Source organism: Lentzea sp. HUAS TT2 (genome assembly GCF_051853195.1).
GTDB lineage: Bacteria > Actinomycetota > Actinomycetes > Mycobacteriales > Pseudonocardiaceae > Lentzea.
This window is the reverse complement of record NZ_CP196667.1, coordinates 5,122,756-5,353,441: the sequence shown is the minus strand read 5'-3', so window position 1 is coordinate 5,353,441 and position 230,686 is coordinate 5,122,756. Positions and strand designations below refer to the sequence as shown.

At 67.8% G+C, this 230,686-nt stretch carries 202 protein-coding genes, 1 tRNA gene and 1 pseudogene (2 of these 204 running past the window's edge); 83 read left to right on the top strand and 121 right to left on the bottom strand.

Annotation, left to right across the window (positions count from 1 at the left end):
• Together ACSHWB_RS26740 and ACSHWB_RS26735 are read right to left on the bottom strand one after the other, a co-directional pair.
• A protein-coding gene (locus tag ACSHWB_RS26740; RefSeq protein ID WP_439656029.1) for a tubulin-like doman-containing protein crosses the window boundary here: on the bottom strand, positions 1 to 1,874 show its 5' portion. It extends 1,279 nt beyond the left edge of the window; the window shows 1,874 of its 3,153 coding nt (coding positions 1–1,874); its start codon is at positions 1,872 to 1,874; the stop codon falls past the left edge of the window.
• Positions 1,875 to 1,917: 43 nt separating this feature from the next.
• Positions 1,918 to 4,344: a vWA domain-containing protein gene (locus ACSHWB_RS26735; protein WP_439656028.1), complete on the bottom strand. Its 2,427-nt coding sequence runs from the start codon at positions 4,342 to 4,344 to the stop codon at positions 1,918 to 1,920.
• Between the two features lie 579 nt (positions 4,345 to 4,923).
• Here ACSHWB_RS26735 and ACSHWB_RS26730 point away from each other — a divergent pair.
• Positions 4,924 to 5,760, top strand: coding sequence for a hypothetical protein (locus ACSHWB_RS26730; RefSeq protein WP_439656027.1), 837 nt, complete (start codon positions 4,924 to 4,926; stop codon positions 5,758 to 5,760).
• On the top strand, positions 5,757 to 6,065 hold the full coding sequence (locus ACSHWB_RS26725; protein WP_439656026.1) for a transcriptional regulator: 309 nt from the start codon (positions 5,757 to 5,759) through the stop codon (positions 6,063 to 6,065). Before ACSHWB_RS26730 ends, ACSHWB_RS26725 begins: the two co-directional genes overlap by 4 nt.
• A 25-nt stretch (positions 6,066 to 6,090) precedes the next feature.
• On the opposite strand, the gene ACSHWB_RS26720 is transcribed toward ACSHWB_RS26725, so the two are convergent.
• Positions 6,091 to 7,173 (bottom strand): hypothetical protein, encoded by a 1,083-nt coding sequence (locus tag ACSHWB_RS26720; RefSeq protein WP_439656025.1) that lies wholly within the window; start codon positions 7,171 to 7,173, stop codon positions 6,091 to 6,093.
• Positions 7,174 to 7,268: 95 nt separating this feature from the next.
• Complete coding sequence (locus tag ACSHWB_RS26715) at positions 7,269 to 9,971, bottom strand: BTAD domain-containing putative transcriptional regulator (RefSeq protein ID WP_439656024.1); 2,703 nt, start codon at positions 9,969 to 9,971, stop codon at positions 7,269 to 7,271.
• 162 nt (positions 9,972 to 10,133) lie between these two features.
• Between ACSHWB_RS26715 and ACSHWB_RS26710 the strand changes: the two genes are divergently transcribed.
• On the top strand, positions 10,134 to 10,730 hold the full coding sequence (locus ACSHWB_RS26710) for an NADPH-dependent FMN reductase (protein WP_439656023.1): 597 nt from the start codon (positions 10,134 to 10,136) through the stop codon (positions 10,728 to 10,730).
• Between the two features lie 752 nt (positions 10,731 to 11,482).
• Complete coding sequence (locus tag ACSHWB_RS26705; protein WP_439656022.1) at positions 11,483 to 12,304, top strand: AfsR/SARP family transcriptional regulator; 822 nt, start codon at positions 11,483 to 11,485, stop codon at positions 12,302 to 12,304.
• On the opposite strand, the gene ACSHWB_RS26700 is transcribed toward ACSHWB_RS26705, so the two are convergent.
• Genes ACSHWB_RS26700 through ACSHWB_RS26690 form a run of 3 tightly spaced genes read right to left on the bottom strand, consistent with a single transcriptional unit; the run spans position 12,265 to position 15,777 of the window.
• A complete protein-coding gene (locus ACSHWB_RS26700; protein WP_439656021.1) occupies positions 12,265 to 12,777 on the bottom strand; it encodes a YceI family protein in 513 nt (170 codons plus the stop codon). The two genes, ACSHWB_RS26705 and ACSHWB_RS26700, sit on opposite strands and share 40 nt — an antisense overlap.
• A 25-nt stretch (positions 12,778 to 12,802) precedes the next feature.
• A complete protein-coding gene (gene asnB / locus ACSHWB_RS26695; RefSeq protein ID WP_439656020.1) occupies positions 12,803 to 14,635 on the bottom strand; it encodes an asparagine synthase (glutamine-hydrolyzing) in 1,833 nt (610 codons plus the stop codon).
• Between the two features lie 8 nt (positions 14,636 to 14,643).
• Positions 14,644 to 15,777: a glycosyltransferase gene (locus ACSHWB_RS26690; RefSeq protein ID WP_439656019.1), complete on the bottom strand. Its 1,134-nt coding sequence runs from the start codon at positions 15,775 to 15,777 to the stop codon at positions 14,644 to 14,646.
• 193 nt (positions 15,778 to 15,970) lie between these two features.
• On the opposite strand from ACSHWB_RS26690, the gene ACSHWB_RS26685 reads away from it, so the two are divergent.
• Positions 15,971 to 17,437 carry an MFS transporter gene (locus tag ACSHWB_RS26685; RefSeq protein WP_439656018.1) on the top strand — a complete coding sequence of 489 codons (1,467 nt, stop codon included), beginning with the start codon at positions 15,971 to 15,973 and terminating at the stop codon, positions 17,435 to 17,437.
• Positions 17,438 to 17,487: 50 nt separating this feature from the next.
• Here the strand turns inward: ACSHWB_RS26685 and ACSHWB_RS26680 are convergent, their stop codons facing one another.
• On the bottom strand, positions 17,488 to 17,868 hold the full coding sequence (locus ACSHWB_RS26680) for a VOC family protein (RefSeq protein ID WP_439656017.1): 381 nt from the start codon (positions 17,866 to 17,868) through the stop codon (positions 17,488 to 17,490).
• A 149-nt stretch (positions 17,869 to 18,017) separates the two neighbouring features.
• On the opposite strand from ACSHWB_RS26680, the gene ACSHWB_RS26675 reads away from it, so the two are divergent.
• Entirely contained in the window at positions 18,018 to 19,418 is a 1,401-nt protein-coding gene (locus ACSHWB_RS26675; protein ID WP_439656016.1) for an MFS transporter, read from the top strand.
• On the opposite strand, the gene ACSHWB_RS26670 is transcribed toward ACSHWB_RS26675, so the two are convergent.
• The 5 genes from ACSHWB_RS26670 to ACSHWB_RS26650 are packed head-to-tail and all read right to left on the bottom strand — an operon-like array spanning position 19,408 to position 23,290.
• A complete protein-coding gene (locus ACSHWB_RS26670; RefSeq protein ID WP_439656015.1) occupies positions 19,408 to 19,911 on the bottom strand; it encodes a GNAT family N-acetyltransferase in 504 nt (167 codons plus the stop codon). The genes ACSHWB_RS26675 and ACSHWB_RS26670 overlap by 11 nt on opposite strands.
• A 13-nt stretch (positions 19,912 to 19,924) precedes the next feature.
• Positions 19,925 to 20,413: a DUF3224 domain-containing protein gene (locus ACSHWB_RS26665; protein ID WP_439656014.1), complete on the bottom strand. Its 489-nt coding sequence runs from the start codon at positions 20,411 to 20,413 to the stop codon at positions 19,925 to 19,927.
• A complete protein-coding gene (locus ACSHWB_RS26660; RefSeq protein ID WP_439656013.1) occupies positions 20,413 to 21,318 on the bottom strand; it encodes an LLM class flavin-dependent oxidoreductase in 906 nt (301 codons plus the stop codon). Before ACSHWB_RS26660 ends, ACSHWB_RS26665 begins: the two co-directional genes overlap by 1 nt.
• Positions 21,315 to 21,944 carry an antibiotic biosynthesis monooxygenase family protein gene (locus ACSHWB_RS26655; protein ID WP_439656012.1) on the bottom strand — a complete coding sequence of 210 codons (630 nt, stop codon included), beginning with the start codon at positions 21,942 to 21,944 and terminating at the stop codon, positions 21,315 to 21,317. The genes ACSHWB_RS26660 and ACSHWB_RS26655 overlap by 4 nt, the downstream gene beginning before the upstream one ends.
• Before the next feature lie 20 nt (positions 21,945 to 21,964).
• Positions 21,965 to 23,290 (bottom strand): NDP-hexose 2,3-dehydratase family protein, encoded by a 1,326-nt coding sequence (locus ACSHWB_RS26650; RefSeq protein ID WP_439656011.1) that lies wholly within the window; start codon positions 23,288 to 23,290, stop codon positions 21,965 to 21,967.
• Between the two features lie 253 nt (positions 23,291 to 23,543).
• Between ACSHWB_RS26650 and ACSHWB_RS26645 the strand changes: the two genes are divergently transcribed.
• From ACSHWB_RS26645 to ACSHWB_RS26610, 8 genes are read left to right on the top strand one after another with little or no spacing between them, the layout of a single operon-like run.
• Entirely contained in the window at positions 23,544 to 24,602 is a 1,059-nt protein-coding gene (locus ACSHWB_RS26645) for a glucose-1-phosphate thymidylyltransferase (protein ID WP_439656010.1), read from the top strand.
• Positions 24,602 to 25,576 carry a dTDP-glucose 4,6-dehydratase gene (gene rfbB, locus ACSHWB_RS26640; RefSeq protein ID WP_439656009.1) on the top strand — a complete coding sequence of 325 codons (975 nt, stop codon included), beginning with the start codon at positions 24,602 to 24,604 and terminating at the stop codon, positions 25,574 to 25,576. The genes ACSHWB_RS26645 and rfbB overlap by 1 nt, the downstream gene beginning before the upstream one ends.
• Positions 25,577 to 25,580: 4 nt before the next feature.
• Positions 25,581 to 26,744, top strand: a complete 1,164-nt coding sequence (locus tag ACSHWB_RS26635; RefSeq protein WP_439656008.1) for a 3-deoxy-7-phosphoheptulonate synthase — start codon at positions 25,581 to 25,583, stop codon at positions 26,742 to 26,744.
• Positions 26,741 to 27,520: a 2,3-dihydro-2,3-dihydroxybenzoate dehydrogenase gene (locus ACSHWB_RS26630; RefSeq protein WP_439656007.1), complete on the top strand. Its 780-nt coding sequence runs from the start codon at positions 26,741 to 26,743 to the stop codon at positions 27,518 to 27,520. Before ACSHWB_RS26635 ends, ACSHWB_RS26630 begins: the two co-directional genes overlap by 4 nt.
• A 20-nt stretch (positions 27,521 to 27,540) precedes the next feature.
• Positions 27,541 to 28,194, top strand: coding sequence for an isochorismatase family protein (locus tag ACSHWB_RS26625; protein WP_439656006.1), 654 nt, complete (start codon positions 27,541 to 27,543; stop codon positions 28,192 to 28,194).
• Positions 28,191 to 30,029 (top strand): anthranilate synthase family protein, encoded by a 1,839-nt coding sequence (locus ACSHWB_RS26620; RefSeq protein ID WP_439656005.1) that lies wholly within the window; start codon positions 28,191 to 28,193, stop codon positions 30,027 to 30,029. Before ACSHWB_RS26625 ends, ACSHWB_RS26620 begins: the two co-directional genes overlap by 4 nt.
• An 11-nt stretch (positions 30,030 to 30,040) precedes the next feature.
• Complete coding sequence (locus ACSHWB_RS26615) at positions 30,041 to 31,255, top strand: 3-hydroxybenzoate 6-monooxygenase (protein ID WP_439656004.1); 1,215 nt, start codon at positions 30,041 to 30,043, stop codon at positions 31,253 to 31,255.
• Positions 31,252 to 32,361, top strand: coding sequence for a DegT/DnrJ/EryC1/StrS family aminotransferase (locus ACSHWB_RS26610; RefSeq protein ID WP_439656003.1), 1,110 nt, complete (start codon positions 31,252 to 31,254; stop codon positions 32,359 to 32,361). The genes ACSHWB_RS26615 and ACSHWB_RS26610 overlap by 4 nt, the downstream gene beginning before the upstream one ends.
• Position 32,362: 1 nt before the next feature.
• On the opposite strand, the gene soxR is transcribed toward ACSHWB_RS26610, so the two are convergent.
• Positions 32,363 to 32,803, bottom strand: a complete 441-nt coding sequence (gene soxR / locus ACSHWB_RS26605) for a redox-sensitive transcriptional activator SoxR (protein WP_439656002.1) — start codon at positions 32,801 to 32,803, stop codon at positions 32,363 to 32,365.
• Positions 32,804 to 32,924: 121 nt separating this feature from the next.
• On the opposite strand from soxR, the gene ACSHWB_RS26600 reads away from it, so the two are divergent.
• From ACSHWB_RS26600 to ACSHWB_RS26590, 3 genes are all read left to right on the top strand, one after another.
• Positions 32,925 to 33,449 (top strand): hypothetical protein, encoded by a 525-nt coding sequence (locus tag ACSHWB_RS26600; protein ID WP_439656001.1) that lies wholly within the window; start codon positions 32,925 to 32,927, stop codon positions 33,447 to 33,449.
• A 38-nt stretch (positions 33,450 to 33,487) separates the two neighbouring features.
• Complete coding sequence (locus ACSHWB_RS26595; RefSeq protein WP_439656000.1) at positions 33,488 to 34,918, top strand: multicopper oxidase family protein; 1,431 nt, start codon at positions 33,488 to 33,490, stop codon at positions 34,916 to 34,918.
• 61 nt (positions 34,919 to 34,979) lie between these two features.
• On the top strand, positions 34,980 to 35,126 hold the full coding sequence (locus ACSHWB_RS26590; RefSeq protein ID WP_439655999.1) for a hypothetical protein: 147 nt from the start codon (positions 34,980 to 34,982) through the stop codon (positions 35,124 to 35,126).
• Positions 35,127 to 35,264: 138 nt separating this feature from the next.
• Here the strand turns inward: ACSHWB_RS26590 and ACSHWB_RS26585 are convergent, their stop codons facing one another.
• Positions 35,265 to 36,275, bottom strand: a complete 1,011-nt coding sequence (locus ACSHWB_RS26585) for a beta-ketoacyl-ACP synthase III (RefSeq protein ID WP_439655998.1) — start codon at positions 36,273 to 36,275, stop codon at positions 35,265 to 35,267.
• A 286-nt stretch (positions 36,276 to 36,561) separates the two neighbouring features.
• Between ACSHWB_RS26585 and ACSHWB_RS26580 the strand changes: the two genes are divergently transcribed.
• Complete coding sequence (locus ACSHWB_RS26580; protein ID WP_439664669.1) at positions 36,562 to 37,371, top strand: phosphotransferase; 810 nt, start codon at positions 36,562 to 36,564, stop codon at positions 37,369 to 37,371.
• Here the strand turns inward: ACSHWB_RS26580 and ACSHWB_RS26575 are convergent.
• Both ACSHWB_RS26575 and ACSHWB_RS26570 read right to left on the bottom strand, forming a co-directional pair.
• On the bottom strand, positions 37,346 to 38,581 hold the full coding sequence (locus tag ACSHWB_RS26575) for an MFS transporter (RefSeq protein ID WP_439655997.1): 1,236 nt from the start codon (positions 38,579 to 38,581) through the stop codon (positions 37,346 to 37,348). The genes ACSHWB_RS26580 and ACSHWB_RS26575 overlap by 26 nt on opposite strands.
• An 18-nt stretch (positions 38,582 to 38,599) precedes the next feature.
• The gene (locus ACSHWB_RS26570; RefSeq protein ID WP_439655996.1) at positions 38,600 to 40,243 is read right to left on the bottom strand and encodes a GMC family oxidoreductase; all 1,644 of its coding nucleotides are present in this window, start codon (positions 40,241 to 40,243) and stop codon (positions 38,600 to 38,602) included.
• Positions 40,244 to 40,687: 444 nt separating this feature from the next.
• Here ACSHWB_RS26570 and ACSHWB_RS26565 point away from each other — a divergent pair, with 444 nt between their 5' ends.
• Genes ACSHWB_RS26565 through ACSHWB_RS26535 form a run of 7 tightly spaced genes read left to right on the top strand, consistent with a single transcriptional unit; the run spans position 40,688 to position 47,437 of the window.
• Positions 40,688 to 41,926, top strand: a complete 1,239-nt coding sequence (locus ACSHWB_RS26565) for an MFS transporter (RefSeq protein ID WP_439655995.1) — start codon at positions 40,688 to 40,690, stop codon at positions 41,924 to 41,926.
• A gap of 11 nt (positions 41,927 to 41,937) precedes the next feature.
• Positions 41,938 to 43,107 (top strand): glycosyltransferase, encoded by a 1,170-nt coding sequence (locus ACSHWB_RS26560; RefSeq protein ID WP_439655994.1) that lies wholly within the window; start codon positions 41,938 to 41,940, stop codon positions 43,105 to 43,107.
• A gap of 30 nt (positions 43,108 to 43,137) precedes the next feature.
• Positions 43,138 to 43,746: a GTP cyclohydrolase II gene (gene ribA / locus ACSHWB_RS26555; RefSeq protein ID WP_439655993.1), complete on the top strand. Its 609-nt coding sequence runs from the start codon at positions 43,138 to 43,140 to the stop codon at positions 43,744 to 43,746.
• Positions 43,743 to 44,234 (top strand): putative quinol monooxygenase, encoded by a 492-nt coding sequence (locus tag ACSHWB_RS26550; protein ID WP_439655992.1) that lies wholly within the window; start codon positions 43,743 to 43,745, stop codon positions 44,232 to 44,234. Before ribA ends, ACSHWB_RS26550 begins: the two co-directional genes overlap by 4 nt.
• Entirely contained in the window at positions 44,231 to 45,085 is an 855-nt protein-coding gene (locus tag ACSHWB_RS26545) for a 3-keto-5-aminohexanoate cleavage protein (protein ID WP_439655991.1), read from the top strand. The genes ACSHWB_RS26550 and ACSHWB_RS26545 overlap by 4 nt, the downstream gene beginning before the upstream one ends.
• The gene (locus tag ACSHWB_RS26540; protein ID WP_439655990.1) at positions 45,082 to 45,861 is read left to right on the top strand and encodes a class I SAM-dependent methyltransferase; all 780 of its coding nucleotides are present in this window, start codon (positions 45,082 to 45,084) and stop codon (positions 45,859 to 45,861) included. Before ACSHWB_RS26545 ends, ACSHWB_RS26540 begins: the two co-directional genes overlap by 4 nt.
• Positions 45,854 to 47,437, top strand: coding sequence for a gamma-glutamyltransferase family protein (locus tag ACSHWB_RS26535; protein ID WP_439655989.1), 1,584 nt, complete (start codon positions 45,854 to 45,856; stop codon positions 47,435 to 47,437). Before ACSHWB_RS26540 ends, ACSHWB_RS26535 begins: the two co-directional genes overlap by 8 nt.
• Here ACSHWB_RS26535 and ACSHWB_RS26530 read toward each other — a convergent pair.
• From ACSHWB_RS26530 to ACSHWB_RS26485, 10 genes are all read right to left on the bottom strand, one after another.
• Entirely contained in the window at positions 47,420 to 48,160 is a 741-nt protein-coding gene (locus ACSHWB_RS26530) for a PIG-L deacetylase family protein (protein ID WP_439655988.1), read from the bottom strand. The two genes, ACSHWB_RS26535 and ACSHWB_RS26530, sit on opposite strands and share 18 nt — an antisense overlap.
• Before the next feature lie 116 nt (positions 48,161 to 48,276).
• A complete protein-coding gene (locus ACSHWB_RS26525; protein WP_439655987.1) occupies positions 48,277 to 48,519 on the bottom strand; it encodes a hypothetical protein in 243 nt (80 codons plus the stop codon).
• 180 nt (positions 48,520 to 48,699) lie between these two features.
• Positions 48,700 to 48,996 carry a hypothetical protein gene (locus ACSHWB_RS26520; RefSeq protein WP_439655986.1) on the bottom strand — a complete coding sequence of 99 codons (297 nt, stop codon included), beginning with the start codon at positions 48,994 to 48,996 and terminating at the stop codon, positions 48,700 to 48,702.
• Positions 48,997 to 49,045: 49 nt separating this feature from the next.
• The gene (locus ACSHWB_RS26515; protein ID WP_439655985.1) at positions 49,046 to 49,363 is read right to left on the bottom strand and encodes a hypothetical protein; all 318 of its coding nucleotides are present in this window, start codon (positions 49,361 to 49,363) and stop codon (positions 49,046 to 49,048) included.
• Between the two features lie 132 nt (positions 49,364 to 49,495).
• Positions 49,496 to 49,702: a helix-turn-helix domain-containing protein gene (locus ACSHWB_RS26510; protein WP_439655984.1), complete on the bottom strand. Its 207-nt coding sequence runs from the start codon at positions 49,700 to 49,702 to the stop codon at positions 49,496 to 49,498.
• A 489-nt stretch (positions 49,703 to 50,191) separates the two neighbouring features.
• Positions 50,192 to 51,604: an alpha/beta hydrolase gene (locus ACSHWB_RS26505; RefSeq protein ID WP_439655983.1), complete on the bottom strand. Its 1,413-nt coding sequence runs from the start codon at positions 51,602 to 51,604 to the stop codon at positions 50,192 to 50,194.
• Positions 51,605 to 51,761: 157 nt separating this feature from the next.
• The gene (locus tag ACSHWB_RS26500) at positions 51,762 to 52,394 is read right to left on the bottom strand and encodes a trimeric intracellular cation channel family protein (RefSeq protein WP_439655982.1); all 633 of its coding nucleotides are present in this window, start codon (positions 52,392 to 52,394) and stop codon (positions 51,762 to 51,764) included.
• A gap of 80 nt (positions 52,395 to 52,474) precedes the next feature.
• Positions 52,475 to 53,182: an alpha/beta fold hydrolase gene (locus ACSHWB_RS26495; protein ID WP_439655981.1), complete on the bottom strand. Its 708-nt coding sequence runs from the start codon at positions 53,180 to 53,182 to the stop codon at positions 52,475 to 52,477.
• Between the two features lie 278 nt (positions 53,183 to 53,460).
• The gene (locus tag ACSHWB_RS26490; RefSeq protein WP_439655980.1) at positions 53,461 to 54,090 is read right to left on the bottom strand and encodes a GntR family transcriptional regulator; all 630 of its coding nucleotides are present in this window, start codon (positions 54,088 to 54,090) and stop codon (positions 53,461 to 53,463) included.
• A gap of 47 nt (positions 54,091 to 54,137) precedes the next feature.
• Complete coding sequence (locus ACSHWB_RS26485) at positions 54,138 to 54,992, bottom strand: class I SAM-dependent methyltransferase (protein WP_439655979.1); 855 nt, start codon at positions 54,990 to 54,992, stop codon at positions 54,138 to 54,140.
• Between the two features lie 276 nt (positions 54,993 to 55,268).
• On the opposite strand from ACSHWB_RS26485, the gene ACSHWB_RS26480 reads away from it, so the two are divergent.
• The 5 genes from ACSHWB_RS26480 to ACSHWB_RS26460 all read left to right on the top strand — a co-directional run bounded on the left by ACSHWB_RS26480 (position 55,269) and on the right by ACSHWB_RS26460 (position 61,256).
• Positions 55,269 to 55,583, top strand: a complete 315-nt coding sequence (locus ACSHWB_RS26480; RefSeq protein ID WP_439655978.1) for a hypothetical protein — start codon at positions 55,269 to 55,271, stop codon at positions 55,581 to 55,583.
• 160 nt (positions 55,584 to 55,743) lie between these two features.
• A complete protein-coding gene (locus ACSHWB_RS26475) occupies positions 55,744 to 56,418 on the top strand; it encodes a helix-turn-helix transcriptional regulator (protein WP_439655977.1) in 675 nt (224 codons plus the stop codon).
• An 84-nt stretch (positions 56,419 to 56,502) separates the two neighbouring features.
• Positions 56,503 to 57,648, top strand: coding sequence for a DUF6461 domain-containing protein (locus ACSHWB_RS26470; protein WP_439655976.1), 1,146 nt, complete (start codon positions 56,503 to 56,505; stop codon positions 57,646 to 57,648).
• Positions 57,649 to 57,837: 189 nt separating this feature from the next.
• Complete coding sequence (locus ACSHWB_RS26465) at positions 57,838 to 58,056, top strand: hypothetical protein (RefSeq protein ID WP_439655975.1); 219 nt, start codon at positions 57,838 to 57,840, stop codon at positions 58,054 to 58,056.
• Positions 58,057 to 58,226: 170 nt separating this feature from the next.
• Entirely contained in the window at positions 58,227 to 61,256 is a 3,030-nt protein-coding gene (locus ACSHWB_RS26460; protein ID WP_439655974.1) for a BTAD domain-containing putative transcriptional regulator, read from the top strand.
• Here the strand turns inward: ACSHWB_RS26460 and ACSHWB_RS26455 are convergent.
• Both ACSHWB_RS26455 and ACSHWB_RS26450 read right to left on the bottom strand, forming a co-directional pair.
• A complete protein-coding gene (locus ACSHWB_RS26455) occupies positions 61,253 to 61,876 on the bottom strand; it encodes a DUF1345 domain-containing protein (protein WP_439655973.1) in 624 nt (207 codons plus the stop codon). The genes ACSHWB_RS26460 and ACSHWB_RS26455 overlap by 4 nt on opposite strands.
• Before the next feature lie 348 nt (positions 61,877 to 62,224).
• Positions 62,225 to 62,419, bottom strand: a complete 195-nt coding sequence (locus ACSHWB_RS26450) for a hypothetical protein (protein WP_439655972.1) — start codon at positions 62,417 to 62,419, stop codon at positions 62,225 to 62,227.
• Between the two features lie 358 nt (positions 62,420 to 62,777).
• Between ACSHWB_RS26450 and ACSHWB_RS26445 the strand changes: the two genes are divergently transcribed.
• Positions 62,778 to 64,934 (top strand): hypothetical protein, encoded by a 2,157-nt coding sequence (locus ACSHWB_RS26445; RefSeq protein WP_439655971.1) that lies wholly within the window; start codon positions 62,778 to 62,780, stop codon positions 64,932 to 64,934.
• 35 nt (positions 64,935 to 64,969) lie between these two features.
• Positions 64,970 to 65,806, top strand: coding sequence for an SAM-dependent methyltransferase (locus ACSHWB_RS26440; protein ID WP_439655970.1), 837 nt, complete (start codon positions 64,970 to 64,972; stop codon positions 65,804 to 65,806).
• An 18-nt stretch (positions 65,807 to 65,824) separates the two neighbouring features.
• Here ACSHWB_RS26440 and ACSHWB_RS26435 read toward each other — a convergent pair whose 3' ends face one another.
• From ACSHWB_RS26435 to ACSHWB_RS26425, 3 genes are all read right to left on the bottom strand, one after another.
• Complete coding sequence (locus tag ACSHWB_RS26435) at positions 65,825 to 66,253, bottom strand: nuclear transport factor 2 family protein (RefSeq protein ID WP_439655969.1); 429 nt, start codon at positions 66,251 to 66,253, stop codon at positions 65,825 to 65,827.
• A 69-nt stretch (positions 66,254 to 66,322) separates the two neighbouring features.
• Entirely contained in the window at positions 66,323 to 67,345 is a 1,023-nt protein-coding gene (locus ACSHWB_RS26430; protein WP_439655968.1) for a methyltransferase, read from the bottom strand.
• Positions 67,346 to 67,544: 199 nt separating this feature from the next.
• The gene (locus ACSHWB_RS26425; protein ID WP_439655967.1) at positions 67,545 to 67,718 is read right to left on the bottom strand and encodes a hypothetical protein; all 174 of its coding nucleotides are present in this window, start codon (positions 67,716 to 67,718) and stop codon (positions 67,545 to 67,547) included.
• Positions 67,719 to 68,067: 349 nt separating this feature from the next.
• Here ACSHWB_RS26425 and ACSHWB_RS26420 point away from each other — a divergent pair, with 349 nt between their 5' ends.
• Both ACSHWB_RS26420 and ACSHWB_RS26415 read left to right on the top strand, forming a co-directional pair.
• The gene (locus ACSHWB_RS26420) at positions 68,068 to 68,943 is read left to right on the top strand and encodes an SGNH/GDSL hydrolase family protein (RefSeq protein WP_439655966.1); all 876 of its coding nucleotides are present in this window, start codon (positions 68,068 to 68,070) and stop codon (positions 68,941 to 68,943) included.
• Positions 68,944 to 68,988: 45 nt separating this feature from the next.
• Positions 68,989 to 72,060, top strand: a complete 3,072-nt coding sequence (locus ACSHWB_RS26415) for a BTAD domain-containing putative transcriptional regulator (RefSeq protein WP_439655965.1) — start codon at positions 68,989 to 68,991, stop codon at positions 72,058 to 72,060.
• Positions 72,061 to 72,163: 103 nt separating this feature from the next.
• On the opposite strand, the gene ACSHWB_RS26410 is transcribed toward ACSHWB_RS26415, so the two are convergent.
• Positions 72,164 to 73,066, bottom strand: a complete 903-nt coding sequence (locus tag ACSHWB_RS26410) for a TIGR03619 family F420-dependent LLM class oxidoreductase (protein WP_439655964.1) — start codon at positions 73,064 to 73,066, stop codon at positions 72,164 to 72,166.
• Between the two features lie 83 nt (positions 73,067 to 73,149).
• Positions 73,150 to 74,013 (bottom strand): SDR family oxidoreductase, encoded by an 864-nt coding sequence (locus tag ACSHWB_RS26405; RefSeq protein WP_439655963.1) that lies wholly within the window; start codon positions 74,011 to 74,013, stop codon positions 73,150 to 73,152.
• Between the two features lie 89 nt (positions 74,014 to 74,102).
• Here ACSHWB_RS26405 and ACSHWB_RS26400 point away from each other — a divergent pair, with 89 nt between their 5' ends.
• The gene (locus tag ACSHWB_RS26400; protein ID WP_439655962.1) at positions 74,103 to 74,717 is read left to right on the top strand and encodes a TetR/AcrR family transcriptional regulator; all 615 of its coding nucleotides are present in this window, start codon (positions 74,103 to 74,105) and stop codon (positions 74,715 to 74,717) included.
• 481 nt (positions 74,718 to 75,198) lie between these two features.
• On the opposite strand, the gene ACSHWB_RS26395 is transcribed toward ACSHWB_RS26400, so the two are convergent.
• The 5 genes from ACSHWB_RS26395 to ACSHWB_RS26375 all read right to left on the bottom strand — a co-directional run bounded on the left by ACSHWB_RS26395 (position 75,199) and on the right by ACSHWB_RS26375 (position 79,990).
• Positions 75,199 to 75,456: a hypothetical protein gene (locus ACSHWB_RS26395; RefSeq protein WP_439655961.1), complete on the bottom strand. Its 258-nt coding sequence runs from the start codon at positions 75,454 to 75,456 to the stop codon at positions 75,199 to 75,201.
• A gap of 138 nt (positions 75,457 to 75,594) precedes the next feature.
• Positions 75,595 to 76,959, bottom strand: coding sequence for a 3-carboxy-cis,cis-muconate cycloisomerase (gene pcaB / locus ACSHWB_RS26390; protein WP_439655960.1), 1,365 nt, complete (start codon positions 76,957 to 76,959; stop codon positions 75,595 to 75,597).
• Positions 76,959 to 78,410, bottom strand: a complete 1,452-nt coding sequence (locus ACSHWB_RS26385) for an NAD-dependent succinate-semialdehyde dehydrogenase (RefSeq protein WP_439655959.1) — start codon at positions 78,408 to 78,410, stop codon at positions 76,959 to 76,961. The genes pcaB and ACSHWB_RS26385 overlap by 1 nt, the downstream gene beginning before the upstream one ends.
• 1 nt (position 78,411) lies before the next feature.
• Positions 78,412 to 79,113, bottom strand: a complete 702-nt coding sequence (locus tag ACSHWB_RS26380) for a type 1 glutamine amidotransferase domain-containing protein (RefSeq protein ID WP_439655958.1) — start codon at positions 79,111 to 79,113, stop codon at positions 78,412 to 78,414.
• A gap of 25 nt (positions 79,114 to 79,138) precedes the next feature.
• On the bottom strand, positions 79,139 to 79,990 hold the full coding sequence (locus tag ACSHWB_RS26375; protein WP_439655957.1) for an SDR family oxidoreductase: 852 nt from the start codon (positions 79,988 to 79,990) through the stop codon (positions 79,139 to 79,141).
• Positions 79,991 to 80,117: 127 nt separating this feature from the next.
• On the opposite strand from ACSHWB_RS26375, the gene ACSHWB_RS26370 reads away from it, so the two are divergent.
• The 4 genes and pseudogenes from ACSHWB_RS26370 (at position 80,118) to ACSHWB_RS26355 (ending at position 82,384) form a co-directional block, all read left to right on the top strand.
• The gene (locus ACSHWB_RS26370) at positions 80,118 to 80,999 is read left to right on the top strand and encodes a helix-turn-helix domain-containing protein (RefSeq protein WP_439655956.1); all 882 of its coding nucleotides are present in this window, start codon (positions 80,118 to 80,120) and stop codon (positions 80,997 to 80,999) included.
• Between the two features lie 106 nt (positions 81,000 to 81,105).
• A pseudogene (locus ACSHWB_RS26365) lies at positions 81,106 to 81,621 on the top strand (response regulator transcription factor).
• 148 nt (positions 81,622 to 81,769) lie between these two features.
• On the top strand, positions 81,770 to 82,132 hold the full coding sequence (locus tag ACSHWB_RS26360; RefSeq protein WP_439655955.1) for a hypothetical protein: 363 nt from the start codon (positions 81,770 to 81,772) through the stop codon (positions 82,130 to 82,132).
• A 9-nt stretch (positions 82,133 to 82,141) separates the two neighbouring features.
• A complete protein-coding gene (locus ACSHWB_RS26355; RefSeq protein WP_439655954.1) occupies positions 82,142 to 82,384 on the top strand; it encodes a hypothetical protein in 243 nt (80 codons plus the stop codon).
• A gap of 937 nt (positions 82,385 to 83,321) precedes the next feature.
• Here ACSHWB_RS26355 and ACSHWB_RS26350 read toward each other — a convergent pair.
• The 6 genes from ACSHWB_RS26350 to ACSHWB_RS26325 form a co-directional block, all read right to left on the bottom strand.
• The gene (locus ACSHWB_RS26350) at positions 83,322 to 83,522 is read right to left on the bottom strand and encodes a hypothetical protein (protein WP_439655953.1); all 201 of its coding nucleotides are present in this window, start codon (positions 83,520 to 83,522) and stop codon (positions 83,322 to 83,324) included.
• 506 nt (positions 83,523 to 84,028) lie between these two features.
• On the bottom strand, positions 84,029 to 84,517 hold the full coding sequence (locus tag ACSHWB_RS26345; RefSeq protein ID WP_439655952.1) for a DUF6346 domain-containing protein: 489 nt from the start codon (positions 84,515 to 84,517) through the stop codon (positions 84,029 to 84,031).
• Positions 84,514 to 85,572: a hypothetical protein gene (locus tag ACSHWB_RS26340; RefSeq protein ID WP_439655951.1), complete on the bottom strand. Its 1,059-nt coding sequence runs from the start codon at positions 85,570 to 85,572 to the stop codon at positions 84,514 to 84,516. The genes ACSHWB_RS26345 and ACSHWB_RS26340 overlap by 4 nt, the downstream gene beginning before the upstream one ends.
• The gene (locus ACSHWB_RS26335; protein WP_439655950.1) at positions 85,569 to 85,868 is read right to left on the bottom strand and encodes a hypothetical protein; all 300 of its coding nucleotides are present in this window, start codon (positions 85,866 to 85,868) and stop codon (positions 85,569 to 85,571) included. The genes ACSHWB_RS26340 and ACSHWB_RS26335 overlap by 4 nt, the downstream gene beginning before the upstream one ends.
• On the bottom strand, positions 85,865 to 86,392 hold the full coding sequence (locus ACSHWB_RS26330) for a YbaB/EbfC family nucleoid-associated protein (RefSeq protein WP_439655949.1): 528 nt from the start codon (positions 86,390 to 86,392) through the stop codon (positions 85,865 to 85,867). Before ACSHWB_RS26330 ends, ACSHWB_RS26335 begins: the two co-directional genes overlap by 4 nt.
• A 1,068-nt stretch (positions 86,393 to 87,460) precedes the next feature.
• On the bottom strand, positions 87,461 to 87,925 hold the full coding sequence (locus tag ACSHWB_RS26325) for a hypothetical protein (protein WP_439655948.1): 465 nt from the start codon (positions 87,923 to 87,925) through the stop codon (positions 87,461 to 87,463).
• A gap of 65 nt (positions 87,926 to 87,990) precedes the next feature.
• Here ACSHWB_RS26325 and ACSHWB_RS26320 point away from each other — a divergent pair, with 65 nt between their 5' ends.
• Positions 87,991 to 88,383, top strand: coding sequence for a hypothetical protein (locus ACSHWB_RS26320; RefSeq protein ID WP_439655947.1), 393 nt, complete (start codon positions 87,991 to 87,993; stop codon positions 88,381 to 88,383).
• Between the two features lie 199 nt (positions 88,384 to 88,582).
• Here ACSHWB_RS26320 and ACSHWB_RS26315 read toward each other — a convergent pair whose 3' ends face one another.
• Both ACSHWB_RS26315 and ACSHWB_RS26310 read right to left on the bottom strand, forming a co-directional pair.
• Positions 88,583 to 89,680, bottom strand: a complete 1,098-nt coding sequence (locus ACSHWB_RS26315) for an IS630 family transposase (protein ID WP_439655944.1) — start codon at positions 89,678 to 89,680, stop codon at positions 88,583 to 88,585.
• 252 nt (positions 89,681 to 89,932) lie between these two features.
• Complete coding sequence (locus tag ACSHWB_RS26310) at positions 89,933 to 95,149, bottom strand: CHAT domain-containing protein (RefSeq protein WP_439655946.1); 5,217 nt, start codon at positions 95,147 to 95,149, stop codon at positions 89,933 to 89,935.
• Positions 95,150 to 95,231: 82 nt separating this feature from the next.
• On the opposite strand from ACSHWB_RS26310, the gene ACSHWB_RS26305 reads away from it, so the two are divergent.
• Together ACSHWB_RS26305 and ACSHWB_RS26300 are read left to right on the top strand one after the other, a co-directional pair.
• Positions 95,232 to 96,578: an esterase/lipase family protein gene (locus ACSHWB_RS26305; RefSeq protein WP_439655945.1), complete on the top strand. Its 1,347-nt coding sequence runs from the start codon at positions 95,232 to 95,234 to the stop codon at positions 96,576 to 96,578.
• Between the two features lie 435 nt (positions 96,579 to 97,013).
• Positions 97,014 to 98,111 (top strand): IS630 family transposase, encoded by a 1,098-nt coding sequence (locus tag ACSHWB_RS26300; RefSeq protein WP_439655944.1) that lies wholly within the window; start codon positions 97,014 to 97,016, stop codon positions 98,109 to 98,111.
• 551 nt (positions 98,112 to 98,662) lie between these two features.
• On the opposite strand, the gene ACSHWB_RS26295 is transcribed toward ACSHWB_RS26300, so the two are convergent.
• The 6 genes from ACSHWB_RS26295 to ACSHWB_RS26270 all read right to left on the bottom strand — a co-directional run bounded on the left by ACSHWB_RS26295 (position 98,663) and on the right by ACSHWB_RS26270 (position 107,647).
• A complete protein-coding gene (locus ACSHWB_RS26295; RefSeq protein WP_439655943.1) occupies positions 98,663 to 100,495 on the bottom strand; it encodes a recombinase family protein in 1,833 nt (610 codons plus the stop codon).
• Entirely contained in the window at positions 100,492 to 100,773 is a 282-nt protein-coding gene (locus tag ACSHWB_RS26290; RefSeq protein ID WP_439655942.1) for a hypothetical protein, read from the bottom strand. The genes ACSHWB_RS26295 and ACSHWB_RS26290 overlap by 4 nt, the downstream gene beginning before the upstream one ends.
• Positions 100,774 to 101,103: 330 nt before the next feature.
• Positions 101,104 to 102,063: a hypothetical protein gene (locus ACSHWB_RS26285; protein WP_439655941.1), complete on the bottom strand. Its 960-nt coding sequence runs from the start codon at positions 102,061 to 102,063 to the stop codon at positions 101,104 to 101,106.
• Positions 102,064 to 102,264: 201 nt separating this feature from the next.
• Entirely contained in the window at positions 102,265 to 103,986 is a 1,722-nt protein-coding gene (locus ACSHWB_RS26280) for a hypothetical protein (RefSeq protein WP_439655940.1), read from the bottom strand.
• A 365-nt stretch (positions 103,987 to 104,351) separates the two neighbouring features.
• A complete protein-coding gene (locus ACSHWB_RS26275; RefSeq protein ID WP_439655939.1) occupies positions 104,352 to 105,512 on the bottom strand; it encodes an McrC family protein in 1,161 nt (386 codons plus the stop codon).
• Entirely contained in the window at positions 105,509 to 107,647 is a 2,139-nt protein-coding gene (locus tag ACSHWB_RS26270) for an McrB family protein (RefSeq protein ID WP_439655938.1), read from the bottom strand. The genes ACSHWB_RS26275 and ACSHWB_RS26270 overlap by 4 nt, the downstream gene beginning before the upstream one ends.
• Positions 107,648 to 107,941: 294 nt before the next feature.
• Here ACSHWB_RS26270 and ACSHWB_RS26265 point away from each other — a divergent pair, with 294 nt between their 5' ends.
• Positions 107,942 to 108,802, top strand: a complete 861-nt coding sequence (locus tag ACSHWB_RS26265; protein WP_439655937.1) for a hypothetical protein — start codon at positions 107,942 to 107,944, stop codon at positions 108,800 to 108,802.
• On the opposite strand, the gene ACSHWB_RS26260 is transcribed toward ACSHWB_RS26265, so the two are convergent.
• Positions 108,793 to 110,181: a hypothetical protein gene (locus tag ACSHWB_RS26260; RefSeq protein ID WP_439655936.1), complete on the bottom strand. Its 1,389-nt coding sequence runs from the start codon at positions 110,179 to 110,181 to the stop codon at positions 108,793 to 108,795. The genes ACSHWB_RS26265 and ACSHWB_RS26260 overlap by 10 nt on opposite strands.
• Before the next feature lie 156 nt (positions 110,182 to 110,337).
• Complete coding sequence (locus ACSHWB_RS26255) at positions 110,338 to 112,455, bottom strand: N-6 DNA methylase (protein WP_439655935.1); 2,118 nt, start codon at positions 112,453 to 112,455, stop codon at positions 110,338 to 110,340.
• Between the two features lie 214 nt (positions 112,456 to 112,669).
• Here ACSHWB_RS26255 and ACSHWB_RS26250 point away from each other — a divergent pair, with 214 nt between their 5' ends.
• The 4 genes from ACSHWB_RS26250 to ACSHWB_RS26235 are packed head-to-tail and all read left to right on the top strand — an operon-like array spanning position 112,670 to position 121,606.
• Entirely contained in the window at positions 112,670 to 114,298 is a 1,629-nt protein-coding gene (locus ACSHWB_RS26250; protein WP_439655934.1) for a PD-(D/E)XK nuclease family protein, read from the top strand.
• Entirely contained in the window at positions 114,288 to 115,424 is a 1,137-nt protein-coding gene (locus tag ACSHWB_RS26245) for a hypothetical protein (protein WP_439655933.1), read from the top strand. The genes ACSHWB_RS26250 and ACSHWB_RS26245 overlap by 11 nt, the downstream gene beginning before the upstream one ends.
• On the top strand, positions 115,417 to 118,848 hold the full coding sequence (locus tag ACSHWB_RS26240) for a hypothetical protein (RefSeq protein ID WP_439655932.1): 3,432 nt from the start codon (positions 115,417 to 115,419) through the stop codon (positions 118,846 to 118,848). The genes ACSHWB_RS26245 and ACSHWB_RS26240 overlap by 8 nt, the downstream gene beginning before the upstream one ends.
• Before the next feature lie 13 nt (positions 118,849 to 118,861).
• Positions 118,862 to 121,606 carry a pPIWI_RE module domain-containing protein gene (locus ACSHWB_RS26235; RefSeq protein ID WP_439655931.1) on the top strand — a complete coding sequence of 915 codons (2,745 nt, stop codon included), beginning with the start codon at positions 118,862 to 118,864 and terminating at the stop codon, positions 121,604 to 121,606.
• Here ACSHWB_RS26235 and ACSHWB_RS26230 read toward each other — a convergent pair whose 3' ends face one another.
• From ACSHWB_RS26230 to ACSHWB_RS26220, 3 genes are read right to left on the bottom strand one after another with little or no spacing between them, the layout of a single operon-like run.
• Positions 121,607 to 122,077 carry a hypothetical protein gene (locus tag ACSHWB_RS26230; RefSeq protein WP_439655930.1) on the bottom strand — a complete coding sequence of 157 codons (471 nt, stop codon included), beginning with the start codon at positions 122,075 to 122,077 and terminating at the stop codon, positions 121,607 to 121,609.
• A gap of 16 nt (positions 122,078 to 122,093) precedes the next feature.
• Positions 122,094 to 122,342 (bottom strand): hypothetical protein, encoded by a 249-nt coding sequence (locus ACSHWB_RS26225; protein WP_439655929.1) that lies wholly within the window; start codon positions 122,340 to 122,342, stop codon positions 122,094 to 122,096.
• The gene (locus tag ACSHWB_RS26220; protein WP_439655928.1) at positions 122,339 to 122,755 is read right to left on the bottom strand and encodes a hypothetical protein; all 417 of its coding nucleotides are present in this window, start codon (positions 122,753 to 122,755) and stop codon (positions 122,339 to 122,341) included. Before ACSHWB_RS26220 ends, ACSHWB_RS26225 begins: the two co-directional genes overlap by 4 nt.
• Positions 122,756 to 123,142: 387 nt before the next feature.
• Between ACSHWB_RS26220 and ACSHWB_RS26215 the strand changes: the two genes are divergently transcribed.
• On the top strand, positions 123,143 to 124,018 hold the full coding sequence (locus tag ACSHWB_RS26215; protein WP_439655927.1) for a helix-turn-helix domain-containing protein: 876 nt from the start codon (positions 123,143 to 123,145) through the stop codon (positions 124,016 to 124,018).
• Positions 124,015 to 124,209 (top strand): DUF397 domain-containing protein, encoded by a 195-nt coding sequence (locus ACSHWB_RS26210; RefSeq protein ID WP_439655926.1) that lies wholly within the window; start codon positions 124,015 to 124,017, stop codon positions 124,207 to 124,209. Before ACSHWB_RS26215 ends, ACSHWB_RS26210 begins: the two co-directional genes overlap by 4 nt.
• Before the next feature lie 72 nt (positions 124,210 to 124,281).
• Here ACSHWB_RS26210 and ACSHWB_RS26205 read toward each other — a convergent pair whose 3' ends face one another.
• From ACSHWB_RS26205 to ACSHWB_RS26185, 5 genes are all read right to left on the bottom strand, one after another.
• Positions 124,282 to 128,424, bottom strand: coding sequence for an Eco57I restriction-modification methylase domain-containing protein (locus tag ACSHWB_RS26205; protein WP_439655925.1), 4,143 nt, complete (start codon positions 128,422 to 128,424; stop codon positions 124,282 to 124,284).
• Complete coding sequence (locus tag ACSHWB_RS26200; RefSeq protein WP_439655924.1) at positions 128,424 to 131,318, bottom strand: helicase-related protein; 2,895 nt, start codon at positions 131,316 to 131,318, stop codon at positions 128,424 to 128,426. The genes ACSHWB_RS26205 and ACSHWB_RS26200 overlap by 1 nt, the downstream gene beginning before the upstream one ends.
• 23 nt (positions 131,319 to 131,341) lie before the next feature.
• A complete protein-coding gene (locus tag ACSHWB_RS26195; RefSeq protein ID WP_439655923.1) occupies positions 131,342 to 137,569 on the bottom strand; it encodes a protein kinase domain-containing protein in 6,228 nt (2,075 codons plus the stop codon).
• Between the two features lie 470 nt (positions 137,570 to 138,039).
• Positions 138,040 to 138,216: a hypothetical protein gene (locus ACSHWB_RS26190; RefSeq protein ID WP_439655922.1), complete on the bottom strand. Its 177-nt coding sequence runs from the start codon at positions 138,214 to 138,216 to the stop codon at positions 138,040 to 138,042.
• 776 nt (positions 138,217 to 138,992) lie between these two features.
• Positions 138,993 to 139,988, bottom strand: a complete 996-nt coding sequence (locus ACSHWB_RS26185; RefSeq protein WP_439655921.1) for a hypothetical protein — start codon at positions 139,986 to 139,988, stop codon at positions 138,993 to 138,995.
• A gap of 263 nt (positions 139,989 to 140,251) precedes the next feature.
• On the opposite strand from ACSHWB_RS26185, the gene ACSHWB_RS26180 reads away from it, so the two are divergent.
• The 3 genes from ACSHWB_RS26180 (at position 140,252) to ACSHWB_RS26170 (ending at position 141,828) form a co-directional block, all read left to right on the top strand.
• Entirely contained in the window at positions 140,252 to 140,950 is a 699-nt protein-coding gene (locus ACSHWB_RS26180; RefSeq protein WP_439655920.1) for a hypothetical protein, read from the top strand.
• A gap of 268 nt (positions 140,951 to 141,218) precedes the next feature.
• A complete protein-coding gene (locus ACSHWB_RS26175) occupies positions 141,219 to 141,446 on the top strand; it encodes a hypothetical protein (protein ID WP_439655919.1) in 228 nt (75 codons plus the stop codon).
• Positions 141,447 to 141,477: 31 nt separating this feature from the next.
• Positions 141,478 to 141,828, top strand: coding sequence for a hypothetical protein (locus ACSHWB_RS26170; protein WP_439655918.1), 351 nt, complete (start codon positions 141,478 to 141,480; stop codon positions 141,826 to 141,828).
• 53 nt (positions 141,829 to 141,881) lie between these two features.
• Here ACSHWB_RS26170 and ACSHWB_RS26165 read toward each other — a convergent pair whose 3' ends face one another.
• The 9 genes from ACSHWB_RS26165 to cmk all read right to left on the bottom strand — a co-directional run bounded on the left by ACSHWB_RS26165 (position 141,882) and on the right by cmk (position 149,697).
• Entirely contained in the window at positions 141,882 to 142,349 is a 468-nt protein-coding gene (locus tag ACSHWB_RS26165) for an LppA family lipoprotein (RefSeq protein WP_439655917.1), read from the bottom strand.
• Positions 142,350 to 142,434: 85 nt separating this feature from the next.
• Positions 142,435 to 144,120, bottom strand: a complete 1,686-nt coding sequence (locus ACSHWB_RS26160; protein WP_439655916.1) for an alpha/beta hydrolase — start codon at positions 144,118 to 144,120, stop codon at positions 142,435 to 142,437.
• Complete coding sequence (locus tag ACSHWB_RS26155) at positions 144,120 to 144,425, bottom strand: hypothetical protein (RefSeq protein WP_439655915.1); 306 nt, start codon at positions 144,423 to 144,425, stop codon at positions 144,120 to 144,122. Before ACSHWB_RS26155 ends, ACSHWB_RS26160 begins: the two co-directional genes overlap by 1 nt.
• Positions 144,426 to 144,909: 484 nt before the next feature.
• Positions 144,910 to 144,983, bottom strand: a tRNA-Pro gene (locus tag ACSHWB_RS26150).
• 173 nt (positions 144,984 to 145,156) lie between these two features.
• Positions 145,157 to 145,999 carry a sensor histidine kinase gene (locus tag ACSHWB_RS26145; protein ID WP_439655914.1) on the bottom strand — a complete coding sequence of 281 codons (843 nt, stop codon included), beginning with the start codon at positions 145,997 to 145,999 and terminating at the stop codon, positions 145,157 to 145,159.
• 266 nt (positions 146,000 to 146,265) lie between these two features.
• Complete coding sequence (locus ACSHWB_RS26140; protein WP_439655913.1) at positions 146,266 to 146,898, bottom strand: response regulator; 633 nt, start codon at positions 146,896 to 146,898, stop codon at positions 146,266 to 146,268.
• Positions 146,899 to 146,963: 65 nt separating this feature from the next.
• The gene (der, locus tag ACSHWB_RS26135) at positions 146,964 to 148,385 is read right to left on the bottom strand and encodes a ribosome biogenesis GTPase Der (RefSeq protein WP_439655912.1); all 1,422 of its coding nucleotides are present in this window, start codon (positions 148,383 to 148,385) and stop codon (positions 146,964 to 146,966) included.
• Entirely contained in the window at positions 148,382 to 149,014 is a 633-nt protein-coding gene (locus tag ACSHWB_RS26130; protein ID WP_439655911.1) for a lysophospholipid acyltransferase family protein, read from the bottom strand. The genes der and ACSHWB_RS26130 overlap by 4 nt, the downstream gene beginning before the upstream one ends.
• Entirely contained in the window at positions 149,011 to 149,697 is a 687-nt protein-coding gene (cmk, locus tag ACSHWB_RS26125) for a (d)CMP kinase (RefSeq protein WP_439664668.1), read from the bottom strand. The genes ACSHWB_RS26130 and cmk overlap by 4 nt, the downstream gene beginning before the upstream one ends.
• Positions 149,698 to 149,917: 220 nt before the next feature.
• Here cmk and ACSHWB_RS26120 point away from each other — a divergent pair, with 220 nt between their 5' ends.
• Together ACSHWB_RS26120 and ACSHWB_RS26115 are read left to right on the top strand one after the other, a co-directional pair.
• Positions 149,918 to 150,358: a pyridoxamine 5'-phosphate oxidase family protein gene (locus ACSHWB_RS26120; RefSeq protein WP_439655910.1), complete on the top strand. Its 441-nt coding sequence runs from the start codon at positions 149,918 to 149,920 to the stop codon at positions 150,356 to 150,358.
• 101 nt (positions 150,359 to 150,459) lie between these two features.
• The gene (locus ACSHWB_RS26115) at positions 150,460 to 151,380 is read left to right on the top strand and encodes a homocysteine S-methyltransferase family protein (protein WP_439655909.1); all 921 of its coding nucleotides are present in this window, start codon (positions 150,460 to 150,462) and stop codon (positions 151,378 to 151,380) included.
• Here ACSHWB_RS26115 and aroH read toward each other — a convergent pair.
• From aroH to ACSHWB_RS26090, 5 genes are all read right to left on the bottom strand, one after another.
• Positions 151,370 to 151,732 carry a chorismate mutase gene (gene aroH, locus ACSHWB_RS26110; protein WP_439655908.1) on the bottom strand — a complete coding sequence of 121 codons (363 nt, stop codon included), beginning with the start codon at positions 151,730 to 151,732 and terminating at the stop codon, positions 151,370 to 151,372. The genes ACSHWB_RS26115 and aroH overlap by 11 nt on opposite strands.
• Before the next feature lie 32 nt (positions 151,733 to 151,764).
• Entirely contained in the window at positions 151,765 to 152,061 is a 297-nt protein-coding gene (locus ACSHWB_RS26105; RefSeq protein ID WP_439655907.1) for an STAS domain-containing protein, read from the bottom strand.
• 19 nt (positions 152,062 to 152,080) lie between these two features.
• The gene (locus ACSHWB_RS26100; RefSeq protein WP_439655906.1) at positions 152,081 to 152,827 is read right to left on the bottom strand and encodes an ATP-binding protein; all 747 of its coding nucleotides are present in this window, start codon (positions 152,825 to 152,827) and stop codon (positions 152,081 to 152,083) included.
• A complete protein-coding gene (locus ACSHWB_RS26095; protein ID WP_439655905.1) occupies positions 152,827 to 153,771 on the bottom strand; it encodes a hypothetical protein in 945 nt (314 codons plus the stop codon). Before ACSHWB_RS26095 ends, ACSHWB_RS26100 begins: the two co-directional genes overlap by 1 nt.
• A 63-nt stretch (positions 153,772 to 153,834) precedes the next feature.
• The gene (locus ACSHWB_RS26090) at positions 153,835 to 154,935 is read right to left on the bottom strand and encodes a DUF1015 family protein (protein WP_439655904.1); all 1,101 of its coding nucleotides are present in this window, start codon (positions 154,933 to 154,935) and stop codon (positions 153,835 to 153,837) included.
• A gap of 18 nt (positions 154,936 to 154,953) precedes the next feature.
• Between ACSHWB_RS26090 and ACSHWB_RS26085 the strand changes: the two genes are divergently transcribed.
• The 5 genes from ACSHWB_RS26085 to ACSHWB_RS26065 all read left to right on the top strand — a co-directional run bounded on the left by ACSHWB_RS26085 (position 154,954) and on the right by ACSHWB_RS26065 (position 158,593).
• A complete protein-coding gene (locus ACSHWB_RS26085; protein ID WP_439655903.1) occupies positions 154,954 to 155,427 on the top strand; it encodes a cation:proton antiporter regulatory subunit in 474 nt (157 codons plus the stop codon).
• Between the two features lie 20 nt (positions 155,428 to 155,447).
• Complete coding sequence (locus ACSHWB_RS26080; RefSeq protein ID WP_439664667.1) at positions 155,448 to 156,605, top strand: cation:proton antiporter; 1,158 nt, start codon at positions 155,448 to 155,450, stop codon at positions 156,603 to 156,605.
• A gap of 63 nt (positions 156,606 to 156,668) precedes the next feature.
• Entirely contained in the window at positions 156,669 to 157,835 is a 1,167-nt protein-coding gene (locus tag ACSHWB_RS26075) for a S8 family peptidase (protein WP_439655902.1), read from the top strand.
• Positions 157,832 to 158,053, top strand: a complete 222-nt coding sequence (locus tag ACSHWB_RS26070) for a hypothetical protein (protein WP_439655901.1) — start codon at positions 157,832 to 157,834, stop codon at positions 158,051 to 158,053. The genes ACSHWB_RS26075 and ACSHWB_RS26070 overlap by 4 nt, the downstream gene beginning before the upstream one ends.
• 93 nt (positions 158,054 to 158,146) lie before the next feature.
• Positions 158,147 to 158,593, top strand: coding sequence for a DUF6319 family protein (locus tag ACSHWB_RS26065; RefSeq protein ID WP_439655900.1), 447 nt, complete (start codon positions 158,147 to 158,149; stop codon positions 158,591 to 158,593).
• 130 nt (positions 158,594 to 158,723) lie between these two features.
• On the opposite strand, the gene ACSHWB_RS26060 is transcribed toward ACSHWB_RS26065, so the two are convergent.
• Positions 158,724 to 159,695, bottom strand: a complete 972-nt coding sequence (locus ACSHWB_RS26060; RefSeq protein ID WP_439655899.1) for a quinone oxidoreductase family protein — start codon at positions 159,693 to 159,695, stop codon at positions 158,724 to 158,726.
• 1 nt (position 159,696) lies between these two features.
• A complete protein-coding gene (locus ACSHWB_RS26055; protein WP_439655898.1) occupies positions 159,697 to 160,497 on the bottom strand; it encodes an SDR family oxidoreductase in 801 nt (266 codons plus the stop codon).
• A 129-nt stretch (positions 160,498 to 160,626) separates the two neighbouring features.
• Between ACSHWB_RS26055 and ACSHWB_RS26050 the strand changes: the two genes are divergently transcribed.
• Both ACSHWB_RS26050 and ACSHWB_RS26045 read left to right on the top strand, forming a co-directional pair.
• Entirely contained in the window at positions 160,627 to 161,379 is a 753-nt protein-coding gene (locus ACSHWB_RS26050; RefSeq protein WP_439655897.1) for an SDR family oxidoreductase, read from the top strand.
• A gap of 5 nt (positions 161,380 to 161,384) precedes the next feature.
• Positions 161,385 to 161,837 (top strand): MaoC family dehydratase, encoded by a 453-nt coding sequence (locus tag ACSHWB_RS26045; protein ID WP_093605121.1) that lies wholly within the window; start codon positions 161,385 to 161,387, stop codon positions 161,835 to 161,837.
• 3 nt (positions 161,838 to 161,840) lie between these two features.
• Here the strand turns inward: ACSHWB_RS26045 and ACSHWB_RS26040 are convergent, their stop codons facing one another.
• Positions 161,841 to 162,407, bottom strand: a complete 567-nt coding sequence (locus ACSHWB_RS26040; RefSeq protein WP_439655896.1) for a TetR/AcrR family transcriptional regulator — start codon at positions 162,405 to 162,407, stop codon at positions 161,841 to 161,843.
• 38 nt (positions 162,408 to 162,445) lie between these two features.
• Between ACSHWB_RS26040 and ACSHWB_RS26035 the strand changes: the two genes are divergently transcribed.
• Entirely contained in the window at positions 162,446 to 163,501 is a 1,056-nt protein-coding gene (locus ACSHWB_RS26035; protein ID WP_439655895.1) for a DUF2855 family protein, read from the top strand.
• Here the strand turns inward: ACSHWB_RS26035 and ACSHWB_RS26030 are convergent.
• From ACSHWB_RS26030 to ACSHWB_RS26000, 7 genes are read right to left on the bottom strand one after another with little or no spacing between them, the layout of a single operon-like run.
• Complete coding sequence (locus tag ACSHWB_RS26030) at positions 163,491 to 164,051, bottom strand: exonuclease domain-containing protein (protein WP_439655894.1); 561 nt, start codon at positions 164,049 to 164,051, stop codon at positions 163,491 to 163,493. The two genes, ACSHWB_RS26035 and ACSHWB_RS26030, sit on opposite strands and share 11 nt — an antisense overlap.
• Before the next feature lie 4 nt (positions 164,052 to 164,055).
• Positions 164,056 to 164,763, bottom strand: coding sequence for a hypothetical protein (locus ACSHWB_RS26025; RefSeq protein ID WP_439655893.1), 708 nt, complete (start codon positions 164,761 to 164,763; stop codon positions 164,056 to 164,058).
• Entirely contained in the window at positions 164,750 to 166,177 is a 1,428-nt protein-coding gene (locus ACSHWB_RS26020) for a substrate-binding domain-containing protein (RefSeq protein WP_439655892.1), read from the bottom strand. Before ACSHWB_RS26020 ends, ACSHWB_RS26025 begins: the two co-directional genes overlap by 14 nt.
• Entirely contained in the window at positions 166,174 to 167,301 is a 1,128-nt protein-coding gene (locus ACSHWB_RS26015; protein ID WP_439655891.1) for a hypothetical protein, read from the bottom strand. The genes ACSHWB_RS26020 and ACSHWB_RS26015 overlap by 4 nt, the downstream gene beginning before the upstream one ends.
• A 14-nt stretch (positions 167,302 to 167,315) precedes the next feature.
• Entirely contained in the window at positions 167,316 to 168,074 is a 759-nt protein-coding gene (locus ACSHWB_RS26010; RefSeq protein ID WP_439655890.1) for an SDR family NAD(P)-dependent oxidoreductase, read from the bottom strand.
• Entirely contained in the window at positions 168,074 to 169,270 is a 1,197-nt protein-coding gene (locus tag ACSHWB_RS26005; RefSeq protein ID WP_439655889.1) for an acetyl-CoA C-acetyltransferase, read from the bottom strand. Before ACSHWB_RS26005 ends, ACSHWB_RS26010 begins: the two co-directional genes overlap by 1 nt.
• Positions 169,271 to 169,280: 10 nt before the next feature.
• Complete coding sequence (locus tag ACSHWB_RS26000; RefSeq protein WP_439655888.1) at positions 169,281 to 170,426, bottom strand: acyl-CoA dehydrogenase family protein; 1,146 nt, start codon at positions 170,424 to 170,426, stop codon at positions 169,281 to 169,283.
• Between the two features lie 92 nt (positions 170,427 to 170,518).
• Here ACSHWB_RS26000 and ACSHWB_RS25995 point away from each other — a divergent pair, with 92 nt between their 5' ends.
• Positions 170,519 to 171,139, top strand: a complete 621-nt coding sequence (locus ACSHWB_RS25995; protein WP_439655887.1) for a TetR/AcrR family transcriptional regulator — start codon at positions 170,519 to 170,521, stop codon at positions 171,137 to 171,139.
• Here ACSHWB_RS25995 and ACSHWB_RS25990 read toward each other — a convergent pair.
• Both ACSHWB_RS25990 and ACSHWB_RS25985 read right to left on the bottom strand, forming a co-directional pair.
• Positions 171,132 to 171,404: a GlsB/YeaQ/YmgE family stress response membrane protein gene (locus ACSHWB_RS25990; RefSeq protein ID WP_360046749.1), complete on the bottom strand. Its 273-nt coding sequence runs from the start codon at positions 171,402 to 171,404 to the stop codon at positions 171,132 to 171,134. The two genes, ACSHWB_RS25995 and ACSHWB_RS25990, sit on opposite strands and share 8 nt — an antisense overlap.
• A 115-nt stretch (positions 171,405 to 171,519) precedes the next feature.
• Positions 171,520 to 172,299, bottom strand: a complete 780-nt coding sequence (locus ACSHWB_RS25985) for a sporulation protein (RefSeq protein WP_439655886.1) — start codon at positions 172,297 to 172,299, stop codon at positions 171,520 to 171,522.
• 179 nt (positions 172,300 to 172,478) lie between these two features.
• Between ACSHWB_RS25985 and ACSHWB_RS25980 the strand changes: the two genes are divergently transcribed.
• The 3 genes from ACSHWB_RS25980 (at position 172,479) to secA2 (ending at position 179,182) form a co-directional block, all read left to right on the top strand.
• Positions 172,479 to 175,490, top strand: a complete 3,012-nt coding sequence (locus tag ACSHWB_RS25980) for a carboxyl transferase domain-containing protein (RefSeq protein WP_439655885.1) — start codon at positions 172,479 to 172,481, stop codon at positions 175,488 to 175,490.
• A gap of 9 nt (positions 175,491 to 175,499) precedes the next feature.
• Positions 175,500 to 176,801, top strand: coding sequence for an MFS transporter (locus ACSHWB_RS25975; RefSeq protein WP_439655884.1), 1,302 nt, complete (start codon positions 175,500 to 175,502; stop codon positions 176,799 to 176,801).
• Positions 176,802 to 176,896: 95 nt separating this feature from the next.
• Positions 176,897 to 179,182, top strand: a complete 2,286-nt coding sequence (secA2, locus tag ACSHWB_RS25970; protein ID WP_439655883.1) for an accessory Sec system translocase SecA2 — start codon at positions 176,897 to 176,899, stop codon at positions 179,180 to 179,182.
• Positions 179,183 to 179,185: 3 nt separating this feature from the next.
• On the opposite strand, the gene ACSHWB_RS25965 is transcribed toward secA2, so the two are convergent.
• From ACSHWB_RS25965 to ACSHWB_RS25950, 4 genes are read right to left on the bottom strand one after another with little or no spacing between them, the layout of a single operon-like run.
• A complete protein-coding gene (locus ACSHWB_RS25965; RefSeq protein ID WP_439664666.1) occupies positions 179,186 to 179,455 on the bottom strand; it encodes a hypothetical protein in 270 nt (89 codons plus the stop codon).
• A gap of 44 nt (positions 179,456 to 179,499) precedes the next feature.
• Positions 179,500 to 180,612 carry an aromatic ring-hydroxylating oxygenase subunit alpha gene (locus ACSHWB_RS25960; RefSeq protein ID WP_439655882.1) on the bottom strand — a complete coding sequence of 371 codons (1,113 nt, stop codon included), beginning with the start codon at positions 180,610 to 180,612 and terminating at the stop codon, positions 179,500 to 179,502.
• Positions 180,609 to 181,706: an N-methyl-L-tryptophan oxidase gene (gene solA / locus ACSHWB_RS25955; RefSeq protein ID WP_439655881.1), complete on the bottom strand. Its 1,098-nt coding sequence runs from the start codon at positions 181,704 to 181,706 to the stop codon at positions 180,609 to 180,611. Before solA ends, ACSHWB_RS25960 begins: the two co-directional genes overlap by 4 nt.
• The gene (locus tag ACSHWB_RS25950) at positions 181,703 to 184,069 is read right to left on the bottom strand and encodes a GcvT family protein (RefSeq protein WP_439655880.1); all 2,367 of its coding nucleotides are present in this window, start codon (positions 184,067 to 184,069) and stop codon (positions 181,703 to 181,705) included. Before ACSHWB_RS25950 ends, solA begins: the two co-directional genes overlap by 4 nt.
• A 150-nt stretch (positions 184,070 to 184,219) precedes the next feature.
• Here ACSHWB_RS25950 and ACSHWB_RS25945 point away from each other — a divergent pair, with 150 nt between their 5' ends.
• On the top strand, positions 184,220 to 185,038 hold the full coding sequence (locus ACSHWB_RS25945; RefSeq protein ID WP_439655879.1) for a hypothetical protein: 819 nt from the start codon (positions 184,220 to 184,222) through the stop codon (positions 185,036 to 185,038).
• On the opposite strand, the gene ACSHWB_RS25940 is transcribed toward ACSHWB_RS25945, so the two are convergent.
• Positions 185,023 to 185,793 (bottom strand): IclR family transcriptional regulator, encoded by a 771-nt coding sequence (locus tag ACSHWB_RS25940; RefSeq protein ID WP_439655878.1) that lies wholly within the window; start codon positions 185,791 to 185,793, stop codon positions 185,023 to 185,025. The genes ACSHWB_RS25945 and ACSHWB_RS25940 overlap by 16 nt on opposite strands.
• A gap of 119 nt (positions 185,794 to 185,912) precedes the next feature.
• Between ACSHWB_RS25940 and ACSHWB_RS25935 the strand changes: the two genes are divergently transcribed.
• From ACSHWB_RS25935 to ACSHWB_RS25915, 5 genes are all read left to right on the top strand, one after another.
• Positions 185,913 to 186,233: a bifunctional 3-phenylpropionate/cinnamic acid dioxygenase ferredoxin subunit gene (locus ACSHWB_RS25935; RefSeq protein WP_439655877.1), complete on the top strand. Its 321-nt coding sequence runs from the start codon at positions 185,913 to 185,915 to the stop codon at positions 186,231 to 186,233.
• A complete protein-coding gene (locus ACSHWB_RS25930) occupies positions 186,230 to 187,333 on the top strand; it encodes an NAD(P)/FAD-dependent oxidoreductase (protein ID WP_439655876.1) in 1,104 nt (367 codons plus the stop codon). The genes ACSHWB_RS25935 and ACSHWB_RS25930 overlap by 4 nt, the downstream gene beginning before the upstream one ends.
• Before the next feature lie 84 nt (positions 187,334 to 187,417).
• The gene (locus ACSHWB_RS25925; RefSeq protein WP_439655875.1) at positions 187,418 to 188,860 is read left to right on the top strand and encodes an aldehyde dehydrogenase family protein; all 1,443 of its coding nucleotides are present in this window, start codon (positions 187,418 to 187,420) and stop codon (positions 188,858 to 188,860) included.
• On the top strand, positions 188,857 to 190,326 hold the full coding sequence (locus tag ACSHWB_RS25920; protein ID WP_439655874.1) for a GMC family oxidoreductase: 1,470 nt from the start codon (positions 188,857 to 188,859) through the stop codon (positions 190,324 to 190,326). Before ACSHWB_RS25925 ends, ACSHWB_RS25920 begins: the two co-directional genes overlap by 4 nt.
• The gene (locus ACSHWB_RS25915; RefSeq protein ID WP_439655873.1) at positions 190,327 to 191,793 is read left to right on the top strand and encodes an APC family permease; all 1,467 of its coding nucleotides are present in this window, start codon (positions 190,327 to 190,329) and stop codon (positions 191,791 to 191,793) included.
• Here ACSHWB_RS25915 and ACSHWB_RS25910 read toward each other — a convergent pair.
• The 11 genes from ACSHWB_RS25910 to ACSHWB_RS25860 form a co-directional block, all read right to left on the bottom strand.
• A complete protein-coding gene (locus ACSHWB_RS25910) occupies positions 191,773 to 193,320 on the bottom strand; it encodes a helix-turn-helix domain-containing protein (protein ID WP_439655872.1) in 1,548 nt (515 codons plus the stop codon). The two genes, ACSHWB_RS25915 and ACSHWB_RS25910, sit on opposite strands and share 21 nt — an antisense overlap.
• Entirely contained in the window at positions 193,317 to 194,609 is a 1,293-nt protein-coding gene (locus ACSHWB_RS25905) for an MFS transporter (protein ID WP_439655871.1), read from the bottom strand. The genes ACSHWB_RS25910 and ACSHWB_RS25905 overlap by 4 nt, the downstream gene beginning before the upstream one ends.
• Before the next feature lie 10 nt (positions 194,610 to 194,619).
• Positions 194,620 to 195,351, bottom strand: a complete 732-nt coding sequence (locus ACSHWB_RS25900; protein ID WP_439655870.1) for a 3-hydroxybutyrate dehydrogenase — start codon at positions 195,349 to 195,351, stop codon at positions 194,620 to 194,622.
• Between the two features lie 290 nt (positions 195,352 to 195,641).
• Positions 195,642 to 196,661: an LCP family protein gene (locus ACSHWB_RS25895; RefSeq protein WP_439655869.1), complete on the bottom strand. Its 1,020-nt coding sequence runs from the start codon at positions 196,659 to 196,661 to the stop codon at positions 195,642 to 195,644.
• A 75-nt stretch (positions 196,662 to 196,736) separates the two neighbouring features.
• Positions 196,737 to 197,123: a DUF3037 domain-containing protein gene (locus ACSHWB_RS25890; RefSeq protein ID WP_439655868.1), complete on the bottom strand. Its 387-nt coding sequence runs from the start codon at positions 197,121 to 197,123 to the stop codon at positions 196,737 to 196,739.
• Positions 197,107 to 197,874, bottom strand: a complete 768-nt coding sequence (locus tag ACSHWB_RS25885) for a HipA family kinase (protein ID WP_439655867.1) — start codon at positions 197,872 to 197,874, stop codon at positions 197,107 to 197,109. Before ACSHWB_RS25885 ends, ACSHWB_RS25890 begins: the two co-directional genes overlap by 17 nt.
• Before the next feature lie 10 nt (positions 197,875 to 197,884).
• Positions 197,885 to 198,340: an SRPBCC family protein gene (locus tag ACSHWB_RS25880; protein WP_439655866.1), complete on the bottom strand. Its 456-nt coding sequence runs from the start codon at positions 198,338 to 198,340 to the stop codon at positions 197,885 to 197,887.
• Positions 198,337 to 198,642, bottom strand: coding sequence for an ArsR/SmtB family transcription factor (locus tag ACSHWB_RS25875; RefSeq protein ID WP_439655865.1), 306 nt, complete (start codon positions 198,640 to 198,642; stop codon positions 198,337 to 198,339). Before ACSHWB_RS25875 ends, ACSHWB_RS25880 begins: the two co-directional genes overlap by 4 nt.
• Positions 198,643 to 198,659: 17 nt before the next feature.
• The gene (locus ACSHWB_RS25870; RefSeq protein ID WP_439655864.1) at positions 198,660 to 199,391 is read right to left on the bottom strand and encodes an SGNH/GDSL hydrolase family protein; all 732 of its coding nucleotides are present in this window, start codon (positions 199,389 to 199,391) and stop codon (positions 198,660 to 198,662) included.
• Between the two features lie 49 nt (positions 199,392 to 199,440).
• Positions 199,441 to 200,496, bottom strand: coding sequence for a lactonase family protein (locus ACSHWB_RS25865; RefSeq protein ID WP_439655863.1), 1,056 nt, complete (start codon positions 200,494 to 200,496; stop codon positions 199,441 to 199,443).
• A 150-nt stretch (positions 200,497 to 200,646) separates the two neighbouring features.
• Complete coding sequence (locus tag ACSHWB_RS25860) at positions 200,647 to 201,477, bottom strand: PPK2 family polyphosphate kinase (protein ID WP_439655862.1); 831 nt, start codon at positions 201,475 to 201,477, stop codon at positions 200,647 to 200,649.
• 140 nt (positions 201,478 to 201,617) lie between these two features.
• Here ACSHWB_RS25860 and rocD point away from each other — a divergent pair, with 140 nt between their 5' ends.
• The 3 genes from rocD to ACSHWB_RS25845 all read left to right on the top strand — a co-directional run bounded on the left by rocD (position 201,618) and on the right by ACSHWB_RS25845 (position 204,764).
• Positions 201,618 to 202,847, top strand: coding sequence for an ornithine--oxo-acid transaminase (gene rocD / locus ACSHWB_RS25855; RefSeq protein ID WP_439655861.1), 1,230 nt, complete (start codon positions 201,618 to 201,620; stop codon positions 202,845 to 202,847).
• A 79-nt stretch (positions 202,848 to 202,926) separates the two neighbouring features.
• Positions 202,927 to 204,312, top strand: coding sequence for a DUF2252 domain-containing protein (locus ACSHWB_RS25850; protein WP_439655860.1), 1,386 nt, complete (start codon positions 202,927 to 202,929; stop codon positions 204,310 to 204,312).
• 44 nt (positions 204,313 to 204,356) lie between these two features.
• Positions 204,357 to 204,764, top strand: coding sequence for a GNAT family N-acetyltransferase (locus ACSHWB_RS25845; protein ID WP_439655859.1), 408 nt, complete (start codon positions 204,357 to 204,359; stop codon positions 204,762 to 204,764).
• Here the strand turns inward: ACSHWB_RS25845 and ACSHWB_RS25840 are convergent.
• The 3 genes from ACSHWB_RS25840 to zapE all read right to left on the bottom strand — a co-directional run bounded on the left by ACSHWB_RS25840 (position 204,761) and on the right by zapE (position 207,715).
• Positions 204,761 to 206,356: an ABC-F family ATP-binding cassette domain-containing protein gene (locus ACSHWB_RS25840; RefSeq protein ID WP_439655858.1), complete on the bottom strand. Its 1,596-nt coding sequence runs from the start codon at positions 206,354 to 206,356 to the stop codon at positions 204,761 to 204,763. The genes ACSHWB_RS25845 and ACSHWB_RS25840 overlap by 4 nt on opposite strands.
• Before the next feature lie 48 nt (positions 206,357 to 206,404).
• Positions 206,405 to 206,650, bottom strand: coding sequence for a DUF3040 domain-containing protein (locus tag ACSHWB_RS25835; protein WP_439655857.1), 246 nt, complete (start codon positions 206,648 to 206,650; stop codon positions 206,405 to 206,407).
• 72 nt (positions 206,651 to 206,722) lie between these two features.
• Positions 206,723 to 207,715, bottom strand: a complete 993-nt coding sequence (zapE, locus tag ACSHWB_RS25830; protein WP_439655856.1) for a cell division protein ZapE — start codon at positions 207,713 to 207,715, stop codon at positions 206,723 to 206,725.
• A 66-nt stretch (positions 207,716 to 207,781) separates the two neighbouring features.
• Between zapE and ACSHWB_RS25825 the strand changes: the two genes are divergently transcribed.
• Positions 207,782 to 208,435, top strand: a complete 654-nt coding sequence (locus ACSHWB_RS25825) for a dihydrofolate reductase family protein (protein ID WP_439655855.1) — start codon at positions 207,782 to 207,784, stop codon at positions 208,433 to 208,435.
• A gap of 17 nt (positions 208,436 to 208,452) precedes the next feature.
• Positions 208,453 to 209,514: an ATP-dependent DNA ligase gene (locus tag ACSHWB_RS25820; RefSeq protein WP_439655854.1), complete on the top strand. Its 1,062-nt coding sequence runs from the start codon at positions 208,453 to 208,455 to the stop codon at positions 209,512 to 209,514.
• Here ACSHWB_RS25820 and ACSHWB_RS25815 read toward each other — a convergent pair.
• Positions 209,511 to 210,380, bottom strand: coding sequence for an EamA family transporter (locus ACSHWB_RS25815; protein WP_439655853.1), 870 nt, complete (start codon positions 210,378 to 210,380; stop codon positions 209,511 to 209,513). The genes ACSHWB_RS25820 and ACSHWB_RS25815 overlap by 4 nt on opposite strands.
• Before the next feature lie 181 nt (positions 210,381 to 210,561).
• Here ACSHWB_RS25815 and ACSHWB_RS25810 point away from each other — a divergent pair, with 181 nt between their 5' ends.
• Positions 210,562 to 212,064, top strand: a complete 1,503-nt coding sequence (locus ACSHWB_RS25810) for an alpha/beta fold hydrolase (protein WP_439655852.1) — start codon at positions 210,562 to 210,564, stop codon at positions 212,062 to 212,064.
• A gap of 21 nt (positions 212,065 to 212,085) precedes the next feature.
• On the opposite strand, the gene ACSHWB_RS25805 is transcribed toward ACSHWB_RS25810, so the two are convergent.
• The 8 genes from ACSHWB_RS25805 to ACSHWB_RS25770 all read right to left on the bottom strand — a co-directional run bounded on the left by ACSHWB_RS25805 (position 212,086) and on the right by ACSHWB_RS25770 (position 219,501).
• Positions 212,086 to 212,292 carry a hypothetical protein gene (locus tag ACSHWB_RS25805; RefSeq protein ID WP_439655851.1) on the bottom strand — a complete coding sequence of 69 codons (207 nt, stop codon included), beginning with the start codon at positions 212,290 to 212,292 and terminating at the stop codon, positions 212,086 to 212,088.
• Positions 212,293 to 212,600: 308 nt separating this feature from the next.
• Complete coding sequence (locus ACSHWB_RS25800) at positions 212,601 to 213,290, bottom strand: DUF6319 family protein (protein ID WP_439655850.1); 690 nt, start codon at positions 213,288 to 213,290, stop codon at positions 212,601 to 212,603.
• 85 nt (positions 213,291 to 213,375) lie between these two features.
• Positions 213,376 to 214,287 (bottom strand): DUF1996 domain-containing protein, encoded by a 912-nt coding sequence (locus ACSHWB_RS25795; protein ID WP_439655849.1) that lies wholly within the window; start codon positions 214,285 to 214,287, stop codon positions 213,376 to 213,378.
• A gap of 89 nt (positions 214,288 to 214,376) precedes the next feature.
• The gene (locus ACSHWB_RS25790) at positions 214,377 to 214,586 is read right to left on the bottom strand and encodes a hypothetical protein (RefSeq protein WP_093605216.1); all 210 of its coding nucleotides are present in this window, start codon (positions 214,584 to 214,586) and stop codon (positions 214,377 to 214,379) included.
• 77 nt (positions 214,587 to 214,663) lie between these two features.
• Positions 214,664 to 215,464 carry an aminoglycoside phosphotransferase family protein gene (locus ACSHWB_RS25785; RefSeq protein WP_439655848.1) on the bottom strand — a complete coding sequence of 267 codons (801 nt, stop codon included), beginning with the start codon at positions 215,462 to 215,464 and terminating at the stop codon, positions 214,664 to 214,666.
• Positions 215,465 to 215,474: 10 nt separating this feature from the next.
• Positions 215,475 to 217,907 carry an NACHT domain-containing protein gene (locus tag ACSHWB_RS25780; protein ID WP_439655847.1) on the bottom strand — a complete coding sequence of 811 codons (2,433 nt, stop codon included), beginning with the start codon at positions 217,905 to 217,907 and terminating at the stop codon, positions 215,475 to 215,477.
• A 31-nt stretch (positions 217,908 to 217,938) separates the two neighbouring features.
• Positions 217,939 to 218,940, bottom strand: coding sequence for a non-homologous end-joining DNA ligase (gene ligD, locus ACSHWB_RS25775; protein WP_439655846.1), 1,002 nt, complete (start codon positions 218,938 to 218,940; stop codon positions 217,939 to 217,941).
• Positions 218,941 to 218,949: 9 nt separating this feature from the next.
• On the bottom strand, positions 218,950 to 219,501 hold the full coding sequence (locus ACSHWB_RS25770) for a TetR family transcriptional regulator (protein ID WP_439655845.1): 552 nt from the start codon (positions 219,499 to 219,501) through the stop codon (positions 218,950 to 218,952).
• Between the two features lie 88 nt (positions 219,502 to 219,589).
• On the opposite strand from ACSHWB_RS25770, the gene ACSHWB_RS25765 reads away from it, so the two are divergent.
• The 4 genes from ACSHWB_RS25765 to ACSHWB_RS25750 are packed head-to-tail and all read left to right on the top strand — an operon-like array spanning position 219,590 to position 223,233.
• Positions 219,590 to 220,735: an acyl-CoA dehydrogenase family protein gene (locus ACSHWB_RS25765; RefSeq protein WP_439655844.1), complete on the top strand. Its 1,146-nt coding sequence runs from the start codon at positions 219,590 to 219,592 to the stop codon at positions 220,733 to 220,735.
• Positions 220,736 to 220,745: 10 nt separating this feature from the next.
• Entirely contained in the window at positions 220,746 to 221,915 is a 1,170-nt protein-coding gene (locus ACSHWB_RS25760) for an acyl-CoA dehydrogenase family protein (protein WP_439655843.1), read from the top strand.
• A 15-nt stretch (positions 221,916 to 221,930) separates the two neighbouring features.
• Positions 221,931 to 222,680: a MaoC/PaaZ C-terminal domain-containing protein gene (locus ACSHWB_RS25755; protein WP_439655842.1), complete on the top strand. Its 750-nt coding sequence runs from the start codon at positions 221,931 to 221,933 to the stop codon at positions 222,678 to 222,680.
• Entirely contained in the window at positions 222,673 to 223,233 is a 561-nt protein-coding gene (locus ACSHWB_RS25750; protein ID WP_439655841.1) for a LuxR C-terminal-related transcriptional regulator, read from the top strand. The genes ACSHWB_RS25755 and ACSHWB_RS25750 overlap by 8 nt, the downstream gene beginning before the upstream one ends.
• On the opposite strand, the gene ACSHWB_RS25745 is transcribed toward ACSHWB_RS25750, so the two are convergent.
• Entirely contained in the window at positions 223,230 to 225,038 is a 1,809-nt protein-coding gene (locus tag ACSHWB_RS25745; protein WP_439655840.1) for a helix-turn-helix transcriptional regulator, read from the bottom strand. The two genes, ACSHWB_RS25750 and ACSHWB_RS25745, sit on opposite strands and share 4 nt — an antisense overlap.
• Positions 225,039 to 225,408: 370 nt before the next feature.
• Between ACSHWB_RS25745 and ACSHWB_RS25740 the strand changes: the two genes are divergently transcribed.
• Positions 225,409 to 225,792, top strand: a complete 384-nt coding sequence (locus ACSHWB_RS25740; RefSeq protein WP_439655839.1) for an SsgA family sporulation/cell division regulator — start codon at positions 225,409 to 225,411, stop codon at positions 225,790 to 225,792.
• Here the strand turns inward: ACSHWB_RS25740 and ACSHWB_RS25735 are convergent.
• The 3 genes in view from ACSHWB_RS25735 to ACSHWB_RS25725 are tightly spaced (at most 10 nt apart) and all read right to left on the bottom strand, a layout consistent with a single transcriptional unit that may run on beyond the window.
• Complete coding sequence (locus tag ACSHWB_RS25735) at positions 225,784 to 228,099, bottom strand: ATP-binding protein (RefSeq protein WP_439655838.1); 2,316 nt, start codon at positions 228,097 to 228,099, stop codon at positions 225,784 to 225,786. The two genes, ACSHWB_RS25740 and ACSHWB_RS25735, sit on opposite strands and share 9 nt — an antisense overlap.
• A 4-nt stretch (positions 228,100 to 228,103) precedes the next feature.
• The gene (locus ACSHWB_RS25730; RefSeq protein WP_439655837.1) at positions 228,104 to 230,359 is read right to left on the bottom strand and encodes a helix-turn-helix domain-containing protein; all 2,256 of its coding nucleotides are present in this window, start codon (positions 230,357 to 230,359) and stop codon (positions 228,104 to 228,106) included.
• A gap of 10 nt (positions 230,360 to 230,369) precedes the next feature.
• A protein-coding gene (locus tag ACSHWB_RS25725) for a GntR family transcriptional regulator (protein ID WP_439655836.1) crosses the window boundary here: on the bottom strand, positions 230,370 to 230,686 show its end. It continues 337 nt past the right edge of the window; the window shows 317 of its 654 coding nt (coding positions 338–654); its start codon lies beyond the right edge, outside the window; the stop codon is at positions 230,370 to 230,372.

Sequence of the window (230,686 nt, the reverse complement as noted above, 5' to 3'; positions counted from 1 at the left end):
GTCGGGTCGTTGCGCGCGTGGCTCAGGAACGCCTCGTGGACGGCGCGGAACTGTTCCGTGAACGCCTGCCACGGCCTGCTCCACAACCGGTGGCTGTCGTTCCACGACGCGTTCCACAGCCGCCGCGTCTGCCAGGCGTACCAGGCGTCCTGCTGCCGGGCCACCTCCTGCGCCGGCGCGTCGGCGATCCTCAGTCGCTGCATGAACTTCTTCTGCAGATTCTTCGGCATCGGCGGAGCGGCGGCGTTCATGCCGTTCGGCGGCGCGGGCGGCGTGCGCCAGGCCTCCAGCAGCGACCGGAACCCGCCCTTGTCCAACGGGTCCGTGAGGTCGCGGTGCCCGAACACGGCGCGCCACAACCGGAACAGGTCGAGGTCGCGCAGCAGCACGGTGGCGGCCGACGCGGGGTCGAAGTCCTGCGCCAGCGCCGCGACCGGCCCCGCCAGCGACTCCAGGCCGCGTTCGACGTTGGCGCCCATGGCGTTGGCACGGTCGGTCAGCGCCGCGAGCACGGGCCCGTAGCCGACCGGGTTGCCCATCGGCGGGATCCTGGCCGGCGACGCCTCCAGCAGCCGGTCCAGGCCCGCCGCCGTGATGAACTGCCGGATGTGCTGCCTGTTCGTCTCCGCGGCACCCGGCGGGACGAGCAGCTCGTTGACCGCGTTGGCGAGCAGGTGCGAGCTGACCACGTCCGTCAGTTCCAGCAACGGGGTGGTCAGCGCGGCCACGGCGCTCGTCGTCACGCCGCGCCGGCCGACACCGGTGTCCGCGGTGGCGTGCCGTTCGACCTTGCTGTTGATGAAACCGTCCGCAAAGGACTGGTAGGGCCGGTTCGCACCCTCCTCGTCCTCGTCCTGGTCCGACGGGCCCGCGCCGATCAGCGAGGTCATCAGCGACACCATCGACCGGTTCAGGTCGTCCCTGCGCACACCGCCGACCGGGCGTCCGAAGAGGAACGCCGTCTGCACCGTGTTGGGCAGCAGCTGCACCTGTTCGAGCTGCGGGTACCGGACGGAGACCGCGCCGTGCGTGCCCTTGGCGTCCAGCTCGTCCGGCGACCCCTGCGCGTTCTGGTCGTCGATCAACCGGAACAGGTCGACCAGCGCGGAACCCGCGTTGAGGTCCGCCGGGCGCCCACCGCCCTGCCCGTCGTCGAACGCCGACGGCATCAGCACGAGCGGGTAGATCTCGGCGACCTTGCCGCCGCGCCGCATCATCTCGCCGATGAGGTGCAGGTAGTCGTAGTAGATGCCGCTGCCGGTGCCGCCGGCCACGGAGAACACCACGAACACGATCACCGTGTCGACGCGCTGGGTCCGCTTGCCGCTGACCACGTAGAGATCGCCGGCGGACTCGTTGATGTCGGAGAGCGCGTTCTTGATGCCCTGCACCGCGGTGTCGGGGTTGCGCCTGATCGTCTCGAACAACACCCCGCGGCCGACCGTCGGCAGCTGGCCGGCGCCGCGCACCAGCGGCCCGACCTTCGGGTCGCTGCTCTTGGACGGCAGCCAGTGGATCGTGTCCTCGTCGGTGTTGATCCGCAGGCTCTGCGCCACGTCGGCGGAGTTGCCCAGGCCCGCGGGCACCAGGTCGGTGATCTGGTGCATCGTCTTCTGCGCCGCCTGCTCGTGCTCACGGCCGGGCACGACCTCGCGGCGCACCCGCTGCAGCTCGTTCTTGCTCAGGTCGGCGTAGACGAACTGCAGGCACGAAGGCAGCTGGTACGGCAGGAAGTTCGAGTCCTGCATGGTCGTCAGCAGCCGGGTGCCGTCCGGGCCGCAGAGCTCCTCGCGCAGGCGCTTCTCCAGCTCCGCGCCGACCTTGCACCCGGTCCCGCCGAGCCCGACGAACATCATCGGTTGATAGATCCTCATGACGGCTTCTTCCTCACGTGTCTTGGAAGGGATCGGGTTCCGGTCAGAACGGGTTGTTCGGATCGAAGTAGGGAGCGGCGGGCGTGTCGCCGCGCCGGGGTGGCGGCGAACCGCCGGGCGGGCCGCCGAAGGGATCCGGCGCCGCGTGCCTGCCGTTCGACGCCGGCGAGGCGCCGAACGGGTCCTGGGGACCCGCGAACGGGTCGTAGGAGCCGTTGAAGGAGCTGGTCTGCTCCGAGGAGCCAGGCCCGGCGGATCCCGCGTTGAAGTCCGTTGTGGACGTTCCAAAGATGTTCTCGGGCGGTCCGGAGACCACGGGACCGGCGGTGGCCCGCTCGTCGGCGATGGCGATCGAGAGGCCCTTGCCGATGTCCTTGCGTTCGCCCATCGCGAGTTTCACCGTCTGCTGTCCCGGCGCGGTGAAGCTGACGCCACCCGGGATCCGGCGGACCTCGTACACGTTCATCTCACCCGGACCCGCCTGCTGCAGCTGCAGTCCGGTGAACTCATCGACGAGGACGAAGTGAAACACCTTGGCGCGCGGGTCGCGCGGGGGCAGCCCCTCCTTGGCGAACCCGCCCTGCCACAGCTCCGCGGTCAGTCCGCGCACCCGCTTCGCGTCGACGCGGGCGCGCCACCTCAGGCCCAGCCACACGAGAACTCCCAGCAGCAGCAACAAGAGCGGGAGCCACAGCCACCAGTACTTCTCGAACACACCCGGTTCCGGGGCCACCTCCGTCGAGAACAGCCGCTCCGCGACGACGGTGGACGGATCGGCCTCGTCCACGAGGCGCAGCATCGCACCGCTGCCGCCGAGGGCGCTGTTCTGGCCGAACCGCAGGGTGAACCCGGCGGTGGAGGTGCCGGTGCCTGCCTGCACGGACGCCGGTTCCACGGTCAGCTCGGTGCCGGGTGAGAGGTCGTCGAGCCGCAGGCGCAGGCGGGCGGCCTGGCCCGAGTTGTTGGTGACCGAGACGGTGCCGGAGACCGTGCCGCCCGGTGTCACGGTGGAACGGTTGCTGTCGAACAGGATCTGCGCCTGCACCGCGGCGGTTCCCTTGCGCACCTTGGTCGGGAACACCCTCGTGTCACCGCCGACGCCGATGCCGGTGACCTGCCCTGTGTAGGTGAGGTCACCCGTCGCGCCGTCCGGGACCTTGAGCGGGCCGGAGAACGTGCCGTCGCCGTCGGGGTCGGTGAGGGTGACCTGCTGGGCGGCGAAGCCGGAGCTGCCGGTCAGCGTGGTGACGAAGGTGAGGCCCCGCAACAGGGCCGCGTCGGCGATCGCCTTGCCGCGCGCCCACACCTGCATGGAGACCTCGACCGTCTCGCCCGCGGCCGGCTGAGGAGGGCTCGCGGACAGCACGGCCTTGACGGCGGCCTGGTACATGACGGTCGCGGCCACGTCCGGCGCGGCCACCTCCGCCGAGGACAGCGTGATGGTCCACTTCCCCGGTTCCGGATCCGTGATGAGCACGGACTCCGTCTCCGTCGTCTGCCCGGCGAACTCGAACTTCGACCCACCCGCGCGCGGGGCCGGCTCGCTCGCGTTCGGCGCCTTGTACTCGACCTGCACCCGCGGGTCGCGCTTGTACACGACGATCGACGCATCGCTTGCCACAGCGGGGATGTCGACGGTGAGCTCCAGGGAACCGCCCTTCGGCACGTCGCCCCGCTTCGGCGGCGGGATCACGACGCAGCTCGCCGCGCTGAACGCCTCGAAGACCGCCGCGAGCAGTTCCGCGGAGGGAACGACCTTCTCGCGCGGGTTGGGGGCGGACGGCGTGCAGCTCTTGCCCCTGGCGAAGCCGCGCAGCGCCTCGACGTCCACGGCACCGAAGCCGAGCGGCCACACCTGGGCGCCGGCCTTGTCCAGTTCCGCCAACGCCTCCTGCGCTCTCGCGGCACCAACTGCGTTGCGGCGCGACGGCTCGCCGTACTGCCCGCTGCCGGACACGTCGAGCTTGCCGTCGGTCAGCAGGAACACGATCTTCTTCTCCGGCCCGCCGCCCTTCACGTAGGACAGTGCCTGTTGCAACGCGGCCGCGTGGTCGGTGCCGGACCCCTCGCCGTCGGCACGCTTGCGCAGGCCGCCGATGCACGTCGCCAGCTGGTCGCGCTGCTGCGCCGAGTCGAGCTTCGTGGGCGGGCACACCACGTCGACGGCGGACTGCCCCTCCTTGTCCGCGCTGCCGAAGCCGGCCACCGAGACGATCGAGCCGGGCGCGAGCACGCTGAACGCGATGGTCCTGGCGGCCTCCTGCTCGCGCACGAGGTCCTCCTGCGCGATGCTCCCCGACTCGTCGACGAGCACGACCACCTGCAGCGCGGGCAACGTCGGCGGCTGTTCCTGAGCGGTGGCCCGCACCCCGGTGAGAACGGGGAGCAACGCCACCAGACTCAACGCCGCCAGCGTTGTCCGCCGACACCTCGCACTACCGCGATATTCCACGCGACTGAGCCGTTTCACGCTCCCGCTCCTTACCACATCAACCCGCTTCGCAGACCCCAGGTATCGTCGAGATCGCCATTTCAACACCCCGCGTTACCCCGCCATCGGCATTTTTTATTTCAGGACGGAAACGCCGCGATCAGCCACCTGGAAAGTTGACAAAAAGCGGCCAGACAGGCGACCGGATAGGGACGACATAAGCCGTGCGACAAACCCCATCAGGCGTCTGACCTGCAACAAGCACGTCTCCCGGTACGTCCTCCAGGTAGTCGGGGGGTCACCGAATAGCGCCACAGGCGCAGCTGTGCCCGGCCGACGTCGATCCTTGCGCGTCCTTATTCGCCACGCCCTGCGCTCGCGTTACCGGCACTCTTCGCTCTAACTCGAACGGAGCAGCACGGCCACCAGGAATCGCCTGGTCAACGAATTCTGGACACAAGAAAAAGCCCGCCACCCAGCCACGGCGATGCCGCCGCCGATGCCGGCAGCGATCTGTTCCAAGAGGACTCGCGTCTTGTTTCCCGCTCGCCGCCTGCAGTTGACAGGGATGGTTTGCGATGCAAACCTGACTGCATCACAGGCAACTTGGGGGACGAGATGACGAGTGATCCGGGCGAACTGCTCGACGAACTGGCCGGCCTGCGCAAACGAGCCCGAGACGACCGGCACGGGTACTGGTTCCCGTTGCTGCTCATGGGAGTTCTGTCGCTGCTGTCGCTCCCGCTCTCGCAGGCGGACCCGAACCCGACCGAGCACCTCGTCGACGGCGGCCCCGGCCCGTGGATCAGCCCGCTGAACCACCTCAGCCTGAAAACCGAGGTCGTGCACACGCTTCCACTGGAGCTGTACTGGCTCGCGGCGCTGCTCGTGACCGTGCTCGCGACCGCCTGGTGGTACCGGTGGCGTGCCCGGCGCGTCGGCGTGGAGACCCCGACCGGCGCCTACGTCCAGGTCGCGTTGCTCGGCCTGGTCGCCGTGCTGTTCGGGATTCCGTTGAGCACCAGCGTGTTCTTCGAGTACGCCTTGTTCTACCCGACGCCTCTCGTCGTCGCCGTCGTCATGGCGGTGCTCCTGGGACTGGCCTTGCTCGCGTTCCGCGCCAAGAAGCTGAGGCCGCTGTTCATCCCGGCCGGCCTGCTGCTGGCGTCGGTCGCCCTGTCACTGCTCCAACTTCCCGACGTGGGCGTCGACCTCGGGATGGGCGGCGGGGCCCAGTTCATGGCGATCGCGATCGGCCTGCTGACGCTGGCGTGGATCGAACGCAGCGTGCTGTGCACGGTGATCGCGGTCGTGTTCACGGCCGGCGCGCTGATCGTCAACAATCTCTCCATGGAGAACGACGCCCTGGGCGGCGCCACGGGAGTCCTGGCGCTCGCGACCGTGCTGGTGATCGGCGGACTCGGCGCACTTGCCGCCAGCAGGACTTCGTCGTGACCGAACACCCGACAGCGGCGCTGGACGACGTGGTCCACCAGCGGCACCGGCTGGGGATCCTGACCATCGCGGCCGAGGTGAAGCGGGTGGAGTTCGCCTACCTGAAGTCCACCCTGAGCCTCACCGCCGGCAACCTCTCCCGCCACATCGCGGTGCTGGAGGAGGCCGGCCTGCTGGTGATCGAGAAGGGCTACGAGGGCAAACGTCCCAAGACCTGGGTCAGCGTCACGGCCGCCGGACGCAAGGCGCTCGCCGCCGAGATGGCCGCGTTGCGCGCGTTGCTGGACCGCCACGGCAAGGCATGACCTACCGGTCCAGCGCGACCTCCGGTCAGTCCGAGGTGTCCTTGTCCAGCGCCGCGACGCCTCCCGCGGCAACGACACCGATGATCGTGAAGAGCAGCGAGGGGCGGAACTCGGCCAGGCTCGGTTCCGGACGCATCACGCCGAGGTTCCGCAGCACCCCCACCACGCAGAGCCCGATCACGACCGTGGACACCGTCGCGTCCAGCTTGGGCGCGTCGCTCAACAAGGTCGCGCGTACCCAGTCCGAGACGCTGGACGGATAAAGGGCATAGGCGCCGTACACGTTGCCCACGAGCATCAGCACCGCCAGCGTGGTGCCGACGGCGATCGCACCCATCACCACTCCCCTGCGGCCGCTGCCCGCGTGCGCGCCGCTGCGGATCTGGTCGAGGAACAGCTTCCCGACCATCGAGCACACAAACGCGGCGAACAGCCAGCCGAGCACCGCGCCGCCGATCGACGCCGCCGCCCGCCAGAACCACGCCGGCGTCTCGGAGATGAGCCACACCACGCCCATCACCAGTGCGACGAGGACGAGGGGCCGCGCCGACCTCCTCGCCCACCTGGCCCTGGCCTCGTAGGCGACCCACAGCACCGCCACGACGACGACCAGCACCCCGATCCACGCCCAGACACCCAGCAGGGGCCCGAAAAGCCCGATGAGCGGCTTGATCAGATAAGTGTGCAGGAGCTTGACGACCCATCCGAGAACGAGGAACAGAAACCCCAGGACAGCGGCCACCATGCGGCCGAGGAAGCGCACGACGACGGTGAACCACGCGACGCCGTGCAGCGCGAACGTGGACGCCACCAGCACACCGAGTCCCCATCCCGCCAGGCCTGCACGCCGGTGCCGCCACGACAGCAGGACCAGCGCCACGACGTACGCGGCCACGGCGTAACCGACCCACCTCAACAGGGTTCCGGCCGGGGGCAGCGCCGCCTTGAGCGCCGCGCTGGCCTCACCCGGTCCCGCGAGCCACGACCAGTTCTCGCGGGCGGCCAGGAGCTTGGTCCCGTCCGGGAGGCTGGCGATCAGGAACACCGCCCCCACGGCGATCACCGCGGCAACGCCGAGAAACCGGCGAACACGTGGGAATTCGTTCATTCGTGCGCGGGTAGCGAGAATTGCTTCGCTGCGATGCATGTAAACGAATTCTAGAGATTCCCCCACATGCCGTCGCGCCCCTCTGAGCTGCGATTTCAAGGTCTCTGAAGGATTTTCTCCCGCACCGCGTGCACCTCCGGCAGTTCCAGTGCGTCGAACAACGCCTCAGCGCGTCGCCATGCCTCACGCGCGGCGGAAACCTGACCAATGGCGTGGTACGCGTCGCCCGACTGGTCGGCGGTGACGGCCTCGCTGTAGGAGTCACCGAGTTCGCGGAAGAGCGCCCAGGCACGTTCGAGATGCCCGACGGCCGCGGCGTGGTCACCCCGTTGCTGCCACACGAAACCAAGGGCGCGCTGACTGTGCGCCTCGCAGTCCCGGTCGCCCACGTCGTCCAGCAGGCGCAGCGCGGCGTGGCTGTCGGCGACCGCGACGTCGTACTCGCCGAGCAGTGCGTGGAACCAGCCCGACGCGCTGAGGCTGAACGCCTCCCACGCGCGGTTTCCGTTGGCGCGGAACAAGGTCAGCGCCTGCCGGGCGTGTTCGAGGGCGGCCGCCGCGTTCTGGTCACGGGCATGGGCGACGCTGAGCGAGAAGTGCGCGATGCCCTCGCCGATGGGGTTCGCGATGGCACGACACGATCCGAGAGCCTCGGTGAGTTCCTCGATGGCACGCGGCTGGTCGCCCAGGACGCTGTGCCCGCGGCCGAGCAGCAGCAACACCTCCGCCAGCGCCGCGTGATCGCCGAGGCGGCGCGCGGCGGCGAGGGCGGCGCGCTGGGTCGCCGCCCGGTCGTCCCACAGGCCGTACCGGGTGAGGTAGGTCGACAACACCCAGGGCAGCTGCCAGGCGTGCACGTCCCAGCCCTCGCGGGCGGCGAGGTCGGCGGCGGCGAGCAGCACCGCGCGTTCGGCGGTGAACCAGTCGATCGCCTCGTCGTAGGAGCCGATCGGCGTGCCGGCGCACGCGGGGGCGAGGTCGATCGGCGGCCAGTGCGGCGAGAGCCGGCGCTCGGCCGCGAACCCCGTGCAGAGGTAGTGGTCGAGCACCCGGCCCAACGCCTCCCGTGCCTCCGCCGGTGTGGCCTCGTCGCGCGCGAAGGCGCGAAGCAGGTCGTGTGAGGCGAAGCGGCCGGGCACCGGTTCGTCCAGCACGTGCGCCCTGGTCAGCTCGGCCAGCAACGGCCGGACCTCCGCGGCGGGCACACCGGCGAGCGCGGCCGCGGCGGTCAGGTCGATGTCCGGACCAGGGTGCACGCCGAGCAGGCGGAACAACCGCGCAGCAGCGGAAGTGAGCCGGTGGTAGGACCACGACGTCACGGCGCGCACGCTGGAGGCCGGCTCCCCGGCGTCGAGCGCGTCGAGGCGGCTGCGTTCGTCCTGCAGCTCCTTCACCAGTGCCCGCAACGGGAAACCGGGATGTGCCAACGCTCTCGCCGCCACAACAGACAGCGCGAGGGGCAGACCGGCGGTGAGCCGGATGAGGTCGTGCAACGCCTCGGAGTCCGCGAGCCGCGCACTGCCGAGCCGCTTGGTCAGCAACGCGATCGCCTCGCCGACGGCGAGCATCGGCACCGTGACCGGCCGCGCCTGCTCGGCCACGACCAGCCCGGTGAGCCGGTTGCGGCTGCTCACCACCGCCAGACAGGTGTTCCCGCCGGGCAGCAGCGGCCGGACCTGCTCCTCGTTCAGCGCGTTGTCGAGCACGACCAGCATCCGCCGCCCCGCGACCCGTTCCCGGAACAGCGCGCTGCGGGCGTCGAGGTCGTCCGGCATCCGTTCCGGCAGAACGCCCAGCGCGCCCAGGAACCCGCGCAGCACCACACCGGCCTGGGCGGGCGGCGCGGACGGGTCGAAGCCGCGCAGGTTCACGTGGAGCTGCCCGTCCGGGAAGTGGTGGGCCTGGTCGTGGGCCCAGCGCAGGATCAGCGAGGTCTTCCCGACCCCGCCAGGCCCGCCGATGACGACCACTCCGCCGGCCACGCCGTCCAGCGCGGCACGTTCGTCCTCACGCCCGACGAACGCGGGCGGTGGCGCCGGCAGCTGACGCGGAACCGTCTGGCGCGCGATCTCCTCGCCGCCGGTGAGCATCTGCCGGTGCAGGTGCTGCAACTCGGGACAGGGATCGGTGCCCAGCTCCTCGGCAAGACGGACGCGCAGATCTTCGTAGTACCGCAACGCTTCGGCCTGACGCCCGTCGCGGTAGAGCGCGAGCAGCAACTGACCGGCAAGGCGCTCGTCCCGCGGATGCTCGGCGGCCGCCGCCACCAGCTCGGGCACCAGCGCGCTGTGCCCGCCGCGCCGCAACGCGATGTCGTTGCGCAGCAACCACGCGGCGAACCTCTCCTCGGCGAGCGCGGCGCGTTGCGCTGCGAACCACGGCGTGCCGACCCCGTCGAACGGTTCTCCACGCCACAGCCCCAAAGCCTCCGCGATCGGTCCCGCCGCGTCGTCATCGGACAGTTCGTGGGCCTGCCGCACCAACGCCCGGAACCGGTGCAGGTCAACGGATTCCGGCGCGACGTCGAGCAGGTAGCCGCCCGGCCGCCGCTCGATCGTCAGGCCCTCCACCCGCCGCAGCCGGGCGACGTAGGTGTGCAGCGTGTTCCGCGCCCGGTGCGGCAGGTCCTGGTGCCACACCGAGTCGATGATCTGCTCGGACGGCACGACCTGCCCGACGTGCACGAGCAGCACCGCCAGCACCCTGCGCTGCATCGCGGGTCCCAGCTCGAGCGGCTGGTCGCCCGCGCGTGCCTCGATGGCGCCCAGCACCGCGAACCGCGTCCCCTCACCGACCACGCGGTCACCCTATCGACCTGGTCACGCACCGTGACAGAAGAGGTACTCAGCGACGCGGAAAAGTCGTTTGGAAAGGGCTTGACCTAAACCAATGTTCACGTATTAGCGTGGTCGCAGCGGGTAGCCGAGCGGCTACAGCAAGACTTGCCCAAGGGGAGACCGGTGACCGCAGAACCACCACTGCACCTGGCTTTGATCATCGGCAGCACGAGAGAGGGCCGGTTCGGCACGACCGTGGCCGGCTGGGTCCTCGAACACGTTCAGCAACGAGGGGACGTCACCGTCGACGTCATCGACCTGGCGGAGGTGCCGCTGCCCACCGTCCAGCAGTCCGTCCCGGTCATCACCGGGGTGTACCCGTCGCCGGACGTCCAGGCTTTCGCCCAGCGGATCGGTGCGGCCGACGGGTTCGTCGTGGTGACGCCGGAGTACAACCACGGTTATCCGGCCTCGCTCAAGCTCGCGATCGACTCGGTGTACGTCGAGTGGAACGCCAAGCCGGTCGCGTTCGTGTCCTACGGCGGACTGGCCGGCGGCTCGCGGGCCGTCGAGCAGTTGCGCCAGGTGTTCGCAGAGCTGCACGCGACCACCATTCGGGAGACCATCTGTTTCGCCATGGCCCATTCACAGTTCGGCCAGGACGGCCGGTTGCTCGATCCCGACGGTCCCGACCTGGCCGCGAAATCACTGCTCGACCAGCTGACGTGGTGGGCGGGCGCACTTCGCGACAAGCGCGCGAAACACGCGTACAACACCTGAGCACCACTCGGAGGACGAGCTAAGCAGATCTGACCGCGACCGGAATGGACGAACCGAGTCCATTCCGGTCCGCGCCATAACCTGGGGAAATCGGCCGCGGACATCGGCCGCTCATTCGCGTCTCACGAGGTGGACCCGCTGCCGCTACCGGCAGTTTGTTTGAACGATTGAATTCGCAACGACCCAGACGTCACGACGCCCGGCGAAACTCGGACAAGTCGATGACCTGGGACGACATACCATTAATAGTCCGGAGACGGACTGCTTTGGCGACGGCACGGGTGGTTAAAAAGGTCACCCGGATGGCCGAATCGCCCGTTTTTTGTTGCCGTCATCAATGCGGATCCTGGTAGGCTCTAACCAAGTGAGCATCTAATTGGATGCCCCTGGGTGGAATACAGCCACCGGCACGGATGGGGCGCATCACATGAGGCAACGGGGGATCCATGGGATAGGCACGTCCTCACCGGCTACCGCACTGCCGACCGGCGTGACCGAAGGCGCCGGCAGGCCTTCTTGAATCGCAACTGGGGTGGAACTTCGGTATTCTGCAGGACCTGGGGAACCATACGGGGCGTCCTGCCCTGATCAAGCGAGTCGCCGGCCGTGCCGGTGCGTGTCATGCTGATCCCGTTTCAATGGCGAAACCGGTCGATCCCGTGCGCACCGACGCGTGAGCCGGCGCTTTGCTCTGCCTTTCACACACACCTCAGTACAGCCATGACCACATGACTACTCAGAAGAGGCTTGTCGTGAAATTTGGCATCTTGGGTCCGCTCACCATGCACGACAACGGGGTGTCCTACCTGCCGACCGCTCCGAAGCAACGGCAGCTGCTGGCGCTGTTCCTGCTCAACGCCAACAGGTTCGTCGCGATCGACTCCGCGGTGGAGGAGCTGTGGGAGGGCAACCCTCCCCGCACGGTCATCCCGACGCTGCAGACATACGTGCTCCAGATCCGGCGCGCGTTAGCCACATCCCCCACGCTCGGTTCTCTCACCGAGGCGCACAAGACCCTGATCACGGGCAACCGCGGCTACTTCCTGATGGTGCCGCCGCAGTCGCTCGACCTGATGGAGTGGGAACAGCTCGTCACCGAGGGCCGGGCGGCCCAGCGCCGTGACGAGGACGCCGAGGTGGCGAGAAAGTTCCGGCGGGCGCTCAGCCTGTGGCGCGGCCCCGCACTGGGAGACGTCCAGGCGGGGCCGTGGCTGCGGGCGCACGTCAACCGGTTCGAGGAGGCCCGGTTGTCGGTGACGGAGCAGTGTTTCGAGGCCGAGCTGAGGCTGGGGTACCACCACGACATCCTCAGCGAGATCGGTGACGTGGCGGCCCAGCACCCGTTGAACGAGAACCTCCAGGCGATGTACATGCTCGCGCTGTACCGCGCGGGCCGGCAGGTCCGCGCGCTGGAGGTGTTCCGGCACCTGCGCCGCAGCGTCTCCGACGAGCTCGGTGTCGAACCCTCCGCGCAGCTGCGCCGGTTGCACGAGGCCATCCTGGCCGCGGACGACCGGCTGGAGACCGCGCACGATCAGCGGTTCGCCACGATGTCCAGGGTCAGCGTGAGATAACGAGCGGTCATGCCCTTGGCGTGGGTGACGCCGAAGGCGTACCGGTCGATCCGGGTCGTCGCGCGTGCGACCAGCTCCTGGTCGTCGCCGGCGACCTGGCGCAGCGCCAGGGAGATCGGCTGGGTCACGCCGCGAACGGTCAGCGTTCCCCGCAGGGTGCGCTTGCCGTTCGCGGCCTGGTCGACACCCTCGCCGCGGAAGACGATCTCGGGATGGTTCTCCACGTCGAGGAAGTCGGCCGCGCGCACGTGCTCGTCGCGCTCGGCGTTGGCGCTGTCGAAGCTGGCCGCGTCGACCACCGCGTCCACAGTGGACGCGGTGGTGGGCTCGGCGACCGAGATCTTGCCGTGGCCGACCCGGAACGTGCCGCGGACCCGCAGCAGCCCGTAGACAGCCCTGGTGCTGAACGAGATCACCGAACGGCCGGGGTCGATCAGGTACTCGCCCTTGGCCGGTTCGCCGGTGACTGACATCGTTGCTCCGTCCTCACCGCGGTCGTCAGTCCTCATCGGACAGCACGAGCCGCACGTCGTACTCGGTCATCCACGTGTTGAACTCGATCAGTCGTTCCAGCACCGCCCTGGCCGCCCAGGGCCCGCCCATCACGTAGGCGCCGTCCGGCCGTGCGAGCAGCCGGCGGATGCCCTCCTCGGACACCAGCTGGAGCACCGGTGACCCGGTCGTGCAGAGCTTCTCGACCTGTTCGCGCAGCGCCACCTCGTACTTGTCGTCCTGTGTGGACGGGTACGGGTTCTTCTTGCGGTCGAGCACGCTGTCCGGCAGCACACCGCGCATCGCCGCGCGCAGCAGGCTCTTCTCCCTGCCGTCGAAGGTCTTCATCGCCCACGGCGCGTTGAAGACGTACTCGACCAGCCGGTGGTCGCAGAACGGGACCCGCACCTCCAGCCCCACTGCCATGCTGATCCTGTCCTTGCGGTCCAGCAGGAAGTTCTCCCACCGCGTGAGGTTCAGGTAGCTGACCGCACGCATCCGCGCCTCGAGCCCGGTCTCCCCGGCGAGCACGGGCACCTCGGCCATCGCCTCGTCGTAGCGGTGCCGGATGTACTCACCGAGCCCGAGCCGTTCCCACAGACCGACCTCCTTGAGCGCGCCGATCCCGCCGGCCTTCTCGAAGGGGTGGTGCCACGGGAAGGAGCCGTTGTTCACCGCGTCCTGGTCGTGGAACCAGGTGTAGCCGCCGAACAGCTCGTCAGCCGCCTCACCGGACAACGCGACGGTGACCCGTTCGCGGACAGCACGGCACAGCAGGTAGAGCGAGTACTCCATGTCACCGGTGGAGATCGGCAGGTCCTGCGCGACAAGCGTTGCCCTGCGCACCGACGGGTCGAGGATGTCGTCGTTGCTCAGCATGATCGTGACGTGCTCGGCGCCGACGCGCTTCGCCACCTCGATGGCGAACGGCGTGTCCGGGTCCTCCCACTGCACGTTGGCCTCGAACCGGTCGTCGTGCCCGGTGAAGTCGACCGAGAACGCGGGCAGCTCCCCCGTCCTGCTGGCGGCCAGCGCGGTGACGGCGCTCGAGTCGAGCCCGCCGGACAACAGGGTTCCCACGGGAACGTCCGCGAACAGCTGCCGTTCCACGATGTCTTCCAACAACGCGCGGACGTTCGCGATCGTGGTGTCCAGGTCGTCGGTGTGCTCGTGGCTCTCCAGCCGCCAGTACCGGCGTTTGGTCAGCCCGTCGCGGGTGACGCGCACGACCGACCCGGGACGAACCTCGTACATGCCGCGGAAAACGGCGTGCTCGGGCGTCTTGACGATGGTGAACATCTCGCGCAGGCCGTCGAGGTCGACCACGGCCTCGACGTCCGGGTGCCGCAGGATCGCCTTGGGCTCCGAGCCGAACAGGACGCCGGCCGCGGTCGGGTAGTAGTAGAGCGGCTTGATGCCGATCCGGTCGCGGACCAGCAGCAGCTCCTCGGTCCTGGTGTCCCAGATGGCGAACGCGTACATGCCGTTGAGGCGTTCGACGAAGTCCTCGCCCCACTCCAGGTACGCGCGCAGCACCACCTCGGTGTCGCTGGTGGTGCCGAAGGAGTGCCCGAGGCCGCGCAGTTCGTCACGCAGCTCGCGGAAGTTGTAGACCTCGCCGCTGTAAGTGATCACGGCTTCCGGCGCGCTCATCGGCTGCATGCCGGTCTCGAGGTCGATGATCGACAGCCGGCGGTGGCCGAGCACGGCGTGCGCGCCGGTCCACACGCCCGAGGCGTCCGGGCCGCGGCAGGCCATGGTCTGCGTCAGGGCGTCGGCCAGTTCACCTTGTCCAGCAAGGTCTTGGCGGTAGTCGACCCATCCGGTGATTCCGCACATACGAACTCCTAGACGAGTTCTTCGACGACGGCGAGCACGTCAGCGGGCAGGGGCTGCGAACGGATCTCCTCGGCGACGACCCGCGCGCGTTCGGTGTAGGACGGGTTCTCCAGCAGTTCCTGGCACCCGGAGACGACCGCGTCGAGCGAGTCCTCGCCGGGCATCAGCATGAGCGACGCGCCGAAGTCGGTGAGCCGCTGCGACGGCGCGACGGACGAGGGCATGTTCGGGATGAGCAGCTGTGGCAGCCCGGCCGCCATGACCAGCAACGAGGTGCCGCCACCGGCATGGTGCACGAACAGGTCGCACGTGCGCGCCACGACGTCGAGCGGCAGCCAGCCCGCGTGCACGTTGTCCAGGCCCGCGGTCAGGTCCCTGGCGACGTCCTCCGGCGCGGCGACGACGATCTCGGCGCCGAGCGGGGCGACCTTGCCCGCCAGGTCGCGCAGGAAGTCGAAGTACTGGTCCTTGGTCACGCGGCAACCGGCGGTCACGCAGATCCGCTTGCGCTCGGGCCTGGTGTACATCCACGGTTCGAGCGTCCGTTGTGGACTCGACGCGACGTACCGCATGTGCTGCGAATTGGCCGGTGCCGGGCCGGGCGGCAGCAGGCTCGGCGGGCAGAGCTCGATGTGCAGGTCCGCGGAGGGGAAACCGTCGAGTCCGAGCTCGCGCAGTTCCGGCTCCAGCTCCTCCGCGGCGCCCAGGTCCGCCTCCGGCGGCTCGCCGCTGTCCCACGTGTGCCGGACGTACGGCACGCCGAGGCGCTTGGCCAGCAACGGGGCGACGAACGCGAGCTGGCCACCCACCACGAGGTCGGGCCGCCACGACCGGGCGAGGTCGAGCAGCGGTTCCACGCTGGCGCGGGCGAGCCTGCCGAAGCCGCGGCCGATGAAGAGTTTCCAGTCCTCCGGGTCGGGAGGCCATTCCAGAGAATTGCCGTGCTTGTCGTTGGTGAAGAAGTCGAGCATCGTCAACGGGCTCAGCGACAACGCGGGAAGACCGGCACCGGATATCGACGAAGTGATTCCTTCGGTCCCCGCCATCAACACCTCGTGGCCCGCGTTGCGTGCGGCGGTCGCCAGCGGTACCAGTGGGAAAACCGTTGCCGGACTTCCGCCGGCGAGGAACAGAATTCGCATGAGCCCCACGCTAACCGGCTGACTTCGGGGCCGGATCGAGCCGGGCAAAAGGCCACACAGGGCTTGCATAAAGGCGCTTGAACGTCGTCTCGGGGCGCGTTAGCTTGAGAACGCTGGAGCGATTTCCGGCCACGAAATCCACCGTCTTCGCCGAATTCACGGCGGGCGTCTTCCTCCTGCCTAGGAGAGCCGTATGAGTGCTGTTCCCGACACGTTGACCAGGCGGTCGAGCCCCGCGCTCACCCTGGCGGTCGTGCTCGTGGGTGTGTTCGCCGTCGCGATGTCGATCTCGGGCGCCGGTGTCGCGGTGCCGCGGATCGGCGCGGAGCTCGACGCGAGCGGCGCCGCGCTGCAGTGGGTGATCTCCGCGTACAACCTCGCGCTGTCCGCGTTCACCCTGGTGTGCGGGTCGTTGTCGGACCTGTTCGGCCGCAAGCGCGTCTTCGTGCTCACGACGACGTTGTTCGCCGCCGGGTCGCTGGTGTGCGCGCTGGCACAGGACATCGTGGTGCTGGACCTCGCGCGGGCGGTGGCCGGCATCGGCGCCGGCGGCGTGATGGCCAGCGGTGGCGCGATCCTCGCGGTCACGTTCGACGGCAGCGCCAGGACGAAAGCGTTTGCCGCCATGGGAACCACCGGTGGTGCGGGCGTCGTGATGGGGCCGTTCCTGTCCGGGTGGCTCGTCACCGAGCTGGGCTGGCGGGCCAGCTTCGTGTCCTATGTGGTCATCGGCGCGGCGATCCTGCTGGGCACGCTGTTCGTGGCCGAGTCGCGGTCGGCGGAGCGCCCGAAGGTGGACCGGGCGGGTGTGGTCACGTTCGTGCTCGGTCTCGGCCTGCTGATGTTCGGCCTGATCCAGAGCCCGCAGGGCGGCTGGGGCGGCACGTTCGGGCTCGTCGCGGGTGTGGTGCTGCTGGTGGTGTTCGTCGTGATCGAACGCAGGCAGGCGTTCCCGGTGCTGGACCTCTCCCTGGTGCGCAACGCGAAGTTCATCGGCTGGTGCCTGGGCACGGTGTCCACCTCGGTCGGGTTCGTGGGCATCCTGGTGTTCCTGCCGACCTACTTCCAGGGCGTGGACGGTGCCACCGCGCAGGAGGCGGGCCTGACCATGCTGATGCTCACGGTGCCGATCCTGGTGATCCCGATGGCCGGCGGCTGGCTCGTGAACCGCGGAGTGTCCGCGCGCTGGTTGATGACCTCCGCGCTGCTGCTGGTGGCGGGTGGCAACGCGTGGCTGACCGTGCTGCACCCCGGAATCGGGGTGAGCGAGCTGATCGGGCCGCTGCTGTCGGTGGGCATCGGGCTGGGCATCTCCTTCGGCATCACCGACGCACAGGCGATGAACCAGGTCGACCCGGCCAGGCTGGGCATGGCGGCGGGCTTCCTCAACACGATCCGCAACGCCGGTGAGGCACTGGTGATCGCCGTGTTCGGCACCGCGCTCATCGCGTTGATCCAGGCCAGGGTCGGGTCCGCCGAACTGGCCAACGACGTCGCCGCCGGCGAGCTCACCGGCGGGGACCACGCCGTGCTGGCCGAGCAGTTCACCGACGCCTGGCGGGTGGCGCTGTGGATCGTCGCCGGCATCTGCCTGATCGCCGCGGTGGTCGTGCACACGTTGCTCGGGACGCGCAGGACCGTTGCGCACGAACAGCTCTGACGGAACGCGAAAAGGGGGACGAGGTCGGCCTCGTCCCCCTTTTCGCGCTCTCACAGGGTGGCGTAGAGGTCGACCTCGTTGCCGTCCGGGTCGCTCAGCGAGGCGTACCGCTGGCCCCAGAAGGCGTCCCACGGCGGCCTGGTGACCACCGCGCCGGCCGCGGCCAGCTCCCCCACGAGCTCGTCAACGGCGGCCGGACTGTCCACTTGGAACGACAGACTGACGCGGGGGCTGCCGGTCGCACGGGTCCAGCCCGGCGTGAAGGAGCTGACCGCCGCCTCCGTGTCGAGGGTCAGCTTGACCGCCCCCAGCTCGCACTCCCGGTGGTCGTCGTCCTCGTCGCCGAACTTCAGGCCCAGCCGCTCGTAGAACGCCGCGGCCGCTGCCATGTCGGCGACGACCAGGCCGATGGTGGTGAACGTCGGTGTCATGGTCACGACGCTAGGGCCGGCACACAGTGGCTCGATCGAGGCTCGACAGGGACTTGACCTGAACCATGGTTGAGGTTGCACGCTGGAGGGGCGACGGGCGCCACTCGCGTCCGCCTGCCCAGGCACTACCGCGTTGAACAAGGGGAAACGTGCGAAACAACCCGGCAGTCGTCCTCGTGGCCGTCCTGCTCTCCAGCCTCTCGCTACCGATCACGCTGACCGGCGCCTCGGTGGCGTTGCCCGACATCGCGACCGACCTCGACGCCGGCCTGCCCGCCGTGCAGTGGGTCGTGAACGGCTACATCGCCTGTTTCGCGAGCTTCATGCTGGCCACCGGCTCCATGGCCGACATGTTCGGCCGCCGGAAGGTGTTCGCCACCGGTGTCTCGGTGTTCGCCGTCGGTGGCGTGCTGAGCGCGCTGTCGTGGAACGTCATCATGCTCGACGTCCTGCGCGTGCTCGCCGGTATCGGTGCCGCGGCGGCCGCGGCGAGCTCAGCGGCCATCCTCGCGTCCGCGTTCACCGGCAGGGCCCGGATCCGGGCGTTCAGCTATTTCGGCACGGCGCTGGGCGTGGGCCTCGCGTTCGGGCCGACCGTCGCCGGTGTGCTGGTCCAGGGCTTCGGCTGGCGGGCCGTGTTCGCCGTGCCCGCCCTCGCGTGCGTCGTCGTGCTCTGCCTCGTGCCGATGCTGCCGGAGTCGAAGGAACCGGGCTCCCGCAAGGTCGACTGGGCGGGGACGGCGACGTTCACGCTCGCGTTGCTGCTGCTGATCGCCGGGTTCGTGCAGGGACCCGCGTGGGGCTGGACGTCCCCCGCGGTGCTCGTCGCGTTCGCCGGGTCGGTCGTGCTGCTGGTCGCGTTCGCGATCGTGGAACGGCGTCAGGCCCAGCCGATGTTCGACCTCGCCCTGCTGCGCAACGGCAGGTTCATCGGAATCTCGCTGGCCGGCGCGATGATCGTGTCGGTCCCGCTGCCGCTGATCGTGTACCTGCCCGCGTACTTCACCAAGGTGCTGGGCATGTCCACCGGTGAGGCCGGGTTCACGCTGGTGCTGCTGACCGGGCTGACGCTGCTGCTGCCGCCGGTGGCGCCGCTGGTCACCAAGGTGATCCCGCCGCAGGGTGTCGTGGTGCTGGCGGTGGCGCTGGTCGGCATCGGCGCGGCCTGGCTGACGGTGATCGAGCCGGGAGCGTCGGTGGTGTCGATCGCGGGGCCGCTGCTCGTCATCGGCGCCGGGTTCGGCATCTCGACCGGGCTGATCGACGGGGTGGCGATCGGCAGCGTGGATCCCGCCCGCGCGGGCACCGGCGCCGGGATGTTCAACACGGTGCGGCTCGCGCTGGAGACCGTCGCGATCGCGATCGCGGGTGCGGTGCTGGCCACGATGACCGACGGCCGGCTCGCGGAACCCGGCTACACCAGTGGTCTGCACATCGTGCTGTGGTGGATGGCCGGTCTCGCCGGGGTTCTGGCGGTGGTGCTGGCACGGGTGCTGCTGCGCCGCTCGGACGACACGGCACAGCAGCACCCGGAGCGTTCTAAGGTGTGACGAGTTCTCGTTGGCGGGTTTCGGTTCTGAACAACCGGAACCCGCGGGCCTCGTAGCTCGCCCTGGCGTGCGGGTGGTCGTGCGACGAGGTCCGCAACCAGACCCGCGTCGCACCCGCTTCCCACGCCGTTCGCGTGACGACGGTCAGGAAGTGGCCGCCGAGCCCGCGGCCGGTGAACTCCGGTGCCAGGCCGAAGAAGTCGATCTCGACACCGTCCGGCTCGAAGCACAGCAACGCGAGCCCCGCGTCCTGGCCGTCGATCCGGGGGACCCAGGTCCGCACGCCCGGCCGGGACACGCACTCGCGCCACCGCTGCGCGGCCCACGCGAGCGACATCCAGCCGTACGGGCCGGCCACGCGGTCGTGGACGGCCCTGATCCTGTCCACATCGGACACCTCGCGCAGCTCGACCTCGGTGCCGCGGTCCCGCGCCGGGAGAAGTTCCCCCGGCGCCTTCATCTCCAGGTAGCTGACTACGTCCTCGACGAGCACGTGTCCTCCGTCCTCACTCGAAGTAGTAGCCGAGCCGGTACTTCGCGACGAACTCCTCGCCGATCTTCTCCGCGGTCTCGGTGCCCTTGCCGCGCAGGCCCGTCAGCCCGCCGCTGCCGGAACCGGGCACGATCGTCCAGACGCTCGACACGTTCCTGCCGTCGAACGAGCCCGCCGTCTCGATGACGAACCCGCCCGACCGGCCGGCCAGCGTGCCCTGCACGTGGATGAACCCGGTGTCCCTGGTCGATCCGTCCGCCCGGCTGAACAGCTCGGCCTCGGCGGTGGCGTCACCCTGGATGTCGCCGTGGAAGCGGTCCACGATGCTGAGATGACTCAGACTCGCGCCGTCCGGCAACTGCTTGTACGGCGTGCTCGTGTAGCTGGTGACGTCGAACCCGCCCTCCGCGTACCGGATCGCCGGGCCGCCCGCGGAGGCCGAGCCGGACAGGGTCAGCAGGATCGCCACCGGCACCAGCGCCAGGGACTTCACCGCGCGCATCAGGACTCCTCGGACAGCAGGGACTTGGCCTCGGCGAGCAGCTCGCACTGCCGCCGCCACGAACCACCGAACGGCACCAGGATCGCGTGGTCGACCCCGAGGTCGGCGTGCTCGGCCAGCCGTTCGGCGACCTCGGCGGGCTTGCCGCCGAGCACGACCGCGTCGGCGTGCTCGCGCGGGAAGCCGAAGCCGTTGGCGCACAGGTCGACCAGCGCCTCGCGGCTCATCCCGCCGAGGTGCGCGTCCAGCGTGCCGAAGATGGAGACTCCACTTCGGACAGCGGGGCGACCTGCCTGCTCGGTCAGCTCGCGCAGGGTCGCTTGCCCGGCCCTGATCTGGTCCGGGGTGACCGCGGCGGGCAGCCAGCCGTCACCGAACGCGGCGGTGCGCTTCAACGCGGCCGCCGAGTCGCCGCCGACCCACACCGGCGGCATCGGGGCGGCCGGCGTGAGGGTGACCGGGGCACCGGCCACGTCGGGCAGCTCGACGGTCTCCCCCGCCAGCAGCGCGGGCAGGACGCGCAACGCGTCGTCGGTGCGCTTGCCCCGGTCGGCCATGGACATCCCGGCGGACGCCCACTCCTCGTGCGGGTGACCGCCGACGCCGACGCCGAGGTTGACGCGGTTGTGCGAGATGGTCTGCAGCGTGCCGACCTGCTTGGCGATCCACGCCAGGCGGCGCAGTGCCAGCTGCAGGACGGCGAACCCGACCTCGATCCGCCCGGTGACGGCGGCGGCCGCGGTGAGCGTCAGCACGCTGTCCAGGATCGGGGTGTCCCAGGCGAGGTGGTCACTGACCCAGAACGAGTCCAGGCCGAGGTACTCGACGAACCGGGCGACCACGACCGGGTCCGCGATCGTGCCGTCGTCCTCGGTGAACGTGGTGTGGCTGACGCCGACCTTCACTTGTCCCCCTTCACGACGCACTCGTGGTTCTCGATCTCGATCTTGTCGTTGACCTGGGCGAAGATCGCCGTCAGCTCGTCGAGGCCGTCGAGTGCGCGGTACGCCTCGATGTCCGTCCACTCGGCGATGCTGAAGTACACGTTCGGCTCGGTCGCCGAGACCACCAGCTTGTGCCGGATGTGGCCGGGCTGGCGGGCCATGTGGTCGCTGCCCTCCCGGTACACCCGCTCGTACTCGTCGGTGGAGATGTCGGTGACGGTGATCCGGTTGACGCACACCATCGAGCCGGTCGGGTGGTCGGGCAGCGTGTTCTCCGCGTACACCACCGAGGGCTTGTGGTGCTCGACCGTGATCTTGTCGCCGCCCGCGGAGTCCGGGTCGTTCAGCGAGATCACCTGGTCGAAGATCGCCACGAGCTCGTCGACGCTCGCCAGCGCGGTGTAGTGGTCGACGCTCTCCCACAGCGCGACCGCGAAGTACACGCCGGGGTGGTTCTCCGAACGCAGGAACAGCTGGCTGATGTGGCCGGGCTGGGTGGCCATGTAGTCGCTGGCCTGCTTGTAGACCCGCTCGTACTCGTCGACCGGGCAGCCGGTCACGGTCACTTTGTTCAGACTGATCATCATGGCTTTTCCTCGAGTGGGTTTCAGGTGAACAGCAGGCAGGCCAGCAGGTTGCGCGCCTCGACGTTGACGTAGTTGCCGTAGCGGGCGAGCTCAGCGAGCTGGGACAGGGTCATCCAGGCGAAGTCCTGCCCGGTCTCCCCGGGGAAGTCCGGGCCGGCCTCGACGAGCAGGTACCGGTTCTCCGCCTGGTAGAAGCGGCCGCCCTCCTCGGAGTGCAGCGCGTCGAACAGGATCCGTTCGCGACCGGCGGACAGCACGTGGTCCAGAAAGGACGGACGACCCTCCGGCGGGGTGTCCTCGTAGTTGCCCGGCGCGCACTGCACGGTCGGCGCCATCTCGACGACGTCGTGCGTGCCGGCCTGGGTGTGGGCGTGCACGAGGACGCTCGGCTCGTCACCGTCGTGGCGGGTCACGAACGCGACCACGCCGGAGTGCCGCGGCTCGATCATCGGCTGCGACCAGCCGGCGACCTCACGACCGGCACCCTCCACGTCGACGCCGATGATGGAGAAGTAGGCGTCGTTCTCGTGGCTGATCCGCTCCGGCGAGAGGACCCAGTTCTTCACGTTCGTCAGCGGGATGCGCTGGCGGGTCAGCTGGTAGCGCGACTTGGCCTCGGTGAACCAGCTCAGCAGCTCGGAGAGCTCGTCGCGGTCGAGGGCGGTGTCGTGGCCCCAGCGGGTCTCGTTCAGCGGCCACCCGGCGAGCACCGTGCGGGAGTCCATGTTGACGACGTGGTCCCAGCGCAGCAGCTCACCGAGCTGTGCCGCGGTCAGCCAGCAGAAGTCCTCCAGGACCTCGACGTCCTCGGTGACCTCGATGATCATGTTGCGGTTGCGCTTGTGCAGGAACCACGAGCCCTGCTCGGACTGCAGCACGTCGGACAGGATCCGGCCGCGCCGCGGTGCCTGGAAGTACTCCAGGTAGGGAACCGCTTTTCCCTTGTGCACCCGCGTGTAGTTGCTGCGGGTGGCCTGCACGGTCGGGGAGAGCTGCAGCAGCCCGATGTTCCCCGGCTCGACCTTGGCCTGCATCAGGAAGTGCGGGACGCCGTGGAACCGCTTCACCAGAATGCCGAGGATCCCGGACTCCGGCTGGATGATGATGGGCTGCGTCCACGAGTCGACAGGCGCGTGGTCCGTGCTGATCTCCAGTCCGTCCACCGCGAAGAACTTCCCGCTGTGGTGCTGGATCGTGCCCGTGCCTTGCTGGATCTGCCAGCCCTCCAGCCGGTCCAGGCGGGCGCGGGACACCGCGCAGGCGCTCGCGGACCTGCGCTCGGCGAACCATTCGTGGAAATCCGCTATTCGCTGGAACACAAGGGTTTCCTCCGTCAGATCGTCCACTCGCCGACACGCCGAAGCGGCCGCGACCACGTGTCCCCCAGCATCGGCCACCGAGTTAGTGAGACGAGAACGAGCTGCTAGAGGGGAGCTAGTGGCGTGACCCAGGACGTTGCGGGAGTTCTGGTCCACACCACTGAGTTCCGATTCCCCGGCCGTTTTCCTGGCGAGCCTTTAAGTCGCCTCGAACTGCCCGCGTTGCGCCTCGGGCATCGTGAGTTCCGGTAACCACATGCGATGAGCGAAAGGGTCACCGATGAAAGCGCTGGTGCTGTCCGGAGGGTTGGGCACACGACTGCGTCCGTTCACCCACTCCATGGCCAAGCAGCTGGTCCCGGTCGCCAACAAACCGGTTCTCCAGCACTGTCTAGAGAACATCCGGCAGATCGGTGTCCGGGAGGTCGGCGTGGTCGTCGGCGACCGGGCCGCCGACATCCGGGCCGCGATCGGCGACGGCTCCGAGCTGGGTCTGCGCGTGACCTACGTCCACCAGGAACAGCCCCTCGGCCTCGCACACGCCGTCCTGGTCGCCCAGGACTTCCTCGGCGACGACGACTTCGTGATGTACCTCGGCGACAACGTGCTCGCCGACGGGATCACCGCGGCGGCGGCCACGTTCGAGCAGCGCCGGCCCGACGCGCAGCTGCTCGTGGTGAAGGTGCCCGACCCCAGGCAGTACGGCGTCGCCGTGGTCGACCGCGACCGCGTGGTCCGCGAGCTGGCCGAGAAACCGGCCGCGCCCCGCAGTGACCTGGCGGTCGTCGGCGTGTACTTCTTCACGGCCGCGGTCCACAACGCGCTGCGCGGCCTGCGTCCGAGTGCCCGCGGCGAGCTGGAGATCACCGACGCCCTGCAGATCATGGTGGAGGGTGGCGAACTGGTGACCGCCGAGGAGTACACGGGTTACTGGAAGGACACCGGCAGCGTCAACGAACTGCTGGAGTGCAACCGTGCATTGCTGGAACGGATCACGCCTTCTGTACGGGGTCACGTCGACGCCGAGTCCACGACGTTCGGCACCGTCGTCGTCGAACCCGGCGCGGTGGTCACCCGGTCCCGTCTGGTCGGCCCGCTGGTGGTGGGTGCGGACAGCGTCATCACCGGCAGCTACCTCGGACCGTCGACCGCGGTGGGCAACGGCTGTGTGGTGACGGACTCGCACGTCGAGGACTCGATCCTGCTGGAGGGCGCGGACGTCAGCGGTGTGCGGGAGCTGCGCGGCTCGATCATCGGCAGGTGGGCGCGCGTGTCGGCCACCGGTGAGCAGCACAGTCTCGTCATCGGGGACCACGCCTCCGCCGAGGTGGCCGCCTGATGCGGATCCTGGTCACGGGTGCGGCCGGGTTCATCGGCTCGCACTACGTGCGCACCCTGCTCGACGGCGGGTACCCCGGCTGCGAGGGCGCCGAGGTCACCGTCGTGGACAAGCTGACCTACGCCGGCTCGACCGCCAACCTGCCGATGGACCACCCGCGGCTCACGTTCGTCATCGGCGACATCTGCGACGGCCCGATGCTGGCCCGCGTGATGTCCGGCCACGACCACGTCGTCCACTTCGCCGCCGAGTCTCATGTGGACCATTCGATCGACGGACCGCTGACGTTCATGCGCACCAACGTGGAAGGCACGCAGAGCGTGCTGGAGGCGGCGCGGGCGGCGGGCGTGCGGACCGTCGTGCACGTGTCCACGGACGAGGTGTACGGCTCGATCGGCACCGGCCGGTGGGCCGAGGCCGAGCCGGTGGCGCCCAACTCCCCCTACGCCGCTTCGAAGGCGGCCTCCGACCTGGTCGCGCTGGCGTACTGGCGGACCCACGGGCTCGACGTCCGGATCACCCGCTGCACCAACAACTACGGGCCGTACCAGCACGTCGAGAAGCTCATCCCCCGGTTCGTCACCAACCTGCTCTCCGGTGAGCCCGTGCCGCTCTACGGCGAGGGTGTGAACGTGCGCGAATGGCTGCACGTCGACGACCACTGCCGCGCCGTCCACCTCGTGCTGACGGGTGGCAGGGCCGGCGAGGTCTACAACGTGGGCGGCGGCACGGAGTTGTCGAACAGGGAGATGACCGCACGGCTGCTCGACCTGTGCGGCGCGGACTGGCGGATGGTGCGGCACGTCGAGGACCGCCTCGGTCACGACCTGCGCTACGCCATCGACGACTCGAAGATCCGGTCGGAGCTGGGTTACGCGCCCCGATGGTCATTCGACGACGGACTGAGCGGTGTCGTCCGGTGGTACCGGGACAACCCGGGCTGGTGGAAGCCGCTCCTGCGGACAACAAGGTGATCATGTGGAACGTCTGACGGCCACCCTGCCGACCGCCCACCAGCAGCCCGCGTGGGAGGACACCGCGCTGCTCGCCCAGGTGCGCGACGAGCTGACCGACCTGCCCGGCCTCGTCACGGGCGCCGAGGTGCGCAGGCTGCGCACCCTGCTCGCCGGTGTCGCCGCCGGCGAGTACCAGGTGCTGCAGGCGGGCGACTGCGCGGAGGACCCCACCGAGTGCACCTCCCGGCACGTCGAACGCAAGACCGCGCTGCTCGACATCCTCGCCGACGTCCTGATGCTCAAGTCCGGCCGGCCGGTGCTGCGGGTCGGGCGGATCGCGGGCCAGTTCGGCAAACCCCGCTCGCGGCCGGTCGAGATCGTCGACGGCCGGCAGGTCCCGGTCTACCGCGGGCACATGGTGAACAGCCCGGAGCCCGACCCCGAACTGCGCAGGCCCGACCCGAAACGACTGCTGTCCGGCTACTGGGCGGCGAGCACGGCGATGGACGCGATCCGGGCCCGCAAGGACACCGAGCCGGCGGTGTGGACCAGCCACGAGGCGCTGCTGCTGGACTACGAGGTGCCGATGCTGCGCGAGGACGCCGAAGGCGTGCTGTTGTCGTCGACGCACTGGCCGTGGATCGGCGAACGGACCCGACAGCTCGACGGCGCCCACGTGACCGTGCTGTCCACAGTGGTCAACCCGGTGGCGTGCAAGGTCGGTCCCGGCATGACCACGGACGACCTGCTCGGCCTGTGCGCACGGCTGGACCCGGACCGCGAGCCCGGCAGGCTCACGCTCATCGCCAGGATGGGCGCGGAGTCGGTCGCGTCCCGGTTGCCGGGGCTGGCCGGCGCGGTCCGCGCGGCGGGCCACCCGGTGATCTGGATGTGCGATCCGATGCACGGCAACACCGTCACGCTCGCGGGCGGGCTCAAGACCCGTTACGTGGCAACGGTCATCGCCGAGGTCGAGCGGTTCACCTCGGTCATGGCGCGCGAGGGCGCGGTCGCCGGCGGCCTGCACCTGGAGGCCACCCCCGACCACGTGACCGAGTGCGTCGCCGGCCCTGACCACGCGGACGAGGCGATCACCGGTCCCTACACGAGTTTGTGCGATCCACGGCTCAACGTGGCGCAAGCGGTCGAGGTCGTGGCCGCCTGGCCGAACAGGAGCGCGACATGACGGAACTGAGCGGACGGACGGCTGTGGTCACCGGGGCCGCGGGCGGCATGGGCGTGGAGATCGCCCGCGCGCTCGCCCTGCGGGGCCTCGCGGTCGCGGCCGTCGACAACGACGCCGAGCAGCTGGGCGTCTGCGTCGAGAAGCTGCGCGGCGAGAACCTGAACGTGCACGGGTTTCCCGCCGACGTGACCGACGGCGCCGAGGTGGAGGCCGTGGTCGAGCGGGTCGAGCAGGAGCTCGGGCCGATCGACTACCTGGTCAACGCGGCGGGCGTCCTGCGCGTCGCCGAGGTGACCGAACTGTCCGAAGAGGACTGGTCGCGGACGTTCCAGGTCAACACCAACGGCGTCTTCCTCACCTCCCGTGCGGTGGCCAGGCGGATGGTGCCGCGCCGCTCGGGCGCGATCGTGACGGTCGCGTCGAACTCGGCGTCCACCGCGCGGGTCGGCATGGGCGCGTACGCCGCGTCCAAGGCGGCGTCGACGATGTTCACCAAGTGCCTCGGCCTCGAGGTCGCCCGTTACGGGATCCGGTGCAACCTGGTGGCTCCCGGTTCCACCGACACCCCGATGCTGCGCGCCCTGTGGAACGGCGGTGACGCCACCGCCACGTCCATCGAGGGCAAGCTCGACGCCTACCGCGTCGGGATCCCGCTGCGCAAGCTGGCCCGGCCGGCCGACGTGGCCAACGCCGTGCTGTTCCTGCTGTCCGACCAGGCCGCGCACGTGACCATGCACGATCTCACCGTCGACGGCGGCGCCACGCTCGGCGTCTGACCCCTGCGAGGTTCTTCCCCATGCCCATTCCCGCCATCGTCCCCTACCCGATGCCCGCCGCCGACGCGTTGCCAGCCAACACGGTGGACTGGCGGATCGACCCGGCCAGGGCGGTGCTGCTGATCCACGACATGCAGCACTACTTCCTGCGGTTCTTCCCCCAGGGCGAACAGCCGCTGACCGACCTGGTCGCCAACACCGCCCGGATCCGCGACGCCTCCGCCGCCCTCGGCATCCCGGTCGCGTACACCGCGCAGCCCGGTGACATGACCGCGGAGCAACGCGGTCTGCTGCGGGACTTCTGGGGTTCCGGGATGTCCAAGGACCCGGAGCACCGGGACGTGGTGGCCGAGGTCGCCCCGCGGCCGCAGGACTGGGTCTTCACCAAGTGGCGCTACAGCGCGTTCTGTCGCACGGACCTGTTGGCGCGCATGCGGGCCGCCGGACGCGACCAGCTCATCTGCTGCGGGGTGTACGCGCACGTCGGCGTGCTGATGACCACTGTGGACGCCATGTCCGAGGACATCCAGGCGTTCCTGGTGGCCGACTCGATCGCGGACTTCTCGCAGGAGTACCACCGGATGGCGGTGTCGTACGCGGCCGAGCGCAGCGCCATGGTGACCACGACCGGGGACGTGCTCAGCGCCCTGGGTGCCGTGGGGGCGATGGCATGACCGGGTTGCTGGACCTGGTCACCGCCGCCGACCCGCCCCCGTTCGCACTGCTGCACCGCCGCGCCACCGACCCGGACAGCCTCGACGTCATCGTCGGTGAGGTGTCCTCAGTGGACACGCTCGCGGACGTGCCGCTGACCGCTACCGGGCCGGGCCACGAGGCGTTGGTGCTCATGCCGTACCGGCAGATAGCGGAACGCGGGTACAGCTGCGTGGACGACGGCACCCCGTTGCTGGTGCTGAAGGTGACCGGCCAGGAGGTGCTGCCGCTGAACGAGGCGCTGCCAAGGCTGCCGGACGTGCCGATCGCGATGACCGGCGGCACGTTCGACGTCGACGACAACGGGTACGCCGAGATCGTCCGGCAGGTCGTCGGGCAGGAGATCGGCCACGGCGAGGGCTCCAACTTCGTCATCAGGCGCTCGTTCGTCGCGGACATCACCGGCTACTCGACGCACAGCGCGCTGACCCTGTTCCGCCGGCTGGCCCGGCTGGAGTCCGGCACCTACTGGACGTTCGTCGTCCACACAGGACAGCGCACGCTGGTCGGCGCCAGCCCGGAACGGCACGTCAGCGTCGCCGGCGGCACGGCGGTCATGAACCCGATCAGCGGGACGTACCGCTACCCGTCGACCGGCCCGACCCTGCCGGACGTGCTCGACTTCCTCGGCGACGCCAAGGAGACCGACGAGCTGTTCATGGTCGTCGACGAGGAGCTCAAGATGATGGGCCGGGTCTGCGCGACCGGCGGACGCGTGTACGGGCCGTACCTCAAGGAGATGACGCAGCTCGCGCACACCGAGTACCTCATCGAGGGCCACACCTCTCTCGACGTGCGCGACATCCTGCGCGAGACCATGTTCGCGCCGACGGTGACCGGCAGCCCCCTCGAGAACGCGTGCCGGGTCATCAGCCGCTACGAGCCCGGCGGCCGCGGCTACTACAGCGGGGTGGCCGCGCTGATCGGCAGGGACGCCGGCGGTGAGCGGACCATGGACTCCGCGATCCTGATCCGCACCGCCGACGTCGACGCGGCAGGCCGGATGAGGATCGGCGTCGGCTCCACCCTGGTCCGGCACTCCCGGCCGGAGTCGGAGGCGGACGAGACCAGGGCGAAGGCGGCCGGGCTGCTCGCCGCGTTCAGCTCGCCGGGTGTGGGCACGTTCGGCCGCGACCCGTCGGTGCTGCAGGCGTTGGGGCAGCGCAACGAACGCGTGGCGGGCCACTGGTTGCGGCCGCGCAGCCACGACGTGCCCGAGCTGGCCGGGCGCACGGTGCTGGTCGTGGACGCCGAGGACACGTTCACGTCGATGCTCGGCCACCTGCTGCGCTCGCTCGGACTGAAGGTCACCATCGCGCGGTTCGACGAGCCGTACGACGTGCGGGAGCACGACCTGGTGGTGATGGGTCCCGGACCGGGAGACCCCGGCGACGACGACCCCCGCATCCACGCGCTGACCACGACCATCCGGCACCTGCTCGACGAGGGCCGCCCGTTCCTCTCGGTGTGCCTGAGCCACCAGGTGCTCAGCCGGCTGCTCGGGTTCGAGCTGCACCGCAGACCCGTGCCCAACCAGGGGGTCGGGCGGGAGATCGACCTGTTCGGCCGGCGGGTGCGGGTCGGGTTCTACAACAGCTTCGCCGCGCTCAGCGACCAGGACAAAGTGGACTGCGACGGGCGCGTCGTCGAGGTCAGCAGGGACGAGCACAGCGGCGAGGTGCACGCGTTGCGCGGCGAGGGTTTCCGGTCGCTGCAGTTCCACGCCGAGTCGGTGCTGAGCAAGGACGGCCTGTCCGTCATCCGCGAGCTCCTGGTCGAGCTCGTCGGCAGCTGAGGGGGAAGAAGATGGCGAACATCCTCGTCGCCGGCGGCGGGATCGGCGGCCTGGCGGCCGCGCTGGGCATCGCGGAGCGCGGCCACCACGTGCTGGTCGCCGAACGCAACCGCGAGTTCACCGAGCTCGGCGCGGGCATCCAGCTGGCGCCCAACGCGTTCCACGCGCTGGACCTGCTCGGGGTGGGCGCGGACGTGCGGGCCACGGCCGTGTACATCGACGAGCTGCGGCTCATGGACGGCACCACCGGCGAACGCATCACGAGCATGCCGCTGACCGGCGAGTACCGGCAGCGGTTCGGCAACCCGTACGCGGTCGTGCAGCGCGGTGATCTTTACCAGCCGTTGCTGTCGGCGTGCAGGGACCACGACAACATCGAACTGCGCACCAACAGCCAAGTCGTTTCCTACGAACAGGATTCCTCCAGCGTCACGGCAGTGCTGGCCACCGGCGAACGGCTCGGTGCGGACCTGCTGATCGGCGCGGACGGCATCCGGTCGGCGGTCCGGCGGCAGCTCGTCGGCGACGGCGCACCCCGCGTGTCCGGCCACACCATCTACCGGTGCGTCATCCCGATGACCGAGGTGCCAGCGGAACTGCGGTCGAACTCGGTCACGTTGTGGGCCGGGCCGAAGTGGCACCTGGTGCACTACCCGATCGGCAACGGCCGGTTCTTCAACATGGCGATCACCCGTGACGACGCCGCCACCGAGGTCGTCGTCGGCGAACCCGTCGAGACCGCGCACGTGCACGCCCGGTTCCCGGTGCTGAGCGAGCCCGCGCGACGGCTGCTCGAACTGGGAAAGGGCTGGCGCACCTGGGTTCTGTGCGACCGGGACGCCGTGCCGGGCTGGACCGACGGCCGGGTCGTGCTGCTCGGCGACGCGGCCCACCCGATGCTCCAGTACGCGGCGCAGGGCGCGTGCCAGGCGCTGGAGGACGCGGTCGTGCTCGGCGACCTGCTCGACTGCGGCGCGGACGAGTTCGCCGCGTGCGCGTTGAAGTACAACGCGGTCCGCCGGGACAGGACCGCGCGGGCGCAGCACGTGTCCCGCGAGATGGGCACGCGGCTGTTCCACCCGTCGGGCGTGGAAGCCAGGGTACGCAACGACATGTTGTCGGCCTTGTCGGCGACGGCGTTGCACGACAAGGTCTCCTGGCTGCACGGCGCCCGCGACTTCACCGACATCGACCAGCTCTCAGCGAAAGGTGCTGCACTGCAATGACTACGCGCGTATGGGACTACCTGCCGGAGTACGAGCAGGAGCGCGACGACATCCTCGGCGCCGTCGACACGGTGTTCCGGTCCGGCGTGCTCGTCATGGGTGAGAGTGTGCGCGGGTTCGAGCGCGAGTACGCCGACTACCACGGCGTGCGGCACTGCGTCAGCTGCGACAACGGCACCAACGCCATCGTGCTCGCCCTGCGCGCGCTGGGCGTCGGTCCCGGCGACGAGGTGATCACCGTGTCGAACACGGCGGCGCCGACCGTGATCGCGATCGACCAGGTCGGGGCGACGCCGGTGTTCGTGGACATCAGGGAGGACGACTACCTGATGGACACCAGCCAGGTCGAGGCAGCCATCACCCCGCGCACGAAGTGCCTGCTGCCGGTGCACCTCTACGGCCAGTGCGTGGACATGGCGCCGCTGGAGGCATTGGCGGCAAAGCACGGTCTCTCGCTGCTGGAGGACTGCGCCCAGTCGCACGGCGCCCGCCACCACGGCAGGCTCGCCGGCACGATCGGCGACGCGGCGGCGTTCTCGTTCTACCCGACGAAGGTGCTGGGCGCGTACGGCGACGGCGGCGCCACCATCACCAACAACGACGAGGTCGACACGAACCTGCGCCGGCTGCGCTACTACGGCATGGAGAAGCAGTACTACGTCACCTCCACGCCGGGCCACAACTCGCGGCTGGACGAGGTGCACGCGGAGATCCTGCGGCGCAAGCTGACCAGGTTCGACTCGTACCTCGCCGCCCGCCGCCGGGTCGCGGAGCGCTACGCGGAGGGCCTGGCAGACACGTCGCTGGTGCTGCCGTCGGTCACGGCGGGCAACGACCACGTGTACTACCTCTACGTGGTCCGCCACCCGAAGCGCGACGAGATCATCGAACGGCTGCAGGCCTACGACGTCCTGCTGAACGTCAGCTACCGCTGGCCGGTGCACACCATGAGCGGGTTCGCGCACCTCGGTTACCAGGCGGGATCGTTGCCGGTGACCGAACGGCTGGCCGACGAGATCTTCTCGCTGCCGATGTACGCGTCGCTGTCGGAGGACGTGCAGGACAAGGTGATCAGCGCGATCCGCGAGGTGCTGGCCACTCTCTAGGTCAGTCCAAACGCCGGGGTCCGGGGCCCTGCTCGCCCAGCACGTCGTCCGGGTTGGCGAGCAGGCACCGGTCGATCGACAGACAGCCGCACCCGACGCATTCGGTGAACTCGTCGAGCAGCTGCCGCAACCGGCGGATCCTCTCCTCCAGCTCCGAACGCCACTGCTCAGACATCCGTTGCCAGTCCACGCGCGAGGGCACCCGGTCTCCGGGCAGGGTCGACAGCATCTCCCGGACGTCGGCGAGCGAGATCCCCACTCGCTGGGCGATCCGGATCAGCGCGACCCGGCGCAGCGTGTCACGGGGGTAACGGCGCTGGTTTCCCGCGGTGCGGCGACTGGATATCAGATTCTGCCGCTCGTAGAAGCGCAACGCGGAAATGGGGACACCACTGCGGTCGGACAGTTGCCCGACCGTGAGCTCCGCGGAGGGCCGTTCCATGCACCCATTATCGCAAATCCGCCCGGCGCCGCCACCACCGCTGTCCCGATGTCACCGCTAGAGATCCTCTAGATGCGGTGCATATGTTTGTCGGCAGGGACACTTCGTCTTGGGGGGAAAGATGTCGACCGAGGTCCTGACGCCTGGTGCTGCCGCGCGCCCGGTGATCCGGTTGCGCGTGCCGCTGGTCGCCTTGTTCGCACTGGGCAGCGCCGCGCTGATGGCGTGGGTGCTGCGCGGGAAAGCCTTGTTCCTGCCCACGGACTCCATTCCGACGGCCACCCAGCTCGGGCTGAGCGGGAGCGGCCATCACAGCAGTGGGTCCCGGCAGGTCGCGCCCATCACCGGGGACGCGCTGGCGAACCTTCCGGGCCTCGCGTTGCTGGGCATGCACGTGATGCTCGTCGCCGTGGCATTGGTGGCGTGTGCCGTGCGCCGATTCCGCTGGGACACCGACGGAATCGCGGCCAAACTGAGTTTCTCGTTCCTGGTGGCGGCGACCACCGCGATGGTCACGCTGCTGGTGGCGACACTGGCACTCGGTCCGGCCATTTCCTTCGCCAACACGCTCGCCGCCGCGGTCGTCATCCTCCAATACACGTTCGTCTTCGCGATCGTCGGCGTTCTGCTTTTCGGTGTTCCGTAAGAGGGGTTCTCGAGTTTTCCGGAAAGGTGCCCGAAAGAATGTTCAGCCGAAGAGACGCCCTGAGACTCGGCGCGATCGCCGGTGCCGGCATGGTCCTGCCCGCGCACCAGCTCGCGTCGGCGTTGTCGGACGACCCGCCCGTGGTCACGCCGTTCTCGGTGCCGCTGCCCATCCCGCCCGTCCTCAGGCCCGTGACATCCTCGCGCAGCGCCGACCACTACGAGATGGTGGTCACCCCGGCGACGGCCCGCATCTTCCCGGGCATCGACACGCAGCTGCTCACGTTCAACGGCAGCTTCCCCGGCCCGACCATCAAGTCGCGCCGCGGCCGCGCGGCCGTCGTCAAGGTCACCAACAAGCTGTCCACGCCCGCCGCGGTGCACCTGCACGGCGCGAACGTGGCCCCGGAGAGCGACGGCCACCCGCTCGACACGATCGACCCCGGCGCGTCGCGCCTGTACCACTACCCGAACTCCCAGCCGGCGGCCACGCTCTGGTACCACGACCACGCCCACCACGTCGAGGCCGAACAGGTCTACAGAGGACTGACGGGCGCGTACCTCATCAGCGACCCCGAGACCGACGCGTTGCGGCTGCCCAGCGGCGAGTTCGACCTCCCGCTGGTGATCCGCGACGCCCAGTTCGACGGCGAGGGCCAGCTGGTCTGGAAGCTCGACGACTTCGCCAACCGCAAGACGGTGCTGGTCAACGGCGCGATCCAGCCGACGCACAAGGTGAAGCCGCGCAAGTACCGGCTGCGCCTGATCAACGCGGCCAACTCGCGCCCGGTGCGGCTGGCACTGAGCCCGACCAAGGACGTCGTCCAGATCGCGTCGGACGGCGGCCTGCTGGCACGCCCGGTCAACCGGCCGGAGGTCGAGCTGTGGCCTGCCGAACGCGCCGAGATCATCGTCGACTTCAGCAAGTTCCCGCTGGGCTCCAACGTGATCCTGGAGAACACGTTCAACGGCCCCGAGACGCCTGGCCGCCAGCTGCTCCGCTTCGAGATCGCCAGCCAGCCGGTGACCGACGACAGCGTGGTGCCCGCGAAGCTCCGCGACCACGAGAGCCTGGGCACCCCGACCGTGACGCGGCGGATCGTGCTGGCCAGGGACCCCACGAACACGTTCTACGCGATCGACGGGAAGGCCTACGACCCCAAGCGGATCGACCTGACCGTCAAGCGCGGCACGACGGAGCTCTGGGAGGTCGTCAACGACGACGGCCAGTACAACTTCCCGCACTCGATCCACCTGCACCTCGTCCAGTTCCGCGTGCTGGAACGGGCGGGGCAGCCCGTGGGCGAGTGGGAGGCGTACCCGAAGGACACCGCGCGGGTGCCCGCCGGGCAGACCGTGAAGATCCTGGTCAAGTTCGACTCGGAGTACACCGGCGTCTACCCGTTCCACTGCCACTTCTTCGACCACTCGTCGATGGCGATGATGGCCAACATGCAGGTGCTCCCCTAGCGGACGCGAAAGGCGGGGCGAGGTCGCGACGACCTCGCCCCGCCTTTGCCGTCTCTCAGCCGTGCAGCGCGAGCGGAACGCTCTGGTAGCCGTACAGGAAGTTCGAGAACAGCCGCTGCGGCTCGCCCCGCAGCTGTTCCGCAACGTGACCTCGTCACCCGTGCGGATCACCCTGCCGCGCAACGGCACGTCGACCCCGGCCCGCTGACCGGGATGGTCGTGCCCGCCGGCGCAGCTACTCGAGCGAGAGCGCGGCGTCGGCGGCTCAGCGGGCCGTGGTCACCTCGTCAACGACCTCGATCACACCCATCGAGCCAGCCTCTGTCTGCCTGACACCCGGCCTGCCCTAGACGACCTCCGGCCACACCAGCACGGCGGATCCCCAGGTGAGACCCCCACCGAACGCCGTCAGCAGCACCCGCTCCCCCGCGTGGATCTCCTGCCGCGCCACCGCGTCGGCGAGCGCGAGCGGAATGGACGCGGCACCGGTGTTGCCGACCCGTTCGATGTTGCCGAGGACCTTCTCGTCCGGAATGGACAACCGACTCCCGACCAGCGACAGAATCCGGGCGTTGGCCTGATGTGCGACCAGACGATCGACGTCCGCCGTGGTCCACTCAACGTTCTTCAACACGGCCAGCGAGGACTCGGTCATCCGGGCCACGGCGTGCTGGTAGACCTCGCGTCCGCTCATCCGGAAACACCGGTCCGGCTCCCCGTACCGCCCGGGCTCCGCCCGATCCCGCGCGCCACCACCCGGCACCACGATGAGGTCGTGCCCCTCGCCGTCACTACCGAGGTCGAAGCCGAGGATCTCGCCGGGCTCACCAGGTTCACCCGCACGCAGGACCACCGCACCGGCCCCGTCACCGAACACCACGCCGGCGCCGCGGTCGTCCGGGCTGATCAGCGTCGAGTAGACGTCAGCCGCGACCAGCAGAACCCGCTTGGCGATTCCCGACGCGATCATCCCGCTGGCCGTGGCCAGCCCGTACACGAAACCCGTGCACACGGCCGCGACGTCGAACGCCGCCACCCCCGCCAGTCCCAGCTTCGCGGCCAGGGCGGGTGCCATCGCCGGAATCGGGTGATCAGGCGTCGACGTGGCCACCAGCACCAGGTCCACTGACCTGCTCGAACACTTGGCGAGCACCGCCTCGGCAGCGGCCAGCGCCAGGTCACCGGTGGACGTGCCCTCGTCGACCCAGTGCCGCGTGCCGATCCCGGTGCGCCTGCGCACCCACTCGTCGCTGGTCTCCCAGCGCGCCGGCAACTCGTCGTTCGACACCACCCTGGGCGGCACACAGCCCGCTACGGCTTCCAGAACGGGAATCGGGCGCAGGGCGTGCTCGGTCAACAGGTCGCCACTTTCTCAGCATGTGGATGGTTCCAAGCGCGAAAATACCCGAGCCCGACGGACACCGGCGCACCCCGTGCGGTTCATCACGCGTCCACCCCTGAGTTACTCACCGGTAGCGAACCCGTTGGCACACAAGGGTTGTAGACGCGAAATTAACTCAGGTTCGGGAGGTGGCCACCGTCCGCGACACCTGGAGGAAGCAACGACCTCGAGGCGCCTCGCTTAGAGCAACTCCAAGCACTAGAAACGAGCCGTGTCAGAACAGCCCGCCCGCGGCCACACGCTGAGCACACGTCTCACCGAGGCCGACACCCGGTTCCGCGAGTGGATGCACAAGAACCTCGACCACGCCGCGGCACACTTCAAGCTCACCGTCACCGGCAGGCCCTTGCTCGGCTGGCTGGACAGATCGATCAGCGCGCCGGCACAAGGAATGTGGCTCCGGGTCGTCTCGGAAGACCGGCAGTGGACCGAAGGCGAGTTCTGGACCGGGAACCTCGAAGCCAACGCCTTCACCACCCTGTCCAAGCCCCGCGTGGTCGACGTCTTCGAGTGGGAACACGGCCGACACCAACGCGCGGAGCTCATGACCTTGCTGCCCGGCGCGCCGTGCTCCCCCACCGACGTCCTGCGCCGCACCGCCGACCTCCCGGACGAGTGGTGGACCGAACTGCGCGGCACCAGCGAGTCGGTCGCGGCGATGCCGACCACCCGCGTCAACGCCGACCAGGCCCTGGTCACCGGCCGCATCCAGCAGCAGTTCGGGAGCGCAGTGAACCCCGTTGTGCGCCAATGGGAAACGGTGCACGGCGACCTGCACTGGGCCAACCTGATGGGCCCCGGGTTCGGCCTGCTGGACTGGGAATCCTGGGGCCGCGGTCCTGCGGGAACGGACGCGGCCACCCTGCTCAGCCACAGCCTCCTCGTGCCGCAGACGGCCGAGCGAGTGCGCGACACGTTCGCCGACGTCCTGGCGACCGACGCCGGACTGCTGGCCCAGTTCTACGTGGCCGCCCGCCTCCTGCACCGCGCGGACAGGGGCGCTCACCCGGACCTCGTCGCACCGCTCAGAAAGCACGTCGACTGCCTGTGATGCGGAAGCCCGGGCTCCAGTAGAACATCGGCGTCGCCGCGGCCAACACGGCGAGCACCAGCATCGCCGAGGTCAGTCCCATGATCCCGGCGAGGACCGTACCGATCACCGCGCCCACTGGAACCGTGGCCACGGTGACAGCGTTCATCAACGCGCTGACCCGCCCGAGCATCGCGGGCACGGTTCGCCGTTGCCGCAACGACAACAGGATCGTGGCCCATGCAGTAGCCGCGGCGCCGAAGACGAACTGGTACACGATCAGGAGCTCGAACGGCCGGCCGAGCGCGGCGGCGGGAATCAGGAACAAAGCGCCTGCCGCAACAGAAGCGCACAACGCACAAGCCAAACCAGCGTTGAGCCGCCGCGTCAGCCACGCCGAACCAGCGGCACCAACCACAGCACCCAGGCTGAACGCCGACATGGTCAAGCCGACCTGGCCGGGATCGAGCAGCAACTGCTGGTAGGCGTAAACGAAGAAGAGTGCCCCGATTCCACTGCCTGCAACGTTCAAAGTCGCGGTCCCGAGAACACTGCGACGAAGCACGAGATCCTCATGCAGGTACCGAACGGCTTCACGAAGCTGCCGGCGCACGGACGGGCGTTCAGCAGGATCGGCGTGGACCTTGCTGCGCAACGCGGTCGCGGCGACGACTACCACGGCCGACGCCAAGAACGCGGCGGCGTTGAGCAGAAGTGCCACCTGCGTGGACGCCACCGCGATGACCAAACCGCCCAGCCCCGGCCCCGCGATGCGGACCAGGTTGAGCAGTCCAGAACGAGTGGCGTTGGCGCGATCGAGCTGACTATCCGGCACCAGCGAAGGAATAGCGGTCTCAACACCGGAATCGAACACCGCCGACGCCACACCCAAGACGCCGGCAAGGACGTACAGAATCCAGATGGACTGCACACCCGACGCGATCGCAACCGCGGCACCAGCCAGTGCGAAGGCTCGGACGAAGTCCATCGACACGAGCACCGACCTCAGCCGCAGCCGGTCGATGAGCACCCCACCGAACGGCCCCAGCAACGCCGCCGGCAGAAACTCCGCCACCAGCAACAAAGTCGCAGACCCAATCCCAGAACCGAACGCCAGGATCGCGACAGCGGGAACGAGCACCACGGTCACCTGAGTCCCGGTGGTGCTGATCGCCTGAGCGACCAGCAGAACCCACCAGTCCCGGCCGAGCCGTTCAAGGGCCAAGGCCACCACCTCCGCCGCTGTCAGTCAGGAACGCCCCAGCATCAGCCTGCCGCACCGGTCCCCGATCATCATCGACGGCGCGTTGGTGTTCCCGGACGTGACACTGGGCATGATCGCCGCGCTGGCCAGACGAAGCCCGGTCACCCCGCGCACCCGCAACTGCGGATCCACAACGGCATCAGCGTCCGTCCCCACCCGGCAGGTGCCCACCGCGTGGAAGTCGGCCTGCGAGTATTTCCGCACCGCCTCGATCAACTTCTCCCTGGTGTCGAACCCAGGACCGGGCAGGGAACCTTCGTCGGTCACCCAGTCGCGCAACCCACGCGAGTTGATCAGCTCCATCGCCAGCCGGTACCCCTCCAACTGGGTGTCGAGATCCTCCGAAGTCTGCAGGAAGTTGGGCTGGATGACCGGCGGCACAGCGGGATCGGCCGACCTCAGCTTCACGTACCCGCGGCTGGTCGGGTGCAGGTTGATCAACCCGACCGACATCGAGTTCCCGGGGAACGGCGGATACCCGTCGCGCGTGTAGTAGACCTGGAACTGGTAGGCGGGCGTCCCCGGCACCCTCCCCCGCCCCGTGAACACGTTGACGTCCATCGCGGTGATGTGCGACTCGGGTTCGGGCGCGCGCAACTTCTTGAGCGTCACGGAGACCACGTGGTCGTGCAGGTTCGCACCGACCCCCGGCAGATCCGCGACGACGGGAATCCCCAGCGGCGCCAGGTCACACGCCGCGCCAACGCCCGACAACTGCAGCAGCCGCGGGGTGTTGATGGTGCCCGTGCTGAGCACGACCTCCCGCTCGGCCCGGACCGTGAACTGCCGGTCGCCCGCGTTGATCACGACCCCGGTGACGGCCTTGCGGTTGTCGAACGTCAGCCGCGCGACCTCCGCGTCCGTCATGATCGTCAGGCGCGGGTCGGTGAGGTACGGCGTCAGGAACGCGGTGAACGCGTCCTGGCGGATCTGGTTCACCACGTTGAGCTGCGTGTAGCCGACACCGAACTGGGTCGCGCCGTTGTAGTCCGGGTTGAACGCGTGACCCAGGTCGACGGCCGCGGCCACGGTGGCCTGGGAGAGCAGGTTGCGCCGTGTCAGTTCGCTCGACGGCTTGATCGGGCCGGTCAGCGCGTCGAGCGAGGACCGCACGTTCGCGTGGTTCCAGCCCGTCGCGCCCTGCGCCGCCCAGTGGTCGTAGTCGGCCGGGTTGCCTCGCACCCACACCATCCCGTTCACCGAACTGCTGCCACCGCCCAGTTTCCCGCTCACGAACGACTGCGGCTGGTTCAGCAGCGCCGGCTGCGGTTCGGACTGGTACGGCCAGATCAGCCTCGATCCCGGCGCCGTCAGCGAACCGGCCTTCGTGAAGTCCCGCACCTCCGGCAGGTCGTTCGAACCGCCCGCCTCGATCAGCAGCACGCTCGCACGCGAGTCCGCCAGCAACCGCGCGGCCAGCGTGCAGCCGGCCGATCCCGCACCCACGACGACGTAGTCGTAGCGGACACCCGCGGCTCCCGCCGTCCCGGTGGCCGCGGAGCCGATCGCGAACGACGCCGCGGACACCCCGAACAGCTTGAGCAGGTTTCGCCGGGTGAGCGTTCCGTCCTGCACCCGGCGCGCGATCTCGTCCGGGTCCTGCACAACGTCCCGTTCAATCCTGGACATCGACGCCCTTTCGTCTCGTGGATCGGACGCCAATCACCTCGCGGCCCCATTCCAGTACTACCGGTGCCCATCTGCACTGGCAAGAAGAATTCAGCGGAGACGGACACGATTCCAGCCATCCCGTGCAACTGCGCCCCACACCCGTTGACAACACTCAACGGGCATCACTCCAGGTCACACGCTTGCAGGCACGCCACTCAGGAGCAATTGCGGCAGGACGCAAAAGCCGTGCTCAGCGGGCGAACCACCGTCTTGCAAAGCAGCCCGAACTTTCCTGTTTCCAGAAAAGACCGGGACCAAAATCACCCGAAAAGACCACAATGACACCGACATCGGCGAGCAGTGATATACATGAACGGGGACGCCCGCTCGGGCGCACGACAATCATCATGGGGGTGGAGACTTGTCGTCATCTGTTCTTCGTGGACCACACCTGACCGGCCGGTGAGCGCAGGCCTGGCGGACAGGCGCCGGTTGTTCGTCGCCGTGCTGGTGGACACCGTCGGCGCCGGCGCGTTCTTCCCGCTCACCTTCCTCTACCTCTCGGACACGACGGACATCCCGCTCGCGCAGCTCGGGCTCGTCATCACCGTGGCGAGCCTGGTCGGACTGCCGGTCACGCCGCTGATCGGCCAGCTCGTGGACCGCTTCGGCGCCCAGCGGGTGCTCGTGGCGCAGACGGTGGTGGCCGCGGCCGGGTTCTCCTTCTACTTCCACATCACGGGGTTGGCCGTGCTCGTGTGCGGCGTCGCGCTGGTCACGCTGTCGGACCGCATGTACTGGGCGACGTGGCCGGTGTTCGTCGGCGAGCAGGTCGGTGAGGAAGGCCTGGACCGGTGGTACTCCACGGTCAACATGGCCAAGAGCGCGAGTCTCGCGGCGGGTGGCGCACTCGGCGCCGCCGCGCTCGCGTTCGGCGGCACCGGCGGGCTCAGGGTGATGCTGGCGCTGAACATCGCGTCGTCCCTCATCGCCGGCGCGCTGTTCCTGTCGGTGCGCAGCCGGAGGGCGACGCGCACGGTGGTGCCGAAGGGCGGCTGGCCCGCCCTGCTGCGGGACGGCCGGTACCTCCTGCTGACGCTCGCCAACACGCTGCTGACGTTCGGCTGGCTGATCCCCTCGCTGGTGCTGCCGCTGTACGTGTCCAGGTACACGGTGCTCGCGGTGTGGGTGGCCGCGTCCGCGCTGACGCTGAAGATGGTGCTGGCCGCGGTGTTGCAGTCGCTTGTCACCACACGCCTCGGCGCACTACGACGGACCACGACCGCGATCACCGGGGCCGGGTTCTTCCTCGTCGCCATCGCACTTCTGGCCTGCGCGTCGACCGTGCAGACCACGGCACCCGCGGTCGCGCTCGTCTTCGGCGGGGTGGTGTTCCTGGCTCTCGGCGAGACCGCCGCGGGCCCGGCCGCGACCAGCCTCGCCGTCGCCGCGGCACCACCCGCCTGGCGTGGCCGTTACGTGGCGGTGTTCCAGCTGTCGTGGTCGATCTCGAACATCAGCGGTCCCGCGATCGTCGGCGCCCTGCTCGCCACCTCGGCCGGCTCGGTGTGGCAGGCGTTCGCCGCGTTCGCGGCCGGGGCCGCGGCCGTGTTCTTCGTCCTGCACCAACGCTTTCCCGCAGAGATCGACCAGAAGACCCCGCCGCGGGCCAAGAACGCGCGGCAGTCCACACCCGCATGAGAAGAGGACCCATGACTCGGCCGACCGACTCCGACAAGCCGGCCCGCGCCGTCGCCGACGCCGCCGTGCTCGAGGCGGACGACGGGGCGCGAGGCGCGAATCCGTACTACTGGCACCGCTTGCAGGACCAGCTCGCGGCGGTCGCCGACGCGGTCGCGTCCTGCGGCGACCCCGAGCTGTCCGCCGCGGTAGCCGCGCTGCGAGCCGATCCCGGCGACGCGGGCCGCTGGCGGGAGGTGCGCGCGCTGACGAAGGCCGCCATCGACGACCCCGGCCGCAAGACGGAGGACCTGACGCGGGCGGGCTGGGACCTGCTGCGGCGTTCCCGGCTGGGCTACCACGTCGGTGCGGACTACGACCGGGCGACGACGGAGACCGACTGGACGCAGTGGCCTGCCTCGAAGCCTTCGGGCACCGGGGAGCCGCTGGCGCAGATCGTGATCCCGTTCCGCAACCGGGACCGGGACGCCTACCGGGGAAGGAACCTGGCCGCCTGCCTGAAGTCCCTTTCGGACCAGAGCGCGGACAGGTCGAGCTACCAGGTCACGGTGGTCGAGTCCGACGACGAACCGCGCTGGCGCGGGCTCGCGGAGAACTACGCCGACGAGCACCTCTTCGCACCGCACGGCGGGCCGTTCAACAAGTGCTGGACGGTGAACGTCGGTGTGGTCAACACGGTGCGGCCGGCACCGATCATCTGCGTGCTCGACGCGGACGCGTTGCCGGACAGGGATTTCGTGGCGCGCAACGTGGCCAGGTTCGACCGGGACGGTGCCGGCGGCTTCATGTCGTTCCGGGACATCACGTACGTCGACGGCCCGGCGTCCGAGCGCGCGATCGAGGACCGCTGCGTGGCGGGCCGCACCGACGCCGACCCGGAACGGTTGCGCGGCTTCGTGGTCCACCGCGCGCCCGGGCTCTGCGTGTGGCTGCGCAGGGACGTCTTCACCGCGGTGGGGGGCATGGACGAACGGTTCGAGGGGTGGGGGCGCGAAGATCTCGACTTCGTGCTGAGGGTGCAGCTGGCGACGGCGTTCGACCAGTACGACGACCGCATGCTGCACCTCTACCACCCGTCGTCGGCCTTGCTGAACAACGGCCAGACCGTGAACGCCCACATCCCGCTCTTGTCCTGGCAACCGGAGGAGCCGATCGGCCGCATCGACCGCTATCGCGACTGACCGGCACGTTAGTTGGGGGGAGAACATCAAGTGCTGACAACGACGTTGCTCGCCAGCTGCGAGTTACCGACTTCTTACGGCGACTTCAGCCTGCACGTGTTCGGTGACGACGGACGTGAAGACGTCATCGCACTCGTGCACGGAGGACCGGAAGCGGACCAACAACCGCTGGTCCGCCTGCACAGCGCCTGTTTCACCGGCGACGTCCTGGCCTCGCTGCGCTGCGACTGCGGACCGCAGCTCGACACCGCGGTGCGGCTCATGGCGAAGGAGAAGCACGGCGTCCTGCTGTACCTGCCCCGGCACGAAGGCAGGGGCATCGGCCTGGTCAACAAGATCAAGGCCTACGCGTTGCAGGAGGCCGGCATGGACACGGTCGCCGCGAACGTCCACCTCGGACTGCCGACCGACGCCCGCGACTACCAGGCGGCGGCACAGGCGTTGCGCCTGCTCGGAGTGTCGAGCCTGCGCCTCGCGACCAACAACCCGGCCAAGATCGAGGCTCTCGTCGACGCAGGGCTGACGGTGGAACGGGTGCCGCACGGCGGGTTCGTCAGCCCGCACAACTCCGAGTACCTGAGGGTGAAGGACCTCCTCATGGGCCATCTCGACGCCACGGGCGGCGGGCGGGCCGGATGAACGGCACCGCGGTGGCGGTGCTGGGTGTGCAGTTCGCGCGTCCCGATGCGGGCGCGGAGTTGCTGCGACTCAACATCGCGCTGGGCAAGGCGTTGGACGTGCCCGGCCTGCTCCGGTACCAGGTGCTGACGCGGCCAGACGACGAGACCGAGCTGTGCGTGTACTGGCTGTGGCGCGACCTCGCCGACCGGGAAGCCGTCTGGGCCGATCCGCCATCCGCGCTGAGCGGGTTCTGGACGGCCGCGAAACCGTTGTGGCGCAACGACCCGGACGTCAAGCGCTATCGCTGGCAACCGGCCACCGACCGCGACCTGGCCGAGGAGCACGCCGTCCTGCTCGACGCGGACACCACCGCCACAGGACATGAGCTGATCGACATCGACGGCGGCGCCGCACTGCGCTGCCGACCCGCTGGGCCGACGCCGGCACCCGGACAGTGGACCGGGGTGTGGCGGCGGACCGCGACCGAGGAGAGGCGAGGGGTATGAGTCTTCCTGATCAGGTGATCGTCAACCTGTGTCCCACGGGGATGGTGCCGCGCCGGGCGAAGGTGCCGGACGTGCCGATCACCCCCGACGAGATCGCCAAGGACGTCCGCCGCTGCTACGAGGCGGGCGCGGGCATGGTCCACCTGCACGCCAGGAACGACGACGAGAACCCCACCTGGACGGCCACGCGCTTCACCGAGATCGTGGACGCGGTCGTGACGCTCACGCCGGACATCGTCCTGGTGGTCACGACCAGCGGCCGCGACTGGTCCGAGCTCTCCAAGCGTTCCGAGTCCCTGACGGTGGACGGCCTCGCCCGCCCGGAGATGGCGTCGCTCACCCTGGGTTCGATGAACTTCGTGTCCGGCCCGTCGGTGAACTCCCCGGAGACGATCGAGGGCCTGGCGCGAGCGATGCAGGACCGCGGCATCGTGCCCGAGCTGGAGATCTTTGACATCGGCATGGTCAACTACGCCAACTACCTGATCTCGCGCGGCATCCTGAAACCCCCTTACTACCTCAACATCCTGTTCGGCTCGATCGGAACCGCAGAGGTCAGCGCGGCCAACGCCGCCGCCGTGCTCGGCGCCCTCCCACAGCCGTCGACGTGGGCGTTCGCGGGCATCGGCAGGTTCCAGTTGGCCGCGAACTCGCTGGCACTGAGCCTGGGTGGCCACGTGCGGGTAGGCCTGGAGGACAACCCGTACCTGGACTGGAAGTCCAAGGAGCCCACCACGAACCCACGGCTGGTGGAACGAATCGTGCGCATCGCACGGGAGATGGGCCGCGAGCCCGCCACGCCGGCACAGGTCCGCGAGATCATCGGCCTGCCGCCGGTGGTGCGCACGTGACGAAGACGGCCCACCGCTGGAACAGCGCCGCCGACTACGACGTGCTGGCGCGACGCATCCAGTTCCACAACGCGGAACTGGTAGCCGGCCTGCACCCCCGCCCCGCCGAGGCAAGACACGTCTACGAGATCGGCTGCGGCACAGGCGCCCTGACCGAGGCACTGGTGCGCCGCCTGCCCACCGCGAACATCGACGCCGTAGACGTGTCGGCTGACATGCTGGCGGTGGCAGCGGAAAAGGACTGGCCGCAGCGAGTCCGCTTCAGCGAGGGCGCCTTCCCTGACGTACCAGTGCAAAAACGCTACGACGCGGTGTTCTCCAACGCCGCACTGCACTGGACCCACCCGCGTTATGCAGAGGTCTTCGCAACAATGAACGCACTGCTGACAACAGGCGGTCTGGTGTGCGCAGCGACGGCAGCCCGCACAACGGCAACCGACCGATTCGCCGAGCAGTCCCAAGCAGCGCTGACCAAGCTGACCGGCCTGTCGGCGCCAGATCCGTTCGAGGCGCGCAGGCTGACCGTGCCCGAAGCCGAACAGCTAGCAGCCACCGCCGGATTCACCGTCGAGGACTCGTTCCTCCTGGAGCGCAAGGTGTCCGTCCCGGCAGAGGTCCGCGCGCGCTGGTGGGTGGCGAGCGGCGGCCCCTGGACGGCGTCGCAATTGCCAGCAGAGGAAGCCGTCGACGCACTGCGTTCGGCGCTAGGGACCGGAGAGGTGGAGCTGGTGCACGCCAGCGTGTTCCTGCGACTGCGCAAGGACTCCGATGCGTGACGTACTACGAGACCGCCAACAATGGGGCACCCAGGCAATGGTGTCCACCGGCAGCTCCGCGGCAACGCTGGCCGCACTGGACGTCCTCCGCGAAGGCGGCACGGCGTTCGACGCCGCCATCACCGCGTCCGCAGTGCTGACGGTGGCAATGCCGATGGCGTCCGGCCCAGCCGGTGACGCGGCAGCGGTGTTCCACCAAGGCGGTTCGGCCCAGGCCTGGTCGCTGACCGGCCTGGGCCGGGCCCCCAGCCAAGCCATCACAACGAACTTCACCACCCGCGGCCACCACACAGTGCCAGGACGAGGCATCGAGTCCGCCACCACACCAGGCCTGCTAGGCGCCTGGCACGCCCTGCACGAGCGTCACGGCACACTCCCGTGGTCCAGGCTGCTGGCCCCGGCAATCCACCTGGCCGAGCGAGGCACACCGGTCACCGCGCAAACCGCACGGTGGATCAAGGACAACCTAGCGGTACTCCGACAGCCTGAGTTCGCACACCTCTACGCCCCACACGCCACAGCCGTAGGCGGCAGACTCCGCAACCCGGGACTGGCCAAGCTCTACCGCCTGATGGCTTCGTCGACAGACGAGCTTGAAGCCGAGCTGGACAAGAGCATCTCAAAGCTCAGCAGCACCCTGAACGGCTTCTTCGCACCCGGCGACTGCAGCGTCAGAACCGGCGAGATCCAGCCAGCCGCAACCACATCAGTCGCCGGAACCCAGGTGGCCACGAACCCAGCCCCAACCCAAGGCGTACTGCTCCTGCAGAACCTCAAGCTCTACGAACGACTACACGACGGCGGCCCCGCCAACGCAGCAACCAACGTCCACCTGCTCTCAGAAATAGTCCACCAAACCTACGCGTGGCGAATAGAGCACTTAGGCGACCCGAACCACACACCGCCCACCACCCCACTGGCAGAGCAGGTGCTATCGGACCTGGCGAACGAGGTCCACCCCACCAAACGAAGCGCCACCCGCTACGCCGGCCACTACAACGAGGGCGACACCACACACTTCGCCATCATCGACGAGGCCGGCAACAGCGTGAGCTGGACCCAAAGCCTGGGCCTGGGCTTCGGCGCCGGCGTAGGCGCGACCGACCTGGGCCTGCTGCTCTGCAACCGCCTGGGCCGCAGCGCCACCCTCTCCCTCACCGAACCAAACGGCGTCGCACCAGGCAAACGCCCCGTCAACACAATCTTCGCGTGGAGCGCCAGCAACACAGACGGCGTGCGCTGGCTGGGCGGCACCCCAGGCGGCGACGGCCAATGCCAATGGAACACCCAGGTACTAGCAGCACTGCTGATAGACCAGGTGAGCCCAACAGAGGCACTCAACCGTCCAAGATGGACATACCTCCCCGGCGCGGACAAGACAGAGGCCGGCACACCACCACACCTGCAGGTAGACGCGTCAATGCCACCAGATGCCCAAGACCAACTACGCGAAGCGGGCCACACACTACGAGTACGCACCAGCGTAGGAGGCGTGCTGCGCCTACTGGGACGGCAACCGGAGTCCTTCTACGGCCTGGACGACGGCGGCCAGGAAGGCCTAACCGCCGGCTTCTAACAGCCAGGAGATCTCGTGGCTGAGCGCATTGCGCAGCCGCAAGGGATTGGAGCCGTCAAGCGACAACGCCGGCAACTGCGACCGGTAAGCCGCCACCGCCTTCTCCTTGAGCGCACGGCTCTCCGGCGACAACGCCGCCACCTCCCTGGTCATCCGCCCAGGATCAAGCCCCCGATACCGCAACTCCCCGTCAAGCCAAGCATCAACATCCAGATACGGCGGCCGCTCCTCACCAGTGACCCACGTCGGCAACCCGTGCCACAGCACATAGGGCACGTCCGCATAAACGTGAACCTCAGGCCGCCGCGCCGCCACCTCAACAGCCGCAAGCGCCGCATCACGAGCAATCTGGTGGTCAACATGCCCACCAACAGCCGCAGGAATCCACACCTCGGCAGCGTCCTCGATCACCCGCCCGATGCGAGCCGCCAACCGTTCGACGTCCACCGGCTCCGACCGATACTGCTCCTCCAACTCGTCAAGCCGCACCGTGGCACAGCCAAGAACACCCCGCGCCTCATCGTCCTCGGCAAGCCGCTCAAGCTGCCGCTGGCGCGGCGACTCCGCACGGGTGAGCCGGTCCCAGTAGGTGGGCGCAAGCCCCTCAGGCGGCATGCCCGAAAAGACGGTGACCAGGGTGACCCCGGGCCGCATCAACCTGGCCGACGCGGACAGGACCGCGTCGTCAAGGTGCGCCGAGAGCACGAAAACGTTGTTCCCCATTGCCTTCCAACCGTAGCCGCGACCGGCACGCGCAGATCCCCAGTCCTGCCGATATCCGAACCTAGCACGAGTCACGAAACCACTGGGGCACCTGACAAACGACCAACCGGCCGCCCTCACGCCTGGGGTGGCTCGTATCGGATCGGCATGCGGCGCTTGCGACGACGAGCATCAGGCCACACGTGACGCGCAACCCGGACGTTCAAGAACAGGAAGGCGATCGCGAAGACGAAGGTGCACAACCACCCGAGACACACCGCACTCTGCAACCGCACGTCAGGCTGCAACGGCCGGCCATGCCGCACAGCGTGGACGGCGTACTGCTTGCCGATGTCCTCGGGCGCGAGCCACCCCATCACGATCGAGGTGTACGTCTCCCACCGGCCCGCGACATTCGCAGGACTTCGCCGCAGCCACCAGATCTGCTGTCGCCAGGTCGCCGGGTTCGACCTCGTTCCAGAAGTGGTTGAAGATCGTGGCGCCCAGCAGACAGCCGAACAGCGGAATGACCAGAGCGACGAGAACGCGCCGAACAACGTTCACCCGCCCCGCTCCTCCTTCTCCTGGTCTGCTCTCAGCTCACGCCAATCCTTCCAGCCGCGGTTGTCCACGACCTTCGCGCCAGCCCCGTTTCCCGACTCGTGCTGCTCTGGTGGTTGCGCGCTGCGCAGCTTGTCCATCATCAAGTGCATGGTCTCGGAGTCAGCGCCCAGCAGCGGTGCCATCGTCTCCTGGACAACGCCGGCGATACGGCTCTGCGCCGCCTGCAGGGTGCGCATGACGTCCTGCGCGAGGGCTGCACCGTCCTTGCGCTGCAACGCCTGGCCAAGCTGCAACGCGACCGCAGAGTAACGGACCGTGCTACGTCATGCAGCCAATCATGTTTCAGAGCCGCACGAGGTGGGACACCTGCACGGGCTCAGGTTCCCCGGCAGGCAGTTCCTCCGGCAACCACACGCGCAACGCCCGCCCGAACATCAGCAGCGTCCGCCAGCTGTCCCACAACGCCAGCAACAGGCCGGCCAGCACCACCGACGCCGCGACCGCGAGCACGCCGTCCTCCTTGAGCAGCACCACGACCGCAACGACCGCCCACAACTCCACGACCGTGTACACGATCATGAGCAGCACCTGCCCCGTGTACTCGCGACGGGCCCGCAGCACCTGTGTGCGGGAGTCGGGGTCGGGAAGTGACTTGCGCATCGTGACCACTCCTGAACTCGGTGAACTCGTGTCACCGAGCAAACCGCCGACGCAAGGAGAGATCTGCGTCATTTGCCACACAGGACAAGATTCGTCCTCGTGAAGAATTTTGGTCGTTCCGCCAGGCGACGATCATTTCTCGTCACGCAGCACTTTCAACGTTCTGACCAGGGTCCCACAAGCGATTCCCACAATGCCCGCGAGCTCGCGCCGACCGAGCGGCACGGTCGCGATCATGTCGTCCGCCTCGCGGTGTGCGAGATCGAGCAGGACCGCGCCCACCCGGTACAGCGCCGGGCCGGTGCGCAGGTCCTGCTGGTCGCCCGTGGTGCGTGGCACAGATCCTTCAGCACCCGGCCTTTGATCATCAGGCCGCAAACGCGGTCAGCAAAGGGGTCGATGAGCGTCGTGCTCGACCCGGCAGAACTCGGCGAGATCACAAAAAGAGGGCCTCCGCAGCGTCTGAGCTACGAAGACCACCTTGGCCGTCAGGACGACAGGATTTGAACCTGCGACCCCTTGCCCACAGTCGTGGAACCTCGGAGCGCCGTGCTCCGGCCTGTTCTTCCAGGCCTGCTCCCGCCTCGCGATCAGCAGAGCCCCGCTCGCCCCGTGCGGCCAGCCACCGCACCGGCCGCGGCGGCGTCATTCCCTGCTCTGCGACATCATTCATGGTCTCGCTATCTGACCCACGCCGGTGCGCTTCGGCGGATGACGCAGATGGTGCCGGACGGTGTCATCGCAACGACGGTCGACGGGCGGCAGGCTTCACCGGAAGCGGACCCGTCAGGGCATCAACCCCGAGGGGTCCGCTTTCACGCAACACCTCTAGTCGTCGCAGAAGGTGCCGCTCGACGGCAGAGCGCGCTCGGTGAGGTAGGCGGTGATCTTCTCGCCGACGCACTTCTCGCTCCGGAAGAACCCCGTGTGGCCCTCACCCCGATAGGTCAGCAGGTGGCCGCTGCGCAAGGTCGACGCCAGCGCGACCGAGTCCTGGTAGGGCGTGTCCGGATCGCCGGTGTTGCCGACCACGAGAATCGGCGGTGCGCCTGCGGCGGAGAAAGGCCCGCTGTAGCGGGACTGCGACTTGACCGGCCACTGTGTACACGCGGTGGCATGTGCGTGGTCGTAGTTCGGCACCGCGTAAGCAAGTGCCGGCCCGGTGATCGGCGCCATGCGTGACGCGATCGCCAGCCTCGCCTTGAGCTGTCCCTGGGGGAATGCCCGATCCGCGCACTCCACTGCGGTGTTGGCCGACAGGAACTGGACTTCCGGCTCGACCAGAAGATCGCCTGTGCGGTTCTGCGCGTCGACCAGGACCTGCGCGACGTACCACCACCAGACGTCGCCGAACCCCAGCAGGCTCTGCAGGTTGTAGGTGAGCGTGGCTCCGTTGGCCACGAACTTCCCCTCTGCCACAACGGGATTGCGGTCCAGGTCGTTCTGCAGCTTCACGAACGCCGATCGCGGGTCGCCGTCACCGAACTCGCACTTCGTTGCGACACACCAGTCGAAGAACCGCCCCAGCGCCGACTCGATCGCCACGTACTGGCCGAGGTCGTACTCGTAGGGGCGGTTCGCGTAGGTGTCCGGGTTGTACCCACCGTCCAGTGCCAGCGCCCGGATGTTCTTCGGGAAGAGGTTCGCGTACACCGTGCCGATGTAGGTTCCGTAGGACAGGCCGAAGTAGGTCAGCTTCGCGTCACCCACGGCGCGGCGCATCAGGTCCATGTCCCTGGCGACGTACTCGGTGCCGACGAACGGCAGCAGTTTCGCGCTCTGCTTCAGGCAGGCGTCCGCGAACGCCTTGCCGTCCCGCAGCGCGTTGTCGAACGAGTGGGCGTTCGGCCGGGCGGAGGCTCTCGCCCAGGCCTGCGTGTACTCGTCCTGCGTCTGGCAGACGAGCGGGCGGCTGCGCCCGACACCTCGCGGGTCGAACCCCACGATGTCGAACCGCTCCCGCAGTCCGGCGGGACCCGAGGTGGCCAGGTACCGCACGGTCTCGTCGGTGCCACCGCCGGGACCGCCGGGGTTGACGAACAACGAGCCGATCCGCCGGGACGGGTCCGTCGCCGGCTTGCGGGTGAGACCGAGCTCGATCTTCTCGCCGGACGGCGCGCGGTGGTCCAGCGGCACCTCCGCCGTCGCGCACTCGAATCCGTCACCGCAGTCCACCCAGGACAGCACAGGCACGACCGAGGCATGTGCAGAGGTCACACCGGCGAGCAGGAGAACACCCACCAGCACAGAACACAGAAATCTCACTGACGCCCCTGGTGTCGATAGGGAAAGGGTCGCCACCAAGACAACCAGTGGCATGGTGCGGATCAGCTGTGCGCCAACCGATACGGCTCGATCAGGACGACTTTCGTACCCCACGCGGGCAGCCGCCGGGGGATCACCGCGATCTCAGCGCGCGCTGCTCGGGAAAGGTCCAGCCGAAGCGAATCGCCACCAGGCGCAGGACGGTGGTCACGAGCACGCAGACGAGGCCCGCGGCCAGGATCGGCGTGCCGAATCGCACGAGCACGACGAGCATCCCGGCGCCCGCTCCGGCCGCGACCGCGTACAGGGTGCCCACCTGGAGGAAGGAGATCGGGAGGCTCAGGATGACGTCGCGCAGCATCCCGCCGCCGATCGCCCCGATGACGCCCGCGACGAGTGCTCCTGCCTCACCCGCGCCGAGCGACAGTGCCTTCGAGGCCCCGATGGCGCCGAACAGTCCCATGACGACCGCGTCGAGGCCGGTGATCAGCCAGTCGACCCGCGCGAGGAGCGTCTGCAGCGCCATGCCGAGAACCGCCGAGGCTCCCGCCACGAGCAGGTACGAGTTCTTCCAGATCACGACAGGAGGCTGGTTGAGCACGATGTCGCGCAACAGGCTGCCTCCGAGCGAGACGGCCAGCCCGATCACGACGACACCGAGCACGTCGATGCGGCGATGCCGCTCCCCCGCGGCGAAGAGGGCGCCCTGGAGGCCACCCAGCCCAGCAGCGAGGAGCTCGATCCACAGCGCCACCTGAAACGGCATGACGGGCATGGGGTCACACTCCGCGAGCTCGGGGTCGGCTCGCGGAGTGCGCGAGCCGACCCAGGCGAGAAGCCGTTCCGTCAGCCGGCGTTGGTGGCCTTCTGCGCGGCGGTGGCGATGACGTCGGCGACAACGCCTGGCTGCGTCACGTACAGAGCGTGGCTCGCCGAGACGTTGGTGATCTCCGCGCCGATGCGCTTCGCCATGTGCTGCAGCATCGCCTGGTCGAACGCCTTGTCCTCGGTCCCGATGACCGCCCAGCTCGGCTTGTCCCGCCAGGCGGCGTTCTTCACCGGCGTCGCGAAGACACTCATGTTGATGGGCACCTGCGAGTCGCGCAGGAAAGCGGCGTCCGCGTCGCTGGCGTCCGCCGCGAAGCCGATCTTGAACACGTCGTGCTTGAGGAAGCCGTACCCGTCCTCGCCGACCTCGATGACGAAGTCGGGCGTCTCGGCGAACCCGTCGTACTGCTGGGCGGTCGTCTCGCCCGCGTCCGGAGCCAGCGCCGACACGTAGACGAGGCCGGCGACCTTCGGGTGAACCCCGGCCTCGGTGATGACGGTGCCGCCCCAGGAGTGGCCGACGAGAATCGCCGGGCCGTCCTGCAGGTCGAGCACGCGGGTGGTCGCCGCGACGTCGTCCTCCAGCGAGGTGAGCGGGTTCTGCACGATCGAGACCCGGTAGCCCCGGGCGGTCAGCTCGTCGTACACACCCCGAAATCCCGAACCATCGGCGAACGCGCCGTGCACCAGCACGACGTTCTTGATCTCCTGGCCGGCGGTGGTCATGAGGTTCTCCCTTCCGCGTGCCGCTCCCGCGTGGGCGGAGCGGGTCGAGTGAGTGGCGGCCTGGGCGGTCCGGATCGGCCGCAGAGGCGCTGCTGACACCAACTAATATATTGGATATTAGTTCGGGACGTACGCCGGTGTCCAGCAGCCGACCAGTGCGGGCCATCACGCCGAACTCCGACATGCGGCGGAAGGCACTCGAGTACTCGAGTTCGGGCACCACGTACAGACACAGGTGCCGCGTCAGCGCACCGGTCGTCGAGGTAGCGGGAACTCGGTCACAGCTCTTCCAGCAACGTGCTCCAGTTCTCGTCCACCAAGCGAGCCGCCAACTGGTCATCGCGCTGTTCGCAGGCCTCGATGATCCGCTGGTGCTGGACCACGGAGTGCCGCGCGGCAGGTGAGGAGAACCGTTGGTGCTCCAAACGGCGCACGATGGGCGCGAAGCGGTCGATCGTCGACTCGATGGCCGCGTTTCCGCACCGGTGGACCACGACTGCGTGGAACTGGTCGTCCGCCGCCAGAGCAGCCACGGCGTCGTCCGCGTCGAGCGCCTGGGCGAACGCCTCGTTCGCCGCCCGCATCGCGCTCAGGTCCTCCGGCGTCGACAACGGTGCGGCCTGCCGGGCGGCCAGCGCGTGCATCGCCCGCACGACGACGAGGGCGTCGCGGACGGGCCGCGCGGTCAGTGCCGTCACCCTGGTGTAGCTGTGGGGCCTGCTCTCGACGAGGCCCTCTTCCGCCAGCTTGGCCAGCGCCTCCCTGACCGGGGTGCGGGACAGGCCCGGTGTGTCCGCCAGTTCCGCGTCCTCGATCACGGCGCCGGGCTCGAGGTCACCGCGCACGATCGCGGCTCTGATCTCCGCTTCGGCACGCTCCCGAAGTGACCCATATCCAATATATTGCATATCGGTTACGGTAGGACCCCACCGGTCCGACGGCAACGGAGGTCCCCTCACCCGGTCGCTCGTCGCAGCTCACCGAGCCCCCTTCCGCTCAACGACTCCCGGGAACGCCGACCGCTGCCGATCAAGGTCGTGGCGTCGAGCTCAGCCAAGCCCTCATCGCGCAACGACGCGAGGTAGGACTCACGCACGGTCGCCAGCGCGTGTGCGGGCACCTTCGCCAGCACGGCGCGCAGCCCGGAACCGGCGATCACCAGCCAGGCCGTTTCAGGGGTCATCGTCAGCGCCAGCGGGTTCACGGCGACCTCCACGTCGACGAGGCCGCGGTCACGCAACCAGGCCGCGTACCTGCCCGCCTCGCCGGGCCCCCCGATCGTGCGGGACGCGCGACGCTGGGGCGGCGGGATCCCGATGGTCTGGGCGATCGCGCGACGGAGGTGTCGATCGGCCTCCACCATCGCCCCGTCCCGCCAGATCGTGAAGACCGCCCGGCCACCGGGGCGCGCCAGGGTGATCAGGTGCTCGGTCCCGGCCGCCATGTCGGGGAAGCAGGAGATTCCGAGCACCGACTGGACCACGTCGTAGTCACCGGTCGCCCACTTGGTCGCGTCGGCGCGGTGGGCGCGGAGCTGCGGCAGGTCCTTGGACAACCACCACAACTCGCCGATCATCGGTTCCGACAGGTCGACGGCGTCCACGAGGCCGCCGCGGCCGGCCAGCCGAGCGGCCGGAATCGCCGAGGCGCCTGCTCCACAGCACGCGTCGAGAACGCGGTCGCCCGGCTGGACGTCGGCGACCGCGACCGCCCCCGCCCCGATCGGCTCCCACAGGTATCGCCCCAAGGCCCTGAAGTCCGCCGCCGCGGCGTCGAACGCCCCGCAGAGCCCGGTCCGCCCACCTCTCACACTGACCTCGCTGTCCAACTTCGCCGATCCCGGGTAGACGATGGAAGCCGTGCGCTGCCGTCCGGCACGCAGAGCTGATCTTGCCGAGGACCTCCTGAACGACGTTCTTCCGAAGACACTTCATGTTCAGGGGGCGCCAGGCGAGACCACAAGCGCGATGCACCTAGGTGCCGCGATGTGGGGACCGTTCAGCACCCGGAACGCGGACAACTGGGGCCGAGCAGACATGCAAAAGGGCATGAAGAGGCCGAACACCAACGAATCCGCTCGCCACCGTTGAAGCCGGGAGAGGTGGTCGCCAGGATCACCTGGGACCACATCTCGCGCCACACCGGGGAGAACGTCGCGATGAACGAGCTCGAAGTTGTCCTTCAGGACCTCGAGAAGGGCCTGGAGGCTTCCGGGGACACAAGGCCGTTGCCCGAGCTGTTCGAGCTCAGGATGGCGGCCGCCGCGACCCAGGAGTTCCTGGCGGCCGGCGATCGTGGCGACGCCGTGGCCGCCGAGTTCCACGCGGCCGTCCTCGAACACCGCACACACAGACTGCGGTTCCGCGTCGCGACCGCCCTGCACGAAGGGGATCAGCCCTGAGCGCTCCAGGCCATCGGGCCGAGGGGTGCCGTCTCGTTAGGAGGGTGGCCCTGAGCTGCGCGTTCACGCCCGTCAGCGAGAACGTTGACGCGTTGTAGACGGGCACTTGCTTGTCTGGCGTCGCGGCGAGGTGCCGCAGCCGGACGGAAGGCCCCGAACCATGAGCACCTGCACCTTCACCGAACCTCCCACGCCCGTGACGTCCGACCGCGTCCAGGTCGCCGTGCACGTGCAGGACCACGTGGTGGCGAGCGAAGTCGTGCCGCACCTGGCCCAGTCGCCGGAACTCACGATCGCGTCCGGCGACGCCCGCGACCTCGCGGACGTGGCACTCGTGTTCGCCGACCACGTCACCGACGCACTGGTGGACCAGCTCGCGGCGATGTCCCATCGAGCGCTCAACCCCGCGCAACGCACCGTGCTGGTCGCCGGGCCGTTGCGCGAACGCCACCTGGCGCAGATCTTCGCCGCGGGGGTCGTGGCGATCCTGCCGAGGAAGAACATCACCCCGCGCCAGGTCACCCACGCGCTGATCGCGACTTCGCACGGCCGGGCCGTCCTGCCGGACAAGCTGACCCGGTGGCTCGCCGACGAGATCCGCTTCCTGCAGACCGACCTCCTCGTCACCCAGGGCCTCGCCGCCGGCGGGCTCACCGCGCGAGAGGTCGACGTGCTGCGGCTGATCGCGCAGGGCGACGACACCGCCCAGATCGCTCAGCAGCTCAACTACTCCGAACGCACCATCAAGAAGGTCATGCAGGAGGTCATGAGCCGTTTGAAGCTCCGCAACCGGGCACACGCCGTCTCGTACGCCCTCCGCGTGGGCGCGATCTGACCGCTGCCCGCACGGCGATGATCGTCGCGCTTCCTGTGCCCGCAACGGATCCCGCGACCGGCGACGCGACAGACGAGGAACAAGATGAACGACCGCAAGACCGTGCTCAACGCCGGGGAGCACCTGTTCGAGCAGTCCCTGGTCTCCCCCACCGGAACGTACGCCCTGGAACACCGCGCTGACGGAACGCTCGTGTTGCGGGACAACAGCTCTGGCCGGGACGTCTGGCGGATCGGTGAGCCCGTGCCGCAACCGGGCTGGCTCTGCCTCCTGGCAGAGGGCCTCCTGGTGCTGCGGTCAGCCGCCGGAGTTCTCGTGTGGACCTCGGAACGGATCGACCACCGGGTGACGGCGGCGCTGGTCCGGGACGACGGACGACTGGTCCTCGTGGACGCCGACGGCAACCAGCGCTGGAGCAGGGACCCTCTGGACGATGCCGGTCTGAACCACTTCCCGCCCGCGGAAGGTGACCTGTCCGTGACGCCGGACGGCACGTGCCCGCTCAGGACGCCTTCGCAGTCAGGCCGAGGATGTCGAGAAGTCTGGTCGCGCCGGGTCGGTACGCCGGGAGCCGTTGTCTCGCTCGGGCAGGACGGTGTGCTGAGCGCGGGTACCGACTCGACGGTCCGTCAGAGGTGGACCGGCCGCCCGCGGCTCGACCCCTCCTCCGCCGAGGAAGCCCGGCTGGTCCAGTCCGAACGCGAGTTCACGCGGGCAGAGGCGCGGGACAAGGCCAGGACTGTGCGGCCACGCGGTACGGCGCCGGACTGGTACGACTCGCTGGAGCTCTCCGGCTTCTTCACGATCACGTGGGTGCAGGGCGTCGACGGACGGGAAGCGCTGTCCCGGCTGGGTGCAGAGGCGGACATGATGACAACGATGACGTACGACGAGGCCGTCTCCGCCGCCTGTCCCGAGAACTCCGCCAAGCCGGGCAGCGCCCTCGCGGTACCCGTCGACGGCTGGGTCCTGGTGATCGAGCCGAACGGTGTCCTGGGCAAGGAGCGGGCCGCTGAGATGTCGGCCGGCACACAGGCCGTCGTCTACCACGAGAGCGGGCAGGGCGGTCACTTCTCCTGGCACCGCGACGGTCAGCCGCTCACGGCGTACGACGAGGACGGTTCCCCGCCTTTCCTGGTGGAGATCGCGTGCCTCGTGACCGGAACCGCGCCCAGGCCAGAGGACTTCGGGGAAACCAACCTCGGAGCCGTCTCCCCCGGTCGGCGGTGAACACGTCCCAGCCGGGACAGCAGCAGTACTGTCCAATTAGGATGATCATGAAGCCGCGCACAACAGCTCAGCGTTTCTCTGCAGGTGTGCCTACCTGCGAAGACCCGAGAGTGCGACAAACTCGACCCCTGTGGTCACAGGCAGGTCGGCGCGTTGCGTTCGAGTGCGGTGCCACCGCACTCTCGGTGCGTGCCGAAGACATCCGCCGCTGACAACGCATCAGATCCGAAGGTCTCCGACCTGCCCTGCTTCAGCCTCTTCGCGGCAGCACGCGCTGTCGCGAACCTCTACCGCCCGTTACTCGACCGGACGGGCATCACCTACCCGCAGTTCCTGCTGCGGAGGTCCCGTCCGGACGACGAGGAGTCCACCGTCCTGCGCGAGCTGCGGCAGCGAACCGCGGTCTGAGGAGATCCGCACACTCCTGGCGGCCCGCTGACAGCTCTCCTGGGTGGTCCACATCGGACTCGATCGCCACGCGGCGGCCGGGCTTCCTCGACTCCGGACGGTTCCGGATCGAGAGGGGTCGCGGCTTGTCGCTTCGGCGAAACCCGTTGCCGCGCAGTACAATCACCCACATGTGGCCTCTCGTTCGATGTTCCGGCGAGGAGACCGTTGTTTCGCGACCGGGTCTGGCGTTCACCGTGTTCGGCACGGTGCGAGCATGGCGGGACCGAACCGAGCTCGATCTCGGGTCGCCGCAGCAGCGACTCACCCTCGCGGTCCTGCTCCTGGCGGAAGGCCGCGTGGTGCAGGCCCCGGAGATCATCGACGCCCTCTGGGGAGAGAGCGCTCCCCCGACAGCGCGGGGGACCATCCGCACGTACGTCTACCGGTTGCGAAAGCTCCTGACCGGCGACACCGACACGGCGGTGCTCCGCTCCGAGGGCAACGGGTACCAGCTGGTGCTGACGGAGGAGCAGCTGGACCTGAGCCGTTTCCTCGGTCTGGTGCGCGCCGCGGAGGCGTCCGCCCACGACCGTCGGCGGGCAGTGGGTTTTCTGCACGCCGCCCTGGGTGAGCTGCAGGACGAGCCTCTGCGAGGACTCCTGGGCGAGTGGGCCGACACGGAACGCCGGCGGCTCGGTCAGCTCGCCGTGCGCACTGTCGAGCTCCTGTCGGAGCACCAGCTCGACCTCGGCGACCGCGTCGACGTCCTCGAGCAGCTGACCGCGGTGTCCGAGGTAGAGCCCCTGAGAGAACGCGTGCACGAGCTGCTCATCCGGGCGTTGTGCCGCGAAGGCAGGCCGGCGGAAGCGCTCACCGTGTACGACAAGTTGCGCACAACGCTGCGCGACGAGCTCGGCGTGGATCCGAGTCACGCTCTGCGCGAGCTGTACGCGAGGGTGTTGCGGGCGGACCCGTCCCTGTCCTCGGCCACCGCCGCTCCGCCGGAGCGCAGCGCACCCTCGGCACGTTCCGCCCCGATGCCGGCGGCTCTGACGGTGTTCGCCGGACGTGAGGCCGAGTTGCGGGAGCTGAACTCCGTCCTGGACGACGCGTCGGCTCCGAGGACGATCGTCGTGCACGGCACCGCCGGAGTCGGCAAGACCACGTTCGTGGTGCAGTGGGCCAGTCAGGTCGCCTCGTCCTTCCCCGACGGTCAGTTCTACGTCAACCTGCGCGGGTTCGAGACAGACGACGCCGCCCGCGAGCCCGCCGACGTGCTGCACGAACTGCTCGACGCGGTGGACCTGCCGTCCGCGAACAGGCCCTCCGGGCTGGACGGTCTGAGCGCGCTCTACCGCAGCGTTCTGGCCGATCGCCGCGCGCTCGTGGTGCTGGACAACGCGCGGGACACCACGCAGGTCATGCCCCTGCTGGCGGCGGCACCCAGGTGCGTGGTGGTCATCACCAGCAGGAGGGAGCTGACCGCGCTGGTCGCGTGCACGGGAGCGCACTCCGTCAGGATCGGGCTGCTGGACATGGAGGAGTCGGTGACGTTCATGGCGAGCCGGCTCGGTGAACAGCGCGTGCGCGCAGAGCTCCCGGCGTTGCGGACGATCGCCACGATGTGCGCCCATCTTCCGCTCGCCCTGGCCGTCGCGGCGGCCCGGATCTCGAGCAACCCGCAGCTGCGGTTGTCGGACATCGCGGACCAGCTCGCCACCGATGTCGAACCCGGCTTGGACTTCCTGTCGACGGACGATCCGCGCAGTGACGTTCGCACGGTTCTGTCGTGGTCGTACCGAGCGCTGGGTCCGGAAGCAGCACAGGTGTTCCGGTTGCTCGCGCTCCTGCCGCTGAGCCGGACCACCACGCCCACGGTCGCGAGCTTGACGGCGCTGTCGCTGTCGCGCGCCAAGGCGGCGCTGCGTGAGCTGAGCGCCCTGTGCCTGATCAACGAGGACGCGCCCGGCCAGTTCAGCTGGCACGACCTCCTCAGGGAGTACGCCGCCGAAGTCCTGGCGGAAGCGGTCGGCGAGGAGGAGCAACGGGCAGCGTGTCACCGTCTGCTGGGCCACTACGTCGTGCTGACCCGAAGCGCGTCCTTGCAACTGATGGCGACCGACGATCTTCCCGCTCTCCCGCAGATTCCCCCTGGCGTGACCGCGCAGGCCGTCAAGGACCTCTTGCCGGCGTTCGACATGTTCACCTCCCAGCGGGGCACGCTGCTCCTGCTGTTCGACTTCGCCACCCGGTGGCGCCTGGAGTCGCTGTCCTGGCACCTGGCCTGGTACCTGCGCTACTACCTCGACGTGGCGTTCCTGTGGGACGAGATGACGGCGATCAACGAGATCGCCCTGGCGTGGGCCGGGAGCGCGGGCGACCACGTGGCGGTCGGGTACACGCACCGGAGCCTGGCGCGGGCCGCCGCGATGAGAGGTGACGTGAAGTCCAGCGCGCGACACCTGAAGACCGCGATCGAGGCGTTCCACGAGAGCGGCGACAGCCAGGCAGAGGGCTACGCACGCCTGCAGGCCGCCAACTGGCTGGTCTACGTCGGCCAGGCCGAAGCGGGACTCGACCACGCGCGGCAGGCCTGCGTCCTGTTCCAGGAAACGGCCTCCCGCCACCAGGAGGAGGCACTGCGGGACTTCACCGCCCTCACCCACGCGAAGGCCGGGCGCTACGGCGACGTGGTCGACACCCTGCGCAGAACCTTGACCAAGGACTACGACTCGGGCGCGACGCTCAGGCTGTTGCGCAAGATCGAGCACCTGACCGACGCGTACGAATGGCTGGGTGAGTACCACAAGGCGGCAAAGCTGCACGAGTCCTCGCTGAAACTGATCCTGGAGCTCACCGACGCGGACTGGGCGCGACTCCCCTACAGCTTCGAGGAGCAGTTCACGACCCAGAGCTTCCTGCTGGCCCGCACGCTCTACATGGCCGGTGAGACCGACCGGGCACTGGTGGTGCAACGAGAAGCGCTCCGAGGACTTCACTCGTTCTTCCGGAAACACCACCTGTCGATGGCGTTCCAGCGATCCGATGCCGCCGTCGCCAGAAGTGCCTTCGCCAGGCTCGAAAGCGTTCTCGCCGACGAGCAGGCCGGTCACCGGTGGTTCGCCGCAAGCCTGCGGGCGGTGGACGAACTGGCCACCGTGATGACACGTGTCACGGATGAGCCGGCATGTGACACCACCGCCCGGATCAGGCGCTAGTCACCGGTGATGACACCGATCGCGATACCGAGCGTGATCGTGTTGTACACGAACGAAAGCACGCCGTGTGCCAGCACTCGTGCTCGAATCGCCGGGCCGTTCGTCTCGACGTCCGACACGGCGAACGTCGTACCGACCGTGAAGGAGAAGTAGGCGAAGTCGGCGAAGGTGGGCCGCGGTGACCCCGGGAAGACCAGGACCTCCTCGGGCAACGCCGCGGAGTACGCCTGCGCGTACCGTTCGGCGTAGCCGAAGTGCATGATCGCCCACGCCAGCAACACGGCGGGCACCGAGATCATCTTGTTCTGCAGGTCCGTGAGGTCGCCTCCTTCTTCGGCGCCCATGACGATGTTCAGCCCGCCGGTGATGCCGACGATGCCGCTGAAGAGCGTGAACATCAGACCCGCGCGCGGGCCGAGTGCCAAGCGCAGCCAGTCGTCGGACTGCTTGCCCCGCCTGCTGGCGCGCACACGAGTGACGCGGATGCCGAGGTAGACGAGAGCGAAGACGTCCCACGCCGCCGTCCACAGCGGGTTCGTCGAGACGAAGACCATGATGCCGAGTGCGATGAGCACCACTTCGATGACGCGGGACAGGACGAACCGAACGCTCTTGATCACTTGGGTTCCTTGGTCTCACGAGAAGGACCCGCACAGTCAAGACCCCAGCCGGCCCGGAAGTCCATTGAGGACCGAAAAGGGAGCGATCTTCGTCTCTTTGGGACCCTTCGGTCCGGGAGAGTCGTTGGGATACAGCGGATGCACTGCCCCTGCGGACCTGAGATCAGGGCACGCGGGGACATCGGATCGTGCCGGCACTTGCACCCGCCGCACCCGGACCAGAGGCTGTCGTCAGCAGCACCTGCCCCCAGGCACCCTGTGCGCCGGCGCAGATCCCCCTCCGGCACACAGGGCCGCGGCGTGGAGCCGACACGATCAGCTCCACGCCGCATCACACAGCAGGATCGTTCAGAGGGTGCGGAACGCCTTCACCTCGTGGCTCGGGTAGCTGTGGAAGTTCTGGGCAGGCTCGATGAGGATGAGCTGGGTGCAGGCCTTGTCCCCGTACAGCGCGGTTCGACGCTCGGTGGCGTTGATGAGCCCCTTGGCGACGAACGGCAGAACCGTGCAGCTCGTGCTCGGGTCGCCGTACTTCTCCGGCACGGTGTCCCGTTCTCCCTCAGGTCTTCTCCGTGATCCCCCCACGCTCTGGCCGTCGTCCGGGTCCAGCACGATCGGCCGTGAACCGCGAGGGACACGAAGACGCCGAAGGCCCGCTCACTCCTCTTCGGACTGAACGGGCCTTCGCGCCGGTCTGCGTGCCACGAGCAGCACCTGAACCGAGCGGCTCCCTACCGCACCGACGATTCTGGTGGCAGGGAGGCTCTCCCGGCATCGGGAACTCGGGCCGCGTGCACTCCGGTGCCCGGATCCGTGCACCGCGGTGTACGGATCCGGGGCATCACCCCCGTCTTCCGGCGGAAGTGCGCGCGGCATCCCTGCGGAGACGTAGCGTCCACCCGTGTTGATCGGTCGTGAGTGTGAGCTGCGGACCTTGGCACAGGCGCTGGACCGCGCGACAGCGGGGCACGGAGACGTCATCGTGCTCACCGGCCCGCGGGGAGCGGGCACGACGTCACTGGCCGACGCGGCGGTCGATCTCGCTCTCGCCAGGGGCGTTCCGGTGTTGCGCGCGGGCGGACCGCTCATGTGGGTGCAGCTGGCGAGGGACAGAGAGGTGCCGGACGAGATCGTGGTCCGTCTCCTCGGCTCACCGACGCCGCTGGAGCTCGACGACATGGCCCAGCGGATTCTGTCCAGGGATCCGCTGCTCATCGTCGTCGACGACGTCGACGGAGCAGGGGGCGCCGAGCTCCTGTCGTTCGTGGCGGGCAGGGCCGGCGCGACCAGGACGGTGGTGGTCGGCACCGCCCGCACGTCCCTCGGCGTCGGGAGGGAGGTCGTCCTGGGCGGCCTGAGCCCTGAGGAGCTCGACCGCGTCCTGCCGTCCTCACTCGCGTTGTGGACCGCCTCCGGTGGTCTTCCCGGGGTGGCGCTGGAGCTGTCGGCCCTCGGAACGTCCCTTGTGGACATCGCGTTGAACGTCCCGTCGGCGAAGGAGTTCCTCGAGTTCGACGGTGATCTCGTGCGGTTGCTCGAACTGGCGGTCTCCCGGACGACGGGACCGGTGCGCGCCCGCCTGCTCGCGAAACTCGCCCGCCTGCTGGCGAACGACGCCTCCACCGGCGACCGCAGACGAGAGCTCGTCGCGGAAGCGCTCAGGCTCGACCCGCGGAGTCCGGACGTCCTCGACGCCCGCCTGCACGCGCTGTGGGACCCTGCCGGAGCCCAGGACAGGGTCGACACCGGCCGGCGCATCGCCGAGCTGGCGGCTTCCGGCGCGATGGCGCGCAAGGGGTTGTTCTGGCAGTTCATCGGTCTTCTGGAACTAGGCCGTGTCACCGAGGCCGAGTCCGTGCTCAGCCGGTTCCACTCGGCGGCGGACAGAGCAGCCGACGGCCAGGACGTGGTGAAGGCATTGAGCCGGTGGGCCGTCCTCGCCGCGCTGCGCGGCCGTTTCGGCACCGCCACCGACCTGGTCGCCGAGTTCGAGGCGGTCGGCGTTCGCCTGGGTGTGCCCGACACCCGGCGGCTCGCGGGCTCCGTCCTCGGCGGCATGGTCGCCGTCGCCGTGCTGGACCGGACTCGTCTCGCCAGGGGCGTCAGCGATCTCACCTTGCTCGCCAGGACGTTTCCCGGCCACTACTACGAAGCGAGTGCCGCAGGTCTGCTCGTGCTGCTCGGCAGGATCGACGAAGCCACCGCGGAACTCCGCCGCGTTCTTCCCGCGGTGTTGTGCGGCACCGGTCCCCGCTGGCTCTCCGCGATGGCGGACCTCGCCTCCGTGGCGGTGGCCGCACGCCAGGAGGACGCTGCAGGAGCGCTTTATCGCGGACTGCTGCCCTTCTCCGGCCGGTTCGTCGTCTGGGCGGGTGCGGGCGTGGTGCGCGAGCCCGTCTCCTACTGGCTGGGGCGGCTCTCGGTCGTGCTCGGCCGCACCGCGCAGGCCGTCGGCCACCTGAGGGCAGCGGCGGACCTCGCGAGCCGGGCAGGCGCGTTGCCCGCACTGGACCTCGCGGAGACGGCACTCGCCGAGCTCTCCGTTCCCGCTGACGCCCCGTCCCCCGGCAACTGGCACTTCGTCCGGGACGGCGACGACTGGCTGCTCACCGCCGACGCGGAGCACGTCCGCCTGCGCGACCGCCGCGGACTGCACTACCTGCGCGCTCTGCTTTCCGCACCGGGAAAGGACATTCCCGCCCTCGACCTCGCCGCGGGCGGCTCCGGTCTCGTTGCCGCCACCACCACGCCACTGCTCGACAGGACCGCACTGCACGCGTACCGGGCGCGGCTCGACCAGCTGTCGGACGACGACCCGGAGCGCGCCGTCATCCTCGCCGAACTCCGCCGGGCCACGGGTCTCGCGGGCAGGACCAGAGCCGCGTCGTCCGAAGCCGAGCGGGCCAGGGTGAACGTGACCCGCACCCTTCTCTCCGCCCTGGACCGGATGGCGGTGAAGGCGCCCTGTGCCGCCGCACACCTGCGCGCGTCCATCCGCACCGGCCTCGCCTGCCGCTACGACCCCGTTCCCGGTGGCCCGGCGCGGTGGCGGCTGTGAACGAATCGTTCCACCGCGATTTACGCCTTCCGGGCATGACTGAGTTCGACGACCTGATCGCACAGTTCTGGATACTCGGCTCGATCGGACGGCTCGCCGAACGGGGTCTCCTCTACCGTGCGGCCGCCCCCGACGACGAGGTGTCCGCCCTGGGCCAGCAGCTGCTCATCGACACGGGCTGGCTGCTGACCGATCCCCTCCGCCCGAGCGCACGCCTGCTCGCCGCACCACCTCCCGGCGTTCCGACCAGTGCGCTGAGCGGCTACGTCCGTGAGCAGATCGCCCGCATCGGCCGTTTCGCCGAGGGAGCTCCTCCCGGGTGGAGCGAGCCCAACCGCGACCACATCCGGTGGCGGGGACGGGCCAGCGGCCTGATCGCCCAGGGCATCGTCGAACGCTGCTGCCCGGACGTCCTCCAGCGAGCGACCGACTTCCTCGACGTCGGCACCGGCGCGGGCGGAATCGCGATCCGGCTCTGCGAGGCGTCACCGGGGCTTCGGGCCGTCGGGCTGGAGATCAGCCCCGCAGCGCTCGACGTCGCCCGCGTCGACGTCGAGGCGGCGGGGCTCGCCGACCGCGTCGAGATCCGCGACCAGTCCGTCGCGGATCTCACCGACGTCGAGGCGTACGACCTCGCCTGGCTCCCCCAGCAGTTCATCCCGAGGGGTGAGCTGCTCGAAGCCCTGCCCCGCGTGCTCCGATCGCTTCGGCCGGACGGCGCACTGGTCGTGGCGCTCGCGCCGGAGAACGACCTGCCCAACCTCTTCTCCGGTGGAGGCACGCTGCCGGCGGAGGAGGCCGTGAAGCTGTTGGAGGAGGCCGGATTCCACACCGTCGAAGTCCACGACGAGGTCGTCACCGGACGTCGCTGACGGTATGCCCTCCGGCCTTCAGACCACAGCGAAGTGGTCCGCCTCGATGAAGTCCCCCGCACGCCGGGCGACCTCGGCGGAGAAGGCCAGAGCCGCGTCCAGCGGGCGGTGGTGGATCGCGGCGCGCACGATCAGGCCGGCGTTGTTCCTGGTGAGGACCGTGACACCCCGCATCGCCGTCCCGCCCAAGGCCTCGGCCTCCCACTCGAGATACGTGCGGTCACCGTCGGACACCTGGTTCGTGAAGTCCAGCGAGTCGTAGATACCGCTCGCGATCTCGAGGACGCGCGCGACCCGGTCCCGGCCGGTGACGGGGCGGCGCAGGACGCTCGCCTCCAGGACGACGTCCTCGGCGAAGGTGGCACCGAAAGCGGTGGAGGACCTCGTCTCGAACGCGGTGGCCCAGTCCGACTGCCGGTCCTCAGGGCCCTCGTTGTTCTCGGCCATCGCTCTTCTCCATCCCCATCACGGATCCCGGACATCGTTGCTTCAGTTGAAGATCACGCCGCGGCAGCGTCAGACGGCGACGGCCTCGACCACGGAGAGCGGCCCCTTCGCGGGAAGGATGCGCGCGAGCCGCAGCCCTGCCTGGTCGAAGATGCGGCCGAACTCGTCGGCGGTGCGTTCCCTGCCACTGACAAGCATCATCATCACCAGGTCCAGCAGCTTCGCATCGTCCGGCTGGTTTCCGGGTTCCACCACGGCGTCGAACACCGCGATCCTGGCACCCGGCGCCATCGTCTTGCGGCAGTTGCGAAGGATGCGCACGCACTCCTCGTCGCTCCAGTCGTGCGTGATGTACGACAGCACGTACAGGTCACCGTCAGCGGGAACCTCTTCGAAGAAGTCACCGGACACCTCGGACCAGCGCTCGGACGCGATGTCCTGGGGCGTCTCGCCCGGCAGCACGTGCGCCTGGTCGAACAGGACCCCGCGCAGGCCGGGGTTCTCGAGCAGGATGTCCCGCAGGAAACCGCCGGTCCCACCGCCGACGTCCACGACCGTGCCGGTCTCCGGGAAGTCGTACTCGTCCAGCGCGAGCCGGCGAGCGGCGCCGGAGAAGCTGCCCATGCCGCCGTGGAACTCCGCCCCCGCCTCGGGATTGCCCGCGACGTAGTCGAAGTACCGCGTGCCGAACAACGCCGGGAATGACGCCTTCCCGGTCTGGAGGCAGTCCCCCAGTTCGAACGCGCTGGACCAGTGCGTGTGCATGGTGCTCATGACGACACCCCACCGCGCGGAGTACGGGGAGTCCGTTCGCAGGCCCTGGCCCAGTGGTGTCAACGAGATCCTGCCGTCCTCCTCCTGGTGGAACACGTCGATCGTCGCCAGCAACCGGATGACCCGGTGCAGGAAGTCCGCGTTGGTCCCCGTCGCCTCCGCCAGTTCCTCCACGGGACGCGGATCGTCCCCGAGGTGGTCGGCCACGCCCAGCTGAGCCACCGCGCGCAACGCGGCGGCCTTCAGGTAGGAGTGGGCTTCCGAGATGAGGTACACCGTGGAGGCTTCCGGGGTGATGACCCCGCCCGAACTGCTCACGAGCTTTTCCCGTCGTCGTTCCGTGTCACCGCGCCTCGCGACGCAAGCGCTTTCCAACGGTGAGAAGCCTAGGCGTGCCAACGATTCTCGCAACGCCAAAACCGGAAGAGGACGACAATCGGGCGCGTCGAACTCCAAGGTGGACACCGGCCTTGACAACACCCGCGAAAGTCCGCACAGGACAGTCAGGACTCAGGGGTCAGATGATCCGGTGCTCGATCGTGCCCACGCCGTCGATCACGAACACGACCAGCGCCACACGGTCGATCAGGTGCAGCACTTCCCCGAACGAGGCGACCAGCCCGAGGACGTCTCCGCCCCGAGCACGAGCGCGTTGAGCACGATCAACGCGGTTATCGTCTTGGTGAACCACGGTTCGTTGACCAGAACGCGAAGCCTCGCATGGGGAAACAACGACCCACCGCGTGATCATTGTCCGAGTGCGACGATCCGAAGCGGACCACCTTGTGCGAAAGGTCTTTGTTCAAAGCACTCGTCGCACCTGGTGCGGGGCAAGCCGTTGACTTCACCGAGGTCGCTCTGGCACAGCGAGCGCCGTGCGCGGCCGAACGGCCGGAGCCAGTGGTGCAGATTTTCGCTCCCTCCGCGAAGAACACGCAGGTCGCATCACCACGTGAAACCCCGCCTCGTCTTGTTTGGCAGCACGAGGCCGGCGGACGGGCACCATTGCGGCGCAAGGAACACAGACATCGGAGGCTCAAATGAAAAGCTCACTCGCCGTCCTCTTCGCCGCGGCGATGGCGCTCGCGATCACCCCGGCGGCCGGCGCGACGGGATCGACGTCACTGGTGGCGCTCGGCGACTCGTACGCATCGGGCACCGGCGCAGGGTCCTATCAGGACGGAACCGCCGGAAACTGCTGGCGCAGCAACAACTCCTACGGCGAACAGGTGGCCACCCGTCTGCGTTCCGCCGGCAAGCTCAGCTCGTTCAGCAACGTGACCTGCAGTGGCGCCACCACCGCGGACCTCGCCCAGCCCTTCAAGAACCGTCCCACCCAACTGGACGCGCTGAAGAGGAACACCACCCTGGTGCTGCTCACCGCGGGCGGCAACGACATCGACTTCTCGACGTACGCGGGGATCTGCCTCCAGGGCGACTGCACGGGTGCTCCGACCGAGGCGACGCTGGCGAAGCTGCCGCAGATGGGCCACAACGTGACGGGCCTGCTCACCGAGATCCGCAAGCGCAGCCCGTACGCGCGAATCGTCGTCGTGGGGTACGGCCGCCAGGTGTCCGCTTCGACCACCCTGCCGGCTGTCCCGCTGGACCCGATCTGCGCCGACTCCGTTCTCAGCGCCGCCGAACGCCGCGACGGCAACAAGGTCGCCGACGGCATCGACGCCACCCTCCGTTCCGCAGTGACCAAGGCGCGCGCCCGGGGCGTCGACGCCACGTACGCCAGCCCGTTCTCCCGCCCGGACACGTTCGACGGCCACGCGCTGTGCGAGTCCGGCACCCCGTTCCTGCGCGGGTTCGACGCGCTGGCAGCGGGCCAGGAAGGGCCGGAGGCGGTGTTCCACCCGAACCAGGCTGGACAGACGGCACTGGCCTCGCTCGTCCGCACCCACAGGTAGCGGTCACGCCCCTGCCTCGGGAAGACCGGCCGATAGCATCACCGCATGGCACATCTTGCGCATGTCGGCGCTGGAGGGGTCAAAGCGGAACTACCCGGCCTGGCGTTCACCGTCCTGACCTCGGTGCGAGCCTGGAGAGACGGCACCGAACTCGATCTCGGATCTCCTCAGCAGAAGCTCGCCCTGGCCGTTCTGCTGCTGGCGGAGGGCCGGGTGGTGCCGATCACCGACGTGGTCGCGGCGATGTGGGACGTGGACGCTCCGCCGGCGGCACGCGGGACGGTGCGCACGTACGTCCACAGGTTGCGCAGGGTCCTCGGTGTCACCGAGTCCGGCGAGCCGGTGCTGAGGTCGTCCGGGGGCGGCTACCAGCTGCAACTCGCCGACAGCCAGGTGGATCTCGGTCGCCTTCGGACTGCGGTGCTGGCCGCGGACAACGTTGACGACGTCGAGCGTCGCGTGGCGCTGTTGCGCGCGGCGCTCGACGAGTGGAGCGTCGAGCCGCTCGCGGGGCTGGACGGTGCGTGGGCCCAGGGCGAGCGTCGTCGTGCCGTGCGGCTGGGCGTTCAGGCGGTGGAGTCGCTGGCGGAACTCGAGCTCGGCCGGGGCGAGCACACCGCGGCGCTGGAGCGCCTTCGCCAGATCGTGGAGCTGGAGCCCCTGCACGAGCGGGCGCACGAGTTGCTGATGCGTGCGCTGTACCAGTCCGGTCGTCGTGCGGACGCGTTGGCGGTGCACGAGCGGCTGTCCGCGACGTTGCAGGAGGAGTTGGGGGTCGAACCCGGACCAGGCCTGCAGGCGTTGTACGGGCGAATGGCGCGGTCCGACCCCGCTCTGCTGCTGCCGCACGGTGCTGTCACGCCCAGGCCGACGCAGGTGCTCCCGACCCAGTTGCCGCCGCCGCTGGGGGTTTTCACCGGTCGTGAGCTGGAGTCGCGCGAACTCGGCTCGCGGTTGGCCGAGGATCCGCCGCCCGCGGTGGTCGTGCACGGCACGGCAGGGGTGGGCAAGACGACGTTCGCCGTCCAGTGGGCGAACCAGATCGCGCCGCGGTTTCCCGACGGGCAGCTGTACGTGAACCTGCGCGGTTTCGACGCGGACGGCTCGGTTCGCAAGCCCGCGGACGTGGTGCGCGAGTTGCTCGACGGCCTGGGACTGCCGAAGCAGGGACGACCGGACGAGCTGGACGGGCTTGCTGCGTTGTACCGCAGCGCGGTGGCCGATCGTCGGGTGCTGGTGGTCCTGGACAACGCCAGGGACAGCCGGCAGGTGCTGCCGCTGCTACCGGGGTCACCGAGCTGCCTGGCGGTCGTGACCAGCCGGTCGGAGCTGACCGGGCTGGTGGCGTCGACCGGTGCCCACACGATGAAGATGCGGATGCTCGACACGGCGGAGTCGGTGGCGTTGATGGCGCGGCGCCTCGGTGAACGCCGGGTCGCGACGGATCTTCACGCCGTGCGGTCGATCGCGAAGGCGTGCGCACATCTGCCCCTGGCACTCGCCGTGGCGAGCGCCCGGATCGCGACGAACCCGGCGCTGAGCCTGTCCGAGGTCTCCCGCGAGCTGATCGACCACGCGGAGCTCGGCCTGGACTTCCTGGCCGCCGACGATCCCCGCAGCGACGTTCGTTCGGTGCTGTCGTGGTCCTACCAGGCCCTGAGCGACGCGGCGGCGAGGGCGTTCCGGCTGCTCTCCGTGGTCCCGCTGAGCCAGGCCAACACCGCCGCGGTCGCAAGCGTGATCGGGCTGCCGTTGTCACGCGCGCAGGCCTTGATGCGCGAACTCGTGGCGGTCGGCCTGGTCGTGGAGGAACGGCCGGGCCGCTACAGCTGGCACGACCTGCTGCGCGAGTACAGCGCCGAACTGCTCCACGCCACCGAGAGCGAGGACGAACAGCAGGCAGCGCGCCACAGGCTGCTCGACCACCACCTCGTGCTGACGCACGGCGCGACCGTGCGGTTGTCCTCGGTCCAGGACCTGCCGGACTTGCCGGAGCCGGCACCGGGAGTGTCCCCCAGGCCCGTCCCGGACCACCGGTCGGCTCTCGAGATGTTCGCGACGGAGCACGACACCCTGACGGCCCTGGTCGACCTCGCCGAACAGTTCGGTTTCGAGGCGCACTGCTGGCGCATCGCCTGGCACCTCCGCTTCTACCAGGACTGGAACGGCCTGTGGGCCTCCATGCTGAGGATCAACGAGATCGCGCTGCGCGCGGCCGAGCGAGCAGGCGACGACCTCGGCATCGGCCATGCCCGGCGATGCCTGGCCCGCGTGGCGTCCCGGACCGGCCAGACGGAGCTGGCCCTGCGGCACCTCGACGTGGCCCTGAAGGCGTTGAGCGCGAGCCAGAACCGCCGCGCCGAGGCTTATGCGCACCTCCAGCTGTCAGGCGACCTCGTCTCCACCAACCAGGTCGACCGCGGCCTGACCCACACAGCTCGCGCCCGTGCCCTGTTCCGCGAAGCAGGCCCCCGCGCCGCGGAGTGCACGGTCCTGATGATCATCGCCTTCGCGAAGATGACCTCGGGGGCGTACCGGGAGGTCATCGAGCTGGTCAACAAGATCCCCGACTACGAGGACGGCACCACCTCCGTCGTCCAACTCTCCCTCGGCCTGGACCTCCTGGCCGACGCACACGCCTGCCTGGGCGAGTACGAGAAGGCCGCGGACGCCACCGAGCGTGGAATCGAGCTCCTCAGCGGGATGGAGGTCGCCGCCGGACCCCATCCCGCCTTCCTCAGCGACATGATCAGCCTGTCGATGTTCGTCCTCGCGCGATCCCTCTTCCTGGCAGGCCGGCACGAGCGTGCCGTCGCGGTCCAGCGAGAGGCCTACGCGCGCGTCCGCGCGTTCATCGGGGCGAACTTCAAGAACAACCGCATCCTGTGGGACCCCCACGGCCACCAACCGCAGCGACTGCTGGACTCCATTGATTCCCTGCTGGGCGAAGTCCAGCAGGGAGCGACGTGGTTCATGAAGAGCATCCGGGTCTTCGACGCGACAGTCAGCGCCATGGAGGACATCGGGATCGTGACCGACCTGATCAGCGTGCGCGACAGGAACCGCTCCATCTGGACAGACCCGCAGGAGACCGCACCGCCGGACCAGGACTCATGATCTTCAGGCGGCCGGCAGCGACAACGCTGACAGGCTCGGTCGAGGACAGGACCTCGGCAGGCGCGCTGTGCTTCTTCGTCTGTCAGGCCGAGCCTCCCGTTCGCTACTGACCGCGCACACCGGCCAGCAGTCCCGCTGCCAGGTCGAGCATGTGGTCGACGTCGTCGGCGAGGTACATCAGGTCCACCAGGACGTGCCGGACCTCGGACTCCGCTTCGACGCGCTTGATCAGCTCGACCACCTCCTCCACCACGGTGCTGGAACGGACGGACGGGTAGATGCGCAGGATCACGTCCAACTCGTCCGGATCACGGCCGGCTTCGGCCGCCATGCCGCGGATCACCGCCCAGGGCTCGTTCACCGCTGCCTGGATGTCCGTGGAACGAGGCGGTACCAACGCCGGTAACCAGCCATCGGCGCGGCTCGCGACACGGCGCATCGACGCGGGCGCGAACGCCGCCAGGTAGATCGGCGGGCGGCGCACCGGCTTCAGGGCGGCGTGGGTGGCGGGCAGCTTCCAGTGCCTGCCCTGGTACTCGGCGGGACCAGGTGTCCACAACTGGTCGAGCACGTCGAGGGTCTCGTCCAGGCGGGAGCCCCGTTCGGCCATCGGGACGTTCACCGCCTCGAACTCGTCCGGTGACCACCCGACTCCGAACCCCGGCACCAGACGTCCCCCGCTGAGGACGTCGAGCGAGGTGAGCATGCGACCGAGCACCACGGGCGAGTACCACGGCACGTTGAGGACATTGCTGCCGATCAGCACTCGTTCCGTGGCCGTGGCGGCCACGCTCAGCACCACGAACGGGTCGAGGACCGCGCGGAACTCGTCCGGGAACCTCTCGCCGCCGTTGTGGCCCAGGGCGGGGTTGACCGGCGACAGCAACCGGTCGATCACCCAGAGACTGTCTGCTCCCAACCGTTCCACTTCGCGCGCGTACCTCGCCACCTGCGGCGCCTGCCAGGCGACGCCCCCTGCTTGCGGCAGCGTAAAGCCGATCTTCATGTCACTCCCGAGGACTGACGCGGCCTCGTGCGAACGAGGTCCACTTCGGACGGTCGCCGCACGAGGCCGCGATCGGGCTGGGATCAGCGGTTCACCGAGTCGCGCACGTAGTCCGCGAGCGTGCGCGGCGCGTGGCCGAGCAGCTTGGTCATGATCTCGACCTCAGCCGGATCGGTCGCGATCGGCGCCGAACCGAGCAGTTCGAAGCTGCGGATCCAGTCCACCAGCTTCTGGCCCGACAGCCTGCGCTCGAACGCCTTGCGCCATTCCGGGTCGTCACCGGTGTAGACGACCTCACGTCCGAGCGCCTCGGCCCAGATCCGGGCGCTCTGCTCGCCGTTCAACGACTCCGGGCCCAGGAGCTGGTAGGAGCCGGCCGCGAAGTCCTTGTCGGTCAACGCGGTGGTGAGCACCTCGGCCGCGTCACGCAGGTCGATCCGGTTGACCCCATCGGAGTGCAGCGGCGTCGGGAAGACGCCGGCCTCGATGTCCGCGCGGAAGATCTCGTCGTTCTGGTCGAAGTTGGTGAGGCTGAACATCGCGGGCCGGGTGTCCGTGCTCGCCAGGAACGCCGCGAGCTTGAGCTTCGGGATGTAGGCCGGAATCGCGCTGCCCGCCGCCTCACGCGCGTCGTCGTCCTCGATGTGGAAGCCGCCGAAGACCAGGCGAGCGCCCGCGCGCTGAGCCTCCTCACCGAAGACCGTGGCGATCTCGACCTCGTTGGTCTCGTGCGGCGACACGTAGAACGCCGAGTCGACGCCCCGCAGCGCGGTCCTGACGGCCTCACGGTCAGCAAGATCGCCCTGCACGAGCTCGACCGTGTCGGGCAGGTTCGCCCGTTCCTTGTTGCGCACCAACGCACGCACGTCCACACCCCGGCGCACGGCCTCGTCCAGCACCAGGCCCCCCACGGTGCCCGTCGCTCCGATGATCAGCGTCTTGGTCATGTTCCCCTCCGTTGACTTTAAGTCAGTGACTCTTAATCAATGGATACAGCCTCGCTGACTTCGAGTCAATGAGCTGTTAGCGTGGAGCCATGACCCGCGCCGCCACCGCAGCCGCCACCAGGGAGAAAGTCCTGGCCGCGGCCCGTGAGCTGTTCATCACGTCGAGGTACGACGACGTCAAGGCAGCCGACATCGCACGCGCCGCCGGCGTCGCACACGGCTTGGTGTTCCACCACTTCGGCAGCAAACAGGGGCTTTACGGCGAGGTCCTGTGCACCATCGGCCGCGAGGTGCTGGACCTGCACGTGAAAACCCCGGACGTGCCGCTGGGGAAACGGATCCGCCAATCGCACGCGGCCCACCTGGCGTACCTCGCGACGCACCGCGAACTGGCGCTGAACCTGTTGCTGCAGTCGTGGGGCGTCGAGGAGTCGTTCGACCGCGTGCGGGACGACGGCAACCGGAACCTGTGCGAGAACCTGGGCCTGGACTTCGAAAGGCCGGCGGTCCGGGCCGTGCTGAGGATGTACACGACAGCGGCCGACCAACTAGCGCGCGACTACCTGCTGAGCGAGCACCCGTTCGACGAGAGCGTCGTCGTCGAGATGCTCATGACCGTGCTCGCGGGAGCACTGCGAGCGGCACAGATCGCCGACCCGTCCCTGGAGGTGGACCGGGTGATCGAGGAACTGGCTCGGCCGTAGTCGTGTCAGTTCTCCGAGTCGACCGGGACTGATGCACGGCACCTTCCACGAACTCCTCACCAGCCGCGACATGCCTCGAACGTTCAGCATGTCGAATGAAGCCGGACGCCGTGCGACACGAAGTTGGACTCCACGACGCCCGCACCCAACTCCGCCACCTCTGTCCCAAAGATCAGAAGCGACGGTCTACTGCCCGCGATCGGCGCCACTGTGGCGGCCGCCTTCCTGCCCCAGGCGCTGTCCGCGGTCAAGGCGTCGCCGGCCAAGCGGGCGACCGTCCCATCAGCCAGCACCGGGACCCGGGCGACTGACAGACGTGCGACCCGGCCGTCGTGCTGGTCGACCTCACCCGAGCCACTCGACCACGGCGCGCAGGACAACTTCGGTCCTAGCATCTACCGTTGCGGCGCAACGACTCCAGCATTCAGCTCGGTGACAACGGCGAGTCCGACCCGTTCGTCAGGGGCACCTACGAGCTGGTCTAGCCGCGGGTCTTGTCGGAGCTCCTGAGATCCTCGACGATCTGCTGCACGGCGTCCTTCACCTCGTCGGTCACCGAAACCTCGAACACCGCCGCCCGCACGTTCCACCGCCCAGCCACCGCGTGCAGCGAGTACGTCTCGCCGTCGACCGCGCCAGTGGTGCACGCCTTGGTCTCGACATCCAGCCTGCCGCCGGTGCAGAGCATCGGTGTCAGCCGTTCCGACTCCTCCGCGCTCGCGTAGGCGACAGTCCCCACGCTGAGCACCTTGCGTCCGGTCGAGACGAAAACATGACAACCCCTCGACCACCACAGCCGGATGAGGTTCGGCGAGCTGCGTGAGCGCGTTCCTGCCGTCATGCCCGAGATGCCGACCTGGTGGCTGTGCCGGCTCGGTCACGGCGATGCGGAGGAGCAGTTCCAACCGTCCACGACGGACCTGGTCATGGCCTGCGCGCTGCCGAGGTACGTGGCAGGGTCGCAGAGCTGGTCCACTCGTTGCGCGCCAAGACTTTCCACGACGACCGGGTGCCTCCGGAGCTCGGTGGCGAGGTCGCCGCCGGTGTCGATCACCCGGCTGCAGGCGGCGTAGACGAGCTCGTGGGCCTGCTGGCGGCCGAGGGCCGGCGCGAGCGCCATCATCACCGACTCCGCCATGATCAGACCGCCGGTGAGGCCGAGGTTCGCGCGCATCCGGTCCTCGTTCACCCTCAAGCCGGCGATCAGGCGCGTGGCCTGGGCCAGTGAGGACGAGAGCAGCAGGAACGCCTCGGGGATGACGGCCCACTCGACGTGCCACGGGCCGGTGGCGCGTTCGAAGTCCTGCACCATCGCGTCGAGCATCGCCGATGCCTTGTCCCGCAACAGCTTCGCCGCGGCCACCACCAGTTCACTGGAGATCGGGTTGCGCTTCTGCGGCATGGTGGAGCTCGCGCCTCTGCCCGGTGTGAAGGGCTCGGCCAGCTCCCCGAACTCGGTCGAGCAGAGCAACGCCACGTCGGTTCCGATCTTGCCCACCGATCCGCCGATCGCGGCGAGGAGGCCGACGATCTCGACCAGCCCGTCGCGAGCGACGTGCCAGGTGATCTCCGGATCGCGCAGGCCGAGCTCCGCTGCCAGTTCCGCGCGCACCCGCAGGCCCTGTGAGCCGAGCGAAGCCAGGGTGCCCGCGGCGCCGCCGAACTGGACCATCAGGTCCCGTTCCCGCACGGCGGCGAGTCGCTCGGCGTGGCGGTCGAGCGCCGAGAGCCACACGGCCACGCGGTAGCCGAAGGTGATGGGCAGGGCGTGCTGCAGGTGCGTTCGTCCGGCGGTGACGGTCTCGATGTGCGCCTCCGCCAGGTCGCGCAGAGACGCACGGAGCCGGCCCAGCTGTGTTTCGACCAGGTTCAAAGCGTTGGCGCACTGCAGCATCAGCGCGGTGTCCATGACGTCCTGCGTGGTGGCTCCCCAGTGCAGGAACCCGCCCGCGTCACCGCACTGGCCAGCGAGTTGGGTGACGATCGGCAGCACGGGATAGCCGACGTTCTCGGTGTCCACGCGGAGCCGTTCGAGGTCCAGCAGCGAGGAATCGCACGATGCCGCGATCTTCTCGGCAGGCTCTCGCGGGATGACCCCGATCCGTGCCTGTGCCGTCGCCAGCGCTACCTCGGTGCGCACGACAGCATCCACAAAGGACTGGTCGTTGAACACCTCACGCATCGCCGGTGTGCCGAACATGTCGCGGAACAGGAACGAGTCGAACACCGTGCTGCTCGTCATCACACCCGCTCCCCCGCGTCGACGGCGACGTACTTCTGTTCCAGGTACTCGTCGATGCCCGTGGTGCCGCCTTCGCGGCCGACACCGGACTGCTTCATCCCGCCGAACGGGGCGCTGGGATCGGACACGTAGCCGCGGTTGAGGCCGATCATGCCGGTCTCGAGCTGCTCGACCATGCGCAGCGCACGGCCCAGGTCCCGCGTGTAGAGGTAGCTGACGAGGCCGAACTCGGTGTCGTTGGCCGCACGCAACACCTCGGCCTCGGAGGTGAAGGTCTGGATCGCCGCGACCGGGCCGAAGATCTCCTCACGGCTGATCCGCGCACCCTCGGGAACATCGGTGAGCACGGTCGGCGGGTAGAAGTAGCCCGGACCGTCCGGCACCTCTCCCCCTGCCCGCAGTCGTGCGCCGGAGCCGACGGTCTCGCTGACCAGATCGGCGACGCGGGACCGCTGGCGGTCGTCGATCATCGGGCCCATGTGGGTTCCGGGGTCCGTGCCCGCTCCCACCACGATCGACCCCATCCGTGCCACGAGCTTCTCGGTGAACTCCTCCGCGACGCCGGCGTGGACGTGGAAGCGGTTGGCCGCGATGCACGCCTCGCCCACGTTGCGGAGCTTGGCGGTCATCGCGCCGTCCACGGCGGCGTCGACGTCGGCGTCCTGGCAGACGATGAACGGCGCGTTGCCGCCCAGCTCCATCGAGGTGCGCAGGACGGTGCCGGCCGCCTGGGCCATCAGCAGCCGCCCCACCGGCGTGGATCCGGTGAACGACAGCTTGCGCAGGCGTCCGTCGCGCAACAGCGGTTCGGTGACCGCGGCCGCCTGCGTGGTCGGGATGATGTTGAGGACGCCGTCCGGAAGCCCTGCCTCCCTCAGCACCTCCGCGAGCGCCGCTGTCGTCAGCGGTGTCTGCGCGGCGGGCTTCACGACCATCGTGCAGCCCGCCGCGACGGCCGGGCCGATCTTGCGCGCGGGCATCGCCAGCGGGGCGTTCCAAGGCGTGATCAGCAGGCAGGGCCCGACCGGTTGACGGGTGACCAGCACACGGGCGGTCCCGTCCTCACTGACCTTCCAGGTGCCGTCGATCCGGACGGCCTCCTCGCCGAACCAGCGCAGGTAGTGGGCTCCGTAGGTGACCTCGGCCCTCGACTCGGCCAGCGACTTGCCCATCTCCAGGGTGATGAGCCGCGCGAACTCGTCGATGCGCTCGATCAACAGGTCGTGGGCCCTGCGGAGGATCTCGCCACGGCCGCGCGGGGGCACTGCGGCCCAACCACGCTGTGCGGCGTCGGCGGCGGCGAGTGCGGCCAGGGCGTCAGCCGGCGTCGCGTCGGCCACCTCGCACAGCGCCTGGCCGGTGGCGGGGTTCTCGACCACGAAGGTCCCGCCACCCGCGGCCGGGCGCCACCGCCCGGCGATGAGCAGTTCCCTCTCGACTCGGTCGATCACGTCACTTCTCCCCGGTCAGGGCCGCGACGATCTCCTCGGCCATCGGGGCGCTCGACGCGGGGTTCTGGCCGGTGAAGAGATTGCGGTCCCGGACGGTGTAGGCCTGGTAGGCCGGTCCGCCGGAGTGCAGCGCGCCCTTGTTCCTCAACGCGCCGGCCAGCAGCCACGGAGCGTTCTCGGCGGTGCCGAACAGCTGCTCCTCCTCGTCGGTGAAGGCCGCCATCCTCCGGCCGGCGAACACCCAGGAGCCGTCCTCGCCGACCGCGGAGAGCAGCCCTGCGGGTCCGTGACAGACCGCGCCGATGATCTTCCCGGTCGCGTCCGCCTCCACGAGCAGCCTGCCCAGGTCGGCGTCCTGGTACAGGTCCACCACGGGGCCGTGGCCACCGGGCAGCACGACGGCGGCGTAGTCAGCGATGTCGACCTCGTCGAGCTTGAGCAGCGGGCCGAACTCGCGCAGCGCGCGCTCGGCGTGCTGGACGTGGTGCGCGCAGTCCGGACCTGCGACCTCCGGGTCGGCGCTGTGCGCGTCGAGCGGCTGGAGCACGCCGCCGGGAGAGGCGAAGTCGACGGTGAAGCCCGCCTCGGTGAACTTCTCGTGCGGCGCGGCCAACTCCTCCGCCCAGTACCCCGTCGGGTAGGCGGAGCCGTCAGTGCGCTCCCAGACGTCGGCGGCGGACATGACGATCAGGATCTTGCTCATCTGCTGGTTCCTCCTCGGAGACGGGTCAGGCGGGGAAGTCGCTCGCGGACGCGGTCGCGGCGGCGGCGTCGAGATTCGCCTGCAGCGCCTGGACCTTGGCCGTGGCGTAGGCGTGGGAGTCCGAGCCGAGGATCTGGCGCAACGGGCCCTCGCCGGACACGACGCGCTCGATCATCAGCCGGGCGCCCCTGACCGGGTCGCCGAGCTGGTTGCCCTGCAGCGCCAGGTGGTTCTCGACCATCTCGCGGATCGCCGGGTAGGCCGCGGTGACGTCGTCGGGCAACGCGAGCGAGTCCGTGGTGAGGAAGTCGGTGCGGAAGTAGCCGGGCTCGACGATGGTGACCTTCACGCCGAACTCGGCGACCTCACCCGCGAGCGCCTCGGTCAGGCCCTCCAGCGCGTACTTGCCGGCGCAGTAGAGCCCCCAGCCAGGAACCGAGGTGAGACCGAGCACCGAGGACACGTTGACGACGTGACCGCCGCGCTGCTCGCGCAGGATCGGCAGAGCGGCGCGCAGCACGTTCCACACGCCGACGACCTGCACGTCGAGCATGTCGCGCACGTCGCGGTCGGTGGTCTCCTCCACCGCGGCGAGGTAGCCGTAGCCGGCGTTGTTGACGACGACGTCGAGGCCGCCGAAGCGCTCGGTCGTCTTCCGGACGGCCTGGGCGACAGCCTCTTCGTCGCGGAGGTCGACGGCGAGTGCGAGCAGCCGGGTGGTGTCGGCTTTCAACGCCTGGAGGAGGCGCTCTGTCGAGCGGGTCGTCGCGGCGACGTTGTCTCCTCGCTCGAGGAGCTGCTCGACGAGCTCGAGGCCGAGGCCGCGGGAAGTGCCGGTGACGAACCAGGTGGCGGGACGATCAGCGGGGAAGGTCATGGCTCAAGACTGGTGCAGTGAATGGTCCTCTTGGGACGCATCTCGGGCCCTGTGCGACCTCGGACTCGCGAACCTAGGACTGAGAGGTCCACTCGCAAATCCGGATCCTCGACGACAATGAGATGTCATGACCGGTCTCAACCGTGAACTCGCCGACTTCCTGCGCCGCGCACGCGGCCAGGTCGACCCGTCCCGGGCGGGCCTGCCCTCCGACGGCAGGGTCCGCCGGGTGAAGGGTCTGCGCCGCGAAGAGGTCGCCCTGCTCGCCGGCGTGTCCACGGACTACTACGCCCGGCTCGAGCAAGGCAGGCGCATCAACCCCTCCCCCGCCGTCGTCGAGGCCATCGGCCGAGCCCTCGAACTCGACGAGGCGGGGCGCACCCACCTGCGGGACCTGATCGGCCTGGCCGGAAGCCCGGCACCCCGCCGGTCGCGCAGCGCGCAGCGCGTACGTCCCGGTCTCTACCAGCTCATCGACACGCTCGACGGAGAACCGGCGCTGGTGCTCGGCCGCCGCACCGACGTGCTCGCGGCGAACCGGATGGCGAAGGCCCTGTTCGCGGACTTCGACAAGATCCCGCCGAAGGAGCGCAACTACGCACGCTGGATCTTCCTCGACGAGGACGCGCGTTCGTTGTTCGTCGACTGGCACGACCAGGCCCGCGCCGCCGTGGAGAGCCTGCGGTTCGAGATCGGCAGGGACCCCGCCGACGCCGCCACGACCGCCCTCGTCGCCGAGCTCCGCGAACGCAGCCCCGACTTCGACCAGTGGTGGGAGCAGCACCGCGTGCACCAGCGCACCTACGGCTCCAAGCGGCTGCGCCACCCGCTGGTCGGCGACCTCACCGTCGAGTACGAGTCCTTGGTGCTGCCAGGCGATCCGGACACGATGCTGTACGTCTACACCACCGCGCCCGGCTCACCGTCGAGGCAGGCCATGGACATCCTCGCCAGTTGGACGGCGTCCGGTTCCGGCACGCGGCTGAGCCGGTCCGAACCAGAGGCCTGAACCAGAGTCCTCTCCGGCTGTTCGGTCTTGAGCCGGATGAGGATCCCCGGGGTTGGCTTCACCGTCGAGCAAGGAGAGGTCTTCGGATTTGTCACGGGAGCGAGAGTTGATCTCACTGCTGATCCTCGACGACCACCCCGTGGTGCGGAATGGACTGAGGGGCATGTTCGATGCCGACCCGCGCTTCGAGGTGGTCAGCGAAGCCGGTGACGGTGCGGAAGCGGTCACGGTCGCGGAGCGCCTGCGACCCGACGTGATCCTCATGGACCTGCGGATGCCCGGAACCGACGGGGTCGCCGGCTACCTGCTCAAGGAGACACCGAGGGAGGAGCTCGTCCGCGCGGTGGAGGCCGCCGCACGCGGACAGGCCGTGCTCTCCCCCACCGTCGCGACCAGAATCCTGGGACAGGTGCGCAACCGGCCCCGGCACCGCTGCCCCAGCGCGAACTGGAGCTGATCGCCCGGGGCCTCGACGAACCGCGAAGCGGCAAAACAGCTCCACATCAGCGAGACGACGGTCAAAACCCACCTGTTGCACGTGTACGCGAAACTGGACGTCAACGACCGGGCAGCCACCGTGGCCACCGCGTTCTCCCACGGCTACCAGACTCCGCGAGACTGACGAGGCAATTGTTCGACGAGCACGAACTTTGCAGGGTCGCAGCATCCGGAAGATCATCAAGAACCCGGAGCAGCAGACTGGGGAACAGATCCATCAAGTGGCGAGCGAACAATGTGTGCTGGGCTCGTCCAAGCGAACCGGGGGTCACATGAGTGCGGGAATGATCTCGTTGGCCGTGCTCAACGGCATCGTGTCTTTGGTGTCCACCGGCTTCGCGATCGTGGCGGCTGTCCGGCCGTCGTCCCTGAGCCACGAGACGACACCGACCACGGGCGAGCACTTCTACGCGTGGATGTACGCGGTCAGAGGAGTACCGCTGGGACTTCTGGTCTGCGTGGTGCCGTTCGTCGCATCCGGTCCGGTCAGCGCGCTGGTGCTGATCACCGCCGCGGTCGTCCAGGCCGGGGACGCCGCCATCGGCGCTCATCGGCGCGAGGCCCGCATGACCGTGGCGCCGGTCCTCGCCGCTGTCATCCACGTGATCACCGCGATCGCGGTCGCGGCGCCGTAAGGGAGTGCCGTGGAGAAGAAGTCGCGAGCAGCCCGCCGGGCCGCGGCAGCGGAGCGGATCCTGGGCGCGGCCCGGCGTGTCCTCGCCTTCGAACTGGGCGATCCGCCACCGGAGATCAAGGCTCTGCTGCGGTCGATGTTCACGAGTCCGGAGGCCGAGGGGGCGGTCAGGACTTCCTCGACGAGCGGAACTCCAACCTTGCCAGGACGCTTCCGGGTCCGGATGCGGAGTTCCGCGCGGCCCTCGTGGTGAGCGGCCTGCCGAGGTGACTCGACGGGTCGCGGAGCTGGTCGATTCGTACGGACGGCTACGTCAGTTCACGCCGATTCCTGCCAGTTCAGCAAGTTCACCCGTTCGTGGTGACCCCAATTGCCGTTAGTCAAAACGAAGGAGCCGGCGGCTTCTTATTCACTCCTTCATCCGCCTGTTGATCACGGCATCAATGATCAAGCGAAGATCGTTTCGCGCGCACGAGAAGGCCCGCTGAACTGAGCTTTCACCCCAGAATCAGCGGGCTGATTCAGACCGTCGGGACGAGAGGATTTGAACCTGCGACCCCTTGCCCCCAGACGTGGAACGACTGAGCGGCGTGCTCCGGCCTGTTCTTCCAGGTCGCCTCTGAGTGCAACTGGCCGGGTAAAGGAGTCTTAGATCCCACGCCTGGCGATCATCTGTGAGCCCCTCTCACGTACTGCAATGCCCCAGGGCCAGGTTCACCTTGACGTTGATCAGCTCCAGCTTCTCCGCGATACCAGGAGAAGTCCCCGAGCACATCGGCTAGCTCGGCGGAACCCATGACCAGCCCTGCAGTCAACTCGACCGGCTCGCCAAGCAGACCAACCGTCAGAACCGATCCCGTACATCGGCACGACAGCACCGCACGTGTCGCGCAGTCGGAAGTGGTACTGGCGGGTGTTGGCCACGTTCGTGATCCGCAGTCATTGCCACTAAGGCCAGCACATCGCGTACGGCCATCTCGCTCCGTCGACGAGGATGAATGGCCCGGCGTGCGCACGCATGCAGCCCATGTCGTTGACCACGGCAATCTTGTGCAGCAGGTCACCCGCCAGCAAGCCGTTCTGGTCGGTCTCCAAGCTGCGCGCCGGTCACACCTCGCAGGCAGCGGCACAACCCCAGCGGTCACTTGATGGTGCAATTCCCCACGTGCCGCACCACCTGCGGCGGTTCGTCAGGGCATGTCAGTGAGGCTGTCCAATGCTCTGGAAAGGTTGGCTTCATAAAGCTTCCGGTCCACCTCGACCTGGATCTGCCCATCGACACCACAGTCAACCGGCCGTTGTTGTTCCTGATGAACCCACCCGAGTTCGTGATGGACGAGGAAGCTGACCAACGCCTCATCCGCCGCCCCGGTCAACTGGTTGTTAGACACACGCACTCGATCTGTGTGCCCAAATGGTCCGACAATTTCGGGTCAACGGCACCTGCGGCCTGACCAGATCGACCCAGTCTCCGGCTTAGTTCGGTGGCTCACGGCTTCTTCCGTTGACTGCGGTATGACTTAATGATCAAATTTTCGCCTCCGACCGAGGATGGACGCGCGAGATCGGTCGAGCCGATCCCGCGCCGTTGACCGAAAAGATTGAAGGGGCCGCGGCTGCGTCTCCTCGCCGGCCGCAGCTGGAAGATCGGCTGGACAGATTGGAAGCGCCGCCGGCGCTTCGTCGAGGAAGCAGAACACGGAGGCAAAGCACGCTGGCACGCAGATCGGGCGCCCTGGCAGCTACTCAGTTCGAGGGTCCTGTGGACGAGCAAACCTCGGAGCCAGCTGGTCGTTGAGCAGCAGCCGTCTGAGCGACAAGGAACGGTCTCGCGGCTTGCTTCGGTCACCTGATAGACGCTTTAGCGCTGCCGTCAGTATCGACCCGACGTGACTGCTCACGGCTGAGGCGGCTCGTATCTGATCGGCATGCGGCGCTTGCGCCGAGGCGCATCGGGCCAAACGTGACGTGCGATCCAGACGTTCAGGAAGAGGAACGCGATCACGAAGACGAAGGTGCACAACCAGCCCAGGAAAACCTGACCCTGCGACCGCACGTCCGGTTGTAACGGCCTACCGTGCCGCACGGTGTGGACGGCGTACTGCTTACCGATGTCCTCGGGCGTGAGCCACCCCGTCACGGTCGACGTGTACGTCTCTCCACTGGACCTGACCCGGACCTCTGCCTGGCACTCGTAGTAGAAGCCGAAGCCCCGCAATGCCACCGGGCCGCGGCGTTCGCAGGACTTCGCCGTGGCCACCAGATCGGCTTTCGCAAGGTCGCCCGGTTCGACCTGGTTCCAGAAGTGGTTGAAGATCGTGGCGCCGAGCAGGTAGCCGAGCAGTGGAACGATCAGGGCGACGAGGACGCGCCGGAGGGTGTTCACCCGCCCCGCTCCTCTTTCTCCTGATCTGCTTTCAGCTCGCGCCAGTCCTTCCAGCCTCGGTTGTCGACGATCTTCGCACCTTCCTTGCGGAACTCTTCGGCCATGGCGGGGCCGATGTCCTTCGGCAGACCTGTGACGCCATCAACGACGACCTTCTTCGTGCCGGCTCCCGCGTCCCTCAGCATGGCGCCGACGTTGAAGTCCTTCATCGCCCGCGCGATGTCCGCATTCGCGCCCTGCTTCAGCACGGTCACGAAGTCGTCGCCGCGCTTGGCGAGGTTGACGCTGGCGTTGGCGAGGACGTCGTCAAGCTTCTTGAACAGACCGCCCGCCTTGCCGAACGCCCTGGTGAGCTTGCGGCACCACTCGATGCACTTCTGCGCGTAGCGCACTGCAACGGGAACACCTTCCGCAACGGCGCCGGCGATACCCGCGCCCAGTGCAGCCATGGCTGGCGCCCAGCGGATGCAGATGCTGATCAGCTTGCCGATCGCCTCGGTGATCAGGTCGCGCACGATGTCGCGGACCACTTTGAGGATCGTCTTGCAGATCGTGATCAGGATCGACATCCCACGCGCCGCCGTGCCGACGGCGCCGTAGGTGTCCGCACGGTCAGCACCGAACTCGCGATACTTCGCCGAGTCCCTGCCCACCCACTGCCCGGCATCGTTGTCGACGGCCTTCTTGAGGTCGGTGGAGATCTCGTCGAGGTAGCTCGACACCGACGACCACGTCTGCGCCATTCCGTCGAGTGTCTGCTGGTCACCGGTCAGCCAGTCAAGCGGCTCCTTGAGGAAGCTGATGTGCTCGAACATCCAGCCGAAGCCCGCACTGAACAGGTACGCCAGCGGATCGGTCAGCATCTTGCCGATATCACCCGCCGCGCTGGCGAGGTTGAGCAAGCCCTCGGCCCAGTTGCCATCGGAGAAGCCGCTTACTGCCTCGGTCACGTCGTGGAACAGCCCGGCACCCTCGGTCTTCGGGGTGTCTTGGCCTTTACGGATCAACGGGTTCTCGGTGGGGACCGGAGCAGGCCCAATGCTCGGAGTGCTCATGAATCGCCCGTCTTGAAGCGGCTGGTCTGCTCTTCCTCGTTGTTCTCGACGTCCTCACGCCATGCCTTGACCCGCTTGTGGTGGTCGAGCGCGGCCTCGGCGGCGTCGTTGAGGGTGTTCATCGCCATGTGCTGCGCGGCCGAGCAGAGGGCCGCGAGCGGAATTCCGAGCAGGCCGAACGCCTCGGGGTTCGAGGCCGCGTTACCCGCTCCGATGGCGGTGCCGATGCGCCCGCCGATCTCGTCCACACGCTTGGCGTGAGCGTCCATCTCGGCGAGATCGATGCGGTAGTTCATCGCAGGATGCTCCCGTTGCCAAAGTCGTCGTCATCGATCGGACGATGCTGCGACGGACGAGGAGCCTGCTGCGGCCGCAGCGGCGGTGGTGGCGTGTCGTCCTCAATGGAACCCAAGCGCGGCTCTGTCGGACCCCAACCTCCGTTTCCCGGCACGTACTGCTCCGGAGGAGGCGGTGGCTGGGCGCTGCGCAGCTTGTCCATCATCAAGTGCATGGTCTCGGAGTCGGCACCCAGCAGCGGTGCCATCGACTCCTGGACAACGCTCGCAATACGGCTCTGCGCCGCCTGCAGGGTGCGCATGACGTCCTGCGCGACGGCTGCACCGTCCTTGCGCTGCAACGCCTGGCCAAGCTGCAATGCGACCAGGTTGCCTGCGTCGTTGACGGTCACCGTGATCTGCCCGTCAGGACTGCGCTCGGTGACCTGCAGGTGGGCGAGGTTCTCGCGGATGGCATCGCTCTTGGCCTGCGCCTGCGCGAGCTTGCCTTCGTACTGGCTGAGCAGATGCTCAGGATCGATCATGCTTCCCCCAGGGTCACCTCTTACTCAACGCGAGCAGAGGGTAACGGACCGTGCTACGGCATGCAGCTCAATCACGTAATCCTGATATGGCGGGTTCACGACCAGACCAATGAGCATCGCGAACCGCTCGAGTCCACGGCAACGACTGGTCAACAGGAACCAGAATCGGGACTGAGCAGGCCATACGCTTCATGGAGGTTTCGAAGTTCGTGTCCACCTTTCGGATCGGCGACACGGGCTCAGTACGACATGCATGTGAGTCGCCGAAGCGGGCCATCATGATCACCCGATCCGAGTCCTGTCCAAAGAACTGTCGGCCCTGCGGCTGCAGGGGCGTGTCCCCTTTGACTCCTGCCACGTGGCCGGTAAAGGGGTCCATGGCTTTCTTATCGGATCAAGATGCCTCGTCCTGCCCCCAAGCCCGCGTGAAGGACAACGGAATACAGGCACAACTTCCGGAGTAAAGGGGTCGATGAGCGTCGTGCTCGACCTGGCAGAGCTCGGCAAGATCACAAAAAGAGGGCTCCCGCAGTGTCTGACCTGCGAAAGCCCTCTTGGCCGTCGGGACGACAGGATTTGAACCTGCGACCCCTTGACCCCCAGATTCAGGGTTCACGACCGCCTGACCTGCATAAACAGGAACGTTCACCGCAGTTCGACGCACTTGACGATTGATCAAGCGCGTTAGCCCTCGCTGGCTACAGACGCGGAGATCCACTCCTTCTCGGAGGCGCCAAGGACTCGAGCCCTGACCCCCACACTGCCAGTTTGGTCCACAAAGGACTTCTACCAGCACAAACACTGGACTCCGTTGAACTCCAACGCAACTAGCCGCCGTTCAACGCCGTTGAGTGCCGTTCGATGACGTTCAACTACCTGCCTTGCTCCAGTTCCGCTCCAGTTCGATCAGTGTGCGGCTCGCCGTCAGCGTCACACCGAACGGTCAGCAGGTCGAGCGGGTCGCGACGGCGCAATGAGCCGAAATCGGCCTCCGCGCAGACGAACGAGTTCCATGCGAGGTGGCGCCCCTGGACCTGGCCGCCGAACATCAACCAGCCACGCGGGCAGTCACACGCGTGAGCGAGCCACAGCCGGATCACTCTGCTGCTTGGCAGTCTTGGAGCTGACACATCCAGTCCCGTCGATGATCTCCAGCACCGTGCCAACCAGTTTCAGGCGATCATCACGATCAGACATCAGTGACGTCAGCCGATCCCCGCCTCGTTCGGCTGCAGGAGTCAACTGCGCCTGAGGCAAGTCGTGGCTGAAAACCTGTGCCAGGACCGTCTGCACCGCATTACCGGGAATGTCGCCGCGTGCAATGCGATCGTGGATAGCCGACAGAGCATGTCCTGCAAGCATGTGCAGCATCGCATCACGGGAAGCTTCTTCATCGACAAGGATGAGATAGCCAGACGCACTGTCGTCACCCACTTCAGCTTCTGGAGGACCAGCCGAAACCTGTGGCTGCTTGCGGCCGAGCGGACGCTCTACATACAAGTCGTACCAGTTGGATCGCTGCCGCATCGCCATGAGTACAGAGTCGATGTCCCTAGAGGCAGGACCTCAAGCCGCTTGTCTCGCCGTCGTTCTGGGACTTGGTGGAGTCCGTCCAGCCGTTCCACCACTCTCCGCCCAGCCAGGCTCCGCTGGAATGGCTGAGGTGGCTGTCCAATGCCGACAAGCACCGTGCCGTCCGGATCGTGGGCAGGGCCGGCGTTGACCTCGGGCCGGTCCTGGTCCCGGACGACGAGGAGTTCCAGATCGTCGACGAATGGCGGACGACCGGTGCCCTTGACAACGGCAGCGTGGTCGGGAGCGTGAAGCTCAGGCTCAACCCGCAGGGAAGCCGCGAACTCGCACTGACACCCACCTTCGCCTACACGCCCTCGTTGGAGGTCGGCGAGGACCCCGCCGACTTCGTACCGCTCAGCAGAGCCATGGAGTCGGTGACCGCGAACGTTCTAGACGTGGTCTACAAGGCGACGTAGGTACTCGGCGAGACCATCCCGGACCCGGACGAGCTCGAGGTGGGACTGGAGCACGACGACATCGCAGCAGAAAACGCGGGAGTTAACTGGACTTTCCGCGACTCTGCCGGAGTCCGCCACCTCCTCGACCCAGTTCCGAGCGACGGCCAGGAGCCGTAACGGAGGAGACCACCACCGCGTCGCTTGATCTAGTGGTGTGTCACGCAACGTCGGCTGGGTAATGGGTCCAGGTTCGGATAGGCGAGTCGGTGGCGAAGCCGGTCTTCGGTGTGGCGCGTGTGTTGCGCCAGCGGATGTAGGCGGCGATCGCGGCGTTCTGCTCGGTGTGACTGCGGTGGTCGGTGCCGTTGAGGGCGAAGTAGCGCAGCGCGGCGACCTCGGCCTCGATCCAGTTCAGCCAGGATCCGTAGGTCGGCAGGAACACCAGCTCGACCTGGTTGCCGGCGGCCCACGTGCGGACGTCGGGATGGCGGTGCGGCGAGAAGTTGTCCATGACCAGATACAACTTCTCGTCGGGCCAGCGGGCGCGCAGCGCTGTGAGCAGGTCGAGGAACTCGCCGTGGCGTTTGCGGGACCGGATCCGGTAGAGGATCTTGCCGGTGGCCAGGTCGAGGGCGGCGAGCATGTGCATGACGCCGTCGTAGCGGTTGTAGGTCGCACGTAATCGGAGCGGCTTAGCCTGCAGGCGCCAGGCTTTTCCCTTGCGGGGCATGAGGTTCAGCGGGCCGAACTCGTCCACGCAGATCACCCGCCCGTCCTCGGGTGGATGGTCGTAAAGATCCAGGATCCGGTGCATCTTGGTCAGGAAATCCGGATCGGTCGAGGCCTTCCAGGTGGTCGTGGTCTGCCACGAGACACCGCCGGCACGCAGGATCCGCCGCAGCGTCTCCCGGCTGATCGCCGCGACCGTGCCGCGGTCGAGCAGATGCTCACGCAGCTTGGCCAACGACCAGGTCGCGAACGCGGTGATACCCCAGTCGGCGGGGGACGTCCTGGCGATCAGGCAGATCCGCTCACGGATCTGTTCACCGATCGTCTTCGGGCGTTCCCCGCTCCATTTTGGGTCCAGCGCGTCAAACCCCCGCTCGTTGAACGCGTGGATCACGTCCCGCACATAGCTGTCGCTGACCTGCATCAACGACGTGATGTCACGGACCGTCTGACCCTGGCCGGACATCAGCACCACGATCGCCCGGCGCAACTTCACCGGGTTCCGCGCTGTCCTGCTGATCCGCGCCAGCTTCCGGCCGTCCTCCATCGACAACGGACGGACGAACACTTCCGGACGACGAGCCACAACCACCTCCCGCACTCGACATGCGGGACCAGCCTGCCGGTCCACCCAGAAGACCGATTACCGGGGTCAACCTTCCGGGACGAGCCACTAGTTGCGTTGTGGTCTTGTGAGTGGTTTCGGCCCGAATCTACTGTGGACAGTTGTGCGCCTAAATGGAGTAAACCTGGCAGGACTCGCGAACCGAGTCCCAACGCCGGTTGCGTGGACTGGCCGGGCTAAACCTGCGCACCGGATTGACGAGACAATGGAACGTCAGGGTCCGGAGTGGATGAACGGCGCCCAGAGGTACGGATGTTGCGGATGTCTGGCGCGTAGTTCTCGGACGGTCTCGTGTAGGGCATGTGCCGCCTGGTCGGCGCTCAACTCGCCGCCGACTGAGAGGCGGTTGTAGACCCTGTCAGCGACCTGGCTGGCGGTTCGATCGATGATGGGCCACAAAGCTGAGATTACGTGGCGATATCCGGCGAGCTGCACCGCCGCTGCCATATGGACGGACTCGTCGGGAATCTGGGTGCCGCCCATGGCTGTCTGACACGAGGCGAGGTACATGAGTTCGGCGTTCTCTACTTGCAGACCCGCCATGTCGAAGACAGTGAGCGGCCCATCATGGAGAAGTAATGCACTGCGCCCAGGATCATTAATGTCTTGCCTGCTGTGGCAAGCGAAGTGAACCCAACGGCAGCGGTGCATGTTGTCGATTACGGTTCTCACGGTCGCATCGTGATTGAGGAGGACGACGGTATGTCCGGGTTTGGCTTGCCGGACGAGTTCGATTTCGCGTGCGGCGTGTGGCAGAGGACCGTACGCCTCGGTGTTCGGCATACCTACGGCCAGAACGTCTGCGCTGTCGGAGAGTGGGACACGCCTCAGCTGAACGTGCCGGAAGGTGGTAACGGTTGGGACATAGGAGGACAGAACACGATCAAGGGCTGATTCGGCTGCGTCGTGGTCGTCGATACCGTTTACTTGCCCGGCTGCGTGTAGTGGCATGAGGGTTAGAGGTCCGGTTGGGCACCACCACATTCTCGGCCAAGCACCATCTCTCGGCGGCCCAGTGAGGCCCAAAGCCTGCAGGACTGGCCTCACGGTGGAGTCCCAGAGCCAGGCGAGCAGATCGGACAACAGACTTGAGCGGTAGGGGTTCACGACCGCGTCCAGAAGGACGGTCAGCCATCGCTGGGCGTCGTCGGCGTGCAGCGTGGGAAGAGCGACGACTTCGATCCCGGTGGGCCGCAGGATGAGCGCGTCGCATCGAAATCGGCTGACGTTGACGATGACGATCGGGCCATCAGTCGCTGCCGCCAGGAGGCTCTCGATGCGTGGAGCAGCGAGGAAGTCCTCGAAACCCCGCAGCGTGCGAACCTGGGCCACGAGGTCGTCCCATTCCCTGGCAAGCCGACGACGGCGATCGACATCCGCCGAGGTCGTATGTTCCAGAACCGTCGGGTCAGTGGCCACCGACGTCGCTCGGCTGTGCCTGGCCAACTCGTCACGGACGGCGGCTAGTCGCGTTGCCAGCGCTGGAGCCACATCCGACAACTGGGAGAGATCGTCGCGGCTGTTCAGCACCTGCGTCCACAGGACCCCGCGACCTTGCTCCAGTAGCTGAACCGCGAGTTCGATCGCGCCTGCATTAATGGCGCACGCAGCGGCTTCGGGCGCCAGGCCGCTCCATTCCGTGAGGCGGTTCACGACCATCGTGCGGTTCATGCCGTTTCCGGCGAGCCTGGGGAGCAGGCGGACCGCCGTCGCGTAGGAGTCGGTGGCACGGGCGAAGTGGCCGGCGGCTGCGGCCAGTGCGCCTCGGTCTCGAGCTGCTCGGATGCGGACGGAGACTGGCGCCGTGGCGAGTGCGGAAGCCCGATCGAGGCATGCCTCAGCGGAGTCCAGATCGCTCCGTCTCCCGGTCAGCTCTCCTCGGACACGGAGGTTTCGGCCCAGGTTGTACAGATAGGTCGCCTGCTCCGGGCTCTCCGCAGAAGCCACTTCGGTTGCCCTCTGCAGTGCAGCGATCGACTGATCGAGATCAAGGTAGTTGTTGGTGGAATCGAAACGGGCGTGTAGCGACGTGGCGAGCGCGAGAAGTCGCTGCGGCAGGCCTCGGTGTCCGGCTGGCGTGAGTGCGACCGCCTCGGTTAGCAGTTCGATGCTCGAGTTTAGGTCGGTGACCTCGCCCGTGCCGGAGAACTGGTGGTACAGAGCCAATCCCACGGTGACCAATGCGTCGGATCGGTCAACATGGGTCGGGGGAAACTCGGACAATGCGTTGTTGCACGCCGATATAGCCTCGTTCAATTCGCCGGGTTCTCTGGTCGCCTCATAGCTGGTGACGAGAATGGTGCCGAGCGCAGACAACCGGCGAGGATGCTCCGGGGCGTCGGTCCTCGTCGCGTTGACCGCGCGGCGGGCGCTGAGTACTGCGTTCTTGAGATCTGCGGGATCCTCGCTGTCCAGATACCGGGCGCGCAGGACGAAGCTAAGGTTGCCATGAAGCTCCCCGAGCTGAGGGTCTCGTGGATCCGCTGCTCGGATGGCAGCACGGGCGTTCGCCACGGCTTGCTCTAGGTCGTCCTGGTTCCCCCGTTCCGCGTAGCGGCGGATCAGTGCGGACGCGAGATTCGACAGGTGCCGGGCCGTCTGAGGGTTTTCCGGCCCCGCGAGTTCGGCTGCTTGAGCGCTCAGGGCGATGGCCTCGTCGAGGTCGGACAGTTGGCCGATCCAATCGAGACGGAGACGCAGGGTGGCGCTGAGAGCCGTCAGGAAGGTGTGCCTGCGAGGATGACTCGCGCCGATGCCATCCGCCGCCTCGCGAAGGCAGACGATGGCCTGGTCAAGTGACGCCATGTCGCCGGTCCGGTCGACGAGATCCGCCAGAGCGAGGCCGAGCTGATAGAGGTGGTCATAGCGGGTCGGGTCCGTGATCGGGCTCAGGTCGACTGAACGCTTCAGAGCGTTGATCGCTCGGGCCAAGTCGTCCAGATTCCCGGTGCGCGTGTAGCGGAGTCGGAGCGCCGACCCGAGATTTGCCTGTAGTGCAGGGTAATCCGGGCTTCCCTCGGTGGTTCGGCGCAGGAGGTCCTCGTTGAGTACGATTGCCTCATCCGCATCCATGAGGGACTGCGAACGTTGTTCGCGGAACTGTAGAGCGGCAAGAAGGCTTCGCTGATAGCTGTCCTGGTGAAGGTCGGATCCGGCGGTGGTGGCGACCGCGGTGCGGAGAAAAGCGATCGCGCGGTCGAGGGTTGCCTCGTCAGGCGCGGCGTCCGCGGTGCGTAGCAGGGCAGCTGCCATCCGGCCTGCAGCGACGTAGCGGAAGATCCGATCATCCAGAATGTCGAGCAGGACGCCACCGTTCACTGCGTGGGTCGCCAGATGTACCTGTGTGTATGGATCGGCGAGATCCCAGTGTCGGCCGCTAGGCGGTCCAGGCACCTGGTCAATCAAGGCTTTGGCGATTCTGAGATTGGCCTGCACTGGGTTCGTCTGATCGCGAAAGTACTCGGTCAAGGTCTGATGGTAGAGGCGGTAGACCGTTTCCCCGTGCTCGCCAGATTGCGTGATGTATGTCCCCGCGTGGTTGAGGACCCACACGAGATCGGTGTCCTCGTAGGCGGCCGTGCGCTGGCGAATTGCATTCCCGACGGTCAGCCAGACGTTTCTTCTAGGCAGCCCGGCGCCCTCGGTCATCGCAAGCGCCGTGAGGAGATCGCCGACCTGCTCCTTCCGATACCCGTACCGGGCGAGGTCCGCGCCGATGGCGTCCTCGACGTCGGCGCGGACCAAGATGTCGAAATCCGGTGCGTCCTCGTCCAGTTGCTGATCGTGTGTCGCCAGGGCGCGGGTCGCGATCCGGGCCAGCAGAAAACTGCCGCGGCAACGCTCGGTCACAGCGGATGCCAACGAGGCGACGCGACGGAGTGTCCTGGGGTCATCAGTGGCGTAGATCGAGGCGGGGAAGTTCTGCAGCCGGGCTGTGCAGTACGCGTAGATGTCGCCGGTGGCGTTGTACCGATCGACGTTGATCACCTGCGCGGATCCCAGTGCCCGCAGAATTGTGTTGTGTGCCGTCGGCTCGTCCGACGGTGCGCCGAGTGGGTCGGAGGCGTCGGCCCGGGTACCCACGAGGACCCGGACCCTAGGGATCGCGGCCAGGGGGGTTAGGAGCTCCCTGGCGATGCGCATCGCATCGATGGGCCGTGCCTCGTCCAACGCGTCGATCAGGATCGTTAGCGGACGCCCTAGATTCCCGACAACATCGACGAAATCGTCGGCGCTACGCCACCCTCCATCCGGGGCTGGCATCCTCAGCGCTGCGCCGATGTCAGTCATGCAGTTAGACAGGTCCTTGTTACGCGCGTGCACGGCGACGTCGATCGCATGGTCGGGCGGTTGGTCGTCCGGATCCATTCGGGACACATCGACGCCGTAGTCCGGAAGGCGTTGGCGCAGCGCCGGCGTTGCCATGATCACAGTACGGCCGAGAATTGCGGACTTGCCGACTCCAGGCCGACCGGTGATCACCAGCATGCCAGCGCCGTCGGTGAGCCAGCCATTGATCTCGCGCAGGACCTGTGCCCTACCAGTAAAGTAGAACCCCCGTTGGTCCGCGGAATCGATCCCCCGGAACTTGACCCAGAAGTGCTCGTCGAGGTCCGCACCGGATACCGGCATTGGGGAACCGACTATTTCGCCGTCCAGGTCCGGAGCGAATTCACGGTAGCGTGGATTCCTGATCCGCAGGTCTCCGCTGTGGTGTGCGCTTACGCCGTCCACGGCAAACTGGGGCTGCTGATCGACCTCGCATTCGACGATGACCGCGCGAAGCGCTGCGACCAGTTCGGCCACGGTGAAATCCCGTTGCTGATCACCCCAGTAACCCTTTGGCGGCCCCTGCTCCAGAACGCGAGCCAGGGCCACGGAGAAAACGTTCTCGCCTGCGTACTGGTCGTAGTCCGCGGAGGCGATGGCGGCGATGGCGGGCCGGGCCTTACCGACTCTGCGGACCCGTCGCCGAGAGCCCCGGATGAATGCGTCAATAATCTCGCGATGGCCGCCACCGCTGTGGCAGGCGTCGACGAAAACTACTATCTCATCGACTTCGCATCGGGAAAGAACTGCGCCCAGATGCTCGACTGAGAACGTATTCGTGGCATCGATGAAGTCCCGGTCGGTGTCTCGGGCGAGCAGCACGAATGTGCGGTCGTCGAGCTGTTTGCCGTGTCCGGTCCAGTAGATGAGGAGTTGACGGGCTTGTGGAGGGTCCCATTTTGAGACCCATGTTTGTATCTCTTGCAGGGTGCCATTGCCGAGGAATTCCGGTTTGCATGATGTGAAGCCTGCTCGGTGCCACGCATCCGTAACGGTCTTGACATTGGCGCGCAGGGAATCGAGCGGCTCGAGTTGATCGTATGAGTCCAGAAGCACTACGACGACACGGTCGCGCCCATGCCCATCGTCCGCGATGCTCACGGATCTACCTCCACCTCTGGCGAGAGGCTACTGTACGGGTCTCTGCGGGCGACCGCCCACTGCCATAGTGGAGGAGCGACAATTGGACCTGGTCATCATCCTTCCAGGCATCATGGGCAGCACCCTAGAGTCTTCGCGCGGTGCGGTCTGGAACACTTCGGCTGGCGCGTTGGCCCGCGGACTGCCGAACGTGGCTGGAACATTGGCAAGGCTGGCATTACCAAGCGGACTCGGCGATGGCGGTCCGGATCCCAACGGACACACGCCGGCAGATCTCGTCCGTGGGTGGTCGATTTGGCCGGGTTTCCACTCCGGGCCGGGCTACGGCGCTTTCGTAGACGACCTTTTGAAAAGAAGCGCGCGATCCGGAAATGTGCGCCTCTTCCCGTATGATTGGCGTTTGTCTAATCGATATTCCGCGCACCGCCTGCGGGCGTTTGTCGAAAGCGAACTGTCTGAGTGGCGGGACGTCTCAGGTCGGCGAGATGCGAAGGTCACATTTATCGCGCACTCGATGGGCGGTCTGGTGGCGCGGTACTACCTAGAGGTCTTGGGCGGTCGGGAACTCGCCCGCCACCTGATCACACTCGGTACGCCCTACAGCGGGTCTGTAAAGGCCGTGCAGCTGCTGGCGGGCAGCGTCCCCTGGCCCCTTGGTCGCTGGTCCGAACCCCTCCGCGAGGCCGCGCGCAGCATGCCCGCGCTGTGGCAGCTCCTTCCCGTCTATCACTGCGTCGACGCCGTGACCGAGCCGCGGACCCTGACCGAGGTTGAGATGCCCACGCTGTTCGGCGCCGAGGCCCAGCCCATGGTTGAGGACGGACTGCGGTTCCATGACGAGATCAAGGAGGCGATCCGGATGAACGGCGAGCCGCCTTATAGGACACACGTGATCGTTGGGCACGGCCAGCCGACTGTGCAGAGCGTGCGACTCGAAGGTCTCGACGTCACCTACCCGCGCCGTTACCGCAGCCGGGACTATCTTGGCGATGGCACCGTCGCACGGTTCGCAGCCGTGCCAGCTGAGTGGTCCGACGACGCCGACGCCATACCGGTCTGGCAAAAACATGGATCGCTGCCGAACCATAAATACGTCCGAGATCTCGTTTGGACCAAGGCGCATGCAGTCAATGTCGGCGGCATCTTGTCTCCGCCCGTCAAAATCGGACTTGACGTCCCCGAAGTCGCTGCCGCTGGAAGCCCGTTGCCGGTCATGGTGACCGCCAGTCGGCCGAATCTACGAATCATGGTAAGGCTCAAGACGCTGGCGGGTGACATGGTTCGACAGCAAACTGCGACGTTCGAAGGTGCCGAGCGCTACTCCGCACTGCTTTCCGTGCCCCCAGGAATCTGGCTAGTGGAAGCAGTGCCAATAGGTGAGACAACGTTGAGCTGTGTGTCTGAGGCGATCACTATCACCGACGAATGAAGCCGTCTGGTTTGCTTTTCGTGAACCCGAACAGTGCTGTGGATCGGCGGCGAACCAGAGAGCTGTACGCATCCAGATAACCGGCGATCGTTGACTTTGCGTCGTAGAAGATGCGGCGCTCGGAGAACATTCTCGTCGATCTTGCGAGCTTCAACCACTGTCAACTCGATAGACCCGTTAATCGGACCGCTACTGATGGCGGCGTTCACCGGAGGGGCTCTCCTCGTAGATCGACGCGGTCGGGGCCGCTTCAAGCAGGTACACCGCCGCAGGAAGGCGTGCCGGGTCGAACTTGACGATCAGTTACCGTCCTCGTGCTCGTCGAGCAGGTGGGGGTACGTCGGCTAGTGGCTCGTCCCGGAAGGTTGACCCCGGTAATCGGTCTTCTGGGTGGACCGGCAGGCTGGTCCCGCATGTCGAGTGCGGGAGGTGGTTGTGGCTCGTCGTCCGGAAGTGTTCGTCCGTCCGTTGTCGATGGAGGACGGCCGGAAGCTGGCGCGGATCAGCAGGACAGCGCGGAACCCGGTGAAGTTGCGCCGGGCGATCGTGGTGCTGATGTCCGGCCAGGGTCAGACGGTCCGTGACATCACGTCGTTGATGCAGGTCAGCGACAGCTATGTGCGGGACGTGATCCACGCGTTCAACGAGCGGGGGTTTGACGCGCTGGACCCAAAATGGAGCGGGGAACGCCCGAAGACGATCGGTGAACAGATCCGTGAGCGGATCTGCCTGATCGCCAGGACGTCCCCCGCCGACTGGGGTATCACCGCGTTCGCGACCTGGTCGTTGGCCAAGCTGCGTGAGCATCTGCTCGACCGCGGCACGGTCGCGGCGATCAGCCGGGAGACGCTGCGGCGGATCCTGCGTGCCGGCGGTGTCTCGTGGCAGACCACGACCACCTGGAAGGCCTCGACCGATCCGGATTTCCTGACCAAGATGCACCGGATCCTGGATCTTTACGACCATCCACCCGAGGACGGGCGGGTGATCTGCGTGGACGAGTTCGGCCCGCTGAACCTCATGCCCCGCAAGGGAAAAGCCTGGCGCCTGCAGGCTAAGCCGCTCCGATTACGTGCGACCTACAACCGCTACGACGGCGTCATGCACATGCTCGCCGCCCTCGACCTGGCCACCGGCAAGATCCTCTACCGGATCCGGTCCCGCAAACGCCACGGCGAGTTCCTCGACCTGCTCACAGCGCTGCGCGCCCGCTGGCCCGACGAGAAGTTGTATCTGGTCATGGACAACTTCTCGCCGCACCGCCATCCCGACGTCCGCACGTGGGCCGCCGGCAACCAGGTCGAGCTGGTGTTCCTGCCGACCTACGGATCCTGGCTGAACTGGATCGAGGCCGAGGTCGCCGCGCTGCGCTACTTCGCCCTCAACGGCACCGACCACCGCAGTCACACCGAGCAGAACGCCGCGATCGCCGCCTACATCCGCTGGCGCAACACACGCGCCACACCGAAGACCGGCTTCGCCACCGACTCGCCTATCCGAACCTGGACCCATTACCCAGCCGACGTTGCGTGACACACCACTAGCCGCCACTCAGTGCCGTTGAGAGCAGTTGCTGGCCGGTTCTTCGTTGTTAGTAGCCCGTACCAGCAACACGGGCCGAGGTGAACATCGGGAGTCGGCCGGGGAGCAGGGCGAAGCACGCTGCTGCTGGACTTCGTCCGGAGCGCAGCGATCAAGCGCCCGTTGCGGTCGGCTTTGTTCTGCTTGGACCAACCGGGTGTCGACGTGACCCAGCGCATCCTGTGTGCCACCTTAACGAGGCGATCGAGAGGCTGACACCCTTCCAGCAGGAATCGGCACGTGTGCTCGCGCGTGAGCGGCTGACCACGCTGGAGGCGGCGCTGCCGTCCTCGCAGCGGTTGCTGCAGTTGCCTCGGGCGGTTGACGTCCAGGTGCTGCGCGAGCGGTACAAAGACCTCAAGCGACGTCTCGGAGACACAGTGCCGCAACTTGATCGGCTCTTGTTCACCCTGCCAGGCGCAGACACCTAGATGCCCGAACTCCACGCCGCGGCTGCTGCCGCATTGTGAAGGCCAGCCACCGGTGGCCAAGTGGGTCATCGATCATGCGAAAGTCGGTATCTGGATACTGACGGCCGCCTGATCGCTGTAGTCCTGCAGCCGAACGGTGAGCTGGATGATCCCGAACAACCGGTGGAGCAGTGGCGCAGGTGCGCGCACAAGACTGTCACCGAGCCCGGCCAGGCGTTCAGCAAACGCCGGAACATCCTGTTCTCGCAGAGTTTCCTGGCCCGCGGCGGACTCGAAACGGGCGACCTCGGCGGCCACCGTGGTCTTCTGGGACTCAAGGTCGTTGTAGCTGGTACGGAGCGCGGCCGTGAAAGGGTCATCGGGCGCGCCGTTGCGGGCCTGATGAAGGAGGTTCTGCTGCTGCCGCTCCAGCGCCGCCAGACGACGTCGCCACCACTCCTGCTCCGTCACAACGCCGTGCGCGCTGCCTCGATCACCGTCGCCTCCAGCGCATTGCAGGAGGAGGGCGAGCCCGGGGCGAAACAACTGCTCCGCGAGCAGCGACGCGGCGGCGCGCAAGATCGCCTCTTCCCGGATGTACACCGCTTCGATCCCCGGCGGATGCAGACCTGTCCGTCCTCGATTGTTGTTACGGGGCCAGCACATGTAGTAGACGAGGCCACGTCTCTGGTTGCCGAACATCCTGCGGCCGCAACTGCAGAACGCCATGCCTCGCAAGGCATACGTGCGCTTAGCCTGCGGGTGTGAGGAGGGTGTGGATCCAGTGCGTGAGCCTTGGTTGGCCTTGCTGGATGCTGCAATCTCGTCGAACATCCACTTCGGGATGAGGGGCTCGTGCGCGGGTTCGTTCGACCACACCCAATGGCTCGGCGGGTTGGTCTTCCTCTGCTTGGATCGCGTCGCCCGGCGGTTGAACACCTGGTAGCCGGTGTACTTCGGGTTGGACAGGATGGCGCAGACGCTGGACTTGCACCAGGTGCCGCGGGCACGGTCTTTGTTCGGAGGCTCCGGCGGCGGGTAGGCGGCGAGGTCTGCGTTGAGCCGGTCGGCGATGGCCCCGTAGCCGAGTCCTTCGTAGTGCCGCCACGTCGCGATCTGCGTGACCGTCGCCGCTCGCGTGCCGTCTGGCTCGAGTCGGGTCTTGGTGAGACCCTTCTCCGCTTTGGCGGGGTTGGGGTGGCGGTAGGTCTTGTCCTTGTAGCCGTAGAGCGGTTTGCCGATGTTCCAGCCCTCGCGGACGTGCGTGCACAGCCCGCCCCAGGACTGCTCCAGGGTGTTGAGCACCTCGTACTCGGCCACGGCCTGATTGATCCGGCGTTGCAGGACCAGCTGAGCTCTGCCGCCGTCGAGCTTGATCGGCTCGTTCCAGGCGAATAAGGGCACTCCGCTCTTGTCCAGCACGCGCTCGACCGACAAGCCCTCATACATCCGGCGTGCGACACGTGCGGTGGACTCGCAGATCACCACATCAAAACGCCGGCTGGAGTGCTGCGACTCGTCGAGAAGATCGGCGATCCCCCCATCACGTGCAATCGGGATGTCGAACTTCTCGTAGCCGGTGCCCTGACCGCGTTGATCGAGCTCCATGCGACCGGACTCGACGTCGTAGAAGTGGCAGACGATCACCCACGCGGCTGGAACCGCCCCACGGCAGCGATCAAGTTGCCGCATCAGCGATTGCCGCGGATCTTGCCGATCGTGAGTGGAGGTTCTACCGATCCACGCGACTCGGACTTCGCCGAACAGCAAGGACAACGGCATCCCGAACGGCGACACCGCCAGGTCCGACAATCCGGACGCCCCAGGACCCACCGGCACCGAGCATTCTCGGCCCGACGTAGCACCGAGTGGCAACATCAGCGCGGTGCCACTAGAGGTGTCCGCCGGGTTGCGCGACATCGTCATACTTGCCGCTCCGCGCCGCCGTCGGCCTGAGCCTGCTGCTCTGCCCAATGAAGCAACTCGCGTACCACCGCGGTGAGCTCCAGACGCCGACGCTCACCCTCGACGCCACCAATCCGGTTTACCTGACTGGAGAACAGGTACCGGCCGCCCGTGCGCGAGCCCTCCCAAAGATAGGACCAGGCCCCACCTATGCTCTCGACGTCAGCACGATCTCCTTCGCCACAACCAAGTTCGCGCTCGGGGATCAAGTCCAGCTGCACACCTAAGTGCTCATCCATACGTGGGGGTTTCCTTGCCGCGAGCCCGCTGCGCGGCAGCAGATCTCACAAGATCATGACATGGCGGTGGATTTGACGAGACAAGGCTCTTGACGATCTTCCTCAAGAGCATCTGCCACTAAGCATCCACTCTGACCGTGTGGTGAACGCCGTCCAGCCAGAGGGTGTGTGACAACCGGGCGAGAAACTACCGCAAGGAGCCTCTTGTCCGGCCATGCTCACAGAGTTCGCCACTCGATCGAGGGAACATGCGTCAAGGATCAGACGGCCTGTCCTTGATCATTTGGGTATGCGGATAGCCCACTCGCCGGCAAGCCGACGGCGAGTTGATCAGCGATAGCGTTCTCGCTCTTTCCAGGCGGCGTAGCGATCCAGTTCGTCACGCAGATCCTTGTGAAAGTCGCCGCGTAGGTTCTCTAGCGTTGGCGCCAGACCAGGAGCCGCCGACCTCAACAGGGCCGACAGTGGCCAACTGAGAACTTGGCCGTGCCAGCCGCAGTAGACCGCCACCGTGTCGAACCGAAAGGTGTCAAACCGGTCGAGCAGTACATAGCCGAGCAGTTGCCGCAGCCACGCGGCGACATTCTCCTGAGAGGGTTCAACGGCGAGCTTGACGTCGACCAACGTGCGGCCAACAACCAAGTCAGCTACGCCGTACCCGTTCGCCATTTCAGGCGCAACGATCACCCTGTCCCCCAACGAGAGCAAGCCTTGGCGGCCGCGGTCCAGGTGGACAGCCCAACACTGGTGCAGCGCCTCGAGGATCCCGGAATTGCCTTCGAGTTCCTCTTCCTGCATCACAGCGGTGGCAAACAGCGCGCGGCGCTCGTCCACTGTGCGCTTGGTTCCCCAGCTATGCATGGGCTGTCTGAACGAGTCGAGGTGCAGGCAGGCTGCCAAGGAAGCTCGCTGTCCCTCGTCCAGGCCTATCGGGTGGCGAGTACGTACCCAATGGCGTAGGACAGGATCCGTTGTTCCGCTCCCTGGCAGTACGCCGACCGGCGTGTGCTCGAATCCGGCGGTGGCGAGTAACGCCGCACAACGATCGACAGGGAGGTACGACAGTTCCTGCAGCCGCGGAGGCGCATCGGCCAGGTCGAGACCGATGCGGAGTTCCAGTGCCCACCCGATGCTGTCACGTCCGATGGGTTGTACGGAGGCGTCGTTCCGCTTCGTGGTGGCCAATGCCTCGACCCACGCTTCAACCACCGGGCCCCTGTTCGGCAGGTGCTCATCCAGGAACCGTGACAGGAGCGTTCCGGAGTACTTGGCCTGCTCTTGAATGCCCACGACAACGCTCCCTCATGATCACTCTGACCGAGTTCACGATCCCCGGCAAAGGCTCGGAGTGTCTACTGGCTAATTTCACCATCGCGGCAGGGCGAGGGGACTCGCACGTCAGGCACGCAGGCGTCGGCGATGCTGGCTCCGAGTTGGTCACATGGCTGAGCCCTCACACCGGCTACCGGACTGGGTATCGCTGACCGTGGCCTAGATTCCAGTCGATTCGGTAGACCTCGTGCCAGCGCTCTCGCTCTTCTCACCCGTCTCAATGGAGGCGTAACGCCTCCGTTGAAGCTCATCGCGTTCAGCGTCCGGGATCGTCATCGACTCGGAGAGCACGGCGGCGAGCGCGGCCATTTGAGCGCTGTCGACGTCGGCGTGGAAGCGCCACCGGATGTTCTCGTCGCGTGTGATGAGGTCGATCACCGCGTGTGAATCACTGCCCGGTGTGGTTGGTGCTCGAACGTAGCGCACCTGGTCGATCGGGATGTCCTGGTAGATCTCGGCCTGCTCGAGGAAAGTGTTCGTCGTGGCCAGGATGATGCGTCGATCCGTGACGGCGACCAGTGTCCTGTCCGCGGTCTTGTCCATCGCTGCCGCCAACATCCCTATCGCTCCGCCGACGAGTGCGGAAATGGGACCGTCGTCGTCGAGCTGCTCGGGGAAGCCGAGGGCACGCAGAGTTTCACCGTCGTCGAAGAGCCACCGCAGAATGCGAAGGTACGGCTCTGAGTCCAGCGGCTCGGGTCCGCAGATTACGTCGGGGACCTCGAGCGGAGGGACCGGCGGTTGGAGAGAGTCGGCAAGAGGTTCGATCGCCTCCAGAAGCCTGGCGGAAATTTCGCGGGCTGCCTTCACGTCCTTCCGCTTCCCCGACAGCAGCCATGCGTCCGGGTCGCGAAGCTCAGCGGTGATCCGAAGCTCACGAACCAGCGCGTCTACGAGGCTCCTCATCTCGGCGAGGGTCGAGTCGAACTCCACGCGGGTGTCGCGGGCGATCACCTCGGCGTACTGCGCCTCGGCGGCATCTTCACGCCCGGCGGCCCTCGCCCTCGCGGCGCGAAGCGCGCGATACCCCGTCCACGCGTTGAGGGAGGACAGCAGGCCGTAGACGTCGAACGCGATCACCTCGGCGTTGGTCTGCAGGTACTCGCGGTGGCTGCGCGCGTCGGCCCGATCGATCCGCTTGACGTGGTCGAGGACGTTTCCCTGGTAGAGCGCGAGCTGCTTCCGCAGCAACGCTCCGCTGCCCGCGACGTCCTCCCACAACGACGTCGGAGCCGACTCGATCTCTCGGGCCTGGTCGACCGCACGATCAACGGCGGCAACGAGCCCTGTCAGTTCGGCCCACTGATCCTTGCGGATGGCGGTGAGGACCTGGTTTGTCACCGCGAGGTTGGTCCTGACGAGGCCCGAGACCTCGTTCAGCATCATCTGCAACGCGACCATGGCCAGTGCCGGCCCAACCGAGGCCGCGATCGGCGCCTTGCTCACCGCAGTCACGGGATAGAAGCGGGCCTGATGCAGGATGCCGCCGGGACCCATCACCGCTCCGAGGTTCCCGCCGTCCTTGACGGCGAGCGTCGCGCCGCTCTTCAGCAGGGCATGTGCCGTGTCGCCGATCCTGTAGAGCCCCTGCACGCTGGCGAACGCGTTCCCGAGATTGCCGGCCACGGTCGCCGCGTTCCCGACCGAGGCAAGGATCGCTGAGATCTGCTTGCGGTCGGCCGCCGGCACGATCCCGAAGTCGATCAGATCGGGCTTCAGTTCCGGCGGGACCTCACCGGCGACGACAGCCACCCCTGGAAGCACCTCCACCAGGACCGTCGACGTCGTCGAATCGGTGCCTGAGTCGGACGTCGAATCGTTCGCAACAGGCGAGTTGGCGGCATCTCTCCGGCCGTTCTCCTCCGGCTCGGCGATCTCCATCGAGTCCGAACGGTCCTGCATGCGATCTTCTCCCCACAGGCGCGCAACGGCCGTACCTCGTCGGCGTTGACCGCCGAAGTCTACGGCTCAATGCCTTCGGACAACCCGAATCCACCGGGTTGAGTCCCGAGCCGGCTCATGACACGAGCGGGCGAGCGATTGGCGAGTCGCTGGCTGCATTACTCCAGTTGCGGATTGACGCTGCCGCGGGGCGGGGTCCTCGCGCTTGAGATCACGCAACTTCACCAGTGCCGGGTCGAAGTCTTCGTCCGCTTCCCTGGGATCGCGAGCGCCTGTGCGAAGCGCGGAAGGCTTCATCAAAGCGTCGTAGGTCGTAGTAGGGCGCTTGTTCGTTGCCATAGTTGTCAGATCCAAGCCGAGCGCGCGAGCTGGTTGACCTGGGCGAGCAGATCACGGGGCGTGGCATCGAGGTCCAGCGGGTACTCGGTGATCGTGATGCCGGTGTTGCGGATCGCCCGCGGCGCCGGACCGCCGATGCCGCTCGCATAGACCAGCCAAGCACGATCGACCTGCAGTGCGGTGCAGTACGCAAGCACCTGATAGACGTCGGCATTTGGGTAGCCGCCGGAGCGACCTTCGAGCTTGTACTTGGCGTCCACCACGAACCGGGGCTTGTCGTCCACCAGGTGCACCACGTCGATCCGCAGTTTGATAGCGCCGCCGGTATCGAGGGTGGCCGGGTACTGACTGTGGGTGCGTCCCGGATCGGCGCGCCAAGCCTCGCACAGTGCGGTGGTCACGAAGTCCTCGAAGACCTGCTCCATGTTGACCACGAACGCGGCGATGGCCAGACCGTCCTCGCCGACCTCGAACGACAGGGTGTTCAGCACCAGATCCGCGATGCGCAGTGCCGGGTGGTAACGGGCGTTGAGCCGGTGCGGACGCCACCGTGGCGGCGGAGCGCCCGTACGCAGCGTTGACGCACCGTCTAGGCGGTTGTCCAGGTGACGCAAGCGAGTGCGCAGCGCTTGGGGAACGCGAGGGACGCGACACATCCGCCGGACCGCCGCGCGCAGCAGACGATTCTCGGCGATGTCCACTGTGTACTCGTCGTGGGTGATCTCCAAGGGCATCATCCGCCCTGGGCGGCGGGCTATCTGGTCGGCGACACGGACGCGGCCGCGCAACACGCTGCTGGTCGTCTGATCGGTCGTGTAACCCTGCAGCACCCCGCCAGCCAGTGCGCGTTCGGCGTTGCGGCACAGGGTTTCCGCGACGATCGGCCACAGTCCGTCAGATTGGATGCCATCGACGTCCCCAGGGAGGAAGCCGGGGTTGGCCGCATAGCCCAGCAGGAACAGCAAGCGCTGGATGCTCACTTTGGGCGTGACCACCACGTCGAGGCCGTGCGCGTGCACGGCGCCAACCTGCTTCATCTTGGGGGTGATCGTGTACGGACCGGTGCCGCGGATCGTGACCAGCTTGCTGTCGCGCAGGTATGTGGCTTGTGCCGCGGTGAGCAGCACAGTCGAGCCTGCGGAGGCGTTCTCCTTCAGAACGATCACTGCATACCGCGGATGACGTCGAGACCGAACCTCTCGTGCACGTTCTGCCGACTCAACGTCTCGTAGTAGTGCTCCTCCAAGAGCGGCAGAATCGACTGCTCCCACACCAGCTCGAGCCCGCGGTCGGCATCCGGCTTCATCAGGTACGAAGGGCCGATCTTGAACTCACGGTCCGAGCCGATCGCGCTGTTCAGCTTGGCGAGGAGCTCGGCCCGGTCGTCGGTCTTGGCATTCGCCGCTGCCCACCGTGCCAGCAGGTCGCGGACCGGTGGGTGGTCGGGGTGCAGCTCGAAGAACGCGAATCGCCGCCGCATGGCGGCATCCACCAGCGCGATCGAGCGGTCGGCGGTGTTCATCGTGCCTATGACGAACACGTTCGGGGGCAGCTTGAACCGGTCGCCTGGGGAGTACTGCAGGTCGATCGTCGCGTCGCGGTACTCCAGCAGGAAGTACAGTTCCCCGAACACCTTCGACAGGTTGGCGCGGTTGATCTCATCGATGATCAGGACGTACGGACGGCCCTTGTCGGCCTCGGCGGCCGCGGCAAGCCGGCGCAGCGGACCGGGTACCAGTTCGAAGCTGACGGTCTCGCCACGCGAGCGCGGACGGAAGCCCTCGAAGAAGTCTTCGTAGGCGTACGACGGGTGGAACTGCACCAAGCGAATCGCCGTCGGGATAGTGATGTGGCGGGCCAGTTTCCGCGCGAGATACGTCTTCCCGGTCCCTGGCGGGCCGTAGAGGACGATCTGCTTGCGGTCCTGCAACGCCGACACGACCTTCTGCAACCACTCCTGATCGAAGTGCAACGAGCCAGCGAACGCGCTAGTCACCGCGCGCAGCGAGAGCTCGCCGACCGACTGCACCTCCTCGGGCGCGTCGGAAGCGCCGGCGAGGCTGGTGAGCGCAGCGAATGCTCCCGTGATGTCCACCACCGCGCCCTGTTGCTCGAACTCCCTGGCCAGGTCCACTGGCAGGGCATGGACACTCGCGACGCTCTGCGGCGACCAGGAAATCGCACGGCACAGGTTCCCACCGATGCGCTCTGGTTCACCCGTGACCACGCCGGTGTAGACGTGGTCATCGGCGATCCCTGCCACGAGGTCATCGACCTTCATCGTGGACAGGAAGTGGAAGTAATCGGTCGCCAGCGCCCGGCGCTGCGCGTAATCGAGGTGCTGGTACCCCTCCTCGACCGCCGCGTCGAGTTGTTCGCGGTCGACCGAGGGATCCAGGTCGCCCAGGTGATCAGCGGCGATCGAAATGCGTTCGGCCTGGCCAATGTCGGGATCGCGCACGAGCCAGGCTCGGGAGGAATCGTCGGTGTGCTTGCGCTTCTGCTTGCGCCACTTCGGTTCCCACTCATCGCTGTAGTAGTGAACACGCTCACCACCTGCTTGCTCTCGATGCGCGCGGTAGATCGCGAAGAGATCGCGGTCAACAGCGACGGCGTCGGTGCCGGTCCGGCCGCCGATCTCCGATTCGAAGGCGTTGCGAATCGCGACCTTGTCCGCCTGGCGGGCAATCGGCAGAAACGTGTCCGGAAACGCCAGGTACAGCAACGAGTTCCGAATCGCCAGCTGGCCGGTGTCCTGGCGGTCAACAAACTCCCGGAACGTCCACGGCTCCCCCAGGGCGGTCTGCCGATCGGATGGGCTGAGCTCGTGCCACTGCTCGACGAACGACAGCAACCAGCCGAGCTGTTGCCAGATCTGAACGTTGAATCCCACGCCACCGTGAAACACGCCTGGCCCCTCGAGGCCCAGGCTGATGTCTTCGGGCACCACAGCAGGCGGTTCCTTCCACGACAACACCGTGGTGACCCTGCCTGTCTTCACCGCCCCGCTGAGATTCCCCAACGGCAGGGCGTGCAGCGCGAGCAACTCCGCCATCAGCAGCACGACTTCGCGCTCCGCGCCGGCCAACTGCTCACGCAGCTTCTTCAGGAACGTCCCACGCCCGGCATCAGCGTTGTCGACAATCCGCCTTCGGAGCTCTGCGACCACCAGGGCGTCCCAGGCGAGCACCTCCGGCTCGATCGCCGACCTGCTCTCACCCAGGCCGGCATCGATAATCCTCCGGGCAGGCGCCTCGATACGACGCAAGCCCCACCGGTGTTCGTCAAACTCGTAAGTCACGACCCGCCTATCGCGTCGTTTCGCTGGGCGGTTACGCCCAGCGCCAAACGGTCCAACGAGGCGCTCTCGTGCCATGCCGCACACCCGTCGAGCAGCACGGCTCCAGCCACCTGCAGTCCGCGCACCACAGTGATTGACCAGAGCTGCACTGATTCATCCTTCGGGTGCGGTGGTGCCGCCGATGGGCGGAACTTGGCCGGTGACGGCCAAGGCGCCCGCTCAACACAACGATCTTGCGCAATCATGCGAGATGACCGCGAGCATGGACCCGCACCTGGAAGGAGGAGCTGGCAGGTGGACATCGGTGAGGAGTGGGCGTACCGCGCCAGGCAACTGGACGAGGTGACCAAGGTACGGATCATGCGCGTCGGCACGAACCGGCCACCACGGGTCCTCATCAGGTTCATGGAGGACCGGTTCGAAGGTCGTGAGGAGTGGGTGTCACCCGCTCGGCTGAAGACCACATGGGACAAGGTCGATGAATGGGTAGCAAACGATCAACGGTGGACAGCCATCCGGGACGCGTCGTGGCGCAACCGTGAGGATCCCGAGCTGCGCGCTGCGGAGATGGTCCTCGAGGTGGAGAACCTGCCACTGGACTGCATCTCGACCGGCTACAACCGCGACAACGGGATTCTTTTCATCAATGACGTAGCCGAACTATCACGAGTTCTGGGTTTGGATCCGACCGAACTGACATCCGATCCCACCGCTTTCGAGAACGACGACGGGACATGGGTGGTCCCATTCGCCACCACGCTGGTAGTCGCCAAGCAGGCGGCTTCAGTCTTCGCCGACGAAGTGCTGACGGAGGTCGAAGAGGCCGAGACGAAGGCTCGTCAGGAAGCGATCCACGGCAGCTACTACCGCAGCAGTCGAGACGACGGCTATATCGAGCCGGAGATCTGTATCGAGGTGGACAAGATGTACGCGCCTGCGCGGCAGCTGGTCCGAGGCTGGTGCGGCCACGAGGCAGCGGAACGACTCACCGAGCTTGTCGCACTACGTGCTGAGGTGTTCCGGCTTGGCAAGCTTGTCGAACGAGCGATCACGGAACTCGGCAAGTGGGATCGCGCAACAGCCGACGGACTGGAGAGGGAGCTGGGCTTCCCCATCGAAACCTTGCGTCACAGCCGTCGACGTGATCACCACTGACGGTCTGGACCGTACGGGCTCCAGCGACCGAGGTAGGGTTTCAAGTCCTGCGGCCGGGGATCGGGAATTTCCGGAAGCCGCAGGCCTTCACAGGTGGGATCAATTCGATCAGCGTAGCTCTTGGCCCACAGAATCCATTCGGCAAGTTCATCCTGCATTTTGCCTTCAGCGGCGCGTGAGTCCTCTAAAGAAGTGCAGTACGCACGGATCTTCGCTGCCCGGTCCCACAGGTCGACTTGTTCGGCAATGGCCTTGATCTTGAAGTCCTCGACGAATCGGGCCCTGGCCTGAACCATCGCGGATTCCCACTGCTGCTGTCGGCGGACCTTGTCGTTGGCGAGGGCAATGCGACGCTCGTCGTCGAACTGAGCTCGTCCTTCCAGCTCGGACAGGATGTCGCTGAGCTTGTCCTCCAGCGACCAGCGCTCTCGGTCGCCCCAACGACGCCGACGGCCGTTGTAGGAGTAGTCGTGCGGAAGCTCGAGGCTCAGTCGTCCGGTTCCCGCCCATCTCTTCTCTGGCTGTACGCGCTGCCAGGAGTAGGTCTTGTTCTGCGCAAGCTCTTCCGGACTCGGCAGGTGATCGACAAGCTTGTATTCTTCGTCCATCGTAAGGGTGAACTGCGACTCGCGAATCAACATCACAAATCCGGACTCGCCGTCACCCAGATCAGCGTCGTGGCCGCGCCTGGTCCACTCCGCGATGAGTGACTGGATGATCCGCAGGGCGCGATCGAGGCTTTCCTTGGACACGTGCAGGTGTTCCGGTTTGCGCTGGAGTCGCGCGACAACCTGGTGTGGTTGATCGAGAGAGTCGACGACCTCGACCCGCAGCCTGTCCTTCCAGTACTTGGCGTCGGGGTGCTGTCCTTCGACGAGCTCGATGATCAGGTCACCGTCGTCTCTGCCGTGGTGCCGCAGATGCATCCCGGTCGGCACCAAGTCAGACTGCTTGGCGGCGTGAATCGCTCGTCTCAACGCGGCGCGGGTGTCGCGGTCGGGCTTGACGATGTGCAGGCGGCTGTCCTTGTGAAGGCGGGACAGGAGCTCCTCGACTGAGATTTCGACAGCCTTCGCCTGCGGACGAACCGGCTTCTGTGGTTGGTCCGCAGGACGCGATCGCACAGGCTTCGTCTTGACATCACTGCTACGACCGGGTCGATCCGGGTGATGACCGTGTTCCAGGTAGAAACGTCCCGCGTCGGTGATCTGGGCGGTCCACACGCCGTCGACCCGTGGCGTGGTCACCAGTCCCCTGTCCCGTAGCGCATAGATCGTCCGGGCCAGGCTCGAGTCGCTGGCGCTGACTTCATCGTCGGGGTTTCCAACACGCCGGAGAGCATCGAGCTGCCGCTCGGTCAGAGGATCCCAACGTCGCAAGAGCCACCTCCTCGAGCTTGATCTCCGCAGTCGCATTGTCCTGAATTGCCGCGAGCTCTCACGACGCGCTACAGGTGCTGACCGCCTGATCTCGATGTCGTGCTTCGAGCGCCCCCGTTCACAGCGCGCTATTCGACGTAGCATCGAGAACGGATCTCACACACCTGACGAGGCCGGGGCCGGCGCCTCAGCAGCTACCGCGCTCAACGCCGCGGCGACCGCGTCCGCGGAGTTGCGTGCCAGGTCGCATCCCAGATCGTGCGCCGCACGCAAGGACCTCGTGAACTCCGCGAGTCGGCGGAACGCGGCGCCGTACTTCTCTTGTTGTTCAACCGGCAAGAGGAGAATCCGAACCTTGCGGGGGTCGATGCGGCCGCCGGAACCCGTCGAACTCGTCGAAGCCACGGCCTGACGCCCGCCTTCGGTACTGGACAGGTAGCCAGCCAGGTACCAGGGATTCAGGATGTCGGTCTCCGTGCGAATCAGGTGAATGCCGACATCGAGATATGCCCCAGCGTCGGCTTCTGTGGCTACTCGCGCGATCGGCGTCCTCGCGAATGTCGGTACGAGAACGTCACCTTCTCGGATCGGTGGGTTCTCGAGAATGTCGTCGGGCATGGTCCCGGTTCGCGACGGAGCACGACCAAGCGAGATGTCGCTGCTGGTGAGGTAGCGGGCCGTGCCTGCGGTGCTCAACAGCGTGCTGGTCGACAGTGGACGACGAAGCAGGACGACACCAGACTTCGCCAACTCGTTCAGGGTTACGGTCCGCTGTCCCTTCGCCCCTGGGGCGGGAAGCTCTGGCATGGACGGAACCGCTTGTTGAAGGACACGAAGCGCATCCTCGAAGGCCGCGCGTGTCGAGTTCAGCGAGGTTGTCGACGTGGCGCTGCGCACCGGCAACGGCAGGTAACGGCGCGGGGTCGGGTCGGTCTCCTCGTCCAGAATCGACATGACGGGCACGGCCTTGGCGACACCCGGTCGCTCGGCGAACTTGTCTGGCGCCGAGGTGAAGTCCGACCAGATACCGGTGACCAGTGCGCGGATCTGCTCAGCCTGCCCAGGCTCGGCGCGATGATCACGCGCGACCTCGCTCGTGTCGACAAGCAGCAGCTGGTCAGGCACCGACGCACCGGCCATCGGACGCTCCAGCAGCCAGATCTGGAGGGACAGCGCGTAGTGCGCGGCGAACCCTGGCGGGAGTGAGATCACCGCTCTGAGCGCACCCCGTTTCACCAGCGCATCCCGGATTCGTCGACCTGAGCGGCGGACGGCCACGCCTGGAGGAAGAAGCAGAACGACGCGCGAACCTGGAGCCGCGTACGCCAGCGCTCGCTGCACCCAGGCGAGTTCGGACTCCATCCGCGGCGGGAACCCGTACTCCCAGTCAGGTCCGTCTTCAAGTTCCTCGTACGACCAGTTGCGCTCGGCGAACGGAGGGTGCCCGAGGACAGCAGCAGCTCGTCCGCGCCGGAAAACCGGATGTACCAACGAGTTCTGCGAGTGAATGTCAAAGGCGACCGGGCGACCGGGCGAGTCCACGTTGCGGAACGCCAGACGAACCGCGGCAACCATGGCAATAGCGGGGTTCACGTCCTGTCCTTGCACCCGGCGACACCCGTGTTCGGCAGCGGAGAGCAGGAACGTGCCACTCCCGCAGGCCGGATCGACCACCGTGCCAGAGATGTCTCCCGCCAAGGTCATCATGAGATCAGCGAGTTCGCGGGGAGTCGCGGCGAACCCGGTTCGAGACCCTTGGCCGAGGAAGCGGTCGCAGAGTTGATGGAACGTGGCCGTGGCACCATCCGCCTTCGCGGCCTCCGCCGTCGAAGCGAGCAGACTGAGGTGTCGTACCCCCAGGTCGTACTGAAGTGACAGGAGTAGCTCGCCCGGTCCCCCCGCGGCGGCACCAGGTGCCTCGGTGAAGGTGTGTTCCGCCCGTGCCATGAGCTGGGTGAACCCGGACTTGTCGTGCGGAATCTCCTGGGCGGGATGCTGCCGCAGGTGAAACAGCAGAAGTCCCGCGAGCGCCAAGGCGGCTTCGCCAGCCATGACGTCACGCGCGGACTCGAATGCCTGCCACAGCTTCTCCGCGGGGGTGACGGAGCTGGTCTTCCCCTGCTTCGTAAGCCACGACTCGACCTCAGCGAGATCGAAGCGCGGACTGCGATCCGTGCCGCCGACCGGTTCCGGGAAGTCACCGTGCCGCTTGCGCCAGTTGCTCACAGCGGTCGGCTTCACATCGGCGATGCGGGCGATGTCCGCAGCGGTCACCTCCACTCGTCCGGCCGTCATGCCACACCCCTCACCTGTCTTCTACGTGCGAAAACACCTTATCAATCACGTCGTACGGCCACCATAACAGGATCGACCTACCTCTACTCACAGTCCATGGTTGGCACTATTCACAGACTTCTCTGTTACAGTTCACACGCTCCCTCCGATACAGGGAGTCGCAGACAGTGCGGATCAAGACTGGGAGAGCCTCGTGACCGACTCCTGGCCGATGCCGGCCGGACTGAAGGGCAACCCTTGGCCGCTGCGCATCAGCGCCTCGCTGGCCGGGCAGGCGGAGGGGACCTGCCCGGCCTACACCGCCGTCAAGACACGGCCTGCCGTCTCGACGAAGGTCCGCCCTCGGCACCCCAGGGCCCGTCTCGAGGACTTCCCGCTCGCACGGGTCCAGAAGGTGCTCGACATGATCGAGTTCAAGGGAGTCTCGTTCGAGACCGCACTCCAGGACGTCGAACGGTGCGCACCCCCGCTCCATGAAATGCAGCGGAGCTTCGTCCGAGGCGCGGTGCGGTCGTACCTGGGCAACGAACGCCCGCACGACGCGCCCGCGGTCGTTCCGTGCGGACCCGAATGGGCAGTTCGCGCCACGAAGGACAACCGTCCCTGGGAATTCACCTCCTGGGGGCGCCGCTACCACAACCCGTCCGCAGGACTCCGCGAGTTCCGCTTCCTGACACTCGGTCGCGCCGGGGAACGAGAACGTCCGGAGGCTCAGATCGCGCATGCCGCTCACGTCGCGGCATCCGGAGAACCAGCAGAGCGGCCGGAGTGGAACAACCTGCCCTACAAGTTGCTCGGCGCGGAGACCGTGAACTGGGTTCGCGTCGCCGAGGTCGGCTTGGTGGACGGCTCGTACAAGGTGCTGTTCGAGGGCACCCCGGAGGAAGCACGCGCACGCTTCTCCGAAGACGCGGCACCCCGAATCACGAGTCTGGTCCGGGGCGGACGTCCCCGTCCTGGAGCCTCGTGCCTGAAGTGCAAGCTCTTGACCTCGTGCGGCGCGTTGGCCAAGGCTCCTGGCCTCCTCGGTGTCCCCGCGCGGCGTTCGCCCTGGCCGCTGCGGAAGGTGTCGATGAGCGACCTCCGCTACTACCGCGACTGCCCCGCGATGGCCTTCGCCTACACCAGCCGCCTGCCTCGGACCGGCGAGTACAGCCTTGAAGCCCAGCTCGGCAAGGCGGTGCACCTGTGGCTGGAGACCAACCACCGTCTCCGCGCCGGGGAGTGCAACGCCTACGACATGCCGATGGCGCATCAGTCCTGGGGAACAGCTCCCAACGTCATGACCGGGGAATGGGCCGGCATCGGTTCCCAGATGCTCGGGCGACACCTGGACGTCTGCCCCTACAACGCGGGGCCGATCACCGATGTGTCGTTTGAACCAGAGCTGGCCTTTCACGACACGGCTGCGAATGTCGTCGTCATCGCCAAACCCGACGTGCTCTTCCGTGACAACGGTGCCGTCGTGTGGCGGGAGACCAAGACGACCCAGCGCGAGGACCGCTACCACGACGATCCGCTCGACGCCCACCCTCAGCTGGCGCTGGCCATCGTGCTGCTGGCGGACGGCCACCTGGGAGGAGAACCGACCGGAGCGCGTGTCGAGCTGGAGACCTTGCGGCCCGGCAGCGCGAACCTCGAGTGCATCGAACCGTTCCACGAACCGGAGCGGGTCGCCAAGGCACGTCAGGTGCTGCACGACCTCGCCGAGCCGTGGCGCAGCGACGAGATCTTCACCGCCCGGCCGACCGGCAGGGTGTGTGGCACGTGCCCGGTTTCGCAGTGGTGTTCCAGCGCGATCGGCGGTCACCGTGGCCGGTGACACGCCCACGACCGGACTGTCCTATTTCGACGGTGAGCCGCTGGTGCGGCTTCTCGCCACAGCGTTCGTCAGGCTGTCGCAGCTGCGCACAGCTGGCGATCCCGTGTACCCGGACGCAGTGCAGAACGCGTACAACCACGTGGTGCTGCACTGCGTTCGGCGCGGGGTCCCACCGCCGAGCAGCGTCCCGGAGCTGGCGCGCTGGGGCGCCGAACGCCCTCTCTCCCAGTGGCCCTTCACGCTACCGGCGGACCTGGACGCGGGAGAGCGCCTGCTGGTGGACGCGGAAACCGGCAGCCCGACCCAGGAGTGCCTGGAGTGGGCTGTCTCCGCACCCGACCCCGCGGCCGAGCGTTTCGAGAACGACATGATGTGCGAGGTGCTCACGCTGTGCCGGGCCGCACAGGCGCCAGAGGCGTACACCGCGTTCCGCAGGCTGTTGATCGAACGGCCGACGCTGACGTCGACCGAGCTCGCGTTGCTCGGGGCCGACCTCGATCTCGGCCTGCTTCACGACACGATCAAGCGGTCGTACGCACCCATCACCGCCGCGTATGTCCGTGACGGCAAGGTCTCCGTGTGCGCCGGCTGCAACTGCCTGCTCATGCCGGTCGGTCCTGACCGGTACGTCTGCCAGCTCGATCGGTGCCGTCGCCGACCGGTCCGGATCGCCAGTGTTGTCGACCCGGTCGCAGGTGGTGGCGTCTATCAGCTCAGCAGACCGCTGCGGACGTTCATCACCGGACCGGGACTCGCCGAAACCGAGCTGGAGATCGAGCTGCGTGCGCTGGGACTGACGCCCGAGATGTGGCCGAACTTCGACGCCTACGACCTGGGTCTGCGTTTCCCGGACGGGCGCGTGTGGGCGATCGACGTGAAAGACCGCGCCAACCCCGCGCTACTCGGCCGGTCCACGACGCCACTACGGCCTACCCCTCCATACGACCGAGGTCTGCTGGTGGTTCCGCACTACCGCTTCGCCGAACGCGACGGATACCGGGAGGTGTTCCTCCAGCACCTTCCAGGGGAGTCGTCAGGTCGCGTGTCGCTACTGACGGACCGCGAACTTGTTCGAGAAGCGAAGGCCCTGTTGCGCCGAATCACGAAGGGAGCCAAGGATGCGTGACCGCAGTGGCTGGCACAGCGCCTTGGCGTCAGAGCTCAGGGACGCATGGCCCGGCGACCTGACGTCCTTCCGTCCGCCGGATCTGCTGGACGTCGAGCTTGGCCTGTACCTGCTCGAAACCACGATGCCGATGCGCACAGCAGCGGATGCGTGGACGCTCTTCGGGGGTTATCCGTACGGCGAGGCGTTCGGCGATGTCCGCACGGACGCACAGCGTCTGCGCCTCCGACGTGGCCGCCACTACCTGCTCCCGCTGCGACGACGCCGAGAGTGGCTGCTCGCCATCAGTTCCTACCTCCGTGTGCCACAAGCACTGCGCGGCTACGACCTCACGTCAGCCGATGACGTTCCGGTGCGACGGGTGCCGTCTCGGGCACCGCGACGATTCGACCGCTACGAACGGCTCCTGAGCAGTCCGCCATCGTTCGCGCGACAGAAGCTTCCTGTGGCAGGCCAGGGCGAATACTGGTTCCCGGTCCGCGACCGGCGGCATGCGGTGACCTTCACCAGTGACCTGTTCCCCGCTCCCGCGCCACGGGCCCACGACCTGGATTCTTTGCCCACTGGCAAAGGCAAGCCCATCGAGGTCACCTGGACCGAACTTGAGCAGGCCGCCGAACGCATGGACCAGATCGAGGCCGGACTCGACTACACCAAGCCGAACCACTGGGCCGCCCGGCTCGCACGGGTGAGTCTGCTGGTGCGAGACAACGAGCGGTCGAAGTTCGACCAAAGTGGACTGTTGCGCATCGATGGCCTCCTCAACCTAGTGGGCATGGTCGGGGCCGGAAAGAGCACGCTCCGCGACATCCTCGCGTTCTGGGCGGCCACCACCAAACAGTTGCGCATCACCATCGTGGTCGGCGACGTCGCCGAGACGCTGAACGTCGTCAATCTCTTCGACCGGCTGGGGGTGCGAGCCGCACCCGTGCTCGGGCGATCCACTTTGGAACGGCACATCCAGCGACTGCACCGGCGGGTGACCACCGCAGGCGAGCCGACCATGCTGACCCACGACCACCCAGGCTTCAGGCAGGTCAACAGCGCCTGCCCGCTGGACGCGCTACGCGGTCTCGACGCCGACAAGGCCCTGCGGATCGGTCAGGCGCCGTGTATCAGCCTGTACCCGGTTGCCAAACCTGCGACACCGTCACCGGCTTCACTGCTCACCGAAGAGCAACAACCGGAACGCGTTCCCGCGGAACGGCCGAAGCGGCACATATGTCCATTGTGGACTCGCTGCCCACGTCATCATGGAGCAAGAGAACTCGTTGACGCTCAGGTGTGGGTGGCGACCCCGGCGAGCCTCGTACATACGGCGATCCCGCAACCACTGCACGAGCAAAAGTTGCGCTACCTGGAACTCGCCTGCCGGATGAGTGACCTGGTGGTGGTGGACGAGGCCGACCGGGTGCAGATGCAGCTCGACACCGCCTTCGCCCCGGCGACCACACTCGTCGGGCGCTCCCCGAACTCGTGGCTGGACGAGGTCGCCGGCCACAAGCTGACCGAACTGGCCAGGCAGGGACGGCTGCAGCTCTCCGCGCAGGACGTCGACGACTGGACGAACGCCGTCAACACGGTCACCGCCGCCACCGACCGCCTGTACGCCCTGCTGATCCAGGACGCGGCGCTGCGTTCCTGGATCACCCAGGACTACTTCAGCGCGCTCACCCTGCACCAGTGGCTGATCAACACATGGTTTCCGGACCTGCGGGAGACGAACCCAAGCCCCACCCCGGACGGTGCCACGACCGCGGACCGCACCGCGGCACGGGACCGCATCGACCGGATCCTCGACCGTTTCCGCGACGACCCGTTGCAGCGCCAAACGCCTCCGGACAACGAGTTGGTGAACGAACTGGTCGACCTCACGCTCGGTCTGCTGCACGCACCACATGGATCAGGCCCACGGACTCGGGTGCGATCTGTTCTGCTGGACCTCGTCGCAAACGATCCGGCCATCGCGGCGGAGCTCGATGTGCACGCACCACGCTTCGAACTCACTCTCGTACTGGCGGCGTTGCATCACCGGCTGAACTTCATGACGGACCTGTGGCAACGCGTCGAGGCAGCGCTCAACCTCGACTCGACCTCGAACGTGCTGTCCCGACGTCCACCACGCGACTTCGAACCGGTGATTCCCGAGTCCCCGATGGGCAACGTTCTCGGCTTCCAGTTCCAGCTCGACGAACGCCGCAAGGACGGCGAGCAGAGCGGCGAGCTTCGTTTCTTCCGGTGCAGTGGTGTCGGCCGGGAACTGCTGCTTGATCTACCGCACATGACCGCGGTCGATGGCAGGCCAGGACCACACGTGCTGCTGATGTCGGCCACCAGCTGGGCTGGGACATCCAGCCGCTATCACGTTCACGCGGAGGTCGGAGCCGTACTACGCCCTCACGACGAAGAGGTCGACGCCATCCTGCGAACCCAGTTCCGCAAGGAGTTCCTGTACTGGCCGGACAGCACGAACCCCGTCCGGCTGTCCGGCTGCGACCCCGACAAGCGCCCTCGAGCGCTGATCCAGATGTTGCACCAGCTCGCCGAGCCGGATCGCAGCCTGCCGGGATCACGCAGCGCGCTTGAGCTGGAGCTCGCCGAGATCGACGATCCCGACCGGCGCCGGGTCCTGCTTCTCGTCGGCAGCTACGAGGAGGCCAAGCGGGCTGCGCAGTACCTCAACTCGCTCTCTGAGTGGAGCGGGCGAGTGACCCTGCTCGTCTCCGATGACGCGGACGTCGACTCCGCGTGGACCGCATTGCCCCGCAATACGGATGTGAGGCCGCTTCGGCGCGGGGACGTCGCGACCTTCGCCCGCACAGGCGGCGAAATCCTCGTCGCGCCGCTGCTGGCTGTCGAACGCGGGCACAACATCGTGGTCCCCGGCGGCAAGGCGGCCATCGGCACCGTGTACTTCCTCGCCCGGCCACATCCACGTCCCGACGACATCTCCCTGGCCATCCAGGCGATCAACGACTGGGCGGTACGGCAGGTGCGCGGACCGGGACGGGAGTTCCACCAGGCAGCGCTCGCCGCCGGCACCCCGGACCTGGCCGCGTTGGCCTTCCGTCGCGCCGCCCGCGGGAAGTGGAACCGGTTCCTGACCCGGCGCCTGTCGTGGACCAGCCTGCCCGAGGACGAGAAGGTCGCCTTCACCTGGGACCAGCTGGTGGTGATGTGGCAGGTCATCGGCCGCTTGGTGCGCGGCGGTGTGCCCGCACGGGTGGTCTTCGTCGACGCCGCCTTCTCCCCTCGCGAGGCAGGCCTCAACGCGACCGACACCCCGGCGAGCAGCTTGCTCGCGAGCATGCGGGAGCTGCTCGCCCCGTACTTCAGCGACTCCGATTCCGTGAGTGACATCGATAAGTCACTCGTCGCCGCCCTCTACGAGCCGCTACACCGCGCGCTCGTCGAGATGGACTGAAAGGCCCAGTGTCATGGCGTACAACAACATTCAGCCGGCGGCGTTCCTCCCGGCCACTGACCAGTTCTACTCGACCCATTACGCGTTGTCGTTCCCGCGCTCCTGGCGAGAACCGATCCTGGGCCTGTACCGGAACAGGTACCCGCGGGCGAAGCAGGTACCGATCGGCAGGCTCAACCAGGTCATCGCCGCCGTCGCCCCCGACCTCATCTCCGTTGCCAAGAAGGCACCGCTCGACGACGCCCAGCCCTGGTTGTACACGAGCAATCCCTACCCGCCTGCGGTGATGATGAACTTCATCCATGCATGGTTGCGTGATCTGCACCCGAGTCCGGAAGCACACTCGCTCGTCAAGGAAACCGCGCGTGAGCTGAAAATCGGCTCGCTGGAGTGGGACCTGCTCAGCGTCGACATGCTCGAGCACACGGTGTCCGACGGGGGCACCATCAAGCCAGCCTCGCACCTGTGGCAGCTCCTGCCCGAGACCTTCGCCGCCAGGATCGCTCGACTCGCCCCGTATGAGCACTTCGGTGAGAAGCTCACCTTCCGGCAGATCGCCCAGCCCGCGGGTGCGGCAGGTGCCGAGCTCGTGTCGTGGCCCCCGCTCGACTATGCCTCCGGGCGAGGCGAGAAGAGCAAGCACTGGAAGTACTCCGCGTACATCCGGCTCTCCCTGCGCACCGTGCCGTTCTCGCCCGTACCCCGCATCAACATCAGCACCGGTGTCCGCCGGTGGGTGCGCGACAAGGTCTGGATGCCGGCACGGGGCAGCGTCTCCGTCTACATGCTCGCCGACGAGAGCTTCGTGCCCGATGGCCCCTCACCCGAACGCTTCGCGGTGGGACGGCTGGGGTGGAACCCCAAGACCGGCGGCAACGAGTGGCTGCAGGGCGGCCCGGAGGGACTGCTTCTTCGCGTGTCGGCACTCACCAACCTCCCGTCGGCGGAGCTGATGGTGAAGGGGCCCGAGACCTGGCTGGACGGGCGAGACGGCGTCACTGCGGCCGTGTTGCACCACACCATGATGACCACGCACGGCGTGCGGTCCGGGATCATGCCGAGCGAACGGCGCAGGCTCACCGAGTGGGCTGCACAGGCGCTGGAACCGGAGTTCGCAGCCAGTCCAGAACTTCGCAGGAGCCGCCTCCAGCCGCAGGTTCCGCACAAGCTGCTCCAGGACAACGCCGCGCTGAAGAAGGACGCGACAGCAGAGGAAGCAGCCGAGGTCGCGCTGCGAAACACCGAGATCGCCAAGGAGAACGCTGCCAAGCGACGTGAACTGGTCGCCTCCGCTGTGGGGCAGGGTGGTCTGAACGCGGTCCTGCTCAACCAGAGCGACATCATGCGCGACCATCTCATCCAGGCAGCGGAAACAAGTCTCGGGCTCGCGGAACACCGCACGCAGGCGGGGCCGCACGTGTGGAGCTGGGAACACCCCGAACTCACCGTGCGTCTTCATGTCCGCGCACTCGGTGCACTGGGCGACCGCCTTGGTGGAACTACGGCACCCCGCCGCGGCAAGGACTGGGACGCTGCCATCCTGGAGCGCCGCACGGCGGTGCACCACACGGTTCGCGACTGGATGCGCGACGCCACCGGCCCGGCGCCGGTCGCGTTCATCGAGCTGGAGGGACGCAAGGCCTTCAAGCGGACGGCCGATCCCAAGTACGCCATCAGGCTCGGCTGTGTCGACGCCGGCCTGGTCAGTCAGTTCCTGGAAGTGCCCGGCACCTCGAAGTCCGAAGAGGACGATGACAGCGCACCACACCGCGCGGCAGCGGCGTGGGCTGACGGCCTGAGGCAGTTGGGTATGCGGTTCCTCCCCGAACACTCGGTGGGTGAACATATTCCCGCCGACCTCAACCAGGTGGCGTTCTGGCTCGTCAAGCGACGTGTCAGTGGTGACAATCAGCACTCTCAGTTCACGCCGATCGCGGTGCTCGTTCGCAGCGGCCAAAGCTGCGTCATGGGCCGGACGCCGCAGATGCAGGAGTGGGTTCCCTACCCGGAACTACTCAAGAACCTCACCGGCCAGATCCGGCCCGACGACCTCAACTCCCGGGATCGGCAGGAGGAGGTCACGGCGCAGTTCATCCAACAAACGCTGTACAAGCTGCGCGGTGAACCTACGCTCGTACTCTCACACGCGCAGAACACCAGGGAACGGTGGCCGTGGCTGACGAACAGCGGTCTGGTCCCGGACAAGATCCGTCTAGGCAAGGGACCGTTGCAACGACTCGCGTCGCAGGGCAGGCAGCTGCGGATCGTGCGGATCGCGGGCAGCGCCCGCAACGAGACTCCGCAGTGGTGGGCGCCAGATGGGAACAGCGCTGGTATCTCGAAGGGGCTGTGGGCCCCTGAGGACGAACAGGGGCGGGTGTTCTACAGCACCAGTGACAAGGCGAGCCAGCACAAGGTTGGCCGTGACGTCAGCAAGTTCACCGAACACCGCAACGGCGACGGACCGTCCCAGCGCAGGCCCAACAAGCCGGCGTGGAACCCCGAGCTACTGGAACTGGCGATGGTCGCCCTGCAACCGGGTGATGAAGCCGAGCAGTGGGCGATGTTCCTGCACCAGCAACGCTTCGCCGACGATTACACCGACGCGCTCGGCCTTCCACTGGTACTCCACCTCGCATCGCTCACCCACACCTACGCGCTCCCGCACGAGGACCCGGAACAGGCCGAACCAGGTGCCGCCACGATCGGCGACACCCCGGAGCAGCTGGAGCTGGACTGGGACGACACCGCCGAGTGATCAGTCCTCTATGGATGGTTGAGGCAGGTCTGGAACACGGGTGACGTAGACGTGTCCAGCCTGCCGCAACCATCCCAGCTCGGTGAGGGCACGGCGCAGCCGCCATGTCCAGGCCCTACTTGTCCGGTAGCGGTCGCAGATCACTGTCAGCGACGGCATCGGCAGACCAGCCCCTTGATCGCGGATCGCGTGGAGCACGACCACCGCTACCTCGTCCAGATAGGACTGCCGGTCCGGCGCATCGACGTGCGGCGGTCGTCTCGGCGGCTGGGGCAGCCACAGCTCGGCCGGTCTGCCGGCCTTCCACATCGACGGCACCTCCAGGTGCCACAGCCCGACGTCGCAGCGGCGGATCGCCAACGCGGTAAGTGCGCGCCGCCCCACCCGATGCAGCTCGCCCATGGCGTGCCTCTTGTTCTCCCAGCCGAGCTCACCGCACAGCGCGCACAACGTCGCACTGGCGTATCCCATACGCCGCAAAGGGAACCTACTTCTCGACGGTCCGCTGTTGCCAGCACAACGGGCTGGTGCAGTACCGCCATCCCGTCAGCGGCGGCGAGTCCTCCGGGAGTGGGATGGCAGCGGCGCCGCAGGCCGCGAAGACCACAACGACGGGTGGCACGCAGACCGCGAGCGAGCTGTAGTCGAGGGTGTGGATGATCCGCTGGAAGTAGCCAGCGGCGGCCTGGTCGACGTACCAGACCAACCCGTGCTGGTGACGGGCCGGCAACGTCATGACGACGCCCGTGGATACCTGATCTTCGCGCGCAGGGTGACGTTCTCAGTGCCGCCGTTGCCGTCCGTCTGCATGCCGCACAGATCGAAGCCGTCCTCCAGTTCCGTGCCGACCAGCTCATACTCGCCGGGAACGTCGTTGTCGGCCCGGTTGCGCGCGGGCCGCGTGCCGAAGTTGAGCGCGATCCCGTTGTGCAGGTCGACCGGGAACGAGGTGTCGTGCCACCTGCCGTCGTACGGCAGCACAGTGCCGCCCCTCGCGCCGCTGTGACCACACTGCGGGCCAGCGGTGATGATCAGGCGAGTACCAGGCCTGGGACGCCCGTGGCGACCGAAGTCGTGGGTCGCCCAGTACTCCTCCGAGTCCGTCCACAGCGGGCGCGCCGCACGGCGAGGCTCTGGCTGACTTGGCACGACCTGCCTCGCCCGGTCGCGAACTGGCGATGCCACGCTCACCGGGACACCCCCACGACGCGCGCACGCTGTCGCGGACGGCTGGAGCTGCTATTGGAGGACATCGGCGTCTCCACGTGGTGCGGCTGGAGCAGCAGGCCCCGGCCGCGGTCGGGGTCAACGACCGGGGCCGCTGCATGGATCGACCGAGGCAGCGGCACTCCACGAGGAGGTCCGAGCACCAAAAGCCCTGGTCTACGACGCCCCAGTTGCAATCGGAGAGTTAGCATCGACGCGCCGTTGTCCATAACATAAGCGCTCATAACATAAGCAAGCAATGGCCACATCGGGTGAGCCTGGGATGATCTCCACTACCGACGGTGTTCCGAACCTTGAGAGGACGGCGACGTGGAAGCGTTCCTCAGCCGCGAAGTCGCGCGTGAGCTGATCCGCTACCAGCTCATTCACTGCCGGCTGCTGGCGAACAAGTCGCAGAAGGAAGCGGGCGCAGCAGTCGGCCTGAGCCAGCCTCACTACGCACAGTTCGAGAGCGATCAGCGCAACCAACGCCGCCCGGACCAGGACAAACTCGAGCAATTGCTGCGCTACTTCGGCGTCGCCGACCGGATCCCGATCCTCTCCGAGGTGCTGGAGATCGCCCGATCGAGCAAGCCGGGCGGCAAACACGTCATCGGTCCAATGATCAACGACGTGCCACTGTACTTCGCGCTGGAGCACTATGCGGCAAGCCTCGACGCGTACGAGCCGAACGTGATCAACGGTCTGCTCCAGACACCCGCTTACGCTCGCGTGCTCGTCGAATACTCCGCCACCCTGACGCCGGGGTTTGAGCCTGACAAGGCACTGGACCTGCGTATGGAGCGCCAGGACATACTGCTCAACCGCAAGCCGACACCTCTGACATTGACGATGTTCGTCGAGGAAGCGGTACTCAACCGGCGAACTGGTGACACCGACGTGATGCTCGGTCAGCTACGCCACCTGCTCACCCTCGAACGCCGTCGCAACATCAGGATCCGGGTTGTTCCCCAGTCGCATGACCTCAGCCCGACGGGGCGGCGTCCGCTCAGCATGCTGCGGTTCACGGACGACTGGCGAGTCGGCTACACCGAGACCCCTCTCTCCGCGTACTACTACGACACACCTGCGGCCATCGAGCAGTGCGGGACCATCATGGGACATCTGCATCACCTGGCACTCGATGCAGACGATTCACGGCGGCTCATTGGCGCCATCGTCCACAGGTTGGAGTCTGAGAAATGATCACTAACTGGCGCAAGCCTTCCCGCAGTGAGGGGAACGGCGCGTGCGTCGAACTCGGGTACGACACCACGTCATGCGGCGTACGCGACAGCAAGAACGCAGCAGGCCCCGTACTGCTGTTCCAAGGCCGGGCCTCGATCCTCGCCCTGGTCGCCGCAGCGAAGACGGCCCAGTTCACCTCGTCACGCTGACACGACATACGCAGCGCCCCGGCCAGACGTCTGGCCGGGGCCACTGTCATCGCCCGAAACTCAGTTCCAGCGTCATCGCTCCGGGCCGCTGCTCACAACAGGGTGACGGGGGCCATGACCGGGCGGCGGAACGAGCGTCGACGTGTAGTTCTCGCCGTCGATGAGCGGGACGTCGAGACCGACGCCGGCGACCGCCATGCGGTCGTACTCCTCAAGCACAAGATCCTTGGTGCGGTAGGTGCCGTACTTCGCGATCTCGTTGTTCTTGAGGCCACCGCCGGAGTCAGACTGGAAGGTCTCCAGGATGTAGTCAACATCGGGACGGTCTATGCCATAGAGGTGGAAGAAGAAGGCGTCCAGCTCGGCACGGATCCGCGCACGGCGTTCCTCGCCCCACTGGAACGGCGGCCCGGAGTCCTCCAGGTCACGCGCAAGCCCTGCCATGTCGAATGCGGTGTACACGAGTTCAAGAACACGCGGGACGATAAATCTCGCGTGCACCTTTAGCATATCAGGCGCAGGAACCGGAAGCTGTTTCCAGACAAAAAGACCCATACTGAGCCCACCGAGCTTCTGGCGACTTACGAAGTCAAAAACCAACGAACTCTGCGTCGCAACAAGCGAGGCGACAAGAGCGGGAGCTACTCGCGGCAACATCAAAGGGAACTTATGCCCCACCGCCACACGAGGAATGAAGGCGGGAACAGCAGTACGCTCATTGGTTGACGAGGTCACGTCACACCATCCACAAAGCCACTCCTGATTCCATTTCACTTCAGCAAGTCGCAGATTCACCCCTGGCACACCCACCTCCCTACCCTTTCGATGAGCCGGAATCAATCCATCCTCGGCGATCCAATTTAGAGGGAGCGCAAATCGCCTGGGATCTTGAAGTTCATGCCGACCGAGATATCGAGGTTGATTCTGACGCATCACGGCTGTTTCGCTCTTGATCACATCTGCGGCGCGATGGTTAAAGAAGTTGACCATCTTCGCCTCATACAGCGGCAACATTCGCCGACCATCCTTGACGAAGACATTGCCTTCAAGAGTCCATCCTTCCGATTCCAGCTGCCGACGCGAGCGGAAAAGGTCAGAGTCGTCCGTCATGTCAAAGAGACGTTTGAACACAATACGCCAGGGGTTTCCATCGCTCTTCGCCTCGTCCCAAAGCACTGGAATCAAACGATAGATCGCCGCAGTAAGGTCGGCGTCTCTGCGGCTCCGAAATATCGGAAGAGTAAGCGTGTTCGGACTGATAAACGCGATCTCCTCAGGAGCGAGCGCGAAGACGCGATCAACATCGTCGAGATCGACGGTGTCTGTGAGATAGAAGGCGAAGGCTGCCGCCGGCTCACGCAACCCCGTCCCAACGAGGGAAAGCAGGCAGAACCTGTACCTTGAATCCACTCCTATGAACAACGGCTTGCGGTTCTCGAAGTCGTAGAGAAGGCTAGTGGCGCCACGACGGGTGAAGTCGCCGAACAGGTACTGCCCCCCGGCTCCAGTCGCGATGGCTGTAGGGATGATGCACCCAACACGACCGGTAGGTGCGACGATCGCCGTGAACCGCTCAGCGAAGAGCTGGTCCGTCTGGAGTGAGTTGACTCCCTTGACCGTCAGTCCCTTGCCGCAGAGCGGGAAAGCGCCGGAACTTCCTGCGAAGAGGAAGGTCGACTTCACCCTGCGCCGCGCCGCTCGGTAGCGCTCTCCGGCTTCCGGGTTCTCCTTGCTCCACTCCGCGATGCGGGTGCGCCGGGCTGTGCCGGAGATCGCCGCGATCGAAGGCTCGACCACATCGAAGTACTTCTTGTCCTCGAAGTCGAGCTTGTCCCACGGCGGGTTGCCCAGCACGCAGGAGAAACCTCCCGCCCAACCGGTGGCTGAGTCCACTCCCGACACGCCATCAGGCACGGTGAAGATGTCGGGAAAGGCCAGGTGCCAGTGGAAGAACCGATACTCGTCTCGAAGCCGGGCGATTTCGTCGTGGGTCTCCTGCGAGGCGGCCGTCGCGGTCGGATCCTGAAGTTTCAGGAACACGTCGTGCGTGATCGCAGTCGGCGCATCCTTCGTCTTGTGCCACATGAACGCCGCACACCAGGCATCCGCCACGTGCCGAGCGTTCAGGTATTCAGCGGAGTTTTCCCAGTCTCGATAGTCGGCTTCTTGCCGATGCACTTCTGCGAGCGTTTCGGACGAGGCCTCAATGATGCGCTGGAGGCCTGCGGCGAACGACGCGTTGACCACCTTCGGCTCCGCGACAAGATCGAAGAGACTGTCCTGCCCCTTCCGCTCCTCGTCGTTCTGGTTACCCAGCGTCTTCGCATACTTCTCATCGTCGCCCTCAACAGGCTTGAACGCCTTGTTCGGGATGCCGTCTCGCATCAGTGCTGGTGTGGCGCCGATCAGGCCGTTGCCATGCTTGATGTGCGCGTCCAGGAAGCCGAGGGGCTTGCCGCGTTCGATGGCCTCCAGCCACAATGAGACCTTGGCAAGCTCGACGGCCATAGGGTTGAGATCGACGCCGTACAGGCAGCGAGCAGCCACTTCGCGCAGCGCGTGGCTCACCGCATCAGCGGTGGGCTCTGGGTTCTTCTCCCGTACGGCAGCAACCCGCTTGGCAATGCGCCGCGCGGCCGCGACGAGGAAGTGGCCGGAACCACAAGCCGGATCGCATACGGTCAGCGCCAACAGCTCGGCAACGATGGAATCAGCCGGATCAGGTTCACCAGCGGCCGAAGCCTTTTGCTCACCACGTTTCTGTGCATCGTCGATGACAGGGTCCAGAGTGGAGTCGAGCAAAGTCTCGATCAACGAACTTGGCGTGTAGTACGAGCCGGTCTTCTTTCGGTCGTTACCAAGCCGATCAATCAGCTCAAAGGCTCGGTCCACGGCGCTGTGCTTGGGCACGAGCTCCAGCAGGGACTCATAGATGGAGCCGAGCTCCTCCGCTCCCATGTGGCGATAGTCCACCCGGCGCCACCGGCCCGAGTCTCCATCACGAACGCGGGACAGATCACGCACGGCGTCCAGCAGATCAGCGTTCGCCAGCGACAGACCCCGCAACGGAGCGTCGGCGTCCGTGTCGTCGAAAAGGCCACCGAGACCTGGCAACCCCAGCTCCGGTCGACCGTTCTCGTCTCCCAGCGCACCGAGGACGATGCGCAACGCCTGATAGAGGTCGCTGTGGGAGGTACCCCGGCGACGGTTTGCCTGCTGCCGCAAGCGAGCCGACGAGAAGTAGTTCGCGTAGCGCCGACGAGCCTCCGCCGACGCGTCTACAGGGTGGAGAACGTCCCGTTCCTCGGCGACGAAGAGGAAGATCAAGCGATAGACCAACCGCAACAGTGACCCGTGAAACGCCTGGACGTCCAGATTCCTGCGAAGCTCGCCGTTGTCCGGGTGCTTGAGGAAACCCGTACCCAGCTTGGTGATCGCGTTCTTGACGCCGTTCCGTTGGTGATGCAGCGCCCGCACCCCGGAGTCGATAGCGTCCACACGCCACTTCTCCAGCCAGCATGCCGACGGCGCGTCACCTTCGTCGATTTTGAAGCGGGTGACGTGCAGCAGCCGGTACAGCAGGACGAACTCGCTGAACAACTCGCCGTCGAAGATCGCTTCCAGATCGAACTCGACGTAGGAAGCAGTAGCCAGCGCGTTGGAGTCACGCAGCAGCCGCAACTGGCGGCCGTTGCTGACGACACCCCAGAGGTGGGCATCGGCGCGGTTCAGGCACTCCTGGACGAGCGACTGCGGCGGGACGGTGCCCGCGCCGCCCGGCCGCTTGTCCAGCAAGGTGTTCCAAGCCGCCAGATGTACGGGAACGTGATTCCAGCGGTGACTGATCGCGAAGGTCTTGCTGCCGTCGTCGGAGACGATGCCCGAGGTGCCGAGCGCGGTCAGTTCGCCGAATCCCAGTTCCGCGAAGAGCGGTTCCAGCCACTGCGTGATCGCCACTCCGGTGGGATCTGCGGGAGTTTCGGGCTCCGGAGCACGAGGAAGCTGCTCCCGGAGCTCGCTCCAGACCGCCTTCAGGTAATCCCAACGGCGTTCCGCGTCATCACGTACCGAACGCGAGCCGATGACGCGGTAGTCGGCCGGCAGGGAACCCTTGACGTCCTTGCCTTCCGAGATGCGGACAAGCATGTCGGCAGGCAGTAGTCCGCCGACGGTGTGGGTCGCGGAGAAGATCTGGTTTCGGGCGATGGCGGACATCAGGCAGCTCCTCCCGCGACGGGCAGGTAGACGTAGATGCCGAGAATGTCGGCGTGGTCCTGTGCGGTGACGCTCAGACCACGGACGATCTCGCCGGAAGCACTGCGGACCCGCCGGTGCGAGGCAAGAAGTTCAGCGGCCAACTCTTGCCCGTAGGCGTTCAGATGGCCTTCGGTCGCGGAAAGATCGTCCAGGACACGGTTCATGGTGCGCTCACCGAAGGCCGGGTTGGTGTTCTCGTCAGCTGTCAATTCCGGTAGTTGCAACGCGTCCTCCGCGGCAAGCCAGGTGGCGTTGAGCGGTGAGCCTTGGAACGCGACCAGCCGGGCATCCTCGGCGACCAGCTGACGTTCCCCCAGCCGTGACGGCAGCGTGAGGTGAAAGCGGTAGCGAACCAACAGCAGCGTCGTCCTGGTCTCGACACCACTGGTGCGGATGACACCGCAGCGGCGAGCCGGCCTAGGGCCGTCGATCTTGGCGTCGAGGGCGGCGTTGAGCACATACCCCGCGAGGGCACCAACCACAGGGTCGGTACGAACCAGAGCCGCTTCACCACGCGCGACCGCGGCCGTTGCCCGGAACGGCACAGGGCGGCGATGTTCTACCGCGTCACCGCCGACAACCGGGGCCAGGACGTCACGGAGTCCGGCCGGCGTACCGCTCAGGTCGGCCGTGAAGCCCTCGGCATCGTCACGGAGCACAGCTTCGAGCCCGGCCAGTGCCTGCCGCGCGAAACCACGGACCTCGCCCGCGCGCCCCAGGGTGTCGCGGATCGCAGTCACCTCGCGGGCAACCTCGTCGATGTGAATGGCGCGCTGGGCGAACCGGGAGCGCGAGGCCTTCTCTCGCTCGGCCGCGGAGTTCCACTCCGTCTCGACCTCGGCAGCTGCGCTTTTGAAGTCCTCGGGCTCGAACAGGCCCACCTGTTCAGGCTGACGGTTACGCATCAACAGCCATTCGACGATCGCGTCTGTGACACCTGAGGACGCGGCGTCGGGCACCGAAACCGAGATGCCCAGGTCCTTCCAGATCTGCCGGTGTTTCGCGATGAGGACTTCGAGCACCTTGCCGTCGATGCCGTTGTCGCTGCCGTACAACGTGAGGACCTTGACGATGTCACGCTTCTGGCCGAAGCGGTCAACCCGGCCTTCGCGCTGGTCGTGCCGCGTGGGGTTCCAGGCGAGGTCGTAGTGGACCACCGCGTCGAAGTGGTGCTGGAGGTTCACACCCTCGGAAAGGCAGTCGGTGGCGATCAACACCCGGCGGGCCGCCGGGTCGTCGCCGGCTTCCTCCGCCAGTTCCTCGATGCGTTGCAGGCGTTGTTGCGGAGAGAGCGTGCCCGTGACGGCACGGACGACCGTCTTCTTGCCGAGCTTGCCGTCCAGGTGTTCGGCGACGTACTCGGCTGTCGGGATGTAGCGGCAGAAGACAATCGGGTGGTACCCCTCGCCGAGCAGCACCTTGAGATGCTTGACCAGGCTCGCCAGTTTCTTGTCCTCTGCCGGACCTTCCAGCTGCTCTGCCCGGTCGGCCAGTTCGGCGAGCCTGGCTCCCGCGTCCTCGATCTCCGCGCCAGGCGCGACATCGAGACCTTCCATCGCATCGCTGTCGGAGGCGTCACTGGTCAACGGAGCGCCGAGCCTGTCCGCCTCTTCCACGGTGCTGGCGATGGCCGCCGCGGAACGCGTGCGCAAGGTTTGCGCGGCCGCTCGCGGTGAGGAAACCAGCGACCGCAGCAACGCGATCGCCGACCACCAAGCGATACGTGCCTCACGCTTGCCGCGATCTCGCGCGTTCGACACGCGCTCGCCCGCGTAGGCGATGGAGTCCTCCAGCAGTGCCCGGTACGCGGGCGAGAGCTTGTAGGTCTCGTCGGCGAACTTCCGGTCGACCGGGAACTCGGTGTCCTCGCGGAGGCTGTCGTCGGACAGACCATCCTTCTTCGTCAGGAACTCGCGCACGTCGGCCCGCTTGCGATGCACGAAGTGCGCGGCGAGCAGCTTCCTGCCCGCGTCCGAGTCGAGGTTCACGGTGGCGAGCTCCGGCCGGACCAGGCCGAGCAGGTTGCGGAACGCGCTTTCCTTGCCGCTGTGCGGAGTCGCCGTCACCAGGATCAGATGACGGTCGGCGTCCGCCGCGACGCGCTGAAGCAGCTCGTAACGCAGCTGGTTCTGGACGGAGGTGCGCTCGTCGACCGCGACACAGGTGTGAGCCTCGTCCACGATCACGAGATCCGGGCAGTGCCGCACGAAGTCGTCACGATGCCGGGTGGACTTGATGAAGTCGGTGGAGACGACCACGTGCGGATGCTTGTCGAAAAGGGACTGTCCCAGGTCGAGCCCACGTTCCAGCCTGGCGACAGTGGATGCCAGCACCAGCTCCGCGTCGATGCCGAACTTGGTGCGCAGCTCGTCCTGCCACTGTTCGGCGAGCGCTGGAGAGCACAGCACGGCCAGCTTCTGTGCGCTTCCCTGTGCAAGGAGCTCGCTGGCGATGAGCCCCGCCTCGATCGTCTTGCCGATGCCGACGTCGTCCGAGAGAAGCATCCGGACTGTGCGCTGGCGCAGCGCCATCATCAGCGGCACGAGTTGGTACGCCCTGGGCTCGACGGCAATGCCCGCGAGCGCACGGAACGGTCCAGCACCGGCGCGGAACCCGATGCGCAGTGCGGAGCGGAGCAGCCCCGCAGCGAGTGCGTCGCCCAGATCATTCACTGACGGCGGCGGGAACTGGGTGCTGCGAACGTCCTCGAACGCCGGAAACACCGCTGCGACGTCATCGTCGGCGCCGCCCAGCGGGCGCAACACGAGCATGTCGCTTGCGCTTTCCGGCAGGACCACCCAGTCGCGCCCGCGGGCGGACACCAGTGCACCCGCGGTGAAGCCGATCGTCATCGAAGTCATCGTCTCTTTCATGATCAGACGGCCACAGGCCCGAAGTAACGCTGGTTCTGCTCGACGATCGCCGCCCAGTCGGCGTCGTGCGGGAACCGCACGACATCCCACCCCTTGTCGATCAAACGCTCCTCCGCCTCCCGGTCGCGCTCCGCGACCACGGCGTGCTGGTGCACCGGCCCATCGACGAACACCGCGACGTTGGTGCCCCGCAGTCGATACACGAAGTCAGGCCTGGCGAGCGCCTCATGGACCAAGGTCTGTGCCTCATCGGGCAGCCGCAGTCCGCGCTCCTTGAGCCACGCGATGAGCCTGCCCTCCAGCTGGGAGTCCGACTGATCAGTCAGTCTCCTCAGCTGTTCCGAACGCGACTCACCGCTGCCGGTCGTGAGCGCACGCGCACCTGCCATGCGCTGCAACAGGTCGAGGACCGAGTGGCGATCGATCGCGCCATGGTTGAGCTGGTTTCCATAGGTGAGCAGGCACTCGTAGCAACCACGTGCACATGGTCGGTCGGGATGCGGACCGCCCATGTCGACTCCGTCCTCGTCGAAGTGACAGATACCCAGTGCGACGCGTGCGGCACGAGTGAAGGCACCTTGCTCGGACTGCATCAGCCGAAGCACGCCCGCACCGCCTTCGGCGGCCTCGGTGAACAACATCCGGTCACGGAGACCTTCGTCGGGTGGCAGCAACTCGCTGGTCAGTTCGGAGTCCTCCAGCTCGAACGCCGCTTCGATGCCGCGTTCCAACGCGTACATGAGGGTCAACGCCATCGGCTCCGGGATCGGCTCTGCCAGCTTGACGACCAGGATGTTGCGCCGGTCCTCGACGTACGGCAGAACGCGCTTCCTGCGCCGCTTCTCGTTTCCTTCGTCGTCGATGACGGGCATCTCGCTGGAATCACCCGACGCATCCGCAGCGTCACGCTCGTTCATCCAACGACCGTCTGCGGGGTCGAGCCAGAATCCGGGTGGCTCGTTCTCGTTGGCACGTAGGCGACCGACGTTGGTGATACGCACGGTGGCGGAGTCGCCATAGGACAGTGTGGCGAGTGCGCCGTCATTGTCCGCGACGATGGCATCCCTGCGACCGGGACGGGCTCCGTGGTCGTGGAACCGGTATGAGGTCACCAATCGGTATCCCGCGCGCCGACGCTCCTCCTCGTCCGAAGAGATTCGTTCACGTCGCTTGGTGAAGACGGTGTGCAGCTGGAGCAGCCCGGTCGTGCGTTCCCCCAACGGTTCCTTGCACATGTCGCATAGGTTGTCGAGGTTTTCCGCGTCGTGGTGATAGCCGCAGGCCACGCAGCGCTTCGCCGTCGTCGTGACGATGTCACCGGTCGCGTCCGGCGGCAGCTGGATACGCGTGACCTGGTAGCGGGCGCCTTCGTGGTAGATGAGCGCGCCGGGTCCAAACTCGCGGATGGCGAGGAACCTGGGACGCTGGAGGTAGTCGCCGTCGCCGAACCTCCGGCCGGACATGGGGATGTACGCGGCAAGAGGAAGCCGCGGGAACGAGTATCCGGGGAGGAAGCCCTCGCTGGCGAGATACCGGTAGGGATTGAAGTCGGACAGCACCGACTTGCTGTCCACGCTCTCGTTCTTGAGCAGGTTGAGCTGCGTCTCCGCCTCCTTGCGGCGGCCGACAGCGATCTTGCGGTCGCGGTCGCTCAGCGTGTGGTCCAGCACTCGGCGATTCTGCTCAGCCTGATCGACAAGGGCAGCTCTGAACAACCCACGCCAGCGGTCAAAAGCCGCGTTGAACTGCACTGGGGCAGCGCGCACCGTGTCTTCGATCCACTGGTCATGCCACCACGTTGTGGCCGCGAAGTCGCTCAGCAACCCGCTGAACACCTGACGAGCGGCCGCTCCAGCACGTTCCTGCGCGTGGGCATCGTGCAGGGCCACACCTATGTGTTCGTGCAGGGCCAACAATGGGGCAGGCGTGCGAGCATCCTCAGCGTGACTGACGTCGATGATCTCCGGGATCGCGCGTCCCAGCTTGAGCCCGGATTCGGCCAGCCAGATGGCCTGAACGTGCGACCGCACCAGGTCCTCGTTCGCGAGGTCCAACCGAGGAGGCGCCACGACACCGGCGACCATCCGATCCGAACGACGGAAGTAGTACTGATCATGGCTGTTGCCGGTGGCGCAGTAGGTGGTGACGAGAGCAGGTTGCCCCGACCTGCCGGCACGGCCACTGCGCTGCGCGTAGTTCGCAGGCGTGGGTGGCACGTTGCGCATCATGACGGCGTTCAGCTCGGAGATGTCGACGCCAAGTTCCATCGTCGGTGAGCAGTAGAGCAGCTTGAGCTCGCCCTTGCGGAAGGCTTCCTCCCGTCGTTCCCGCTCTTCCGGATCGACCTGAGCGGTGTGCTCTCGGGCGCTGAGACCAGCCAGGGCTCCCGCGGCATTCCGGTACAGGTCGAGAAAGAACTTGTTGACCCTCGGACCATCCCCACTGCCATAGGTACGGCTCAACGGATCGTGAGTGCCTACCTCACCTGTGCCTGCCCGCCAAACGAGAGCTGCTGCCGAGATTCGGTAACCGGTGATGGTCGATCCCGCCGATCGACGGAAACGGCCCGCCGGCTGCGGTGCCACCGCGATTTCCTGCACCATCCCAGCTGCTGAGAGCACTTTCAGCAGATCGACGATGACGTCCTGTGCGTCGTCGGTCGACAGGCCTTTGAAGTGCAACCGCCGCAGATACTTGCCGAACTTGCCCCGGCCCGAGAGGAACAACCCCGAGCGATCCATGCCAGGCCGGGAAGACCGCGGGTAGACCGTGCCGACCTGGGGTCGATCACTCGACGCCAGGACCCACGGATCGACCAGGCGTTCCTCGCTCGCCCGCTGAAGGTTGTCGAAGTCGTCCCTGAAGTGCTGCACGTCGATAGCCAGAGCCCGGCGCATCTCGTCCAGCAGCACCCGCATCAGCTCGGCGCGCTGTCCTGGCGCGGCATCCCGCAGGCTGATCTGCCGCTTGGACCATCGATCCTCTTGAGCAGCAAGCCAATCCAAGTCCTCGTAGTGAATCTGCAACAGGCCGGTCTGCTCGAGATTGGGCATGGTGACGCGCCAGCCTCGTTCCAGATCGAGGTAGAGCCGGAAGGCGATGACATCACGCAAGGTCTTGGCGGCATTGCGGGCAAGACCCGGCGCCAGGTCCTCACCTCGCGCGTAGTCGACAGGCTCCAAGCCAAGCGCCTCCGCTACTCGGGTCGGCAGCTCTTCGTGCCGGAGGCCGTCCTCGCCTGCCTCGAGCACCGCCCTGTACAGAGCGCCGCGCAGTTGGGTCACCTGGACGAAGTCGTTGAAGTGGCCCGCCTGCAGCGAGGCGTCCTGCCGGTTGTCGACGAAGGTGAGGAGCTTCCGCGCCCGCTTGTCGAGGGCCTCGGCGGGCACATCCTTGAGCGAACGCACGATCGAGGTCGACACCAGCGAGGTCGCTGAGGAACGCCCTTCCTGGTCAAGGGTCGCGAGCTTGGCGAAGTCCTTGCCTCTGGTCTGTTCATAGCTAACACCACAGTGCAGGCAGAAGAGGAACGGGGCGGGGATGAAGGCCGCAGACAGCTCCCCGCGCCCCTCGTTCCCGTACAGATCCACGGTGACAGCGCGCGGAAGTCGTCGCCGGTAGGAGTCGCGAATGGTTTCCTGATCATGATCGTCGATCTCCAACCAGGATTCAGGCAAGCGTCGTTCCTTGACGGCATCCTCCGGAATGCGCGGCCAAGGGCGGTCCGAGTCGACGTACAGGTAGCCATCGCCGGTGCGCCCGCCTGTACCGATCGTGTCTCGACGCGGCTCGTAGAAGACCTTGCCGTCCTTTTCGGTTCGCCACACGGTCAGGTAGTCCTGTCCGCACTCACGGCAGAAGGCGAGCGGCAGCAGGATCTTTCCGTCCGAACCGGGCTGGACCAGCTGGTAGTCCCGCGTCCGATGGCGCGTCCGCTTGTTCTCGAGCGTGACGTAGACCGTGTCGCCCTTGGAAAGGAACTGATGCAACCGGAAGGCGAACAAGGGGCGTTCGGTGACAGGGTTCCTGGCCTCCGCACCCGCCTCCAGGGTGCGGCGGATCGCCGTGACACAGGTGTCCTCTGCCACCCCGCTGGACTTGGCGAGCTCAGCCGCCGCTACTTCGATCTTGACAGGCTTCTGCCGGACCAGGCGGCCAGTCGCATCGTTGATCACGCCGAACCGCGTCTCGATCCAGCGGGCCAGCGGATCGTCCACCAGGTCCGCGTAGGCACGCGGCGCACCGGGCGCCCGAAGCCTTTCCGCCGGCACCGAGTCGGGCACTTCCCCAGTCGCCCTCACAAGGGTCTCACCGATGATGTTCGAGCTGCTGATGTCACCGCCGAACAGCGTCGTCGCGACACCCGCGACGACCTCACGCTGTTCGTCAGCGGTTCCCTCGCTGGACATGGTGGCAGAGGTGCCCACGCACTGCAGACCATCGGCCTGGCACGCTTCGCGCACCCTGCGGATGAGCAGTGCGACATCAGCGCCCTGTCGGCCGCGGTAGGTATGCAGTTCGTCGAGGACGAGGAACTCCAGTCCCTTGGCCATCTTGATCAACGAACGCCGGTCATCGGGCCGGGTGAGCATCAGCTCCAGCATCACGTAGTTCGTGAGCAGGATGTCCGGCGGGTTGTCTCGGATGTCCTTGCGGCGCTCATCGGTTTCCTGGCCGGTGTAGCGGGCATAGGTGACCGGCTCACGCCCCTTGCCGTATCCGTCGAGCAGGTACTTGTCGAGCTCTTTGAGCTGACTGTTCGCCAGCGCGTTCATCGGATAGACGATGATCGCGCGAACCCTCTTGCGTGCCTTGAGACCTTCGCGCTGCCGGTCCTTCAGCACCTTGTCCACAATCGGCACGATGTAGGACAGGGATTTGCCCGACCCCGTGCCCGTGGTGAGCACGTACGACTCGCCGGACTGCGCGATGTCGATGGCCTCACGCTGATGACGATGGAACGTGAGCGGACGACCGTCGCTGACGGTGCCACCCTCGGTCTTACGAGCCTGGAAGATCCGTGCGCACTCTTCGTGCAACACACCTTCGCGGACCAGTTCGAGCACAGTGCCGCCTGAAGCGAAGAACGGGTTCAGTGACAACCAAGGGTCCGGCCACTGCGACTTCGCTTCCAAGTCCTTCTCGACGAAGTCAGCAATTCGCTCGTCACGAATTATCGTCCCGCCCTTGGTGAACGACCTGTAGTCCTGAATCAGCTTGCGATGCACACCGAACACATCCATGCCGGTTGCCAGCGGCCGACTCTCAGCTGTGCTTTCTTCAACCGCGGGCTCGATCACGCTTACCGCAGCAAGCCGGGCGACAGGATTGAACGCATCCCAGCCGCGAACACTCTCCCCTCCTACCGCCAACGGCAACAGCATCTCGCGGACGGTGACCGCATCAGCCGGACGGTCGGCCGGATCTTTCGCCAGCAGCCGCTCAATGAGCCTTGCCAGCTCCTTGGGAACGTCCGTACGCAACAGCTGCACAAGCGGAGCGGCTTCCTCACGGTGCTTCTGTCCGAGCTCGTAGGAGGACTCGCTATGGAACGGCGGCACTCCGGTGAGAAGTTCGAACAGCACACACCCGAGGGCATACAGATCGGCCGCTTGAGTGACCGCAGAGGCGAGAAACTGCTCGGGCGCCATGTAGCGCGCCGTGCCTACGGTGGCACCGGTGCTCGTCAGCCTGTCTCCGTCGACGTCGTCGACGATCCGCCCCATGCCGAAGTCGAGAACCTTCACCAGTCCGCCGCGTAGCACCATCACGTTGGCGGGCTTGAGGTCGCGATGAACGATGTTCTCAGCGTGTGCCGCAGACAAGCCATCAGCAATCTGGGCTCCCAAGGCCGCCACCCATGAGATCGGTAGCTGGGGATGTTCGGCCACGAGGTCGCGCAGGGTCTGTCCGTCAAGCAACTCCATCGCCAGATACGGCCGGCCCGCCGCATCCACACCTCCGTCGACCGTCCGAGGAAGGTTGGGATGGTCAAGCATGCGCATGATCCGAACCTCACGGCCGAATCGCTGAGTCGTGGCGTCAGACGTCGAGTTGACCAGCGTACCGAGGCGGCTCCGCAGGATGAGTTTCACAGCGACGACCCGATTGCCCGTGCCATCGGCCGCCTGCAGATCCTCGGCACGGTGAACCTCACCCATGTTGCCGGTGCCGATCGGCCCTACCAGCCGAAACCGCTCTGCCACAACATCCGGGTTCTCTGGCACCACTCGCCCTCTCCTCATGCTGCTCAGCAGCAGTCCGACGCGCTACACCGACAGCACGCCTGCCATACGACAGGGTATTGCGATAATGCCGCCATGTCCTGCGTTATGACTAGGAGTCGCCACACGACCGGCAGGCGTTACCGCTGACCACATCCAAAAACGGCCTCACGAGGACCAAATCCGCACACGCCGAAACCCGAAAAGTGCGCGCCCCCCTGACCGGTTGCTGACGGCCGCGTGCCGCATTCTCACCAGGATTGATCTACTCATCACAAATGCGCACTAAAAGAACTTGGTTTCGAAAAAAATAGCCATCTTCAGTTTGCAGCATAACCCGGCCGCGTTGCGTTGCAGTTCGGCCGTATTAGCTCAGTAGCGCCACCGACGGGCCCGCGCGCGAGATCAACAACCCTGCTTGACAGCCGCATCTCGTACCTTCACCTCTTGCCTCAACGCCACGCCGACGAGAATGCTCACGACATCGCATCGAACAGATAGCGCGTTACGGTGATCAAGCATCCGTCGGGATCTGCCCAGACTGGATAGCGATTCGCAGCCGCTGCAGCGGCCTTCAGCGCAAGCGCGCCACCAACGAAATCACCGGACCTCAACATCCCGATCGGCAGTTGGGCGCGGTAGAGCGCGGCCACACCGGCGGCCATAGCGGTTCGCGGCATCAACTACTGAACGAACCGAGCGCGCCTCCACTGACCAGGCCTTCCGTTTGAAGCGTCGTGAGTTCGCATCAAAGGACAGCCTCTGCGACTGCCTCGCCGACGTAACATTCCCGATCGCTGCAGACCAGCACATCCGCAGGATCACCCGCTCGAGCGACAGGTTCGCTCTTGCTAACGCGACCCATTTCGCCGCCGCGAAACCGATCCTCCCAGAATCCTCCCAAAACCTGGGTTACCCACCAGTACAGACCATTGTGGACGGCCAAGGGAAGATCGACACGAGCGCACGAAAAAGCCCGCCGACCTGGGCTTTCACCCAGAATCAGCGGGCTGATTCAGACCGTCGGGACGACAGGATTTGAACCTGCGACCCCTTGACCCCCAGTCGTGGAACGACTGAGCGGCGTGCTCCGGCCTGTTCTTCCAGGTCACGTTCAAGTGTAATCGGCCGAGTAAAGGAGTCGGCGGACTCAGGCGAAAGGCATCAGCAAGCAGACCCGTAGTGGCTGTTGAGGCGATGCTTGCTCAGAGGTCGAATAAGCGGCGGCCGATGCGACACAGCGCTCCCCAACGAGCAACGTTGTCTCGCACCAGCCTTCAGGCGACAGTTCGCCCTCCGGCCAGCCGATCCTCAAGCTGTTCGAGGGCGTCTGTGGGCCTCAGATAATCCTCGCCACGAAGCTCGTAGTCCGAGCATCGTGGCAGCGACCGCTACTCCGGTCACGACCCAGTCTACCTACCGAATGTCCTCACTCGTCAAAGCGCTTCGTCACAACGAAGGCGGTACCGGCAAGTGCCTCTCCAACAGAAGTCTTGGCCCACGTGGCAAGTTGTTCCTGTCGCCCGCCGCTGTGGTTCAGCAGTTCGACGATCTCGGCAATGGCAGGCCGCGTCGATCGAGTGCATCGAAGGACCGAGTTGCCATGAGCGGTGCCGTCCTCGTGTTCAGGGTCGTCGAGGTCGACATCCCACTGGCCGATCTCAACCTCCCAATCAACATGGCCGTACTCACCGTTCGGCCGAGGGGCCTCCACATTGAGGTAGTAGCGACTTGGCCCAAGAGGGTCGTCCGTGATCGAGAATTCGCTGAGGAGCACGATCGCATCGTTGGCAGTCTGCCTATACGCGTCCAGCAGGAGCCGCATGTCCTCGACCCCTGTCCTGACTTCCTCGGCACTCGCGTCGCGCTCGAGGCGGTTGAGTCGGTCGCGATCCTCACCGCTCAGTCCTTCCAGACCGCCCTCGAAGGCGACGAACGGGCTCTGGAAATCCCAGGAACGCTGGGAATCCGTTTCAGGCGCGGAGACTCCCTCTGAGTACTCGGTCCATGCGGCGTCGAGTCCGCGGACTTCTGCCTCCAGTTCAGCCGCAATCGCTTTCCCTACGGGTGGAGGTACGACCGCCGTAGCCTCGTCCAGATCGGTCAGCGCCTCGTGTAGAAGCGCTTTCGCCTGCTCGTACCACAGGCTGTGCGCACCCTCGAGCAGGTCGGCACGCATCGTTCGATCAGTCAGCGCAGCAAGATGCTCCCGCGGGTAGCGAGCGTGGCGATCGTCGCGGGTGTCCCACACGCTGACAGGCACGGTGGCACAAGACGAAATCCGGTTGAGCGCATCAACGATCGGCCGAGCGAGTGCCGCGTCCTCAACGCTCGTGATAGTTGACGACACCACACCGGCTGGTCCGCGGAAAGTGGCGAGGATCTGCACTTTTCCGCGGTTCGGGTGCTGAGAGTAGATGGTCACGAAGATGCCCTTTCTGCCGACGAGCCCAGCGTGGGACGTGTCGACAGGTACAGGAAGTTAAGGGGGACGAGGCGGTGGCGAAGGCGCGTTCCAACGCTCCGTGCCTCATGGGATGCCGGCGGTGGCTCAGGTCCGATCCCAAGCTCCATGCCTGGCTGCGACCGCACAGCATGAACGTTGTCCACAGCGCGGTCCCGGACACGTGTCGATCCGGCACGCTCGATAGCCAGCAGGCTGAGTCGCTGGTCTGCTACAGGTAGACGGTGCGACTTTCCAAGGATCAGCTCGTCGAAGGCATTCCCGCCGAGCAGGCGCGAGAGCTGATGCGGATCTTCCGCGTGAACCCAGGACTCACCGAGTTCGCCGTCGACCTCCTCGAAGTGAAGGAAGCTGACGCAGAGAAGCTGCTGGAGCGGTTCGCCGAGGCTGGCTACCTCGAGATCGCGGAACGCGATCGAGATGGCGCCGCCTGGTGGTTCACTACGGTTCGCGGCAACGCCCTTGCCAACGCCAGCTTCGCAAAGCCAATCACGAGAGCCACAGCGCAACGTCACCTCGACGGGTTCCTCGAGCGAGTACGGACGTACAACGCCGACCGCAGCAAGCCCTACAGCGTCACGCGTGTGACAGTCTTCGGGAGCTACCTGGACAGCACCCAAGATCGCCTCGGCGATCTGGATCTGGCGATCCAGGTGGTCCGCCGGGGCAGCACCGAGGAGTACCTCAAGCGCCGCGACGCAATCACAGCTGCGTCGAACCGCCGCTTCGGGTCGTACCTCGAGCGTCTGGTCTGGCCACTGCGCGAACTCGGCCTGTTCCTCAAAGATCGCAAGCCCGCGATCAACATCACCGACGAAGACGTATCGGTACTGACTGACCGATGGTCGAACGTGTACGACATCCGAACCGACGAGTCTGCTGAGCAGCCGCCGGAGGACGCGACGGTCGAGGGGCTCTTCTGAAGCGATCGATCGAGCTGACGCGCGCTGTTCGAGAGGTTCTGCTCGGTGCCAAGCCACCGGTGAAGCTGACCCAACGGGCGCTGAGTGCCTTGATCGAAGAACGCCAGGACGCAGAGACGCAAGCGCATCCCGGTGGCACACTCATCGCTAGGAGGGCATCGACGTCAGGTGGTGGACGTGGGCCGGCTACCGGGCCAATGCCACCCTCGCGTCCACGCTCTCCGAGCTTTCGGATGAGAAACAACGCGTCGACGACGCGTCAATCCGCTTGCGCACAGATTTGACCCGCGAGATGTGGCGCGCCGCAACCGCTGATGCGGCCGAACGTCTTGTCCTGCCCGATGTGGATGAGAAGGCGTTGGCAGGACTGAAGTTCAGCGAGGCACTGCCACGCCACCTGGCGGTAGCCACGCTTGCATCACGCCTTGCCGACCTCGAAGGCGCGCTGCGAACGCTGGAAGAACCAACGCGTTTCAACGTCATTGAGCGCCAGTGATCGAAAACCTGCTCGAGAACAGGACAAGCTCGTGAAGAAACCCGTCGGGCGGTGGCGGATCGTTGAGATGGAGATGTGGGATCAGGAAGCCGTCGAGCTGCTGGGACCTGGATTCATCGAGTTCACGGACGATGGCAGAGGCCGTTTCGGCTTCATAGCCGTAACCGGCTGGATGGACTGCAGATGGGTTGAGCGTGATGGCGGGCCGTTCGTCGAGTTCAGCTGGGATGGGGACGATGAAGGCGATCAGGTGTGCGGGCGAGGCTGGGCCGCCCAGGCCCTGGACGGCACCCTCTCTGGACGACTGTTCTTCCACATGGGTGACGATTCGAGCTTCTGCGCGTCACCGTCCCCCGAAGGCGTCACCTGGGATGGCCGCTGATCGAATGTCCAGTACCTCGCCTGATCGGTTGTGTGCTCTAGGTGAGTGACAGCTCAAGACTTCCGCGATGGCGTTCCTCGCTGGTGCACCTGTGCCTTCAAATGGCAGCCGGTCCGGACGTCCAGCGGCGTGTTGGTCGCGGTGCCGAAGCTGATCTGCGCCCCATCCGGTTTCTTGTAGGTGACTTCATGATCGCTCGGCCGGTTGACGATGATCACCGGCTGCCTGTCGAAGCCGTAACCCTCCGCGATTTCGCCGACGATCGCCTCGGCGCGAGGCCACTGGTCGTCTGGCAGGTTGCCCTTCGAACTCCACCGAGGTAGGTGCCGTACGTCGACGTCACCGCTGAGGTCGGGGAACTCGCTGCCGCACCCGGAGGCACTGCCCTCGCTGGTCTTCTCCCAGGTACGTCCGAGCTCCGTGGTGAGTCGTTCCCTGACCTTGGCTGACATCTCCTCGTACGTCACGACAGCCTGCTCGATATCCGGCCGCTGCATCAACTGCGCAAACGACTCGTCCACGCCAGATCCTCCTGATCCACATGCCGACATCGTCACGACCAGCGCGACGGTCACAGCCGAAGCCCGCACCCTCATACCCCTACATCTACCTCGTCGGAAGCCCGCTGTTGCGCCAGTCGTCGCCGAGGCCGACCGTCTTTCCCTCGACCGCCCGGTCCGGCACGCCGGCGACTTGCGCGGCGACGTTGTACTGGCTGGTGGTTCCCGGCCTCAGGTACTCGTTGATGCTGGAATGCCCAGTGGACTGCTCCAGCTTTCGGCCGTCGGCCGTGACCACCTCGCTCGTGGACAGGTGGCGCATCCCCTCGATGGTCGTTGGGTCTCCGCCGAAGCGGCCCAAGTCGGCAACCGGGTCGTTCTTGTTCTCGACCAGGAACGCATGGCCCTCCGGCACCTTCAAGTCACCGAGGTTGTGCGTGCCTATCCCGGGAGAGCCGAGAAAGATCGCGTCATCGACCCCGCTCGCCTCGCGCAACGCCAACCCCGTGGTGGTAGAGCCGTAGGAGTGGCCTACCGCGACCATGTGCGGTTCGTTCCCTGGCCGGGATGCGTCAATGCCGTCGAGGAACCGGGCCAGCTGTTGACCGCCCTTCTGCGCCTTGTCGTCGGACCCGACGTCCAGCGATTGCGGCGCGTCGTAGCCCATCCAAGTGATGGCAGCGGTTTTCCCGCTGTCGCCGTACCGCTCCGACATGCGCTCCGAGTCCTGCCGCACATCGTTCATCTTCTCGTCGTACTCGTCGAGGTCGCCGCTCACTGTGGACCCGAAGCCGCCAGTAAACGTGACCACGTTCTTGGCGGTGTCGACGTTGCCCGAGGCGACGGCAGCACGTGCGTTGTCGCCGCTGACGTCCAGGAGGAGCAGCTGGCGATCCGGTCGCTCCAGCGTCTTGTTAATCGTGTCGAGCGCTTCGAACTTCTTGTCGATCTCCAACGACCTCGTGAACGCCCGCTGATACTCGGAGGCGTTTGAGTTCGGGTTGTCGAGAACCGCCTGCAGTCGTGAACGTTCTGAGCTGAGCGATGACATCTCGTTCAGCAGGCGGCGGCGATTGGCCTGGTTGCGGTCGGTCGCCGGAATGCCGTCGAGGTTGCCCACCCACTCGGGCCGGAACTCGGTGATCAGCCATTTCTCTTTGGACGACAGCGAGCGCCACCACGCGGCATTCTGCGCGACCGTCCCATTCGCCGGTGGCTCGACCGCACTCAACGCACCATGGCCTTCCCCTGCCTGCGCCGCTGCGGCCACCGTTGTGGCTCCGTCAGTGCCAATTTGACCGTGCGCTGCCTTTCGCAGCACGTCGGCAAGGTCACGGTCGATGTCTCCGGCGCGTCGTAGCAGCTCGCGCACACGATCCTCGAGTTCAGCCTTGACCTGGTCCCGTTCCGCGGAGGCCTGCGGAGTCGCGCCGGCCGTGACGAATGCAGTATCGATCACCAGTCCGTCTTCGCTGATCCGGAAGTAGTACCGACTACCCAATGCATCGGCTTCGGCCACTGCTGTCAGCAGAGCCGTCACGGCGTCAGCCGCATCAGCGACGCCTCGTCGGGCGCCAGCGACACCCGCGACAATGGTCTCCATACGGTCCAGTAGCGCCGTTCTAGTGCCATCAGCGGCATCCGCCGCCGAGCCCGTCCAGTCCGCGACCTTCGCGTCGGTGCCGAAGCCATCACCGGCCTCGACCAGACACTCCTCCTGCCTGCGCAGGCCTCGGTACGCTTCTTCCAAAGCGTCTGGACTCCAGCGACGCACATCGCCCATGCTCACCATCAGGTCACGCTCCTGAGAGCACGACCGGTGAAGCTGGTCCTGTTCACCTGCTCGACGCCCTCATAGGTCTTCGCGCTGTCTGTCAGGTCCTTGGCGTACTCGTGTCCATCAGCCGCCCACGCAGACAACGTGCTCCGCCAGGAGTCTCCGGCCACTCGTGCCTGCTCTGCAGCAACACCTCCCGGCATCGCCGCCGATACCTGATCAGCAGGACCGGCCAGGTTCACAGACCCCACCGCATCCGCTCGCGCGTTGACTTTGCCCGCAGCCTGTTCCAGCGACTCGGCCGGCACCTGAAAGCCCATCTGTCCCCCCGTAGTACAAGAGCCACCCCAGTGTGCTGATCACGAGACGCAAGAACATGAGCGGAACTACGCAGTCATTCGATCGGGTGATGCAGATGTCATGTAGCCACAGTCACCGTGCGGCTAGAACCCGTCCGGTGCGTCTCACAGCCGGAGCGCGATCGCTGCGACGACGAGCCCGGTCTGGCTGTAAGCCGCTCATGTTGTCGATCGTCCCCATGAACCCACGAGTGGAGGTCTCTGCGCACGAATAGGCGCAGGCGCCTTAACTCCTGCCACGCGGCCGGTAAAGGAGTCGCAGGTTCTCTTCTCAAGTCGGGCGACGCCTCGTTCTGCCGACCGAGCCCAAGCAAACAACGACTGATGCAGGCGCGAGCGCTTGAGTAAAGGGCTCTATGAGCGACGTACTTGACCCAACAGAACTCTGCAAGATCATAAAAAGAGGGCCTCCACAGCATCTGAGCTGCGAAGACCCTCTTGGCCGTCGGGACGACAGGATTTGAACCTGCGACCCCTTGACCCCCAGTCAAGTGCGCTACCAAACTGCGCCACGTCCCGGCCACACTCCCGGTTCCCCGGCGTGCATGAGAAATCCTACAACACCGCGGACAGAGATCAAAAACGGCCCCCGAAACAGGCCGCGAGCTGCGGAAATACGGCGGGGACCCGAAGTTCGGGTCCCCGCGTCCCTCGGTCCGACCGATCCCCCGATCCTCGACCGACACCCAGAACTATGCGGTGGCAGCGTCTCGGGTGCTACCTCCGAAAGTCGAGTCTTGTCCGTCAACCTTCGACTTACCGGGTGGTAGGACGGCGGTGACGCTGAAGCCGCCGTCCGCGCGGTAGGAGGTGGTCAGGGTGCCGCCGGCCAGGCGGACTCGTTCTGAGAGGCCGTGCAGGCCCGCGCCTCCTCCGTCACCTTGGGACGGGAGGTCGCCTGGGCCGTTCACCACTGAGACGCGTACTGGTGAGGCTCTGTCCACGGTCACTGTGACGGAGGCGCCTGGGGCGTGTTTCGTCACGTTGGTCAAGGACTCCTGGACTACGCGGAAGAGGGCTCTGGAGACCGCTGGTGAGAGGGTGGCGTCGCCTGTTTCGGACAGGGTCACGGCAACACCGGCAACGCGTGCTCGGTCGATGAGCTCTTGCAGGGAGGGGTAGGTCGTGTCGGAGTTCAGCAACCCCAGTGCTGCTCGCATTTCGGAGAGCGATTCCTTTGCCAGCGCCCGTAGACGTAGTGCTGTCTCGCGGACTGTGGGGTCTGGAGCGGTGGCCGCCAGGGCTGCTGATTCCACGGCTATGAGGGTGGCGTGGTGGCCTACGGCGTCGTGGATCTCGCGGGCTATTCGGGCCCGTTCCGCGGCACGCGCTGAGGTCTCCTGGGCCTCTAGTTCTGCTGCGCGTGCCCTGCGGGTTTCGTAGAGGGACTGGGTCAGTTCCTTGCGGGTGGTGATGAGGGCGCCCAGGGCTGTGGGGGCGGCGGCCAGGCCGAAGGCGAAGGCTGTGGCCAGCAGTAGTGGGCCCAGGGGGATGGCCTCGGTCATCAGGACTGGGGCGATTGCCGCCACTGTCATCAGCAGGACCCAGAAGAGTTGGACCGGTAGTGACTTCTCCTTGCGGCCCAGGCGGTATTGGGCGATCAGGGCGGGGGCCCAGCCCAGGCCGCCGGCCACTGCTGGGACGCAGAGCAGGGATGCCAACCAGGGCCAGCGCAGGCGTAGTGGGAGTAGTAGTGCGGCGCCTACTGCTGTCCACAGTGACCACTCGAACGGGCGGTCCTGGGTCAGGAGGACCACCCCTGTGGTCACGCCTACGGTGAGGAGTTCGCGCAGGACTGGTTTCACCAGACACCGACCTGGTGAGCGACTAGAGCCGCCTGCACCCGGTTCTCCACGCCCAGTTTGGTCAGGACGGTGGAGACGTAGCTCTTCACCGTGGCTTCGGACAGGCAGAGGTGTTCGGCTATCGAGTGGTTCGAGCGGCCGCCGGCCACCAGTTCCAGTACCTGGCGTTCGCGGGCACTCAGGGAGTCCAGCTGGCGGTTGGCCCTGAAGCCTCGCAGGCGGGGCAGCAGCCGGGCGGTGATGCGCGGGTCCAGGACTGCGCCGCCTGCCGCCAGGTCGACCACAGCTCGGACGAGGGCTTCTGGTTCGGCGTCCTTCAGGAGGAAGCCCTGGGCGCCCAGGTCCAGGGCTGTCGCCACGTAGTCGTCCAGGTCGAACGTGGTCAGCACGGCGATCGCCGGTGGGGTGGCCCAGGTTCGCAGGCGGCGGACTGCCTCCAGGCCGTCGACGCCTGGCATTTGGACGTCTACCAGCACCACGTCCGGTAGATGGGCCAGGGTTGCTTCCACCAGTTCGGCGCCGTCGGCTGCCTCGCCGACCACCTGCACTCGCCCGTCGGCTTCGAGGAGGACTTTCAGGCCCCGCCGCAGCAGGGCCTCGTCGTCGGCTAGCACCACTCGTACGGCCACTGACCCAACCAACCGCACCCCATGACAAAGGGCAACCAGATCGGCTGGGTCGTCACCCGGAGAAACTACTTCTTGGCGGCGCCGGCCTTCTTCTTCTCGCGCACGCGCACGGAGATGCGGACCGGGCTGCCCTCGAAGCCGAACTCCTCGCGGAGCCTGCGCTCGATGAACCTGCGGTAGCCCGCCTCCAGGAAGCCGGTCGTGAACAGCACGAACGTCGGCGGCCTGGTCGAGGCCTGGGTCGCGAACAGGACCTTGGGCTGCTTGCCGCTGCGCACGGGCGGCGGGGTCGCGGAGATCAGCTCGGTCAGCCACTGGTTCAGGCGGCCGGTCGGGACTCGGGTGTCCCACGAGTTCAGCGCGGTGCGCAGGGCCGGGGCGAGCTTGTGCACGGCGCGGCCGGTCAGGGCCGAGATGTTGACCTTGTCCGCCCACGGCACGCGGACGAGGCCGCGTTCGAGCTCGCGGACCATCTCGGTGCGGCGGTCCTCGTCGACCAGGTCCCACTTGTTGAACGCCAGCACGCACGCGCGGCCCGACTCGACGACCATCGTCAGGACCCGCAGGTCCTGCTCCGCCAACGGCTCGTGCGCGTCCAGCAGCACGATCGCGACCTCGGCGGTCTCGATCGCGGACTTGGTGCGCAGCGAGGCGTAGTACTCGGCGCCGCTCTCGAACTTGACCCGCTTGCGCAGGCCGGCGGTGTCGACGAAGCGCCAGATCTCGCCGTCGAGCTCCACCAGCGAGTCGACCGGGTCGACGGTGGTGCCCGCGACCGCGTCGACCACCGAGCGGTTCTCGCCCGTCAGGCGGTTGAGCAGCGACGACTTGCCGACGTTCGGCTTGCCGACCAGCGCGACGCGGCGAGGGCCGCCGTGGCCTCCGCCGAAGTCGTCGCGCGGGGACTCGGGCAGCCGGTCGAGGATCACGTCGAGCAGGTCACCGGAGCCGCGGCCGTGCAGGCCGGACACCGGGTACGGCTCGCCCAGGCCCAGCGACCACAGCGACGCGATGTCGGCCATCAGCCTGTCGTCGTCGACCTTGGACGCGCACAGGATCACGGGCTTCTTCGACCGGCGCAGCACCTTCGCGACGGCCTCCTCGGTCGACGTCGCGCCGACCGACCCGTCCACTACCAGCAGGATCACGTCCGCGGTCGCCATCGCGAGCTCGGCCTGCGCGGCCACGGAGGCCTGCAGTCCCGTCGCGTCCGGCTCCCAGCCGCCCGTGTCGACCACGGTGAACTTGCGGCCGTTCCACAGCGCGTCGTACGCCACGCGGTCGCGCGTCACGCCCGGCACGTCCTGCACCACGGCCTCTCGGCGGCCGATGATGCGGTTGACCAGTGTGGACTTGCCGACGTTCGGCCGTCCGACCACCGCCAGCACCGGCTGTGGCGGCGCGGATTCCTCACCGTCGGAGCCGTCGAGGTCGTCGAAGGCTGACCAGTCGGCCTCGTCCTCCCAGGTGCCGTCCAGGTCCGTCATCGTCTTCCCTCACTCTTGCGAAGTCCATCAAGTTCGGCGACCAGTGTCGCCAGGCGATCACGCACCTGCTCGGTGGCAACGCCCAGAGCAGCCCGGCCCTTCCCCTCGGGAAGATGGAACGGCTCACCGATCAGCACGTCGACCTCGGGGCGCCAGCCCTTGGCCTGGTAGGTCCCGCGGCAGGCGATCGGCAGCACCATCGCGCCGGACGTCTTGGCCAGCCACGCGGCGCCGTTCTGCGCACTCGCCACGTCGCCCTCGCCGCGCGTGCCCTCGGGGAAGATCCCGATCACGCCGCCGGCTTTGAGCACGGACTGCGCGGCGACCAGTGCCGTGCGATCGGCCTCGCCCCGTTTGACGGGGATCTGGCCGATCCTGCGCAGGAGGTGGCCGACGACGCCCTTGAACATCTCCTGCTTGATCAGGAACGTCACGCGCCGGGGCAGTGCCCCGAACAGGATCGGCCCGTCAGACATCGAGCTGTGGTTGGCGACGACGACCACGCCGCCGCTCAAGGGTACGCGGTCGAAGCCGTGCACCCGAATCCGGAACTGCCAGGCGTAAGGGACGCGCCCGATCCAGCGCCCGAGGTCGAACAGCCAGGGCAGCGTCCCGTCGGGAACGCTCACCCGGTCACCCGCAGCCCTCGGCGCTCGACGAGCTCCAGCAACGCCGCGATGGTGCCCGCGAGGTCGAGGTCGGTGTTGTCGAGCTCCACCGCGTCACCGGCGGCCCTCAACGGTGACACGGCGCGGGACGAGTCGTACTTGTCGCGCCGCTGCACGTCGGCGAGCGCGGCGTCCACAGTGGACTGACGTCCGGCGGCGCTGTCCTGTTTGGTCCTGCGTGCGGCCCGCGCGTCCGCCGACGCCGTCAGGTAGACCTTCAGCGGGGCGTCGGGCGACACGACCGTGCCGATGTCACGCCCCTCGACGACGATCCCGCCGACGTGGTCCACGGCGTCCGCGATGATCGCGCGCTGCTGGGCCACGAGCAGTTCCCGCACGTGCCGGGTCGCGGAGACGGGCGAGACCGCCAGCGACACCTCGGGCCCGCGGATCTCGGACGACACGTCGTCGCCGTCCAGGGTGATGCCCGGTTTCTGGGGGTCCGTGCCGACGACGAGCACCGCGTCGTCCACGACCGCCGAGACCTTGACCTCGTCGGACGGGTCGACGCCCGCGCGCAGCACCGCCAGCGCGACCGCCCGGTACATCGAGCCGGTGTCGAGGTAGCGCGCGTCCAGCGCCATCGCGACGCGCTTGGCCACGGTGGACTTGCCGGTGCCGGCCGGTCCGTCGAGAGCGACCACACCGCGCAACTGACCCTGGCCCACAGCAGCTCCCTCCGAGACACCCACGGCCCACATTGTGCCTGGTGCGGACGCTCACACCGACGGCGGGACAGTCCACGGCGACGGCACGCCGCCTTGATCGGCACGCCGCGGCGGTATCGATCGGCTGAAACGGCACAAGGCGCGAGCCCTCCAGACCGATCTGGTGTGCGCGACACCCGATTTCTTGGAGGACCCAGTGACCACCACCGAACAGCACAGCGCCGTCGAGGCGTTGCTGCACCGCACGCTCGCCGCGCACAAGTCGATGTTCCTCGCCACGGCGGGTTCGGACGGCTCGTGGGTGAGCGGCGTCTACTTCGCCGAGGACGGGCCGCACACGCTCGTGCTCGTGCTGGAGGAGCGCGGCCGGACGCTCAAGGCGATCAAGGAGAACCCCGAGGTGGCGCTGGTCGTGTCGACCGGGTCGCCGATGGAGCCGTTCCTGCAGGCCCGCGGTACGGCCGTGGTGGTCGAGGGGGCCGAGGACGACGCCGTGCGGCAGCGGCTCGTGACCAAGGTGCCCGAGGTGGCGCCGTTCCTGGCCACGCCGATCCGCACGGTGAAGGTCTCCGTGCCGACCTGGCGCGTCACGGACATCCCCAACGGCTGGTTGCCCGGCAAGGACTTCAGCGCCTGAGGCCGTCGGCGCCCCGCCCGTCGCGGGCGGGGCGCCCCAGGTGACAGCGGGCGGAACCGGCGTTCCGGCCGCACACTGGGCCCTCCGGCCTGGAGGCACCCATGACGCAGCTGCCCCAGCTCAACGCCCCGCTCTTCCTCACCGACGGCGGTGCCGAGACCACGCTCCTCTTCGACGACGGCATCGACCTGCCCGATTTCGCCGCGTTCCCGCTGCTCGACGACCCCGACGGCCACGCGGCGCTCACCCGCTACTTCGAGCGGTACGCGGGCATCGCCGAACGCGACGGCGCCGGCATCGTCCTGGAGACCGCCACGTGGCGCGCGAGTCCCGACTGGGCCGCGCGGCTCGGCTACGACGAGGCACGGCTCGGCTCGGCCAACCGCAAGGCCGTCGACCTGCTTCTCGACGTGCGGCAGCGGTTCGCGATCCAGGTGGTCATCAGCGGCTGCGTCGGGCCTCGCGGTGACGCCTACCGGCCCGAGTCGATCATGAGCCGGGAGGAGGCGAGGGATTACCACTCGGTGCAGATCCGGACGTTCGCCGACACCCCGGCCGATCTCGTCACCGCCATGACGCTGACGAACGTCCCCGAGGCCACCGGCATCGTCGACGCCGCGCGTGAGGCGGACGTCCCCGTGGTCATCTCGTTCACCGTCGAGACGGACGGCAGGCTGCCGTCGGGAGACGCGCTGGCCGCCGCGATCGAGGCGGTCGACCGCGACACGGACGCCTACCCGGCCTACTACATGGTCAACTGCGCGCACCCGACCCACATCGCACCTGCCCTCGACCCCGCGGCGGGGTGGACCGAACGCCTGAAGGGCATCAGGGCCAACGCGTCGAAGCTCAGCCACGCCGAACTGGACGAGGCCGAGACGCTGGACAGGGGCGATCCCGAGGAGTTCGCCGACGACTACCGGAGGCTCAAGGCGAGCTTCCCCCAGCTGACCGTGCTGGGCGGCTGCTGCGGCACGGACCACCGGCACATCGACGCGCTCAGCCGCGCGTTCAGTGGTTGAGGTCGGTCCGCAACGCCGCCGCCCCGCGCAGGTAGACGTGCTTCACCGACGACCTCGGCAGGTCCGTCTCGACGTGCGCCAGCAACCGGATCACGCGCGGCATCGAGCCCGGCACCGCGATCTCGGTCGCGGACAGCAGCGGCACGTCGGAGAGCCCTGCCAGGCGCGCGGCGTAGGCGGGGAACTCGGACACCAGGTCGGGGGTCGCGGTCAGCACCACGCTGATCAGGTCGTCGGACGTCAAGTCGTTGCACGCCAACACCTCCCGCACCAGCTCGGCCGTGGCCTCCAGCAGCAGGTCGCGCGAGTCCGCGTCGATCTGCGTGGCTCCCCTGATCGCTCGTACCGCCATGCGATCGACCCTAGCAGCGTCCTCAGTGGACATCAGCGGTCCACGACGATGTTGGGGAAGCGCAGGGTGAGGCCGAGCAGGTTCACGACGTAGGCGCCCCAGCCGCCGCCGAGCAGCACCAGCCGCCGTTGTCCCAGGGAGCCGGCGGTCTCGATCAGCACGTGCAGGCCGCTCGACCCGATGAACGTCAGGCCGGTCAGGTCGATCACGACGTCCCCCTCGCCGGACGAGCAGGCGAGCTCGAGCTCGGCGCGCAGCAGGTCGCTGGTGCTCAGGTCGACCTCGCCGGTGAGCGTCAGCACGGCGCCGTGACGGCTTACCTCCAACACGGGTTTCATCGTCGGTGCCTCACGAATCGGGAGACAGCAGGTCCCGCACCGCCGCGAGCACGCGCAGCGGGTGCACTGGTTTCGGCAGGTAGGCATCGGCGACGTGGGTGGCCGGCTCGATCGCCGACACGGCCACGACCGGCACGCCGGACGCCCGCGCCGCCGCGGCGAACCTGGTCCCCTCACCATGAGACGTCAGCAGGTCCACGATCGCCAGGGCCGGTGGACTCAGAACAGCGTCCTGTGCCGCCGCGATCGTCGGCACGAGCGTCACCTCGTAGCCCTCGGCGTGCAGGAACGCGGCCAGCGACTGGCCGGAGAACCGGTCGCCGTCCACCAGGAGCACGCGCGGACGTCCCGGTGGCGCGGGCAGGTCCGGGACATCCGCACGCGACCAGACCCGCACGAGCGCTCGCACGACCGTGCCGGGCCAGGTGGGTTTGCCGGGACGCACCTGCACCTCGTCGGCGATGCCGAACAGCAGCCGCAGCCCCAGCGGCCGGGCGGCGGTGCCGGCCTCCAGGTCGAACACCCCGTCGTCCTCGATGATCAGCAGCACCGCGTGATCGCGCGGCTCCCACGTCACCACCACGACGGACGCCCCCGCGCGGCGCACCGCGTTGTCCGCCGCCTCGGCCACCGCGAGCAGCACGTCCCGCGCGTCGTCGCCGTGCAGCCCCGACTCACCGGCGAGGTCCCGCACGAAGGCCCGGATCTCCGGCAACGACCCCGGCGTCGCCGGAAACCACCGGGTCCTCGCGCTCATCACGCCGCGTGCGCTGGGGCCACCAACAGCGGCGTGATCAGCTCCCGCACCGTGGTGGCGCTGCGTCTGCCCGCTTCGGCGTGCAACGGTTCGAGCTTCTTGCGCGTGCGGGCGGACATCATGTCGCCGGTCTGCGTGACGGCCAGCCCCGCCATCACCGCGGCCTCGTCCGCGTCGCCGTCCAAGAGGTGGTTGAGCGACAACTCGATCAGCGCGAACGTCCGGCTGCGCGCCATCTCCTCGCGGTATCCCGTCACCGCCTGCCGCAGCACCGTGATGGCCGGCCGCGCGAACCCGCGATCGACGGTGCGCGCGAGAGAGCTGTAGACGACACCGCTGATCGCCGCTAGGTCGTTCAAGTCGAAGAACGCCGCCCATGGCGCCACACCGCCCACATCCGCCCGTGCGAACTCGTCGTGCGCACGGCCCAGCGACGCGAGCGCGGGCACCCGCCGTCCCATCTCGGCGTGACACCACGCCTGGTTCGCGGCCACGATCGCGTTCGTGTGGTGACTGGTCGCGGCCATCCCGGCGAGCCGGAACATGCCGAGCGCCTCGGCGGGTCCACCGTGGTGCAGGTGGACCCGACCCATCCGGTAGCGGATGTTCGCCACCAGGTCCTCGTCCTGGGCGAAGTCCAGGGCGAGGAGGAAGTGGCGGTGCGCGGACCCGCCGAGCCCGGCGTCGAAGGCGGTCCACCCCGCGAGGGCGTGCAGCTCCGCGACGGCGTCCTGGAAGTCGCGGCGCACGGCGGCTGTCGCGGAATGCGCGAAAGCCTTGTCACACCACGACAACAGCGTCTGCACCTGAGTGCGGCACGCCCCACCGCCGTAGCGGTAGTCGACCGCGCGCAACGCCGACGTCATCGCCCTCAGATGCCGGACGTGCACGTGCCCGATCTTGGCGCCGGGCGACGGCAACGAGGCTGAGGCGTCGAAGTGCATCAACAGAGTCTCGGCACAGCGCCCTGCGGTGAACAGGGCCGAACGAACTCGCCGGACAGGGCCCTACGGTGACAGGTCGGCGAGCAGAAGTCCGCTACGCGGCTTCGGGGTGAAATAGGTGCTCTTGCGCGGCATCTTGGTCCCCGCCAGCACCTCCCGCAGCGGCACCGGCGCGATCAGCAGCACCGCCTCGGCCTCGACGGACGGGTCGACGACGGCCCGCACGCACGGACTCTCCGGGTCGAGCCCCAGCGCCTCACCCAGCAGCAACGACTCCACGACGGCGTGGTCGATCCCCTGCCCCGCAGGCAGTTCGACCCGCAGCACCTCGTCGGGGCAGCGCACCACGACCACGCCCGGTTCCGGGTCGACGACGTACGGCAACGACGACACCGTCAGCCCGACCCGTTCCCACGCCGCCACCAGATCGGACGTGCCCAGCCCGCTGCCCACGATCGCGCGGTGGATCGGCCCGACCCGCAGCCCCGGCCCCGACGTGACGAGCGCCAGCAACCCGGCGAGCCCCGCCTCCCGCGCCGCCGCGACCCGGTGGTTGCCGTCCGCGACGAGCAACGGGTGCGCGCCCGCCGCCTCGAGGAACCGCTCCTGCAGCTCCCCCGGCCCGACCAGCCACACCCAGTGCCGCCGCCCGCCGGAGTCCACCAGCGACACCGCCGGCTCCCCCGTCATGCCGAGCACGAGCGACGTCAGCCCGTCGTGCGGCGTGATCGGGATCAGCATCGCGGCGCTCGTCGCGATGCCCAGCGAGGCCAGCACCTGGCCGCGTTCGGCGACCACGTCCGGGTAGACGTCCTCGGTGTGCTCGATCCCGTCCGGGTCGACCAGGCACAGCAGGCCGCACGCGGTGCCGTCCGGGCCGTCCACCCGATAAGGCGCCACGACGTCGGTGACCTCGGTGTACGCCCGCCGGATCAACGCCGCGAGCTCGATGCGGGCGTGCGGCAGCGCGTCGAGCAGCCCGGTGCCCGCGGCCAGCGCGGCCGGAGTGCGGTGGGGGTGCTGGACCGCCAGCAGCGTGCCGTGCGGGGCTCTGGCGAGCGCCCCGATCACCTGACCGGGTTCGGCGAACTCGTCGACGTCGGGACCGGGCACGCGCTCACGTACCACCCAGCCGCGGCGCACAGGGCGTACAGGAAGTGACATCCACGTATCATCATCTGTGTGAACGTAGAGATCACGCCCCTGCCGGGCATCGGAACGCGCCAGGACTTCATGATCCGCGCCGGGCGCCGCGTCGGCGTGATCACGTACCGCGACGGCCGGTTCGAGCTCATCCTGTCCAAAGCGTCGGATCCCGACTCCTGCGCCGCCTCGATACCCCTCTCGCCGGAAGAGGCGAGCACGCTCGCGGGCCTGCTCGGCGCGCCGCAGCTCGTCGCCCACCTGCGCGAGGAGACCCGTGACATCGCGGGCATCACGACCCGTCAGCTGCCGGTGACGGCGTTCGCCGGCCGCTCGCTCGGCGAGACCGCCCTGCGCACGAGGACCGGTGCGTCCATCGTGGCCGTCGTGCGCTCGGGCAACGCGCATCCGTCGCCCGGCCCCGACTTCCTCTTCGAGAACGGCGACCTCGCGGTCGTCGTCGGCACCGCGGAGGGCCTCGACGCCGCCGCTGAGATCCTCCACGGCGGTTAAGCACAGTGCACGAGACAACTATGGCCATGATCCAGCTCGGCGCGGTGTTCTTCGGCCTCGGTCTGCTGGGTCGTGTTGCTCGACGCGCCGGAATCTCCCCCATCCCGCTCTACCTGATCGGCGGGCTCGCGTTCGGGCACGGCGGGTTCGTGCCGTTACACGGCATCGAGGAGTTCACCCACCTCGCCAGTGAGATCGGCGTGGTGCTGCTGCTTCTGCTGCTCGGCCTGGAGTACTCGGCGTCCGAGCTCACGACCGGGCTGAAGAAGTCCTGGATGGCCGGCGTGCTCGACCTGGTGCTGAACGCGGCGCCGGGCGCGATCGCCGCGTACCTGCTCGGCTGGGGCACGGTCGGCGCGCTGGCGATGGCGGGCGTCACGTACATCTCGTCGTCGGGCATCGTCGCGAAGGTCCTCGGCGACCTCGGCCGGCTGGGCAACCGCGAGACACCCGTCGTGCTGTCCGTGCTCGTGTTCGAGGACCTGGCGATGGCCGTGTACCTGCCGGTGCTCACCGCCGTGCTCGCGGGCGTGAGCTTCCTCGGCGGACTGACCTCGGTCGGCATCTCGCTGTTCGCGATCACCGTGGTCCTGGTGGTGGCGTTGAAGTACGGCCGGTTCATCTCGGCCATTGTGGACAGTCCGGACCACGAGGTGTTCCTGCTCAAGCTGCTCGGCTCCGCGCTGCTCGTCGCGGGCATCGCCTCGCAGCTGCAGGTCTCGGCGGCGGTCGGCGCGTTCCTGCTCGGCATCGCGATCTCCGGGTCGACGGCCGAGAACGCGACGCGTCTGCTGGAGCCGCTGCGGGACCTGTTCGCCGCGATGTTCTTCGTCGTGTTCGGACTGAACACCGACCCCCGCTCGATTCCACCCGTTCTTGGAATCGCGGTGGCGCTGGCCGCGGTCACGACGGCGACGAAGGTCTTCACCGGCTGGTGGGCCGCGCGCCGGCAGGGCATCGGCAAGATGGGGCGCATGCGTGCGGGCGTGGCATTGGTGGCACGCGGCGAGTTCTCCATCGTCATCGCCGGACTGGCCGTGGCGTCTGGCCAGGTGGACGACGAGCTGGCGGCGCTGGCCACCGCGTACGTGCTGCTGATGGCCATCCTCGGGCCCATCGCGGCGAAGTACGTTGAGCCAATCGGTGAATTCTTTCAGCGCAGGCGGCAAATGGCCTGAAACAACTGCCCCGATGTGACGACTCTCTAGTGAGGGCTAGATGGAGAGTAGGGGCGAATCGTCATGACCGAACCCGCGGAAGTGGAGACCACCGGCCGATTCCTGGTGCTGCTGCAGGAAGACGCCGTCGAAGAGGGGCTGGCCGAGCTCGGCGCGATCGCCGGGTTCGACCCGAACACCGGCGCCATCGGCTCGGACACGCTGCAGGTGTTCCCCGAGCTCGGCGTCGCCGTGGTGTCCGGGGACCCGAACCTGCTGGGCGAGCTGAACGGCGCCGCGGAGCGTCCCGGCCCGGTGCAGATCGTCGAACCGGAACGCGTCGTGCACGTGTTCCAGGACGACGCCGCGCCGGCGGAGGCGGAGGCGCCTGCGGCCGCCGCGAACGAGTCGGTGCTGACCTGGGGGCTGCAGGCCGTCGGCGCGGACGTCAGCACGGCGACCGGCAAGGGTGTCAAGATCGCGGTGCTCGACACGGGCTGGGAGAAGAACCACCCGGACTTCGCGGGCCGCACGATCACCACGAAGTCGTTCATCACCGGCGAGGACGTGCAGGACGGCCACGGCCACGGCACGCACTGCATCGGCACGTCCGCGGGCCCGCGCAAGCCCGCCACGCTGCCCGGCTACGGCGTCGCGTTCGAGGCCGAGATCTTCGCGGGCAAGGTCCTGTCGAACGCGGGCTCCGGCTCCGACGGCGGCATCCTCGCGGGCATCGACTGGGCCGTCGCCAACGGCTGCGCGATCATCTCGATGTCGCTGGGCGCCGACGTCCCCGCGGGCACGCCGTACTCGCAGATCTACGAGACCGTCGCCCAGCGCGCGATGGCCAAGGGCACGCTCATCATCGCCGCGGCGGGCAACGCCTCCTCGCGTCCCGGCCGCATCGCACCGGTCGGGCACCCCGCCCGTTGCCCCAGCATCATCGCCGTGGCCGCGATCGACGTGAACCGCGCGATCGCGTCGTTCTCCTCGGGCTCCGCGGACAAGATCGGCCAGATCGACGTGTGCGCGCCCGGTGTGGACGTCTACTCGTCGTTCAAGCTCCCCCAGAAGTACTCGCGGCTGCGCGGCACGTCGATGGCGACCCCGCACGTGGCCGGCGTGGCCGTGCTGATCGCGGAACGGACCGGCGCGCGCGGCTTCGAGCTGTGGGCACGCCTGGCCGGCACCGCGCTGCGCCTGCCCCTGCCGTCCACCGACATCGGCACCGGGCTCGTCCAGGCGCCATGACCGCGTCGGTGGACCAGGTGATGGTCTCCGTGACGGACGGCAGCCTCCCGCGGGTCCTCGACGACCTGCGGGAGGCGGGCCTGGTGGTCGACACGGTCCTGGAGGCGCTGGGGGTGGTGACCGGTACCGCCGAGGTCAGGGCCATCCCGGCGTTGCAGGCGGTACCCGGTGTCGTCGACGTCGAACGGCAGTGGCGCGTGCAGCTCCCGCCGTACTGACTAGGCTTTGCGCTGACCCCATCAGCGCCTGATCGAACACGTGTTCTATGCTGTGCGCGGGGTCACGTCGTTGCGCAGAGAGGAAACCTGATCGTGTCGGACACGCTCACCGAGGTGCAGGCAGTCGAGGAGACCGTCGTGGAGGAGACTCCGGCGTCGGCCCCAGTGGCCGAGAAGGCCGAGGCTCCGAAGCCGGTTGAGGCGCCGAAGGCCGAGGCTCCCAAGGCGGAGAAGCCGAAGGCCGGCCGTCCCAAGAGCACGGCGAAGAAGACGCGCACCGTGGAGCTCACGCTCACGGTGACGGGCACCGCCGAGGGCGAGTGGCAGGCCGACCTGGTCCACGGCACGCAGCGCGTCGTGTCGGGCCTGGTCATCCCGGCCATCGCGGTCGCCAAGGCGGCCAAGGAGCTGCACGTGGACATCGCGGAGGGCATCGAGTCGGTGCTCGAGGCGGCGCGCGACCAGCACCGCACGCGCATGGAGGAACTGGAAGCCGAGCTGGCCAGGGTGAAGGCCCAGCTGGCGGAGCTCTCCGAGTAAGTCCAGCACCACGCGGAAAAGGGCGGCCCCAACACTATGGGCCGCCCTTTTCCGCATGCTGGACTGCACGCGGGGACCTTTCGTACTGTCATGCAGTACGAAAGGTCCCCGCGTGGCGTCAGTGAGCGGTTTAGCGGGCCGGGTCGAGCAGGAGTTTTCCGGCGGTTTTGCGGGAGCGCAGGTCCTTGTGTGCTTGCTGGACCTCACCGAGCCCGTACTCGCCGCCGGGAACGGCCTTCAGCTTGCCGTCGACGACGAGCTGGAACAGCTCCGCCATCGCGCGGTGGGCGAGGGTGCCGTGCTCGGCGTCGCGCACCTTCAGGGCGTGCGGCAGCCACATACCCGCAACGGCCGTGGAGTGCACCAGCAGCGATCCGAGGTCGACCGGCCGCGGCCTCTCCCGCGAGGCCATGCCATAAAACGCAAGCCGCCCAAAAGGAGCCAGCGCCACCAGCGACTGGTCAGTGACCGCCCCTCCCGTCATGTCCAGCACGACGTCGACGCGCCGTCCGCCGTTGGCTTCCTTCAGCGCGGCGGTCATGTCCTCGGCGCGCGAGTCGATGGCGACGTCCGCGCCCAGGTCGAGTGCGAGCTTCCGCTTGTCGTCGGACGAGGCGGTCGCGATGACCCGCCCGGCGCCCCACAGCTTGGCGAGCTGCACGGCGATCGTCCCGACGCCACCGGCGGCGGCGTGCACGACGACCGACTCGCCGGGCTCCATGTGGGTCGACTTGCGCAGCAGCAGCCACGCGGTCGCGCCCTGCACGATCAGCGACAGCGCGGTCAGGTCGTCCACGCCGTCGGGGACGTCGAACGTGGTGAGCGCGGGCGCGACGGCCTTCTCCGCGTAGCCGCCGGAGTTCTTGGTCAGCGCGACGACGCGGCGGCCGTCCTCCGTGACGCCGACGACCTCGCCGCCGGGCACGAGCGGCAGCTCCATCCTCGCCAGGTAGGAGTTCTCCGCCTGGTGCGTGTCGGCGTAGTTCAGGCCCGCGCGCGAGACGGTGATCAGCACCTCGCCCTCGCCCGCGACGGGGTCGGGCAGCTCCACCTGCTGGAGCACCTCGGGCCCGCCGAACTCCGTGATCTGAATGGCACGCACGTCAGTTCTCCTTGAGCACGATCGAAACGGGGTCCTTGTGGGCGGCCTCGACGCGCGACCCGTCGGCGGCACGCGGGCCGGGCGGGTTGCGGAAGCCGAACGGCTCCGACGGGCGACCGGACTGGACGAACCAGGCCTCACCGGTCCCCGAACCCTCCACAATGGACATGAAGGCGTCCACCACGGCCGACACGGGGATGATCGGCATGCCGATCTCGTCCAGCGTCTCCCGCAACGGAACGATGATGTTGGTGTCGGCGAACCCGGGACACAACGCGTTCACGCGCACGTCGGAATAGGCGCCACCGAGCGAACGCACGAGACCGACGACGGCGGCCTTGTTCGCGCCGTAGACGGGATCGCCGGGCATCGCCATGAGGCCGGCCATCGACGCCGTGGCGATGATCTGGCCGCCACGCTTGCGAAGCTCGGGCAACGCGTAGTGCGCGCCGTAGACGACGCCGTCGAGGTTGATGGCCATCGCACGGCGGTAGGTCTCGACGTCGAAGTCGTCGCCCAGCGAGCAGCCGGTGCCGATGCCGGCGTTCAGGAACGCGATGTCGAGCCCGCCGAACTCGCGCACGGCGAGGGCGACGGCCTCTGCGGAGTCCGAAGGCACCGTGACGTCGCAACGCATGAACACGCCGCCGATCTCATCGGCGACGGCTTTGCCCTGGTCGGCGTCCACATCGGCCACGACGACACGCGCGCCGAGCGATGCCAGACGCCGGGCGGACGCGGCGCCGATGCCGTTGGATCCGCCGGTGATGAGCGCGACCTTGCCGGTGAGTTCCACAGGCACCTGCCTCCTCGAATTGCCACATTCCGACCAGTCGGTATGGTCGTCCGCACAGGCCTGGACGTCAAGCGGACTGATAGGTACGTTACTAAGCGCTTGCTTAGCTCACCATCCCTCACCGAAGGAGGACCCGTGGCCGACAGGGTTGCGATCGTCACCGGCGCGGCTCGTGGCATCGGCGCCGCGGTCGCGCAGCGCCTCGCCGCGGACGGACTGGCCGTCGCGTTGCTCGACCTCGACGAGCAGGGCGTGCTCGACGGCGCCGCCAAGATCACCGCGGGCGGTGGGCGCGCCCTCGGCCTCAAGGTCGACGTCGCCGACGAGGAGCAGGTCAACGCCGCGGTCGCGAAGGTCGCCGAGGAGCTGGGCGCCCCGACCGTGCTGATCAACAACGCCGGCGTGCTGCGCGACAACCTGCTGTTCAAGATGACCTCCAGCGACTGGGACACGGTCATGAACGTGCACCTGCGCGGCGCCTTCCTGATGAGCAAGGCCGTGCAGGCGTTCCAGACGAAGGAAGGCTTCGGCCGCATCGTCAACCTGTCGAGCACGAGCGCTCTCGGCAACCGCGGCCAGGCCAACTACTCCGCCGCCAAGGCCGGTCTGCAGGGCTTCACCAAGACCCTCGCGATCGAGCTCGGCAAGTTCGGCGTCACGGTCAACGCGATCGCGCCCGGTTTCATCGCCACCGAGATGACCAAGGCGACGGCCGAGCGCATGAAGATCCCGTTCGAGGACTTCCTCACCGGTGCGGCGCAGGCGATCCCGGTCGCGCGCGTCGGCCAGCCGGAGGACATCGCGCACACGGCGTCGTTCCTCGTGAGCGAGGGCGCCGGGTTCGTGTCCGGCCAGGTCATCTACGTCGCCGGCGGACCGAAGGACTGAGGCGGATGCGCGCGTTCGAGAACATCGACGAGCTGGTCGCCGCCAAGGGCGAGCACCTCGGGTTCGGCGAGTGGCACGAGGTCACGCAGGAGCAGGTCAACCTGTTCGCCGACGCGACGCTGGACCACCAGTGGATCCACATCGACGTCGAGAAGGCGAAGAAGGGCCCGTTCGGCGGACCGGTGGCGCACGGCTACCTGACGTTGTCGCTGGTGCCGTACCTGGTGCGGGACGTCTACACCGTCAAGAACATCAAGATGGGCGTGAACTACGGCAGCAACAAGGTCCGCTTCCCGCAGCCGGTGCTGGTCGGCGCCAGGGTGCGCGGCGGGGTCGAGCTGCTGGACGTCACGGACATCGCGCTGGGCAAGCAGCTCGTGACCAAGGTCGTCATCGAGATCGAGGGCAGCGACAAGCCCGCGTGCGTCGCCGAGATCGTCAGCGTGATCGTGCCCTGATGATCAGGCTTTGAGGCTGTGGATCAGCAGATCCGCGTAGTGCTCCGCCAGCCGCCCGGCCGGGATGTCCCCGTCCGGGCGGTACCAGGTGCCGAGCTGGTGCAACGAGCCGAAGAAGTAGTACGTGGCCACGTCGGCGGGCACGTCGTCGCGGAACGTCCCGCCGCGCTGCCCCTCCTCGATCAGGCCGCGGAACTTCTCGTGGTAGCGCCGCCGTTCGGCCCGCACCTCCCGCTGCTTCTCCTCCGAGAGGTGGTTCATGGACCGGAAGAACACCTTGGCGGCGTCGAAGTCGTCGATGCTCGTGACGATCACGTCGATCGCGGCCTCGCGGAGGCGCTCGGTGATCGGGCCGGTGCTCGACGCGATCTTCTCCAGGTGTTCGGTCTGCAAGCGCAGCAACCGCCCGTAGATCTCGTGCAGCAGGTCGTCCTTCGACCCGAAGTAGTGGTACATGGCGCCTTTGGTGACGCCGGCGTGTTCCACGATCTCCTGCACGGCGACCCGCTCGTACCCCTTGTCCGCGAACAGGCGGGTGGCGGCGTCGATCAGTCTTTCAGGCACGGTCACGACCGGAGCGTACCTCCCGACCGAGGAGAACCCAGGCAATGATCAGTCGCTGGACAGTGGTCGTCGACCGCGACGACCTGAGCAAAACCGAAGTGCTGCACGACGAACTGCCCGGCTCGTCCGAGCTGTCCGACTGCGAGGTGCTGCTCAGGGTGAGCCGCGCCGGCCTCACCGCCAACAACGTCACGTACGGCGTGATCGGCGACATGATCGGTTACTGGCGCTTCTTCCCGGCGGGCTCGGAGAGCCAGGGCGTCGTGCCGGTGTGGGGCTTCGCCGACGTCGTGGACTCCACAGTGGACGCCCTGCCCACAGGTACCCGTGTCTACGGCTATCTGCCGATGGCAAGCCATTTCGTGGCCCGTGCGCGACTGACCTCGTCGGGCTTCGTGGACACCGCCGACCACCGCGCCGACCTGCCGGCCGTGTACAACAGCTACCTCGTCACCTCCCAGGACCCCGCCTACGACGAGTCGCTCGAAGACCTGCAGGTGCTGTACCGGCCGTTGTTCCTCACGTCGTTCCTGCTGGCCGACCGGCTGGTGGACAACGACTTCCACGGCGCCCGCACGGTCGTCATCTCCTCCGCGTCCAGCAAGACGGCGTTCGGCACCGCCCACTGCCTGCGTTCCGCCGGTCTGCGGGTCGTCGGCTTGACCTCGCCGCGCAACGTGGAGTTCACGTCCGGCCTCGGGCTCTACGACACCGTGCTCCCCTACGACGCTTCAGTGGACGTCGAACCTTCGGTGTACCTGGACTTCAGCGGGTCGGCCGGCGTCCGTTCGGCGCTGCACGACCGCCTCGGCTCCGCGCTGGTCAAGGACATCTCGATCGGCCTGACACACCAGGCCGCCTCGCAGGACTCGCGCTCCGAGTTCTTCTTCGCGCCCGACCAGGTGCGCAAACGCATGGCGGACTGGGGCTCGGACGGGTTCGCCGAACGGTTCGGCGAGGCCTGGCGCGGCTTCACCGCTCAGGCCGGCGACTGGGTCGGCGTGGTGCACCACAGCGGGCCGGAGGAGCTGGTCGACGTGTGGCAGGCCGTGCTGGCGGGCAAGTCGAACCCGGCCGGCGCGGACGTGATCACCTTCTGATCAGCCCGGCCAGCAGTCCCGCGATGTTGTGCGCGTCGTCGTGCCCGCGGTGGTGCGTGCCGTCGAGCCTCTGGCCGGCGAGCCGCACCGCCTCGGCCATGCCGACCTCCCGCGGCAACGCGTGCACCAGCGCGAAGAGCGTCTTGACGTTGACGTGCCGCGGCCCGAACGGATAGCGGACCCCGAAGTCGGCACACTGCCGTTCGAACATCTTCCGGTCGTAGTCGCCGTAGGAGGCCCACACCCGGCGATCCGACCGGTACTCCTTGCGCAGCACCGCGCAGGCCTCGGCGAACGAGACCCCGGCGGCGACCTGCTCCGAGGTCAGCGTGGTCAGCGCGGTGCAGAACGGACTGACGGAAGACCGGGAGGGGCGCACCAGCACGGACCGCCGCTCACCTCGGACCCCGGTGGCCACCTCGATCGGGCAGATCCCGATCTCGATGATCTCCGAGACCTCACCGGCGGGCGGCGTCCTCTCCCAGCAGGTCGACTCCACGTCGACGACCAGCACCTCGTCCAAAGCGATCACGCACAGATCGTCCCCCACCCGTCTACTGGAATACGACGACTGGCAGCACCACGATCTCGCCCGTCGCCGCGTTCCACGACTGGACCTTGCCCAGGCACCGCGCGTTGAACTGGCCCGGTGGCAGCGTGTCGCGCAGGCTCGCGCGGTCGCACTCCACCCGTACGCGATGTTCGCCCACCGGTGCGAGCAGCACCGCCGGGTCCTCGCCGTCGCCGGCCTCGAACCGGCCGTGCAGCGACACGTAGTCGCGGATGTCGTTGAGGCGCCGGGCTTTTCCGCGCCGCCACGACTCGTCCGCCGTGATGGTGCGCGTGGTCAGGTCCACGTCGACCACGCCGTGACCCGCGCGCAGGCCCGCCAGCACGACGCCGATGACGTCGATCTCCGTGGCCGGTTTCTCGTAGGTGTCGGTGTTCTGCTCCACGACCGAGCCGTCCACGCCGATGCCGAACTCGCTCGGGCCCACCTGCAGCTTGCCGCCCTTGGTGACGGTGATCTGCTTGACGAACTGGCGGGTGACGGCGTCGTCGTACCTGCCGACCTTGCAGAGGTTGATCATCCGCTGGCCGTGCACGTAGAACAGCAGGCCGGGCACCTCGGGTTGCTGCTCGCGGCGGCGCATCCACAGCCAGGCCAGGCCGACGACCACGACCAGCGCGATCAGCGTCACCGCCCACAGCAGGACCCAGCCCCACGAGACCGACCACCACAACGCTCTATCGACAGCCACGGATCTCCCTCACCGCCTCCAGCAACGACTTCGCGCCGGCCTCCACGAGCCGGCCACCACTCGCCTGGGCCACGCGGTCGAGCTCCGCCGTGGAGGCCTCGCCGAACCGGATCGGGAACACGGGCACTTCCCCTCGCCCGACCTGGAGGAACTCGTTCACCGACGGGCCCGCGTTGTTCTCGCCGTCGGTCATCAGCACCACCGCCGTCTCGCCTCGGGCCAGCCGGAGCGCGTGGTCCAGCGCGGCCCAGATCGCGGTGTTGTCCCGCAGGTCCTCGGACGCGACCACGGCCAGCAGCGCGTCGAGGTCCTGCTTGCCGCGCACGGTGATCGAGCGCTCCTCCAGCACGGTGCCCGCGAACCGCACGATCGTCACGGTCTCCCCGACGTAGAAGCGGTCGAAGCCGTTGAGCGACGCGAACGCCTCCCGCAGCCCGGCGAGCCGCGCGCCCCGCATGGACGTCGAGTAGTCCAGCACGAAGATCACCTGCCGGCCCTCGCCCGCGCGGTCGTGGAACAGCAGCAGCCGGTCGAGCACCTCCTGGCTGTCCGGGAAGTACAGCGCCGTGCCGAGGTCGGCGCGCAGCTTCTCGTTGCGCTGCACGGAGGGTTCGACGGGCCGGCGCCAGGTGCGTTCGGCGATCATCCGCTGCGCGTCCGGCGACCGGAGCCACTCCACGACCCGGTCGTAGGCGGCGCGGTGTGCCGGCTCGACGAGCATCAGCGGATAGTCGGACAGGACGATGCCGTCGCGCGGGTAGACGATCTCCAGCGGTTCGGTCAGGCGGCCGGAGGCGTTGAGCGCCAGCAGTTCCGACTCGTGCGCGACCAGTCCGTCCACATCGGACCTGCGCGCGAACTCGCCGACGGGGTCCGGCACGTCGAACGCACGCCCCGCTAGGAACCCCTGCAAGCGGTCGCAGCTCACGTCCTCTGGACGCAGCGGCGCACCGGTCCCCGCGGCCGCCGTCGCGACGCCGATCAACGCGGCCATCCCGCCGCCGGACACGCGGGGATCGGCCATGCCGTAACGGAACTGGCCCAGCGCGGCCCGGTCGGCGACGTCGGCCCACGTCGGCCGCTCGCCCAGCGCGGCGCGACTGCCGCGCTTCACGCCGAGCACCACCGGGGACGTCATGACGCTCGTCGCCAGCTCGGGCTCGGCACCGCGCAGCCGCAGGAACCTGTTGGTGGACAACCACGCCAGGTCGAACCCGGCGAGCGACCTGCTGGCCTCGACGGTGCCCCGGTGTTCCACGGCCAGCTCGACCCCGGTGGCCTTCCTCAGCTCCGCCAGCACGGGACCGAGGTCGGCCAGCTCGGTGCTCGCCAGCATCCTCAGGCGGACCTGCTCGGGCGTGCTCGTCGTGCACGCGGCCAGCAGGAGCAGCAGAACCGCCGCCAGCACCCTCATTTGCAGTCGCCGACGACGTCGAGCATGCGTTCGAAGAGCTCCGCCTTGGGCAGCTGCACCCTGCCCGCGTCACCGGCCGGCGGCTCCGGCAGACCGCGGCCCGCAATGTAGGTGCCGAAGTCGTCGGCGGACTCCCCGTTCCAGCTCAGCGAGTGGAACCCCAGCTCGACCGCACGCCTGCGCAGGTCGGGGTCGTTCATCATCAGCTCGCCGATCCGGTCGCCCTCCGGCGTGAACGAGATCAGCTCGGGCGTGCTCTGGTGCTGTTTGGTCGGGTAGAGCAGCACGCGTTCGGTGTCGACGCTCTTCTGCCGCAACTGATAGGCGATGTACTGGTGCTCGTAGATCACCGCGATGACGGCGTGCGTGCGGCCCTCCGGCACGAAGTACTTCGGCGCCATGTCCTCGCCGGCCTGGCCCTGCGCGTCGACGTACGGCTTGACGCTCAGCGCCAGCTTCTCGGCGGCGTCGACGGTCTGCGGCGGCTCGTCCCCGAAGGCGGTGGCGAAGAACCCGACGAGCGTCGCACCCGAGTAGGCCTTGCAGGGGTCCGGCGACTGCACGATGACCCGGTTGCCGTTGGACAGGCCGAGCTGGTCCCACCGCGCGCCCGAGTCGGCCAGCTGTTTGAACTCGGCCATGTCGAGCGTGTAGTAGAGCGGCTTCTCGCTCTGGCCATGAGGTTTCGCGGCCCCCGCCTGGCTCAGCGCCTCGGCGTACTCGCGGAACGTCGCCAGCACGACCGGGGTGAAGAACGGCCGGTACGGCACCACGTGCTTGCCGGCCCGGCGCGACTTCACGTGCTCGTTCGCCACGTGCCCGGACGGGAACACGAAGTGGTACGAGTCGAGGTCGGGTTTGTCGGCCAGGTCGCGCGAGCCGATCGGCGTCACGTGCACCTGGTAGCCGCGCGCCATCAGGATCCGCTTGACCTGCTCGTCCTGGAAGAAGTCCCGCTTGGAGGCGAACAGCGCCCGCACCACGGTGACAGAGCGGAACGGGCCGGTGATGTGCCCGGAGACGAGCAACACCACCAGCCCGAACACGAACACCGTCAACGGGGGGACGAACCACAGCAAGAACCGTCTTCGCGGGTCCACGACCTTGAACTCGGGCTCCCGCACGGCTCCCCCTGGAGTCAGACGATCACGGCACCACCGTCGACGACGAGCGTCTCACCGGTAACGTAACCGCCCGCGGCTGAGGCCAGGAAGACAACGGCGGAAGCGAGCTCCTCCGGGTCGCCGATTCGCCCGGATGGCAGAGTTGCCTGGATCTTCTCCAGGTATCCCGGCGGGTACTGGTCAGTCATCTCGGAGGCGAAGAAGCCGGGGCAGATCGCGTTGACGCGGATGCCCTTGCGTCCCGTCCACTGCTGCGCCAGGTCCCGCGTCAGGCCGAGCAGACCGGCCTTCGACGCCGAGTACGCGGCTTGGGGAATACCGCCGGTCACGAGGCCGAGCACGCTGGAGATGTTGATGATCGAGCCGCCGGACTTCATGACGGCCGCGGCCGCCTGCGCCATCCAGTAGGCACCGTTGAGGTTCACGTCCATGACGCCGAGGAACTCCTCCGGCGTCTCGCGCGAGGCCGGCACCGCCGACGCGACACCGGCGTTGTTCACGAGCACCGACACCAGCCCGAACTCCGCCGCCTGCCGCGCGACCTCACGGCAGTCGTCGGGCTGCGAGACGTCGGCCTGCACGACCAGCGCACGGCGACCGGCGGCCTCGACCAGCGCGGCCGTGTCCTTCAGCTTGTCCGCGCGACGGGCCGCGAGCACGACGTCCGCGCCGGCCTCCGCGAGGCCCTTGGCGAACGCGACACCGAGTCCGGAGGACGCGCCGGTGACGATGGCGACTTTCCCGTCCAGGCGAAATTTGTCGAGGATTCCCACTACGAAAGCCTTTCCAGGATGATCGCCATGCCCTGACCGCCGCCGACGCACATCGTCTCCAGACCGAACTGTGCGTCGCGGGCCTGCATGCCGTTGATCAGCGTCGTCATGATCCGTGCGCCGGTCGAGCCGAACGGGTGGCCCAGCGCGATCGCGCCGCCGTGCACGTTCAGCCTGTCGATGTCGATGCCCAGCTCGCGCTGCGACCCGAGCACCTGCACGGCGAACGCCTCGTTGATCTCCACCAGGTCGATGTCCGAAATGGACATACCGGCGTGGCCCAAGGCCTGCTTCGTGGCGTCGACCGGTCCCAGGCCCATGATCTCCGGCGACAGGCCCGAGACACCCGTGGACACGATGCGCGCCAACGGGGTCAGGCCCAGCTCGCGTGCCCGCACATCGCTCATGATCACGACAGCGGCCGCGCCGTCGTTGAGCGGGCAGCAGTTGCCGGCCGTGATCGTGCCCTCGGGCCGGAAGACCGGCTTGAGAGTGGAAACGGACTCGTACGTGACGCCGGCGCGCGGTCCGTCGTCAGTGGAGACCACCGTGCCGTCGGGCAAAGTCACCGGCGTGATCTCGCGGGCGAAGAACCCGTCCGCGATGGCCTTCTCGGCGAGGTTCTGCGACCGCACGCCGAACTCGTCCTGGTCGTGCCGCGAGATGCCCATCTGCGTCGCGACGTTCTCGGCGGTCTGGCCCATCGCGATGTAGTAGTCGGGCAGCTCGCCGTCGAGCCGAGGGTCGGTCCACGGCGCGTTCGAGGCGGCCGTGTCCAGGGTCCGTTGCTGCGCACCGGCGAACAGCGGGTTGAACGACGGCACACCGGAGTGCATGTACCGCGAGACGCACTCGACGCCGGCTGAGATGAACGCGGTGCCCTCCCCCGCTTTGATGGCGTGGAAGGCCATCCGCGCGGTCTGCACGGACGACGCGCAGAACCGGTTGACCGTCGTGCCGGGCAGCGAGTCGTGGCCCAGCTGCACGGCCACGCGGCGCGCGATGTTCTGCCCGTGCTCGTCCTGCGGCTCGGCGCACCCGAGGTGCAGGTCGGTGATCTCCGAGGCGGGGATGTCGCCCAGTGCCGCGGAAATCACCTGTGCGGCCAGGTCGTCCGGCCGCAACGACACCAGGGAACCCTTGCGGGCACGGCCGATCGGCGACCGGGCGGTGGAGACGACGACTGCTTCAGCCACGGAAATCCTCCTACAGGCCCAGGTCGCGGCCGATGAGTTCCTTCATGATCTCGTTGGACCCCGCCCAGATCTTCGTGACGCGGGCGTCCATCCACGCGCGGGCGACGCGGTACTCGGTCATGTAGCCGTAGCCGCCGTGCAGCTGCACGCAGGCGTCGATGACCTCGTTCTCGACGTCGGCGCTCCAGTACTTCGCCTGTGCCGCCTCGACCGGGCTGAGCTCGCCGCGCACGTGCTGCATGGTCAGCGTGTCGATGAACGCCTGCGAGACGTCCAGCTTGGTGCGCAGCTCGGCGAGCAGGAACTTGTTGTGCTGGAACTTGCCGATGGCCTGCCCGAACGCCTTGCGCTCCTTGACGTACTCCAGCGTCTCGTCGAAGACGCCCTGCGCGTGCGCGAGGTTCGAGATGGCGCCGCCGATCCGTTCCTGCGGCAGCCGCTCCATCATGTAGATGAAGCCCTGGCCCTCCTCGCCGATCATGTGCTCGGCGGACAGGCGCACGTCGGAGAAGAACAGCTCCGCGGTGTCGGACGGGTGCTGGCCGACCTTGTCGAGCTTGCGGCCGCGCTCGAAGCCGGGCATGCCGGTCTCGACGGCGAACAGCGTGATGCCGCGCGCGCCCTTGGACGGGTCGGTGCGGGCCGCGACGACGATCATGTCGGCGGTGTAGCCGTTGGTGATGAACGTCTTGGAGCCGTTGAGGATCCAGTCGTCACCGTCGCGCACGGCGTTGGTCTTCAGCGCGGCGAGGTCGGAGCCGCCGGAGGGCTCGGTCATCGCGATGCCGGTCTTGATCTCGCCGGTGCACATGCCGGGCAGCCAGCGCTGCTTCTGCTCCTCGGTGCACAGGTCGACGAGGTAGGGCGCCACGACGTCGCCGTGGATGCCCAGCGACGAGGCGACCGCGGCGTTGACGCGGCACAGCTCCTCGGCGAACACCGTGTTGAACCGGTAGTCGTTCGCGCCGCTGCCGCCGTACTCCTCGGGGATCTCCAGCCCGAGCAGACCCTGGCGGCCGGCCTCCAGCCACACGTCGCGGTCGATCACCCGCTGCTCGATGAACTTCTCGACGTTCGGCGTGATCGTGCGCTCGACGAACGCCTTCGCCGACTCACGGAACGCGGCGTGATCCTCGTTGAACAGCGTCCGCTGCACGACTACCTCCATACTAAGCGGTTGCTTAGAGCTAAGCGCCCGCTTAGCGTGCAGTACGATCCATCACCTGTCAACACGCGAGGAGCGGCCTGATGACGACGACCGGACTGGACGGGTTCGCGCTGCTCGACGAGACCTGGCGCACGGTCACCCCGGACGCCGCCCGCCGGATGCTCATCGCGGCCGTCCAGGCGTTCGCGGACAAGGGATATCACGCCACGACGACCCGCGACATCGCCTCTCTGGCCGGAATGTCGCCCGCGGCGGTGTACATCCACTACCGGTCCAAAGAGGAGCTTCTCTTCAACATCTCGCTCGTGGGCCACGAGACGTCACTGGCGCTGCTCGCGGGCATCCAGGGCGACGGGGTGGTGGGGCGGCTGAAGAACGCGGTGGCGACGTTCGCGGGATGGCACGCGGAGTTCCACACGACGGCACGGGTGGTGCAGTACGAGCTCGGCGCGCTCTCTCCCGAACACCACGCGGAGGTGGCGGAGCTGCGCCGGCAGATCGAGCAGCGGATGCGCTCGTTCATCGCGGACGGCGTGGAGGAGGGCGTGTTCGACGTCCCCGACCTCAAGGGCGCGACCCTGGCCGTGCTGTCGCTGTGCATCGACGTCGCGCGCTGGTACCAGCCCGGCGGGAAGCGGACCCCGGACGAGATCGGCGCGCTGTACGCCGACCTCGTCCTGAGAATGGTCCGGCCTAACTGACCGACTTCCTGCCGTACACGCCTGCCACCAGCGAAACACCGATCGCTGCGACGACGATCTGGACAATCACCTCGATCCAGTCGATGCCCGGCGTGTCCTGCACGCCCAGCAACCGCGCGATCCACGACCCGATGAACGCGGCCGCGATGCCGACCAGCAAGGTCAGCCAGATCGGGATGGCCTGCTTGCCCGGTGCGAACAGCTTGCCGAGCAAGCCCAGGATCAGACCGATGATGAGCGCGCCGAGAATGCTCTCGATGGTCACGGACGCCTCCTCCCGCTACACCCCGATGCACTCGGGGATCTCGGGGAAAATCATCCCGTCACCTGGCAGTGTCCGCAGCCCGAGATCGGCAGGCGGTACACCCGAGTGCCGATGACTACCAGCGGCTGCCGGAGACCTGGCTCATCCACTGGTTGATCGTGGCGGTCCAGTCGGTGCCGATGGCCTGCTGGTGGGACACGGCGAACCGGCCGTACGCGTCGCCACCCGCGCGGAGCAGGCCGGCGCGCTTGTCGGCCTCCAGGATCACGTGCAGCTCACCCGGAGTGGTGACGAACGTCAGCTCGACCTGCTTGACGCGGCCGGCGAACTGCGGCGGCGGGTAGAACTCGATCTCCTGGTAGAACGGCAGCTGCTGCGGCACGCCGTGGATGCGGCCGCGCTCGTTGTCCGCCTTGGTGAAGCGGAAGCCCATGTGCCCGAACGCCTGGAGCACGGCGTCCTGCGACTGCAGCGGGTGCACCCAGATCGGGTCGAGGTCACCGGGGTCGACGGCGCCGCGGACCTCGAGCTCCGTGCGCAGGCCGAGCTGCATGCCGTGCAGCTGCTGGCCGCCCACGACGTTGATCGGGCACTCGAACGGCACCGGGATCTGGAACGGCAGCGACAGGTTCTGGCGCGGCTGCGCCACGATCCGCTGGCCCACGGAGAACTTGTGGAACTCCATGTTGGTGTTGTACTCGTTGTCGCCGCTCTCGACCTCGACGCGGGTGAGCAGCGCCAGCGTGACGTGGTCGATCTCGGCAGGGTGCTCACCTCCGGCGATGCGCACCTCGCCGGACAGCACCTCGCCGGGCCTGACGTTCGGGTTGGTCAGGACCGTGTCGACAGTCGGCCCGCCCACACCGAACGCGCGCATCATCCTCTTGAACACCACTGCGGCCTCCTGAAGCCCTTGCATGTTTGCGGGGAGTCTGCCAACTGGATCGCCCGTTTGCTGCGAAGTGTTCCGTTGACGCCTCAGCACCCCGATCGGTTCCGTGTGGACTTCTGTTCACTTCAGATGGCAACATGCGACCGCCGTCACATACTAAGCGGTCGCTCAGGAGGATTGCCTTGTTGCTCGTCGCCAACCGGGGTGAGGTCGCCGTCCGCGTGCTGCGCGCGGCCGCTGACCTGGGAATTCGCACCGTGGCGGTGTACGCGGAGGACGACGCTTCCTCACTGCACGTGACGCTCGCCGACCGTGCTGTCGCGCTCCGTGGACCGTCGCCGTACCTGGACGCCGATCAACTGCTGGACGCCGCCGAGGGGTGCCAGGCCGTGCATCCGGGGTGGGGGTTCCTGTCCGAGAACGCTTCGTTCGCTCGGGCGTGTTCGGAGCGCGGACTGGCCTTCGTCGGGCCCTCCGCTGACGTTCTGGAACTGCTCGGTGACAAACGGCGAGCGCGGGAACTGGCGGCGTCGCTGGGGATCCCGGTGCTGGAGGCGGCGCCCGGCGAGTTCCCGGTGATGGTGAAGGCGGTCGCCGGCGGTGGCGGCAAGGGCATGCGGGCCGTGTACGCGGCTGAGGACCTCTCCGATGCCGTCGAGGCGTGCCGGGCGGAGGCGCTGGCGGCGTTCGGGAACGGGGACGTCTACTTCGAACGGCTGATGCCCTCCGCGCGGCACATCGAGGTGCAGCTCGTCGGGACCGCGGTGATCGGCGACCGCGACTGCTCGCTGCAGCTGCGGCACCAGAAGGTCGTGGAGATCGCGCCCGCTCCCCTGCTGGACCCGTTGCTGCGCAAGGCTTTGCACGAGGCCGCCGCCGCTCTGGCCGTCGCGGCGGGCTACACCGGCGTCGGCACCGTCGAGTTCCTGGTGTCCGGGGACTCGTTCGCGTTCCTGGAGGTGAACCCTCGGCTGCAGGTCGAGCACACGGTGACCGAGATGGTGTCCGGAGTGGACCTCGTGCGCACCCAGCTGCTGCTCGCGTGGGGCGGCGACGTGGACTTCACGCCGCACGACCGCGGCTCGGCCGTGCAGGTGCGCCTGAACCAGACCTCGGGCGGCGTGCTGTCGTCGTTCGGCCTGCCCGCCGGGCCTGGTGTCCGCGTCGACACGCACGGGTACGTCGGTTATCGGGTCGGGACGCGGTACGACGGGCTGCTCGCGAAGCTCGTGGTGCACGGCGAGGACCTGGACGTGGCCCTGAACCGGGCGCGGCGGGCGCTGGGCGAGTGCCGGGTCGAGGGGGTTTCGACGAACCTGGAGTTCCTGCGCTCGCTGCTCGCCCGCGACATCGTTGGTGCGACGACTGATTTCGTGGTCGAGGAAACAGTTTCGGGCATGCGGGCTCCGCTGGCCGGCACGGTGGTCGCTGTCTCGGCGGACTCCGTGGTGCTGGAAGCGATGAAGATGCAGCACGTCGTGCGGGTGTCCGGGGACGTGCTGGTGTCGGTGGGCGACACCGTGTCCGAGGGTCAGGTGCTGGCGTCCGGGGTCGGCGAGTCCACTGAGGACGTTGCCGCGGTGGATCTGGATCACGTCCGGCCTGATCTGGCCGAGGTGCTGGCGCGGCACGACTTCGACCGCCCCGAGGCCGCCGCGAAACGACACGCCCGGGGTGGCCGGACCGCCCGGGAGAACATCGCGGATCTTTGTTCTTCCTTCGTCGAGTACGGCGGTCTGGCGATCGCGGCGCAAAGGCAGCGTCGTTCTTTGGACGACCTGATCGAACGCACGCCCGCCGACGGCATGGTGGCCGGAATCGGCGTGGTCAACGGCTCGCGGGTCGTGGCGATGTCCTACGACTACGCGGTGCTCGCCGGCACGCAAGGCATGCGCAACCACCAGAAGAAGGACCGGCTGTTCGCCCTGGCGCAGCAGGAGAACCTGCCGGTGGTGCTGTTCGCCGAGGGCGGTGGCGGACGTCCCGGCGACACCGACCACAGCATGGTCAGCGGGCTCGACTGCGGCTCGTTCCACGCGTTCGCGCAGCTCAGCGGCCAGGTGCCGCTGGTGGGCGTGGTGGCGGGGCGGTGCTTCGCGGGCAACGCGGTGCTGCTCGGCACGTGCGACGTGATCATCGCGGTCGAGGGCGCGAACATCGGCATGGGCGGGCCGGCGATGATCGAGGGCGGCGGGCTCGGGGTGTTCCAGCCGGAGGACATCGGGCCGCTCGACGTGCAGGTGCCCAACGGCGTGGTGGACATCGCGGTCGGGTCCGAGGAAGAGGCCGTGGCCGTCGCCAAGAAGTACCTCTCGTACTTCCAGGCTCCCGCAGGCGTCCCCTCGCCGAGCGCGCAGCCTTCGCCCGCGCCGCCGGGGGGACCCCTGGACTCAATTCTCCCAGACAGCACCGACAATTCCGGATCGTGGAACTGCGCGGACCAGCGTCTCCTCCGCCACGCCGTCCCCGAGAACCGCCTGCGCGCCTACGACATCCGCGCCCTGATCGAGACCCTCGCCGACACCGACAGCGTGCTCGAACTCCGCGCAGGCTTCGGCAAGGCCATCGTCACCGCCCTGATCCGGGTCGAGGGCCGCCCCATCGCCCTGATCGCCAACGACCCCAAGGTCCTCGGCGGCGCCATCGACGCCGACGCCGCCGACAAGTGCGCCCGCTTCCTGCAGCTCGCCGACGCGTTCGGCATCCCGGTCGTCTCCCTCACCGACACCCCTGGCTTCATGGTCGGCCCGGACGCCGAACGCACCGCCACCGTCCGCCACCTCACCCGCATGGTCGTGACGGGCGCGAACCTCACCGTCCCCTTCGGACTCGTGGTCCTCCGCAAGGCGTACGGCCTCGGCGCCCAGGCCATGGCGGCGGGCTCGCTCAAGGTCCCGCAGTTCGCCGTCTCCTGGCCCACCGGCGAGTTCGGCCCGATGGGGCTCGAGGGCGCCATCAAGCTCGGCTTCAAGAAGGAGCTCGACGCCATCGCGGACCCGGACGAGCGCAAGCAGCGCTACGACCAGATGGTCGCGATGGCCTACGAGCACGGCAAAGCCCTCAACGTCGCCTCGGTCTTCGAGATCGACGACGTGATCGACCCGGCCGACACCCGCCGCTGGATCGCCACGGCGCTGGCCCCCGCAACTTCCCGCCCTGAAGGGAAGAAACGCCCGTTCATCGACACCTGGTGAGGAGATTCCGTGGTCAGTGTCGCCCCTGCGGAAAAGAAGACCCTGCGCAGGCTCATGGCAGCCGGACTCGTTGGTTCGTCCCTCGAGTGGTACGACTTCTTCATCTACGCGACAGCCGCGGCCCTGGTATTTCCCAAGCTGTTCTTCCCGGAGGCGACGCCGATCGTGGCGCTGCTCCTGTCGTTCAGCACGTTCTGGGCGGGCTTCGTCGCGCGCCCGATCGGCGGTCTGGTGTTCGGCCACGTCGGCGACAAGGTCGGCCGCAAGCCGGCGCTGGTCATCTGCCTGGGGCTGATGGCGGGCGCGACGTTCCTCATCGGCCTGCTGCCCACGACGGCGACCCTCGGCGTCGGCGCACCCCTGCTGCTGGTGCTGCTGCGCTTCCTGCAGGGCATCGCGGTCGGCGGGCAGTGGGGCGGCGTGGTCCTGCTGCTGACCGAGTCCGCGGGCCCGAAGAAGCGCGGCTTCGCGGGTACGTTCGGGCAGGCCGGTGTCCCGATCGGCGTGCTGCTGGGCAACATCGCCTTCATCAGTGCGACGACGTCTCTCTCGCCGGAGGCCTTCGCGTCGTGGGGCTGGCGCGTGCCGTTCCTGGCGAGCGCGCTCCTCTTCCCCGTGGTGCTGTTCATCCAGTTGAAGGTCGAGGACAGCCCTGTCTTCCGTGAGCTGCAGGAACGCCGTGCGTCCGGACCGGTCGTGGCGCAGGCACCGCTGAAGGAGGCCCTGCGCACGCACCGCAAGCCGATCCTGCTCGGCGCGGGCCTGATGTTCGCGTCCAACGCGATCTTCTACGTGTCGATCGCGGGCGTGCTGTCCTACGCGACCACCACGCTCGGCCTCAGCCGTGAGTCGGTGCTGGTCGTGAGCCTGCTGTCCTCTCTCGTGAGCATCCCGGTGATCCTCTACGCCGGACACCTGAGCGACCGCATGGGACGGCGGCCGCTGATCATCGCGGGCACGGTCGGGCTGATCGTGTGGGCGTTCCCGTACTTCCTGCTCGTGGACACCGGCTCGCTGCTGTTGCTGTTCGTCGCGTCCACGGTCGGAGGCATCGCGTCCTCTCTCGTGTACGGGCCGATCGCCGCTTACCTGGGTGAACTGTTCGAGCCGCACGTGCGGTACTCGGGTGCCTCTCTCGCGTACCAGCTGGCGTCGATCCTGGTCAGCGGCGGCACGCCGTTCGTGATGACGGCACTGCTGGGTGCGACCGGGACGTCGATGTCCGTGTCGGCGTTCCTGCTGCTCATGGGCCTGTGCACGCTGGTGTCGGTGATCAGGCTGCCGGAGACGCACGAACCGGAACGGGCCTGATCAGAGGCTGTGAAGGCCCGATCCAAGCGACAAATCGGGCCTTCACAGTCAAGACCTCTGCGGAACCTGGAGCCGATGCCGTACGTTGGCGCGTCGTGACCACTCTCTTGGCGCGCTTCAAGCAGCGGATGCGCAGGTTCGCGCAGAAACCGGGGTCCGTCGACCTCGCCCCGTTCCAGGCAATGCTCACGGACGTGGAGAAACACGCTGACACGTTCCGGGCGTTCAGCGACGAGGAGCTGACGGCACACGCCAAGAAGCTGCGCGAGGAGAGCACGGACACCGAGCTCGTGGCCCTCACGCGGGAGGCGGCCGAGCGCGCCATCGGGCAGCGTCCGTTCGACGTGCAGGTGCTGGGTGCCCTGGGCATGCTCAGCGGGCTCGTCGTCGAGATGGCGACCGGTGAGGGCAAGACGCTCGCGGGCGCCATGGCCGCGGCCGGGTTCGCGATCAAGGGCAAGCGCGTCCACGTGGTCAGCGTCAACGACTACCTCGCCCAGCGCGACGCGGAGTGGATGGGCCCGCTCTACGAGCTCCTCGGCGTCACGGTCGGCTGGATCAACGGCAGCTCGAAGGCGGAGGAACGCCGCGAGGCCTACCAGCGCGAGGTCACGTACGCGCCGGTCAGCGAGATCGGCTTCGACGTCCTGCGCGACCGGATCGTCACCCGCCAGGAAGACCTGATCGTCCCCGAGCCGCAGGTCGCGCTGATCGACGAGGCCGACTCGGTGCTCGTCGACGAGGCCCGCGTGCCGCTCGTGCTGGCCGGCTCGACCAGCGCGGAGGCGGCCGACCCCGTCATCGCGGACCTGGTCAAGCGGCTGCGGCAGGAGCTGCACTACGAGATCGACGACGAGGAGCGCAACGTCTTCCTCACGGGTGCGGGCTCCGAGGCCGTCGAGCGCGCGCTCGGCGAGATCGACCTGTACTCGCAGGAGCACGTCACGTCCACGCTGTCCAAGGTCAACGTCGCGCTGCACGCGCAGGTGCTGCTGCACCGCGATGTCGACTACATCGTGCGTGACGGCAAGGTGCACCTGATCAACGACACGCGTGGGCGTGTCGCGAAGCTGCAGCGGTGGCCGGACGGCCTGCAGGCCGCGGTCGAGGCCAAGGAGAACGTCCAGACCACCGAGTCGGGCGAGATCCTCGACTCGATGACGGTGCAGGCGCTGCTGTCGCGCTACCCGACGCGCTGCGGCATGACCGGTACCGCCGTTGCCGTCGCTGAGACGCTGCGGGAGTTCTACGAGCTCGAGGTGCTCGTGATCCCGCCGAACAAGGAGAACATCCGCGAGGACGAGCACTTCCGCCTCTACGCGACGCTGGAGCAGAAGGAAGACGCGATCGTCGAGGAGATCAAGACCGCCCACGAGACCGGGCGCCCGATCCTCGTCGGCACGCTCGACGTCGCCGAGTCGGAGCGGATCTCCTCCAAGCTGCGCGCCGCCGGCATCGAGTGCGTGGTGCTCAACGCGAAGAACGACGCCGAGGAGGCGTCGATCATCGCCGACGCCGGCTCCTACCAGCGCATCACGGTCTCCACGCAGATGGCGGGCCGCGGTACGGACATCCGCCTCGGCGGCCACGAGGGCGAGGACCACGACCGGATCGCCGAGCTGGGCGGCCTGTACGTGATCGGCTCCGGCCGCCACTCGTCGTCACGCCTGGACGACCAGCTGCGTGGCCGCGCCGGACGCCAGGGCGACCCCGGCGGCTCGGTGTTCTTCTCGTCCATGCAGGACGACCTGATCACCCAGTACGCGCCGGACGCCGAGGATCCGTCCGAAGTGGACGACGACGGCCGCGTGCACGACAAGGGCCTGCTGCACACCTTCGAGCACGCGCAGCGCGTGGCGGAGGGCGTGAACCTGGAGATCCACCGCAACACCTGGCGCTACAACAAGCTGATCGAGCACCAGCGCGACATCCTGCTCAAGCACCGCGACGTCGTGCTGCGCACCGACGCGGCGTTCGAGAAGGTCGGCGCGAAGGAGGGTGCACCGGACGAGGTCGCCGCCGACGCCGCCCGCAAGATCACGCTGTTCTTCCTCGACGACCTGTGGACGCACCACCTGACGTTCCTGTCAGACCTGCGCGAGGGCATCCACCTGCGCGCGCTGGCGCGGCAGAACCCGCTGGACGAGTTCCACCGCGAGGCCATCCCGGCGTTCAACAAGATCGTGCCGGAGTCGTGGGCGCTCACCACGGAGAAGTACGAGGCGGCCACGATCACCGAGGACGGCTACGACCTCGCCGACGCCGGGGTCAAGCGCCCGAGCTCGACGTGGACGTACCTGGTGCACGACAACCCGTTCGGCTCCGGCCTGGAGGAGACGATGAAGGGTCTCGTGAAGATGGTGCGCGGCCAGCGCCGCTGACAGTCAGATCTTTCCCGGGACGACGAGGTCGTCCGCGGGTCTGGCGGGCCGGGGCAACGCCTCGGCCCGTCTGGCGTTCCTGGACGCCACCGCCGTCATCTCGTCGGTCAGCTTCCTGATCTCCGCGAGGATGTCGAGGTGTTCCTGCGACGGCGGCGGGCCAACGAGGTTGGACCGGTTGTGCGCCGTCCGTTGCGCGCGCTCGGCCAGAAGCCGGATGCGGCGCAGGTGTTCGTGCTCCCCGTCCGGGAGCAAGAAGTCCGTCTGCTCCATCACCCGTGCCAGCTTTCGCCGTGCACGGGTGAGCAGTCGATCCCCTAGTCGGCTGATTCCAGTTTCTGGACGAGCCACTCGTGGAAACCGCCGATGTGGTGCTCTGAGGGCACCAGCACTCCGCCCTGCGCGTAAGCGCGCGAGGCCATCGCGGGCTGGCATCGCTCGCAGGCTTCGAAGTCCTGTTCGTTCACCCGGTGGAACAGCTCGACCGAGCGAGAGACGTCACGGCCGGTGTCGACGACTTCCTTGGCGTAGAGCCAATCGCACTCGACGACCGTCCTGTCCGCCGCCAGCGGGTACATGCGGTGCAGGATCACGTGGTCCGGCACGAGATTGATGAACACCTGCGGTTTGATGGTGATGGCGTAATACTTCCTGTCGCGTTCCTCTTCCAGGGCCGAGAGTTTCTCGAACCCCTCGCTGCCGTCGACGGTGAAACCCCTGATCTCGTCACCGAACTCGGCGCCGTGCCCGACGTAGTACTGCGCCGCGTAGCCGTCGGCGAACTCGGGCAGCACCTCGGTGAGCTCGGGGTGGATCGTCGCGCAGTGGTAGCACTCCATGAAGTTCTCGATGATGAGCTTCCAGTTGGCCTTGACGTCGTAGACGATTCGTTTGCCCACGGACAACTGGTCGATCTCGTAACCGTCGATGCCCTCCAGCGTGCCGAGGCGTTCGGTCACGGCGCTCAGGACGTCGTCCTCGAAGCTCGGCGGGTCCTCGGCCAGGTTCACCCACACGTAGCCGAGCCATTCGCGCAAATGCACCTTCGTCAGTCCATACGCAACGCGATCGACGTCCGGCATTGAGGTGAGGTTGGGTGCGGCGATCAGGTTGCCGTCCAACGCGTAGGTCCAGGCGTGGTATGGGCACTGGAACGCCCGTTTGACGCTGCCGGCCTCGTCGACGCAGATGCGCGCGCCGCGGTGGCGGCAGACGTTCAGGAACGCGTTGAGGCCGCCCTTGCGGTCGCGCGCGATGAGCACGCTCTCCCGTCCGACCTGCACCGTGCGGAAGTCGCCGGCGTTCGGCAGGTCGCCCGACTTCACCGCGCAGAACCACATCTTCTCGAAGATGTTCGCCTGTTCCCGCGCGAAGATCGCGGGGTCGGTGTAGTAGCGGCCCTCAAGGGTGGAGATCAGGCTGCCGGTCATTCTCTGCCTCTCAGGCGAGCAGGGTCGAAAAGGCCGATCGGGTGCCGAGTGGCCCCGTCGATCACGAGGTCGGCCAGGATCTCGCCGACGACGGGCACGAACTTGAAGCCGTGCCCCGAGAACCCGCACGCCACGGTCACGTCCTGCTCCCTGGCGATGACGAAGTGCCTGTCCGCGGTGTTGGTGTACATGCAGGTCGCGGCGCGCTGGAAGGTGCCGGCGAGGCCGGGCATGGGCGAGTTGGTGGCGTTCGCCATCGCCTCGACCTCGTGGGCGTGCACGGTGCGGTCGATGGTCTCGGGCGTGCAGATCTGGCCACCGCTGTGGAACGCGACCTTCACCGCGCCGTCGTGCTCGGGGAAGCCGTAGAAGTTCGTGCCGTCCGCGCGGTCCCAGATGTAGACCGGGTGGTCGCGGAGGTCCTCGTCCGGGGTGAAGTAGAACTGGACCTGCCGTTCGATCTCAAACGGGATTCCCAGGCCCGCCAGCAGTTCCGGCGCCCACGGGCCGGGGCACACGACTACGTGCTCGGCTTCGTACACCGCGCGGGCCGTGGTGACCCTGCCGGGCTCCCAGTGCGTCACCGGCTCCTCGAAGTGCAGCTCGGCACCCGCCTGCTCGGCGAGCGCGAGGTGGGCCCGCACGGCCGTCTCCGGGACGACGAAGCCCGCACCGGGTTCGTACAGCCCGATCTCGTCCGCCGCCGGCCGCATCGCGGGGAAGCGCTCGCGGAGCTGGGACGCGTCGAGCAGCTCGTGTTTCAGACCGAACTGCTCGACGCTCGCCCGGCTACCCGTGATGGCGCCGCTGTCCTGGTCGCCGACGACGACTCCGCCGACGCGGTGGAAGACGTGCTCGCCGCTGTCGCGTTCGATCTGGTCCCACATCTCGTGGGCGCGCAGCAGCAACGGCACGTACGCGGGGTCCTCGAAGTAGGCCTGCCGCGTGATGCGGGACCCGCCGTGGCTCGACCCGAGCGCGTGGGCGGGCGTGAACTTCTCCAGTCCCAGCACGCGTTTCCCGCGCTGGGCGAGCCGGTACGCGGCGGCACTGCCCATGCCGCCGAGCCCGATGACGACGACGTCGAACGTCACCCCCGGAGCCGCTTCATCTCGGGGTCGTACAACGGTTCCGGTGCCGGACGGGCCTTGACCTTCCGCCCGAAGTACTCGATCTCCACCTCGTCGTCGATCTCGCTGGGCAGCCAGGCGTAGGCGATGTTGAGGCCGGTCGTGTAGCCGTAGGCGGCGCTGGTGACGTAGCCGACCGGTTCTCCTTGGTGGAACACGGGTTCGCTGCCCATCACGACGCTGTGCGGGTCGTCGACCGTGAGGCAGGTGAGCTTCTTGGTGGAGGTCAGGTTGTGCAGCGAGCCCTTGCCGAGGAACTCCTTGTCCTGGCGCACCGCGAACCCGAGCCCCGCCTCGAACGGGTCGTGCTCGGTCGTCATGTCCGTGCCCCACGACCGGTAGCCCTTCTCCAGCCGCAGGCTGTTGAACGCGCCGCGCCCGGCCGCGATGACGCCGTGCCGCTGCCCCGCCTCCCACAGCGTGTCCCAGAGCTTCTGCCCCATGTCCGCGGTGGTGTAGAGCTCCCAGCCGAGCTCGCCCACATAGGACAGTCGCAGCGCGGTCACCGGCACGTTCTTGATGAACGCCTTCTGCGCGGTGAAGTAGCCCTTCCGCGTGTCGAGCGTGTGCGAGATGTCGTTGACGAGATCGCGGGCCAGCGGGCCCCACAGTCCGATGCAGCACGTTCCGGCCGTGATGTCCTTGAGGTAGACGTCCTCTGGCGCGTGCCGGCTGAGCCAGTCGAGGTCGAGGTTGCCGTTGGCGCCGACCTGGAACGTCGTCGCGTCGAGGCGTGCGATCGTGAGGTCGCTGCGCACACCGCCCTGCTCGTCGAGCAGCAACGTGTAGACGACCGCGCCCGGCTTGCGGTTGAGGTTGTTGGTCGTCATGTGCTGCAGGAACTCCAGCGCTCCCGGCCCGCTGACCTCCAGTCGTTTCAACGGGGTCATGTCGAACATCGCCACGCGCTTGCGCGTCACCAGCGCCTCGGCCCCGCAGATGGGCGACCAGAACCGGCTGGCCCACTCACCCCGCGCGGGCACCTCGGCGACCTCGGGCAGGCCGGCGTTGGCCTCGTACCAGTGCGGCCGCTCCCAGCCGGACGCCTCCAGGAAGAACGCACCGAGCTCCTGCTGCCGGCTGTAGAACGGACTCGTCCTGATCGGCCGCGGGCTCTCCATGGGCTGCAACGGGTGCAGCACGTCGTAGACCTCGACGAAGTTCTGGCAGCTGCGCTCCAGCACGTAGTCGGGCGCCAGCTGCACCTGCTCGAACCGGTTGAGGTCGCTCGAGTGCAGGTCCAGCTCCGGCTGCCCGTCGACGATCCACTCGGCCATCGAGCGCGCCACCCCGGCGGAGTGCGTGATCCACACCGCCTCCGCCACCCAGAACCCGCGCAGGCCGGGATGCTCGCCCAGCAACGGCATCCCGTCGCTGGTGAACGAGAACAACCCGTTGAAGCCGCTCGCCACCCCGGCCTCGGCCAGCGAGGGGATCAGCTCGACGGCCGACTCCCAGGACGCCTTGAAGTCCTCCTCGGTGAACGGCAGCTCCGAACCGGTGATGTCGTGGGCGGCGACCGGCATGGGCCGATGCCCGTACGCGCCGATGCCCAGCGCCTGGCCGTGCGAGCGGAAGTACAGGTCGGCTTCCTGATGCCGCAGGATCGGCTGGCGCGCCAACGCCTCCGCGTCGGCGTTCACGTTGCCGGTGAACACGTACTGGTGCGCCATCGGCACGAGCGGAACGGTCAGCCCGACCATCTCCCCGAGCACCGGCCCCCACATCCCGGCGCACGACACGACGATGTCGGCGGGGAACACGTCCGTGTCGGTCCGCACGCCGGTGACGCGGTCGCCCGTGGTCTCGACGGCGACGACCTTCTGCCCGAACTCGAACCGCGCACCCCGCTCGATCGCCCGCCGCGCCTGGATCTCGGCAGCCGGCACGGGCTTCGCGAGGCCGTCGCTCGGGATCAGGAACCCGCCGAGCAGCTGGTCGCGGTCCAGCAACGGGTGCAGCCGCGCGACCTCGTCCGCGTCGATGAGCCGGCTCCGCACGCCCCACGACGTGGCCCAGCCGTGCCTGCGCGTGAGGTCGGCGAGCCGTTCGGGACTGGTGGCGATCTCCAGGCCGCCGACCTGGTCGAAGCAGCCGAGCCCGGTGTACTTCTCGACCGTGTAGCGGGCGAAGCTGGTCATGCTGCGGCAGGAGTTCGTCTGGAAGACCAGGCCAGGGGCGTGGCTGCTGGATCCGCCGACAGCGAGTCCCGAGGCCTGGTCGAGGACCGTGACGTGGGTGAAGCCTCTGTCGGTGAGCTCGTCGGCCAGCGCGCATCCGACGATCCCCGCCCCCACGAGCACCACGCGAGGCACTTCACCAGGCATCAGGACACCCCTTCGCCGCAGTTGCGAGTGGCAGAACTCGTTCCGCTATCTGCAACAAGTTGCGGCCAGGGCGTCCGGCTGTCAATACCGCCGTTCGCGCGATCGAGGAAATCGTGTGCGCGCGACCGGACATCCACCGCACAATCGGGCATGGAGTCCGCGGCCCTGCACACGATGGCGCGCAGGTACCTGATGAGCCGCAACGGGAAGCTGCACGCCGAGTACGAGGCTCTCCCGCACGCCGCCCGGAGGCGCTTCGGCGGCTACTCCGAGGAGGAGAAGCGGATCTTCCCCCGGTACAACGTGGTGGCCGCGATACTGCGAGAGGTCGAACGCCTGGACCCCGACGATCTGCCGCCGCCGGCCCGGCTCGCCACCGCTCTCGCCGCCGCCACGTCGGCGCACTCGGTCTTCACGACCGATCTCGACTCGATCGAGGCGGAGGCGACAGCCGAGGAACGGGACCTGTTCCGCACGTCGGTCAAGAGCTGGCTGGCCGCGAAGGACCTCTTGGTCGAACCGCTGCCCTACCGGCGCGTGTTCAGCGACGAGGAGGTGGAGCAGTGGCGCAGCAGGCTGGCTGACCGGTGGGGCACGCGGCGGACCATGTGGCATCCGCTGATCACCCAGGACGTGCCGCGGGACGTGCTCGTGGTCGACTCGGCCGCGATGTGGGACGGCAACGGGTTCGAACTGGTCCGCGAGGCTCTCCAGGACATGGGTCTGCGCCGGGTCGTCGAGATCCGGGAGCACGGCGATCCCGGCTGCCTGCTGGACCTCGACGAGTTCGCACCGGTCTACACCGGCGCCGAGGGCATCTGGACCGACGACACGCTCGACTGGATCGCGTACGCCTCGCACGAGTCGTCGGTGGCGTTCGGCGGCACGCTCGCCGAACGCCTCCGCACCTCCTGGCCGGACGTGGCCGACTGGACCTGGGTCCCCTTGTGGGATCAGCCCGCGAAGTAGCCGAGCTGCGCCGAGAGATCCGCCGCCGCCGACGACATCGTGGACACGATCTGGTCCACGCGGTCCCGCGACAACCGGTACGACGGACCGGAGGCGCTCATCGCCGCGACCACCTCACCGCGATGCCCGCGCACGGGAACGGCGACCGCGTGCAGCCCCAGTTCCAGCTCCTCGAAGCACGCCGCGTACCCCTGCGCCGCGACCTCCTCCAGTTCCTTGAGCAGCCGTGCGGCGTCCACGACGGTGTTCTCGGTGTAGGAGTCGAGCGGCAACGACACCAGCCGCTTGCGTTCGTCCGGCTGCAGGTACGCGAGCAGGACCTTGCCGGACGAGGTGGCGTGCAGGGGTGTGCGCTGGCCGATCCAGTTCACAGCAGAGACGGCCGCGGAGCCGCGGGCCTGGGTGATGTTGATGGCGACGCCGGCGTCGTGCACAGCGATGTTGACGGTCTCGCCGAAAGAGTCGGCGAGGGACTGGCAGACGGGCTGGCCGAGCTTGGTCAGGTCCATCCGTCCGGTGGCCGCACCGGCCAGGCGGACGACCCCGAAACCGATGGCGTACTTGCCCCTTTCACCGAGCTGCTCCACCAGGCCACGCGCCTCCAGCACGGAGACGAGTCTGGACACCGTGGACTTGTGCACACCTAGTTCACCAGCGATTTCGGTGATGCCGGCCTCACCTTGGGCCAGCAGTTCGAGCACGCTGATGGCTCTGTCCACGGACTGCACCTGAGCTGCCGAGTCGGAGTTGCTCATCGCGCAACAGTAACCGGCAGGCAAAACAACCCGCTGAGCTCTTGACGGCGGGTCGCGCGAGGCTCACATTGTGTTGCGTCATTCGGAACATGTGCCGCGTCACGCAACGGAGGCCGACGATGATCCGCGCCTGCGCTCTCATGGACCTGCCCCCAGGTGAGGCGGTGCGCATCGTCGGCCCTCATGCGCCGATCGCGGTCTTCAACGCCGACGGTGACGTCCGCGCCATCGACGACACCTGCACCCACCAGGACGCCTCGCTGAGCGAGGGCTGGCTGGAGGGCTGCTTCGTCGAATGCCCGCTGCACGCCGCGAGCTTCGACCTTCGCACCGGCGAGCCGACAGGTCTGCCCGCCAAAAGACCGGTGAAGACCTATCCCGTCTGCGTGAAAGATGGGGTGGTCTATGTCGATGCCGAAGTGAACAAGGACGTGGCGTGAAGACGATCGCGATCATCGGCGCCTCACTCGCCGGTCTGAGGTCGGCGCAGGCACTGCGCCAGCAGGGGTTCGACGGACGGATCGTCGTCATCGGCGACGAGGTCCATCTCCCCTATGACCGGCCTCCTCTCTCGAAGGACTTCCTCCTCGGCAAGGTCGAGGCGGTGCCGCTCGCGGACCAGGAGGACCTCGACGAACTCGCCGCGGAGTGGCGCCTGGGCGTGCGGGCGACAGCGCTGCTCTCCACCCAGGAGATCGCGCTCAGCGACGACACGACGGTCGAGGCCGACGGCATCGTCATCGCCACGGGCGGTCTGCCGCGCACGATCCCCGGCACGCACGTGCTGCGCACACTGGACGACGCCATCAGGCTGCGCGAGGCGTTCGGCACCGCGCAGCACATCGGTGTCATCGGCGCCGGCTTCATCGGGGCTGAGATCGCCTCCAGTGCGCGCGCTCTCGGCAAGGACGTCACCGTCGTCGAGGCACTGCCCACGCCTCTCACGCGCGTGCTGGGGGCCGAGATGGGCACCGCGTGCGGACATCTGCACGGCGACCACGGATCAACATTGATCACTGGCGTCAATGTTGACTCAGTCAACGTTGATGGCGGAATCAACCTCGCGGACGGCCGCCTGATCAACGCCGACGTCGTCGTCGCGGGCATCGGCACGCGCCCGGCGACGGACTGGCTCGCCGGTGGACCCGTCACCCTCGGCAACGGCGTCGTGTGCGACGCGGGCGGCGTCACGAACGTGCGCAACATCGTCGCGGTCGGCGACGTCGCGAACTGCGCGGGGCACCGCGCCGAGCACTGGACGTCGGCGACCGAGCAGGCGCAGATCGCCACCCGCAACCTGCTCGCGGGCGAGACCGTCGCGACGCACACCAACGGCGGTTACGTGTGGTCGGACCAGTACGGCGTGCGGATCCAGTTCATCGGGCGAGCGACGGAGGACGTTCGCGTAGAAGATGGGTCCATCGAGGACAGGAAGTTCGTCGCGACCTATCGAGACGGTGACAACCCGGACGACATCGTCGGCATCGTGGCGATGAGCAACGCACGCCTTTTCACCCGACTGCGCAGGAATCTCAAGTAGGAGACGGTCGTCACGGTTTACGCCCACCGGCGACCGGCTATACCCCGGTGTCCTTCGTGGACACACGAACCAGGGAGGCAGTCCGTGTCGCCGGTGCGGCAGATCATCAACCCCTTCGACCAGAGCGTCATCACCGAGGTCGAGGAACAGACCCGCGACCAGGCGGTCGCAGCGATCGCCAAGGCGCGTCACGCCTTCGACCACGGCGACTGGCAGCACTCCAGCCCCGAGCACCGCGCAGCCGTGCTGAACCGCGTCGCGGACCTCCTGGACCGCGACAAGGAGGACATCGCCCGCACCGAGACGCTCGACACCGGCAAGACGCTGGTCGAGAGCCGCATCGACGTGGACGACGTCGCCGCCGTGTTCCGCTACTACGGCAACCTGGCGGGCCTGCTGCACCCGAAGATCGTGCAGGGTGTCCCGGAGAACGTCATCAGCCGCATCGACTACGAACCCGTCGGCGTGTGCGGCCTGATCGCCCCGTGGAACTACCCGCTGCTGCAGGTCTCCTGGAAGATCGCGCCGGCCCTGCTGGCGGGCAACACGATCGTGGCCAAGCCCAGCGAGATCACTCCACTCACGACGATCAGGTTGTTCGAGCTGTTGCAGGAGGCCGGACTCCCCGACGGCGTCGCGAACCTCGTGCTCGGCACGGGCCCCGAGGTCGGCGCGCCGCTGTCCGAGCACCCCGACGTCGACCTGGTCTCGTTCACCGGCAGCCTCGCGACCGGCCAGCGGATCATGGCGTCGGCCGCGAAGACCGTGAAGAAGGTCGCGCTCGAGCTCGGCGGCAAGAACCCGAACATCGTCTTCGCGGACGCCGACCTCGACGTCGCCGTCGACTACGCGCTCACGGCGGCGTTCTTCCACGCGGGCCAGGTCTGCTCGTCCGGCACGAGGCTCATCGTGCACAGCAGCGTCTACGACGACTTCGTCGACGAGGTCGCGCGCCGCGCCGATCTCATCAAGCTGGGCAACGGTTTCGACGAGGACACCGAGTCCGGTCCCCTCGTCAGCGCCGAGCACCGCGCCAAGGTCGAGAGCTACGTCGAGATCGCCAAGCAGGAGGGCGCGACGCTCAAGGCGGGCGGCAAGCGGCCGGACGAACCCGAGCTGCAGAACGGGTTCTTCTTCCGTCCCACGGTCTACGCGGACTGCACGAGGGACATGAAGCTGGTCCAGGACGAGACGTTCGGCCCGATCATCACCGCCGAGCGCTTCGAGACCGAGGAGGACGCGATCCGCCTCGGCAACGACACCGAGTACGGCCTCGCGGGCGGCGTCTGGAGCCAGGACCTCGACAAGGCGCAGCGCGTCGCGAAGAAGCTCCGCCACGGCACGGTCTGGATCAACGAGTTCGGCCCGTACCTGCCGCAGGCCGAGTGGGGCGGCTTCAAGCGCTCCGGCGTCGGCCGCGAGCTCGGCACCGCCGGGCTGCACGAGTACACCGAGCCCAAGCACGTGTACCAGAACCTCAAGCCTGAAGCCCAGAACTGGTTCGCGCGAAAGGACTCCAGCCAGTGACCGCATATGACTACGTGATCGTCGGAGGCGGAACGGCGGGCTGCGTGCTCGCGGCCAGGCTCACCGAGGACGAGAACGTCACGGTCGCGGTCATCGAGGGCGGTCCCTCCGACGTCGGCGACGAGAAGATCCTGAACCTGCGCAACTGGATCAACCTGCTGGAGACCGAGTACGACTACGACTACCCGACGGTCGAGCAGCCGCGCGGGAACTCGCACATCCGGCACAGCCGCGCCAAGGTGCTCGGCGGGTGTTCCAGCCACAACACGCTGATCTGCTTCAAGCCGCTGCCGCAGGACCTCGACGACTGGGGTCACGGCTGGACGTGGGACGCGGTCGGGCCGTACTACGACAAGGTCCAGCTCAACATCATCCCGGTGGTGGAGAAGGACAGGAACCCGATCGCCAAGGACTTCGTGGCCGCCGCGCAGAAGGCCGTCGACGTCCCGCAGATCGACGACTTCAACGCGCAGCCGTTCGAGGAAGGCGTCGGCTTCTTCTCCATCGCGTACCACCCGGAGAAGAACAACCAGCGCTCCAGCGCCAGCACCGCCTACGTGCACCCGATCCTGGACCGCAGGAACCTGACCCTGCTGCTCAACACCTGGGCGAGCAAGATCGAGTTCGACGGCACCCGCGCGATCGGCGTGCACACCGACAAGGGCTACGTCGAGGCCGACAAAGAGGTTCTGCTCTGCGCGGGCGCCATCGACACGCCCCGTCTCATGATGCTCTCGGGCATCGGCGACGCCGAGCACCTCAGCAGCATCGGCATCGAGCCCAGGCACGACCTGCCCGGTGTCGGCGAGAACCTGCTCGACCATCCGGAGTCGGTCATCGTCTGGGAGACCACGAAGCCGTTGCCGGAGAACTCGGTGATGGACTCCGACGCCGGGCTGTTCATCCGGCGCGACGAGTCCGACCCGCGGCCGGACCTGATGTTCCACTTCTACCAGATCCCCTTCACCACCAACACGGAACGCCTCGGCTACCCGGCGGTGGAGCACGGGGTCTGCATGACGCCGAACATCCCCAGGCCGCACAGCAAGGGCCGGCTGTGGCTGAAGTCCAGCGATCCCACCGAGAAGCCCGAGCTCGACTTCGGCTACTTCATGAACCCCGACGGCTACGACGAGCAGACCCTCGTCGACGGGTTCCGGATCGCTCGGAGGATCGCCGAGCAGGAGCCGCTGAAGTCGTGGCTCAAGCGGGAGATCGCGCCGGGCCCGGACGTCACCAGCGACGAGGCCCTGTCGGAGTACGGCCGGAAAGCGGCCCACACCGTCTACCACCCCGCCGGCACGTGCGCCATCGGATCCGTTGTGGACGGTGACCTGAAGGTCATCGGACTCGAAGGCCTCCGGGTCGTCGACGCGTCCGTGTTCCCGACCATGCCCACCGTGAACCCCATGGTCACGGTGCTCATGATTGGAGAACGCGCCGCGGACCTGATCAAGGAGGCGTAAGTGACTGCTACAGCGGAAGACAGGCTCAAGGATCTCGGCTACACCTCGGAGTTCAAGCGGGACATGAGTCCCTGGGCGAACTTCTCGCTGGGCTTCACCTACCTCTCCCCCGTGGTCAGCACGTACACGTTGTTCGGCGTGGCGCTCGCCCTGGGCGGCCCGCCGATGATCTGGAGCTTCGTCGTCGCGGGCATCGGCCAGTTCCTGGTCGCGCTCATCTTCGGCGAGCTCGTGGCGCAGTACCCGGTGGCGGGCGGCGTGTACCCCTGGGCACGCCGCCTGTGGGGCAAGCGCTGGGCGTGGATGACCGGCTGGGTCTACATGATCGCCCTGCTGGTCACCATCGCGTCCGTCAGTTACGGCGCGGGGCCTTATCTGGCAACGCTTCTCGGCTACACGGCCAACGTCGGCAACACCGTGCTGTGCGCGATCGCGATCATCGTGGTCTCGACGCTCATCAACTACGCCGGCACGAAGGTGCTGTCGTGGGCCGCGATCTTCGGGTTCGCCGCGGAGATCGTCGGTGCACTCGTCGTCGGCATCTGGCTGCTCGTCGACAACCGCGTGCACGGCCTGGGCGTGCTCTTCGACAGCTTCGGCGCGGAGGGATCGGGCAGCTACCTGCCGGCGTTCTTCGCGGCGGGCATCATCGGCCTCTACCAGTACTACGGCTTCGAGGCGTGCGGTGACACCGCGGAGGAGGTCAAGGACCCCGGCCGCGTCATCCCGAAGGCCATGCGCCGCACCATCTACATCGGCGGCGCGGCGGCCACGTTCGCGTGCCTGTCGCTGCTGCTGGCGGTGCCGGACTTCGGCAAGGTCATCAGCGGCGAGGACGCCGACCCGGTCACGAACATCCTGACCAACGCGTTCGGCCCGGTCGGCTACAAGATCGTGATCGGCGTCGTGCTGATCTCGTTCCTGTCCTGCACGATGTCGTTGCAGGCGGCGGCCAGCAGGCTCACCTACTCCTACGCCCGCGACAAGATGATCTTCGGGCACAAGGCGCTCTCGAAGTTCAACAAGAAGCGCCACATCCCGCCGTTCGCCCTCGCGCTCGCCGGCATCATCCCGGCGGTCATCGTGATCGCGTCGATGCTGTCCACGAACGCGCTGGACAAGATCGTGTCCTTCGCGACGCTCGGCATCTACCTGGGCTTCCAGATGGTCGTGTTCGCGGCGCTGCGGGCGCGGCTCAAGGGCTGGACGCCGTCCGGTGAGTTCACGCTCGGCAGGTGGGGCCTGATCGTCAACGTCCTGGCGCTCGCGTACGGCGTCGCGGCGATGGTGAACATGGTGTGGCCGCGCACCCCGGACGGGCCCTGGTACGACAACTACGTCGTGATCCTCAGCGGCACGCTCGTGGTCGGCATCGGCCTGGTCTACATGCTGATCGCAAAGCCGTTCGGCAACTCCGACGCGGCGGCGGGCGACGCCGTGCCCGTCTCAGGCCTGCAGGCGAAGTAGCCGCAGGGCGAGCTGCACCTCCAGCACGCGTTCCGGCGACTGCCAGTCGCCGAGCAGCGACGTGACCCGGTCGAGCCGTTGCGTGACGGTGTTGACGTGGAGGTGCAGATCCGCCTTGGCACGGCTGAGGTTCGCACCGCAGCGGAAGTAGACCTCCAGCGTGTGCACCAGGTCCGTGCCGCGCTCGGAGTCGTAGTCCAGCACCGGCCCGAGCACCGATCGCACGTAGCCGGAGACGTCGGCCCGGTCGCCCAGCAGCACCCCGACGAACCCGAGGTCGTCCATCGTCGCGGCGTCCTTCTCACGGCCCAGCTGCCGCAACGCCTTCAGGCACCGCCGCGCCTCCTCGTAGGCAGCCGCGATCGCCACCGGACCGGCGACCGGCCCGCACGCTCCCACCGTCGCGTCCAGCGCCTTGGCGACCTCCCTGGCGACGTCCGTGGACCTGGACGGCAACACCAGCACGACGTCCCGGCCGCGCGACCCGGCCAGTCCCCGGTGGACGGACGCGTAGTGCGTTGCCCCGGAGAGGTTCCCGTCCGCGACCAGCACCACGTGTGGCTCGGACAGCTCGACACCGACCCTGCGGGCCCGCGCCAGCAGCCCTGCGGCGTCGCGACCGTCCAGGACGTCGGTGATCAGCTCGCCGCGGACCTTGTTCTCCGCCTCTGCCACGGTTCGCCGCAGCAGCAACAACAACGCCGTCACCGCCGCAGACCGTTCGAACAGCCGCCGGTCCGCGTCCGTGAGGTCGGGGCGGCCGGAGAGCGCGATCCCGCCCAGCAGCTCGGATCCCGCCAGCACCGCGCACACCCAGACGCCGTCGAGCAGCACGGCCCGCCCGCTGGCCCGCACCGCGGCAGGCGGCACCACGTCCAGCACTTCGACGTGCCCGCCCAGCAACTCCCCCACCGCCGCGGCCACCTCTGCCGAGGAACCGCCGCGCAGCACCAGGTCCGTCAGCCGGTCGTGCGCCTCCTCGGCCCGTTTCATGGCCTCGTTGTGCGACTGGATGGTGGCGAACAACGACGCCGTGTCGATCGCGATGGCCGCGTGGTCGGCCAGCGACTGCAGCAGCGCGACCTCCTCCGCCGGGAACTCGCGGGGGGTCCGGTCCGCCGCGTACAGCACGCCGATGACCTTCGAGTCGAGCTTCAGCGGCACGCCCAGGATCGCCGTCAGGCCCTCGTCGTGCACGGCCGAGTCGATCGGGTTCGTGTGGTTGAACCGGGCGTCCGCGAAGTAGTCGGAGGTCGCGTACGGCCGGGCGGTCTGCGCGACCAGCCCGCCGAGCCCTTCGCCGAGCCCCAGCCTGACCTTCTGGAACAGCGGCGAGAACGACCCGTCCGTCACCCTCATGTAGGTGCCGGCCGGGTCGTTCATCGACAGGTAGGAGACGTCCGTGCCGAGCAGCGTGCGCGCCCTGCGCACGATCGAGCGGAGAACCGCGTCCGGGTCGCGCATGCCCGCGAGCTCGGACGCGGTCTCGAACAACGCCGCCAGTTCGGCCTCACGCCGTCGTGTCACACCCCAACCCTGTCACGTTCCTCCAGGTCCGCACCACGGGTCTCCCTGGCGAACGCGATGGCGACGACGGTGATCACGCACGTGATCAACACGTAGACGGCGATCGGGAACGACGACTTGTACGCCTGCAGCAGGGCCGTCGCGATCAACGGCGCCAGCGCTCCGGCCACGATCGACGCCAACTGGTAGCCGACCGACGCGCCCGAGTACCGCACCCGCGTCCCGAACAGCTCCGAGAAGAACGCCGCCTGCGGCCCGTACATCGCGCCGTGCAGCACCAGGCCGATCGTCGTCGCCAGCGTGATCAGCACCGGGTCCTTGGTGTCGAGCAACGCGAAGAACGCGAAGATCCACGCCGCCATGCCGACCGCGCCGACCAGGTAGATCGACCGCCGCCCGAACCGGTCCGACAGGTGACCCCACACCGGGATCGTCACCAGGTGCACGGCCGACGCGATCAGCACCGCGTTGAGCCCCACCGACTTCGACAGCCCGAGCCCGGTCACCACGTAGACGAGGATGAACGCCGTGATCACGTAGTACGACACGTTCTCGGCGAACCGCGCGCCCATCGCGATCAGCACCTCGCGCCAGTTGTGCTTGAGCAGCTCCAGTGCCGGGGCCCTCTCCTCCACCGGCTCCTTCGCGCGCTTCTCCTGCGCGGCCAGGAAGATCGGCGACTCGGACACCGTCAACCGGATCCACAGCCCGATCACCACGAGCACACCGGAGAGCAGGAACGGGATCCGCCAGCCCCACGCGAGGAAGGCCTCGTCCGTCTGCACCGCCGCGAGGATCGCCAGCACACCGGTCGCGAGCAGGTTCCCGCACGGCACACCGGCCTGCGGCCACGACGCCCAGAACCCGCGCCGTTTCGGGTCACCGTGCTCCGACACGATCAGCACGGCGCCGCCCCACTCGCCGCCCAGGGCGAAGCCCTGCACGAGCCGCAGCAGCGTCAGCAGCACGGGTGCGAGCACGCCGACCGACGCGTACGTCGGCAGCACACCCATCAGCATCGTCGCGCCGCCCATCAGCAGCAACGACAGCACCAGCAACTTCTTGCGCCCCAGGCGATCCCCGAAGTGGCCGAAGACAAGGCCACCCAGCGGCCGCGCCAGGAAGCCGATCGCGTACGTGGTGAACGCGAGCAGCGTGCCGGTCAGCGGGTCCGCGGTCGGGAAGAACAGCTTGTTGAACACCAGGGCGGCTGCCGAGCCGTAGAGGAAGAAGTCGTACCACTCGACAGTTGTCCCGATGAGCGAAGCGCCTACCACTTTTTTGATCATCGACAACTCCTCATTGAGCTGACCAGCCGCCATCGACGGCCAACGACGTACCGGTGACAAAACTGTTGTCGCACAACCACAGCACGGCGTCGGCGACCTCGGAAGGTTCGATCAGCCTTTTCACCGCGCTGCGCTGCAGGAAGATCTGCGAAGAAACATCGGCCTCGGAGATGCCGTGCACCCGGGCCTGGTCCGCGATCTGCTTCTCCACCAACGGGGTCCGCACATATCCCGGCGCCACGCAGTTCGACGTGACACCGTGCGGAGCGCCTTCGAGAGCAGCGACCTTGGAGAACCCCTCCAGGCCGTGCTTCGCGGCGACGTAAGCGGATTTGAACGCGGACGCGCGCATCCCGTGCACGCTGGAGATGTGGACCAACCGGCCCCAGCCGCGGGTGTACATGTGCGGCAGCACGTGCCGGGTGAGACGGAACGCCGCCCCCAGCATCAGCTCGACCATCGCCGAGAAGCGCTCGGCGGGGAACTCGTGGATGGGCGCGACGTGCTGCACGCCGGCGTTGTTGACCAGGACGTCGATCTCACCGGGCAACTCGTCCACGGACCCGGTCAGGTCGAGCACGTGCCCGACGCCACCGAGCTCGTCGGCCAGCTCCAGCACCTGGGGATCGCGGTCGGCCAGGTGGACCTTGGCACCCGCCGCGGCCAGTGCGCGGGCGCAGGCCAGGCCGATGCCGCTCGCGGCTCCGGTGATCAGCGCGCTGTGACCCGTGACACTCGACATGCCGGAAACGGTAGGCGTCACGCGGGGTGATCAACATGTGGCGCGTCCACATAACGCCTGGTCGCAGGATGGCTTTAGCCAACATTTAGCGCCACGGACGCATATCTGGCAGAAAGTCGGGGTATAGGGGCGTAAGCTCCCGTCACCTGAACGGGGGAAGATCCGCACGAGGGGGCTACACCATGTCAACGACGCCTATTTACGACGACCTCCTGCGCGAGCTCGAGAGCATCGCACAGGAGGCCGGTTCGACCAGCTCGGAGCCCACGCCCGAGCCCGTCAAGTCCTAGCTACTTCGGAGGGGCGATCAGCTCAGCCGGCACCGGCTGGTCCTTGCTGATCAGGTCGAACAGCTGCGACGCCTTCTCCTTGTTCCACTGCACGACCGAGCCCGCACCGGGCACCGTCGGCGTGGACCCGACCGGCACCGTCCCGCTCGTCGCCTCGCTCATGTTGAGCGCGACGCTCGCCAGGTGCCACACGTGGTCGTCCTCGTTGACCGACACCGCTCCGGACGCCGCGTTCATCAGCGGGATGACGCGGAACGGGTTCGCGAGCGTCGCCGGGCTCTTCACCTTCTCGAAGAGCGCCGACAGGAACTTGCGCTGGTTCTGCACGCGCTGCAGGTCGGCGGTCGCGAAGGCACGGGTCCGCACGAACCCGAGCGCCTGCGGCCCGTCGAGCTCCTGGCAGCCGGCGGGCAGGTCGATGCCGGCCAGCGGGTCCTTGATCGGCTCGTCGAGGCAGATGTCGACGCCACCGACCGCGTCGACCATGTCGGAGAACCCGCCGAAGCCGATCTCCATGTAGTGGTCGATCCGCACGCCGGTCGCACCCTCGACGGTCTGCACGAGCATCTGCGGCCCGCCGAACGCGTACGCCGCGTTGACCTTGTTGCGGCCGTTCTCCGGGATCGCGACGTAGGAGTCACGCGGAATCGACAGCAGCACCGGCTTGGCGGCGCTGTTGTCCGGCAGGTGCAGCATCATGATGGTGTCGGTCCGCCGTCCGGCGGCGTCACCGGTGGCGAGCGCGTCCTTCTGCTCCTGCGTCAGGCCTTCCCTGGCGTCCGATCCGACGAGCAGCCAGGTGGTGCCCGGCGTCTCGGCGGGACGGCCCTCGTAGTCCGGCAGCGCGTTGATCCGCGTCAGCGTCGAATCGACGTAGAACCCGAATCCGACGGCACCCAGAACCAGGACGAGCAGCAGCACCAGAATGACGCGTCCCGGACGCCTCTTCTTCTTCATCGGCCGCTGCGGCGGCATGGGACGCCGCGGCTGCTGGTAGCCGTGGTGATACCCAGCGCTCATTTGTCGCCAACCCCGATCGCTTCAGTTTCGCTTTGCAACTAGGGACGCCGTTCGTCCCCTTAGGTTGCGAGGAACCTACCGGGGCGGCAGCACCAGCGCCTCGAAAAGCCGTGTGACCTCGGCGGAGGGATCGTCGGTCCAGCCCGTGTGCGCCGGTGACGTCTGCACGATCGTGCTGCGGGGCGCGGTGAGCCAGCGGAACCGCTGCCCCGCCGTCGTCCTGCTGACCGGACCGGCCTCGGCGGAGCCGTCACAGGAGTTCGTGAGGTGCTTCAGCGACGTCTCGAGCATCTCGACGTCGAGGTGCGGGTCCAGCACCCGCAGCCGGTCACCGTCCACAAAGGTCTTCGCGCACAGGAAGTCCAGCGGCGCGCAGTAGACGAGGACGCCGACGTTCATGAACTCGCCACGCTCCTGCCGCGGGACCGCCCGCAGCAGCGCGTACTCAAACACGTGCGGCACGCGCGGCCTCCAGCGAGTCGACCCAGCCGCGGTTGTGCAGGCGGTAGGTGAAGAAGTCCTTGTAGCGCTGGCGGAGTTCGGCCGGATCGCCCTCCAGCCACTCGTCGGGGACGAGCGCGAGCACCTCGTCCAGCAGCTCCGGCGTGACCTTCGCGGCCAGCTCGGCGTCCACTTCGGACAACGCGCCCGCGTTCGGCAGCATCGCGTGGTCCGACGAGTCGTAGCGGTAGTCCTTGGTGGCCGGACGCTCCTCGCTCCACGAGTAGTGGAAGTAGAGCGCGGCGCCGTGGTCGATCAGCCACGGTTCGCGGTGCCACAGCAGCATGTTCGGGTTGCGCCAGCTGCGGTCCACGTTGAGCACCAGCGCGTCGAACCACAGCAGCCGCGTCGCGAGCTCGACGCCGGGGTCGCGCACGATCGGGTTGAAGTCGAACGAGCCGGGCAGGTAGTCGAGCCCGAGGTTGAGGCCGCCGCTGGCCCGCAGCAGCTCCTGGACCTCCTGGTCGGGTTCCGCGCGCGCCAGTTCCGGGTCGAGGTGCACGAGCACGATCTCGGGTATCCGGAAGCCGAGCCGCCGCGCGAGCTCGCCGACGACGATCTCGGCGACCAGGACCTTCACGCCCTGCCCCGCGCCGCGGAACTTCACCACGTACATGCCCAGGTCGTCGGCCTCGACCAGCCCCGGCATCGACCCGCCCTCGCGGAACGGCGTCACGTACCGGGTGGCCGTGACCTCCCTCAGATGACTCACCCGCGCATGATCACACGAACGCATGCCCGAAGCCGACCAAAATAGCGCCCCAGCCACCGCCGCCGGAGACGCCTTCGCGCACCCGGTCCGGCTTGGTGAAGTGCCGTTCGAACGCGCTGTGCACCAGCTCGACGCGGGTGCCGGTGCCCTCGGGGGTGAAGGTGACCTCCACCGCGGAGGCCCGCGCCGGGTCCGGGTCGTAGTCCCAGTCACCGTCGAGGTGCCAGGCCAGCAGCAGGCGCGACGGCGGCTCCCACACCTGGACCGAACCCCAGTCGCACTCGGTGCCGTCGGTGCCGATCTCGTACCAGCGCCCGCCCTCGCGCGGTTCGACCACGACGTCCTTCAGGTCCGCCTCGCCGATGTGGTGCGCGGACGGCCACCACGTCACGAACTTCTCCGTGAACACCTTGAAGGCGTGGTCCGGCGAGGCGTTGACCAGCACCGAGCGACGTACTTCCGTCATCGTTCCTCCTCCACCACCGCAGCGAAGTTCGCGAGCGCCTGACCCCAGACGTCGTCGAGGTAGTCGCGCATCGCGGCCACCCCCGCGTGGTCGACCGAGTACCTGCGCCGGGTGCCCTCCGCCCGCACGCGGACCAGCCGTGCCTGTTTGAGCACCTTGAGGTGCTGCGACACGGCCGGCCGCGACACGGGCAGCTCGGCGGCGATCTCCCCCACCGCCCGCGGCCCTGCCGCGAGCAGTGTGAAGATCTCGCGGCGGGTCGGGTCACCGAGCGCCGCGAACGCCGTTTGGTAAGTCTCCACGAACGGTAAGTCTGAACTTACCTAAGCCTCGAAGTCAACGCACGGAAGTAAGCGGCCTGCCCCGCCTTGTTCGGGTGGTAGGAGTCGGCGGTCGGGCTGACCAGCCCGTTGATCCACGGCTCGTCCGCACACACACCGTGGTCCGCAAACGCTTCCCTCACGTCCACGTACCGCGCACCGGCGCGTTCGGCCGCATTCGCGATCTCGTCGGACAGCTGGTCAGCGGCGTCGTTGAGGGCCGCGCGCTTGACGGCGGACAAGGTCCGGCACCCGTCGTCCGGCGTGAACAGCCGCGGGTACCCGGCCACGACGAGCAGGGCGTGCGGCGACGCCTCCTTGACCGTGGCGTAGGTCGTGTCGAGCCGGCCGGGCAGCTCGGCGTGGACGAAGTCCACCGCCTCGGCGACCCTCCTGGTGCAGGCCCGGTCGCCGCTGAGCGTGCAGGTCGTCAGCACGTCGACGAACCCGAGGTCGTTGCCGCCGATGGTGATCGTGACGAACGTGGTGTTCGGCGTGAGCGCCCGGAACTGGGACCGCAGCGACTTCGTGGTCGCGCCGCTGCACGCCACGAACCGGAACGACGGGAACTCCGCGCCCTGCAGCGTCGGATAGGCGTTCGAGCTCCGGCGGCACGACGAGTCCACATAGGAACCGGCGCCCGCTCCGGACGCGTAGGAGTCGCCGAGTGCGACGTACTCCGGCGCGATCGGGGCGGGCGCCAGCAAAGCGACAGCGAGTACTCCAGCCATAAGACCCATGGGCCCGGAGTACCACTGTGGACGGTCGACCAGAAGGGAGTTAACCCAGTCGGGTAGGCAGCACGCAGACCGGGATCGCGGTCTGCAGCGCCGTTCCGGACGGGGTGATCCTGCCCGTGGCCTTGTCGACCGTGAACGACGTGACGTTGTTCGAGTTCTGGTTGGCCGCGAACAGCAACGACCCGGTCGGGTCGAACGTGATGTGCCGCGGGTACTTGCCGCCGACCGCGGTGGTGCCGACCATGGTCAGCCCGGATGCGCCGACCGCGAAGTGCGCGATGCTGTCGTGCCCGCGGTTCGACAGGTAGACGTGCTTGCCGTCCGCCGACACCAGCACCTCGGCCGGGTAGTTCGTCGGACTGCCCGACGGCACGGTCTTGAGCACCTGGCCCGGCGTGAGCTTCCCGTTCGCGTACGAGCAGGTCACGATGGTCGAGTCCAGCTCGTTCGCCACGTAGGCGGTCTTGCCGTCCGGGTGGAACGCGATGTGCCGCGGCCCTGCCCCCGGCTTGACCTTCGCCTGCGAGACCTGCGTCAGCTTCCCGGCGGCGAACGAGTAGACGAACACCGAGTCCGCGCCGAGGTCGACCGCCGCCGCGTACTTGCCGGCGTTGTCGAACACGATGTGGTGCGCGTGCGGGCCCTCCTGGCGTTCCTTGTTCGGCCCGGACCCCGTGTGCTGCACCTTCTGCGTGCGCGCGCCGAGGCTGCCGTCCGCGTTGACCGGGAAGACGCTCAGGGACCCCGACGAGTAGTCCGCCGTGATCAGGAACTTCCCGGACGGGTCGAGCGTCAGGTGGCACGGGTCGGCGCCGCCGGTCGCCTGCTTGTTGATCACCTTGAGCGTGGCCGCGTTGATCGCGGTGACCTCGCCCTTGGTGTTCTCGTTGACGGCGTAGAGGAACCTGCCGTCCCGTGACTCGATCACGAACGACGGGTTGACCACGCCCGAGATCACGCCGGTCGTCTTCAGCTGCCCGGTCGCGGAGTCGTAGGTGCCGATGCCGATGCCCTTGGCGCCACCGCTCCACGTCGTGTAGGCGCCGAAGAACACTCTCCGCGTGGCGGCTGCCGCCTCAGCGGTTCCTCCGGTCATCAGCAGTCCAGCTCCTACGCCCATGGCTCCGAGAAAACGTCGCCGACCAACACCCACGTCCGCACCTCCGGAATGCACTTTGCGGCGGCGGCGCAGCCCACACTGGCCCAGACCACTACGGCCAGGCAATAGGTGCAATCAAGATTGCGCCTAACGCAACGGGTCGGCGAAGATCAGCCGGGCCTTCTCGGCCTCGATGTCGTAGGCGGGCGGCGGGAACTTCGGGTCCATCTCGCGCATGGTCTCCAGCAGCAACCTGCTGATCGCCCAGTTCCGGTACCACTTGCGGTCCGACGGCACGGCGTACCAGGGCGTGGCGGAGCAGTTCTTCAACGCCTGCGTGTAGGCGTCCTGGTACTTGGACCACTTCGAGCGCGAGTCGATGTCGGCCGGGTTGTACTTCCAGTGTTTCTGCGGGTCGTCCAGGCGCGCGAGCAGCCGTTCCTTCTGGACCTCCGGCGAGATGTTGAGGAAGCACTTGACGACCGTGATGCCGCCGTCCGCGAGCTCCTTCTCGAACGCGTTGATCTCCTTGTAACGCCCGCGAATCTCCGCGGCCGTCAGCAGGCGTTCTACTTTGGGCACCAGGACGTCCTCGTAGTGGGAGCGGTCGAACGCCCCGATGCGGCCCTTCTCCGGCAGGACCTTCCTGATGCGCGTCAGGAAGTGCTGACGCCGTTCGGCGGGAGTCGGTTTCTTGAACGACGCGATGCGCACGCCCTGGGGGTTCACCAGGCCGACGACGTGGCGGACCACGCCACCCTTGCCCGCGGTGTCCATCCCCTGCAGGACCAGCAGCACCGCGCGAGAATTCTCCGCGTACAGCGCCTCCTGCAGGGTGTCCAGCTCGGTCCCGGTGGCGACCAGGTCCTCGGCCGCCTCCTTCTTGTTCTTGGGACCGACCGGGCGGCCTGCAGGGTCGAGGGTGGAGAGATCCACCTCATCGAGTCGCAGAGCCTCACGAACCGACTTCTTCACCATCACCTGACCGTAGCGATTCACCGCCGATTCCGCCCGCTGTGCAAAGTTCAGCCACTGATTGATGAATCTACGCAACGAACTGAGGCAGTGCGCAACGCTTCACGGTCGATATCGCTTGTCCAGGACCCTAGCCTTGGAGGATGACCGCCATCGCTGAGCACAACACCACCACCAGCGCTGATTACGTCGCCCTCGATGAGGAATGGAGCACGCACAACTACCACCCGCTGCCGGTGGTCATCTCGCACGGCGAGGGTTCGTGGGTCACCGACGTCGAGGGACGCCGCTACCTGGACTTCCTGTCCGGTTACTCGTCGCTGAACTTCGGGCACCGCCACCCCGCCCTGGTGGCCGCCGCCGTCGAGCAGCTCGGCCGCGTCACGCTGACCAGCCGCGCGTTCCACCACGACCAGTTCGGCCTGTTCTGCCGTGAGCTCGCAAGCCTGACCGGCACCGAGATGGTGCTCGCGATGAACTCCGGCGCCGAGGCCGTCGAGTCCGCGATCAAGGTCGCGCGCAAGTGGGCCTACCAGGTCAAGCACGTGCCGGAAGGCACGGCGGAGATCATCGTCGCGGGGTCCAACTTCCACGGCCGCACGACGACGATCGTGTCGTTCTCGACCGACGAGACCGCGCGCAACGACTTCGGGCCGTTCACGCCCGGCTTCAAGGTCGTCAAGTACGGGGCGCTGGACGAGATCGAGTCCGCGATCTCCCCGCGCACGGCCGCCGTGCTGCTGGAGCCGATCCAGGGCGAGGCCGGCGTGGTCGTGCCGCCCGCCGGGTACCTGGCCGGGATCCGCCGCCTGTGCGACGAGAACAACGTGCTGATGATCGCCGACGAGATCCAGTCCGGCCTCGGCCGCACCGGCGAGCTGTTCGCGCTCGACCACGAGGGGGTGCGCGCCGACCTCTACACGCTCGGCAAGGCCCTCGGCGGCGGCATCCTGCCGGTGTCCGCGGTGGTCGGTTCGCGCGCGGTGCTGGGCGTGCTGAAGCCCGGTGAGCACGGGTCGACGTTCGGCGGCAACCCGCTCGCCTGCGCCGTGGGCCGCGCGGTCGTGAGGCTGCTCGCGACCGGCGAGTTCCAGCAGCGCTCGCGGGAGATGGGTGCGTACCTGCACGCGGAGCTGAACAAGCTGGTCGGTCACGGGGTGGCCGAGGTGCGCGGGCGCGGGCTGTGGGCCGGTGTCGAGATCGCGCCGGGCGGTCCGGTCGGCCGGGCCGCGTCCGAGGCGCTCGCCACGCGTGGGGTGCTGTGCAAGGAGACGCACGCGTCCACGTTGCGCGTCGCGCCGCCGTTGGTGATCACGCGGGACGAGGTCGACCTGGGTGTCCGGGCGATCGCCGAAGTCGTTCGTCCCGTTTAGGGTGATTTTCGTTCGTGGCTAGGTCACAAATGCGGCGGACGGGCCACGTGGTTCGTCCGCCGCAGGCATGATGACTCTTATGGGTGAACGGGTTCGCGCTGAGGCCGCTGCCGCTTTGGGCCGTTGGGTTGAGCCGGAAGAGGTCTACGCGCAGGGACGCGCACTGCGGTCCTCAGTGGACTTCAAGGCGCACCGCGCGATGTCGCTGGCCGCCTCCCGCCCGTCCGTTCTGGAGTTCCTGCGCGCCAGCAACAAGGGGCGATTGGAAAACCTGATCCCGCTGCGGATCGGGCGGATGCTCGAGAACCCGTTCGCGTTCTTCCGCGGCTCGGCCGGGCTGCAGGCGGGCGACCTCGCCGCCGGGTGCGCGACCGGGCTTCACGCTCAGTTGTGCGGTGATGCACACGCAGCGAACTTCGGTCTCTACGGCACGCCCGAGGGCCAGATCGTCATGGACATCAACGACTTCGACGAGACGCTGCCCGGCCCGTGGGAGTGGGACCTCAAGCGGCTCGTCGCCTCGCTGGTGCTGGCGGGCCGCGTCGGTGGCGTGTCGGACAAGGGCTGCCGCGACGCCGCCGAGGACGCCGTGAGCGCGTACCGGGGCACGATCCGGCACCTCGCGGAGATCCCGTTCCTGGACTCGTGGACCGCGCTGGGCGACGAGTCGACGCTGTCGAAGGTCAAGGCCGACGACCTGATCAACGACTTCTCCAAGGCCGCCGAGAAGTCCCGCAAGAACACCAGCGCCCGGTTCGCCGCGAAGTGGACCGAGCACGACGGCGAGAAGTGGCGGTTCATCACGAACCCGCCCACGTTCACCGAGGCCACTCCCCCGACCGCCGCGGCGGTGATCGCCTCGCTGCCGTCCTACGTGGACACCCTGCGCGAGTCGCGGACCAACCTGATCATGCGCTACGGCGTGTCGGACGTGGCGTTCCGCGTCGTCGGCACCGGCAGCGTCGGCCTGCGCAACTACCTGATCCTGTTGCACGGCAACGGCTCCGAGGCGCTCGTGCTGCAGGCGAAGGAGGCCAGGCCGTCGGCTCTGCAGCCGTTCCTGGACGTCGAGCCCGCCAAACACGAGGGCAAGCGGATCGTGCACGGCGCGCGGCTCGTGCAGGCGGAGACGGACATCCTGCTGGGCTGGACGACGATCGAGGGCCGGCACTTCATCGTGCGGCAGTTCCGCAACCGCAAGGGCGAGATCGACGCGACCACGCTGAAGCGCGACGACCTCGACGACTACGGCCGCTTCGCCGGCGCCCTGCTGGCTCGCGCGCACACGCGTTCCCTGGACCCGCGGCTGCTGGCCGGGTACTTCCAGAACGGCGGCGGCAACGACCTGGACGAGGCGTTCGCCAAGTACGCGTTCGACTACGCCGACCAGACCGAGGCGGACCACGCCGAGCTGGCCAAGCTGGTCAAGAACGGCAAGCTGCCCGCCGTCGTCGAGGACCGCTGACGCGCCTTCGGGCCCTCGCCGCGGAGTTGACCTAGCCTGGCGGTATGAAGATCCGCCGCGCCGCCTCCGCCGACGACGTGTTCGCCGCCGCGCACCTGTTCGACGCGCCGCCGCGGCCGGACGCGACCACCCGGTTCCTGGCGCAGGATCACAGCCACCTGCTGATCGCCTACGTCGACGACCGGCCGGCCGGGTTCGTGTCCGGGGTCGAGACCACGCACCCGGACAAGGGCACCGAGATGTTCCTGTACGAGCTGGGTGTGGACGACATGTTCCTGCGCCGCGGCATCGGCACCGCGCTCGTGGAGGCGCTGAGAACCCTTGCGGCGGAACGGGGTTGTTACGCGATGTGGACCGGCACCGCCGCGGGTGACACGGCGGCGCAGGCCACGTACAAGAAGGCGGGCGGGTCGGTCGACGACGGCGCCTTCGTCAGCTGGGACCTGACCTAGGTCCAGACGGGTTCGTCCACTTCGGACACCTTGCCGTCCGCGCGGAAGTGCAGGAACCGGTCGAACGACTTCGCGAACCACCGGTCGTGCGTGACCGCGACGACCGTGCCCTCGAAGTCGTTCAGCGCGTTCTGCAACGCCTCCGCCGACGCGAGGTCCAGGTTGTCCGTCGGCTCGTCGAGCAGCAGCAGCGTCGCCCCGGACAGCTCCAGCAGCAGGATCTGGAACCGCGCCTGCTGCCCGCCGGACAGGTTCTCGAACCGCTGGTCGCCCGCCTGGTGCAGGCCGTAGCGCTGCAGCACCGACATCGCGGCACCCCGGTCCTTGCCGGGACGCTGGCCCTCGCCGTGCCAGAGGATGTCCACGAGCGTGCGCCCGAGCCACTCCGGGTGCTCGTGCGTCTGGGCGAACAGGCCGGCGACCACCCGTGCGCCGAGCTTCCACTTGCCGGTCGTGCGGACGTCGTCGCCGCCGAGCAGCCGCAGGAAGTGGCTCTTGCCGGAGCCGTTCGAGCCCAGCACCGCGACCCGGTCGCCGAAGAAGATCTCCTGCGAGAACGGCTTCATCAGCCCGGTCAGCTCGAGCGCCTCGCACGTGATCGCGCGCACGCCCGTGCGACCGCCCTTGAGCCTCGGGGTGACCTTCTCGTCCTGGGGGATCTCCGGCGGCGGGCCCGCCTGCTCGTACCGTTCGAGGCGCGCGGCCATGACCCGGTACTTCTGCGCCATCACCTCGGAGGACTTGGCCAGCTGCTGGAGCGTGCGGACGAGGTCCTTGAGCCGCTCGTGCTCCTCGTTCCAGCGCCGGTGGTCCTCCAGCAGCCTTTCGATGCGTTTCGCACGGGCGCCGTGCCACGTCCCGAACGAGCCCGCGTGCGTCCAGGTGGTGTGCGCCTCGACCGTGACGACGTGCGTGGCGGCGGTGGACAGCAGCTCGCGGTCGTGGCTGACGACGAGAACGGCCTTGTCGGTGGCCTTGAGCCGCTCTTCGAGCCAGCGCTTGCCGGGGACGTCGAGGTAGTTGTCGGGCTCGTCGAGCAGCAGGACCTGCTCGTGGCCGCGCAGCAGCGTTTCGAGGACCAGCCGCTTCTGCTCGCCGCCGGAGAGCGTGCGCACCTCGCGGAACCGGGCCCGGTCGTAGGGCAGGCCCAGGGCGGCGACGGTGACGGTGTCCCAGAGGACCTCGATGTCGTACCCGCCGGCCTCGCCGTAGTTCGTGAGGGCGTTCGCGTACCGCATCTGGGCGGCCTCGTCGTCGGTGTCCATCAACGCGAGCTCGGCGTCGTCGAGCTCCTTCGCGGCCTCCCGCAGCGCCGCGGGGGCGACGGACAGCAACAGGTCGCGCACCAGGCTGTCGTCGCGGACCGAGCCGATGAACTGCGGCATCACCGCGAGCCCGCCCTGCACGTGCACGCTGCCCTGCTTCGGGGTGAGCTCCCCCGACAAGATCCGTTGCAGCGTCGTCTTGCCGGCACCGTTCGCACCGACGAGCGCGACCACGGTCCCGCCGCTCACCTTGAACGAGACGTCGCGGAACAGTTCCCTGCCGTCAGGCAGGACGTACGCGAGCCCGTTCGCTTCCAGATAACCCACGCCGGTGATGGTCGGGGGTAGATCGCCCCGGCGCCAGTGAGTTTCCGGTCACCGCAGGCGCAGCGGGTACCTGCGCAGCACCAGCACACCTGCCGTGACCAGCAGGCACTGGAACGCGGGGCCGAACGCGCCGATCACCGTCAACAGCACCGCGAGGCCGCCGAAGACGAGCAGGAGGGAGTAGAAGAGCCAGGGCCGGACCTGGCGGTTCATCGTGCGGGCGAGCCTGGGCTCGTCCGCGAGCAGCCGCTGTTCGATCTCCTCTAGCGAGCGGCGTTCGGCTTCACTCAGCATGGGTGCCTCCGGAGGACGTCGGGACGTCATCATTCCCGCCCGCCACCAGTGGATACTCGAACGCCGCCGGAGTCAAACCCGAGACAGCGCGACCAATCGGCTGACAGCCCGCAGATACTTCTTGCGGTAACCCCCGCGCAGCATCTCGTCGGTGAACAGCTCCGACAGCGGCTGCCCCGACACGGCCACCGGGATGTCGCGGTCGTAGAGCCTGTCGCCGAACGCCACGAGCCGCAGCCCGACGCTCTGGTCCGGCGCCGGCTTGACGTCCTTGAGGTGCACCGCGGTGACGCCGTCGAGCAGCCGGCCGTACTTCGACGGGTGGATGCGGGCGAGCGCCTTGCAGAGGTCGTCGAAGTCGTCGAGCGTCGAGCCCTCGGTGTTAGAGGCTCTAACGATCAGATCGGTGTCTGAAATCGGTGACGGGGCCTCCGGCAGGCCGCGGTGGCGGTAGTCTGGGCCGTCGACGCGCACGACGTCGAACTTCGAGGACATCGACTGGATCTCGCGCAGGAAGTCGGCGGCGGCGAACCGGCCCTCGCCGAGCTTGTCCGGCAGGGTGTTCGAGGTGGCGGCGACGTGCACGCCCGCCCCGATCAGCTCCTTGATCAGCCGGGTGACGAGCATGGTGTCGCCGGGGTCGTCGAGCTCGAACTCGTCGATGGCGAGGAGCTTGTGACCGCTCAGCCGCCTGACCGCCTCGGGGAACGTCAGCACACCGACCATGTTCGTCAGCTCGACGAACGTGCCGTACGCCTTCGGGCCCGGCACGGCGTGCCAGAGCGAGGCGAGCAGGTGGGTCTTGCCGACGCCGAAACCGCCGTCGAGGTAGAGGCCGAGCTTGCCCGCCTCCTCCTCGCGGGAACCGAACAGCGACCACTTCTTGCGGCGGGCGCTGACCCGTGCGGCGAACAGGCGCCCGGACTCGACCGCGGCGGCCTGCGAGGGCTCGTCCGGGTTCGGGATGTAGGTGTCGAAGCTGACCGTGTCGAACCTGGGTGGCGGCACCAGGTTCTCGATCAGTTCGTCTGGACTGATCTGGGGATCCCGGTCCGACAAGCGCATGCCGGGAGCTTATCGGCGTGATGGGATGGCTCAGTGGAGATGTTGTGGCCCTCACCGGGCGTTGAGATGACCGACACAGCCCTGGAGTCCCTGTACGGCTATCCGGACGACCGGACGTGGGTCACCGCGAACTTCGTGTCCAGCGTGGACGGTGCGGTGTCGGTCGACGGACGTTCCGAGGGGCTGGGGTCGCCCGCGGACCGCAAGATCTACCTGCTGGGGCGCGAGCTCGCCGACGTCGTGATGGTGGGCGCCGCCACCGTGCTGATCGAGGGGTACCGGGGTGCGAAGCGCGCCAGGCCGTTGCCGATCGCGGTGGTGACGACCCGCGGGTCGCTGACGCCGGACCTGCCGCTGTTCACCGACACCGCCGTGCCGCCGATCGTGATCACCTGCGAGGCCGCGCGGATGCCGTCGCTGCCCGCGGAGGTGATCATCGCCGGGGACGCCGAGGTCGACCTGGGGGTGGCGGTCACCGAGCTCGCGGCACGCGGGTTGCACCGGATCAACCTCGAAGGCGGGCCGCGGTTGTTCGGGTCGATGGTGGCCCGCGGGCTGGTGGACGGGCTGAACCTGACGGTGGCGCCGGTGCTGGCGGTGGGTGACTCGTCGCGGATCGCGCACGGTTCGGTGATCCCGCCGGTGGATCTGACCCTCGCGTCGGTGCTGCGCGCGGACGACGTGCTGTTGCTGCGGTACCAGCGGCGAAATTCCAGCTGAGGAGGCAGGATGTGCGCGTGGACCTACCGCTGACACCGCCGCTGCAGCCGATGCTCGCCACCGCGGTGGACGGGATCCCGGACGACGCGAACCTGTTCTTCGAACCGAAGTGGGACGGGTTCCGCTGCGTGGTGTTCCGCTCCGGCGACGAGGTGCTGCTGCAGTCGCGCAGCGGGAAACCGCTCAACCGCTACTTCCCCGAGGTCGTCGCCTCGATGCTCGACGTGCTGCCCGATCGCGTGGTCGTCGACGGCGAACTCGTGGTGGCGAAGAACGACGAGCTGGACTTCGACGCGTTGTCCGAGCGCATCCACCCGGCCGCCTCGCGGGTGACCATGCTGTCGGAGTCGACGCCGGCCACGTTCGTCGCGTTCGACCTGCTGGCGCTGGGGTCCGAGGTGCTGCTGGAGCAGCCGACCATCGCGCGCCGCGAGGCGTTGCTGAAGCTGCCGGGGCTGAACGTGACGCCCGCGACGACGTCCGTCGAGACGGCGCGGCAGTGGTTCACGCTGTTCGAGGGCGCGGGGCTGGACGGCGTGATGGGCAAGCCGTCGGACGGGCCGTACACGCCGGGCAAGCGTTCGATGATCAAGGTGAAGCACGCCCGCACCGCCGACGTCGTGCTCGCCGGTCTGCGCTGGCACAAGGACACCGAGCCCGGCACGGCGGTCGGCTCGTTGCTGCTCGGCGTCTACGACTCGAACGACCTGCTGCACCACATCGGCGTCTGCGGCTCGTTCAAGGCGGCCGAACGCCGTGAGCTGGCCGCCGAGCTGGCGCCGTTGATCACCACGGGCGACCACCCGTGGGCGAACCCCGTGCCGGGCCAGCGGATCCCCGGCGAGATCAACCGGTGGCGCGGCAAGCAGGCCGAGTACGTGGCACTGCGGCCGGAGCGGGTGCTGGAGATCCACTACACGCAGACCGAGGGCGAGCACCCCGTGCGGCTGCGGCACAACGGCCAGTTCGCGCGGTGGCGGCCGGACCGCGAGCCCCTGTCGTGCCGCTACGACCAGCTGGAGATCCCGGCCCGCTACGACGTGGCGTCGGTGCTCAAGGGCGAGCTGCGGGCCCGTTAGACGTCGGGCTTGGCCGACCTCGTCGCTCCGACCGACGCGATCACCACACAGCACACGGCGACCCACTGCGTCAGCGTGAGGTGTTCGCCGAGCAGCGCCAGTCCCGCGACCGCGGCGACCGCCGGCTCCAGCGACATCAGGATCCCGAAGACGCGCGGCGGCATGCGCCGCAACGCCTCCAGCTCCAGCGAGTACGGGATCACCGACGACATCAGCGCGACCGCGAACGCCGCCGCGAGCACGACCGGGTCGAGCAGCGCCGTGCCGGCCGACCCGATGCCGAACGGCAGCGCGATCACCGCGCCGACCACCATCGCGAGCGCGAGCCCCTTGCCGTCGTTCGTCTGGCTGCCGAGCTTGGCCGTCACCAGGATGTACCCGGCCCAGCACGTGCCCGCGGCCAGCGCGAACAGCACGCCCGTCCACAGCAGACCGCCCTGCACGCCCGTGAGCAGCACGACGCCGGCGCCCGCCAGCAGCACCCACAGGCCGTCGAGCCAGCGGCGTGAGCCCGCCACCGCCACCGCGAGCGGCCCGAGGAACTCGATCGTGACGGCCGCGCCGAGCGGGATGCGTTCGATCGACGCGTAGAAGCAGAGGTTCATCGCCGCGAGCACCGCGCCGTAGGTGAGGACGACGACGAGGGTGCGGCGGTCCAGCCTGAGCACGGGCCGCCAGATCGTGACCAGCACCAGCGCGGCGAAGAGCAGGCGCAACGTCACCGTGCCCGCCGAGCCCGCGACCACGAACAGCTGCTTCGCGACGGCCGCGCCGACCTGCACGCTGACGATGCCCAGCAGCACGAGCGCCGTCGGCGGGATGCCGCCCATGAGACGGGCGACGGGCAGCCGGTCGGCGTGATCCATGTCCCCCATCCTGACTCACTGTGCCCTCCCAGGAACGGGACAAGCCTCGAAGGTGAGTCAGGGCGCAAAGGACGCGCCCTGACTCACCTTGTTCTCACCTTTCACATGCGAGGCTCAGGCTCCCGGAGTGTGAACGAGAGTGAGGAATTCTGTGCGTCGCGCTGCCTTGGCCCTACTGGCAGTGAGCGTGCTGACGGCGTGCAGCGCGGGCCCCTCGAACAGGCCGGTGATCGCGGTCAAGGGCGAGGGGAACCAGCCCGCCGACCAGAGCACACTCGCCGGGCCGCAGCCAGTGCCCCCGCTCAGCGAGTACAAGAAGGACTCGCTGCCGTGGACGCCGTGCAACGAGCAGATGAAGGACCGCTTCGGCGCGGACGCCCCGCAGGGCGAGCAGAGCTACGAGTGCGCGCGCATGTCCGTCGTGCTCGACCCGCCGGGACGCCCCGGCCGCGGCACGCTCGGCATCGCGCTGACCCGCATCGGCACGGGCAAGAGCGCGCTGGTCGTGGTCAACGACCCCGGCGGCGAGCCCGGCACGCTGAAGGCCGCGCGGCTCGCGGCGGCGTTGCCGAAGGAGCTCCTCAGCACGTTCACGCTCATCGGCGTGGACCGGCGTGGCACGGGCCGTTCGGACGGCTTGGCGTGCGTACCGCAGGCAACGCGCGCGCAGCTCGTCGAATACGACCCGGCCGAGACCGAGCAGTCGAACCTCGTGGTCGCCGCGGGCGAGGCCTCGCAGGAATGCGTCCTCGACCTCGAAGGCAGGCTGACCGCGTTCGACTCGTGGCGCGCGGCCGCCGACCTCGAACGCCTCCGCGACTACCTGGGCACCGACCGCCTCAACGCCATCGGCATCGGCGAGGGCTCCCGCGTCATCACGACCTACGCCCAGCGCTACCCGAACCGCATCGGCCGCACGGTCCTCGACGGCGCCCCGGACCCGACGCTCGACCAGGTCGGCGTCCTCGAGTCGCGCGCCGTCGCGGCGGAGGCGACGTTCGACGCGTTCGCCCGCGACTGCAAGACCCGCGGCTGCGCCCTCGCCAACCCGCGCGAGGACGTGAACGCACTCCTGACCCAGCTGCGCGGCGGCCGGGTGCGCGGCGACTACGTGGACCTGACCCCTGGCTCGGCCCTGAACGCGATCGTCGCAGGCCTCGGGGACCGGTCGCGCTGGCCGGCACTGGCCGACGCACTGGCGAAGGCACGCGGCGGCGACAGCACCGGCCTGTTCGCGCTGCTGAACCCGCTGGTCAACGACCTGGACGAGAACCCGCCGCGCTTCGACGCCGGCCTGATCGTCGGCTGCAACGACACCGCCACCCGCATCCCACCGGACCGGGTCAAGGCCCTCGCCGCGGACTGGCAGACGAAGCACGCGATGTTCGGTGCCCTGTTCGCCCGCCAGCTGCTGCACTGCAACCCGTTCCCGCCGCCCAAGTCCGAGAAGGTCGACGCGCTGAAGAGCGCGCCGCCGATCGTCGTGCTGAGCACGGCCAACGACGTCTCCACCCCCGCACCGGGCACCGAGCACACGGCGCAGCGGCTGCCGGGGTCGTCGTTGATCGGGTGGCAGGGCAGCGGGCACGGTGCGCTCACCCTGTCGGGGTGCGCCACCACGGCGGTGCGCGACTACCTGATCGACGCGAAGGTGCCGTCGAACGGCACCGTCTGCCCGCCCTGATCACGGGTCCTGGGGTCGCGCTCAGTCCTCCTCGACGAGGAGCGTGATGAGAATTCCGGGGCCCCAGTACTGGATGGCGTGTGAGGTCACCCGGCCTCGCCCGATCGCCTGCGCCACGGCCGGGTGAGTTCTCGCCAGTGAAGCGGGGTCGAGGTCGATGACACCGGGAGCGGCGGCCGTGGCCCGACCGAGGTCCGTGGTGTTCCAGTAGACGATCTTCTGAGCCATGCGGTCCACATCGCCGCCGGCCCGCCGTCAGTTACCCCGGACGTGGTTCGGGGAGCCTTCCGCGTGGCCAAGACGCGAACAGGCTCCCCGCCCGAATCTTCGTGTCAGCAGCTCGAACAACAGCCGCAGCCGGGACCCGTGCACCCGGAACAGCACCCACACGTACCCATCAGGGCCTCCCCGTCCTCCAAGCCGGACCTGCGCGGGACATCCGCGCACCCCACGGTCCGCCCCGGCACCAGCCCTGGGAACCCCCCTCACCCGAACGCGTGTGGACAACCACCGGGGCGTCGCAGCGCGTGATTCCGCTACGCGCCCAGGTCGTCCAGAGCCTTCTGGGCCGCCTCCAGTTCGGCGCGCAACTGCTCCACCCGGGCCAGTTGCTGGGCACGCGCCGCGTTCAGCACGCCCTCGACGATCTCGGCCACCTCGGGCGTCAGCAGCTTCGCGGCCTGGGCCACCTGGGCGGGCGGCACCGGCGTCGGGCGGACCGTCCGGCGGGTGCCCTGCAGCACCTCGACCGCCCACTCGCCCTCGCCCGTCGTCACGAGCGTGATCGTGACCTCGGGGAAGGTGGTCTTCGCGGACGGCTTGCGCGCGGGCTTCGCGGGCGCCTGCTCGGCGGCGGGAGCGGCAGCGGGTTTCGGCTTGGGGGCCGCGGGCTTCACCGGCGCCTCCGGGACGTAGGGATGAATGATCTCAGTCTCCCGCGGCGGCTCCGGCGGCGCGGGAGGCGGGGCCGGAGCCTTCTTGCGCGGCGGCGGCTTCTCCAGCGTCAGCTCCGCCGGGGAGAACGACATCTCGTCCTTCGACCCCGTGGGCCTGACCTGGATGAAATCGCCTTCCGGCGGGTCGATGACGGCCAGCAGCTTCGCCGACCTGCCCTCCTCCATGCCGACCGCGGCCGTCGTGAACCACACCATCGGCTGACTGCCTTCGTCCAACTGCGCGCGCAGGTCGACGACGTCCTCCGCCGACAGCCCGCTCTTCTTCGCCATCGCGCTGCCTCCCCGTTCGAACACCTGTGCCCCAGCATGCCCTACACCCCTGACATTTCTGAGCACCGGGTCGGCGGCAAGATCATTACGGGTTTCCGCCCACCCCGCAGACGTACCCGGCGTTGATGCAGTTGGCGACACGCCGTTGCAGCTCAACGGGATCCCACGCGTTCATGAAGTCGCCGTGGAACGTGTAGCCCGGCGCGCTCGTGACGTTCGCGCCGTTGATCGTGCCTCCCAACGACAACCCGGTGCCGTTCACCGGATAGGTGATCAGGAACTCCAGCCGCGGCACCACCACCGGGTGCGAGGACGGGCAGACGAGCCCAGCCGCGAACGCCATGTGGTCGCGGTGGTTCGCCGAGTCGAGGTCGCGGCCGTTCCAGCACGTCGGGAAGTCCAGGTAGGTCTCCACCTTCGTGCCGGGCGGGCAGTTCAGGAAGTCGCGGTTCGACGGCGACTGCGTGGTGCACGACCACCGTGCCGCCGGGTTGTCGGCGGGCGAGGCGGCCTTCGCGTTGCCCACCACGTACCGCAGCCCCTGCGGAGGCGCGACCGCTCGCGTGTGGTCGTGAATGCCCTGGTAGTAGATGGTCACGCTCTCCGGCGCGACAGGTTGACCGAACTTGTACAGCGTCGGCACCCAGTACGCCGACTTGTCCGAGATCGGGTCGCAGTTCGTCGTCCCCGCGCGCAACGACGTCAGCGTGGAGAACGCGTCCGTCGTCCGGTTGCCGAAGAACTCGTGCATGTGTGAGACACCGGTCTGGTTCTGGAACACGATCGGGTCATCTTGCCGACGATGGCTCGATGCGCAGGTCACCCGGAACTCGGACCCTGCAACCGCCTGCTGCTCCACCATCGCCCGCGCCTGCTCGGCGCTGTAGACGAAGCCGTGCCCGGCGTGGGACACCGGTTGTCCCACCACGAAGCCCGCTGCCACGACCGCCGCCGCCACCGCCGCGACACCGATCGCTCCTCGAATCCGCACGTGCATGGAATCTCCTCTCGCACCACAGTGTGTGAGAGCGCTCTCATGACGAGACGGTAAACCCACCTGCCTCTACATGTCCACGTGAGGCTTGCTCAGGCTTCGTCGCCTTCACCGGCGCGCAGCCGGTACTCGCACCCGTACTCGACCGCGTACTCGAGGTCGTAGACGTGCACGATCTTGGGCCCGCCGTGCAGGTGCACGTACGTCACCGTCTGCTTCGGGTCCTCGGGGGTGGACGGCAACGAGTCGACCCTGCCGTCGAGGGGACCGCCGACGTACCGCACGACATAAGGCTGGGACATAGCGACCTCCTCTCGCGTTTCGTCCATTCTACGAGGTCGCCGACTAGATCCGTCCCCGATACAGCCGGTTGGCGCACTCACCCGCCGAACCACCGCGCGGCGAGTTCGCCGAACGATTCCCCCTCAGGCATCCCACGCAGGTAGTTCGGCATGTTCGAGTAGACGTGCAACAGCGCGTACGCCATCACGCGCTCCGGATCCGGCACCCGTCCGTACGCCTGCACCAACGCAGCCCAGCTCGCGCGGTCACCTTTCGTCACGAAAATGCCGACGCTCGCGAACTCGTACTCGAACGCTCCGCGCATCGCCGGCTCGAAGTCGAACAGCCCGGACAGCTTCCCGTTGCGCCACAACAGGTGCGAATTCATCACCTCGGTGTGCAGGAGCACCGGCGGTTCGTCCCCGAGGTCCACTCCGTCCAGAAACGCCGGAATCCGCTCCAGCCACCGCTCTTCCAGCCCGCGTTTCCGTTGCTGCTCAACGCAAGCGGCCCGCCGTTGCGCCACGAACGCCGCCCAGTCGCCCGGCCCCAGCACCGCGGGCGGCTCGATCGCGTGCAGCGCCTTCAGCATCTCCCCGACCTGCGCACCGACCTCGACGTCCGGCACGCGGGGTTCCTCGCCGTGCAGGCGCGACATCAGCACATACGCCCAGTCGTCGAGCAGCCCGGTGGCGTGCAACTCCGGCGCCGGCAACTTGCCGTGCAGCGCCTCCATCACCGCGGCCTCGATCGGCGCCTCGGAGTGGTACCGGGGCGGGAACAGCTTCAGCACCAGCTCGTCGCCGATGGCGAAGACGGGCAGCGACCCCTCCTCGAACCGCACCACGTCCCCGCGCAGCCCCAGGCGGTCGCGCAGCAGTTCCCCGTCGGGCTCCATGGCGTGATCATCACCGATCGGGGTCGACCAACGCCACTTCCCCGCGCTTCCACCGCTCCAGCAACTCCCGAACTTGCCGCAGTTCATTGTGCGCTTCGAGATGGCGTACGAGCCCCTCATCGAGATCTTTGGTTGACGAAGCAGCAGCCTTGACCACGGCAAAGAGCGCAAGGCCACCGAGATTGTGCACCTCAGAAAGGCTTCTGGGGTCGAGCCAGTCGACTTCCGCCGCGATCGCGGGCAACACGGAGGCCGGAATCGGCACGACATTCGACCAGGCCGACCTTAGCGCTGCCAGCAACGGGGTAGTCAGCAGACCATCACCCTCCACCCTAACCGCGGGGCCGGGGATGTACTTATCCATGCCAGGTAGCCGGGCATAGACCAACGATGGGTGGCCGTAAGCCTTTACGAACTTTCGAATCTCCTTGAAGCCGTGCCGTGTCTCCCCCAAGGCGACTTCGAAGGCGACAGCCGGCACGCGGACCACCATTCCGGCGCCGAGCCGGAGGTCGGTGCCCGGCTCGGCGGCAGTGCGCGCCAGCACAGTGCGCGCAACAGCGCCCGTCCGAGTCCGCTTCACCCGCCGCACGGCTTTGAGTGCCTCGAACAACGTTTTGTCCCCGGTGCGACCGAGCAACTCGAAAGCTTGCTCCAACAGAGCTTCTGTTGTAACGCGACGCAAGTTGTTGTGCTCCAGGAATGTCACGCAAAACCTGATGACCGCGATTTGATCCCTCGCCGTCTCCAGAAGCAGTCCGACGCAGGCGTCACCACCGTCCGCGCGGTATACGTCGTAGAGCTGTAAGGCAATCTGAGGTACGACCGAGCTTTTGCCTGAGATGATCATCGGCAAAAGACATTCAACGATCTGCTCAGCGGTTTCGCGGGAGCGCAGAACGTAGCAAGCCGTATAGTACTCCATGAAAGTCCGATGGGTGAAGCCGAACCGCCGTTCGCCCTCCAACGAAGTGTCGACCTGCGTGAGCACCCATGCCCGATCAGCGCAGTAGTCCAAGAAATCCCGTGCCTGCTGATGGTACGACTGCGAGTCCTCTTCCTCACGCTCGATCAGGTGGTTGACCACGATGCGTTCCAAAGTTCTTTCGCCCTCGTCACCCTGACCGTCGAGCGTAAAGAAGAAGTGCTGCGCCAGCTCCTGCACGAGAACCTTCGCCAGCTTGACAGAGCGGACCACCGACGGCACCTGGCTCACAGCATCCCATCGCGCCAACATCAATTCTGCACATTCGCGATAGACATCGGCGGTGTTTTCAGGTATATAGCCCTCACTCTGATAGAGCATGCACAGCAAGGAGAGCATCAACGGGTTCGACCTCAAGTCGACCAGATGCTTGCTGTCCGACAGAAAAGCTTCCGCTCGCCCCTCCGCGTACACCAGCCTGAACCAGGTGTGGACGTAGTGTTCGACCTGCCAAGAATCGAAGTCGGGCAGCCAGTACACCGGGAACATCGTGGCATCGAGCTTCGCTACCGGATAGCTTTCCTGGCGGCAAGTCACCACGATGCGCGCCAAGGGAAAGCGTGCGGCGAACGCTTCGATCGCCGTTACCGCCGAACGCCGCGCCTGGATGTCACCGACCTCGTCGAGCCCGTCGAAGACTACCAACGACTCGCCCGCATCCAACAGGTCCGCGACGTGCCGCCGCGGCACCACACGTTGGGTCAGTGGCCGCAGTTCCTGAGCGATGATCGTAACGAAGTCGTCGGCGAGCTTCTGGTGTTGCTTGAGCTGGACGAGCAACGGCACCAAGGTGGCGCGGTGCAGGAGTCTCCGAATGAAAGTGCTCTTGCCCGCACCAGGGTTTCCCACTACCACGAACCTTCGGTCGCTCATCTCGTCTTCGCCGACCGAATCGCCCTTCAGCCGGAGCTTGCGCGGTACATAGATCTGGTCGACTTGAAGACGGAAGTCCGACTTCGAATGCGGCATCACCATGCGGTCGTAGGCATGAGCCATAGCCGAACGGATCAACTCACCCGTAGCCCGCGACGCAGCGCGCCGACCGGTGTCGAGAGCGAGAGCGAGACGCTCCGCGATAGGACGCTCCGGACCAGACACCGTGATCCGGATTCGGTCACGATCGTCCACGTCGGCGGTACGGAACGGTGCGTTCTGCTCGATCACCCCCCACAGAGCAGACGCGAAGTCATGAGACTCCTTGGTCTCCACCCGCACTGCTCGCTGGAACTCCTGCCGGAAAGCCTCGACCAGCTCAGTTCGGTCAGCAGCCTGGTGAAACTCACCCTGCTCGGTATGTTCGAGCTGGCATAGCAGTTCCAGCAGGGAAGCGCAGTCGGGTCCGTGTAGGTAGTCCTCGGCACGCCGAAACGCCAGCCTGGACATAGGCGCCGGCGAGTTACGCACCCACCCCACAGCGGTCTCGGCCAGCTCGGCGACGACGGTCGCAATCGCGGTCACCTGAAGAAAATCGGTACCAAACGGTCGACCGTTACTCCTGCTTGCGAGCCCGCGAAGGCTGCACGCGCAGCGGCTCGCCCGGCATCTTCGGGTAGTCCGGCGGGTACGGCATCTCCCCGCGCGGATCCGCCGCGTACCACTCCAGCAGCGTCTCGATCCCGAACGCCTCGGAGTCCAGCCCGGCGTGCAGATCACCGCGCTCGGCAAGGTACTTCGGCACCGTCAGCACGTCGAAGTCGTCAGGGTCCACAGTGGACAGCTCGTCCCACAGCACCGGAGTGGAGACGGTGGCGCGCGGAGTGCCACGCACCGACCAGGCCGAGGCGATCGTGCGGTCACGGGCAGCCTGGTTGAAGTCGATGAAGACCCGCTCCCCGCGTTCTTCCTTCCACCAGGCAGAAGTGGCAAGCGTTGGCGCCCGCTTCTCCACCTCGCGCGCCAGGGCGATCACGGCGTGCCGGACGTCGATGAAGTCCCACTCCGGCCGGATCCGCACGGCGACGTGGATGCCGCGGCCTCCGGAAGTCTTCGGGTAGCCGACAAGTCCGGCATCGGCCAGCACCTCGCGCAGCACCAGGGCGACGCGGGCGGCGTCGGAGAAGTCGGTGCCCGGCTGCGGGTCCAGGTCGATGCGCAGCTCGTCCGGGTGGTCGACGTCGGAACGCCGCACCGGCCACGGGTGGAAGTCGAACGTGCCGAGGTTCGCGGCCCACACGATCACGGCTTCGGAGGTCGGGCAGATCTCGTCGGCCGGGCGGCCGGACGGAAAGCGGACCTGCACGGTCTCCACGTACGAGGGTGCGCCCTTGGGCACGCGCTTCTGGTAGAACGCCTCGCCCTCGACGCCGTCGACGTAGCGCTTCAGGACCACGGGACGGTCGCGCAGCACCGACAGCAGCACGGGCGCGACGGTGCGGTAGTACTCGACCACCTGTCCCTTGGTGATACCCCGCGCGGGGAAGTACGGCTTGTCCGGGTTGGACACCCGCACCAGCTGGTCACCGACCTCGAGCTCGATCGCCTTGGAAGCCACGCCAGCACACTAAAGGCCGCGCACGAACGCCGCGAGCGCCAGCTCGAAGCTGTCGCGGTCGAGCTCACGCGCGACGCCCGGCAGCAGGTGGGCGCGGTCGAGGTGGGGATAGCGGTCGGTGTAGTCGGCGGGGTCGGAGGAGAACCCGCTGGAGAACGAGCTCAGCGCCGAGCCGAACACGATGTACATCAGGCCCGCGGCGATCATCGTGGCCTCGCGGCGCGACCAGCCGGCGTCGACCAACGCGCCGTGCAGCAGGTCAAGGCGGTGCAGTGACTCCTCGCGGCCGGCCGGGCCGTACGCCAGGAACGGCACGATGTTCGGGTGCGTCGACAAGGCCGCACGGTACGAGCGCGCGCACCGGATCAGGCCCTCCCGCCAATCCACAGAAAACCCCGAGACGTCGACCGTCGACAGGATCGACGACGCGATGTCGTTGAGCAGCTGGTCCTTGGTGCGGACGTGTCCGTACAGCGACGCGGCCTGCACGCCCAGCTCAGCGGCGAGCTTGCGCATGGACAGGCCGTCGAGGCCGTCCCGGTCGATGATGGCCAGAGCCACCGACCTGATGCGATCGGGGCTCAGCAGAGGGGTGCTCGGCCGGGGCATGTGAGTTAACCTAACACTGTTCGGTTAGTCGGGAGGGCCCGTGGATCTAACGCTTTCGGACGAACACCGGCAGCTCAGGGAGCTGGCCCGGCGGTTCACCGACGAACGTATCGTCCCGAACGCCACGCGTTGGGACCGTGAGGAAGCGATCGACAAGGATCTCGTGCCCGCGCTGGGCGAGGTCGGGTTCCTCGGGCTCGGCATCGACGAGCGCTACGGCGGCTCCGGCGGCGACAACCTCGCCTACTGCCTGGTCCTCGAGGAGATCGCCCGCGGCGACAGCGCGGTCCGCGGCATCATCTCCGTCTCGCTGGGGCTGGTCGCGAAGTCGATCGCCAAGCACGGCACGGAGGAGCAGAGACAACGCTGGTTGCCGGGCCTGACCGCGGGCACGCAGCTCGGCTGTTTCGCCCTGACCGAACCCGGCACCGGCAGCGACGCGGGCAGCCTCGTCACCAAGGCCACCAAGACGGACAACGGCTACCGCATCAACGGCCGCAAGGTCTTCATCACCAACGGCACGTGGGCCGACGTCGCGCTCGTGTTCGCCCGCACCGGTGGACCGGGCCCGAAGGGCATCTCGGCGTTCCTGGTGCCCACGGACACCGCGGGCTTCGAGGCCACCGAGATCAAGGGCAAGCTCGGCATGCGCGGCCAGGCCACCACCGAGATCACGCTCGACGACGTCGAGGTGCCGGACGACGCCCTGCTCAGCACAGAAGGCTTCAAACTCGCGATGGGCTCGCTCGACAAGGGCCGCATGTCCGTCGCGGCGGGCTGCGTCGGCGCCGCGCGGGGCGCCCTCGAAGCCGCGCTGAAGTACGCCAAGGAGCGCGAGCAGTTCGGCAAGCCCATCGCGGGTTTCCAGCTGGTCCAGGAGCTCCTCGCGGACATGGCCGTGGAGACCGACGCCGCCAGGCTCCTGACGTGGCGCGTCGCCGACCTGGCCGACCGGGGCGAACCGTTCGGCACCGAGGCGAGCATGGCGAAGCTCTTCGCCAGCGAGGCCGCGGTCAAGGTCGCCAACAACGCCATCCAGGTCTTCGGCGGCTACGGCTACATCGACGAGTACCCCGTGGGCAAGTACCTGCGGGACGCCCGCGTCACCACCCTCTACGAGGGCACCAGCCAGATCCAGAAACTGCTCATCGGCCGGGCGCTGACCGGCATCAACGCGTTCGTCTGAAAGGAAAGCAATGGACTTCACGCTCGACGAGGAGCAGAAGGAGATCCGCGACTGGGTGCGGACCTTCGTGCGCAAGGAGATCATCCCGCTGGAGCCGGAGGTGCTGCGCCGCGAACGCGCGGGCCAGCCCGGTCTGCCGAAGGAGGAGCTGAAGGCGCTGCAGGACAAGGCCAAGCAGGCCGGGTTCTTCGGTGTCCTCACGCCGCAGGAGTACGGCGGCATGGGCCTCGGTGCGGTGATGACCGCACTCCTGGAGGCCGAGCTCGGCAGGTCGTTCGTCCCGTTCCGCTTCGGCGGCTACGCGGACAACATCCTGTTCCACGGCAACGAGGAGCAGAAGCAGCGCTACCTGCTGCCGACGATCTCCGGCGAACGCGTCTCGTGCTTCGCGATCACCGAGCCCGGTGCCGGCAGTGACGCCAAGGCGATCCGCACGTCCGCCGTGCGGGACGGCGACGAGTGGGTCATCAACGGCGAGAAGACCTTCATCACGCAGGGCAACGAGGCCGACTTCGTGATGGTGTTCGCGGTGACGGACAAGGAGAAGGGCGCCGACGGCGGCGTCACGTGCTTCCTGGTCGACCGCGACATGGGCTGGAAGTCCGAGCCCATCCCGACCATGGGCCAGTGGGGCCCGGCGGCGCTGGTGTTCGACAACGTCCGCGTGCCGCACGAGAACATCCTCGGCGAGGAGGGCAAGGGCTTCAACCTCGCGATGCAGTGGATCGGCCAGGGCCGCTACCTGCTGCCCGCCCGTGCGATCGGCAGCGTCGAGCGGCTGGTCGAGATGGCGATCGACCAGGCCAAGAACCGCGTCACGTTCGGCCAGCCCATCGCCGAGTACCAGGCGATCCAGTGGATGATCGCCGACTCCGCGGTCGAGATCGAGGCGCTGCGCTGGCTCGTGCTGCACGCCGCGTGGCTCGTCGACCAGAAGCAGGACTCGCGGCAGGCGCAGTCGATCGCGAAGCTCTACGGCGGCATCAAGGCCAACGAGATCGTCGACCGCGTGCTGCAGATCCACGGCGGCATGGGCTACACCCGCGAGCTGCCGATCGAGCGCTGGTACCGCGAGCTGCGGCTGCTGCGCATCTACGAGGGCACCGACGAGATCCAGCGCCGCACGATCGCCCGCAACCTGCTCAAGGGCCACGCGAACATCCGGGGCACACTCGGCTAGCTCTATCTTGGGGTAATGCTCCAGCACGACATCCTCGGCGTCGTCGAACGACAGGTCCGCACCTGGTCGGCCGGCGACGCCGAGGTGTACGCGGCGGCGGTCGGCGGCTACTCCCCCGCGTTCGCGATCCCGTTGCTGCAGCACGGCGGCCCGCAGCTCGGCCTGACCGGCGCCGACATGACCCAGGTCCTGCACGCCGAGCAGTCGTTGTGGCTGCACGGAAAGCTGCCGGAACACGGCTCGACGGTCGTCACCAAGACCGTCACGAACATCTACGACAAGGGTTCCGGCGCTCTCGTCGTCAGCACGTGGGAGTCGGAGTTCGCGCGAACGCGGTCGTCGTGCTTCATCAAGGGCGAAGGCGGTTTCGGCGGCGAACGTGGTGAGACGCGCGAGTTCACCGTCCCCGCGAAGCGGCACGAGATCAGCTTCTTCCGGACGACGGCGGACCAAGCGCTGCGGTACCGCGAGACCGGTGACATGAACCCGATGCACCACGACGAGGAGTTCGCCCGACGAGCCGGGTTCGCGCAGCCCATCCTGCACGGCCTGTGCACGCTCGGGATCACCGTGAGCGGCCTGGACTTCGTCGAGCTGCACGCCCGGTTCACCGCTCCCGTCACCCCCGGCGACGAGCTGCGGATCGAGCGCTGGCCCACCGGCGAGTTCCGCACGTTCGCGAACGACCGTCAGGTTCTCATCGGATCGGTTCGGTTTTCCGAAGTGGACGGCCGCCGAAATTTCGCACGATCGGGTCATGAGTAGTGCCCTGGCAACCGTGGACTCCGGAATCGAACCGGTGCGCGTGGCGGTGGAGTCCCGAGACCTGATCAGCGCAGCCGGCGTGACGCACCTGCTGAAGAACTCACCACGCGTGCGGGTGGTGCAGGACCGCACAGACGCACACGTGCTGCTGGCCCTGGTGAACGAGCTGTGCGCGCAGCAGGCAGCGCGGCTGCGGGCCTGCGGTTCCGCCAAGATCGTGGTGATCGCGGCCCGCGTGCACGACCTCACCCCGTCGATCGCGGCCCAGGCAGGCCTCGCGATCCCGTTGCGGAGAGCCGATGTCAACGCCGAGCGCCTGATCAAGCTGCTCGTCGGCGGCCAGGCGGTGCAGGACCGCTCGCCCGTGCTCAACGACCGCGACCTGCAGCTGCTGAGGCTGCTGGCCGACGGGGCGACGATCGCTGAGGTCGCCGCGCGGCTCTTCTGCTCGGAGCGGACCGTGAAGTACGCGCTGCACCAGCTGCTGGAACGGTTCGGGCTGCGCAACCGGGTGCACGCGGTGGCGTGGGCGCTGCGCTCCGGCCTCCTCTAGGCGGGGAAGACCGAGGAGAGCTGCACCCGCCTGCTGATCCCGACCTTGCGGTAGACGCGGGTGAGGTGCAGCTCGACCGCCCGCTGCGTCACGTTGAACCTCGCCGCGATCGCCCGATTCGTCTCGCCTTCCAGTGCCAGCAAGACGATTCGCGACTCGTGCGGCGTCAGCCTGTCCCACGCCGCCCCGCGCGGCGGCCGGTGCTGCCTGCCCAGCGCCGCCCTCGCCTGGTCCACCAGCTCGGCGGCCCCTGCGCGTTCGGCATCGGCCAGCGCGGCTCGCGCGGCCCCCAGGGCAAGATGCATGCGAGCACGCTGGTGCAGCAACAAAGTGCACGCCCAGGCCGGTGCCAACGTGCCCGTGTACCCGAGCCGCACCAACATCTCCCGCGCCTCACCCTGCCGTCCAGCGTCCACACAGGACGCGACGAACGCCGCAGCCCCCAACGCCACGCAACCCCGCAACGGTGACGCCGCAGCGAGTTCGCGCATCAGCCTGGCGACCTCGGCGTGGTCGCCGCCGGCCCGGTGAGCCCACATCTCCAGCGCGGTCAGCCAGTCCCGTTCCGCACCGGCGAGCCGGGTTCGCAGCTGGGGCGCGAGATCCAGCACCACCGTCTCGGCACCGCGTCGCAGCAGACCCAGTCCGGCGAGGGCGAGCGACGGAACGACCCGCGGCCCGCTCTCCGGAAGAGCACGCAGCGCGAGCTCGGGATCGTCCGGAACGAGGGGCTCACCCAGGAACCCGAGCAGGTCCTCGTCGCACTGCCAGTCGAGGACCACCGCGTCGAACCACTCCCCGGCGGCGAGCCGCTGCCGGGCGAGCTCATCGGCCCGGGGAGCGATCCCGTACCGCAGATGGAGCTTCGCCATCGCCATCGCCACGGCCACGTGCACCGCGGTCTCGCCGGCCAACGGCTCCCGCAGCGCGGCACGCAGACACGTCACCGCCTGCTCCGGCCGTCCAGCCGCCTGATGCAGCCGCGCCGCGCTGTGCAGCACCGACGCCACCCACGGCCGTCCGACGGGTTCCGCACACGCCACCACGTGCTCGGCGACGGCGACCGGCGCCTCACACCGCCGATGCAGAACGCGAGCGGCGGCGCGGTGCAACGCCTCCCGCGACTCGGGCGCCATCTCGTGCCGGATCGCGTGGCCCAGCGCGGGCGACCGGACGCGCATCGGCGCGTCGACGGCGACACGGGCGTCGACGAGCCGTTCGAACGCGGCCAGCGTGCGGAACGACCCCGTTCCGGCGACCTCGCACAGCACGTCCAGCGACGCGCTCCCCAGCACCGCCAGCGCACGGGCGACCGCCACCGCGTCGGCGTCCAGCACCTCCCAGCTCCGGCGCACGGCCCTCAACAGCCGAGGCAGTCGCAAAACAGGGAGCATGACGCGCAACGAAGAGACAGAAACGTCCGTTACAACCTCTAACACGTCGCTCAGCACGCCGGGAGCGCCACCGCTGTACTCCAGGCACAGCGCGGCCAGCTCCGGCGAGACCTCGACGTCGAACCGCCGCCGGATCATCTCCGCGACCGCCTCGGCACCGATCGGCCGCAACGGCACCCGCACGGCGTCCACAATCGGCAAATTGTCCGGATCACAATCTCCCGCGAGCACCACCACGCCCCGGAAACGCGCCAGCCGATCGGTCTCGTCCTCATCAAGCCGTTCCGCGTCGTCCACCACGAGCACCGTGTGGCTGTCGACCCCGCTCAACGCGCGCAAACCGCGAACCGGCCGCAACCCGCTGCGCACCGCGATTGACGACGCAACGGACAGCAATGCACTTTTGCCCATACCAGTTGCACCATGCACAACGCACGAACGAGCGCCACTGCTCAACGCCTGCGTCAACAGGGCGATCTCCCGCTCGCGGCCCACGAGCAGACCACCCGCCTGGCGCGCGGCCATCTCGACGTGACCTGGGCGAACTGGGGCAACCATGTCCTCCAGCAAAACGTGAGCACCCCTGGGGGACCATGCAGAAGCACCGGCAGAAGTACCGCAGGTCTGCCCCTTCGCACAGCATCACCCGCCGACACCCCGGCGGTTAACGTGAAAATCGTTCGACCAATCAATTGGTAATGGGAAGGGGACTTCGTGAACCAATTCGACGCCCATTACGTGATGTCTCTTGTACACATCGCGAACACTTCAGGGAGTCCCGATGCGGGTCGCGTCACGCACCGTCTTCGACTTCGTCCGGCCGAACGGTTCCACCGCGCCGGTCGAGACCGAGCTGCTCTACCAGTCGGAAGACCCGTTCGCGGTCACGATGAAGTTCCACGCGGGCGGCTCGGTCGCCACCTGGGTCATGGGCAGGGACCTGCTCGCCGAGGGCATGACCATGAGAGCAGGGGACGGCGACGTGCGGTTGCGGCCGCTGTCGAGCCGGGTGCTGATGCTGGAACTGGTCTCCGACCAGCACGTCACGGTGTTCCGGCTGCCCTCCCTGACGCTGCGCAAGTTCCTCGACTCCGCCTACCGGCTCGTGCCGCCGGGCTCTGAGCGGTTCGACGCCGACGCGTTCCTGAGCACGGTCCTACGCTGACCCGATTCCAGGCCCGATCCCGAGCCCGGCCGCCACGTCCCGCTGCAGCCTGGTCATTCCGGGCGACTCGTAGCCCTCGCACACGGCCAGCGCGCGCACCCGGTGCCGGATCGCCGCGTCGTGGTCGTCCATGCGGTCGCACAGCCCGGCGAGCTCCATCAGCGCCGACACCCTGACCTCCGGATCGGACAACGACTCCACGGCCGCGGTCAGCTGTTCGCGCGCCTCGGCGAGCCGTCCGGTGGCGGCCAGCGCGCTGCCTCGGGTGTGCCGGGCGATCGACAGCAGGTTCGCCGATCCCCGCCCGGTCAGCTCCTCCGCCCGCGCCACCACGTCGAGCGCCTCCGCGTGGTCGCCCGCCGCGACCAGCGCGTCCGCCAGGCGCAGCATCAGCTGGGCGGCGTTCTCCAGTGCCACGCCACTCTGGTCGCCGCGCAACGCGCGTTCCTCCTCGACGCACGCCCGGTGCGTCTCGACCGCCTCGGCGAAGCGGCCCAGCCGTTGCAGCAGGACGCCGGAGTACGACGACGCGAGCACCACGTTCATCGGCTGACCGGTCTCCCGGAACAGCTCCGCGGCACGGCGCGCGTCCGCCACGCCGGCCTCGTGGTCACCGAGGCGGGTCACGATCGCCGACCGGTAGTAGTGCGCCCAGGCCGTCTCCTGCACCGAGCCGCACTCCCCCGCCACCCGCAACGCCTCCTCGTGCCACCGCAGGGCCAGCGGGATGTTCGTGTGGCGCGCGACGTAGACCCAGCAGACGAAGTTGAGCTGCTGGGCCTGCCGCTCCCGCTCGCCCAGCGCGTCCGCCGCCGCGGCACCGGCCGTGTAGACCTCCAGCCACAGCTCGCCCGTGCCGCGGTGGTCCGAGTACCAGTGCATCGACCTCGCCAGCGCGAGCACCTTCTCGTGGGCGCCGTCGGCGACGGCCTCCCGCAGCGCGCCTCGCCAGTTCGCCACCTCGCTCGACAGCCAGAGGCCGGCGGCGGCCAGGTCCACCGCGCCCTCGCCGGGGAAGAACGCCGATGCCGACCGGGTCGCGGTGTCGAGCAGCCAGTCGCGTGTGCGCAGGCGGTGCGTCTCGACGTCGGGCTCGTCGCTGTGCAGGCGTTCGCGCGCGTAGTCGCGGATCAGGTCGTGGAACGAGTATCGGCCGGGCACGTCCGGCCGGAGCAGGCTCGCGTCGACGAGTTCCTCCAGCACCGTCTCGGCGTCGTCGATCCCGGCGGCCACCGCGGCGAGCGCGACGGACGTGTCCGGACCGTGGATCAGCGCGAGCCGGCGGAACAGCGTCGCGGTCTCGGGCGCGAGCAGCCGGTAGGACAGCTCGAACGCGGTGCGCACCTGGACGTCACCGGTCGCGAGCACGTCGAGGCGCGCGCGTTCGTCGGACAGCTGCTCGGCGAGGTGCCGCAGGGACGACGTGGTGCGGCCCGCGATGGCGAGCGCCAGCGGGACACCACCGCACAGCGTCGCGACCCGGTCCGCCGACTCCGGGTCGGCCGCGATCCGCTCGGCGCCGGCGGTCGCGGCGAGCAACGCGACGGCGCCCTCCTGCCGCAGCGGGCCGAGGTCGAGGCGCGCGCGGCTGTTCAGGCCCGCGAGGACGTTGCGGCTGGTCACAACCACGAGCGAACCGGGGCTGGCGGCGAGCAACGGCCGGACCTGGGCCTCGTTCGCGGCGTTGTCGAGCACGAGCAGCACGGTCCGTTCGCGCAGCATTGACCGGTAGAGGCGCAGGCCGTCGTTCGGATCGGACGGCATCTTGGCGTCCGGCACGCCGAACGCCCGCAGCACCCGTGCGATCGCCCGTTCCGCCGACAGCGGCGACGTGTCCATGCCGCGCAGGTCGAGGTGCAGGCAGCCGTCGGTGAACTGGTCGGCGAACCGGTGCGCCGCGTCCACCGCGAGAGAGGTCTTCCCCACGCCAGGAGGTCCGTGCACGACCACGACGTCGAGCACCGACGATGAGCTCGCACGGCTGATGCATGCGGCGAGCTGCTGCTGTTCTGCTTCACGGCCGATGAGTGCTTCGGCAGGAGGGGGCGCACAGTCCGTGCGCTCGGCACGTGGTTGCACGGCTTCCGACGACCGTGCGAGCGCCACGAACTCATCAGCCTCGGCGTCCTGCAGGCCGAGGCCGGCCACGAGCAGGTCGACGGTCTGGGCCTGCGGGGTGTGGACGCGGCCGCGTTCGAGATCGCTCAGCGTGCGGACGCCCAAGCCGGTGCGCGTGGCGAGGGCCTCCTGGGTGAGTGCCGCACGGCGCCGGTAGAACCGCAGGAACTCGCTGAAGGTCGCCCGCATCTCCTCATCCCCTGGCCAAGCGCTCCCGCACCTCGGCGGCGATCTCGCGGGTGGCGTCGGTGTCCCACCGTTCGCACGCCGCGAGCGAGTCTCGCAGATGACCCCGACACGCGCTGTGGTCACCCCGTGACTCGGCGTTGTCCGCGAGCTCCCGCAGGATCTCGATCTCCGCGACGCCGTCGCCGATCGCGCGGAACCCGGCGAGCGCCCGGTCCAGGTCCTCGTCCGACTCGGCGAGCCGGCCCGCCGCGCGGTGGGCGAGGGCGCGGTGCCACAACGTCCGTGCGAGCCACGAGGCCATCTGTGCGCGCTGGTAGACGTCTTCTGCCTCGGTCAACACCACCACGGCGTCGTCAGGCCTGTCGACGTCTATCAGTGCGAGGCCGAGCCATCCGAGCGTGCGGCCCAGTGCGGAGAGTTCGTAGATGGTGCTGGCGTAGGCGCGTTGTTCCTTCGCTACTTCTTCGTGGGCGGTCACGGCGGCGATCGGCCGGTTCATCAACCGCCACAGCACGCCGAGCACGGACCGCGCGTAGTGCTCGTCCATGGGCTCGTGCATCGAGTCGATCGCCTTGAGGCACACGCGTTCCGCCTCGTCGAAGTGACCGAGCCCGCTGTGCGCGGCCGACGCGATCAGCCACACCCAGCCGAGGTGCCCGGTCTCCCCCGACTCCTCCGCGACGCGCGCCGCACGGGTCAGCACCTCCAGCGCCGGTCCAGAACGGCCCGCCACGTCGAACAGCACCCAGCCGAGCTGGCCCAGCACCACGATCTCCTGCCACGGCTCGCGCGCGGAGGCGAGGGCGAGGCGGTAGACGCGCTCCCAGACGAGGCCCGGTTCGATGGACGAGTAGTGCGAGAGGGCGATCACCGCGCGGGTCACCTCGTCGTGCAGGCCCCTGGCCTGCGCCCGTTCGACCAGCTCTGGCAGCAGGTCGCGGTGCTCGTCCAGCCAGCGCCGTCCCGTGGCCACGTCGGGGAAGGCCCTGCCGCGCGGGCTGACCCTCCGCGCGTCGCCCGTCTGTCCGAAGAGGACTCCGGCGGCCACGGTGGTCTCCAGCAGCCAGCCGAGCACCCTGCGGTCCGCGTCCGCGTCGGTGTCGTCGATCAGGCCGCGGGCGAACGTCCGGACGAGGCCGTGGATCGCGTAGCCGCGGTCGTCGGGCTCGAGCAGGCTGACGTCGGTGAGCTCCTCCAGCGCCTGTTCGGCCTCGGCGACCGGCAGACCGGCCAGTTCGGCGGCGAGCTCCGGGGTGACGTGGGTGCCCACGAGCAGTCCGAGCCGCCGGAACACCAGCCGTGCGGTCCCGGGCAGGTGCGCGAGCGACACCTCGAACGCGCCGCGCACGTCGAGGTCTCCCGCGGTGAGCGCGGCCAGGCGGCGTTCCTCGATCTGCTCCACGAGATGACCGAGGGGCCAGCGCGGACGGCTGGCGAGCCGGTTGCCCGCGATCCTGAGCGCCAGTGGCGACATGCCGCACAACCGGACGAGTGCGCGCGCCGTCTCGGGATCAGCCTCGACGCGGTGCGCCCCGATGATCGACGCGAGCAGTTCGACAGCGCACGGTTCGGTGAGCCCGCCGAGCCGGATCCAGGTGGCGCCCGCCAGCCCGGCGAGGCGGTGCCGGGACGTGACGATCGTGAGGCAGCCCGGATCCGCCCTGAGCGTGCGGATCTCCTCCTCCGCACGCGCACCGTCGAGCACGAGCAGCAGGCGTTTGCCCGCGAGCAACGACCGGTAGAGCCGCGTCTGGCCGACCACGTCCTCGGGCACGTGTTCGGCGGGCACACCCAGGTCCTTGAGCAACCGCTGGAGCGGCTGTGCGGAGCCCTCCAGGTCGATGAGCAGCTGACCGTCCGGAAAGCGGTCCTCCAGCAGATGAGCGGCCCTCACCGCGAGGCTGGTCTTCCCGGTGCCCGCGGCGCCGTGGACGACCACGAGCCCGTGGGACTTCTCCGCGATGGCGTCGAGCTCGGCGTCCCGGCCGACGAGGTCCGCCACGTACATCGGCAGCGACCAGACCGGACTGGTCAGCGCGACCCGGCCGGCCCTGGCGAGTCCGCGCAGCTCGGCGCGGTCGTCCTCGTCGAGGCCCAGCGCGTCGAGCAACGCCTCGGTCGTGCGGCGCTGCGGGGAACGGGCGCGGCCGCGTTCCATGTCGCTGATCGCGCGGACGCTCACGCCGGACCGCTCGCTGAGCTCCTCCTGGCTGAGCCCGGCGTTCTTGCGGTGCTGCACGAGCCGGGCGCCGAACATCATGTAACCGAAGTTAGTGGGTCAAACTCGTGAGCATCTGCGCACACACCCGAGAGAGGTGCCTGCGCATCACCGTGGACGCCTTGGCCGCGTCACCGTCGGCGATCGCGCGGACGAGTTCGTCGTGGTCGTCCAACGACGCGTGCTGGTGCGGCGGGTCGTCGTCCAGCGAACTGCGCAGCAACACCACGCGCTGTTGCACGAGCCGGACCTGCTCGGCGATGTACGGGCTGCGGGCGGCACCGAGCAACGCCTGGTGGAACGCTAGGTCCAGCCGGTACGGGAACGGCTGCCCTGCCTTGTAGTTGCGCCGGCTCTCCGCGCACACCT

Coding starts and splice junctions, on each gene's coding strand:
- ACSHWB_RS26730 (WP_439656027.1), top strand. CDS start 4,924: ATGACGAGTGATCCGGGCGAACTGCTCGACGAACTGGCCGGCCTGCGC.
- ACSHWB_RS26720 (WP_439656025.1), bottom strand. CDS start 7,173: ATGAACGAATTCCCACGTGTTCGCCGGTTTCTCGGCGTTGCCGCGGTG.
- ACSHWB_RS26700 (WP_439656021.1), bottom strand. CDS start 12,777: ATGTCAGTCACCGGCGAACCGGCCAAGGGCGAGTACCTGATCGACCCC.
- asnB (WP_439656020.1), bottom strand. CDS start 14,635: ATGTGCGGAATCACCGGATGGGTCGACTACCGCCAAGACCTTGCTGGA.
- ACSHWB_RS26690 (WP_439656019.1), bottom strand. CDS start 15,777: ATGCGAATTCTGTTCCTCGCCGGCGGAAGTCCGGCAACGGTTTTCCCA.
- ACSHWB_RS26685 (WP_439656018.1), top strand. CDS start 15,971: ATGAGTGCTGTTCCCGACACGTTGACCAGGCGGTCGAGCCCCGCGCTC.
- ACSHWB_RS26680 (WP_439656017.1), bottom strand. CDS start 17,868: ATGACACCGACGTTCACCACCATCGGCCTGGTCGTCGCCGACATGGCA.
- ACSHWB_RS26665 (WP_439656014.1), bottom strand. CDS start 20,413: ATGCGCGCGGTGAAGTCCCTGGCGCTGGTGCCGGTGGCGATCCTGCTG.
- ACSHWB_RS26655 (WP_439656012.1), bottom strand. CDS start 21,944: ATGATGATCAGTCTGAACAAAGTGACCGTGACCGGCTGCCCGGTCGAC.
- ACSHWB_RS26645 (WP_439656010.1), top strand. CDS start 23,544: ATGAAAGCGCTGGTGCTGTCCGGAGGGTTGGGCACACGACTGCGTCCG.
- rfbB (WP_439656009.1), top strand. CDS start 24,602: ATGCGGATCCTGGTCACGGGTGCGGCCGGGTTCATCGGCTCGCACTAC.
- ACSHWB_RS26630 (WP_439656007.1), top strand. CDS start 26,741: ATGACGGAACTGAGCGGACGGACGGCTGTGGTCACCGGGGCCGCGGGC.
- ACSHWB_RS26625 (WP_439656006.1), top strand. CDS start 27,541: ATGCCCATTCCCGCCATCGTCCCCTACCCGATGCCCGCCGCCGACGCG.
- ACSHWB_RS26620 (WP_439656005.1), top strand. CDS start 28,191: ATGACCGGGTTGCTGGACCTGGTCACCGCCGCCGACCCGCCCCCGTTC.
- ACSHWB_RS26615 (WP_439656004.1), top strand. CDS start 30,041: ATGGCGAACATCCTCGTCGCCGGCGGCGGGATCGGCGGCCTGGCGGCC.
- ACSHWB_RS26610 (WP_439656003.1), top strand. CDS start 31,252: ATGACTACGCGCGTATGGGACTACCTGCCGGAGTACGAGCAGGAGCGC.
- soxR (WP_439656002.1), bottom strand. CDS start 32,803: ATGGAACGGCCCTCCGCGGAGCTCACGGTCGGGCAACTGTCCGACCGC.
- ACSHWB_RS26600 (WP_439656001.1), top strand. CDS start 32,925: ATGTCGACCGAGGTCCTGACGCCTGGTGCTGCCGCGCGCCCGGTGATC.
- ACSHWB_RS26595 (WP_439656000.1), top strand. CDS start 33,488: ATGTTCAGCCGAAGAGACGCCCTGAGACTCGGCGCGATCGCCGGTGCC.
- ACSHWB_RS26570 (WP_439655996.1), bottom strand. CDS start 40,243: ATGTCCAGGATTGAACGGGACGTTGTGCAGGACCCGGACGAGATCGCG.
- ACSHWB_RS26560 (WP_439655994.1), top strand. CDS start 41,938: ATGACTCGGCCGACCGACTCCGACAAGCCGGCCCGCGCCGTCGCCGAC.
- ACSHWB_RS26550 (WP_439655992.1), top strand. CDS start 43,743: ATGAACGGCACCGCGGTGGCGGTGCTGGGTGTGCAGTTCGCGCGTCCC.
- ACSHWB_RS26545 (WP_439655991.1), top strand. CDS start 44,231: ATGAGTCTTCCTGATCAGGTGATCGTCAACCTGTGTCCCACGGGGATG.
- ACSHWB_RS26535 (WP_439655989.1), top strand. CDS start 45,854: ATGCGTGACGTACTACGAGACCGCCAACAATGGGGCACCCAGGCAATG.
- ACSHWB_RS26530 (WP_439655988.1), bottom strand. CDS start 48,160: ATGGGGAACAACGTTTTCGTGCTCTCGGCGCACCTTGACGACGCGGTC.
- ACSHWB_RS26515 (WP_439655985.1), bottom strand. CDS start 49,363: ATGCGCAAGTCACTTCCCGACCCCGACTCCCGCACACAGGTGCTGCGG.
- ACSHWB_RS26500 (WP_439655982.1), bottom strand. CDS start 52,394: ATGCCGTTTCAGGTGGCGCTGTGGATCGAGCTCCTCGCTGCTGGGCTG.
- ACSHWB_RS26495 (WP_439655981.1), bottom strand. CDS start 53,182: ATGACCACCGCCGGCCAGGAGATCAAGAACGTCGTGCTGGTGCACGGC.
- ACSHWB_RS26490 (WP_439655980.1), bottom strand. CDS start 54,090: ATGCAATATATTGGATATGGGTCACTTCGGGAGCGTGCCGAAGCGGAG.
- ACSHWB_RS26475 (WP_439655977.1), top strand. CDS start 55,744: ATGAGCACCTGCACCTTCACCGAACCTCCCACGCCCGTGACGTCCGAC.
- ACSHWB_RS26470 (WP_439655976.1), top strand. CDS start 56,503: ATGAACGACCGCAAGACCGTGCTCAACGCCGGGGAGCACCTGTTCGAG.
- ACSHWB_RS26460 (WP_439655974.1), top strand. CDS start 58,227: ATGTGGCCTCTCGTTCGATGTTCCGGCGAGGAGACCGTTGTTTCGCGA.
- ACSHWB_RS26440 (WP_439655970.1), top strand. CDS start 64,970: ATGACTGAGTTCGACGACCTGATCGCACAGTTCTGGATACTCGGCTCG.
- ACSHWB_RS26435 (WP_439655969.1), bottom strand. CDS start 66,253: ATGGCCGAGAACAACGAGGGCCCTGAGGACCGGCAGTCGGACTGGGCC.
- ACSHWB_RS26420 (WP_439655966.1), top strand. CDS start 68,068: ATGAAAAGCTCACTCGCCGTCCTCTTCGCCGCGGCGATGGCGCTCGCG.
- ACSHWB_RS26415 (WP_439655965.1), top strand. CDS start 68,989: ATGGCACATCTTGCGCATGTCGGCGCTGGAGGGGTCAAAGCGGAACTA.
- ACSHWB_RS26410 (WP_439655964.1), bottom strand. CDS start 73,066: ATGAAGATCGGCTTTACGCTGCCGCAAGCAGGGGGCGTCGCCTGGCAG.
- ACSHWB_RS26405 (WP_439655963.1), bottom strand. CDS start 74,013: ATGACCAAGACGCTGATCATCGGAGCGACGGGCACCGTGGGGGGCCTG.
- ACSHWB_RS26400 (WP_439655962.1), top strand. CDS start 74,103: ATGACCCGCGCCGCCACCGCAGCCGCCACCAGGGAGAAAGTCCTGGCC.
- pcaB (WP_439655960.1), bottom strand. CDS start 76,959: ATGACGAGCAGCACGGTGTTCGACTCGTTCCTGTTCCGCGACATGTTC.
- ACSHWB_RS26380 (WP_439655958.1), bottom strand. CDS start 79,113: ATGAGCAAGATCCTGATCGTCATGTCCGCCGCCGACGTCTGGGAGCGC.
- ACSHWB_RS26375 (WP_439655957.1), bottom strand. CDS start 79,990: ATGACCTTCCCCGCTGATCGTCCCGCCACCTGGTTCGTCACCGGCACT.
- ACSHWB_RS26370 (WP_439655956.1), top strand. CDS start 80,118: ATGACCGGTCTCAACCGTGAACTCGCCGACTTCCTGCGCCGCGCACGC.
- ACSHWB_RS26360 (WP_439655955.1), top strand. CDS start 81,770: ATGAGTGCGGGAATGATCTCGTTGGCCGTGCTCAACGGCATCGTGTCT.
- ACSHWB_RS26340 (WP_439655951.1), bottom strand. CDS start 85,572: ATGAGCACTCCGAGCATTGGGCCTGCTCCGGTCCCCACCGAGAACCCG.
- ACSHWB_RS26335 (WP_439655950.1), bottom strand. CDS start 85,868: ATGAACTACCGCATCGATCTCGCCGAGATGGACGCTCACGCCAAGCGT.
- ACSHWB_RS26330 (WP_439655949.1), bottom strand. CDS start 86,392: ATGATCGATCCTGAGCATCTGCTCAGCCAGTACGAAGGCAAGCTCGCG.
- ACSHWB_RS26325 (WP_439655948.1), bottom strand. CDS start 87,925: ATGGCGATGCGGCAGCGATCCAACTGGTACGACTTGTATGTAGAGCGT.
- ACSHWB_RS26295 (WP_439655943.1), bottom strand. CDS start 100,495: ATGACGATGTCGCGCAACCCGGCGGACACCTCTAGTGGCACCGCGCTG.
- ACSHWB_RS26290 (WP_439655942.1), bottom strand. CDS start 100,773: ATGGATGAGCACTTAGGTGTGCAGCTGGACTTGATCCCCGAGCGCGAA.
- ACSHWB_RS26280 (WP_439655940.1), bottom strand. CDS start 103,986: ATGGAGATCGCCGAGCCGGAGGAGAACGGCCGGAGAGATGCCGCCAAC.
- ACSHWB_RS26240 (WP_439655932.1), top strand. CDS start 115,417: ATGCGTGACCGCAGTGGCTGGCACAGCGCCTTGGCGTCAGAGCTCAGG.
- ACSHWB_RS26235 (WP_439655931.1), top strand. CDS start 118,862: ATGGCGTACAACAACATTCAGCCGGCGGCGTTCCTCCCGGCCACTGAC.
- ACSHWB_RS26230 (WP_439655930.1), bottom strand. CDS start 122,077: ATGGGATACGCCAGTGCGACGTTGTGCGCGCTGTGCGGTGAGCTCGGC.
- ACSHWB_RS26225 (WP_439655929.1), bottom strand. CDS start 122,342: ATGACGTTGCCGGCCCGTCACCAGCACGGGTTGGTCTGGTACGTCGAC.
- ACSHWB_RS26210 (WP_439655926.1), top strand. CDS start 124,015: ATGATCACTAACTGGCGCAAGCCTTCCCGCAGTGAGGGGAACGGCGCG.
- ACSHWB_RS26205 (WP_439655925.1), bottom strand. CDS start 128,424: ATGTCCGCCATCGCCCGAAACCAGATCTTCTCCGCGACCCACACCGTC.
- ACSHWB_RS26200 (WP_439655924.1), bottom strand. CDS start 131,318: ATGACGATCGGCTTCACCGCGGGTGCACTGGTGTCCGCCCGCGGGCGC.
- ACSHWB_RS26160 (WP_439655916.1), bottom strand. CDS start 144,120: ATGGTGAGCATGGGCGATGTGCGTCGCTGGAGTCCAGACGCTTTGGAA.
- ACSHWB_RS26155 (WP_439655915.1), bottom strand. CDS start 144,425: ATGGGCTTTCAGGTGCCGGCCGAGTCGCTGGAACAGGCTGCGGGCAAA.
- ACSHWB_RS26145 (WP_439655914.1), bottom strand. CDS start 145,999: ATGACAGTGGCGGCAATCGCCCCAGTCCTGATGACCGAGGCCATCCCC.
- der (WP_439655912.1), bottom strand. CDS start 148,385: ATGACGGACCTGGACGGCACCTGGGAGGACGAGGCCGACTGGTCAGCC.
- ACSHWB_RS26115 (WP_439655909.1), top strand. CDS start 150,460: ATGACGCAGCTGCCCCAGCTCAACGCCCCGCTCTTCCTCACCGACGGC.
- aroH (WP_439655908.1), bottom strand. CDS start 151,732: ATGGCGGTACGAGCGATCAGGGGAGCCACGCAGATCGACGCGGACTCG.
- ACSHWB_RS26100 (WP_439655906.1), bottom strand. CDS start 152,827: ATGAGCGCGAGGACCCGGTGGTTTCCGGCGACGCCGGGGTCGTTGCCG.
- ACSHWB_RS26095 (WP_439655905.1), bottom strand. CDS start 153,771: ATGCACTTCGACGCCTCAGCCTCGTTGCCGTCGCCCGGCGCCAAGATC.
- ACSHWB_RS26090 (WP_439655904.1), bottom strand. CDS start 154,935: ATGTCACTTCCTGTACGCCCTGTGCGCCGCGGCTGGGTGGTACGTGAG.
- ACSHWB_RS26080 (WP_439664667.1), top strand. CDS start 155,448: ATGGCCATGATCCAGCTCGGCGCGGTGTTCTTCGGCCTCGGTCTGCTG.
- ACSHWB_RS26075 (WP_439655902.1), top strand. CDS start 156,669: ATGACCGAACCCGCGGAAGTGGAGACCACCGGCCGATTCCTGGTGCTG.
- ACSHWB_RS26070 (WP_439655901.1), top strand. CDS start 157,832: ATGACCGCGTCGGTGGACCAGGTGATGGTCTCCGTGACGGACGGCAGC.
- ACSHWB_RS26045 (WP_093605121.1), top strand. CDS start 161,385: ATGCGCGCGTTCGAGAACATCGACGAGCTGGTCGCCGCCAAGGGCGAG.
- ACSHWB_RS26035 (WP_439655895.1), top strand. CDS start 162,446: ATGATCAGTCGCTGGACAGTGGTCGTCGACCGCGACGACCTGAGCAAA.
- ACSHWB_RS26020 (WP_439655892.1), bottom strand. CDS start 166,177: ATGAGGGTGCTGGCGGCGGTTCTGCTGCTCCTGCTGGCCGCGTGCACG.
- ACSHWB_RS25995 (WP_439655887.1), top strand. CDS start 170,519: ATGACGACGACCGGACTGGACGGGTTCGCGCTGCTCGACGAGACCTGG.
- ACSHWB_RS25965 (WP_439664666.1), bottom strand. CDS start 179,455: ATGGAGCAGACGGACTTCTTGCTCCCGGACGGGGAGCACGAACACCTG.
- ACSHWB_RS25960 (WP_439655882.1), bottom strand. CDS start 180,612: ATGACCGGCAGCCTGATCTCCACCCTTGAGGGCCGCTACTACACCGAC.
- ACSHWB_RS25950 (WP_439655880.1), bottom strand. CDS start 184,069: ATGCCTGGTGAAGTGCCTCGCGTGGTGCTCGTGGGGGCGGGGATCGTC.
- ACSHWB_RS25945 (WP_439655879.1), top strand. CDS start 184,220: ATGGAGTCCGCGGCCCTGCACACGATGGCGCGCAGGTACCTGATGAGC.
- ACSHWB_RS25940 (WP_439655878.1), bottom strand. CDS start 185,793: ATGAGCAACTCCGACTCGGCAGCTCAGGTGCAGTCCGTGGACAGAGCC.
- ACSHWB_RS25935 (WP_439655877.1), top strand. CDS start 185,913: ATGATCCGCGCCTGCGCTCTCATGGACCTGCCCCCAGGTGAGGCGGTG.
- ACSHWB_RS25905 (WP_439655871.1), bottom strand. CDS start 194,609: ATGATCAAAAAAGTGGTAGGCGCTTCGCTCATCGGGACAACTGTCGAG.
- ACSHWB_RS25900 (WP_439655870.1), bottom strand. CDS start 195,351: ATGTCGAGTGTCACGGGTCACAGCGCGCTGATCACCGGAGCCGCGAGC.
- ACSHWB_RS25895 (WP_439655869.1), bottom strand. CDS start 196,661: ATGAGCGCTGGGTATCACCACGGCTACCAGCAGCCGCGGCGTCCCATG.
- ACSHWB_RS25880 (WP_439655866.1), bottom strand. CDS start 198,340: ATGACGGAAGTACGTCGCTCGGTGCTGGTCAACGCCTCGCCGGACCAC.
- ACSHWB_RS25870 (WP_439655864.1), bottom strand. CDS start 199,391: ATGGCTGGAGTACTCGCTGTCGCTTTGCTGGCGCCCGCCCCGATCGCG.
- ACSHWB_RS25865 (WP_439655863.1), bottom strand. CDS start 200,496: ATGACCGGAGGAACCGCTGAGGCGGCAGCCGCCACGCGGAGAGTGTTC.
- ACSHWB_RS25860 (WP_439655862.1), bottom strand. CDS start 201,477: ATGGTGAAGAAGTCGGTTCGTGAGGCTCTGCGACTCGATGAGGTGGAT.
- rocD (WP_439655861.1), top strand. CDS start 201,618: ATGACCGCCATCGCTGAGCACAACACCACCACCAGCGCTGATTACGTC.
- ACSHWB_RS25850 (WP_439655860.1), top strand. CDS start 202,927: ATGGGTGAACGGGTTCGCGCTGAGGCCGCTGCCGCTTTGGGCCGTTGG.
- ACSHWB_RS25845 (WP_439655859.1), top strand. CDS start 204,357: ATGAAGATCCGCCGCGCCGCCTCCGCCGACGACGTGTTCGCCGCCGCG.
- ACSHWB_RS25835 (WP_439655857.1), bottom strand. CDS start 206,650: ATGCTGAGTGAAGCCGAACGCCGCTCGCTAGAGGAGATCGAACAGCGG.
- zapE (WP_439655856.1), bottom strand. CDS start 207,715: ATGCGCTTGTCGGACCGGGATCCCCAGATCAGTCCAGACGAACTGATC.
- ACSHWB_RS25825 (WP_439655855.1), top strand. CDS start 207,782: ATGACCGACACAGCCCTGGAGTCCCTGTACGGCTATCCGGACGACCGG.
- ACSHWB_RS25815 (WP_439655853.1), bottom strand. CDS start 210,380: ATGGATCACGCCGACCGGCTGCCCGTCGCCCGTCTCATGGGCGGCATC.
- ACSHWB_RS25805 (WP_439655851.1), bottom strand. CDS start 212,292: ATGGCTCAGAAGATCGTCTACTGGAACACCACGGACCTCGGTCGGGCC.
- ACSHWB_RS25800 (WP_439655850.1), bottom strand. CDS start 213,290: ATGGCGAAGAAGAGCGGGCTGTCGGCGGAGGACGTCGTCGACCTGCGC.
- ACSHWB_RS25795 (WP_439655849.1), bottom strand. CDS start 214,287: ATGCACGTGCGGATTCGAGGAGCGATCGGTGTCGCGGCGGTGGCGGCG.
- ACSHWB_RS25790 (WP_093605216.1), bottom strand. CDS start 214,586: ATGTCCCAGCCTTATGTCGTGCGGTACGTCGGCGGTCCCCTCGACGGC.
- ACSHWB_RS25785 (WP_439655848.1), bottom strand. CDS start 215,464: ATGGAGCCCGACGGGGAACTGCTGCGCGACCGCCTGGGGCTGCGCGGG.
- ACSHWB_RS25760 (WP_439655843.1), top strand. CDS start 220,746: ATGGACTTCACGCTCGACGAGGAGCAGAAGGAGATCCGCGACTGGGTG.
- ACSHWB_RS25755 (WP_439655842.1), top strand. CDS start 221,931: ATGCTCCAGCACGACATCCTCGGCGTCGTCGAACGACAGGTCCGCACC.
- ACSHWB_RS25750 (WP_439655841.1), top strand. CDS start 222,673: ATGAGTAGTGCCCTGGCAACCGTGGACTCCGGAATCGAACCGGTGCGC.
- ACSHWB_RS25745 (WP_439655840.1), bottom strand. CDS start 225,038: ATGGGCAAAAGTGCATTGCTGTCCGTTGCGTCGTCAATCGCGGTGCGC.
- ACSHWB_RS25740 (WP_439655839.1), top strand. CDS start 225,409: ATGCGGGTCGCGTCACGCACCGTCTTCGACTTCGTCCGGCCGAACGGT.
- ACSHWB_RS25735 (WP_439655838.1), bottom strand. CDS start 228,099: ATGCGGGCGACCTTCAGCGAGTTCCTGCGGTTCTACCGGCGCCGTGCG.
- ACSHWB_RS25730 (WP_439655837.1), bottom strand. CDS start 230,359: ATGATGTTCGGCGCCCGGCTCGTGCAGCACCGCAAGAACGCCGGGCTC.